This is a genomic window from Arthrobacter sp. M71 S08, assembly GCF_059089725.1.
This window is the reverse complement of the sequence record NZ_JBNHEY010000003.1, coordinates 167,565-396,032: the sequence shown is the minus strand read 5'-3', so window position 1 is coordinate 396,032 and position 228,468 is coordinate 167,565. Positions and strand designations below refer to the sequence as shown.

The following is a 228,468-nucleotide window of genomic DNA, read 5'->3' as shown; positions in this document are numbered from 1 at the left end:
TTTGCTTGAGTTCTCAACCATTTAGATTTAGGACATAGATTTATGTCATCACCTATATTGGTGGCTGAGGCCGGGGGAGTCAAGAGTGTTAACTGGATTGGTGAACGTCATCGAAACTCAGCGGCGCGCGGTGTCCGCGGGTGCCTCGTCGACAAATATGCTGCGCCGCTCCAATGCGCGGCTCATCCTCGACGCCATCTGGCGTGTCCCATCCGGCGCCACTATTACGGCGAACGAACTCATCCGCGCCACCTCCCTCACCCGTGCGACCGTCCTGGGCGTATGCGATGACCTGCTGCGCGACGGTTGGATCCGGGAGGAGCCCGCCCGGGCAGCAACGGGTAAGGGCCGGCCCGCGCGGCACTTCGCCCTGGACGACAACGCCGGTTACGTCATCGGCATCGACGCCGGGTACAGCCACATCCGCAGCGTCGTCGCGAACCTGCGCGGCGAGGTGATTGGCCGCGGCGGTGCCCCGTTCACGGCTGACATCGACATACCTGACCCGGCTCCGCGCACCGCCGCGCTGCAGCAAGCCATCGACTCAGCACTGGACGACGGCGGCATTGAAGGAGAGCGCGTCCTCGCCGTCTGTTTCGGCATCCCAGCGCCGGTCAGCCGCCTTGGCACCATCCCGACCGGCAACCCTTTCTGGGAAAGAATGGACGTTGACCAGGAGTCTGTGCTTGCCGGGCGCCCGCGCTGGATGTCCTTCATCGAAAATGACGCCAACCTCGCGGCCCTCGCCGAACGCTACAACGGCGCCGTGGATCCTAACGGCAGTTTCCTCGTCCTCCTCGCCGGCGAGCGGTTCGGCGCAGGCGTCATCGAGGACGGCCACCTTCTGCACGGTTCGCTGGGCGGCGGCGGCGAGATGCACTATCTCGATCTGGTGGAGGGCGTCGGCAGTCCGGAAGCCATCGCGCCGCTGGCACGCGAGTGGGCGGCTGAAGCCCAGGCAGCCGGCCGCAAGTCCATCCTGTTCAAAGGCGGCTTGAAGAAGAGCGACCCGTCTGCGGAAGCGGTGTTCGCTGCGGCAGAAGAGGGTGACCCCGTGGCGGTCGAGATCGTGGAGCGCCTGGCGGAGCGGCTGTCCCGTGTCATCTCAACCCTCGCCTCACTGCTCAACCCGGACACCGTGGTCATCGGCGGCGCAGTGGCGCCATCCCTCGCCCGCCTCGCGGAGCAGATCGAGGCGAAGGTGGCAGTGACGTCGCACTTTCCGCCCCGGGTGGTGGCGTCGTCGCTCGCTGGAGATATCGTGCTGACCGGTGCGGTGAACGCGGCGTTGGCGAAGGTCGGCCGTGACGCGTTGGATATTGAGCTGCGTCGGGGCTGAGCCCGCCCATCGCCTCCGCGCCGCCTGTTGTCCGTGCACGCCGGAGCCCCCTCTGCCCGCACGTACCTGAGTGCGGCTCCGGCACTCAGCGGTCCCCTGTCTCGGACTATAACTTTCAGGACACGACCATGGCGGCGACGTCCGGGGCACTTTTGCCTTCGGCGTCCGGCGGTTAGCCTCTTAAAGGTAAGCAAGCTTCTCAATTAGGAAAGAGGCCGCGCACCATGAAAAACACATCGTCGATACTCGGACTGGCTGCTGCCATGTCCCTGGCATTGTCTGCCTGCACAGGGGGTGGTGGTGACGCCGAGACCGGTGAACCCACCGCCGGAGGAACTGCCACGGAAACCGGAGAGGCTCAGGGCGGCGAAGAGAAGGTCTACAGCGAAGAGGAGCTCCGCGAGCTCATCTCCGGTATGACCGACGAAGAGGGCAACGAGCTGACGCTCTACTCGGAAGACCAGGTAGATCAGGGCAGCCAGATCGCGGAACTGCTGTTGACCAACGCGACAGTTGACCCTGAGGAATGCAAGTCCATCGCCACCGCAGGCCTCATGGAGGCCGTGGAGGGCAGCGAGGTCGCAGTCGCCATCTCCGAAAGCGACGAACCGAGGACCCTCTCCGCCCAGTCGGGAGAGGAAGGACCGTCCGCTACGGAACTCCTCGAAGAGGTGAGCGGAACCGCAGATCAGTGCAAGGAATTCACGATTGAGGCGGCCGGCCAGCAACTTGAGGTCACGAGCGAGGAACTGGACGCCCAGACTGACGCTGAGCAGACCTTCGCCACCGTCAGTACCCGCGGAGACGACCAATCCCAGATGCTGATGCAGGTTTCCGCGGCGGAGGGCCGACTTCTGGTGGTGGCCACCAAGGGTGGAGCTGACCTCGGCGATGAAGACCAGCAGGAGTTGGAGGATCTCGTCAACGAGGTTCTGAGCAAGGCCGAGGAAGGTTCCGGGGCAACTCCTACAGAGACCGAAACGGCCGATTCAACAGAAAGCCCGTCCACCGATGAGGCTACCGACGAAGCCACGGACGGCGCGACCGACGAAGCCACGGACGGCGCGACCGACGAAGCCACGGACGGCGCGACCGACGAAGCCACGGACGGCGCGACTGACGACGCTACGGACGAGCCTACCGAGGGTGCCGGCGGCTGACCTGGCTGAAGGGCTCTAACTCACCACCGTCTGATGGCCTCTGGAGGGAAACCGCCGGGGGCCATCAGACTTCGTGCCGCTCTTTCTGCTCGCGTTCCTCTAAAGCACGGGCTTGGCGGTAATAACTACATTCTTGCCCCAGAGGTCCTGCGTGTAGCAGCTGATGAGGACAAGCCTGTTGGGAACAATGTCCCAGATGTCACTGTCTTTGAGGGTGTCCTTGTTGTGGGTCGTGACCGAGTCCACAACGTACTCAATGACCCCCTCGTCAGTAGTGAGGGTGACGGCGTCGCCCACCTCCACATCGGAACTGAACCGGTTGAAGGGGCTGTCCCGGTCTTCCCAGCTGTGGCCTGTGATGTACACCGTGTTGTCGGAGCCTTCGCCGGGCGTTCCGTAGTTGGTGAGCCAGTACCCGTCCAGCGTCTCGGGCGGCACCAGGGACTGCGCCTCCAGATCAGCCTCCGTGGGAGTCAGCGGGAGGATGGGAACGTTGATATTCGCCGATTCGATGGTGAGTTCGTTCGGCGGAGATGCCGGCGGTAGCGACGCCACCGGCGCAGGGGCTGACGTTTCTGGTGTCGGAGACGGCGTTGACGGCGCCGAGCTTGTCGAAGATGCCGTCGGAGCAGTTGAGGTTGGGGAGGCTCCCGCTCCGGAGAACAGCTGGATCCCAAAGACCACAAGGGCAAGAAACAACACAACGACGACGGCGGCAATTGCCAGAGGCGAAACCCGCCGTTTGTGCTCGCCCGGGCCGGTAGGTGAGTAGTCGGTATGGCTCATGGTGGTGCGATCTTTCCCCTGTGGTGCTGCATGTGCAGGGGGCCCCGCCCACCAGGACGGCGCCCCCTGACAATCGTATGCAGGACTGTTAGCTGTTACGGACCCGGCGTGCTGCCAGTGTTCCAGCTACGACCATGAACCCGACACCGGCCGCGAGCGCGCCGATTCCGGCAGGATCGGTGCTGGCGGTCGGTACGGCGGTCTGAACGTTCATTCCGCGGTTGGTTCCGCCGTTGCTGCCACCCGTCGTCACGGCACCACCGCCTCCGGTGTTGCCACCGCCGGCGTAGTCGTGATCGTCGTCATCACCGTTGCCGACACCAACGCCTGCACCGGAGCAGGCGTTAATCGCCGCGACGAAAAGCGCTTCCAGCTCCGACAAATCAATGTCGAGCGCGTCGAGCTGAACCAGCAAGCCGTCGACTACGGTGATGGCCGCGCTGAGGTTGGCCTCAGCATCCAGGACGGCCAGAGTCAGCAGGAGCTCCGCCTCAAGGTCAGCCAGCGCCGAGAGATCCACGCTTTCACCGACCAGTACCTCAAGTGCAGCTTCAGCATCCAGGATCGCCGCGATATCGCCGGCGTTCAGCGCGGCAATCAGGGCCAACGCGGCTTCCTGCTCCTCCACTGTGACGACGGCGTCTAGCGCTGCCGCAATTGCCGCAAGGTCGTACTGTGCCGTCAGGTAAGTCGTCAGGTCGACGCCAAGCGCAGAGAGCGTTGCAAGGCTGTCGACGCTCAACTCCTCGTCGCCGTCGTTGATGTCGACCAGGAGGGCATCTACGTCAACCGGATCAACGTCCGCCGGAAGTCCGGCATCAGCTGCCGCGGTAACCGCAGCCGCCAGCTCCACTTCATCGAGCAATGAGGCAAGCACGAACGTTTCCGCGTCAACGCCGGCCGCTGCCAGTGCCTCCAGAGTGGCCTGGTCCAGCGAACCATCGACCGCGAGATCGAGCAGCGCGCGTGCGTCTGCGACCGCACTGTTGGCGCTTGCTTCTGCGTTCACGAGAGCGTTGATGTTCGGCAGATTCGGAACGCTCGCCTGAAGGTCGAGCAGCAGCGGAGCGATCAGCGCCTCTACCTCTTCAAGCGTGAGCGCCCCCTCCGCAACGAGCAGGTCCAGTGTTGCTTGGGCATCGATCAGATTCTGCAGCGCAACGGCGAGCTCGACTTCGAGCTCGGCGTTGAACTCGACATTGTGGAGCGCCGCCGTGAACTGGCTCTGCGCCGCGAGGCATTCCGGTGAGTCGTGAACCGCGGACGCGGGTGCAGCACCAAAGAAAACACCGCCGGCGACGAGCGTGGCGGTGGATCCTGCTGCGAGCAACTGCTTACGTGCTTTCATAGTTCTCCCCAGTGCGTGTGATTAGTTGGCCTCTTGCCAACAAAGCCCTTTAAGTTGCGAACCCAACAAAAGGCCCTCCCAAGTACTACAGGAAACCGACATGCCGCAGGAACGATGGCCTATTACGTTATTGAACCGTTACAGTGGCGCATTTCTCAGTCCAAAGCGACCGGACCAAGCTCGTCCAGCAGGTCACCCGGTCCGGGGTTGTTCGACGCCGAGCTGCCGCCCAGATGGTTCACGACACCCCAAACGGCGTTCAGTCCGGTGGTCACCGCCCCCTCGGCCCATCCGGCGGTGAAGGAGACGTCGTCCCCTGCCAGGAAGATCCCCCGCTGGTGTGCAGGCAGTGCGTCCTGCTTGAAGTGGGTGAACAGCCGCTGCTGGTACCGGTAGTGTCCGGGCAGGTTGGCCTTGAAGGCGCCCATGAAGTGGGGATCGTGTTCCCAGGACACGGTAATCGGTTCACCGACGATGTGCGAGGCGATGTCCACGCCCGGGTAGATCTTGGACAGCGAGTGCAGCATCAGCTCTGCTCGGCGCTCTGCGTCGAGGGAGAGCCACTTCAGCGCGTCGTCGTTCCAGGTGTAGGAAAGGAGGATGACCGCCGGCTTGTCGTCGCCGTCGTCGAGCAGGTAGGTGGCCCGGTTGATCCGGTCGGTGAGGGTCATGGACAGTACATCCTGTCCGGTGACAGGATCCTTGTCCTTCCAGAACGGCCGATCCACCATGACGAAAGTCTTCGACGACTGCATGTAGTGGCTGCGTTCGATTGCCGTCCACATCGGCGCAGGAAACAGATCTTCCTCAGTATCGATTCCGGTGGAAAGCAGCCACGACTGGCAGGTCACGACGGCGGCGGCGAAGCTCCGTTCGCGGCCCCACTTTTCCGTGATGGCCACAGTGCCGTCCGCGCCGCGCCGAATTCTGGCGACGGCCCCGCGCGGCGCCCCGTTGTGCAGGGAGGCCAGGGAGGTACCGGCCGGCCAGTGCACCATCTCGTCGGGCGAGTGGGTGAATAGAGCCTCCGGCAGTCGCTGCGCTCCGCCGGTGATGCGCCGGTGGGCGTCGTCGGCGTTCGTGTAGACCACGCGGAGAATCTCCAGGATCGAGTTCGGGAAGTCCGTATCCCAGCCCCCGGTACCGAAACCGACCTGCCCGAAAGCCTCACGGTGTGCAAAGCCCGCATCCTTGAAGGCCTTCGACTCTGCCATGAAGCCGTAGAACGTCTGCTCGTCCATCAACGGGAGCATGCTGTTCCAGAGTTCCTTGATGCGCCGGGTATCCCGGTTCCGGATCGCTTCCTGCATCTCGCTGAACTGGGCATGGTCCTCCAGAGCCCGTCGCCAGGCTTCAGCCACCTCATGGAAGAACTGCGGCAGCTGGTCAGGAGTCTCCGCGTAGTACCGGCGGCCCTCCAGCTCAATGACGGTGCTGGAAGTTGCCTCGGATAGCGGGTTGGGGAACGCCTGGGTCCCGAGTCCGAGCATGTCGATGTAGTGGTAGAGCGCCCTGCCGGACACCGGGAAGCGCATCCCACCCAGGTCCGCCACCACCTCCGGTGCGGACTCAAAGGCGTTGGTGCGCAGGCGCCCGCCGAGCCGCCCAGCCTCGTAGAGCACTGGACGCAGTCCGAGCTTCATCAGTTCATAAGCGGTGACCAGTCCGGACAGGCCGGCTCCCACCACTGCCACTTCGGTGCCATGCAGGTGTGCCGGGACCGAGCCGAGACCAGCCGGGTGAGAAAGGTAGTGGTCGTAGCTAAATGGGAAGTCAGGGTTGAGCATGGTCACCGGTGCACCGGCTGTAGGCGGCGATGTCAGTTCGGTGGCGATAGTCATCAGGCGGGAACTTTCACTTGAGTGATTGGCTGTTGGTTGGTCAAGGGGTGGCGGTTAGCGTACCGGTACTGCCGCGGAAGCGGTGCTGTCCTCGGGGGACTGTGCGCTCAGGTACTCGTAATCGGTCTGGCTCAAAGCTGCCACCCGGGAATGCCTGCGGCCGTAGCCGAAGTAGACAGCTGTACCCACGAGCATCCAGGCTGCGAAGACCCACCAGGTGCTGGACCCAAGATTTGCCATCAGGTAGACGCACATCACGGAACCCAGAATCGGTGTGGCGGGGTACAGCGGGACCCTGAAGGTGCGCGGAAGGTTCGGGCGTGACCGGCGCAGGTAGATGACCGAGAGGTTGACAAGCATGAAGGCAAAGAGCGTGCCGATGCTCGTGGCATCCGCCAGCTCGCCCAGCGGCACCAGACCTGCCGTCAGGGCGACGGCGCTGCCCACAATCAACGTGCCTGCCACCGGCGTGCCGGTGCGCGCCGAAACCTTGCCGAAGACCGGCGGCACCAGGCCGTCACGGGACATGGACATCAGGATGCGGGTCTGACCGTACAGCACGGTCAGGACGATGCTGGCGATCGCCACAATGGAGCCGAGGGCGAAGATGAGCGCGACCCACGGTTCGCCGGTCAGTTCCTCCAGAATCTGGACCAGGGCGGCCTCGGTGCCGTCGAACCAGGCCCACTCGCGGGCCCCGATGGCTGCAACGGCCACCAGGATGTATAGCGCGGTGACGATCGTCATGGACAGCAGGATCGCCCGGGGCAGGTCCCGCTGAGGATTCTTGGCCTCCTCCCCTGCGGTCGAGGCGGCGTCGAAACCGATGTAGGAGAAGAACAACCGGGACGCGGCAGCGGACATACCCGCAGCACCCATGGGGAGCAATGGCTGGAAGTTACCGGCGTTGAATGCAGTGAACGCGATTGCGATGAAGAGAACCAGGACCGCCACCTTGATGATCACCATGACGGTGTTGACCCAGGCACTTTCCCGCGCGCCCCTGACCAGCAGCATCGCCAGAACCACGATGACGATGGCGGGCAGGTTCAGCATGCCGCCTTCCGCACCCGGAGGTGCCGCAAGGGCCGCAGGCAGGGACAGGCCGAAGGTCCGCAGTGCCTCATTGACGTACTCGCTGGCACCAACGGCGACGGCGGCCACGGAGACGGCATACTCCAAAACCAGGCACCAGCCGCAGATCCACGCGAGGCCTTCGCCCATGGTGGCGTAGGTGTACGAGTAGCTGGAACCGGAAACCGGCACGGCGCCGGCCATTTCGGCGTACGAGATAGCCGAGAGCAATGCGGCCACGCCTGCGATCAGAAAGGAAATGAAGATCGCAGGTCCGGCCAACGGCACCGAGGAACCGAGAACCACGAGGATGCCGGTGCCGAGCGTGGCACCGACGCTGATCATGGTCAGCTGCCAGAGGCCAAGGCTGCGGCGCAGCGAGGGGCCGCCTGTGGTGGTGCCGGACTCACTGATCATCTGCGCGAGGGGCTTGCGGCGGGCGAGTTGCCGGGTCAGGCCAAGCTGGCTGCGGGTGCCTGTCTGCTGGGTCATCGTTGACTTTCCAATCCTGCTGGGCCGGCTCCGGGCCGGCGGATCCGTGGACCGCCGGCCGGCTGCCGGGGTCTCCACCGCCAATAAGAATGGCATGTGGTATTGGTTACAAGCCGGGACAAAGTGACCTAATATTTGTCCACATGGGACGATCTGCACCTCCACCCAAGAATCCGGAATCCGACGGCGTCGGCGAGCTTGGGCAGGTGGTGCTCGGCGAGTTCCTCGACGTGCTGCCCCCGGGAATCCTGCTTCTGTCCGATGAGGGCCTGGCGGCGACCGCCCGGGGAGCCGCCCTCCGGTGGGTGGAACCAAGCGAGCTCGAAGACCCCACGCCGTACCTGCTTGAGGGTGAGCTGGTACTGACTGCTGGGCTGCCCTTCCTCGGCTCCGGCGGTACCGCCGAAGCTCTGGAGGAGTACGTTGCACGGCTGGTGCTGTCAGGGGTGTGCGCCCTGGGCTTCGGCGTGGAGCCCTACTTTGACGAGGTTCCCGAGGAACTGGTCCGCGCCTGCCGACGGCACGGGCTCATGCTGTTGCAGATTCCGCAGAGCGTGCCATTCGCCGCGCTGGGGCTGCACTTTGCCCGGCTCCTGGAGGCACAGAACCTGCGTGCCCTGCGCAGGTTGTCTGAAGCGACGGGGCAGCTGCTCAAGGCGGTGCTGTCGGCGCGCCCTGATGCCCAGGTGCTGGAGACTCTGGCCAAGTATGTTCCGGTGACAGCACTCCTGGCCGGGACGGACGGCCGGATCCGCCTCCGCGTCGGTGCCGGACAGGGCCCGGACCCGGAGAAGGTAGCGGCGGTGCTCGGCAGGCTTTTTGCCGGGAGCGGCCCGCGGATCGAACTGGACAACTTCGACGAACCCGGCTTCACCGCGGTCACAGGCTATCCGCTGCGTAGCACGCGCGACGCGAACATCGGTGCGGTTCTGGTCGGCACGGATGGAAGCTTCGGCCTGGTGGATCGCAACATCGTGGAAGCCGCCGTCGGACTGCTCGAGGCGCTGCTCCGCCAGCGCACCAGCGGCGCCTTGGCTCCCGGCCAGCTCGCGACCGGACTGCTGCTGCATCCGGAGACCGCCCTCTCCGGGTCCTTGAGGCAGGCAGGCGCGGACCGGGACCTGCTCGCCCAGTGCACCTCGTCAGCACGCTTCACGCCGCTGCGCGTAGTGCACGGCATTCCGGCCTCAGGGGCACCTCGCAGCGGGACAGAGGGCCCGATGCGTGACCTGCTGCAGTGGCGCAGGTTGTTCGACACCAAGCTCGTGGAGCTGACCGACTACGGCTTCTGTGCGGTCACCCGACTCAAGGTGGACGCGGCTGCAACGGCAGAAGCGGAACGGTTGGGATGGTTGCTGGCGGTGTCCGAAGCGGTTGAGCCGAACGAGCTGCCTGCGGCTCACCGGCAGGTCGCCTCCCTGCGCCGCCAACTGGAGACCTCGGGTAGAAGTATCAGGGCGGACCAAACGGGATGGTCCGTTGAGGGCCTTCTGGGACCGGAGGCCGGAAACATGCTGGCCCAACAGCTATTGGGACCGCTGCTCGACCTGGACCCTGCCAAATCGCAGCCATTGCTGCGCGTGCTGCGGGGCTGGCTGAAGGAAAACGGCAGCTGGGATTCCTCTGCCAAGGCCCTGGGACTGCACCGGAACAGCGTGCGGCGACAGATCGGGCAGGCGGCCGAAGTCCTGGGCGTGGATCTGGCCGACGCCGGCACACGCGCAGAACTGCTGATAGCCCTGCGGTTTGTGGATCCCTAGTCGGCCGCCGCGTCAGTAATCCAGGAGGAGTAGACATCCTGCCGCCGGTCCAACAGATAGGGAACCGCCGAGCGCGCCTGCTCAATCGTCGCCTTCTCCACGTCGGCGATGATCAGATCAGGATCCGGGCCAGCCTGGTCCAGGACGCCTCCGTCCGGACCAAGAATGATGCTGCCACCGCCGAAAGCCAGGGTCCCGCCGTGCGCCGAGGGTGCGTTGCCTACGTGGTTGGCATAGGCCAGCGCCACTTGGCTCTCCAGCGCCCGGGCACGCAGCAGCACGTGCGGCACCGACTCGAAGCCGACCCCCAGAGCAGTGGGCACCAGTACCAGCTCCGCGCCGGCGTCGGCCAGGGCGCGAACGCTCTCGGGAAACTCCGCGTCGTAGCAGACAAGCAGGCCCACGTGCAGATCCTCGAGCACGACGACACCCGGCACCGCTGACGCCGGTCTGAAGGCGGCCCGTTCCTCGTCACCGAACAGGTGCACCTTGCCGTAACGCAGTATTTCCAGGCCGGTCCTGTCCAGCAGCACTGCCCCGATATGCCAGCCTTCGGGGGCCGGCAAGGGGACGCTGTACGCAAGCGCGATGCGGTGCTCGCGAGCAATCCGTGCGGCGCCCTCCTCTATGCGGCGCACCAGCTCCGTGGTCAGCCGGGAGCTCACCGCCTGCGGTGCATAGCCGCAGGTGAATAGCTCAGGGGTAACCAGAACGTCCGCACCTGCGTCGGCCGCGCGGGCTGCGGCGGACTCGATCAGTGCCAGGTTTCCGTCGACGTCGAGAACCTCGGCGGCCTCCTGCATGGCTGCGATCCGCATCCGTCCTCCTTGCAACTGTGCTTTGATGGCTGCTTCCAGCTTAGGTTGCACCAGCCGGAGGGGTCGATGGACGAAAGACCCCACTGAAAGCGAATAGAGGATGAAATGCACCGCCGCAAACACCCAGCCCGGGCCCTGAGCGCGAGGCCTACCGCTCTGGGTCCAGCAGCTGGGCCAGGTGAATCCCCTTCCGCTCGCTGAGGTCCTCCAGCTGGGTTCGACAGGAGTAGCCGTCAGCGAGTACGACGGCGTCATCCTCCGCCGCGCGTACCGCCGGCAGGAGTTGCTGCTCGGCTACCGCAACGGAAACCTCATAGTGGCCGCGCTCCACCCCGAAGTTTCCGGCAAGGCCGCAGCACCCGCCGAGCTTCCGCAGCATGGCGCCTGCGCCTTCCAGTAGCGCCGCGTCCGGGCTCCAACCCATTACGGCGTGATGGTGGCAATGCGGCTGCGCGACGACGGTGGTCCCCTCCAGTGACGGTGCCTTCCACCCCGGTGTCTTCGCGAGCAGTTCGGCGAGAGTGTGCGTGGCAGCTGCGACGGGTCCTGCTTCCGCGCGCCCCAGCAATTCGATCGAGTCCGACCGCAACACCCCGGTACACGAAGGCTCGAGACCGACGATGGGAATGCCTTGGTCGGCATACTCCTTCAATGTCTCCACGGATGAGCGCAGGATCTTCCGGGCGCTGTCGAGTTGCCCGGTCGAAATCCAGGTCAGCCCGCAGCACACTGGCTTTTCGGGAATCCGGACGTCGTAACCGGCGTCTTCAAGCACCCGGACGGCCGCCTTGCCCACCTCCGGGGAGAAGTTGTTGGTGAAGGAGTCGGCCCAGAGCAGCACCTGCGGCCGTCCGTCGGACGCGGGGGCCGCCCGGTGCCCGAACCACTTGTGGAAGGTCTGCGGAGCGAACGCAGGAATTGTCCGGCGCTGGTCCACCCCCGCGAGCCGCAGGCCCAGTTTTCCGAGACCAGGCAGGCTCACCAGGGCGTTGACCAGGCGGGGTGCGACTGCGGCGAAGGACGCCCACCGCGGCAGCCAGCCAAGCGAATAGTGCGACGCCGGCCGGACCCGCCCCTTGTAGCTCTGGTGCAGGACTTCAGCCTTGTAGGCAGCCATGTCGATGCCCGTGGGGCAGTCCGTGGCACAGCCCTTGCAGGACAGGCAGAGGTCGAGTGCGTCATGGACTTCCGGCGCCCGCCAGTTAGGTTTGCCATGCGTGTGGCCGGCGGCCGCTCCCCCGGTCACGCTGCCGTTGATCATCTCCTGCAGCGCCCGGGCCCGGCCGCGCGTGGAGTCCTTCTCCTCGAGCGTCGCGACGTAGGAAGGGCACATTACCGTCTGGTTGTTCCGATGCGCGGCGCGGCACTGTCCCACACCGGTACAGCGGTGGACCGCCTGGCTGAAGTCGCCGTCGTCGTGCTCGTAGCCGAAAGCCAGACCGGACCGCAGGGGTCCCGCCTCAGCGACGCGGACGTTCGCGTCCAGCGGCTCGGGATCAATGAGAACGCCCGGGTTGAGGATGTTGTCAGGGTCGAAGATGCGCTTCACCTTCCCGAACAGGGACAGCGCAGCGGGCGTGTACATGAAGGGCAGGAGCTCGCTGCGTGCACGTCCGTCGCCGTGTTCGCCGGACAGGGAGCCGCCGTAGGAGGCGACGAGCCTGGCCGCATCGGTGAGGAACGCCCGGAAGGCCGCAGCGCCGTCGTCGCGCTGGAACGGGAAGTCCAGACGCACGTGCACGCAGCCGTCACCGAAGTGGCCGAACGGGAAGCCGGTGAGATCGTGCGCGAGCAGCAGTTCGTCGAACTCCCTCAGGTAGTCCCCGAGTCGCTCCGGCGGGACGGCCGCGTCCTCCCATCCCGCATGCGCCGGTGCACCGGTCGGCGAGCGGCCGGCGAGCCCGCCGCCGTCCTCACGGATACGCCAGAGTGCGGCGGCCTGGCCGGGATCGGTGATGATGCGGGTGTGGCGGGCAACATCGATGCGGCTCACCGCAGCGGCCCGCTCGGCCACCTCGAGAGCGTCCTCACCCGAGATCTCGACGAACAGCCACGCCGCTCCGCCCGGCAGCTCCGGCACGGCCTGCGGCCCTTTCCGCGATCGCACCACCTCGACAATGCGCGAGTCCAGCCCCTCGCACGCTGTCGGTTTGAACGGCAAGACGGACGTCACGGCGTCTCCTGCCTCACCGATGTTCCCGAACCCGAGCACCACCATGGTCTTGTGGGCCGCGTCGGTCACCAGCCGGACGCCGGCTTCCAGCACGACGGCGAGGGTCCCCTCGGTGCCCACGAGCATTCGCCTGAGGTCGAAATCCCGTTCCGGCAGGAGGTGTTCAAGCGAGTAGCCGGACACCTGCCTGCCGAACCGGCCCAGTTCCGTGCGGATCGTCCCCAGGTTGGCGGCCACCAGTTCGCGGAGTGCGTCGGTTTCCGCGGACGACGGCGTCTCGCCCGCTCCCAGCCGAAGCCTGGTTCCCGAGCCGGTCAGCACCTCGAGGTGCGTTACGTTGTCGGCTGTCCGGCCATAGGCGAGCGCCCGCGATCCACACGCGTTGTTGCCGATCATGCCGCCCACGGTGCAGCGGGAGTGGGTCGACGGGTCAGGCCCGAAGCGCAGTCCGTTGGCCAGCGCCACCTTCTGCAGCGTCGCGTGTACAGCACCCGGTTCGACGACGGCGGTCCGGTTTTCGGCGTCGAAATCGAGCACACGGTTGAGGTGGCGACTGAAGTCGATCACGACACCCCTGCCGATGGCGTTCCCCGCTATGGAGGTCCCGGCGCCGCGCGAGGTGAATGGGATGCCCCGCTCCCGGCAGACCTCGAGCGTGGCGAGCACTTCGTCGAGGTGCCGCGGAAAGATGACGGCGGCCGGCTGGATCCGGTAGAGCGAGGCATCGCTCGAGTAGACGGCGCGTGAGGTGGCATCGGCGCGCGCATCCCCGACTCCGCGGGACTGCAGTTCCGCGACAAGGGACCGGGGTGCTGTGAGCGGCGTCGCCATGTGTAACATGTTACTCCTTCGCTGCGTATGCGCACACGGCTACGCTTGACGCATGCCTCCTGCACCTTCGCCGAAACCGCCGTCGCTCACCGAGCGCACCATCGAAGCGGTGCGGGACGATATCCGGAACGGTTCGCTGGTACCCGGCGAACTGTACTCCGTCTACCAATTGGCGGACCGTTTGGGTGTGTCCCGCAGCCCGGTCCGCGAGGCGCTGCTGCGGCTCGCCGAGACCGGAATGGTGACCATCGAGAAGAACCGCGGCTTCCGTGTGGTGCTGCCCGGTGCGCGCGAACTTGCTGAGATCATGGCGGTCCGGCTGGCACTTGAAGTTCCGGCAGCTGCGCAGGCTGCCCGGCGCGCCGGCCCCGGCGACCGCGCGGTCCTCGTAAAGGAACGCGAGGCCATGCAGCAGGCGGTCCGGGACGGCGACGAAGGCGCTTTCCTCCTGCACGACCAGCGGCTCCATGCCGTCCTGCTCAACCTGGCGAGCAACAGCCATACAATCCGCATCATCGAGAACCTGCGCGACGCAACCCGCCTGGTCGGCATGTCAACCATCCGCACAGCCCGCTCTCTCGAGGACGTCTACGCCGAGCATCTGCCGATTCTCACCGCCGTCGAACACGGCGACGCGCACGCCGCGGCGCAGGCCATGCGCCGCCACCTGGAATCGACGGGAAAGCTCCTGCTGCGCGGTGCGGCAACCGAGAACGACGACGTCGATCGCCTCTGGGAGGACTACGTCGACTGAGCGCAGGCGCCGTGCGATGGCGCCGCCCCTTCCGCTCGCGTAGAAATGAGGGATGGACAGCTTGCTGGTAGTCGGCCCGATGCTTAGGTACGTCGATGAGACGACGGCAAGTGTGTGGGTGGAAACGCGCTCGACCGCCACTGTCCGGGTCATCGCCGCCGGCCGGGAATGGGAAGCAGGAACCTTCGCGGTGCATGGTCACCACTATGCGCTGGTTGAGGTGGACCGGCTGGAGCCGGGATCAAGCTCGGCTTACACGGTGGAAATCGATGGGCAGCGGGTGTGGCCGGAAGACGGATCGCCCTTCCCTGCGCCGACCATCCGCACCCTGGACCCGGACCGCCCTCTGCGGCTTTCCTACGGCTCCTGCAGGACAAGCGAAGCGAACGACCTCGCAGCGCACAAGACGCACGGTGTGGACTCCCTGCTGGCGTTCGCACTGGACCTCGCCGCCCGTGGTGAAGGGGCAAGGCCGGATCTCATCGCGTTTCTGGGTGACCAGGTGTACGCGGATATCCCAAGCAATGAAATGCGCCAGCTCATCCGCGACGATCGCGGAATCAGCACCAAGCTGGACGCCGAACTCCGCAACTATGAGGAGTACACGCAGATCTATCGCCTGGCATGGTGCGGCGAGGCCATCCGGTGGCTGCTCTCCACTGTCCCGAGCGCCATGATCTTCGACGACCACGACATCCGTGATGACTGGAACTCTTCCCTGCTCTGGAAGAAGAAGGTAGCGGCACTCCCCTGGTGGCATGACCGCATCGTCTCCGGCCTCGCGTCCTACTGGGTGTACCAGCACCTCGGAAACCTCTCCCCGGCCGAGCGCGCCGCCGATGAAGTCTGGCAGACCATCAAGTCCCACCAGGGACCCGAAGAGCTGGACCTCAGCCCTGTTGTCGAGGCAGTCGTCGAGGAGGCGGACCGCGACCCCGAGCGTTACCGCTGGAGCTTCTGCCGCGACTTCGGTGACACACGCCTGATCGTTCTGGACTCGCGGGCGGCGCGCGTCCTGGAAATCGGTCAGCGCTCCATGCTTGACCGCAAGGAGTTGCAGTGGCTGGACGAGAGGATGCAGGGCGATCGGCGGCACCTGCTGGTCGCCACGTCCCTGCCGTTCCTGCTCCCGCGGGGGCTCCATCACATTGAAGACTGGAACGCCGTGCTGGCCGACGGCCGCTGGGGCGAGCGGCTTGCCACGGTGGGTGAGTGGATACGCCAGAAAATCGATCTTGAGCACTGGGCCGCGTTCCCGGGCAGCTTCCGCGCCGTCGCTACCATGGCCACTGAGGTCGCCGAAGGCAGGCGCGGCACTGCGCCGGAAACGGTGACATTCCTATCCGGTGACGTGCACTTCTCCTACATCGAGGAGGTGGATCACCCCATGCAGTCCCGCGTCCTGCAGGCGGTCTGCTCCCCGATCCGTAATCCGCTCCGGCCTGCGCTGCGCTGGGTTGCGGCGTTGCTGTCGACGCGGGTGGCCGGCCCGCTCGGCGGCATGCTGGCCCGCTTCGTCCCGCATCCGCCGTTCCACTGGTCCACCCTGAAAAGCCCGTGGTTCGACAACAACCTCGCAAGCCTGGAGGTGACCGAGGAGGGCTTGAAGCTTCGGTGGGACACCGGCGTCGTCAGCGGCGACCATGCTGCCCCGACACTGAAGGAAGTCACCTCGATCACCATCGTGCCGCACCCGCTAACCGCTCGGGAAGCACGCTAGACACCCCTCCTTCACGGGCGGGTACTTGGGCCTCTGAAACGGCACCGCCCGCCCTTGACGCTACCGGCGTGACGGGAGTTTCGTTGAAGCATGGAGTGGTTGAGCGGCGTGCTCGACGCCGAGGGATATGAAGTGGGGCGGCAGATCCTCCAGCGCGGAGTGGCCGCGATCTACTTGATCGCCTTCATCTCGGCCATCAACCAGTTCCCGGCGCTCCTCGGTGAGAAGGGGCTGCTGCCGGCGCCGAGATTCATCCAACGGGCCGGCAAGCGCGCCGGCCCCACGCTGTTCCGCTGGCGTTACTCCGACCGGCTGCTGCTGGCGCTGTGCTGGGTAGGCAGCGTGATCGCGGCGCTGCTGGTGATCGGGATTCCGCAGGCCGGTCCACCGTGGCTCCCGATGCTCGCGTTCCTGATCCTGTGGGCGCTGTACCTGTCGATCGTGAATGTGGGTCAGGTGTTCTACGGCTTCGGGTGGGAGAGCCTGCTGCTTGAAGCCGGATTCCTCGTGGCGTTCCTCGGCTCCAACGAGGTGGCACCTCCGTTCCTGGTTCTGCTGGCCATCCGGTGGCTGGTGTTCCGACTGGAGTTCGGAGCCGGCATGATCAAGATGCGTGGCGACCGCTCCTGGCGCGATCTCACCGCGCTCTACTACCACCACGAAACCCAGCCGATGCCCAACCCGGCCAGCCGGTTCTTCCACTTGCTCCCGAAGCCGCTGCACCGCATTGAAGTGGCGGGCAACCACTTCACGCAACTGGTGGTTCCGTTCTTCCTCTTCGCGCCGCAGCCGGTCGCCGGAATTGCTGCCCTCATCATCATCGTCACCCAGGGCTGGCTGGTGATTTCGGGGAACTTCGCGTGGCTCAACTGGATCACCATCGTCCTCACCTTCGGCGCGGTGCCCGACTCCTTCTATGAAGCCCTCGGCGTCACCATCGCACCCACTTACGGCACGACGCCCGTCTGGTTCGCCGCCGCCGTCGTTCTCATGACTGTTTTCATTGCCTATCTGAGCTGGCAGCCGCTGCGGAACCTGTTCGCGAAGAGGCAGTTGATGAACGCCAGCTTCAACCGCTTCCACCTGGTCAACGCGTATGGTGCGTTCGGCAGCGTGACCAAAGTCCGGTACGAGGTGATCGTCGAAGGAACAACTGACGACGGCGCTCCCGGGTCCCGCTGGGAGGAGTACCAGTTCAAGGGCAAGCCGGGCGATCCCAGCCGCATGCCCCGCCAATACGCGCCCTACCATTTGCGCCTCGACTGGCTGATGTGGTTCCTGGCGTTAGGGTCCGACGGCGGATGGTTCACGCCGCTGCTGGCGAAACTCCTGGAGGCGGATCCGAAAATCCTGAAGCTGCTGCGGCATGACCCGTTCGGCGGTGAACGGCCGAGATACGTGCGCGCCCGGGTGTTCCGCTACCGCTTCTCCACGCGCGAGGAGAAACGCGCCAACGGGCTGGTGTGGATGCGGGAGGAAGCCGGGACGCTCGTGGATCCGGTGACCCTGAAAGCAGACCACCGGCGCTGAGGGGGCGCAGGATCGTCCTTTCGGTTGATGTTCTGGCGCAGGCCCGGGACTAACCTGAAGTGCGGTTCTTTTGGTTCGACGCCCGTTCGCACAGTCACCTCAACCCGAGACGCCGCCGCGCCAAGCAGCCAACTATTCGAGGAACCGGCTTCATGCTGATCAAATTGGTCCGCCACTACCTGCGGCCCTACTCGCCATTTGTCCTGGCAGTCGTTGTTCTACAACTGGGAGCAACCATCGCCGCTCTCTACCTGCCCAGCCTGAATGCGCAGATCATCGATGAAGGGGTTGCCAAGGGCGACACCGAGTACATCTGGAATACCGGGGTGGTCATGCTCGGGGTGAGCCTGATCCAGGTGGCAACGGCTATAGCGGCCGTCTACTTCGGATCGAGAGCGGCCATGGCTCTGGGCCGAGACCTGCGAAAGAGCGTGTTCCACAGGGTATCCGGCTTCTCCGCACAGGAAGTGAGCCACTTCGGCGCCCCGAGCCTGATCACCCGCGGAACCAATGACGTCCAACAGGTGCAGATGCTCGTTCTGATGGGCCTGAATTTCATGGTCGCCGCTCCGATCATGTGTATCGGCGGAATCTTCATGGCTCTGCGCGAAGACCTGCAACTCTCGTGGCTGGTGTGGGTGTCAGTGCCCGCCCTATTCGTCGTCGTGGGTTTTTTGGTCTGGCGCCTGATGCCGCTGTTCCGCACCATGCAGGTCAAGATCGACAACATCAACGGCGTGCTGCGTGAGCAGATCACCGGCATCCGCGTGGTCCGTGCCTTTGTCCGGGAGCCGTTTGAGGTCCGCCGGTTCGGCAAGGCCAACAGGGAGCTCACAGACGTCTCACTGGCCGTGGGATCACTGTTCGTCCTGATGTTTCCGACCATCGGGATGATCCTCCACCTGGCCACGGCGGCAGTGCTGTGGTTCGGCGGTTTGCGGGTAGCCGACGGAGAGATGGAGGTGGGCGCCCTCACCGCCTTCCTGCAGTACCTCCTGCAGATATTGGTGGCGGTCATGATGGGCACCTTCATGGCGATGATGATCCCCCGTGCGTCTGTCTGCGCGGAGCGCATTGGCGAAGTCCTCGACATTGAGCCCTCCGTCCATGAACCGGAGCGCCCGCTGCAGCCCACCCGCAAAGCCGGCGTGGTCGAGTTCCAGAACGTCACCTTCGCCTACCCCGGCGCGGAGGCTCCCGTGCTGAACAATGTGAGCTTCACCGCCCGGCCGGGGGAAACCACCGCGATCGTGGGCAGCACCGGTGCAGGAAAAAGCACCCTGATCTCCATGCTGCCGCGCCTTTTCGATGTCGGCAGCGGCGAGGTTCTGCTCGACGGCATTTCCGTCACCGATATGGCTCGACCCGACATCACTGACCGCGTGGCACTGGTACCGCAGCGCCCCTACCTGTTTTCCGGCACCATCGCCCATAACCTGCGGTTCGGGAACCCTGATGCGCACGATGACGATCTCTGGGAAGCGCTGACCGTCGCTCAGGCAGCGGACTTCGTGCAGGCGAAGGAGCACGGCCTGGACGCATCCGTCTCGCAGGGCGGTACCAACGTCTCAGGCGGACAGCGTCAGCGGCTTTGCATCGCACGGGCGCTTGTGGCGAAACCCAAGGTCTACCTTTTCGACGACTCATTCTCCGCGCTGGACGTAACCACCGACTCACGGCTGCGCTCCGCGCTGAAGTCAAAGACCCGGGACGCCACCGTGATCATCGTCGCCCAGCGGGTAACCACCATCACCGAGGCAGACCAGATCCTCGTGATGGATCACGGCGAGATTGTCGCCCGCGGCACTCACAATGAGCTACTGCAAACGTCTTCGACCTACCACGAGATTGTCGAATCGCAGACATCAGCGGAGGAGATGGCATGAGCACGGACAAAGACACCAGTCCGGACGCAGACCGCACCATCGAGCCCGTCCTCGCCCCTACCCCCGGTGCTGCAGCCGACGCCGAGGCACAGGTGCTGGAGGAGGAATTCCGCCCCTCCGAAGCTGACGGTGACATGTTCGGCGGCGTACCCGCCAAAAAAGCCAAGCACTTCTGGCCCTCTGCCAAGAGGCTCTTCGGACTGTTGGCACCGGAAAAGGCCGCCATCGTGGTGGTGCTCGCGATGGTGGTTATCGCCGTCGTCCTCAATGTCATCGCGCCGCGGGTGCTCGGCAGTGCCATGGATGCAATCTTCAGCGGCGTCATCAGCAGCAACCTGCCCGACGGCGCCAGCCAGGAGCAGGTCATAGAGCGGCTGCGCGCGGAAGGACAGGACCAGTTCGCCGACATGCTCTCCGGCATGGAGCTGACACCCGGTGCGGGCATTGACTTCGGCCTGCTCGGCCGGTTGATCTACCTCGTGCTCGGCATGTATCTCGTGTCCTCGCTCTTCATGTGGCTGCAGGGCTACCTGCTGAACAAGGTCGTCATGCGGGTGGTCTACAACCTGCGCCGCGATGTGGAAGACAAGCTGAACCGGCTTCCGCTGAACTACTTCGATACCCGGCAGCGGGGCGATCTGCTCTCCCGCGTCACCAACGACGTCGACAACGTCCAGCAGGCGCTGCAGCAGGCCTTCGCGCAGTTGATCATGTCAGCCCTGAGCCTGATCGGCATCACGGTGATGATGTTCGTGGTGTCCTGGCAGCTTGCCCTCATCGCCCTCATCGCGCTGCCGCTTTCGGCGCTCGGAGCGGGCCTGATCGGAGTCCGCAGCCAGAAACTGTTCGCCGAGCAGTGGAAGAACACGGGGCAACTCAACGGACACATTGAAGAATCCTTCAGCGGCCACGACCTGGTTCGGGTCTTCGGCCGTGAGAAGGAGTCGGTGGAACAGTTCGACCAGAAGAACGAGGATCTCTACAGGGCATCATTCGGTGCCCAGTTCGTCTCCGGGATGATCATGCCGGTGATGCAATTCATCTCCTACCTCTCCTACGTGGGCATCGCCGTCGTCGGCGGCCTGCGCGTGGCATCCGGGTCCATGACGCTCGGTGAGGCAACCGCGTTCATCCAGTACTCGCGCGAGTTCAACCAGCCGCTGAGCCAGATGGCGGGAATGGCCAACATGCTCCAGTCAGGAGTCGCTTCCGCAGAACGGGTCTTTGAGCTGCTCGACGCCGATGAACAGGACCCGGACACCGCCACCGCCTCCCTGCCCGCCCGGACAACCGGGCATGTAGAGTTCGAGCACGTCAGCTTCAGCTACAGCCCTGACAGGCCCCTTATCGAGGACCTGTCATTCGCGGCGAGCCCGGGTGAAACAGTGGCGATCGTAGGTCCGACGGGTGCAGGAAAAACCACACTGGTGAACCTCGTGATGCGGTTCTACGAACTCAATTCCGGGCGCATCACGGTGGACGGCGTGGACATCACCCACATCAGCCGCGCGGAGCTGCGTTCAAAGGTGGGCATGGTGCTTCAGGACGCCTGGCTGTTCGGCGGATCGATCTACGACAACATCCGCTACGGCAACCTTGATGCCACGGAAGATCAGGTGATGGAAGCAGCGAGAGCCACCTACGTCGACCGTTTTGTCCGCGCCCTGCCGGAGGGGTATGACACGGTGATCGATGAGGAGGGTAACAACGTCAGTGCAGGCGAGAAGCAGCTGATCACCATTGCACGGGCGTTCCTCGCCAACCCATCACTGCTGATCCTGGATGAAGCCACCAGCTCGGTCGACACCCGAACCGAACTGCTGGTGCAGCATGCCATGGCGGCGTTGCGTACCGACCGCACGAGCTTCGTGATTGCCCACCGCCTGTCCACCATCCGGGATGCGGACATCATCCTTGTGATGGAGGACGGCCGGATTGTGGAGCAGGGCAGCCACACTGCCCTGCTCGAGGCTCAGGGGGCGTATTACCGTCTCTACATGTCGCAGTTCGCTGCGGCAGCCGCTGATCCCGTCTAGGTCAGTCTTTGCCCCAGCGGTCGGGACTGTTTGAATGAAGTGATGGCTATTCAAAGGGGAACGCAATGAACTACACCAAGCTCCTGCTGACCGGCGGCACGTCGCTCCTGGCTGGTGTCTTCCTCTTTCTGGTTCCGCTGAGCGAGATCGTCGACGGCACCGCCGGCGGGCTGGACTGGTTTCTCGCGGTGATCGGAGCGTTCCTGCTCCTTGAAGGAATTGCCATGTTCTTCCTCGGGATGCAGGCACGCAAGCGCGACCTCAAGCGCTCGTAACGTTTCAATTCCCCCTCCACGCGAGCCAAAATCGGTTTACAGTTGATCGGGTGAACAATCCGCCTGCATCCCAGGCTCAAACCCCTCGCTATGTTCCCGGCATCAAGTACATCCTGATGCTGGGAGCCCTCGCCGCCCTGCCTGCCGTCACCACTGACATGTACCTGCCGTCGCTTCCCGCGGTTGCGGAGGACCTGCGGGCGAGCCAGGCGGCCGTGCAGTTCACGCTGTCCGGGATGCTGCTGGGCGGAGGTGTCGGGCAGCTCGTGATCGGTCCGCTATCCGACCGGTTCGGGAGACGATTGCCGCTCATCATCGGGATCACCCTCCACGTCGTGATTTCACTGCTGTGCTCGATCGCGCCCGACATCGCCACGCTCATTGTGCTTCGCGTTTTGCAGGGATTCTTCAACGCGGCCGCCGCCGTCGTCGCTATCGCAGTAATCCGGGACAGGTTCGTGGGATCCGACGCTGCCCGGCTCCTTTCACGCCTGATGCTGGTCATCGGCGTTGCCCCGCTGTTCGCTCCCACCGCGGGGCAGGCGATCGCCGGACTGTGGCACTGGCGCGCAGTGTTCTACGCGCTTGCGTTGATCGGGGCAGCCCTTGTGATTATCGTGTGGCGGTTCATGCCGGAGACCCTGCCGGAGGAGCGACGCCGGTCGAGTCACGTGCGGCACGTGGCGGGCGGCTACTGGCACCTGCTGCGCAACGTGCGCTTCATGTCGCTCGCGGTCATCCCGGGGCTCGGCCTCGGTGTGATCATGAGCTACGTGGTGGGTTCACCCTTCGTGTTCCAGGACCAGTACGGCCTCAGCCAGGCACAGTTCGCCATGGTGTTCGCGCTGAACGGGGTTGCGCTGGTGCTGTCCGCACAGGTGAACGCGGCGCTCGTCAGGAGAATCGCTCCAGCGCGGCTCCTTCGCACGGCGGCGGTCGCGCAACTGCTGTTCGCTCTGATCCTGCTCGCAGTTGCCGCCACCGGGTTCGGCGGCGTCATCGGGCTCTGCGCCGCTCTCTGGCTGGTCCTCGGCACCCAGGGCATGATCCCGGCCAACGCGTCGGTACTCGCACTCAACTCCTACGGGCACATGGCGGGCACCGCTGCGGCAGTGATCGGCGCCCTGCAATCCGGCGTGGCCGGTATTGTCAGTCCGGTGGTGGGGCTTCTGGGCGGCGATGCTGTATCCATGGCTGTTGTCATGCTCGGCACTGTGGCGCTCACCGTCGTCGTGCTGCTGTGTGGCACACCGGTGTTCCGCAAGGGCGGCTGGAAAGCTCTCGAAGTTCCGGAGGAACCCGCCGCCGCGAATCCCTAGTCGCTGGGGCTGGTGTCCGTGGTCAGCTCTCGGTCGTCGTCGCCCTCCTGGTCTTTCTCTTCGGCGGGCCCTGCGGCTTCGTTGACCCCCTCAGCGACACCCTCGGCTTCGTCTGCGGCCAGATCCGCGACTTTTTCATCGTCGGTACGCTCAGGGTCCCGCGATACCGGATTGTGCTCGTTCTGAAGGCCGTCCTGTACGCCGTTCTGTGAATTACCGGTTCCCATGAGTTCCTCCTACGATCATCCCCGCTGATTTCACCTACGTTACCGCCCAGCGCGATCCCGTGGGGCGTCTTCCGAACCAGCAAGTCGGCAAGGATGGCAGACTCGAACCCATGCGTGAACTCGTGATCCTCGGCACCGCCTCCCAGGTTCCCACCCGGACACGCAACCACAACGGTTACCTGCTCCGCTGGGATGGCGAGGGGTTGCTCTTCGACCCGGGCGAAGGCACGCAGCGGCAGATGACCTACGCCGGCGTCGGCGCTTCAAGCATCACCCGCATCTGTCTGACCCATCTCCACGGCGACCACTGTCTCGGCCTCCCCGGGGTTCTGTCCCGCATGGTGCTCGACGGCGTAACCCATCCGGTGCACCTGCACTATCCGGCGTCCGGGGAAGAGGCGGTCCGCGCGCTGGTTTCACTGGCGACCCCGGGTCTGGACCTGCGGTTCAAACCCCACGGTTCGGCCGGCGCCATCGCTGACGGGCTGGAAGTGCAACAGCTGCGCCACCGGATCGAGGCCTACGGTTACCGGTTGAGCGAGCCCCCGTCGCGCAGCCTGGTGCCGGAGCGACTCGCTCACGCCGGAATTTCGGGCCCCAACGTCGGGCGCTTGCAGCGCGAAGGACGCATCGGCAACACAACGCTTGAGGACGTCAGCATCCCGCGTCCGGGTCAGAGCTTCGCCTTCGTCATGGATACCGCAGAATGCGAGGGCGCCGAGGCGCTGGCCGACAGCGCCGACGTCCTGGTGGCGGAATCCACCTTCAGCAACGACGACGCCGGTCTCGCTGAGCAATACCTGCACCTCACCGCCGGGCAGGCCGGCGCGCTGGCCGCGAACGGCAACGCGGGAACGTTGGTGCTCACTCACTTTTCATCGAGGTACCCGGATGTCGGCCTGCTGGCGGAACAGGCAGCGGCCGCCGTCGTCGGCACGCAGGTGATCGCGGCCAGCGACCTGGACCGAATCCCATTCCCGAAGCGCCGCCGCGTCTCCTAGCGCAGGCCCCTAGGGCGAGTCAGAGGCGCGGGCAGTTCGGCCAGTACCTCGGGGCGCCGCTTGCCCAGTTCGGCGTGGAGGACCTCAAGGGCGTCGCGCACCGGCCCGCCGTCGTCGTTCTTTCCAAGCGCCAGGCGAGCGCGGCGAAGGAAGGCATCACCGTCATTCTCGCGTGAGCGCAGCTCCCGCAGCGGTGCCAGCAGGGCGGCCCGGCGAAGCCATGGATCCGAGCTGGACGCCCACCGGTCCAGTACCTCTTCGGCGTGGGCACGCTCGTGCCCTGCCAGGCGCGCGGCCAGGGGTCCGACAACGTCGACCGCGATCGGGTCAACGAGCGCGTCCTTCCGGCTATCCCTCACATACCGCTCCAGCCGCGCGAGATCAGAATGTCGGAGCAGCGCCACGTCGGTCTGCAGCAGCACGACGGCGGCAAGGCGCCTCTCGAACACCGGTTCAAACCACAGCTCAGCGCTGAGAAGGAGCACGTCCTGCCGATCCATGCCGCGGAACTTGCGGCCGGCGTCACGGACGGTGCCACGGACCGCGCCGACGGACGCCCCGTAATAGTGGAGTCCGTCGTCGAGCGCGTTCAGCGCATCGGCACGGTCCCAGGACGCTTCGCGCTGCAGCGCTGCGTCAATGAAATCAGCTGCCGCGCTCAAGGCTTAGACGCGGGGTGCCCCGGGCCGTTGGGGTTGGTCTCAGGATCATTCCCGGGGCCGCGCAGGTGCTTCTGCGCCGAGCCGCGGGCGTTCTGGATCACGCCCTGGTGCTTGCCTTTGGTGGCCTTGTCTGCGGCGTCCGCCACACGGTCCACCACCTTGCTGCCCATCTGCTTGGCCTGCGGGCTGTTGATTGCCTCCCGAACCTTCGGGTTTCGAGCGAGTTCCCGGGCGATCTTGCCGAGCGAGCCTAATCCAGCCATGACGCGGTACCTATCTTCGTAGTGGTGTCCTGCAGTACCAACGTAGCCGCCCGGCAAATAATCCCCGGCACCACCGCGGATATCACCCCTGGCGTGCTTTCATTCGTGGGTTCTTTTTGTTGATGACGAACGTGCGGCCGCGGCGGCGGACTACCTGTGCGCCGGGTACCTTCTTGAGCGCTCGGAGCGAATTACGTACCTTCATGACTGCCTTCTCCTCTGTGATTTCGATTAGTGGGTGGATTCGAGACCGAACGGATCTGTGGACGCGTCGATGCCGGCGGCCATCTCGTCGTCCGTGAGTTCGCAGCCGGCGAGCAGTGCTTCTATCTGCTCCGGATCCACTTCTTCGCCAGTGACGGCCAGGACGCTTCCACGTTCTCCCACGCTGGGAAACCAGACGGTTCGCTGGTCCGGTTCGATCGGGAACGGCGCGATCTGCCATGGTCCCGTGTTCTCGAGACATATGCGGGGACCGATTCCCTGCAGGGCAATGCAGCATCCGGGGGCCGTCGCCACCCATAGCCGGCCCCGCAGCCAACAGCATCCCTCCGCCAGCAATGTCAGGGCTTTGCGGAACCGTTCGGGATGAAGCGGCCTACGCGCCGTGCGCACCACGGTGGAGAATGACGACGACGGTCGCCCTGCCGGTACCTGCACGGTGCCCGGCGCGGAGCGGATCAGAGCAGCTGCCAGATCATGGTGGCCGGTACGGACGGTTTCATGGCATTCGGTGACCGCGGCGTGGGGCGCTAGTTCCCGTATGAGGTGAATGCCGCGCGATCGCACTTTCGGGTCCACCGGAATGAGCGCCGGGTCCGCGAGGAGCACGGTGTCGCTGAAGGAGAGCGCGCCGATCACGAACTCGCCGGGCGTCCTGTCGTCCTCCGGGACCGACGTCATGCCGGATTCAAACAGGGTGTGGTGGTCCCAAATTTGGTCCTCGAGCGCGTCTGGTGCGCATGCGAACACAACGGAGTTGACACTGAACGTTCGGCTTAGACCGTGGAGCAGGGCTTGGACGGCTGTCTCCCCGGTTACTGCCGGCGGCAGACCGAGCACGATGTTTTCGACACCTCGCGCCAGCAACTGTTCGACGGTAGGCACCACGTCCAACCGGACCGTGCAGCTTAGACAGCCGTGCTCCAGGAGATTCTCCTGCCGTTCGACCAGAGCTTCCCCTTCGAAGATCCGCCGGACTACCCGCCCCTCCTCGAGGAGGTCGTGAAGCACGACGACGGCGTTGGGCAAGGTCCTGCGGATGGCTTCACATGCCTGTTGACGGCTGAAGTAGTCGAGTGAGTTGACGATAGTGATGAACACAATCCGGAAGTCCACATGAGAATGGTTCTCATGTAATGCTGGCGATCTCCTCAGGTGATTCCGCCCAGACCCCGGACAGGCGACAGCATCAGCTGTCGCCTGTCCCTGAGAACGTCACCTACCGAGAGCGGCTACGCCTCGAACCGCTCGGGGCGGAAGGTGGCCAACATGGGGTGCCTTTCGCCCGTCAGTATCTCGCCGGCCAGAAGCTCCCCTGCGATCAGGCCAAGGGTGGCGCCCGAGTGGGTGAACGCAACGAAACACCCCGGGACCTTCTGCAGCTCACCGAAAACCGGTTCCCCATCGCCCGGAATCGGCTTGCGGCCGATCTCCCAGGAGGCCGCCTTGAGCTGCGGCGTTCCCTCGATCAAGGCGGAGGCCTCGTCGGCGAGTTCCTGGACAACGGCTTCCGGGATGGAATAGGTGCCATCCGACTGCTCCGTGATCTGCTCCTCATACCAGTCATGATCGAGGGCGAGGGTGCTATCAGGGTTCGGACGCACGGCGGCACGGGGCGTGTTCATCACAGCGCGAACACCGTGTTCTGCCGGTTCAGTCAGTACAAGCATGGACACCGGTGAGGCGTCATCGATATGTACGCCGAGTTCTGCGACGACCGCGGGCGTCTGTGGTCCGCACGCGACCAAAACGACGTCGGCCGCATAGGCCTCCCCGTTAGCCGCTGCAACGCCTGCCGCCCTGCCCTGATCGCCTACAGTGACCGACACCTTGCCTGCGTGGGTGACGAGGTCACCGCCCAATTCCTTGAACTCCTCCATCAGGAACTCGATGAGATGGGGCAAACTCACCCACCCTTCCCCCGGATTGAAGATGGATGCTGATCCCGCAGTGGCGCTATTCACGTTGGGCGCGCAGCGGTTGATCTGCTCGGGAGAGAGGAGGTGGGAGTCGTAACCATGCGCCTTCTCGTACTCGTGGCGCTTCACCGTCGCTGCGCTGTTCGCTTCGACATCCCAGAACAGGCCGCCGTCGAAGCGCAGCCAGTCGCGATCGGGATCGGAAGCAAACAGGGTGCGGTACCGGTCGATCCCCGCCAGGCGAAGATCATGGTAGGGGCGGGACCGTTCCCCCGCCGAGTTCAGCCAGGACAGTGACCTCCCGGAGGCTCCGCTGGCGAGTTCCCCCTCACTGAGCAAGACGACTGACGCTCCGCCGCGAAGCAGGTGGACGGCTGTGGAGACTCCCAGGATGCCGCCGCCGATGACGGCAACTCTCCGGGCAGGTGATTCCAGGGACATAGCTACTCACTTTCTCAAGCTGACAGACCTAAAGCAGGCCGTGAATTTCTTCGATGATTTTGAGGACGGCAACGGAATCGGCTGGCTCTACGGGCAGGTCCCCACCGTTACGGATAGCGCCGGCCAGTAGCCGGTAAAACTCGGGGTAGCTGCCTCGCTCGGTTGGAACAAGTTGCTCCATCTCCCCTGTGCCCAGAGCACCCCAGCGAGATTCGGGCTCAACCCCGTAGCGGGGATCGGATGGCGAAAGCCCGCCGTCCAGGGCCGGCTCCTGTCCGTCGAGGCCCCATTTTGTGTAGGCCGAACTGGAACCCAGCACATGGAATCGGGGAGCGGGGCGGGCGGCCAGGCCGTTCATCCACAAGCGGGAACGCACTCCCGACTCATGGAGCAGAGACACGAAAGTGTCTTCATCCGCGTCTGAGGTGCTGCGTGCCGAGTGACGTGTGGCTTCCGCATGCAGGTCCTTGACCGGCCCGAACAGCACGATTGCCTGGTCAATCAGGTGGCTTCCGAGGTCAAAGAGAATGCCGCCGCCCTCGGATATGCGGGCTTCATCCTTCCAACTTTGGAAACCTTCGGGCATCCACCATTCGAAGCGCGACTCGAAGGTGCGGACGTCACCCAGGTGGCCACCGTCCATCAGCTTTTTGACGGTGAGGAAATCACCGTCCCAGCGCCTGTTCTGAAAAACCGAGAGCACGACGCCGGCGTCGCCCGCCTTCGTAATCAGCTCCCCGCCCTCGGCGGATGTAGGGACAAACGGCTTGTCGACAACCACATTGAGGCCGCACCCTAGCGCCTTGTCAGTCAGCGCATAGTGGTTGGCCGGCGGGGTTCCAAGCACGACCAGATCCAGCTCATCGGCATGGGCGAACACATCCTCGGGGCTTGCGAGGATCTTGGCCCCTGGGTATAGGGTCCCTGCCTGGGCTGCGCGGTCCGGGTTCCCTGTGACAACCACATCCAACGAATAGTGTGGGTCGGCCGCTATCAGCGGCGCGTGGAACACCCGCCCCGACACCCCAAAACCGACGACGGCGGTGCGCAGTGGCTTGACTGCTTCCACTAGAGCACCTCCGAGAGGAATCGCTGCAGCCTCGGAGACTGTGGCCGGTCGAACAGGTCCGCCGGCCGCCCCGCTTCAACGACCTCACCTTCATCCATGAAGACCACCTGGTCCGCGACCTTGCGTGCGAAGCCCATCTCATGGGTTACGACGACCATGGTCATTCCCCGTTCGCCGAGACCCGCCATCAGGTTCAACACGCCCTTGACGAGTTCGGGGTCCAGGGCGGACGTGACCTCATCGAAGAGCATGACCTCAGGCTCCATGGCGAGGGCGCGCGCGATGGCGACACGCTGCTGCTGTCCGCCGGAGAGGTCGCGGGGGCGATGGTCAGCCCGCTCGGCCAGACCAACTTCCTTCAGACGCTGCTCTGCGAGTGCTCGGGCGGCGGCTCTGGACATCCGCTTGACCTTCCACGGAGCGAGGGCAACATTCTCGAGTGCCGTGTGGTCCGGGAAAAGATTGAAGTGCTGGAAGACCATGCCAATGCGCAGACGCAGCGCATCGGGCTTGTCCTTCAGTACGCTGGCTCCACCCAGAAGGACGTCCCCGCTCTTGGGTTCATGGAGACGATTGATACCCCTGAGCAATGTGGACTTGCCTGATCCGGAAGGCCCGATAATGCAGGTTGTCGTTCCAGGATCCACGGTAATGTTCACATTCCGCAGGACGTCGATATCGCCATACGCCATGGACATTCCCCGCAACTCCAGGCTGGATCCGCGGAACGTCTTCGCTTCCGGATTGGCCATGGTCTGGCTCATCGATGTGGTCTGTTTCATCGTCCGCTCCCTGTGGTTGCACTCTCGATTTCAGTTACTTCCTTCAGGCCGCTGGTGGGCGCAGCCGGACGACGGCGCCCACCAGCCCGGAAACGCTGGTCGAAGTAGTTCACGAGGTGGGTAAGTGGCACCGTGATTATGAGGTAGAACAGCCCCGCCATGACGAGCGGCGACAGGTTTCCGGTGAGCACGGCCGCGTCCTGCCCGACCCGGAAGAGTTCGCGTTCTGAAACGAGCAGGCCGAGGAAGTAGACCAGAGAGGAGTCCTTGACGATGGCGATGAACTGGTTCACCAAAGCCGGGAGGACTCTGCGTATGCCCTGGGGCACGACGACGAGCGCCATCGCCCGGCCATAACTCATGCCCAGTGCGCGGCATGCCTCCAATTGCCCCCGTTCAACGCTTTGAATACCGGCGCGGAAGATTTCACCGATATAGGCGCTTGCGATCAGGCTGAGTGCGAGGACACCCAAGGGGTAAGGCGAGGGGCCGAATATCTCCTGGCTCATCCGCGCGAAACCCTGTCCTATCAGGAGAATCGTCAGGATGGCCGGCAGCCCACGGAATAGGTCAGTGTAAATGCGGGCCGGGATCCGCAGCCATCGCGACTGCGATATGCCCATGATAGCGACCATCATTCCCAGCACAACGCCGATGATCGTGGCACTGACCGAAATGATCAGGGTATTGACGAGCCCTACCTGAAGCAGTTGAGGCAACACTGCCATCATGGCTTCAAAGTCGAGGAACGTTCTTGCGAGGGTATCGAGCAGGTCCATTATTGGCTCTCAGTCGTCATACGGTTCGCTGCGCAGTACGAAATGTGCGCTGCTTCGGTCACTTGCCGGAAGTTTGTTCGGCTTCGGGCAGGTACTGCTCAGGCATCGGAGATCCCGGGAACCACTTCTGGTACAGCTCTTTCCATGTCCCGTCTTCCATTGCGGCGGCCAGCGCTTCATTGAGGGCTGCCTGGAATTCTTCCTTCCCCTTTGCAATGGCGAAGCCTGCGGGGGCGTCGAAGGACGGAATATCGGCTGCGCTGACCAGTCCGAACTTCTCCATGTAGTCCTTGGCCGCTTCATAGTCGAGGAAGTGTGCGTCGACGGTGCCGCTGTTCACTGCCGATATTGCGGTGTTGTTATCCGGGAAACGGACCAGGTCGGTTTCGGTGAAGTTTTTGACCGCATAGGCCTCCTGGAGGGTTCCCTGCACTACTCCCAGTCGCCGGCCCGCCAAAGCATCCTCGCCCGTAACGCCTGATCCTTCCGTGGTGATCACGGTGAGGTAGCCAGCAAGGTAGCCGTCTGAGAAGTCAACCGTTTGCTTCCGTTCCTCGGTAATGCCGATTGCGGCCACACCGACGTCGAACTGCTCGTTCGCAACGGCAGCGAGAAGGCCGGAGAAGTCCTGACCCGTGAAGACGACCTCCTCAATCCCGATGCGTTCTGCCACATTCTCGAAAAGTTCGACGTCGAACCCGGTGAACGCGCCGGATTCGTCGGTGAAGGTGTACGGCTTGGCGTCCCCGAGGCTCGCAACCCGGATCTTCCCCGGCTGGATCAAGCCGTATGGGTTGCTTTCGGCTGTGTCGGAAGCTGCTTCACTGCCGCAGCCTGTCATGACCAGAAGTGAGAGCGCCGCTGCCGCCATTGCAACGGTCGGGCGGAACTTGGAACGGATATTCATCATTGATCCAATCTTGCTTGGGTGTTGGGGTGCTAGTGGTGCCTCGGTTGCCGTACTTGTTGAGTCCGGTCTCAATCGCTAGGATGAGACCGGGCTCACAAAGGTTGATGAGGAATCTACGCGCACTACCAGAGAGACGTCAACCCCCATCATCCGAAAGGCTGCATATGACAACCTCCAGTTCACGGAAGCGGGACATCACCGTTGCCGACGTGGCCCGCGAAGCGAAAGTGTCCAAAGCGCAGGCGGCCAGGGCCCTCGGCGGCTACGGGGCTGTAAGTGAGGAGGTCAATTCACGGGTCCTGGCGGCGGCGGAGCAGCTGGGCTACAGACCCAACGAGCTGGCGCGGAGCATGAACACGGGAAAGTCCAACACCATCGGCGTTGTGGTCGGGGATATCGAGAACCCCCATTTCGGACTTGCCATGCGCGGCATTTCCGATGCCGCGAAACGAGCTGATTACGACGTAATCCTCATCAACACGGGCGAGGATCTGCAAGCCGAGGTCGACGCAGTGCGGGTCCTGCAGGACAAGCGTGTGGACGGCCTGATCGTTGCGCCCGCATCCTCCTCCAACACTCAACACCTGCAACAGATCGTTGAGGCTGGCCGCCCACTGGTGCTATTTGACCGTTCAGCGCCCGGCGTCGACGTCGACGTCATCGTCTCCGACGTCGAGCAGGCCGCGTACGACGCTACAAAACTCCTCATCAACCGCGGCCATGAGCGTATCTCCTACATTTCAGCGCTCGAGACCGGAGGCGCGGAGTATCAAAGTGGCAGACAGCTGGAATCTTCAGCGGTCGGCGAGCGCATTAGCGGGACCCGGCGGGCCTTCGATGAAGCCGGACTTCCGTTCCACGATTCCTTCATCCGACTCGGCGCTAGCACAACAGAGAGCGTCCAGTCGATCCTCAATGACCTGATGTCCAGCGGTGAGAGAACGACGGCGATTGTCGCCTCTGACAGTCTCGTCGCGCTGAGTGTCTTGGAGATACTACGTGCCATGGACGTGAGGATCCCTAAGGACCTTTCCTTCGTGATGTACGACGACTTCCCTTGGACCCGGCTGGTTACACCGCCGCTGACCGTGGTTTCGCAGCCGGTCTACGAGCTTGGACAGGCAGCCGCCACCACTCTGCTGCACCGTATCCGGGGTGTCCTTCCCCCGGTCCTGCCCGTCTTTCCCGCCACCCTGATCGAGAGGGAGTCGGTGGGAGCACCCTCCCTCTCTGCATTTGCGAGGTAACACCCCGACCCATCCGGTATGCCGTTCGTCACAGATCGTCCCCAGAAGTTATCTGCGACGCGAGCGACGGATATCCTTGCTGCATTACCTCGCCCAAATCTGCCGACGTCGATGTCGTCCGGATCAGCGTGGAAACCGAGCCATTGAACCTGCCGCGCTCCAGTGCTGGAAGCCAGCGGCAAACGCCGGAACAACCGGCGAGAGAGAGGACCTGATCATCGTGGATCATAACCCTTCAGTCACCCGCGACACCTGGATGAGCCGGGAGGCACTCGCCGAAGGGATGATTCCCGTCATCGGCCGCCTGTACCGCGAAAACAACGTGGTCACGAGCATCCACGGGCGCAGCCTCATCAACAAGTCCACCATGGGCATCCTCAAGGCCCACCGCTTTGCACGCCGCATGGCCAAGGAAGAGCTGCGCCTCGAAGAGACCGCTCCCCTGCTTCGTATCCTCGCCGACCTGGAACTGGGCGCAGCGTCCATTGATGTCGCCCGCCTCAGCCAGAAGTACAAAACCGAGGGCCGGGGCGCCTCCCTGGAAGAATTCCTCCGCGCCGAGCTGGCCGACGTCGTAGGGAAGCGTGGCGCGGATGCGCGGACGAGCACCGACGTCGTTCTCTATGGCTTCGGTCGCATCGGCCGCCTGGTTGCCCGGCTGCTCATCGAGAAGGCAGGCGGCGGGCACGGCCTCTGCCTGCGCGCGATCGTGGTGCGCAAGGGTGCCGACAACGACCTCATGAAGCGCGGAAGCCTGCTGCGCCGCGACTCGGTGCACGGGTCCTTTGAAGGCAGCATCCAGGTGGACGAGGCAACCAACACCATCACCGCCAACGGTGTGCGTATCCAGGTCATCTACTCGAACGACCCGGCCACCATCGACTACACCGCGTACGGCATCAACAACGCGCTGGTCGTGGACAACACCGGCCGCTGGCGTGACGAGGAAGGCCTCAGCCAGCACCTGCAGAGCAAGGGCGTTTCCAAGGTCCTGCTGACGGCGCCGGGCAAGGGCTCGCTGAAGAACATCGTTCACGGCATCAACCACACGGACATCACCGCCGATGACCGGATTGTCACCGCGGCGTCCTGCACCACGAACGCCATCACCCCGGTACTCAAGGCCATCAATGACGAGTTCGGCGTTGTGCACGGCCACGTCGAAACCGTTCACTCGTTCACCAATGACCAGAACCTTATCGACAACTTCCACAAGGGCGATCGCCGCGGCCGCTCGGCTGCGCTCAACATGGTCATCACTGAGACGGGGGCTGCAAAGGCCGTCGCCAAGGCGCTGCCCGAACTTCAGGGCAAGCTCACCGGCAGTTCCATCCGGGTACCTACCCCCGACGTGTCGATCGCAATCCTGAACCTGTCCCTCGAGAACGAGACGACCAAGGACGATGTCAACGACTTCCTCCGGGAAATGTCGCTGCACTCCGCGCTGCGCAAGCAGTTGGATTACATCGACTCCCCCGACGTGGTCTCCACCGACTTCGTGGGCTCACGCCGCTCGGGAACGATCGACGGTCTCGCAACCATCTGCAATGACAAGAACCTCGTACTCTACGTCTGGTACGACAACGAGTTCGGCTACAGCTGCCAGGTAGTGCGAGTCATGGAGGAGATGGCAGGAGTGAATCCGCCGTCGTTCCCGGCGAAGGAAGCCATTCCGACGGCGGAGCTTGCCTCCGCCCGCTAGTCGGCAAAAGAGATCCCCCACTCGCCGCCGAGCGAGCCTATACTTTCGCCATGGGAACGGCCCTTCTGTTCGGGGTGGTCGCGTCGACGCCGCTGATCATCGGTTCGCTCATCGGCGTCCGGTTCAAGCTGCCGAAGCGGCTTCTCGCGATCATGCTGTCGTTCGCTGCGGGCTCACTGATCACGGCTCTTGCCTTCGAACTTTTCCAGGATGCCTACGAACACGGCGGGATTATGCTGGCGGCACTGGGGCTCTTTACCGGTGCCCTTGTCTTCACGGTGCTGAGCGCGTTACTGGACAAGTGGGCGCAGCCCGGAGGGAAGGACACTCCCGCCGACGAGTATCAAGGCAGTGCGAAGCTCGACACCGACACCGCCGCCGAGGATGAAAAGTCTTCCGCCGTTTCAACCCGCGGCGCTGCCGGCCTGGCCCTTCTAGCCGCTGTCACGTTGGACGGCGTGCCCGAGAACGTAGCCCTCGGAGTTGCGCTCGGCGGGGGCACCGGCGGGCTGGCGCTCCTCGCCGCCATTTTCGTATCCAACCTGCCCGAGGCGCTGGTTGGCTCCGCCTCCATGCGGAGTCAGGGGATGCCAAAGGGGCGCATCATCGGCCTCTGGTCGGCCTGCGCCGTGCTGCTGGTCGTCGCCGTCATAATCGGAGCCGGCCCACTTTCCGGTGCCACTGAGCAGACAATCTCTCTCCCTCTGGCCTTCGCCGCGGGCGCCGTGATCGCGTCTCTCGCGGACACCCTTATGCCGGAGGCCTACGAGCACGGAGGGCCCGCAGTCGCCATGAGCACTGCGGCGGGCTTCGTCCTCGCCTTCGTTCTCTCGCTCATGTAGGAGCGGCCGCCCGCGGAGCCGCCCTATAGTCGAACAATGGAACAACGCACACTTGGCAGAACAAAACGCAACGTCTCGACTATTGGGCTTGGAACATGGCAGCTTGGAGCGGACTGGGGAGACGTCCAGCCGGAGGACGCCCTCGCTGTCCTTGAGGCCGCCGCCGACGCCGGGGTGAACTTCTTCGACACAGCGGATGTTTACGGTGACGGCCGAAGTGAACAAACTATCGGGAACTTCCTGAAGGCCAATCCGGGCCTTGACATCACCGTCGCCACCAAAATGGGCCGACGGGTAGATCAGGTCCCCGAAAACTACACCCTCAAAAACTTCAGGGAATGGACCGATCGCTCCCGCCGCAACCTGCAGCAGGACACCCTGGACCTCGTCCAGCTGCACTGCCCGCCGTCCGCCGTGTACTCCTCATCCGAAGTGTATGACGCCCTCGACACGCTTGTGTCCGAAGGTGCCATTGCCAATTACGGAGTCAGCGTTGAAAGGACAGACGAAGCCCTTGAGGCGATAAGCCGCGGCAACACCGCCACCGTGCAGATCATTCTCAACGCGTTCCGGCTCAAGCCTCTCGATGAAGTACTTCCCGCGGCAAAGCAGGCCGGAATTGGCATCATCGCCAGGGTGCCGCTGGCCTCGGGTCTCTTGTCCGGCAAGTACACCAAAAACACGGAATTCCCGGAGAACGACCACCGCAACTACAACCGCACGGGTGCAGCGTTCGACGTCGGTGAGACGTTTTCCGGCGTCGACTTCGAGACCGGTCTGGCAGCCGCGGAGGAGTTCACCTCCCTGGTGCCCGACGGCGGCAGCACCGCCCAGGCCGCCCTCGCCTGGATCATCGCCCAGGACGGCGTCACCACTGTCATTCCGGGAGCCCGGTCCGCTGCCCAGGCGCGGGCGAACGCGGAAGCAGCAGGGCAGTCCGCCCTCGGCGGGAACATCGATGCGGGTGTACAGGACATCTACAACCGCTACTTCCGGGAAGCAGTTCATCCTCGCTGGTAGCAGGCCTCGACTGGGCGCAGTCACCGTCCTAGTGTTGAATTCCAGGGACCCGAACGGAAAGGACATTCACCATGGCTAACCTCAGTGAAGTTCGCGAAGGGATGGACGTCTTCGATGCCGACGGCAAAAAGGTCGGCAAGGTAAAGGAAGTCAAGATGGGCGACCCTGAGGCGGTCACTCCCCAGGGCCAGACTGAGGAGCGCCCCGGAATCTTCAGTTTCCTTACTGGTGCACTCACTCCCGAGGACGTTGATGAGGAACGTGCCCAGCGCCTGCTCAGGGTCGGCTACGTGGAGGTGGACGGGACAGGGTTTGGCAACCACTTCTATGAGGAAGCCGACTCCGTGGAGCGCGTCGATGACGAGGGCGTACACCTCAACATCACCCGGGGCTAGCCAACGCAAACAAAACCGTCATAAGCGAGCAGGACCGTGGAATCAGTTCCACGGTCCTGCTCATTTCTTGAGCTACTGCCTCCAAACTAACGGGCAACTGGGCCCGCAGCCGGCACTCATCACTGCTAGCCGGTGAATAGCGCGGTGACCCTGGTCAGGGTCTGGAAGATCCCATAAGCCAGTGGCAGTCCCACGAGCGCCCATACAACGGCCAGGCGAGCCTTGCTGATTTCCATTTCATGCCTCCAGTGCGGGTTCGTCGGTGGTGGTCTTGGACGGCTCGTGGAAACGGGAGTCCACGGGCTTGATCATCAGGTTCGCGATGAAGCCGATGATCAGCAGGCCGACCATGGTCAGTAGTGCGGGCTGGTAATCCGATGCGACAAGCTGCCCGGGCGTACCCCTTGCATCGAGGATCCCGTTCACGATCAGTGGACCTGCGACGCCGGCAGCGGACCAGGCGGTCAGGAGGCGGCCGTGGATGGCGCCGACCTGGTACGTACCGAATAGGTCGCGAAGGTAAGCCGGAACGGTTGCGAATCCGCCGCCGTAGAAGGAGATGATCACGAACGCCAGCAGGACATAAAGCACTGTGGTGGAGGAACCTGCGAGGGCCAGAACCGTGTACAGCACGGCACCGACTCCGAGGTACACCATGTAGATACGCTTGCGCCCGATGATGTCCGATGTGCTCGACCATACGAAGCGGCCGGCCATGTTGCCGATTGACAGCAGGCCTACGAAGCCGCCCGCCACCGCTACAGAAACAGCGCTGATGCCGTCGGGCTGGCGGAAGAAGTCCTGGATCATGGGGGCAGCCTGCTCGAGGATGCCGATTCCGGCGGTGACGTTGCAGAACAGCGCGATCCAGATGAGCCAGAACTGCTTCGTCCTGATCGCGTTCTTTGCCGAGACATTGTCACTGGTGACCAGCGGCTTGGATTTCAGCGTGCTCGGATCGAAACCTTCCGGGCGCCAGTCCGCTGCAGGTACCTTGATGGTGAACGCTCCGAACACCATGTAGATCAGGTAGATCACCGCGAGAGTCACGAACAGCATGGATACCGCGTCCCCACTGGCCACCCAGCCTTCAGCGCCCGAATTCGGGTCGTACATCCTCAGCAGTTGTGTGGACAGCGGGCTGGCGATCAGCGCACCGCCCCCGAAGCCCATGATCGCCATACCGGTGGCAAGCCCCGGCCTGTCAGGGAACCATTTGATCAAGGTGGAGACGGGTGAGATATACCCGATCCCCAGGCCGATTCCGCCGATGACTCCGTATCCGAGGTACACCAACCACAGCTGGTTGGTGGATATACCGAGCGCTGCCACGAGGAAGCCGCTGACCCAGAACACTGCCGAGGTGAACATGGCCTTGCGGGGGCCGTTCGTGTCCACCCACGTCCCCATCAGCGCTGCGGACAGCCCGAGCATCACAATGGCGATGGAGAAGATGACGCCAATTTCGGTCAGGCTTGCATCGAAGTGCTCAACGAGCGCTGTCTTGTAGACGCTGGTGGCATAGGCCTGACCGATGCACAAATGCACGGCGAGCGCTGCGGGCGGAATCAACCAGCGGTTGAAGCCGGGTGGAGCGATTGTGTGTTCCCTGTCTAGCCAACTCATGAATGAACGCCTCTCCCTACTGTTTGTGGACTATCGTCCGCTCGGCCCCCACCAGGGATCATTGTGCATTAGGTCACATGTTGCCCGGGGCACACAACGCCGTCGTGCGGTGAACGGTCATCCTGGCGCGACGAAAGGTACCGCTGAATCAGCGCCGCAGAGCGCGAACCAGCGAATCAAATCTCCCCAGCCCCGCCAGGTCTTCAACCAGTACGACGCCGTCAGGTCCCGCCAGCGGGACCTGCCAGTTGGGATACTGCTCGGCTGTGGTCCCGGGCTGGTTCTGCGTCCGTTCCTCCCCGACGGCGTCAGTCAGCGCCACCCCGAGCAGCACCGACGGCGTCTTCGCGATGAATGAGTGCATCGCTTCGACCGTCTCCTGCACCGTAGAGGGTTCGGTGCCGGTCGTTGAACGGACCAGGGAGAGCACCTGCTCCTGGGCTTCCCGGTCGGCCGCCTTCTCCTCCTTCACGGGCCTGCTCAGCAGTCCGAGCTGCTCCCGCAGTTCGACGTGCCTGCCGGCGAGGTACCCCGCGGTTGGCGGAAGGTCATGCGTGGTGACCGTGGTGAGGCACGCCGTCCGGTACTGCTCCGCGGGGCGGGGCTCTTCGTCGTCGTACTCGAACCACAGAATGGAGGTGCCAAGCACGCCGCGTTCGGCCAGGTATTCCTGCACGCCCGGCTCGAAGACGCCGAGGTCCTCACCGACGACGACGGCCCCGGCCCGTTCAGCCTCCAGCGCGAGGATGCCGATGAGCGCCTCGTGGTCGTAGTACACATACGCGCCGTCGCCGGGCATCTGCCCCTGCGGGATCCACCACAGCCGGAAGAGGCCGAGGATGTGGTCGATTCGGATGCCGCCGGCGTGACGGAGGATGGTGCGCAGCATGTCGCGGTACGCGGCGTAACCGGATTCCGCGAGCCGTTCCGGATGCCACGGCGGCTGCGCCCAGTCCTGGCCCTGTTGGTTGAACATGTCCGGTGGCGCGCCGACGCTGATCCCGGACGCCAGTACGTCGCGCAACGTCCACGCATCCGCACCCGCCGGGTGAACCCCGACAGCTAGATCGTGCATGATGCCGAGGTTCATCCCGGCGTCCATGGCGGCCCGCTGGGCGGCTTCCAGCTGCTCGTCACAGAGCCACTGCAGCCAGGCGTGGAACTCGATACGGTCCGCGAGCTGTGCCCGCTGCGTTTCGAGGAATTCCGGATCATTCCACTCGGGTGCCCCCTCGGGCAGCTTCTCGGCGAGTGCCGACCACAGCGCGAAGTTTTCCAGCCCCGGTCCTGCTTCCTCACGGAATCTGCTGAATGCGTCTTCCCGCTCGGGTGTGCGCGGTACGCCGAAGACAAGCTCGAGCGCCTGCAGCTTGGCTGCGTAGCTCGGATCGCGGTCAATCCTCTCCGCGTTCAGGTTTGCCGCCTCGAACTTCCCCGCCAGATCCCGGATGACCTCGGCGTCAGCGTCGGAGAGTGCCTCGAACTCGGCGATGTTTTCCACACGCAGGTAGATGGGGTTGAAGAACCGCCGGGTACTCGGCAGGTAGGGAGACGCCTCCACCGGCGGCTTGGGCTGGGCAGCATGCAACGGGTTGATCAGTACGAAGCCTGCGTCCTTGGCGGCGGACACCTCCGCGAGGCGTGCGAGGTCGTCGAGGTCACCGATGCCCCATGACGAGCGGGACCTCACGGAGTACAGCTGGGCCATGAGACCCCATGTCCGGGTCAGGCGGTCGGCGGTGCTGAGCTTGCGCGGTGTCAGGACGAGTGCGCAGCTGCTCTCGGTGGAATTGTCAGCGGCGACCAGCGTGTGCCAACCCTGCGGGAGGTCACGCGGGATCTCCACCGTGAAACGGGTGATGCTCTTGCCGTCCACCTCCTGGTTCTTCCCCGCGCCGACGGCCAGTGACCGTTCAGACCCGTCCTCGAGCAGAACGCGGAGGGTCGGTGTACTGCCCGACGGGACGTTTACCGGCACTTCGGTGGCATCGCCCTGCCGGATGACGACGGCGGCGGGCAGTGTCCGCAGCCACGGCGCCACCTCCGCGGCGCTCAGGGAGGCCGCGACGTCGTCGTCCGTTGTGCAGGGAACGCCCAGAGCGGTGAGGACCGCGACGAGAGTTGCATCGCTGACCGTCTGAGGAGTGTCGTCCCAGCCTTTGAAAGTGATTCCGACGCGGTGCTGCTCGGCAAGTTGCTGGAGTGGTGTGAGCTCAGGCATCTTCCTAATCTATTGGCTCCCTCCGGTTTGTGCCTCACGGAGAAGATCCCCTCCCGCCTGAGCGGGAGGGGATCTTCTGTTAATCAGTGAGGAATCGGTGGATTACTGGACGATGGTGAACCCGCCCCAGCCGCCCCCGATTTGGGTGCGGGATCCGGCGAACCCGCCTGTGCCGCTTCCGCGGTAGAGCCACAGAGCTCCGGCGCTGTCGCGGGCCACGAGGTCGCTGTGTGCGTCGGCGGTGCCCCACGCCCCAGGGCCGGTCAGGGTGAACCCGTTCCAGCCGGCGCCGATCTGATTTGCCGTGCCGAAGCCACCGCTGCCGTTACCCCGGTAGAGCCACAGGGCTCCCCCGGAAGTGCGTGCAATGACGTCGGAGTGGCCGTCACCGCTGAAATCGCCGGTGCTGAGGATGGCAGTGAACCCGCCCCATCCGGAACCGGGCTGGGTGCGTGCGCCCCAACCACCGGCGCCGTTACCCGGGTAGAGGTACAGCCGTCCCCCACTGTCGCGGGCGAGCAGGTCGACCTTCTTGTCTCCATTGAAGTCACCCGGCGTAACGAGGGCAGTCATGCCGCCCCAGCCCGAGCCGATCTGGACGCCGCCGTTGATCCTGCCGGTGCCGGTTCCGGTGTAGAGCCAGAGCCGTCCGGACGTGTCGCGGGCCATGATGTCAGAGTGTCCATCGCCGTTGAAGTCACCCGGTTGCAGGATGGCGTTCATCGAGCCCCATCCGCTGCCGATCTGAACCCGGGTTCCAAAACCGCCGGCTGAAGTCGACGGGTAGAGCCAAAGCCGTCCACCGGAGTCACGTGTCACCAGGTCAGGATTGCCGTCGCCGTTCATGTCCTTCTGCTTGGCGGCGGGCGGTGGCGGCGGTGGCGGCGGTGGCGATGCCGGACCAATGCGCCACGTATAGGTGGCGTTGGCCCCAATGTTCCCCGCGACGTCGGTAGCCCGGACGTTGAACGTGTAGTCCCCGTTCAGCTGCTGGTCATAGGTATGCGGTGAGGTGCAGGTGCGCCACGTTGCGTTACTCGGCTGCAGTTGGCATTCGAACGTCGCCTGAGCTTCACCGGTGAAAGTGAACGAGGGGGTGTTGCTCGCGCTCGGATTCGACGGAGTGTTCGTCAGGGTTGTGACGGGTGCTGTGGTGTCCACTGTGATCGCAAGGGCGCCCGAGTCGAGTGCCGCCGTCGTTTCCGTTGCGGGGATCCTGGCCACAACGCGATTGGTGCCCGCGAGTAGTGCCACGGTCGGCGTCAGCGAGTACGTGCCGTCGGTGGCGACAGCGGTCACACCGGTGGGAGTTCCGTTGACGACCAGTTCCACCGTGGACCCTGCAGCAGCCGTCCCGGTGAACGTCGGCGTGGTCGCGTTGGTGATGTTGTCTGTATTGGACCGTCCAGTGTCGCTGGCAACGGCGAGGTCCGGCGTTGACGGCGCGCCATCGACGCTGCTGTCAATCACGCCCTGGATCGCGAATGTGCTGACCCTTAAGACATTCACACCGGTTCCGCCTGCGTTCGGGCCTACAACCTCAACGTAGTTGTGCCCGGAGGGGGCACCCTCGATGGGCCCTGGAGTTGCGATGCTGCCCAGAGCCCCAGCAGGTGCGTTTGTCTGACGAATGAAGGGCGCCGTGCTGCCCGGTCCGCCGTAATCGCCCAGGAACGCGTTCCTGGCCAGATCAAAGTTGCACGGGGTACCGCAGACACCCTCGTCAATAGTGACGTTGATGTCGTTTGGACGGTTGGTGTTGTGACCCGCCCGGAAGACGTGCACACCGTAGGGGTGGGTGATCGTGTAGTCGGCGCCGTTGACCAGCCCGGACAAACGGAAACGCAGACGAGCGAAGGCGATTTGCGTGCCGACTGCTGCTTCTTCGCCCGTGTGTGCAGCTTCCAGCGCTGCCTCGTAGAGCCCGAGGTTCCCGCCGGACGCCTCGGCAGCGAACCAGAATGCTTCACCCGGGAAGTTGCCGGGATAGGAAATGGGCTCACCCGGGTTGGGCAGTTCAGCCAGGCACCCTTCAGCCGGGTCGACGCAGAGCTTCAGGCGAACATTCCCGTCCGAGTACCAGTCAGGAAAGCCGTCGGCGTCTTCGGCTGTAACCGGGGCGAAGGAAACCAGCTCCGCCTGGGCGGGAGTGGCAGCGAGCGGCGCAAGGGCCGTGATGAGAAGTGCACTGGTAAGGACAGATGATGTGAGACGAATCGTGCGGCGCCCTCCGGGGGGATCAGCCGCATATGGATGGTTGGACATTTCAGAGCTCCCTCGTTTCAGAACCGAAACCATGCTTACTACCGGCTCGGTTCGCCCACTTTGCGCTCTACTCCTTGGACAATTCTTGGAGATCCACCGAGGTCGTTCCGGGAATCGGGGATGTGTCGCTAGGATGCACTTTTGCTACTCCGGAGTAGCATTAGTTCATCGCCGGGTTCCGGCTGGCGGGCCCTGCCGTTGAAGGGGGCTGCCATGAGCGCCGAAGCACTTCAGGAAAACGTCAACGAGCGCAAATCCAGGGAGGTGGCCGAGTCCGCCAGGGAAACGGAATGGACGCGGCCGAGCTTCGCCAAAGGGCTCTACCTGGGCCGCTGCGATATTTCGCTGATTCATCCCCGCCCCTCCTCCACTTACACCGGGAACGACGACGGCGAAGAGTTCCTCTCGCGGCTCTCCACAGTTCTTGCGACCATGGACGGGCAGTTGATCGAACGGGACTCCCGCATCCCAGACGAGTACCTTCGGGAGCTGGCCTCCCTGGGGGTCTTCGGCATCAAGATCCCGAAAGATTACGGCGGACTTGGACTGTCTCTGGCCTACTACGGACGAGCACTGATGCTGCTCACCTCCGTCCACCCCAGCCTTGGCGCCCTCGTCTCTGCACACCAGTCCATCGGGGTGCCCGAGCCTGTCCGTATGTTCGGCACGCCGGAACAGAAGAGCGAGTATCTCCCCCGCTGCGCCTCCGGCGCGATCTCGGCTTTCCTGCTCACCGAACCCGATGTCGGGTCCGACCCCGCCCGTCTGAGCGCCACTGCCACCCGCAATGACGACGACGGCACGTATGTACTCAACGGCAGCAAGCTCTGGACCACCAACGGAGTGATCGCCGAACTGGTGGTGGTGATGGCGAAGGTGCCCGCACACAGCGGCGGCCCGGGCGGCATCTCCGCCTTCGTGGTGGAAGCGGATACACCTGGTATTACGGTGACGCACCGCAACGCCTTTATGGGTCTGCGCGGGATTGAGAACGGCGTCACCCGATTTGAGAACGTTCGGATACCGGTCGCGAATCGTCTGGGCAAGGAGGGACAGGGGCTCAAGATCGCGCTGACTACCCTGAACACCGGCCGGCTCTCCATCCCTGCGAACTGCGCTGCGGCGGGCAAATGGTCGCTCAAGATTGCACGCGAATGGTCGAACGCCCGGGTGCAGTGGGGCAGGCCGATCGGCAAGCATGAGGCGGTCGCTCAGAAGATTTCGTTCATCGGTGCGACCACGTTCGCCCTCGAGTCCGTCTTCGAACTCTCGGCGGCCCTCGCTGATTCCGGGCAGAAGGACGTCCGAATTGAAGCCGCGCTGGCCAAGCTGTGGTCCAGCGAAATGGCCTACCGCATTGCCGATGAACTGATGCAGATTCGCGGCGGCAGGGGGTACGAGACGGCTGCCTCCCTCAAAGCACGCGGGGAACGGGCCGTTCCGATCGAACAGCAACTGCGCGATCTGCGGATCAACCGGATCTTCGAGGGCTCCTCGGAGATCATGCACCTGCTCATCGCCCGGGAGGCGGTCGACGCCCACCTTGCCGCGGCAGGTGACCTCGCGTCGTCGGACGCTGACCTGTTAGCGAAGGCGAAGGCAGCGGCCGGGGCCAGCAGCTTCTATGCGGGCTGGTTACCGCAGCTGCTTGCCGGCCCGGGCCTTTCCCCGCGTTCCTACACCGGTTTCGGGCGGCTCGCCGGGCATGTGCGTTACGTTGAGCGGGCGTCGCGGCGCCTTGCCCGACATACGTTCCTTGGAATGGCGCGATGGCAGGCCAAGCTCGAGCACCGGCAGGTGTTCCTGGGGCGCATCGTTGACATCGGAGCGGAACTGTTCGCAATGGCTGCAACCTGCGCACACGCCAAGCACCTCGAGGGCCAGGGGAGGCGGGAAGCAACTGATCTCGCGGATGCCTTCTGCCGGCAATCACGGTTGCGGATCGAGCAGCTCTTCACCGATCTGTGGAAGAACTCCGACAGCGCGGATTACCGGCTTGCGCGAAGTGTCCTTGACGGCCGTCATGAGTGGCTCGAGGAGGGCGTCCTCGACCAGTCGGAGGGAACCGGCCCGTGGATCGCCGAATGGGACGGAACGTCTTCAGCCAGGGAGGACCTGCACAGAAAGTACCGCTGAGTCACCGCACCCACTCGTGTGGAGCGGGGCGGCGGGTGCTGGGCAGGGCCGTATTCACGCGCCAGTCGTGAATCCACTCCGGGAGTGCCATATCCTCCGGCGGGTTCCCGAACGCCTCGAAGATTTCAGCGTTCGCCACGGGTCCCTGGGCGCTGAGCAGGCGGGTAGCGATGTAGGCACGCGCGTAGATTTCGTCGTCGTTCACCATGCGCTGTTCAAAGTAGATGGCGCGCTCATCGAAGCCCATAATGCGCGTCTCAATGCTGTAGCGCTGACCTAGCTGAAGCGACTTTCGGAACGTGATGGTCTCTGCGTTGACCACCGGACTCCAGCCTTTGCGGCGCATCATCTTCCAGACTCCACTTCGGATCATCAAGTCGAACCTGCCGAGATCCATCAGTGAGAGGTACATGCCGTTGTTGACGTGCATGGCGATGTCAATGTCAGTGAGCCGAACCCGCAGCGGCAGGGACGCCGGGGCCCAGATACTCAGGGGCGGTCGGCGCCGGGAAGCGAACAGGATCCAGAGTGTCCGGAAAAACAGGTGCATTCTGCCATATTACCGGCGGGTAACCATTCAGTTGGATCGTGAGACAGCTCACCTTATTAGCCATGCAGTGTGGCTTCTTGGAATAGTGGACGGCTGCACTCAGCCAACTCCAAGGAAAATGTGAGAGGAACCCATGACTGACCAGACCTGGCAATACCTTGCCATGGCGCTTTACATGCTCGCCATGCTGGGAATCGGCTGGTACGCCTACCGGAGAACGTCCAACCTCGATGACTACATGCTCGCCGGCCGTGGGCTCAAGCCGGGTGTTGCAGCGCTCAGTGCGGGAGCCTCCGACATGTCGGGGTGGCTGCTGCTCGGACTTCCCGGCGCGATTTACCTGTCCGGCCTGATTGAGGTCTGGATCGCTATCGGCCTGACCATCGGCGCGTGGCTGAACTGGAAGTTCGTTGCGCCGCGGTTGCGCAGCTACACGGAGGTGTCGAACAATTCGATCACCGTGCCCAGCTTCCTTGAGAACCGGCTGAAGGACCGTTCGCGGCTTCTCCGCATCGTCTCCGGCATCATCATTTTGGTGTTCTTCACGTTCTACGTTTCCTCCGGCATGGTTGCCGGCGGCGTCTTCTTCGAGTCTTCCTTCAACTCGAACTACACCCTCGGAATGATCATCGTCGCGGCCGTCACTATTGCCTACACGCTGTTTGGTGGCTTCATGGGCGCAACGTTCACCGACGTAGCCCAGGGACTTCTCATGCTGGTCGCGCTGATCGTCGTGCCGATCATCGGCTTCGTCCAGGTGGGCGGCTTCACCGGAATGACCGAGTCGATCAGCGCGGTCGACCCGTCCATGCTCAACTTCGTGGCCGGTGGTTCTGTCCTGGCCATCATCTCCGCGGCTGCCTGGGGGCTCGGCTACTTCGGCCAGCCGCACATCATTGTCCGATTCATGGCGCTGCGCAGCCCGCAGGACGCCGTTGCCGGACGTAGGATCGGTATCAGCTGGATGGTCCTGACTGTTCTCGGTGCAGTTGCTACCGCGCTGGTGGGCATCGCCTACTTCCAGCAGAACCCCCAGCTCACGCTTGCTGACCCTGAGGCCGTTTTCCTTTCGCTGTCACAGGCGTTCTTCCACCCGTTCGTTGCCGGGATCGTCCTCGCGGCGGTGCTCGCGGCAATCATGAGCACAATCTCGTCGCAGCTCGTGGTGTGTTCCTCCGCGCTGGTCGAAGACCTCTACAACATGGTCTCCAAGAAGACCCTCACCGCCAAGCAGGGCGTGATCCTGGGTCGCCTCGGCGTGCTGGTCGTCGCGATCGTAGCGATCATGCTGGCCTCCGGCCGCAACGAGTCCATCCTCTCGCTGGTCGCGTTCGCATGGGCCGGTTTCGGTGCCTCCTTCGGCCCTGCCGTGCTGCTGTCGCTGTTCTGGCGGAAGCTGACCATGCCCGGCGCGCTATCCGGGATGGTCGTCGGCGCCGCAATCGTCTTTGCGTGGGGCAACTCCCCGCTCTCGTCCACGATGTACGAGATTGTGCCGGCATTCATCGCCAACCTGGTTGTCGCCGTCGTAGTCAGCCGGCTGACCTGGAAGCCGAACGCGGAGATAGAAGCCGAGTTCGATGAGGCCGTCCGCGGTGTCTCCGAGCGCAAGGAACCGGTCACGGTCTCCTGATCGAAATTTCCTGATCACGTTCCCACTTCGCGTCTACATCGGCTCCCCGGTTGCTGCGGCTTCCGGGGAGCCGCAGTACGTTCAGGACAAGAACCAGAACGACGACGGCGCACTCACCAGCCGCTGCGCGTCGGCGTATGCCCCTTCCGCGCTTCTTCCGGCATCGGCATTTCAGCCCGAAAACCAAGAAGCCGGATGGGCCGCCCCGGTTCGATCTTCCCCACGAGGTCGAGGGCACTGGCCACCACCACGTCTCGATCAAACGTTTCGGGAATCCGCTTCGCATACGTCTTGGTGAAGAACGGCGCGTACCGCACCTTCAGAGTCAGCCCGATCACCGGGCGACCCTCAGCGGCGACGTCCTCAAGGACCCGCGCAACGAGTTCCCGAACGGCGTCGTCCACCTGCGCGGAATCGGTCAGATCCTGCTGGTAGGTGGTCTCGCGGCTGTGCCCGCGTGGGATCCAGGGAGTGTCATCGACCACCCGCTCGCCGTCGCCGCGTCCAAGTTGGGCGTACCACGGGCCCATCTTTGGCCCGAATTCCGGCACGAGGTCCTGAGGATCACAGGCGGCAAGCTGCGCGACGGTCGTGATGTCGAGCCCGGCCAGACGGCGGGAAACCTTGGGTCCGACACCCCACAGGTCAATGGTGGGCCGGTCCCCCATCACGTCCAGCCAGTTGTCCACGGTGAGGCGGAAAACTCCTGCCGGCTTGGCGAACCCCGTGGCGATCTTGGCCCGCACAAGCGTGTCGCCGATACCGACGCTGCAGTGCAACTGCGTTCTCTCAAGCACCGCATCCTGCACGCGGCGGGCGTATGCCTCCGGGTCCTCCGTCTCAACTCCCACGAACGCTTCATCCCAGCCAAGCACCTGGACGATGGCACCCGGTTGAGCGCGCAGCGTGGCCATGACCGTCTCCGAGACGGCGAGGTACGCCTCGGAATCAACAGGCAGGATCACTGCCTCCGGTATCTTGCGCGCGGCGACGCGCAAAGGCATTCCGGAGCCGACGCCGAACGCACGGGCCTCGTAGGACGCAGTCGAGACCACCGCGCGCTCCGTGGGATCACCGCGACCACCCACTATCACCGGCTTCCCTGCCAGTTCGGGCCGCCGCAGCACCTCGACCGCAGCGATGAACTGGTCCAGATCAACGTGCAGCACCCATGGGTTGTGGCCTTGACTCACGGTCCCAGTGTGCCTGCCCGTTCCTTCCTGCACCACCATGTCTCCGAGACGTTCGTCCGACATCGGATTGACGCACCACGGTCCCAACTAGAAAGCTGGGGTAAAACGCATGCACCACCGACCGATACGAGGAGAACATGACTGACGCAGCGGCACCAACCATCGAGCTCCTCAGCGGTGTGTCCATACCGGTACTCGGACTGGGCACCTGGCCGCTCGATGATCAGGAGGCAGCCGGCGCCGTCGAGAAGGCCGTCTCCGCGGGGTACCGCCTGTTCGACACGGCGGAGAACTACGGCAATGAAGCCGGCGTCGGTGAAGGGATCCGGCGGTCCGGGATCGAGCGGGACCAGGTGTTCATCACCACCAAGTTCAACAAGCAGTGGCATAGCCTCGACGGCGTCCGGAAGGCATTCGAGCAGAGCGCAGCCCGGTTGGGTGTCGACTACATCGACCTCCTGCTGGTGCACTGGCCCAATCCCGATCAGGACCGCTACGTCGACGCAGTGAAGGGACTCGCGGCGCTGCGCGAGGACGGCCTGATTCGGGCTATCGGCGTCTCCAACTTCAAGCCGACGCATCTGCAGCACGTCCTCGACGAGGGACTCGTGCCGGACGTAAACCAGATTCAACTCGATCCCCGCCACACGCGGGCTGACTCGCGGGAATTCCACGCCCAGCATGGAATCGTCACCGAGTCATGGAGTCCGCTCGGGAAAGGCGGCGACCTGCTGCAGGATCCGGCCGTGGATCGTCTCGCCGACAAGTACGGCATGACGCCGGCGCAGATCGTCCTGCGGTGGCACCTTCAGCTCGGGCTGGTGGCCATCCCCAAGTCGGCCAACCCGCTACGGATCAAGCAGAACATCAACCTGTTTGGTTTCGAGCTCACCCAGGAGGAGGTGGAGTCCCTGTCCGCCCTGGACACCGGAGACGGCGACACCACCGACTCGGACTCCTTCGGGCACTAGCGGCTACGGCCAGAGGACCTCGCGGCGCCAGCCCTCGCCACTGCGCACATACCGCAGGCGGGTGTGGCGGCGCTCCGGGTCCGCCTGCCAGAACTCCACGCGCTCAGGCGCCACGGTGTAGACCGTCCATGTCGCTGATCCCCTGTGCTCAATCCCGGCGAGTTCGCGCTCGACGGCGGCGCTCACCGACGCCCCCTCGGCAATGACATCGCTCTGCTGCCCGGCGAACACAAGCGCACGTGCGGCGGGATGGCGGCGGCGGAAGTCGGCGTCGTTCTCTTCCACCGTTCCTGGAGTCACGGCGCCACTGACGCGGACCTGGCGGCCCACCGCTTGCCAGAAAAAGGTCAGCGCAGCGTAGGGCGTTCCCTCGAGCTGCCGACCTTTGGGGCTGTCGCTGCTGGTGGCGAAGGAAAAGCCGCGATCGTCGAGGTCCCTGAGGATGACCACGCGGGCGTCAGGGCGGCCGTCGTCGTCGGTTGTCGATACGGTGACCGCGTGAGGGGCGGGGACGCCGTCGTCGATCGCGGCGCCCAGCCACTGGGTGAAAAGGTCCAGCGGGGAAGCGGGTGCGGACGCCGGGTCGAACGGCCGCATCTCCTCGGGAAACACCGGCAGGCCGCGCAGCAGATTCTGGGCTGGTGTGCTCATGCGGACAGCCTACGCCCGTGCCACTTCCGCCAAGCGGGGTAGGGGCCGCGTTGCTAATCTCGAAGGATGTCGTTTCAGCACCCGGAGAACGAACATCATCACGTCGGCACCCGTGACCTGACCCGGTGGGCGACGCCGGTGGGCCGGTTCCTTGTCGCGTGTGTTCGGCCACTGGCGCACTGGATCGGGCCGCGCTGGGCGCTCCTGCTCCTGCTCGCGGTCGGCTTGGGTGCCGCAGTGTCACTCACGGTTGCATCCGCGGAGGTCTACGAAGCCGTCACCGAGGAAGCCGGCATCGCGACGCTTGACCAGCCGGCGCTCGATGCCGCGGTCGCGCTGCGTTCGCCCTGGCTCAACGGTGCGGCGACCGCCTTCACCCATCTGGGTGGGCCGATCGGGATGCCCATCCTGGCCACGTGCGCAGTGCTCGTATTTACTGTGGCCCGCCGCTCCTTCACTCCGTTCATCCTGATGGTGGTCGCCGCCGGGGGCTCGCTGCTGATGACGGTTCTCGGCAAGGATGCCATCGGAAGGCTCCGGCCCGACCTCCGGTTCGCGGTTCCACCGTTCGAGATGTCGCCGTCGTTCCCGAGTGGTCACACCCTCAACGCGGTCGTAATTTCGGGGATCATCGCGTACCTGCTGGTGCTGCGGCAGCATTCCAAGGGTGCTCTGGCGCTGACGATCAGCGCCGCCGTGCTCTTCGCCTTCACCATGGGGCTCACGCGGGTCTACCTCGGGCATCACTGGGTCACCGACGTCGCGGTGGCGTGGACGCTGGGGTTGGCGTGGCTCGCCCTGGTCATCACGGCGCACCGCCTGCTGCTGACGCTCCGGCACACCCGGCGGGAGCGGCGGGCGCATTCCTAGGGCTGCGCCTCTTTCTCCAGCCGAACGTACTCACGCAGCAGTTCCAGGGCATGGGTATTCCCCTCGGTCTCCAGAGCCTCCTCCATCGACTCCGCCAGAGCCTCACCGGCAGGGAACGGCGGAAGCAAGGGGACGCCGGCGTCCGTTCGGACGTCCAGTACAAAAGGCCGGTCAGCGGCCAGCGCACGGTCCCAGGCGGGGCCGACGTCGTCGGGGTTCTCCACCCGCATCCCGTCCAGCCCGAGAATTTTCGCGAATCCCGAATAGTCAACGTCGGGGATGTCCTGGCTGTCCTGGAAACGAGGTTCCGATTCGGTTTCGCGTTGTTCCCAGCTGACTTCGGCGAGGTCGAGGTTGTTGAGGATGCAGATGGCGAAGACGGGGTTGGCCCAGCTCTTCCAGAGCCGGCTGACCGTGATCAGCTCGGCCATCCCGGTCATCTGCATGCCGCCGTCTCCGGTGAGCGCCACGACGGGACGGTCCGGGGCTGAGAGCTTCGCCGCGATTCCGTACGGGAGGGAGCATCCCATGCTCGCCAGCGTGCTCGACAGATGCGCGGGCACGCCGTCTGGCAGGTGCAGCTGGCGGGCATACCAGTAGACGCAACTGCCGACGTCGACTGCCACCTGCGCGTTATCGGGGAGGCGCCCGTTGAGTTCCCGGATAGCGCGCTCCGGGTTCACCGGGTTCGCCGGTGTCATGGCGCGGGCTTCATTGAGCCCCCGCCACGCGTCGATGTGGCGTTCGACGTCGCCGCGCCACCCAATCCGTCCCTCGACAAGCGGCAGGAGCGCGCGGAGGGACTCGGCTGCATCCCCCGTTACCGCCACTTCCACCGGGTATCTGTTTCCGATCGCTTTGGCGTCACTGTCGATCTGCACAGCGCGCGCGGCACCCGGGGGAGGATAGAACTCGGTCCAGGGATCATTGGACCCTACGATGAGCAGGCTGTCGCAGTTCGCCATGACCCACCCGCTGGCGGTGGTGCCCAAATGGCCCATGGTGCCCGCCGCGTAGGGCAGGGTTTCATCGACGTACGGCTTTCCCAGCAGGCTTGTGACGACGGCGGCGCCCAGCTTTTCGGCGAGCGCCATGACCTCTTCCTGCGCTCCCCGCGCTCCTTGCCCGACGAGCAGCGCGAGTTTCGATCCGGCGTTCAGGAGCGCGGCGGCGTCGCGCACGTCCTGCTCCTGCGGGATCACGGTTCCTGGACTCCAGAGCGGAGCGGAGGGGATTACGCCGTGCTCGTGCTTCAGCTCCGGCGCGGACTCCTGCTGTACGTCATGGGGCAGGATGACCACGGCGGGAGACCGGGTGGCGAGTGCCGCCTTGAACGCCCGGTCGATCACCATCGGTGCCTGGTCCGGGCTGTTCACCTGCTGTCGAAAGCCCGAGGCGACGTCCTTGAACAGGCTCTGCAGATCGATCTCCTGTTGATAGGCCGAGCCGAGCACCGTCTGGCTCTGTTGTCCCACTATGGCGACCACGGGCACGCTGTCCATCCGCGCGTCGTACAGGCCGTTAAGGAGGTGCACAGCTCCCGGGCCCTGCGTGGAAAGCACCACCCCGACGCCGCCGGTGTACTTAGCGTGGCCGACCGCCATGAAGGCGGCGTTCTCCTCGTGGCGGGCCTGAACGAACTCCGGCGACCCGGCGCGCCGCAGCGCGCCGAGCACCGGATTGATCCCGTCACCGCTATAACCGAACACCCGGTCAACGCCCCATGCGGTCAACCGTTCGACTACAACGTCAGCTACGAACCGGTCCCCCATCAGCCGGCGACAGGCACGGTTGGCCCAACCGGCCAGCGCAACAGCGCGGCCACCGGCCCCCCGTCCAGCGCGCCTGAGGGGAACAGCGCCACCTCCGCGTCAGTGAGCACCGCCGCACGGAGCAGCGCGGACGGCGCCGGCACCTCCCCGAGTACGGGTACGCCCGCCGTTTCCCCATCCAACTCGGTCGTCCACGGCTCGGCTCCCAGGGCGAGCAGCCGGTGACCGTGAAGGCCCTCGGTTTCGAGGAGCAGGGTCTCCACCTGTGCCTGCTGGAGCGCATGCACCACCGAGCCGATGCCTTCGGTCGACTCAGGGTTGGGCCTGGCCTTCTGGTTGTTCAAGCGCTCAAGCAGTTGGGTCTGTCTGCGAGCGATGCACTCGGCAACCCGCTTGTCGATCTCCTGCGCGTAGGCTTCCTTGTCCGCTCCATCGGTGCGGCTGTGGCTTTCGATGATGGTGAGGATCTCCTTGGACTGCTCACTCAGCTGCTCAGCCACGAGCCCCCTGGCCCGGATGTCTCCGGCCACAACGAGCAGTCTCGCACGGCAGCTGCGAACAATCTGGTCAATCTCACCGGCAATATCGGCGGCGTTGGCCTTCCAGATGCTCTCCGTCCGGTGCTGGTAACGGCCTTGGGACCAGCCTCCGCGCTCTACCTTCTTGAGGTTCTCGGTCGAGCCTTCGACGTGCACCGTGTTGTCATCCTGCAGACCGTTTGCGTGGCGAAGGTGGATTTCACCGCCGTCGCGGCCCACCTCGGCCACCACGTAAGCAAAATCGTCCGGGCGGTGCCAGAGCAGGGGGCACAGATTCGGAATATTGTTCACAGAAGTGAATTCCGGCAGGGCAAGAGGCCCCGGTAGGAACTCGTCCAGTTCCACAGTGCCATTCCCAGCAACGATCAGCCGGGCCACCGGATCCGGCATGCCCTTTGCCGACTGGCGAAGGGCATCAGCCACCGCTTTCCGGTCCTCCTTGGAGGCACCAGCCTCCTCAAGGGCTGTTGCAATGTTCTCGGGGCGGACGTCGTCCGCGTGGAGCGAATCGACCGTCCCGGTGCTGGCATCCGTATAGACGGTGACCCATGGACCAGGCTTCCGGTACAGGTCTGCAAGCGTGTGCAAGGTGCTGGTCACTTCGACTCCTCTTCGTCATTGCTGACTTTTTCCTCGATCGTCTCGGTCAGCGGCCCGTCAACGGTGGTGTCGCTCACCTGCGCCGGGTCGATCCCCGGGTCGTCGTCCGGCAGCGCGTCCTGGACCGTGTTCCCGCCCTCGTCCTCGCCGTCGTCCATCGTTTCGGCCTCGCGCCATTCTTCAGCGCGGGTGGGACGGTTCCCCTGGACCAGCCCCTGCGTTTCGTGTTTGAGCTGATCGTCCAGGTTCGGACCATGGGTGGTATTACCCCGCTCTGCCATGACCTGCCTCCTTCTTCGTCGCGGTCGGTGCCGTCTGACTCGCAAATGCTAAGGTTACTGTCGGTCTATCATTCTCTGAGCTCGAATAAAAGACCCCTCCACCGAGCAGGGCTTAAGATGACATCGCGAACAGGACCTGACCGCTACGCCGACCGTGAAGACGCCGGTCGTCAACTGGCTGTCGCGCTCGAACCGGTGCTGAGCGGCAGCAAACCACCGTTGGTTCTCGGCCTGCCGCGGGGCGGCGTTCCGGTCGCCGCGGTGGTGGCCGATGCGTATGGGGCCCCGCTCGACGTCGTCATGGTGCGAAAGGTGGGCGTACCCCAATTCCCCGAGCTGGCAATGGGCGCAATCGCCTCGATCGGCGGTTCCATCGAGACCGTCCGCAATGCCCATGTCCTGGCTGGCATGAGGGATGCCGATGCAGTCTTCGCCCGTGTGGCGGAGCGCGAGCAGGCTGAACTTCTGCGTCGGGAGCGGCTCTACCGCGGGGGGATGGAACCCCTCACAGTGACCGGGGAGACCGTGGTGATAGTCGACGACGGCGTGGCCACCGGTGCCACGATGCGCGCCGCAGTAGCCGCCCTCAGAAGGGCCGGTGCCGACCGGATCATTGCCGCTGCGCCCGTATTCCTGACCTCCGCTGCAGAAATGGTGGGTGAACTGGTCGACGAATTGATCGGCCCCTGGTCCGCTGAGAACCTGCCGGCGGTGGGCAGTGCCTACCTCCGCTTCGAGCAGGTGCAGGATGAGGAGGTCCAGCGGTTGTTGCGCGAGACGCGCGGGCGTAGTTTGGGGACCATGACGGATTACTCAGACCTCCCCGATTCCTACCGCGCATACCTTGCAGGACTCGATGACAGCACCGCTGCTGCCGTGATGCCCGTCCTCAAGCAGTCCGTGGCCGGGGGCGAACACGGCGTCCTGATTACCACGGGGCTTGGACCCGATACACAGGCCGAGGTCTCCCCCGAGGTCCCCTTCGGTGAGGTCCGCGAGACAGTCCGCTAGCAGGTGTCCCAGAACGACGACGCCCTGACGCCCTGCGGGCCTCTCACCCGTTGCCGCCTTGCGCCCAACCCGGGGCCGATGAGCCTCGACGGTACCAACTCCTACATCGTCACTTCCCCGGAATCACAAACGGTCGTGGTGGTTGATCCGGGCCCGCTGGACGACGCACACCTCGACGCCTTGCAGTCAGCGGGGCCAGTGGATCTGGTGCTCATCACGCACCACCACCGGGACCACACCGAGGCCAGTGCCCGGTTCCATGAATTGACGGGCGCTCCGGTGCGCGCGCTCGACCCCGACTACTGTCACGGCGCCAATTCGCTGGCCGACGGCGAGGTTCTCTCCGCCGGCGGAGTGCGGATCAACGTCCTCGCGACGCCGGGACACACCGCTGATTCAGTATGCTTTCACCTGCCCGACGACGGCCCGGAGGGTTCTGTCCTCACCGGGGATACCATCCTGGGCCGCGGCACCACGGTGCTCAGTTACCCGGACGGGACGCTGGGCGCCTACCTCCGTTCGCTCGACGCGCTCGAGGCGCTAGGAGGCGCGACCGTCCTGCCTGCGCACGGCCCAATACTCCCAAATCTCGGCGACGTCACCCGCGTGTACCGGACGCACCGCCTGGAGCGGCTCGATCAGGTGCGGACTGCGCTCCTGGCGCTTGGCCTCTCAGCCGAACGCGCCGACGTCGGCTCCGTTACCGACCGGGTGTATGCCGATGTCGACCCCTCCGTGCGACGCGCGGCGGAGCAGTCGGTGGCAGCCCAGTTGCACTATCTGCGTGAGGAGCGCAGCTAGCCCCTTCATGGATTCCGCCTCCCGACGGAGGCCCTCTCGATGAAGCGCGCCTCAAGGGTGTGCATAGTCCGTGACGGTGCTGCTCCTTCGATCTCACTGAGCAACGTTTCGGCGGCGCGTGCACCGAGCTCAAGCATTGGCTGCTCGATCATGGTCAGTGGCGGTTCCATCACAGCCGCCCATGAGCTGTCGTCGAATCCGATCAGGGAAACGTCCGAGGGATAGCTGAGCCCGCTGGCTCGCACGGCGCGAAGTGCACCGGTGAGTGCATCGTTTTCCGTACAGAAGAGGGCGGTCACCCGGTCGTCGAGGGACAACATCCGTTCGACGGCCACAGACGCGTTCTTCTCCGTCTTCGGACCTGTCATCACCAGGTCAGCGTTGAAGGGTATCCCGGCGTCGTCAAGGGCATCCAGATAGCCCCTGAGTCTCTCCCCGTCGGTCCACAAGTTCCGTGCAGCGGCTGCGCTCAAAGCGCGGCGCGTCGTCACAGGTTTCTGAACCGGCGGACCCCAGACGAATCCGATACGCCGGTGTCCGTGTTCGATCAGATGGTTGACTGCGCGACGACTCGCCTCCCTGTTATCTATGACAACTGAGTCGAGCGCCAAGTGCTCAACTGCGCGGTCAACCAGAACCACTGGGATGCCGCGATCTACCGCGTCCTGGATGTGCGCTACATCGTCCCGTCCCACGGCGGCCGATGCGATGATCATGCCGTCTACACGTTTGTCGATCAGCACCCCAACGGCGGCCTTCTCCTCCCCGAGATCCTCGTGGGTGCTGAGGACGATGGTGTCGAAGCCCCTCTTGCGGGAAAAGTCGCTGATCCCTCTGGTGACGCCGGCAAAGAATGGGTTGCCGATATCCGCCACGATAAGTCCGAGGGTGTGGCTGACACCGGTCGACATACTGCGTGCGAGCGCGTTTGCACGGTATCCGAGTTTTTCTGCGGCTTTGAGGACCCGTTCCCGCAGTTCCGGACTCACATACCCGTACCCGCCGAGCGTACGAGCCGCTGAGGCGCGCCCTACCCCGGCTTCAGCGGCGACCTCCGAAATAGTGGGAGGAGCGACGCTCCGATCGCGTTCCGCAGCCATTCAGATCATCATTCTGTGTGTAAGTCCGCGCACCCGGCTCAGCATGTCACATCGTAACGGCCGCGTGGGAATCCGCGATACCGTGGCCGAACGCACCCTCCACGAGACACTGTCCGGCGGCGAACGCCGCGCCGGCGAGCAGTGCTTCCCGGATCGTTACCTCAGCGGGCGTTGCCATGCGGCTCCAACCACCTGCTGACAGCGTCACTGCGAAAGCGGTCAGGAAGGCATCTCCGCACCCCATCGTGTCAATGGGCCCGTCCGTGGGAGGTATCGGAGCAGAGGGGGCACTGATGTAAGCCCTCCCGTCATAGACAACTGCCCCCGCTGATCCCCGGGTGCCGAGCGCCACACCGGCACCGTGTCTCACCAGGTCCGCGAGGACCCGGTGGGTCTCATCGAGGGTGAGGCCGGAACACGATATAAGCGCGAGATCAACAGACGGGCAGACCAGGCCAAAGTAGGAGCTGGTGCGGAATTCCGCCTCGCTGGAGAAGTCATAGCTGACCAACGGGCCAACGGCATGCACCTTGGGGAGTTCCTTCTCCGAGCGGGAGTAGACACTCGAATGGACCAGGTCGAATCCGCCGACATAGCTCAGCAGATCATCGTCGAGTTCAAGGGGACTGCTGACGGTGACGCCGCCGCCGTTCCATCCCCCGAAGACCCGATCGCCCTCGACAATGCTGATAGTCGAGACGCCACTCGGCCCGTCCTTGGTGACGGACCTGCTCACGTCCACGCCCTCCGTTTGGAGTGCCTCCTTGATGATGCGGCCGTGCTCGTCCGACCCGAATACTCCCAGGTAGGAAGAATCGACTCCGAGCCGGCGAGCGAACACAGCGTAGTTGACGCAGTTTCCGCCCGGGTAGAGCTTTCGACGGTCGAGGTACCGGTCGATGATATTGTCTCCGAACCCCAGGGCCCTCATGAGCCCTTACCCGTTCGGTAATGGATGTGCTTCATAGCCGCCTTATGTACAGGAGTGCCCGTTCGGTGGAACGGGCACTCGCTTGCTTCGAGAATCAGTATTCGACCACCCGGTAGTAGCGCCGCAGATCCAGGGAGTGGTTGCGTACGCGTTCAAGGTGCTTACTGATTCGGCCGGTGACCGTGTCCAGCACGATGGGAGCGAGCAGACCGCGGAATTCCTCGCTGATCCCATCCAGTGCGTAGTCCTTGGTATCGAGGACGGTGACATCATCAGAGACCCGCCTGACGAACTTCTCGACCCGGTCAGTCAATGCGCGCGTTTCGTCCTCGCCCTGGAAGACGATAACGCTGGTGTCCTTCTCAAGCAGTTCCAGGGAGCCGTGGAAGAACTCGGCGCTGTGAACCCGGGTTGTGCGGAGCCACTGCATTTCCTCGAGGATGCACATCGAGTAGAGGTAGGTGAAACCCCACAGGTTCCCTCCTCCCACCAGGAAGTGGTAGTCCGTATCGGCATGCGCCTCCGCGAAAGCGGCGGCTTGGGGTTCGGCCTGATTGGCCACGTCAACCAGGATCTGCGGGAGTCCCGCCATCTCATCCGCAAACTTTTCATAGCCGGCAAACTCCCCGCGCTCGGAGAGCAGCCGCGTCATGAACAGCAGCATCTGCATGTCGAACGGCCAGGTCTTCGGCTCGGAGATCAAAGCCATGTCCACGGCCTGCGCAATCGGCGAATCGGGGTATCCGGTGAAGGCGATTGTGTACACGCCGCGTTGCTTGCAGTATTCAATAGCGCGCAGGCTGTCGTCGGTGGTTCCGGAAACGGAGGCAAAGACCGCAACGGATTTCTCGCCCAACGTGGCATCTCCCGATGTGATCAGTTCAGCGGCTATCGATGCCTTCACCGGGAGGCTGGTGAGCCGGCGTGCCAAGTGTTCGTAGGGCCACATTGCGGCGTAGGTTCCACCCGCGCCAATCAGAAACAAGTTGTCCAGGCCTTTGGCCGTGAGCGTCCCGACCAGCTCTTCGACCTGGGGGCGGAGGGATACAGCACTGGCGATCTGTTTGCGAAACGCCGACTCGTCGAAACCGAGCATCATTGCGTCCTTTCAAGGGGGTAAGAGGCAGGGCTGCCGATAGAAGGCAATCTGATACCGGTATCAGCCGTTACCGATGCTGGCACACGCTCACAGTGCCCGTCAAGAACCTCCCGACAGTCACCGGAACTTCGTCACCCAGTAAGGACATTGAACCGGCGGAGTAGTAGTTCTTCTCGAGATACGCCCCGGTTTATCCGGGCAGATCCCTCCGGCCTGAGGTGGGACAAACAAAATTCCGACAAGATCTGGTACCGGTACCAGATGATCGGTATAGTCATCGAAATCACAGTCACTCCTCATCCAACGGCGGGTTTGATACTCACGCACCGTGAGCCACGACGGTCCGCACACCCAATAGAAGGACCACCATGCAGAGAAGAGATTCGATAGCGGTTATTGCGCTCGTAGTAGCTTCGGCGCTGGGCCTCAGCGGATGCGCCAGCCAGTCGAGCACCGCTATAGCCGACGTTGGAGTTGAACCGGAGTTCTCCGGCACCCTCAGAATCCTCACGAAGTTCGCGGGTGATCCGCTGGAGCCTTACTTCGAGGACCTTGCTTCTGAATACAAGGAACTCCATCCGGACGTCGAATTCGAGCTCATACAGGAAACTGACCAGAGCATCAAGGACAAGACAAAGACCCTTACAGCCTCCGGGGCGCTCCCGGACATCTACTTCAGCTGGACCGGGGACTGGGCGGAGAACTTCGTCGGGGGCGGGCTTGCCGCCGACCTCACCAGCGTCATCGGGCCAGGCACTGCCTGGGGCGAGACGTTTGGAGAGGCGTCCCTGGACGCATTCAAGTACAACGACAAGTACTACGGAATTCCCCTCTACAACAACGGCAAGTTCATGGGCTACAACAAGGCGGCATTCGAGGAGGCGGGGGTAGGAATTCCGACCACCTTCGAGGAACTTATTGAGAGCTGCGGGCCGCTCCGCGACACCGGCTTTGAACCCATCGCTTTCGGGAACAAGGATGGCTGGCCAGGCTTGCACTATCTGCAGCAGCTCTTCGCCTACAACGTCCCGACCGACGTGCTGAACGCCGACTTCGACCCGGACACCGCGGTGCTTGAGCACGAGGGATACCTCACCTCGCTCAAGCAGTTCAAAACCCTGGTTGAAGAATGCACAGACACAGGTGAAGGTACCAACGGCGTCCTGTACACAACAGCGCAGGAGGCTCTGGCCGGTGGGACAGCAGCGATGTACTACCAGGAGATCCTCGAGTTCGACTCTGTAACGGCGGAGGGGAACACACTGACACCGGAGAACTTCGGAATCTTTAAGCTGCCGGTTCCATCCGGGGCTCTGGGCGATCCGGATGCGATCGAGGGCGCACCCGAGGGATACCTCATCAACGCGAAGTCCCCGCGGGCGGCATTAGCCGTGGACTTCATGAAGTTCGTAACGACGGCGGAAAGCGCTCGTACCCTCTCGTCGCCGCCCTACGGACAGCCGAGTACGGTACTGGGTGCGGTCACCCCCGAGACGTCCAGCGAAGCGGTCTTTGAGGGCATTGAACAGGTCAATGGCGCCTCGCAGATAGTGATCTGGCTCGACACCGTGACTGTGCCCGAGGTTGCGGATGCCTGGCTGGCAGGCGGAGAGGCGATCATCAGTGGCAGCTCGACACCCGAAGAGGTACTCGAGAGCGTTCGCAACGCTTCCAACGCGGCGAAGTAGGCCATGCTGACCGTTGAGGGCGCCCGCACCGAGCGGGTGCGGGTGCCCCAGCCCCACTTACCCCGCCCAAAAACTTCCACGACAGCGCGCTCAGCCGTCAAAATGCTTCTAGGATTCGCCTGGGTCCTTCCGGCCCTGGTTCTCCTCGGTGTGTTCGTCTACCTCCCACTGGTGCAGAACCTCGGCTTCAGCTTTCTTGAGTGGGATATCTACAGCGGCAGCCAGACATTCATTGGCGCTGAGAACTACACAAAGCTCATGAATGACCCGATCTTTTGGTCGGCCCTGGGCAACAACGCGCTGTATGCCGGCATCTCCATCGCTTTCCAGGTGTTCGGCGCCCTCGCACTGGCGGCCGTCATTGAGAGCGTTCGAAGGGAACGCTGGAGGCGGGCGCTACGCGCCGTCTACTTCGTCCCCTCCGCTATCTCACTTACCGTGGCCGGCCTGCTTTTCTACTTCATCTACGAACCGAATCTGGGACTGCTGAATTTCGTCCTGAACGGTGTCGGCCTGAACGCGATGGCCCAACCGTGGCTCGGCCAGGAAAGCACGGCCATGATGGCGGTCATCGCGATGAGTCAATGGCAGGGATTCGGCTACTCGACACTTCTCTTCGCCATCGCGATCCAGCGCATCCCCTCAGAGCTCTACGAAGCGGCATCAATCGACGGCATCGGCACCATCCGCCGGTTCTTCACGGTGACGATGCCCTTGGTGCGGGAGATGACGGGGCTGATGACCATCGTGACCATTTCGGGTGCCTTCCAGGTCTTCAACGAAGTGATGGTGATGACCAGTGGAGGACCGAATAACTCCACCCAGGTCCTGGCCACTTGGCTCTACCGCAGCGGCTTCGTTCGAAACGATTTCGGCTACGCAGCCGCGATCGCCATGGTCATCTTCCTCGTCACACTCGCCATTGCGCTCACGCAGCTCTGGATTACACACAGGAGAAGAGTGGAATGGTAACTAGAATTTCCTTCCTTGGCATCATCGTGAAGGTTTTCATGTGGACCTTCCTCCTCGGCCTGGTCGTAGTCGTGGTCTATCCACTGTTGTGGATGGTGCTGAACGGCTTTAAGGAAAATGCTGAACTCTTTGGGAACCCCTTCGCTCTCCCTCTCACCTGGGACTGGCAGAACTACGTGAACGCATGGAACCGCGGAGTCAGTAACTACCTAATGACCAGCGTGCTCGTCACAGTTACCTCCACGATCGCCACAGTCTTCATCAGCGCGTGGGCGGCATACGGATTGACGCGCGTGAACATTCCCTTCAACAAGGTGATAGTCACGATCATCCTCGGCGGCCTCATGCTGGCTCCGGCGGTTGCGCTTGTACCGCTGGTCAGGATGTTTCAGGGTCTGGGGCTATACAACACTTTCTGGGCGTTGCTTATTCTGTACACAGCATTCCGTATCCCCTTCACCACTTTCCTCATACGCGCATACATGATCGATCTGCCGAGGGAGATCGACGAGGCAGCGGAGGTTGATGGCGCGACCAAATGGACCACGTTCTGGCAGATCATTCTGCCCATGTGCAAACCCATCATCGTCTCGACGATCATCCTGCACATTCTCTTCGCGTGGAATGAGTACCTTTTCGCGATGGTGTTCACGAGCGGTTCGGGCGTACAGACACTCCCTGTAGGGCTGACAAGCCTCATGAGCAAGCATGGGACGGATTACCCGGTTGTGTTTGCCGGCATGGTGATCGCCGCGATCCCCGTGGTGCTGCTCTTCTTCATCGGCCAGCGCTACTTCGTGAAGGGGCTCGCGGATGGCATCGGCAAATAATTCCAAGGCGGTGGCGCATGACCCTGTCGGTTGACCGAATCACCGGCTCGAACTTCTCCTACCAGCACCTGCCTTTCGAGACATTCCTCGACGACATGGTTGGACTCGGCTGGGAAAGGCTGGAGCTATGGGGCGTTGCACCCCACTTTCACATCCCGCAGCTTGATCGCACAGAGCGGCGAACTATTCGCCGCCACCTTGGTGAAAGGCAGCGGGAAGTGCGGTTGCCGGGCTCTAACTGCGCAGGATTGACCCGCTCGCAATGAGCTTGAAGGCAGCGCCTGTGGGGTCTGTCGCGGTGCAAAGTCGGCCGTAGGGCGAATCCTCCGGATCTGAAATCAGGGTGCCGCCGAGTTCCTGGACGCGACCAGCGGCGTCGTCCGTGTTGTCCACCCCGAAGTAGACGCTCCACGCACACGGAGTGCCCTCAGGCAGCAGATTGGCCGCGTCCATGATTCCGGCCTGCTGATCCCCTTCCAACAGACCTGTGGTGTAACGGAAGTCCTCGGTGTCGCTCTCCACCTGCGGCTCCCAGTCCAGAGCTCGTGCGTAGAAGTCGACGCATTGTCGGTACTGCCGTGTCATCAGCTCATGCCAGACGGCGCCGCCGGGTTCACCATGCAGCCCGAAGCCGCGCAGCCTGTCGCCCTGCCACAGTCCGAAGGTTGCTCCGGACGGATCCGCGAGGTGGGCAACGCTGCCTTGGTCCGAGACGGCAAACGGCGCGACCAGAATCTCGGCTCCTGCGAGCGCCGCCTTCTCTGTGAGGGCGCGAACATCCGCGGCAGCGAAGTACGTCATCCAGCCGTCCGGGAAGTCCGATCCCTCGGGCTTCCCGGACAACCCCGCGACTGCCTGACCCTCCTTGAGGAACTTGGTGTAGTGACCGTAATCCGGTCCCATGTCTTCGAGCTCCCAACCGAGCAACCGGCTGTAGAACTGTCCCGATTTCCCGGGATCCGAACTGATGAGGTCGATCCAGCAGGGCGTTCCGTCACGAAAGGTCTCTCGGCTGGGCATGGTTTCTCCTCCTGGCATGTCGGTCGAAGTGAGCGTATCCCCCGGTACCCGGACACACAATGGAAGAGAATGAACCCATGGCCACTCTCCTGCCCCGCGAACCTGCCGTCGTCGCACCTGGTGCCGTGCACGTTCCGGACTGGCTGGACCTGGAACGCCAGCGGGAACTCATCGCGGCGTGCCGGGAGTGGGCCGCCGGACCGGTGCCGATGCGGCACACGCGGATGCCGAACGGATCCCGGATGTCGGTGCAGACCGTCTGCCTGGGCTGGCACTGGGTCCCCTACCGCTACAGCCGGACAGCTGACGACGTCGGCGGCGGGCAGGTTGCCCGGTTCCCTTCGTGGTTGGCGGAGCTGGGGCGAGACGCCGTCGAAGCTGCTTACGGTGTCCCAGATGAAAGCTATGAACCCGACGCAGCGCTGATCAACTTCTACGACGCCTCAGCGAAAATGGGCATGCACCAGGACAAGGAAGAGAAGTCCCTCGCGCCGGTGGTGTCCCTGAGCATCGGGGACAGTTGCCTCTTCCGCTTCGGAAATACCGAGAACCGCAACAGGCCGTGGACCGACGTTCGGCTGGAGTCGGGCGACCTGTTCGTCTTCGGAGGCGAATCGCGGCTGGCCTACCACGGGGTGATGAAGACATATCCGGGAACAGCCGATCCCGCGTTGGGCCTGGAGGGACGGCTCAACATCACGCTGCGGGTGACGGGTCTCTCCTGACGGCCACCGAATCATCCCAAAGTGGCAGGATCGTGGAAACTATCCGGCGATCGTGCCACCGAACGGCAATTCTGCGCCGGGTCGAGGGCGTCAGACCAGAAGCCCTCGCAGGTATAAAGCCTGCCCCGCATGCTGGGCGCAATCCTCGATGACGCTCACCAGCCGCACCCGGAGGGTGACCGGCGGATCCCACGACGGGTCGATGATCCGGTCAAGGTCGGTCTCGCTGAGGTCCTCGACGAACTCGATACTGCGTGCGTGCACCGCGCGGTGGTACTCAATGAGCAGCTCGGGGGAGTCGACACGGACCTTGTCGACGTCGCTGGTGCTGTGCCCGTAGCCTGTGTCCTCCCGCGGCAGGTCAAGGCCGAACCTCTCGCACCAGCTGTCGCTGAGCCAGAGCTCGTCGCGGCCGGCAGCGTCGGCCAGGTGGTTGTCCTGCACCCGCGTGAGGTGCCAGGTCAGCCAGCTGATGCTGTTGCCTGCGGCGCCGGACCCGTCCGGGAGGCTCGGCCGATAGACGAGCTGACCGGCGTCGAGCCCCTCCACCGCGCGGGAGAGCGCGTCGGGAATACGCCCGAAAGCCTCAACAAGCACGTCACTTCCACTCATGCCACCAGCCTAGTAAGCCGCAGATATGCCGGAAAGGGGCAGGTTCGTGGAACCTGCCCCACGATCCTGCCCCTTTCCGGCAGTTCTGGCCGCTGAGGCCAACTGCAGTTACAGGTACGGCTCCACGAGCGACTCGTACCGGGCTTTGACTGTCGCGAGCACGTCGGTGGCCGGTGAATTCCAGATCTCCTGGTTGAAGATTTCCACCTCGACGGGTCCTGCATAACCGGCTGCGGCAACCCACCGCGTGATCGTCTCGAAGTCGATGTAGCCGTCCCCCATGTACCCGCGGGAGAGCAGCGCGTCGGCCGCAATCGGGAGGTTCCAGTCGCACACCTGGTAGGACGCAATGCGCCCCTCGGCACCGGCACGCTGAATCGAGACCTCAAGTGCCGGATCCCACCAGACGTGGAAGGTGTCGACGACGACGCCTACGGTCTCCGCGGGGAAGGGTGCCGCGAGGTCCAGCGCCTGACCCAGCGTGGAGAGCACCGCACGGTCCGCTGCGTACATCGGGTGCAGGGGCTCCAGCACCAGCCGTACATTGTGCTCCTGCGCCACCGGAACCAGTTCCGAAATCCGGTCAGCAACCCGCTGACGTGCAGCGGCGACATCCTTCGCGCCCGGGGCGGAAGGGTCGACGGCGGGACCACCAATGAGCGTACTGGCTGCGGGCAGACCGCCCACCACCATGATTAGCTCGCGGGTGCCCAGCGTTGCCGCTTCGATGATGGCCTGCGTGTTGTCGGCTAGCGCCGTTGCCTGGCCCTCTTCATCGGCAGCGGTGAGGAAGCCGCCCCTGCACAGGCTCGAGACGGACAGCCCGGCTTCGGAAACGAGCCGCACCGCCTTGTCCAGGCCAACTTCGGCAACGCGGTCGCGCCAGACACCGATGTGCGTCAGCCCTGCGTCGGCGGACAAGGTGACCGCTTCCGCCAGGGTGATGTTCTTGGTAGTCGCGGTGTTCAGCGAGAGACGGCTCATGCGCCCACCCCGTAGCTTGCGAGCAGCCATTCGAAGCGGTGCGCGGCAACCTCCGGATCAGCCAGCAGTCCGGCCTTGTCGGCGAGGCGGAAGGTTTCCGCCAGGTGCAGTGCCGAACGTCCGGAGTGCAGGCCGCCCACCATCTGGAACCCGGGCTGGTGACCGTTGACCCACGACATGAACGCGACGCCGGTCTTGTAGTAGAAGGTCGGCGCGCTGAAGATGTGCTTGCCCAGGTCCCGTGTGGAATCCAGGATTGCGCGCCCGCGGTCCCCGTCACCGGCGTCGTACGCCTGCAGAGCTGCTGATGCGGCGGGGTAGATCGCCGCGAAGATGCCAAGGAGCGCGTCCGAGTAGTGGGTTCCGTCGCCGTGGATGAGCTCCGGGTAGTTGAAGTCGTCACCGGTGTAGAGCCGCACGCTCTCGGGGAGGGTCGCTCGCAGCGCAGTCTCGTGTGCCGCGTCGAGCAGGGACACCTTCACGCCGTCGACCTTCTCCGGCTGTGAGCGGATGAGATCGAGGAAGACGGCGGTGGCGGCGTCGACGTCGTCGTTGCCCCAGTAGCCGCTCAGCGCCGGATCGAACATGGTGCCCAGCCAGTGCAGGATTACGGGTTCCTCGGCCTCGGCCAGCAGGATCCCGTAGACGTACTGGTAGTCGGCGGGGCTCTGTGCCACGGCGGCGAGCGCGCGGGAGGCCATGAGGATGACCTTCGCGCCGGCGTCGGACACAACCTTGATCTGCTCACGGTAGGCCTCGACGACTGCGTCGAGTCCCGCCCTGCCTGCCGGCAGGTTTGCCAGATCCAGTTGGTCGGTGCCGGCGCCGCAGGCAAGGAGGTCCCGGACGGTTTTGCCGCGGGTCGCGTCGGCATTGGAACCGACGACGGCGGCAGCCTCCGCTCCGGAGCGGCGGATCAGTTCCTGCGTGGCCGGCCAGTCCAGGCCCATGCCGCGCTGGGCTGTGTCCATCGCGTCGGCGACACCGAGCCCGTAGGACCACAGCTCCCGGCGGTAGGCGAGCGTGGTGTCCCAGTCGAGGGCGGCCGGCGCGCCGGGGGTGTTGTCCGCCATGACCTCGGGGATCACATGCGCGGCCGCGTAGGCGTGCCGGGCCGTGAGGGGTGCCGTCGGCTTCGCCCACGTGGTGGTGGGGGCGAGCTCGTAGCGCTCAAGCGAGCCAGCCGCAGTGGGTAGGTAGAGCGAAGTCATAGCGTGATCTCCGGGATGTCGAGAGTACGGCGCTCGGCAGATGACTGGAGGCCGAGCTCAGCGAGCTGGACGCCGCGGGCTGCCGACAGGAGACCGAAGCGGTGCTCACGGCCGGCCGAAACGTCGCGCAGGAATTCTTCCCACTGGAGCTTGAAGCCGTTGTCCAGTTCGGCGTTGGCGGGAACTTCCTGCCACTGGTCGCGGAAGGACTCGGTGACGGGCAGGTCCGGGTTCCACACCGGCTTGGGGGTGTGGGCGCGCTGCTGGGCCACGCACTTGTTAAGGCCTGCGACGGCGGAACCGTGGGTGCCGTCGATCTGGAACTCAACGAGCTCGTCGCGGTAGACGCGAACGGCCCAGGAGGAGTTGATCTGCGCGAGCACAGGATCGCCTGCGGGGGTTTCGAGTTCGAAGATGCCGTACGCGGCGTCGTCGGCCGTTGCCTTGTATTCCTTGCCCTGCTCATCCCAGCGGGTGGGGATGTGGGTGACGGTGTTGGCGCTGACGGTCTTGACCTTGCCGATAATGCCCTCGAGCACGTAGTTCCAGTGGCAGAACATATCGGTGGTCATGCCGCCGCCGTCTTCCTTGCGGTAGTTCCACGATGGGCGCTGCGCGGGCTGGTGATCGCCCTCGAAGACCCAGTAACCGAACTCGCCGCGGAGGGAAAGAATGCGTCCGAAGAAGCCCTCATCGACCAGGCGGCGCAGTTTCACGAGGCCGGGCAGGTACAGCTTGTCATGCACAACACCGGCAGTGACGCCGGCTTCCTGGGCGATTTGGGCCAGCTCGACGGCTTCGGCGAGGGTTTCTGCCGTCGGCTTCTCTGTGTAGATGTGCTTGCCGGCGGCCATTGCCTTCTTGAGGGTTGCGGCACGCAGCGAGGTCATCGAGGCGTCGAAGACAACATCGACGGTGGGATCCGCGATGATCCCGTCCAGGTCGGTGGTCCAGTGCTCTACTTTGTGCTGCTGGGCAAGCTCGCGGATTTTCGCTTCGTTGCGTCCTACGAGGATGGGCTCTACCTGAACTTTTGTTCCATCGGCAAGGGTGACGCCACCCTGCTCGCGGATGGGCAGGATGGAGCGCACCAGGTGCTGCCGGTACCCCATCCGGCCGGTGATGCCATTCATCGCGATGCGGATGGTCTTGGTCTCTGTCACGTTTACTCCCGGAGAGTGAAGAATGTTGGTGGAAAGCGCTTTCCAATATAGAGTGGTGATCAGGACCACGTCAACCCCCTTCCTCGCTGAATGTGCAAGATTGTGAGGCTCCGGCCGCGCCGGGAGCCTTCAACTCCGCAGTCAGCCGGGGAGCCCACCTACCAAAGGAGCCCGGTGGCCGCTGTAACACTGTCCGGCGTTGCCCGCCACGCCGGCGTTTCCCTGGCCACGGCATCGCGGGTGCTGAACGGCTCGTCCCGCCGTCCCGCTGAAAATATCGCCGAGCGGGTCCGTGCCTCGGCACTTGAGCTCGGGTATGTCCCCAATGCTCAGGCCCAGGCCCTCGCACGCTCCTCCACAGGTCTGGTCGGCCTGGTTGTCCACGACATCTCCGACCCCTACTTCTCCTCGATCGCGCGCGGCGTCCAGCACGCGGCCCGGAACTACCGCCGCCAGGTCCTGCTCGCCAGCACCGACCCCTCCGAAAGCGCAGAGCACGACGCCGTTGCCGCGTTCGCCTCCCATCGCACCGACGCAATCATCCTGGCCGGCTCCCGGCGAGCACAGGCCGACCCGGACCTGGAACAGGAGCTCGCCCGGTACCAGCAGAACGGTGGCCGGGTCGTGACTATCGGGGGTATGCCCGGCTCCGGCTTGACCGTACCGGTCGGAAACTCTGACGGTGCCGCCGCCCTGGTTAGGGAACTCGTTTCACTCGGCGTCACCCGGTTCGCCATCCTCGCCGGCCCCAGCGAGCTGAACACAGCACGCGACCGCGTCGCCGGATTCACCGCTGCACTCAATGAAGCAGGGCTGGATCCTGCCGCCGTCGTCGGCAGTTCCTTCGGCCGAGAGGGCGGTTTCGAAGCCGCGCAGCGCTGCTGGGAGGAACTGGACGGCGAGCGTGGGGTCTGCCTGCTGGCGGTCAACGACGTCATGGCCATCGGCGCCATCGCCGGGTTGCGCGCCCTCGGCGTTGCAGTGCCCGCAGACGCCCTTGTCTCCGGCTTCGACGACATCCCCACGCTGCGCGATTACTTTCCCTCACTCACCACGGTCCACCTGCCACTCGAGCAGTTGGGCGAAGAGGCAGCGAACCTCGCCCTGAACCCCGACCAGGCGCCGCCGGCCCCGGTCATGGGCGAAGTAATCATCCGTGAATCGGCAGGAGCAGGATCAGCGTCATGAGAATTTTGATTGCACCGGACAAGTTCAAGGGCACCCTGACGGGCGCGGAGGCTGCCGAGGCGATGGCCGCAGGAACTCGTCGGGTGATGCCGGATGCCGACATCACTGTGCAACCCATCGCGGACGGCGGCGAAGGGACGCTTGAGGCCGTGCTGGCATCCGGCGGTGTCCGGCACGAGACAAGCGTCCGCGGACCGCTTGAGGACACCGTTACGGCCCCGTGGGCGCTCATGGGTTCCACTGCGGTGATCGAAACGGCTCGCGCCAGCGGGCTGGAATTCGTGACGCCAACCCCGGAAGCGGCGGGCACGGCCCACTGCTACGGGAGCGGCGAACTGCTGGCAGCCGCGCTGGACGCCGGCGCTACGGAAATTGTGCTCGGCGTAGGCGGATCAGCCATGACCGATGGCGGATCCGGCGCGCTGCGTGCCCTCGGCGCGAAGATTCTTGACCACGACGGCGCCGAACTGCCCCTGGGCGGGCTGGCCCTGTCCCGAGCGGCCTCCCTCGATCTTTCCGGCCTTGATCCCCGCCTTCAGACTGCTCAACTGCGCATCGCCGTCGATGTGCAGAACCCGCTGTACGGGCCCGACGGCGCTGCCCACATTTTTGGCGCGCAGAAAGGAGCGGACGCAGACCTCCGCGCGACGCTCGACGCCGCCCTCGCCCACTGGGCACAGCTCCTGGAGGACACCACGGGGGTTGATGTCCAGCAGCCCGGCACCGGTGCCGCGGGCGGTTTCCCCTCCGCTTTCCTCGCCTGTGCCAACGCTTCGCTGGAGCCCGGTTTCGACTTGGTTGCAGGACTCACCGGACTGGACGGGAAGTTGGCAAAGGCCGACCTGGTGCTCACCGGAGAAGGTTCGCTTGACGCGCAATCCCAGTTTGGGAAGGCACCGCTGGGCCTGGCGGATCGCGCCAGGGACCTGGGTCTCCCGGTCCTGGCGGTGGCCGGCCGCATCACGCTGTCGGAGGCCGATCTGGCCGCCCACGGGGTGATGCGGGCGCGGAGCCTGGCTGATACCGCGCCCTCGGTGACAGCTGCGATGAACGACGCCGGGCGCTATGCAGCCGACGCGTCCGAATGGGTCCTCAAGGCCCTCCTCTCGAACTCCTCAGGGTTGACAGGTACCTTTCCCGGGTAGCACGGTTGATTCCAGACCAATCATAAGTAAGCTGATGATTAGTTGGATAAACGGTTTCGACAGGGAAGGTGAAAGCGCATGCCCGATCTTTCAGCCTGGTCGACAGGCCGGCTCCTTACAACAGCGGCGCGGCTAGTTGAGCAATCTTGGAATCAGCGTCTCGCGGAGCTGGATGTCACCCACGCCGGGTTTACGGCTCTGGCCGTATTGGCAGCCTATGGTCCGCTTCGGCAGGCCCAGCTCGCCGAATTAGTGCATGTGCAGGCGCAGACCATTGGGAAGACACTCAATCGCCTTGAGGCCAGGGGACACATCGAACGCACGCGGGGTGATGACGACCGGCGTAGTCAGACGGTTCGGATCACGGAGAAGGGCCTCGCGACACTCGAGAAGGGCCGCGACATTGAGCGCACGCTGGTTTCGGACGAGGCGCTACTGTCTCCCGAGTTACGGGCACATCTCCGTGCTGCGATAGAGGAACTTGCCGAACCGCAACGCCAGGTCCGCGGCAGGAGCGGACTCCACGCAGTGGAAGACCAGTAGCCGGGCCTAGAACCCGGCTTCTTTATAGAAGCCCTCAATATGGCTGGCAACGATGCTGGCGGCGAGCGCGCCGTCGTCGTTCCTGATTGCGTCGTGGATCCCGCGGTGCTCCGCCCGAAGGCGAGCTGACGTGGCGGCCCAGTCGGGAAGGGTGCGCGTAAGCCGCAGGGTGTAGCCCTCGATCGATTCCCTGAGCGAGGACATCATCGCGCCGACCAGTACATTGCCGGCCGCCTCGGCGAGCGCCACATGGAAAAGCGCGTCGAGACGCAGGAATTCCTTCTCATCGGGCGCTGAGGCATCCATCGCAATGAGCAGCGCTGCAGCCTCATCCATGGCGGGTGCGGCAGGATCGGCATGCGCGGCGGCCCACGTCTCGAGCAGCAGCCGCGTCTGCACGATGTCCTCGATCGGCAGGTGTGACGTCGCCATGTGCAGGCGGAGGGCGGCTCCCAGCGCGGCCGCCGGATTGGCAGTAATAACGGTGCCTGCACCTGGCCCGGAACCGACGCCCGCGCGAACGATACCCATGGCTTCCAGTACACGGATACCTTCCCGGGCCGAAGCGCGCGAGATGCCCAGTTGCTCCGCCACCGTTCGTTCGCCGGGCAGCCGATCGCCGACTGCCAGCCGTCCGGCCGCGAGCTGGTCCTCCAGCCAGGACTGAACAAGTTGATGGGTACGCATGCTGCAAGTTTAGCTTGCGTGGTCAGACCACATGACGCTACTGTGGTCGGACCACATCTCGACGCGAAGGTTTCCCATGTCCTACACGCCCGAAGCGCTCAAGCGCCGGATCCCCAAAGTTGCTGACCTGGTCCCCTTGATGCAGTTCAAGAAGCCGGAGTTCAGCCAAAGCGCCCGGTTGGGCCGCGCCAATACCATCGGTGATCTTCGGGCGATCGCAAAGCGACGGACACCCACAGCACCGTTCGATTACACCGATGGCGCCGCGGAGGCGGAGATTACGCTGCGGCGTGCGCGGGAGGCGTTTCTCGACATCGAATTCCGGCCCGGCATTCTGCGAAATGTCGAGAAGGTCGACACGTCAGTGACGGTTCTGGGCAAGGAATCTGCCCTCCCGTTCGGCATTGCGCCCACCGGCTTCACCCGCATGATGCAGTCCGAAGGTGAATACGCCGGTTCCCAGGCTGCGGAAGCCGCCGGAATCCCCTACACGCTTTCCACCATGGGAACGGCGTCGATCGAGGACGTCGCCAAGGCAGCACCTGCAGGGCGTAACTGGTTCCAGCTGTACCTCTGGACGGACCGCGAGCGCTCAATGGAGCTGATCGAGCGGGCTGCCGCGGCCGGCAATGACACACTGATGGTCACCGTGGACACCGCTGTGGCCGGCGCCCGCCTCCGCGACGTCCGAAACGGTATGACCATCCCGCCGGCCCTGACGCTTAAAACGGTCATCGATGCTTCCTACCGACCGGCCTGGTGGTTCAACTTCCTGACACATGAGCCGTTGGCCTTCGCCTCGCTCAACCGCTACTCGGGTACCGTTGCTGATCTCATCAACTCCATGTTTGACCCAACGCTGACCTTCGACGACCTGGACTGGTTGCGCCAGGTCTGGAAGGGCAACCTTGTTGTGAAGGGCATCCAGACTCTCGAAGACGCCAGGAAGGTGGTGGATCACGGTGCAGACGGCATCGTGCTCTCCAACCACGGGGGGCGCCAGCTCGACCGTGCGCCAATACCCCTCCGGCTTCTTCCTGACGTTGCCGCCGAGCTGAAGGGCAAGACGTCGATCATGCTGGACACCGGCATTATGAGCGGCGGCGACATTGTTGCGGCCCTCGCCCTCGGTGCTGACTTCACGCTGATCGGCCGCGCGTACCTGTATGGCCTCATGGCCGGAGGCCGAGCAGGCGTGGACCGGACTGTCGCGATTCTTGAGAAGGAAATCACGCGCACTATGCAGTTGCTCGGAGCTACCCGGGTGGAGGACCTTACCCCCGATCACGTTCGTTTTCTGTAGTTTTTGTCGCCTGGCTGCGACCGCATTCAATCAAAACGCGAGCCAGGCGACAAAAGCTTTCCCGGGGCTTATTATCATGGGAGGAACTCGCGGGGCGCGGGATCCGCGAGACCTGGGGGTCACAATAAAATGAAGCGGCGGCGGGTGCATTATCCGTTGAAATATCGGCGTGCCCGAACAGTGATATATGTCGTCGCGCTGTTCTGGCTATGGACCTGGCTCGGCAGCGCAGCGTTCATCGCCAGCCTGTTCCACTCCCCCATCCACGCGATCATCGCGATGTACGGACTCTTCACCTTCGTACTGCTCTCCCTTCCCGTTTTTCTGCTGGCGCTTGCCCAAATGGCGCTGAACCGCCCGGTTGTCAGGGCGGAGGCCACCGTCATCGTTCATCTGGATGCGCTCTCGGTCACCCCTCCCGAGTCGGAGCGCGCTGCACGCAGCGCCTCCTGATTCGCTCCGCCCGTTTATGCACATAATTACGTCGGGCAATTACAAATTCCTCCTGAATTCAGCTTTTCATTCCTCCTGCGTTGAACCTGCGGGAAAACTGAGCTTCTTTGCGTAATCCTTTGTAAATTCCCAGCGATTTACCGGCGATTGATAAACCTATACTTGGGGCGGGGCTTTCAAGCGCCGCTGATTGCGAGCGGCCAGTTGTCGCTGTCGGGGAAGACTGCGACGTGGGCCCCGACCCACTCGTACCACCAAGGACTCTCATGCCTTCACTTCAGCGTTTCACTGCTGCCCTCTCCGGCGTCCTACTGCTGGCGGGCAGCCTCTCTGTCGGGGTATACCCGGCGTCGGCGCAGACCATTCAGCCGTCTCCTACGGCAACCCACGCACCGGAGCAGAACCTGGAAACCCAGGTTGCACCGGCCGAGACAGCGCCGGCTGAGACGGAGCCGGCCGAGATCCACGAACTTTTCCCGGGCGGCATACCGTCCTATCCCGACCATACCTACGAGGGCTCGACCCCTGGTTCCACACCCCATGATGGCCATTCCCACGCGGAAACCGAGGGTGCTGCCACATCACCCCTCGGGGCGGGTGGAACCCTTTCGCGCGCCGGCGACATCAAGGTGCGGCTTGTGACGCTGGATCTGGCGGACAGCACCGCCACTGTTCCGTTTACAACAGCCGAAAACGCCATCGGCGTATCGAGCACCTACTGGAAGAGCATGTCCAACGGGCGGCTTTCGATGTCGGTAGCGTCGAGAGTCGTAAACCACAAGACGGCTGCCAAGTCCACTGATTCCTACGACCAGATCATGAACAAGGTCACTGCAGAGCTGAAGTGGACCTACAGCCCGTACACCGCACTGGTGGTCTTCACCCCCACAGCATTGAAGGAGGGTTATCTGGGCTACGGCTGGAGCAGCAGCGGCACCAGCGGCCGCATCCTGATGCCTCACACCTCGCAGTTGAGCAACTTCACCACGAACGTACTCACCCACGAGTTCGGCCACGTACTGGGTCTCATGCACGCTGATTCACTGCAGTGCACTTCCGGCCAGCCGGATACCGCTACCTTCGGCTCAGGGTGCGAAATCCGGCACTACGGTGATACGTCGGACCTGATGGGCATCTCCCGATGGTTCGATACCCCCGTCATCAGCTCGAGTTTCTGGGACTACGGCGGTTTCGGCCGCGGGGACGAGATTCTCAACGTCGGAATTGCGTCCGGCAGCAAGACCTACACTCTTCGACCATGGGCCGGCTCCAATGCCTACCGGGCAGTGAAGTTTACGGATCCGAAGAGCGGCGAAATCTACTACCTCGAGCTTCGCGTTCCCGTCGGTTTCGACAAGAACCTTGCAATCAACGGCAACCGGGGAGTGAAGATCGTACAGAGCGGCGGTCTTACGCCGGCGTCGTCCGTCCTCCTGATGCCCTCGAGCAAGCCGTACGCCGGCTACTATGCGGAAAACACCGCCTGGCAGGCCGGCAGCGTCTTCATGACCCACGCCGGCACCGCCGTCCGGATAAACACCGTCTCCGACACGGCCGCCTCCATCACGATCGACACGAATCCGTTTCCCGCGACGACCACCCCAGCCGCTAAGTCCGGCGGGCGCACGGACATGAACCGGGACGGGAACCCGGACATCGTCGCACGTGACTCAGACGGTCGGCTCTGGTTGTACCCGAGCACGGCCACGGGAACCTTCGGGCAGAGAGTGCAGATCGGTTCCGGGTGGGGCGGCATGAACATGATCCTCCTCCCCGGTGACTTCAACGGGGACGGTATCTCCGACGTCGTGGCCCGAGACAGCCTGGGCCGCCTCTGGCTCTATGCGGGCACCGGAACCGGTGGCGTCAAGTCAGGAGTGCAGATCGGAAGCGGCTGGGGAGGCATGACGGCTCTGGTGACACCCGGTGACTTCAACGGTGATGGCTTCCCGGACCTCCTTGCCCGCTCCAGCAACGGGGTGCTGTACCTCTACCCCGGGAACGGGAAGGGCGGTTGGGGCGCCAGTACTCAGATCGGATGGGGCTGGGCTGGAATGACCGCACTGCTAAGCACAGGAGATTTCAACGGAGACGGGAAGTCGGACCTGATCGCCCGGGACTCAAACGGTGGGCTGCACCTCTACCCCGGAAACGGAAAGGGGAACTTCCTGGCCAAGTCGCAGATCGGCTCGGGCTGGAGCGGGATGACAGCATTCGCCGGCCCGGGACCATGGGGCGCGGATTCCAACTCCGACCTGATCGCACGCAGCAGCAACGGTGACCTGTATCTCTACACCGGTAACGGGACAGGACGCTTTAGCGGTTCGCAAAAGATCGGCAGGGGCTGGCAGGACATGTACATAGCGGAGTAACCCACGGGTTTACGAGAGAAGGTCGCCGTTATCGCTTTCCAGCGGTATCGGCGGCCTTTTCGCTTTTTCCCTACTCCTGAACGTCGGGCAGGTCCGGCTCGGTGCGGAAGTTGATGAGCTTATGAGTTCCGTCACAGTACGGCTTGATAGCCGAGGCACCGCACCGGCATAGCGCGACGGTCTTACGACGGCGGGGCACCGGCTCGCCCGACGGAGTCACAATGGGGACGTCGCCCCTCACCAGCAAAGGCCCATCAGGGCAGGCGACGATACTGATGTCGTCGTTCCCGGGTGATGCGGATGGTGAACTCATGATGTCTCCCTCGTTGCGAGCTACGACCCTAGCCGTCTATCGATCAGAATACTAAGCTGGCTGTCCACGCAGGGTCCGGCGAGCTTCCCGGTCGAAGGAGAGTTTTCGTTGCGGTCTTGTGGTCATATGCTAAGCATGCTTATTGTGTAGATGCGATGACTTACTTCCCAGGAGTCCTCCACATCAATAAAGGAGTCATTATGAGCACAACGAACTGGTCAGAAGACCCGCTGGTCACCTCAACGCCGGGCGCACAGGACCCCTCAACCTCGGGACAGTCCACTAAGTCTGCTGCGAAGGATGAAGCCAAGGATGTAGGGCGGCAGGGCGCAGACGCAGCCAAGGGCGTCGCACAGACCGCGGGGGCAGAAGCAAAGAACGTGGCAAACGAAGCCGGCACGCAGGCCAAGAATCTGGTCGGCGAGTTGGGTTCGGGCCTGAAGAGCCAGGCCGGCAGCCAGCAACAGCGCGTCACCGAAGGCCTGCGTTCCCTCACCGACGAACTCAAGTCCATGGCTGACAAGTCCGAGGGCGGCACCGCTCAGCAGCTCGTGCAGCAGGTGGCGCAGCGCACCGACAGCGCCGCTTCCTGGCTTGAGGGCCGGGATCCGGGATCCCTACTGGATGAAGTCACCGGCTTCGCCCGCCGCCGTCCGGGAGCGTTCCTGCTGATCGCCGCAGGTGCCGGCCTCCTGGCTGGACGCCTTACCCGCGGAATGACGGGCGGTTCGGGCTCCAGCGGCGCGCCTTCGTCCGGCGGACCCGCCGGCTCAGCAACGGGCGGACAGCACGTGGCTACCTACCCGCCGGTCCCCGATGAGTACGGAACGGACCTGCCGGCCTACGGCGCGGGCATTGACACTCCGCCGGTAGCGCCGCCAACTACGACGCCGACCGTCACCCCCACCACTCCGCTCACGCAGCCTGGAGTAAGCGGGACTGAATCAGGGAGGGACTTCCGATAATGACTGAACAACACCTCCACGGATCGCACGCGGCGCAACCGCCACCGTCCAGCTCCACCAGTGGCTCCGCTTCGGATGCATCCCTCGGGGAGCTGCTCGGCGAGGTCACTCGTGACCTGTCGACGCTGATGCGCCAGGAACTTGAGCTTGCGAAAGCCGAGTTGCGCGAGTCTGGAACCCGCGCGGGCAAGGGTGCTGGAATGTTCGGCGGCGCCGCCGTCGCCGGGCACTTTGTACTTCTCTTCTTGTCTCTCGCCCTCATGTGGGGCCTGGCAGAGCTTGTGGGCCTCGGTTGGGCCTCAGTGATCGTTGCAGTGATCTGGGGAATTATCGCCGCGGTCCTCGCCCTGAAGGGCAAGAAAGAAATGAAATCGATCAAGGGCATGCCGCAGACCGCTGAGACAGCCAAGGAAATTCCGCCTACGTTGAAACCAGGAGAGCACACGCCATGAACCAGACACCTGATGAAATCCGCGCGGACATTGAACGCACCCGCAGCGAGCTCGGCGCCGATGTAGATGCTGTTGCCGACAAGGTAAGCCCGTCGAACATCGCGCAGCGACAGACCGACAAGGTTAAAAACAAGCTTGGCAACGTCAAGGACACCGTGATGGGCACGGCCCAGGACGCCAAGAACAGCGTGATGGGAACGGCCCAGGACGCCAAGGAAAATGTGGTCGGCTCCGCCCATGACGCTTCCCATTCGGCCAAGGGCAAAGCCCATTCCGCTGGGGACCTCATGCACCAGGCCGGCGGGGCCGTTCAGTCAGCGCCGCAGCGCATTACCTCGAAGACGCAGGGAAACCCCCTCGCCGCCGGGCTGATCGCCTTCGGCGCGGGCATGCTTGCAGCATCGCTCATTCCCGCAACCGAGAAGGAGAAGGAAGCGGCTCAAACCGTCAAGGAGAAGGCCCAGCCCCTCGTTTCCGAAGTCTCCGACGCAGCCAAGCAGGTCGCTGAGGACATGAAGGAGCCGGCGCAGCAGGCGATGGACTCCGTCAAGGACACCGCCACCGAATCGGTCAACACGGTGAAGGAAGAGGGCACCAGCGCAGCCTCTGACGTCAAGGACCGCGCTCAGGATGCCAAGTCCAACGTTAAGAGCAGCTCAGACAGCTCGAGCACACCGTAACTGCCACGCAAACAGGCCGGTGGCGCTGCATGCAGTTCACGCAGCGCCACCGGCCTGTTCTGCTCAGACAGGAGTTCCATTCGGCTGACCCGGTGCCGCCGGGTTGGGACCGGAGGGCAGCAGATCCTCGATCAGCTTCATCAAGAGCCGCCGTAGCTCTGGAGAAGCACGGTGCAGGTTCTGCATGAATTCACGTTCGTGGTGCTCAGCCTCGGAGAGCCGTGACCTGCCGAGGGGAGTCAGGCTCACGACGAATGTTCGCCGGTCGCTCTCGCTGCTCTGGCGTGATACCAGTCCCTGTTGCTGCAGGCGAACCAGCGTTCGGCCGACGGTTTGGGCTGTGACGTGCAACTGCTCCGCCAGCTCGGTCTGGGACAGTGGACCCTTCGTCTCGATCGAGCGCAGTGTGATGAAGGCTGCGTGAGTTATGCCGATTGCGAGCAGACGCTCATTCCAGGCGTTTTCTGTAAGGCGGGCGGCGGTGGTGAGCAGTCTCTCGGTGGTCCAAAGATCTGTTTCCGACATCTCCACCTCTTTTCATCGTGGTCCGGACTTAGGAATTCGCAGCCCGTCAGCCCACGGATGGTTTCTTTCCTATCACTGTTTAGCGCGCAACGCGTATTGCTCACCGGGCACGCCGGGAGATAGCAGGGTATTGGGTAGACCGGTTTCAGGGAACAACCCGTAACTGCCCCCAGCGGTCACAAGGGGATTTTGAGTGGAGCCTAGGGGAATCGAACCCCTGACCTTTTCATTGCGAACGAAACGCTCTACCAACTGAGCTAAGGCCCCGCAGCAACAAAGATACCCCAGCATCCGGGCCGAGAACCAAATGTCTGGACCCGGTTGTACCCTCGAACCATGCGTTCCTCCGTTACGGAGATCCGGGCTTGGCCGGCGTTATGGTCGCTCGTCATCGGGTTCTTCATGATCCTCGTGGACTCAACCATCGTGTCCGTTGCCACCCCCGCCATCATGGAGGCGCTGGAGGCGGATATCGACAGCGCCATCTGGGTCACCAGCGCATACCTCCTTGCATACGCGGTACCGCTGCTTATCTCGGGCAGGCTCGGCGACAGATTCGGCCCGCGGCGGGTCTACCTCGCCGGTCTGGCGGTGTTCACCGTGTCCAGCGCACTGTGCGGCTTTGCCGACACCATCGAACTGCTCATCCTCGCCCGGGTGATCCAAGGGTTGGGTGCCGCGCTGATGACGCCGCAGACAATGTCTGTCATCACCCGGATTTTCCCTCCGGACCGGCGCGGTTCTGCCATGGGTCTCTGGGGTTCCGTCGCTGGCATCGCCACTCTCGTGGGACCAATCCTGGGCGGTGTTCTTGTCGACTCTCTCGGCTGGGAGTGGATCTTCTTTGTCAACGTACCGGTCGGCGTCGTCGGTCTGGTGCTTGCCTACCGGTACGTTCCGAAATTAAGCACCAACAGCCACTCTTTCGACCTCCTCGGCGTGATCCTCAGTGCAGCAGGAATGTTCTGCCTGGTGTTCGGTCTACAGGAGGCCGAGAGCTACAACTGGGGAACCATCGCAGGCCCGATCTCCGTATGGTCCCTCATCATCACCGGAGTGGTCCTGTTCAGCGCCTTCCTCGTCTGGCAACGCTTCAACCGCAAGGAACCGCTCATCCCACTGAAGCTGTTCCGCGACCGCAACTTCACACTGGCCAACACCGCAATATCGTCGATGGGCTTCACCATCACCACCATGAGCCTGCCGCTGATGCTCTACGCCCAGAACGTCCGCAACCTCTCCCCCACGGAAGCTGCGATGCTGCTGGTTCCCATGGCGGTCATCTCCGGAGCGCTCGCCCCATTCGTCGGAAAAGTCGTACAGCGCGGCAACCCGAAATACATGGCAATCTTCGGATTCACCGGAATGGCAGTTGCGCTGTTCTGGCTGGCGTCCCTGCTCAGGCCGGACACGCCGATTTGGCTCCTGATGCTGCCACTCGCGCTGGTCGGTCTGGCGAGCGCAGGAATTTGGGCTCCAGTGTCGCTGACAGCGACACGCAACCTCCCGCCGTCGTTGGCCGGTGCGGGTTCCGGTGTCTACAACACCACACGGCAGGTGGGAGCAGTGATCGGCAGCGCCGGTATCGCGGCGATTATGCAGGCGCGTCTCGTCGCCAATGATGCGCTGGGCGCACCGGAGCGGGCCGCCGAGTATGCTGCGGCCATGGGCCAGTCACTGCTCCTGCCGGCAACCGTTATTGCCATCGGTCTGGTTGCGGCCCTGTTCTTCGCTCGCCCGGAACAGCACCAGCCCTGGAGTGCGGACGTCGGCCACACCAGGCAAACCACCAAACGGGGGTAGTTGCCTACCGTAACCACCGCTAGGCTCGGGTAATGGCTGAAGAATTTGCAACGGAAGACACCACCGCCGAGAAGAGTGAGCCCGCTGCCGTCAAGGAAGTCAGCGACGACTTCGTGACACGACAGCACACCACCCCCTCAGGTCTCGAATACACCACAACTACCGGGCGGCTCGTCCTGCGGCGGGAAGAGATCAAGGACGGCAAGTCGGAGGGCTTCAAACCGAAGGCAGAGATCTTCGTCGTCGGTTACACGAAGGACGACAGCACCATCACCCGACCGGTCACGTTCGCTTTCAACGGTGGGCCCGGCTCCTCGTCGGTCTGGCTGCACCTCGGCCTGCTGGGCCCACGCAGGGTGGACTCAGGCGACGTCGACACCATGACTCCCCCGCCCTTCGGTCTTGTCGACAACCCTGAGACCCTGCTCGAACACAGCGACCTGGTCCTGATTGATCCCGTGAGCACAGGCTTCTCCCGGGTCATCGAGGGCGAGAAGACCGACGAGTTCCACGCCTTCGTCGAAGACCGTGACCTCGTCTCCGAAGTCATTCGCCTCTGGACCACGCGCAACAACCGGTGGCTCTCGCCGAAGTACCTCGTCGGTGAATCCTATGGAACGCTCCGTGCTGTCGCCGTCGCAGGACGCTTATTCGACGCCTACGGCATGGCGGTCAACGGTCTGGGACTCATCTCGACAGTGCTCAATATGTCCACGCTCCGTTTCTTCCCGGGCAGCGACACCCCATACGCGCTCCACCTGCCGACCTACGCCGCGATTGCGCACTATCACGGCCGCCATCCCGACAGGGACCTCACGGACGTCGTTCGGGAAGCGGAAGAATTCGCTTCCCGCGACTTCGGGTATGCCCTCACCCAGGGCGCGCGGCTGACACCATCCGAATACGACGACGTCGTTACCCGCCTCAGCGCCTTGACCACCCTCGATGAGGCCTTCATCCGCCGCACCAACCTGCGCTGGGAGTACCACGAGTTCGCTGCGGAACTGCTGAGGACGGAAGGCCTGGTAGTGGGCAGGATTGACGGTCGATTCACCGCGCGGCCCGCCAACCTGCAGTCCTCCAGTTCAACGGACGATCCGAGCATGCGCGCCATCACCGGGCCTTTTGCGGCGGCAATCAACCATTACGTGCGCGCCGAGCTCGGGTACGAAAACGACCTCCCCTATGAGATCCTTACCGCGCGGGTCCAACCCTGGAGTTACCGAACCTTCGAAGGCGCACCCGTTGACGTCAGCGACGTGCTTGAGCGGCTGATGGTCCACAATCCGGCCCTGCGGGTACACGTGGACTACGGTTACCAGGACGGCGCCACTCCGCACTTCGCAGCCGAGTATGTGTTCGCACATATGGCGCTCAATGAAGACGCGCGAGACCGGATCTCCCACCACTATCACGAGGCCGGCCACATGATGTACCTCAAGCCCGAATGCAGACTCGCTCAGCTCACCGCCCTCAAGGAATTCGTCACCTTCCAGTCGACACAGAATTAGTCAGTGTGCTTACTATGGAGGTCCATTCCTCGAAAGGCGGAACAACATGCTGAAGAAGATCCTCTGGATGCTCGCACCGGTCATCGCGTCGAAAGTGCTCGGCAAGGGCCAGCAGCGCCGTACTAACACCAGGTACAGCCGAGGAAAGAACCGCGGCTACAGGCGGTAAGCGAAGCGTAGGCGGGTCAGCGCATGGCGAAATGCGCCCATACGGCCAGAACCCATGCGCTGCCTGCCGCGCACGCAAGCAGAAGTTCCACCAGGATCCCAACACCCAGAGCCTTGAGTGCGGCACCGCTCGAGGACAGGGCCGCCCGGAAGTCGTGCAGTCGTGCAGCCTCACTCAGCAACAGACCGACGATGAAGCCGACGATCAGCCCCACTACGGGAATAATGAACATGCCCACCACGCCGAGGACCAGGCCGATGGTGATGGAACGCCCCGGGATCCTGCGCTGACGCAGCTTGTGCCCGGTCAATATGGTCCCTGCCAATAGCCCCGCCAACGCCAATACTCCGCCCACGGAGAGCGCGACCCAACCGGGACCGCTCGTCACCGCGAGCGCCCACCCCAGCAGTGCCGCGATGATCAGAATGCTGCCGGGCAGGATCGGAATGACCACGCCCGCCACTCCAACGGCGATGGCCAACCCGCAGATCACGGTCACAAGAATCTCCCAATCCATGCTCCCAAGCATGCCACCGCCGGAGTGGCGTCTTTGTCCACACGACGGCGGAATACTAAGGTTGCTTACGATATGGCCTTTAGGGGCCCTGAATCAGGAGGCAGAATGAGCACACCAGGAACAGGGAACCATGATCGGGACTATCGTCCGAAGCATGTGGACGAGTCTGCAACACCGGACATCGGGGACTCCCGTCGCAACGACGCACGCAGTTCGGAGGCAGAGACCCGCGCAATCAACCTCGACCGCGATCTCGACGGCGTCGACGACCGATCCGAGCGCACCGCAGCCATCCCCGTGTCGCACACCAGTGACAGGCATGGACGTCGTCCCGGAGGCGAACGCAACCTCGATCCCGACCACAACCGCAACCGGGACTACGACCGCGATGTCACGCCCGTTCCCGACGGCGCCGAACGGGACGCGCTCCACCAGCGGCAGAAAGAGACCTTCGGCGGCATGAAGTTTGGCGCCGCTTTCTTCGGCTGGCTGACTGCAACCGGGATGGCGGTCCTGCTTACCGCGCTCGTTGCGGCAGCGGGCGCAGCCTTCGGACTGTCGACCAACACCACCCTGAACGAAGCAGCGAACCAGGCTTCACAGAATGCCCAGACGGTCGGCATCACGAGCGCCATCATCCTGCTCGTCATCCTGCTCCTTGCCTACTTCTGCGGCGGGTACGTGGCAGGACGCATGGCACGGTTCAACGGAGCCAAGCAGGGTCTCGCTGTTTGGCTGTGGGCGATCATCATCGCCATCGTGGTTGCCCTCCTTGGACTCATCTTCGGATCGCAGTTCGATGTCCTCGCCAACCTGAACAGTTTCCCCCGCCTGCCCCTGAATGAAGGCACCCTGACCACCGCCGGCATCATCGCCGTCGTCGTGGCTCTGCTCGCAGCTCTGGCCGGCGCAGTGCTGGGCGGACTGGCCGGCATGCGGTACCACCGCAAGATTGACCGTACGGACTACAACGCGATCGACAACACCCGGTAAGGTCGAGCCGACTCCTCACGGAAGTTTTACGCAGGTCTGGTGATTCCCAAATCGGGAACCACCAGACCTGCTTTACTGTCGTGAACTAACGAACCCCTACAAACCTGCTTGTGCCTTCGCCTGAGCACCCGGAGGGAGTTGCCGGCGTTCGTCAGTTTTGAGCCGGCGTAGGGCACTCCACCGGTCAGGCGCAGACCCAGCGCGGCCCAAACGGTCAGCATCCGCTCAGCCAGCCATGCGGGCGCCCACAGCGCAACGCCAGCGGGGAAAACCTGCCTGCCGCCCCGCCGTCGTCGTCCCAGCTCCGCCAAACCAACGACGACGGCGGCTGCCGGCACGCAAGAGACCGCGCCATAGCGCCGCACAAGCAGGACGAGCGCGGGAAGCAGGGACAGCTCCAGGAGCAGCCGGGGCGGCTGGGCGAAGTCGTCGTAGGCCTGGCGTACCCGCTGTCGGCGGAAGTGGCCCGCCGGAGGCGGGATCCTGCCCACGAACAGGTCATCAGCACGCAGTTCTCTTCCGCCCGCTGCACGCACCGTGCGGAGGAGTTCCAGGTTCTCGAACAGGACGTCGCCGTCGTAGCCGCCGGTTGCCCTCAGGATGGAGCGTCGCACGCCGACGGTGCCCGGGAAGTCCGAGCCGAAAGCCCGGTTCAACAGCGTCCTGCCGGTATCCCAGCGGGCATGCCACGGCAGGGACAGGAAGTAGTTCTGGGGCCGGACGACGTCGGCCCCATCCAGCAGGCCGATGACGCGCTGGAACGCGGTGGCCTCGTAGCGGACGTCGTCGTCGGCGATGATGATCCGTTCACACGAGGCCTCGGCAAGCCCCGTGAGCACTCCGGCCACCTTGCCGTTTCGGCAGGTGAACCGTGGGCGGAGATGACGCACCCCGGACGGAAGAACTGCAGCGTGATGAGCAAAGACGCGGTCCGGTGATCCGTCCACCACGAGCACTTCTGCCCATTGCGCCACCTCATCGAGGTAGGCTGCCAGCGCCTCGATCCCGCCATCTTCGGTCCACCGCAGCGGCAGGATGTAGGTCGCCGCGGGACCGGTCATACCGGAGCGGGTGCGGTTGCCCGCAACGACGACTGACCTTTCTCCCACGCGGCCATGATGTGCTCTCCGAGCATGCCGTCAAGGGTGAGGGCAGCCGAAGCCCCGAAGTACACGTCCTCGAGTAACTCCGGCTCCGCTTCCACCAGACCCCCGGCGAGGTCCCGGCCTGCAATCTGTTCGTGAACGGCGTCCGCCTCGACATGTTCGTCGAAGTACCAGGTGACGTCCTCGCCGAAACCGAGCCGTCGGAATCCGTTCCCATACAGGCGGTTGGGCTGGGAGGAGGTCATCTCATACGCCGCCAGATGTCCCACGATGGCCCCTCGGAGCCTGCGGTTAAGCCCGAACATGGACATCATGTTGGTGGTTGCGAGTGTGAGGGCGGGGACAACATCAACGTAATGCCCGTAGCTATCCTCGAGCTCCAGCCCGCGCATGGTGCGGGCGAACAGCGCCGAGTGCATGCGGTCGGGGCGTCCGCCGCCGTACTCGTCAGCTTGGATCTCGACCATTGCTGCCTTTGCCCGGCCGCTCAGGCGGGGTATGGCCCAGGTGTGGGGGTCGGCTTCCTTCAGCTGGTAGACGGATTTGTGGATCAGGAATTCCTGGGCCTGTTCGAGGGTGGCCTTCCTGGCGACGAATCGCGAAACGCTCGGGCCGGTATCCGCAGCAGCCAGTTCGAAGAGAACGGCGGCCACGCCGTCGCTGTCGCGCGGTTCCAACGAGGGAAGGTCGACGGCGGCACGCAGAGCCGTTTCAAAGTCCCGCTCAATGCCGCGGCGGATTCCGATAAGTCCCGGCTCCCATTCCCAGTCGGCGTGCGCTCCATCGATACCGCTGTAGTGCAGTTCGTAGAGACAGAAAAGAGTCAGCTGAAGATCGTCATCCGACAGTATTCCCGGAGAACGCCCAAGCGCAGCCAATACCGCTCCGTGCAGGGCGTCAATGCCCTCGGAGTTCGGTGCCTGCGGCAGCAACTCCAGCAAAGCCTTGCTCGCGAACCCGCGCGCTTCAGGACTCCTCATGGCACAACCTTCCTACCCGGTGGACGACGTCGTCGTCCCCTTAAACCACATAGTGCTAAGCCTACTGTCTATCCGGGAAGGTGCGAACATCGGACAGCCCCCGCACACGGCTGCGGGGGCTGTCCGGTCAGGGATGGGTCCTATTCCTTATGCAGCTTGTCCTGCACGCTGCCGGCCATCTTTTCCATGGTGTTCGGCAGCTCCGTTGTCCCATAGAAACGCGAATCGGGGTGAGTAGGCGGCGGCATGGGAGCCGACGTCGTCGGGCCGTCGTGGTAGGAGAACTCGCCGTGCCCGTCCGGAGTCGGACCGGAGGCCCAGGACCCCTCGGACGCCGCTTTTCCATCCGAGAAGTTCAGGTACTGGTAGGACACGCTTCGCTCTTCCTTCTTCAGGGGGAAGTTGCTGGGGACGGGGAAGTTCTCCGACCCTTCTTCCTGAAGCTCGCGAGCGGCTGCCATCCACTGATTCTGGTGCATGGTGTCACGTGCAAGCAGGAAGGAAAGCATGTCCCGCACGCCGTGGTCGTCGGTCATGTGGTAAAGTCGGGCAACCTGCAGCCGACCCTGCATCTCAGCGTTGGCGTTGGCGGTGAAGTCCGCCAACAGGTTCCCGCTGGCAGTGATGTAACTTCCCTGCCATGGGTTGCCCATGCTGTCCACGGGACGCGCACCAGCGCCGGCAACAATAGCCTGCTGCATATCCGTGCCACCAACGACGGCGGCAATGGCAGGGTCGGACTGGACGGCGTCGTCGGTAATGCCAAGGGGCGCCTTTTCCAGCAGCTGGGCAATCATGGTTGCCAGCATCTCCACGTGACCGAACTCTTCAGCACCTATTCCGAAGAGCAGGTCCCGGTATTTGCCGGGAATATGGGTGTTCCACGCCTGGAAGCTGTACTGCATGGCAACGGTTATCTCACCGTATTGGCCGCCGAGGACCTCCTGCAGCTTTCTTGCGTAGACGGCGTCCGGCTTATCGGGTGTGGATTTGAACTGCAATTCCTGCTTGTGGAAGAACACGGGGATACCTCCGCGATGGTTGGCTCCGGGCCTTGGACGGCCAACTCATCTGTACGGGCTGGGGAACACGGAACCATGTTTGTAGACGTTAACCCCTGCTCCTGCCTGAGGGGAAGTAATAAGCACGCTTATTTTTCTGGGAATTTTTCCAAAGAAAATCCCAAGGTTCGGCCGCCATATTTATGGGGCAGGACAGAGACGGGCGAGACCACCGGCTCCTCCTGCCGGCACTGGCATTCCAGGGCCCCCCGAGCGGGACCGCCCCGTTTCCCCGACTGAGGCGGCCCCGCCCGGGCATTACCCGGACATCATTCCCGACACGGATTCGTCTACAGCTGACGAGTTACGGTGTCGGGCTTCCGCCGTTAACGTTCAGGGTCTCGCCGAGCACATAGCTGGACTCAGGTGATGCCAGGAACACGTAGGCCGGTGCAAGTTCCGTAGGCTGACCGGCGCGACCCAGCGGTGTGGACTTTCCGAACTCCGGCAACGCGTCCTTCGGCTGTCCGTCGGAAACCTGCAGCGGGGTCCAGAACGGGCCCGGCGCGACGGCGTTCACCCGGATCCCGCGAGGAGCCAGCTGTTGCGCGAGACCCTTGGTGAAGTTGTTGATCGCTGCCTTGGTGCTCGCGTAGTCAAGCAGGGTCGGCGATGGGTTGTACGCCTGGATCGACGTGGTGTTGATAATGCTCGACCCAGCCGGCAGGTGCTGCAGAGCTTCCCGTGTGATGCGGAAGAACGAGTAGATGTTGGTTTTGAACGTATGGTCGAGCTGCTCGTCGTCCAGATCCTCAAGGCGCTCCGCCGCAATCTGCTTGCCTGCGTTGTTGACCAGGATGTCGAGACCGCCGAGACCCTCCACCGCCCGCGTGACGAGTTCCTTGCAGAACTCGCCGTCCTTGATGTCACCGGGGAGTTTGACCGCGGTGCGGCCACTCTCCTCGATCAGGCGGACAATCTCATCGGCGTCGGCGTCCTCCTCCGGCAGGTAGGAGAGCGCGACATCGGCGCCTTCCCGGGCGAACGCGATCGCCACTGCCGCGCCGATCCCTGAATCCGCTCCCGTGATGAGAGCCTTCCGGCCTTCCAGGCGGCCGGTGCCACGGTACGAGTCTTCGCCCCGGTCAGTCTGCGGTTCAAGGTCACGGTCCAGTCCGGGCTCTGGCTGATCCTGCTTGGGTGGCGAGATCTCCGGGAAGCGGGTCACCGGGTTCTGAAATGTGTACTGATCACTCATGCGTTACTCCTGGTACGTGGAAGTTTGGTAGCACCCTTGAGGGCCAGCTGCAGTACAGATAGGCTCGAAACATATTGCTAAGCCTGCTGATCACACTAGGACGGACCTGCTCAAGCGTTCAAGCACCACGGAAGGAAAGGCCCCCGCATGCCCATCATCGGCTTTCACGCCTCCCACGAACAGATTGCGCCGGGACAGCTCCTCGCGGATGTCCAACTTGCGGAGCAGGCCGGTTTCGACGCCGCGATGTGCTCCGACCACTTCGAACCGTGGTCCGAGGCGCAGGGCCATTCGGGTTTTGCCTGGTCCTGGCTGGGAGCAGCGCTTGCCACCACCAGCCTGCGCTTCGGCGTCGTTACGGCCCCGGGTCAGCGCTACCATCCGGCCATCATTGCTCAGGCGAGCGGCACACTGGCGAGCATGTTTCCGGGTCGGTTCTGGGCTGCCCTTGGGAGCGGAGAAAATCTGAACGAGCACATCACCGGAGATCCCTGGCCGCCCAAGGAGGAGCGCCAGCGGCGCATCGAAGAGTGTGTTGACATCATCCAGCGGATGCATGACGGCGAGGAGGTCACGCACCGCGGCCTCGTCACCGTGGAGCAGGCCCGGCTCTGGGATGTGCCGGAGATAAAGCCGCAGTTGATCGCACCGGCGGTGAGCGTTGAAACCGCCGCGCGGAGCGCACGCTGGGCCGATGGTCTGGTCACCACGAACCAGCCGCACGAGAAGCTGACGGAAATGATCAACGCCTACCGGGACAACGGTGGTCAGGGAAAGCTCATCCTGCAGGTGCATCTGTCCTGGGCGCCCACTGAGGAGGAGGCTGTGGACATCGCGCACAGGCAGTGGAGTCCCAATTGTGTAAAGCCGCCGACCACATGGGACCTTGCCCGCCCCGCCGAATTTGAGGAGGCCACCCGGGACCTCACCGAAGAGGAGCTTCGGGGCACTGTGCAGATCTCGGCCGATCTCGCCACGCACGCCCAGCGGCTTCGTGAATTCGCTGACCTCGGTTTCGATGAGCTGTACCTCCACTACGTCGGAACGGAACAGAAACCCTTCATCGAGACCTTCGCCGAGCACGTACTGCCCGAGGTGCGCTGATGCGGATCACCGACTCCTCTGACCTCTGGTGGAAGAACGCTGTCATCTACTGCCTCGACATCGAGACGTTCTGTGATTCCAACGGTGACGGCGTCGGCGACTTCGCCGGTGCCGCCCAGCGGCTGGACTATCTCGCGGAGCTCGGTGTCACGTGTGTCTGGCTGATGCCGTTCTACCCGTCCCCACAGCGTGATGACGGGTACGACGTCGTAGATTTCTACGGCGTCGATGAACGGCTGGGCAATCTTGGCGATGTGGTCGAGTTCATTCGTACTGCGAAGGACCGCGGGATGCGGGTCATCGCAGATCTGGTGGTCAACCACACCTCCGACCAGCACCCATGGTTCAAGCAGGCACGTTCCTCGAAGGACAACCCGTTCCGGGACTTCTATGTCTGGCGGTCGGACCCTCCCCCCGACACCTCCGCTGAAGTCGTGTTCCCGGACAAGGAAAACTCGATCTGGACCAAAGACTCGAAAACCGGCGAGTGGTATCTGCACCGCTTCTATTCCCACCAGCCCGACCTCAACGTCGCTAACCCGATGGTCCGTGACGAGATCGCCAAGGCGATCGGCTTCTGGATGGAGCTGGGGCTATCCGGGTTCCGTGTGGATGCCGTCCCCTTCTTCCTGGAAACCCAGGGCATCGACGGCCACACCGGGGACCCTCATGACTACCTCCGCGACCTGCGCCGGTACCTCTCACGGCGAGCCGGCGACGCCGTGCTTCTGGGAGAGGTGAACCTGCCCTTCGAACAGCAGGTTGAATTCTTTGGGGACGCCGCAGACGAGCTCACCATGCAGTTCGACTTCGTCACGATGCAACAGATGTATCTCTCGCTGGCCCGCGGCGACGCGCGCGCCCTGGCCCGCACCCTGATCGACCGGCCCACCATCGATCCCGACAGCCAGTGGGCAACGTTCGTCCGCAACCATGACGAACTGACCCTGGACAAGCTGCTGGACTCGGAGCGTCAGGAGGTGTTCGATGCCTTCGGCCCCCACGAGAACATGCAGGTCTTCGGTCGCGGCCTCAAGCGACGGCTCCCCCCGATGCTCGGCGGCGACCCCCAACGCATCCGCATGGTGTACTCCCTGTTGTTCTCCCTGCCCGGCACACCCGTGCTGTTCTACGGCGAGGAGATCGGAATGGGCGAGAACCTGGAGGCCGAGGGCAGGATGGCTGTGCGCACACCGATGCAGTGGACACATGAGGAAAGTGCGGGTTTCTCGTCAGTACCGCCGGACAAACTCGTGTCACCGCTGGTGCAAGGCGAGTTTGGACCCGACAAGGTGAATGTGGTGGATGCCCGGCGTGATCGGTCCTCGTTGCTGAGCTTCATGGGCACCCTCATTAGACGGTACCGGGAGTGTCCCGAACTCGGCTGGGGTTCCTTCACCCTGATCGACACGCCAAATCCCGCCGTTTTGGCCCATCGCTGTGACTGGGAAGAGAACTCCCTCTTCCTCTTCCATAACCTGGGAGCCGAACCCACCGAAGTGGCGCTGAAACTCAAGGACAGTGATGTTCCCGAAGGTGGCGGAATTCTGACCGACCTGCTGCAGGACACCATGACCGACATCCACGCCGGTGACGAGTTCCAGGTTGAATTGCCGGCGTATGGGTACCGCTGGCTACGAGTCCAGGTTCCTGAGGTGGGCCGGCTCTGGTGAAATCCGCAGCTACAACAGTGAAATCCGCAGCGTCAGCGGGCTAGAAGATGGTGGCGAAAAAGCCGGCTCCGATGGAGGCCACCATAGCGATGACAACGAGCCAGACAATCGGGGCGCGGTACTTGTTGATGAAAGTCATGATGCAACCAGTGTACGAGGACGGACGAAGACACTGAAAGACGAGTAAGCGGTGCCGCCGTCATTGGCCTAGTCCCGGGACGCCAGACCCGCGTCCCGGGCAGCGGCCAAACGCTTCAGCCCGTCCGCCGGGCGGATGGGCGTCGGCCACCGGGGCTCAAGATGATCCCCGAGCGTGACGTTGCGCAGGCGCCGCCCGAACATCGGGATCACCCATTCGCCCCACCAGGCCGCCTCTCTGCGGAGCAACTCTGCCACGGTGAGCTGATGCCGGGGCCGGAGGGGTTTGGACGTGAGCGTATGGTCGACGCCCAGCACGCGCAGCACGTGGGCGGCCATGGTCTTGTGGCCGGCCGGGGACATGTGGAGGCGGTCAACGTCCCATAGACGGGCATCGTGGTACTCGTCGAAACACCAGTAATCCACGAGCAGCGCGCCGTAGGTCTCAGCGATTCGGCGAACGTGGTCGTTGTAGGCCCAGTTCCGGCGTCGCATCGGCTCAAGCACCGGGTGGAGCCGAACGTCGAACCCGGTGAAGAGGAGCGGACGGGCTCCTGCTGCGGCGATGCGCGACACCATTTCCTCATAGCTCTCCATGAGGGGCGTGATGCTGGTGCGTAGTTCAAGAATGTCGTTGCCGCCTGCGTAGACGCTGACCACCGTTGGGTGGAGGTCCAGCGCGGACTCCAGCTGCTCGTCGATGATCTGGCGAAGCCGCTTGCTGCGGACGGCAAAGTTGGCGTAGCGCCAGGTGGGATCCTGTTTGCTCAACTGTTTCGCCACGCGATCGGCCCACCCGCGCACGCCGTTGGGATAGCGGGAGTCCCAGTCCCCCACTCCCTCCGTGAAGGAATCACCAATCGCGACAAACAGCCTGGACACCGCTCCACGGTAGGGATGGCGGACGACGCCGGCTCATCGCGCATGTGCCGGTGGAGGAAAGTGCTGATGAATTCGGAATATCCGGGCAGGACTCAACGCTCCACCCAGCATGACTCCACGAATTGCGGTTACCGGCTCCACCGGCCACGTAGGCGGGGAAGTAGCCCGCCGCCTGTCCGACGCAGGATACGAACAAGAGCTCATCGTGCGTGACCCTGCCCGGGCTCCGAAACTTCCGGGAGCGAGTGTCGCCCGTGCCGAATACGCTGACCGGGAGGCGGCTGTTGATGCACTCCGCGGCAGCGAGGTGCTTTTCATGGTTTCGGGCTCGGAGGCAAAAGACCGCGTGGACCAACACCGCACTTTCATCGACGCCGCCGCGGAAGCCGGAGTCCAACACATCGTCTACACCTCCTTCCTTGCCGCCGGTCCTGAGGCGACCTTCACGCTTGGCCGGGACCACTGGGCAACGGAGGAGCACATCCGAAACTCCGGTATGAGCCACACGTTCCTGCGTGACAATTTCTACCTGGACGTCCTGCCCCTCTTCGCGGGAGATGAAGGCGTGCTGCGGGGGCCGGCGGGGAACGGGCGGGTAGCGGCTGTGGCGCGGACTGATGTGGCGCGCACCGCCGTCGTCGTGCTCAAGGATCCGGAGCCCCACATTGGACGCACCTATGACCTCACCGGCCCTGAAGCCCTCTCCCTCGGTGAGGTCGCGGCCATCATCACCCGCGTGACCGGCCGCGAAACCCGCTACGAGGAGGAAACGGTCGAGGAGGCTTACGCCTCCCGTGCCTCCTACGGTGTACCGGACTGGCAGTTGGACGCGTGGGTGAGTACCTACACCGCCATCGCCTCCGGTCAGTTGGAAGGCACGACGACGGTGATCCGAGACCTGACCGGATCGGAACCGACCAGCCTGGAAGAACTGCTCAAACGTTAGAAACCCTTGACCCCTTCGTGGGTCAGGCCTACCGTTGTAATCAACTAGTTCATTGATAAAGGGTTAGGTTGATAATGGACACGGACGCGGACCATCTCGACCGGGCTTTCATGGCCCTGGCGGATCCCGCGCGCCGCAGCATCATCGCCCACCTCAGCCGCGGCTCGGCAACCGTCAACGAACTGGCCGCTCCATTCGACATCACCAAGCAGGCGGTCTCCAGGCACATCCAGGTTCTTGAACAGGCTGAGCTGGTGACCCGCTCGCGTGATGCGCAGCGTCGCCCAGTGCACCTGAACCCAGCAAAACTGGAGGCGCTCACCGCGTGGATTGGCCAGTACAGGCTTGTACGTGAAAGCCAGTTCCGCGCACTCGATGATCTACTCGAATCCAAGGCCAGAAATGGCCGCGCACCCAAGGATCAACCATGAGCAACCAACTCAAGCTCTCCGTCCCGGCAGGCCTCCCCTTCATTGACTTCGAGCGGGAGTTCGACTTTCCGGTCGAGGCAGTCTTCGAAGCACACAGGGACCCAGCCCTTATTCCCCGGTGGCTCGGCCCGCGGCGCATGACTGCGGAGGTGGACCACTATGACTTCCGCACCGGCGGCAGCTACCACTACACCCACACCGGCCCAGACGGCGTTTCGTACGGCTTCAGCGGTGTCTTCCACACTGTTCGGGAGAACGAGTTCGCCATTCAGACGTTCGAATTCGACGGTTACCCTGACGTCGTGAGTCTTGAATTCCTCCGGTTCGAGGATCTGGGCAGCGGACGCTCCAAACTGCTCGGCCACTCCGTGTACCCCACGCAGGAAGCTCGGGACGGCATGGCGGAGTCCGGGATGGAAGGCGGAATGACCGAGGGGTACGAGCGCCTCGATGAACTGCTCGGCGGCGAGCACTAGTCGCCCGCCGCAACGAAGCGTCCCACTGAACCCGGCGGTTCGGTGGGAATGTCCGGACATTCCCACCGAACGACGCGGTTGGGTGGGACGCCTCGTGCGGCTGCCGCCCGCATTACGCTCGGTACATGCGCAGGGACTTCCACCGTGACCAACTTTCAGCCGGCGCCTTCTACAAGCTGCTGACCGCTACTGCGGTGCCGCGACCCATCGCCTGGGTGGCGTCCCAGTCCGAGAGCGGCGTGGACAACCTCGCGCCGCACTCTTTCTTCACCGTGGCCTCGACCGCCCCGCCGATTATCCAGTTCACGTCCGTGGGAGAGAAGGACAGCCTGCGCAACATCCGCGCACGCGGTGAATTCACCGTGAACTTCGCTCCGGAGGAGCTCTTCGACCGGGTCAACGTGACTGCCACGGCGTTCGGACCGGACGTGATCAACAGGATCCGGGTGGAAGACTGGCCGAACTCCTTCCCGGCGGACCGCCCATGACAACACCCCCCAGCCCGATCGCCGGGTTCGAGGACTGGCCCGACGCCGTGCGCCAGCTCGGCAGGCACCAGGGACACAACGCTGCGAGCGCCCGGCTTGCACAGGCACTCGGCGTTCCGGGCGGCATTCCTACGCCGTCGGTGTCAGCTGGGCGCACCCGCGTTGTCGACGGCGTTCAAATCCAGGAACTGGATTGGCAGCTACCGTACGGCCCGCCGACGCGCGGTTACCTGCTGACTCCCTCGGATGCGAAGGGAAGCCTCCCCGGCGTTCTGTGGCTCCACTGCCATGGCGGCAACAAGTGGCTCGGTGCGGAACGGCTGATCGACGCCGGTGCTGCGACCGGTCCGGAGGTATCTGCGGTGCAGCGCGACCTCTACTCAGGCCGCGCCGTCGCCAATGACCTCGCGCGCGCCGGTTTCGCTGTCCTGGTCCACGATTCCTTCAGCTGGGGAAGCCGGAGGTTCCTCCTCGATCCACCGCCGGCCCGGGTGGCCGAAGGGATGGCCGCCCGGTGGGCCCTCTGGCGGGAAGAAGGCGTACAGCCGACGCCCGCCATGGAGTACAACGCCGCTGCGGCCGCGCATGAGCACACGGTGGCCAAGACGGCAGGACTCCTCGGTACGAGCTACGCCGGAATGGTGGCGCTCGAGGACCTGGTGGCGCTGAAGGTCCTCGGTTCTCTGGACGCCGTCGGTGGCGCGGGCGTGGGTGTCGGCGGTTTCTCCGGCGGCGGGGGCAGGGCGCTGGTACTGTCCGCTCTTGCGCCGGAGGTGCGCGCCGCCGTCGTCTGCTGCATGATGACCACCTTCGAGGGTCTTTTTCCCTCCCATATGGACGCCCATTCCTGGCTGCTCGCAACGCCGGGGCTCGCTTCCTCTTTCGAGTGGCCGGAACTCGCCGGCCTCAACCCCGACTGCCGTCACCTCGTCCAGTTCGCGCGGGAAGATCCGCTCTTCACCCTGCATGGCATGCACGACGCCGACAGGAGACTCACGGCCCTGGCAGCCGGCACTCCCGGTCGCTATACGGGGACGTGGTACGACGCCGGCCACGTCGTCACCGCGGAGATGCTGCAGGAATCGACGCTGTTTCTGGCAGCATCGCTGACCTCTCGACCGCTTCACGCCCGCCGAGTGTGACAGTTCCCGGTCATCTCAGAAAACGTTTTCCTTGACGTGTGGCGGATGACACACTAGGGTCAAGTGCAATCCCGAGAAAGCGTTTTCTCGTACATGAAGCAATTGCCCTACAACCGGACAGAAGGTTCCCGATGAAGCCTCCCAGCGACGCGTGCGCCACGGCGCGATCACACGCCCTCGCGATCGCGGAAAGGACCAGCCATGTCAGCTCTGAGTGAGATGTCGCGGCTGAAGAAAGAGCCGCGTGGAAAGAAGCGAAAGCTGACCGACGCAGAGAAGAAGGAAGAGCGGGCCGGTTACCTTTTCCTGGCGCCCTGGCTGATCGGCCTGGTCATCATCACCATCGGCCCAATGGCGGCGTCGCTGTACCTCTCCTTCACGGACTACAACCTGCTGCAGCCCCCAGAATGGACCGGGCTGGACAACTACATGCGGATGTTCGACGACACCCGGCTGCAGAACTCGCTCGGGGTCACCTTCCTCTATGTCTTCGTCTCCGTACCCCTCCAGCTCATCGCAGCGCTGGCGCTCGCACTGATCCTGGACCGCGGCATGCGCGGCCTGAGCTTCTACCGCTCGGTCTACTACCTGCCGTCACTGCTTGGCGGCTCCGTCGCTATCGCAGTTCTATGGCGGCAGATTTTCGGAACCTCCGGCCTGATCAACCAGATCCTGGCGCTTGTGGGCATCGAGGGTATGGGCTGGATTGCAGACCCCTCCACGGCGCTGGGCACGCTGATGGTGCTCAACGTGTGGACGTTCGGCGCTCCGATGGTGATCTTCCTGGCGGGCCTCCGCCAGATCCCGTCGATGTACTACGAGGCAGCGGCCATGGACGGCGCATCGAAGGTGCGGCAGTTCACCACCATCACCGTCCCGCTGCTCACCCCGATCATCTTCTTCAATCTGGTCCTGCAGATCATCGGCGCCTTCCAGTCCTTCACCCAGGCATTCGTGGTGTCCGGCGGAACGGGCGGCCCCGCGGACTCGACCATGTTCTTCACGCTGTACCTCTACCAACAGGGCTTCGGCAACTTCAACATGGGCTACGCGTCAGCCATGGCATGGCTGCTCCTGCTCATCATTGCCGCCTTCACCTTCATCAACTTCATCGCCTCGAAATGGTGGGTGTTCTATGACGACTAATATCGAGCCCCAGACAACAACGTCCCCGGCGGCCGGACAAAACAAGGCCCCCGAGGCGCCGCGGGTCCGCCGCAGCCGTAACGAGGACGTGACCGGAAGCCCCGGACGCCGGCTGCTCAAGCACATTGCGCTCACCGCCTTCGGCATCATCATGCTCTACCCGCTGCTCTGGATGCTGGTGAGCTCACTGCGGCCGAACGACGAAATCTTCCGGGAAGCTGGCCTCTGGCTCACCTCGTTCGAGTTCAGCAACTACACCGAAGGGTGGAACGCACTTCAGTCACCGTTCGGGCACTACATGATCAACTCGATGATCGTGGTCATCGGCTCCATCATCGGCAACCTGGTGTCCTGCTCCATGGCGGCTTATGCTTTCGCCCGGCTGAGGTTCCGCCGCCGTAACCTGCTCTTCGCCATCATGCTCATGACGATCATGCTTCCCATCCACGTGATCATCGTGCCGCAGTACATCATCTTCTCCGAGCTGGGCTGGGTGAACACCTTCATCCCGCTGGTGCTTCCCAAGCTGCTGGCCACGGACGCGTTCTTCGTCTTCCTGATGGTGCAGTTCATTCGCGGGCTGCCCAAGGAGCTGGATGAAGCAGCACGGATCGACGGCTGCGGCCACGTGCGGATCTTCACCCGCATCATCCTCCCCCTGATGGTGCCCGCCCTGGCGACAACCACCATCTTCACCTTCATCTGGACCTGGAACGACTTCTTCAGCCAGCTGATCTACCTGACCGACCCGAACATGTACACGGTGCCGGTTGCACTGCGGTCCTTCGTGGACAGCACCGCCACCTCCTCCTGGGGTTCGATGTTCGCCATGTCCATCGTTTCCCTCCTGCCCGTCTTCCTGGTGTTCCTGTTCGGTCAGAAGTACCTGGTCAAGGGCATCGCCACTACCGGCATCAAATAGCCGTCCCTGTTTGAAACCAAAACTCGACAGACAACAGATAGATAGGAAAGAAATTCAATGAGGAAGTTCTCCCGACCCCTCCGTGCCGTAACAGCGGCCTCCATGGCCGTGGTGCTCGGCGCATCCCTGGCCGCCTGCGGCAGCGGCGGCAACGAAGCCGCCGGTGACGGCAACCTCCGGTTCTCCTGGTGGGGATCAGACCCCCGCCACGAGGCCACGCAGGAAATCATCGACATTTACGAGGCAAACAACGAGGGCGTCACCGTCGCCGGCGAGTTCTCGGACTTCTCCGGTTACTGGGACAAGCTGGCGACGACGACGGCCGGCCGGGACGCGCCCGACGTCATCACCATGGATGAGAAGTTCATCATGGAATATGCAGGCCGCGGGGCCCTGACGGACCTCACCGAACTCGAGAACCTGGACCTGTCGAAGTTCCCTGAGACCGCACTGGACCTTGGCCGCTATGAGGACGGCGTTTACGGGCTGAGCACCGGACAGAACGCCTACACCGTGATGGTCAACGCAGACCTCTTTGCCGAGGCCGGTGTCGAAATCCCGGATGACACCACCTGGACCTGGGACGACTACTACAAGCTCTCTGCAGAGATCAGCGAAAAGCTGGGCGAGGTCAAGGGTACCGACTACGGCGCACTGGACGCTGACCTGCGGATCTGGCTGCGCCAGAACGGCGAGGAGCTCTACAACGAAGACGAGCCGGGCACGGTCGGTTACTCGCAGGAGAGCCTGAAGTCCTGGTTCGAACACCTGCTCAACGTCCGTGACACCGGCGGCGGCGTCAGCGCTGCCCAGTTCACTGAGGCCGCTGCGGGCACTTTCGAAGCCGAGAACTTCCCCACCAAGAAGACCGCCATGGGCTGGTACTGGTCCAACCAGCTGGGCGCCCTCCGCTCAGCCACCGGTGATGACGTACGCATGCTTCGGATTCCCTCACCCAGCGGCAACGCCGAAGACAACGGCATGTACTACAAGGCCTCCATGTACTGGTCCATCTCCAGCCAGTCGGACGACCAGGCAGCAGCAGCCGACTTCGTGAACTTCCTTGCGAATGACCCGGCCGCCGCCGAGAAGATGCTCGTTGACCGCGGCGTCCCCGCCAACCCGGACATGGCCGCGGCGATTCAGCCCAAGCTGGACGAGTCGCAGCAGACCGTCGTTTCCTTCCTCGAGGAAATCGCTCCCGAGGTCTCCGATTCACCGAAGCCCTCCCCCGTTGGTGCAGGCAACGTGCAGGAAACGATCGTCCGTTACGTGGGCGAGGTCCTGTTTGACAACCTCACGCCGGAGCAGGCGACCGAACAGCTGACCGCCGAAATCGAAGGCATGATCAGCGCAGGCTGACCCCTCTGATCCTCGAACGACATCCATCCGATAGACAGGACGAGATTCAATGAAGAGATTCTCTCGCGCAACCCGTGCGGTCACGGCCGCCACCGCGGTCGTAGCGCTCAGCATGACCCTTGGCGCCTGCGGCGGCGGCAGCGGCGGTGACGCCGGCGGCGGAGACGGCAACCTGCGGTTCTCCTGGTGGGGTTCGGACCCCCGCCATGTGGCCAATCAGGAGATCATCGACATGTACGAGGCCGAGAACGAGGGCATCACCATCGAGGGTGAGTACTCCGACTTCGGCGGCTACTGGGACAAACTCGCTACGACGACGGCGGGGCGCGACGCCCCGGACGTGATCACCATGGACGAGAAGTACCTTCAGGAATACGCCGGTCGCGGAGCATTGGCGGACCTCAGCACACTCGAAGGCCTGGACACGTCCAAATTCGACGAAGCGTCACTGAACCTGGGTCGTTACGAGGACGGCCTGTACGGCCTGTCGACCGGCCAGAACGCCTACGTGGTGATGGCCAACAATGACCTGTTCGAGCAGGCCGGCATGGAACTCCCGGATGACACCACCTGGACCTGGGACGACTACTACCGCATCTCGGCGGAGCTCACCGAGAAGCTGGGCGGGGACATTGTCGGCACCGAATACGGCGCCCAGGATGTCGACCTGCGTATCTGGCTCCGCCAGCACGGCGAGAACCTCTACAACGACCAAGAGCCCGGAACCGTGGGCTACTCGCCTGAGAACGTCACCGCCTGGTTCGAGCACCTGCTCGAGGTGCGCGACGGCGGCGGACCGAGTGCCGCCCGGTACACGGAGGAAATGTCGGGCTCCTTCGAGGCCGGTGGTTTCGCAACCAACCGCGCAGCCATGGGGTGGTACTGGTCAAACCAGCTCTCGGCCGTGGAGTCGGCCAGCGGCAGTGAGGTGACGATGCTTCGTCCCCCATCCGAGTCAGGCGATGCCTCCGAGAACGGCATGTACTACAAGGCGTCGATGTACTGGTCGATTTCCAGCCAGTCCGATGACCAGGAGGAAGCGGCGAAGTTCGTGAACTACCTGGCCAACAACCCGGAGGCCGCCAAGAAGATGCTGGTGGACCGTGGGGTTCCCGCGAACCCCGACATGGCTGCCGCCATTGCTCCGGAGCTGAATGAGACAGATCAGACCGTGGTGGACTTCCTCGACGAAATCCGCCCCGACATGGCCGAAGCGCCGCTGCCTTCTCCCGTCGGTGCCGGCGGCGTCCAGGACACGGTCAAGCGCTACGTTTCCGAGGTGCTGTTCGAGAAGCTCACACCCGAGCAGGCAACGGAAAAGCTGACCGCCGAAATCGAAGGGATGATCAGCGCAGGCTGATCATCCGGAACGGAAAAAAACGATCATGCTCGACCCCGCTCCCCGTCCGCTGAACCCCTCGGCAGATACCGCCGACCATCACCGCCGCGACGGCTCCGTCCGCGTTGCGCGGGTGGCCCTGGTCGGCGTCCACGGGTACGGCGCCCGGCACCTGGACAACCTTCGGCGGCTCGAGGCCGGGGGCACCGCGCGGCTGGTAGCCGTGGCGGACCCCCGCCCTCCCTCCGAGGGCACGCTGGGTAGCGAGGTCGGCGTGTTCGACAATCTGGAGGACCTGCTCGCTGCGGGGGTGGCGCCCGACGTCGTCGTTATCGCCACCCCAATCCAGGCCCATGCGCCGCTCGCCCACGCGGCGATCGCGGCGGGCGCGGATGTGTACGTCGAGAAGCCTCCGGTGGCGTCAATGGAGCAGTACGAATTGCTCCTGACCGCTGCGGAAAAAGCAGGCGTTGCCGTACAGACGGGGTTTCAGAGCCTCGGCTCGGCAGCGCTGGACCGGATCGACGATCTCGTGGCATCGGGATCGCTGGGTTCGGTCCGCGGCGTCAGCGCGCTCGGAGCCTGGGTGCGAACCCGGGGCTACTTCGCGCGCTCACGCTGGGCGGGGAAGCGGACCCTGGATGGAGTGGACGTGGTCGACGGCGTGGCCACCAATCCGCTCGCCCATGCGGTTGCGACCGCCCTACGTGTGGCCGGTGCAAGGCAGACGTCCGACGTGGCTACCGTCGAGACCGACCTGTACCGCGCCCACGACATCGAGTGTGATGACACATCGGCTATCCGGTTGGGCACCGCCTCCGGCACCGTCGTCACGCTCGCACTCACCCTGTGTGCCGCGGAGCAGACGCGACCCAGCGTCACGCTCCACGGCACACAGGGGACCGCCGTGCTGTATTACACCGAAGACGAACTGGCGATCACCACGGCCGAGGGAACCCAAACTGAGTACTTCGGGCGCGCCGACCTGCTGGAAAACCTCCTCGAGCACCGTGCAGCCGGTACTCCCCTGATCAGTCCGCTCGCCTCCTCCGGTGCCTTCATGCGGGTTCTCGACGCGGTCCGGCTGGCAGCGCCGCCGCACCCCATCGATCCCGCCTACGTCACCTGGGAGGGCGAGGGGGATGATGCGCATCCCGTTGTCCACGGCATCGAGGACCTCCTGCGCCGGGCATGCCTCGCCCAGGCGACGTTCAGTGAACTTGATCCGGGCTGGGCCTGCGCGTCCTCGTCGTCCTTGCCTGTTGTGCTCGACGGACGCCCCGTGGGCTCTTACCGCGATGGCTCCGCCGTCACTCCCCTGCTGTCGCCCCGCCCCTACCTGCACCCCGTAACGACACGCGGCGGAGTGGTTGTCACCGATCACTTCCCCGCTGACCACGTGTGGCACCTCGGCGTAGGCGTTGCCGTACAGGACGTCAACGGCGTCAACTTCTGGGGCGGACGCACCTACCGGCGCGAGGAGCAGGGCTACGTCTGGCGCCCGGACCACGGCCTTATCTCCCGCACCGCAATCACTCAAAAGAATAATTCCCTCGAGGAGACCCTCCGGTGGAGCGGCCCCGACGGCGCCACGCTGCTGCACGAAGCACGCCGAATCACCTGGCGTTCCGTGAATGACACAGTGTGGGCGCTCTCGGTCGAGTTCGCACTCACGCCTGCGATCGACGGCCCCGTGCACCTTGGGAGCCCCGGATCGAACGGGCGGGAGGGCGGCGGCTACGGCGGCTTCTTCTGGCGCCTCCCCGCCTGCCAAAACCCCTCGATTACGACGGCGGACGCCTCCGGTGAAGGGGACGTCCACGGCACCGTGTCCGACTGGCTGTGCTGGCAGGGCACCTTCGAAGGCCAACTGGCAACGCTCCTCTTCCTGCCCAACGACGGCACCGTTGACCCCTGGTTCGTGCGGGCGGAAGGCTACCCGGGAGTGGGTCTGGCGCTCGCCTGGGACCGCCCCGTCACCACCACACGCGAATCCCCGCTCACCCGCTCCGTCACCGTTCTCATCGCCGACGGCGCCCTTACCCCCGAGGCAGTCCGTGCACTCGCGGCCGACGAAAGGCATCCATGACCACTACCTCAGAGCCCGGACTGTCTTTCGCGGATCCCGCAGCGGATCCCGCCGACGAGCGTGCGATCAAACGCCGCAGGGTCCTCGACATCCTCGACCGCACCGGCCACGACTCCCTGCTGCTCACCACCAACACGGCGATGACCTGGTACCTGGGCGGCAGCCGCCTGCATATCAGCCTCGCGGGTGATCCGATCGCCGCACTGCTGGTCGACCGCGAGCGGGACCACCTGATGACTTTCAACAACGAGGCGGACCGGTTGATGCGCGAGGAGCTGCCGACGGACGTCGTCGTGCACCCCGTGCCGTGGCACGGTTCCCTGGACGAGGTGGTCCGCCGGCTGTCCCCTGCCGAACCGCTCGACGAGGCGAGCGTCCGGACGGAACTGCGCGAGGCGCGGCAGTCCCTCCTTCCGGTCGAAGCAGAGCACTACGCCGAACTCAACCGCGAGGTAGCGCGGGCCATGACTGACGTTCTCTCCGCTGCCCGGCCGCACACACTTGAGCGCGACATCGCCGCGGAACTGGCCGCACGGGTCATCGCGATGGGTGCGGAGCCCCTGGTCCTGCTATGCAACGGCCGCGAGCGCTCCGCCTTCCGACACCCGCTCCCGACGACGTCACCGCTGGGTCGACGGGCAATGGCCGTGGTCTGCGCCAGGCGCAAAGGCGTGATCGCGAATGTCACGCGCTGGGTTCGCTTCGATGGATCGACGGCCACCGAGCGCGATGCCGAGTCACGGATTGCCGCTGTTGAGTCGGACATCTTCGCGGCGACGGTCCCCGGTGCACGGCTGGATGGGATCTTCGAGGTCATCCAGCGCTCGTATGACGCCCACGGCTTTGGCCCGGACCAGTGGCGGCTGCACCACCAGGGCGGACCGGCCGGATATGCGGGCAGGGACCCGAGAGTCACGGCGTCAACCGATGACGAGGTGGTCCTGAACCAGGCGTTTACGTGGAACCCGTCCGGGCCGGGTGTCAAGATCGAGGACACCGTGCTCATCACCGCCGAAGGCATCAAGGTGCTCAGCGTCGACGAGCGCTGGCCCACGGTCGAAGTCAACGGACTTCTGCGGCCGGTGACCCTCGAGGTCTAGGGAAATTCCGCGCAGCTCTGGTCCCTTCACGACGCCGGAACCCACCAGAGGTGCGCAAGTTCCCGTTCGGAGCTAACCCACCATTCGATTCTCCGGCGGGGGCGCGGTGGTCAGGTTCGCCTCAAGGAGACGTCCCACGCACTCGATGGCCGCGCGTATGACGTCGGGTTCGGCGACGTTCAGTTGCTGGAAGACCAGCCCGTCCAACGCCGCAAACTCAGCGAATCCGCCCAACGCATCCTCGACACGCTGGTGCCCGGCCTGGAAGTTCTGGAGGTCGCGGGACACAACTGGGTCGAAGACGAGTACTCCCGCTCCACGTGGCCGATGCACTACACCGGCTACCTCACCAGGTCCCTCGCTGAGCTGCAGCGCCCTGAAGGGCGCATCTGTCTCGCCGGATCCGACTTCGCGAATGGGTGGGGCGGCTTCATCGATGGCGCAATTGCAAGCGGTCTCGATGCCGCCCGCAACGTCGGGCAGCAACTCGAGCGAGCCCATACGGTCGAAGCGTCCCTGACGGTCTGAAAGATTGCTGACAAGTCGATCTCCTGGCCCCCGAGCGGGCGCTAGTCTGAGGGGCGTGGACGAGGAGTTGAGCGACTCGCTGAAGGCGGCCGTCGCGGAGGCAGTGGGCGGCCACGTCACCGCGCTGACGAACGTCGAACGGACGCCCCTGGACTACGATGCGTTCCTCGCTCATCGGACGGTAAGTCGGATCCAAGGGGATGCGGTCGTCGGTGACCGGAACGTCCCGTGGTCACTGATCGAGAAGCACACCGGGGGACCTGCGTTGGCCTCTACGTACCTTCTGGATAACGGCAGGCGGGAGTTCGACGCCTATGGCTCCGGATTGCTTGAGGATGTCGCTCCCGGGATCCGCGCGCCCCGAGCCTATGGAAGGTTGCTCGGCCCGGACGGCGGGATGACGCTCTGGCTGGAGGAGGTCCATCATGAGGGAGCCCGACCGCTGGACGCGGCGACAATCCTCGCCGCCGCACGCGACTTGGGCGGCATGGCAGGCCGGTGGGCCCACCGCGAACTCACTGAGCCCTGGTACTTCACTGAGTGGATTGACCGCCACAGCCAGCCTGAAGCCGTCGAACAAGGGTTGGCGACGCTGCGCCGAGCCCACCCCGACATCGTCGCGCATCTCGGTGCCCGGCTGACCGCCGCCGAGCAGCTGATCCTCAGGCAAGCCCGTTTCCGCGAAATCCTGGAAGTGCTTCCGCACACGCTGTGCCACCACGACGCCGCCGGCGCGAACGTTTTCTCCTCCGGCGCCCGGACGGTTCTCATTGACTGGGAATCGGTCGGCGCCGGTCCGGTGGGAGCGGACCTGGCATCACTTGTTTTCTCGTCCGTGCGCCGCGGTGATGCCCTGGCCAGCGTCACTGTGCCTATCGTCGATGACGCTTTGAATTGCTACGCCGACGCTCTCGGCGTGGAGGCACGCAACATCACCTTCGAGCAGGTGCGCCTGGGCTTCGACGCCGCGATTGCACTTCGCTGGAAGCTCGCCGTCGACGTCGTCGCGGGCATTGAAAGAGGGCAGGCACCGCGACGAGGAAGCCTCCCGCGCGAGGATCCTGCCATGGCGTTGGAGGAGCTGACCGTGCTTGTGGACCTGCTCCTCGCTTCAGCAGAGCGGGCGCTCAGCAGGGAGCGGTGAACTCCAACCCGAGTCCCGGCTGCCCGGTCACGGTGAGCCCCGATTCCGTGATGCTGACCGGCGATGGTCCGGCAAGAATGCCCAGCTCTCCGAGGGTGGCGCCGTCGACCGCTTCTACCCACGCCGTCTCCGCGAGGGTGGAAGCAAGCTGCCCGGAAAGCTCGGGGAGCAGGTGCGGGGCCACGGCAATGCTGTTGGCCCGCGCGAGCTCGACGATACGCCGGAACGGAGTAATGCCACCGACGCGAATGATGTTGGGTTGGATGATGTCCACCGCGTCCGCCTCGATGAAGTCGCGGAACCGGTAGATGGTGTGCACGTTCTCGCCCAGTGCGATGGGCACGGGCGAGGAGCGGCGCAGCCGGCGGTAGGCGGAGAGGTCATCGGCGCGGATGGGCTCCTCGAGCCAGTGCAGGCCGTACTCAGCAAGCCACTCAAGCGCGCGCAGCGTGGTGGGAAGGTCCCACCGTTGGTTGGCATCAATCATGAGCGCGCGATCCGGGCCAATAACCTCCCGGACGGCGGCGATGCGCTCTGCATCCTCGCGCAGGTCCGGCTTCCCGACCTTCACCTTCACGGCCTGCCTGCCCTCGGCCACCCAGCGCTGCGCCTGTTCTACGAGTTCGTCGAGGGTGTAGTGCAGGTTCACTCCGGACCCGTAGACGGGCACGCTCTCACGACGCCGGCCCAACAGGTCCGGAACCGAGCAGCCGGCCTGGCGCCCGGCCAGGTCCCAGAGGGCGAGGTCGACGCCGGCCATCGCTATGGTGGTCAGACCTCCCCCTCCGGCCTCGTGAAGCCTCACCCACAGCGCGTCCCAGACCTCCTCGGGGCGGGCGGGAAGTCCCGCTATAAACGGGGCGATGTCATTCTCGAGCAACGCCAGCACTGCCTGCGGCCCGATGGTGGGGGTCCAGGAGAAGCCGTGGCCCACACCGCCGTCGTCCGTGGTCACCGTGGTTGCGATGAAGTGGTTCTCCGGAACGTCCGCTCCCCAGGCGCGCCGCAGCGGCACCGTGATGAGACGTGCGGTGAGGCCTGTGATCTTCGGGCTCATGCTCCCACAAGCTCACGGCCGGCGGAGAGGATTGCCTTGAGCTCAACCAACTGGCTCTCGGTGGGGTCGACCAGCGGCGGGCGGACGGAGCCGACGTCGAATCCGTCCAGCCGCAGGCCCGCCTTGATGAGCGAGACGCCGAAGCCGGGCGTCTGGTCGCGCAAGCGCACCAGCGGTGCGTAGAAGCCTTCGAGCAGACGGTGCCGAGCCGCTTCATCATTGTCGATGTAGGCGCGGTAGTACGCGGTGGCAATATCCGGTGCCATGGCGAATGCCGCGGAGGAGTAAAGCGGAATTCCGAGTCCCCGGTAGGCGCCCTGGCTGAGTTCGGCGGTCAGCAGACCGTTGAAGAACTGGAAGTCGGTCCGGCCCGTGGCTGTTACGGCGGACACGATCTCCTGTGCCAGGCCGACGTCGCCCACACCGTCCTTGAATCCGATCACCTTCGGGTTGGCGGCCAGCCGCGCAACGGCGTCGGCGGTGAACGCACCGTTGGCGCGGTGGTAGATGATGACCGGCAGGCTCGACGCGGCGGCGACGTCCTCCACATAGGCAACCAGACCGTCCGTGGGGCCCTTGACGAGGTAGGGCGGCAACACGAGCAGCGCATCGGCCCCGGCCTCCTCGGCAACCTTCGCTGCAGCACGGGCGTGGCCGAGCGGGCCGCCGGCGCCGGCGATCACGGGAACCTGCCCATTGACGGCGCTCACCGCAGTCGTGACGACGGAGCGGATCTCCTCGATGTCGAGGGCGTGGAACTCGCCGGTGCCGCAGGCAGGAAAGACGCCTCCCGGCTGGTAGCTGAGCCGCGACTCAATGTGCTCGCGAAGCTTTGCGGTATCAACTGATCCCGTGGGCGAGAAGGGCGTGACGGGGAAAAACAGCACTCCGTTGAACTGCATGACTTACCTGGCTTCCTGGATTGTGGAGGCCAATTCGGACTCCTGAGATTCGCTGAGTTCGGTGCGCCAGCTGCGCTTCGGCTCCCACCCGAGGAGCCTGCGGGCCTTGTCGATGGAGAAGGCCGGGCTGGTGCCGCTCAGATTGGAAGCGAGCGCGCCCACAGCAGGAAGATAGCGCGGGATGAGTACGGACAACGGTTCACGGGCGAGCGCGTCCGCAGCTCCCACGAAGAACGTTTCAGCATTCGGAATCCGGTCCATGGACTGCAGCAGGACGTCGAGGAAGTCCGCCACATCCCGGGCGTCGACGTAGTTGAAGACGGCCGGCGCGGAGAGCGAGGGATCATCCAGCCGTTCGACGACGGTGTTCCCCTGCTGCGTAGGCGCACCCGCCCATTCCTCCGGCGAGATGACGTAGCAGGGCCGGAACGCCGCGTAACGGATCCGGTCGCCCTGTGCTGCGGCGAACATGCGCATGGTCTGTTCGGCGAGCAGCTTGGAGAGGGCGTACGCGTTCCAGGGTTTCGGCGTCGTTTCCTCGTCGAGCGGGAACGCCTCCGGCACCCATCCGGCCGGCGAACCGTAGCCGAGCACCGTCGGGCTGGAGGCCGTGATGATCCGACTGACGCCCAGGTCCGTGGCCGCGCCCATGACCTGGAAGGCGAGCTGGCTGTTGGTCTGGAGGATGACGTCTTCAGGTGCACTGAAGGGGACGGCGATCGCGGCAAGGTGGATGACGGCGTCGGGCGCGTGCTCTTCGATCACGCGGCGGGCTTCACCTGCCGCCAGCAGGTCAACCGACTCCTGCCGGACATGCGCGGGGAACGCACCTTCCGGGACGGGCGCGCGGTCCACGGAGACGACGTCGTACCCTGCTTCAGCAAGGCCGGTCACCACGCTGCGGCCAAGTCTGCCGGAGCCGCCGGTGATGAGGACCGTGGTCTTCGCCCGCTCAGCCACGGCGCACCTGCCCGTTCTGCGCACGGTCAGCGGCGAGATCCGCACCGAGGTTGAGTTCGCTGATCCTGACGGGCAGCGAAGACTCGAGCGACGCGTTGCCGGCAATGCCGACCGCGACTGCGCGCAGGCCGTCCAGATAGCCCGACGGCCTGCCCAGCGGGTCATCCCCCGGCCCCTCGAACAGGTCCGCGAGCAGCAGCGCGTCGCCGCCGCCGTGGCCCCCCTCTCCATTCACGATCGGGACTTCCACGGCGGGCTCCCAGTGACGCTGGAGGATGAGGCGTTCGCCGTTGACGCGGACGGCGTCGTCTTCCTCCACGGGTGTGGCGCTAGGGTCGACGACGTTCTTCTGATCGGTGCTGTTGGAGACTGCGGCTCTCTCCACGACCTCGAGCTCGGCACGCCCGAGCGTTCCGTTCACCGCGACCCGGTAGCCCTCCCAGGGGCTGTGCGCGTTCAGTGAATAGCTGAGGGTCGGTCCGGACTGGTAGTCGACCACGAGAGCAAGATTGTCCTCGATGGTGATTCCGGGGGCGAAGACGTCCTGGTCACGCTGGTACCCGTCGTGGTGTTCGTTGGCGTAGTAGAGGGCGTTGAGGCGCTCGTCCTCGCGGAGGTCCAGGGCGAACGGATCACCCGCGGCGGAGTCAGTGGTGCCGCGCTCGGGGCGGTTCGTGAGGCCACGCCCGGCAGCGTTGCTGTCACCGTAGAAGCGCAGTCCCCCGCTGGCGAAGACTCGTTCGGGAACGTCATCGATCCACCAGTTGACGAGGTCGAAGTGATGGGACGCCTTGTGGATCAGGAGGCCGCCGGAGTTCTCCTTCTGCCGATGCCAGCGGCGGAAGTAGTCGGCTCCGTGGACGGTGTCGAGCATCCAGCTGAAGTCGATGGAGGTAACTGTGCCGATCGCGCCGCTCTGGATGATCTCCTTCAGCGCGCTGTTCCGGGGCGAATACCGGTAGTTGAAGGTCACTACGACGTCGCGTCCCGTGCGGTCGATTGCGTCGCAGATGCGGCGGCAGCCGTCGTCGCTGATGGTGAGCGGCTTTTCAACCACGACGTCGGCGCCCGCTTCCAGCGCCTCGACGATGTAGTCCGCGTGCGTGAAATCGGGCGTGGTGACAATGACGCGGCCGATGCGGTTGTCCCGGATGAACTGCGTCAGATCCTCCGGCCGGAACCGCGCCACCTGCGTTTCCGGCGAAAGTTCGGCAATGAGGCTGAGGTAGTACTCAACCCGTCCCGGATTGGTGTCGCTGATGGCCACCAGTTCGGCTGAGGAGGCGTGATCGCCAAGCGCGGCGCGGACGTACATCTCAGCTCGGGAGCCGGTGCCGATCAGGGCCAGGCGGGTGCGTTCCTGCTCTTGTGTCTGCTGCGCTGCGGTAAGTGTGTGCGGGGCGGTACTCATGGGGCTCCTTCAGTCGCCGCCATCAGCGATGATGCGACGCCTCGTTCGAGAAAACGTTTTCTGGAAAAGGTTATATGCTTTCTATCAACACACCGGTGCACCCGTCAACCATTTGCTGCAGGAGCGCCGATCCCCACCGGCGATGAGGAACCTATGGCCAGGAAAACCGCCAACCGCAGGGTAGGCATCACCGACGTCGCACAGCGGGCAGGAGTCTCGCTGGCCTCGGTCTCGCGCGTCATGAACGGCAACTTCTCGGTTGACCCCGAGATCGCCGCCCGGGTCCGGACCGCCGCTGCGGAACTGAACTACCAACCCAACGCGGTGGGACGCAGCCTGGCGCTGGGCAAGACGGATACCATCGGCGTCGTCGTTCCGGACCTCGCCAACCCCACCTTCCAGGGCATGCTCCGCGGTGTGAGCCGCGCCGCCGCGCAGGATGGCTACCGCGTCCTGATCGCTGACTCCTCGGAGGTGTCCAGCGAAGAATCCATCCTGGCGGGCGAAGCACGACGGCGGTGTGACGGCGTCGTGCTCTGCGCACCGCGCATGAACGAGACAGAACTTGAAGCCCTGGTGCCATCGCTGCGCCCACTGGTGCTCATCAACCGCTCCACGGTGGACACCGGGACCCCCAGCCTTGTGGTCGATTACGGCCAGGGCATCCAGGACCTTGCTGCACATCTCGTGGACCTCGGCCACACCACACTTGCGTTCCTCGCCGGACCGGAACGAAGCGCAGGCAACCAGGCACGACTCCAGGGACTCGAGAAATTCCGCGTCGACCACCCGGGCACCGAGCTGACCGTGCTCCCCGCCGGCTCCAGCTTTGAAGCCGGCCATGGCTCGGTGGACGGCGTCCTGGAAACCGGCGCAACCGGCGTCCTCGCATTCAACGACCTCGTTGCGATGGGCCTGCTGAGCGGGCTACACGAAAGGGGCATCGACGTCCCCGGGGAAATCTCCGTGACCGGGTTCGACGACATCCCGTTTGCGAACTTCACGACACCACCGCTCACCACCGCGGCTGTGCCGATCAACGATATCGGCGAGCAGGCCTGGCACGAGATGCGGCGGCTCCTGGGTGAAGGTGATTCCGAACCGGCGCACACCACGTTCCAGCCGGAGGTTCGCCGCCGCGGGAGCACTGCGCGGGCAGCGGTGTAACAGGCAAGCGGTACGTGGGTGGTTGACAGCTGAGAAAACGCTTTCCTATAGTTGCGGCTACCGGGGACGGCGTCTCGTCGAGACGCCGCAAGAAAGCTTTCGAACAACCACTTCAATCTCAATGAGGAGAATCTCAGTGAGTCTGTTTCGTCCTGCCCTCACCCTGCTGTGCGTCGCGACCCTCGTCTCGACAGCCGGCGCATCAGCCATCGCCCAGCCCCCATCCCACGCCGCGCCGCCGGCACAGACGGCATCCGTTCCGCTTGAGCAGCAGACCCTTCCCGCCAACGACGGGTGGGGTTCCTTCGGGGCCGGTACCACCGGAGGATCCGGGGCTCCCGCTGATCGAATTTTCGACGTTTCGACCCGCGCCGAGCTCAAAGCCGCCTTCGCGAGCGCCGGTGACAATGCGAAGATCATCCGCGTCCACGGCGAACTGCTGGGGAACGCGGACGACGCCGGCAACGCACTCTCCTGCGACCAATACGCAACGGGCACCGGCTACTCCCTCGCTGCGTACCTTGAGGCGTACGATCCCGCCACCTGGGGCTGGGACCGGGAGCCGGAGGGTGCGCAGGAGGAGGCCAGAAAACGGGCCGCCCAGAAGCAACGCGAAACCATCCGCGTTGACGTGCCGAGCAACACCACCATTGTGGGCGCCTCACCGGACGCGACGCTCAATGGGCTGTCCCTGCGCATCAACGGTGCCCACAACGTCATAGTGCGCAACCTCCACCACAAAGGCGTTATCGACTGTTTCCCCCAGTGGGACCCCACCGACGGCAGCTCCGGAAACTGGAACAGCGAATACGACATGGTCCAGATCATCAACCAGGCGACCAACATCTGGATGGACCATAACCACTACACCGACGACCCGTATTTCGACGATGTGGCACCAACCTACTTCGGCCGGTCCTACCAGCAGCACGACGGCGCCATCGACATCACAAACGGTTCGGACCTTGTCACCGTCTCCTACAACCGTTTCGCTGACCGGGACAAGCTCATGCTGATCGGGTCGACGGACTCACCGGGGCGAGGAGATCCAGGGAAGCTGCGGGTCACCCTCCACCACAACGAATTCGTGAACGTAGGGCAGCGGGCACCCCGCCTGCGCTACGGACAGGTCGACGCGTACAACAACCACTTCGTAGTCAATGAACAGGCCAGGGTCCCGTACCAGTACAGCCTCGGGGTTGGCGTCCAGTCCCATATCTGGGCCGAAGCGAATGCCTTCACGCTGACACCGGACGTTGACCCGGCGGACATCATTGCCCATTGGAAGGGCACCACGATCACAACGATCGACAACACCGTCAACGGCCGCGTGCTCGATCTCCGCGCCGCCTACAATGCCAGTGCTCCTGCGGACAAGCAGCTCGCCGAGGACACCTCCTGGCAGCCGGTCCTGCGCACGAAGGTCCACCCCGCGCAGGCTGTTCCGGCGATCCTCAAGGGCAACGTGGGACCTGTCTTCACGGCAGGCGGTGCCCGGTGATCTTCGATCAATCCATCAACCGCAGGACGGTGCTCACCGGGATCGCCGGTACTGCCGGTTTCCTGACTCTGGGTGCCGGTGTATCTGCCGCGGAATCAGGGACACCCACCGGTGGCGCAGGACAACCCACCATTTTCGTTGTGGGAGATTCCACGGCGTCGACTTACGCACATCGGGAACTGCCGCGTGCTGGCTGGGGACAGGCCCTCCCTCTTGCGCTCAACTCGGGCTCGAGGGTGGTGAACCGGGCGCTGTCCGGCGCATCGTCGAAGAGTTTCACCGATTCCGGGCTCGCCGCCGAAACGCTCGCGATGCTGAGCTCCGGAGACTACCTGCTCATTTCCTTCGGCCACAACGACGAGAAGACTACTGATCCGGCTCGCGGAACCTATCCGCAAACCACCTACAAGGAGTACCTGACCGGTTTCATCCGCGGTGCTCGAGCCGCGGGAGCGCACCCGGTCCTGGTCACTCCCGTAGAGCGCCGCCGTTTCGACACTGCTGGAAATGCCAGGGAGTCTCACGGCGAATATCCGGCCGCAATGCGCGAACTGGCGACTGCCACCGGAACACCGCTGATTGACCTGACGCGCTCATCGCGGGGGCTGTGGCAACAGTTGGGTCCCGAGGGCACCACCGGGATGTTCCTCTACACCTCACCGGGTGAGTTCCCGCAGTATCCGGCGGGGGTGCAGGACAACACCCATTTCAGGGCCGAAGGCGCGCTTGCCGTCGCCCATCTGGTTGCCGCCGGACTGTCCGAACTGGAGCTCGCTCCGCAGGATCCCCGCACTGTCGGGCTTCCTGCCGAGAACCTCCTGACAGGCATGTTCTGGCCGTCCGAACGCCCTGTTGACAGACCTGTGGTCCTCGACGTCGGCCCTGGACGGCAATTCGGCAGCGTGCAGGCCGCAATAAACGCAGTGCCGGACCAGGCGGAGAACCGTCATGAAATCCACATCGCACCCGGGCAGTACAGGGAGTTGGTCCTTGTCCCGCGCACCAAGCCGCGGGTGAGCCTGATTGGAACGGGCAAGTCTCCCGGAGACGTCGTTCTCGTCTTCGACAATGCGGCCGGCACCCTCAGACCTGACGGCTCCGGCACCTATGGAACCAGCGGAAGTGCTTCAACGCGACTCGACGGAGCGGATTTCTATGCCAGGAACCTCACCTTCAGCAATGACTTCGACGAGGCAACGAACGGGCAGATCAAAAACCGACAGGCCGTAGCCCTGCACGTGACCGGTGATCGCTGCACCTTCGAAGATGTCCGCATTCTCGGCAATCAGGACTCGCTGCTCGTCAATACTCCAAATGCCCAGACAGCGTCCCGCCAGTTCTTCATCAACACGCATGTGGAGGGGGACGTCGACTTCATCTTCGGACGTGCGACGGCCGTCTTCCAGCGCTGTTCGATTGAGTCGCTCGACCGGGGCTCGTCCTCGAACAACGGTTACGTTACGGCGGGAAGCATCAACCAGCGGTTCCAGTACGGGTACCTGTTCGACGAGTGTCGCTTCGAGTCCAGCGCCGCCCGGCGCACCGTTCACTTGGGGCGGCCATGGCATCCCAGCGGCGACCCCGCAGCCATCGCACAGGTTCTGGTCCGAAACAGCCACCTCGGCGCCCATATCAAACCATCGCCCTGGACGGACATGAGCGGCTTCTCATGGAAGGACGCGCGGTTCCACGAGTTCCACAACAGCGGACCGGGTTCAGCGCGATCGGCCGATCGTCCGCAGATGACCAACGAACAGGCTGCGAGTTTCACGGCCAGTCACTACCTCCGGGGTCAGGACTGGTGGCAACCACAGCTCGCTCGATCAACCGCAGACACCACCGTGTAGTGGCGTGCAGGCAGGGCTGATCGAGGCAGTTTGCGCTGCATTACAAAGCAGGCTTAGTGTTCTTGGAAGGAACACTAACCTAAAGGAGGCATCATGATTGGCTTTATCATTGCCGGATTGATCATTGGAGCGCTTGCCCGGCTCATCAAGCCTGGCAAGCAGAACCTCGGGATACTCGCAACACTTCTGCTCGGACTTGCCGGATCGGTGATCGGCGGCGTCGTTGCGAATCTGCTCGGAACCGGTGACATCTTCGAGTTGAACGTCCTCGGCTTCATCGTTGCGGTCATCGCAGCCGTACTGCTGATCGGCGTTGCCGAGAGCATGTCAGGGCGTCGCAACCGTAGCGTCCGCCGGTAACCAGCGGAAACCAGCCAATCCGGACATTCTGGAGGGAAAACCTCTTGAGTGTCCGGATTGAGCTGTTTAACGCCGAAGGTGCAGCGCCGAAGGTGTACGGCTACAGCGCCTTCACCGCACTGAGCACCCGGGTCAGCGACTCCTTGGCGTCGCCGAACAGCAGGGTGGTTTTCGGTGAGTACAGCAGCTCGTTCTCGATGCCGGCGAATCCCGGGCGCATCGACCGCTTCAGGAATACCACCTGCCCGGCATCGGCCACCTCTAGAATCGGCATCCCGTAGATCGGTGAACCCGGCGATGACTTCGCGGCCGGGTTCACGACGTCGTTGGCGCCCACCACCAGGGCTACGTCCATGTTCCGGAACTCCGGATTCACCTCGGCCATCTCCCGAAGCGACTCATACGGCACATTGGCCTCCGCCAGGAGAACGTTCATGTGGCCGGGCATCCGTCCTGCCACCGGATGGATGGCGAAGGACACTTCCACTCCACGGGCCTCCAGCGCCTCCGCGAGCTCCGCGATCGTATGCTGTCCCTGCGACACCGCGAGCCCATACCCCGGCACAATCACCACCCGCTGCGCGTACCCGAGCATGACGGAAACGTCCTCCGGCGCGGACGCCCGCACCGGGCGCTCGCTCAACGTACCTGCCCCCGCCGTCGAACCGCCGCGGAACGCACCGAAGAGGATTCCTCCAACACCCCGTCCCATGGCTGCGGCCATTGCCCGGGTCAGGATGGTTCCGCTCGCCCCGACCAGCGTCCCTGCGACCAGCAACAACACGTTATCCAGCACGATCCCGGACGCCGCTACGGCAAGCCCCGTAAACGCGTTGAGCAGGGAAATGACAATCGGCACGTCTGCCCCGCCAACCGGTAACACCAGCAGTACACCGCCTGCCAGACCGAGTAGCAGTAGGACGGTCGCCCACACCACGTTCCCAGTCACCGTCACCAGCACCGCCGCCACCAGGAGCGCGACGACGACGGCGGTCATCACCCACGGCATGCCGCTGAAGATGACCGGCCGCGTGGTGATCAGTTCCTGCAGCTTTCCCACGGTGACGCCCGACCCGGCGAACGACACCGCACCCACCACGAGCGCGAAGACGACGGCGGCGCGCACCCAGGCGGCGTCGGTCCCGGCCAGTTCAAGGATTGCCACCAGTGCCGCTGCGCCACCGCCGACGCCGTTGAAGAGCGCCACGAGCTGGGGCATCTGCGTCATCTGGACCCGCCGTGCGAGCGGTGCGGCAATCCCGGCACCCAGGGCGATTGCAACGAGAATGGCAGGCATATTCTCCAGCCGGGCGGAGAGGAAAACCGTTACGACGGCGAGCGCAGCTCCACTGGCCCCGATCAGGTTTCCGCGCCGGGCAGTGCGGGGAGAGCTCAGGCCCTTGAGTGCCAGGATGAAGCACACCGCCACAGCGAGATACAGCAGCGCTGTGGCTTCCGCTGGAAGGATGTTCATGCGTCGGGCTTCCGGACGGACTGCCCTGCCTGGTTGCGGCCGCGGAACATGTGGAGCATCCGGTCAGTCACCACGAACCCGCCCACGAGGTTCACCGTCGCGAGCAACACCGCGAGCAATGCCAATCCCAGCGGCAGCGGTTCAGTGGCATGGCCCGCTACGAGGATGGCACCGATAAGGATGATGCCGTGGATCGCGTTCGCGCCGGACATGAGCGGAGTGTGGAGCCTGCTCGTCACTTTGGACACCACCTCAAAGCCGACGAACACGGCAAGCACCACCACTGTGAGCAGTGCGGGAAGTTCCATCAGGGCGCTCCTTTCAGCGCAGCCGCCGTGGGTTGGTGCATCACCCTGCCGTCGTGCGTGAGGCAGGCGTCGGCAACAACGTCGTCGGTGAAGTCCGGCACCACACGCCCATCGACGGTCATCAGCTCCACAAGGTTCGCGACGTTCGCGGCGAACAGGCGGGAGGCGTCGGCGGCCATCGCCGACGGTGCGTCCTTCATGCCCACCAGGGTGACGTCACCACCGGAAGCGGCAACAACGACGTCGTGCCCGGCCCTCACCCCTTCCACGTTGCCGCCGGTTTCGGCGGCCAGGTCGACGACGACGGCGCCGCCCTTCATGCCCTGCACCATGTCGGTGGTCACGAGCAGCGGCGCCCGTCGGCCGGGTACGGCGGCGGTTGTAATGAGGACGTCTGCCGCGGCGACATGCGGCGCGAGGAGTTCGCGCTGGCGCCGGGCACGGTCCTCGCTCATCTCGCGGGCATACCCGCCGGCACCCTCGATGGTCGCCAGGTCCAGATTGATGAAGGTACCGCCGAGGGAGGTCACCTCCTCCGCGGAGGCCGGACGGACGTCGTACGCGGAAACCCGTGCGCCAAGCCGCTTTGCCGTCCCGATCGCCTGGAGTCCCGCGACCCCCGCGCCGAGCACCAGCACGCGCGCCGGCGGCACTGTTCCCGCCGCGGTCATGTACAGGGGGAAGAAGCGCGGGAACCGGATCGCGGCCTCCAGAACCGCGCGGTACCCGGCAACGAGCGACTGGGAGGATAGTGCGTCCATGGACTGCGCACGCGAGATCCGCGGGACCAGCTCCAGCGCGAATGAGGTGACCCCAGCATCCGCCAGGGCACGAACTGTGGGAAGCTCCGCCGCTGGGGACGAAAAGCCAACGGTGATTGTGCCCGGGCTTAACCCGCCGGCTTCCTCCGCCGTCAGTGGTGCAACGTGGCATAGGACGTCGACCTGGCCGAGGCGGGAAACGACGTCCGCTCCGGAGGCGCGGTAGGCATCGTCGTCGTGACCTGCCCGGACACCGGCCAGCGATTCCACCGCGACGTCCAGACCGAGCTTCGTGAACTGGCGGACCGAGGCGGGAGTGGCCGCCACACGGCGTTCACCGTCACGGGTTTCCCGCTTCACTCCCACCAACACGATCTGAGCACCCTTCCGAACGGGGGCGCCTTCGCCCAGCTGCTGGAACTTAGCATCACACAGCACGGGTGTTCGCGGAACGGAACACCCTGCGGTGTTGCGGGAAGGTTATGTGGCGGCCCGGCACCGTCAGGCGGACTCCCGCCAGACCACCGACGTGCTGAGCATGCGAACCTCGGCGTCCTCGCCTTCAATCTGCGCGAGGACCAGTTCGGCGGCCGCACGGCCCAGCAGGTCCGCCGGCTGCTTCACGGTGGACAGCTGCGGCTTGCAGCGCAGGGCCCAACTGCTGTCATCGAAGCCCACTATTCCGACGTCGTCCGGCACCCTGCGCCCCTGCTCCTGCAGGGTGGCCATGGCACCCGCCGCCACCGCGTCCGAAGCGGCGAAAACCCCGTCGAGATCCGGCCGCCGGCGTAGGAGCTCAGCCATACCGTCCGCCCCGGCGGCATAGGTGTAGAGCGGGAACTCGAGAACGAGCTCGGGATCGAATGCCGGGCCCAGCGCCTTCCGGAATCCTGCGAGCCGGTCCTGGCCGGAGTCACGGTCCAGCGCACACGCAATCATGCCCACCCTGGTGCGTCCGGTGTCCAGCAACCGCTGAACGATGGTCTGGGCAGCGGTCTCGTTATCGATCCCCACGTACGGAATGTCGGGGGTGCCGGGCGGGTGCCCCACGAAGGCGGCCGGGATCTTCAGGTTCCGTACCGCCGTCGCGATGGGGTCGGCCGTCCTGGCGGAGATGATGACGGCACCGTCAACCAGCCCGCCACGCAGGTAGTCGGCCACCCGATCGCTATCGCGGGCGGTGTCGATGATCAGGGAGACGAGTTGGTAATCGGCTGCGGAGAGCACCGAGTTGGCGCCCAGGAGGATGGACCCGATGTTGGGGTCCTCGAACAACAGCGAGTGTGGTTCATGGATGATGAGGCCAATGGCCCGCGACTCCTGCCGGACCAGGTTCCGCGCCGCCGAGTTGCGTACATAGCCGACCTTGGCGATTGCGGATTCGACCGCCATTTTGGCCTCGGGCGAGACGTATTTTTCCCCATTGACCACCCGGGAAACGGTCCCCCGCGACAAGCCCGCAGCGGAAGCAACGTCATTGATCGTTGCCCGCCGCCGTCGCGTGCGAGTGGAGTCCATACCGCTACTGTAACCGAGCCGGGAAAGCGGCAGGATCAGAACAAACGTTGACATCCCGCTGTGACGGACACTACTCTGTGAACGTTCCCAGATCAGCACCCTTCGTCCCAGGCTTCGACCTCTGGGAGCGTTCACAGGACGCGAAGGCAACCAGCAAGGACCAGCGTGCTCACCAATCACTCTCCGATCACCCAACTCGCCCCAAACGGCGGGCTGGTTTTCGGCTGTGACTACAACCCGGAGCAGTGGGATGAAACCACCTGGGCAGAGGACGTCCGACTGATGCGCGAGGCCGGCGTCAACCTGGTCGCCATCAATATCTTCGGCTGGGCGGAACTGCAGCCCGACGCCGATACCTTCACTTTCACCCGGCTCGACGCCGTCATGGACCTCCTCCACGCAAACGACATCGGCGTGAACCTGGGAACCGGCACCGCTTCCCCTCCGCCGTGGCTCATCACCGCATACCCGGAGATCCTTCCCGTAACGGTCGACGGCGACACCCGCTGGCCCGGCGGGCGCCAGGCCTGGTGCCCGAGCTCGCCCGTTTTCCGTACCCACGCGATCCGGCTGGTCGAGGCGATCGCGCGCAGGTACGGCGAACACCCCGCACTCCGCCTCTGGCATGTCTCAAACGAGCTGGGCTGCCACAACGCCCTCTGCTATTGCGACACCTCCGCCGCGGCCTTCCGCCGCTGGCTGCAGGACCGCTACGTAACCCTTGACGCGCTCAACACCGCCTGGGGCACCGCCTTCTGGAGTCAGCGGTACTCCGCCTGGGAGCAGATCCTCCCTCCGCGCACCCCGCATGCCACCCCCAACCCAACGCAGACACTGGACTTTCGGCGTTTCAGCTCTGACGAACTCCTCGAGTACTACCGGGCCGAAGCCCAGGCGCTGCGTACCTCCAGCAACGTTCCGGTCACCACCAACTTCATGGTGACTGCGCATATCCGCACGCAAAACTACTGGCAGTGGGCACCGGGGATGGACGTCATCGCCAACGACCACTACCCCGACCATCGCCTGGACGACCCGGTGCAGGAGATTGCCCTCGCGGCGGACCTCACCCGCGGCCTCGCCCGGAACCAACCCTGGATCCTGATGGAGCACGCCACCAGCGCCGTCAACTGGCAGCCGCGCAACATCGCCAAGGCGCCCGGTGAGCTGCTGCGGAACTCCTTGGTCCACCTTGCCCGCGGTGCGGACGGGCTCTGCTTCTTCCAATGGCGGGCATCGCTGCAGGGAAGCGAGAAGTTCCACTCCGCTATGCTTCCCCACGCCGGGACGGAGTCGAAGATCTGGCGCGAGGTCAGTGAGCTTGGCGCCACCCTGACCCGCCTGCGCGAAATCGCGGGCAGCACGGTCACAGCGCGCGCCGCGGTGATCTTCAGCTGGGAGGCCTGGTGGGCCTGCGATTCCGACTCCCATCCCTCCTCCGACCTGCGTTACCTTGATCAAGTGCACGCGCTCTACGGCGCGCTCTGGGACGCGGGCATCACGGCCGATTTCCTCCCGCCCGACGGCGACCTCACCGACTACGACCTCGTGCTCGTTCCGGCGTTATACCTCGTGTCCGACGACGACGCCCGGCGGCTCACGGACTATGTGCGCCAGGGAGGCAACGCCGTCGTCTCCTTCTTCAGCGGCATCGTGGACGAAAACGAGCGGGTCCGGCCGGGAGGCTACCCCGGCGCCTTCCGTGACCTGCTCGGTATCCGGGTGGAAGAATTCCATCCACTGGCCGCCTGCCAGCAATTGCCGTTATCAAACGGCACGACGGCGGCGCTCTGGAGCGAAGCGCTGCACACCACGAGCGCTGAAGCAGTTCTTACTATCAGCGCGGGTCCACTGGCCGGCACCCCGGCCGTGACCCGCAACGCCTTCTACGACGGCGCCGCCTGGTACCTAGGCACCTCACTTGGCAAGGAATCACTGCTCGAAGTGATCAGCGACGCCGCCCGCGACGCCGGGATCCCGGTTTCCGGAACCCGCGGCGTGGAAACCGTTGAGCGGGTTTCCGGGGACCAGCGCTACGTCTTCTTCATCAACCACACAACGCAGGATTACAAGCACCGCATCAGCGGAACCGAAATGGTGCTCGGGACCGAGGTCACCGACGTCGTCGTTGTTCCGGCAGGCACCGTACGCGTTGTGCGTACCGATTCAACAGGCAAGGAGGCCAACTGAATGGCTACTCTGGACCAGACCCACACACCGCCCGGCGCTACAGGGAAACCACCACGCAAAACGCAGAAGGGGCGCAGTACGCGCAGGGCGGTAGCCGTCTTCGTTGCACCGTTCGCCGTGCTCTTCCTCCTCTTCTACGCGGCGCCGATCATCTTCGCTGTGTTCCAGTCCCTGCTCACGGTCGAGCGCGAAGGAACGTTCGGCCCACCACAGCAGGTCTTCGGCGGATTCACCCAGTACGCAGTCGTCTTCCAGAACGAGGCGTTCTGGGCTTCCGTCGGCCGGGTGCTCCTCTTCGGCGTGGTACAGGTCCCGATCATGTTGGGCATGGCCCTCCTGTTCGCGCTGCTGCTCGATTCACCGCTCCTCAAGGGCAAGCGGTTCTTCCGCCTGGCGTTCTTTGCACCGTATGCGGTGCCCGGCGTCATCGCCGCCATCATGTGGGGCTTCCTGTACTCGCCGTCCCTTTCCCCATTCGGCGCCGTGACATCCCAGATCAACTTCCTCGACGGGTCGCTGGTGCTGTGGGCGATCGCGAACATCGTGACCTGGGTCTACGTCGGCTACAACATGCTCATCATCTACGCGTCGCTGCTCGCAATTCCGACCGAAATCTACGAGGCGGCACGTCTCGACGGCGCCTCCAATGCCCAGATCGCCTGGCGCATCAAGATCCCGCTGGTCACGCCGGCCATCATCCTCACCGCCGTGTTCTCGATCATCGGCACCCTTCAGCTGCTCGCTGAACCGCAGACCCTGCGCAGCTTCAGCTCGGCCATCAGCAGTACGTACACGCCGAACCTGGCCGTGTACACCACGGCGTCGATCCCCAACTACAACCTGGCCGCTGCCTTCTCGGTTGTGCTGGCGCTCGCCACCTTCGTCCTCTCCTTTGTCTTCCTGAAGGCAACCCAGCGGAAGGTATCCCAATGACCATGGCACCCCCTCCCCTGTCCGCCGTAGAGAAGGCACACTCACGGGGCCCCCGGCAAAACGTGATGTCCCGCGCCGCAGCGATGCTGATTATGGGAGTCTTCACCCTCTACTTCCTGACCCCCATCTGGTGGCTGCTCGTCACCTCCACGAAATCGGGCGGCGACATCACCGGGTCCGCCCCGCTGTGGTTCACACCCGACTCCATCTCGACCTTCTTCACCAACCTCACCGGGCTGTTCCAGTACCGGGACGGGTTGTTCATCAGGTGGCTGGTCAACAGTGCCCTCTACGCGGGAGCCGGCGCACTGATCGGAACGATCATCGCCGCCATGTGCGGCTACGCCCTGGCCAAGTACGAATTCAAGGGCCGCGAAGCGATCTTCAACGTGGTCCTGAGCGGCGTCCTGGTACCCGCGACCGCACTGGCGCTGCCGCTGTTCCTCATCTTCAGCGAGGTGAACCTGACGAACACCTTCTGGGCTGTGTTCCTGCCCAGCCTCGTGAGTCCGTTCGGCGTTTACCTCGCCCGGATCTACGCCGCAGCCAGCGTCCCCGGTGAACTCCTCGAAGCTGCGCGGCTCGACGGCTCAGGCGAAGTGCGGACCTTCTTCACGGTATCCACCCGCCTGATGGCACCGGCACTCGTCACGATCTTCCTGTTCCAGTTCGTCGCCATCTGGAACAACTTCTTCCTTCCCCTGATCATGCTGCGCGACCAGGCACTGTTCCCGGTGACCCTGGGCCTGTACGCATGGAACAGCCAGATCAGCCAGATTCCTGAACTGCGCACCTACGTGATCATCGGTGCGCTGGTCTCGATCGTGCCCCTCATCATCGCTTTCCTCGGCCTGCAGCGCTTCTGGAGCAGCGGGCTCGGTGCGGGAAGCGTCAAATAACAAAGACCGCATGAAATCGCCGGAAGGCACCCGCCTGCCGGCACCGTCCATACAAGAAGGAAATACAGAATGCGTATGCATCACGGAAAGACCACCGCCGCCGTCGTCATGGTCTCCGCGCTAGCCCTCGCGGGCTGCTCGGGTGGAGGCGACTCCGCCGGGGCTCCAGAAGCAGCGGCGTGCGAGCCGTCCACCGAGCCCGTGGAGCTGAACTTCACTACGTGGGTCCCTGGTATGGACCAGGTCGTCGAGTTGTGGAACGAGGAGAACCCGGACATCCAGGTGACTGTGCAGACCGGACCCAACGGGAACTCCGGCACTTACCAGAACTTCTTCAACCAGTTGCAGGCGGGGAATGCACCCGATCTCGGTCAGATCGAATATGACGCTCTCCCGAATTTCCGCGTCCAAGACGGTCTTGAGAACATCGCCGGCTGCGAAGGCATTGGCGACGCCGGTGGCCAGTTCATCGACTGGACCTGGAATCAGGTGACCTTCGGAGAAGAAGACGCCGTCTACGCGGTCCCCCAGGACAGCGGTCCCATGGCGCTGTTCTACCGCGCCGATCTCTTCGAGCAGGCCGGTATCGAAGTCCCGACGACCTGGGAAGAGTACGCAACTGCCGCCGAGCAGATCCGCGAAGAGGGTGGGTACATCACCAACTTCCCGCGCTCGGACGTGAACTGGTTCGCGGGGCTGGTTTGGCAGGCCGGCGGCAAGTGGTTCAGCAGCGAGGAAGACGGCTGGGAAGTAAACCTGACCGGCGAAGAGTCCACGCAGGTGGCCGAGTACTGGCAGGGACTGCTCGAAGACGACCTCGTGTCCACGCTCCCCTCCTTCTCGGATGAGTGGAATGCCTCCTTCAACGAGGGCGATCAGTGGACCTGGGTCTCCGCGGTCTGGGGCACTTCAACGCTGCAGAGCGGAGCACCCGACACCAGCGGCAAGTGGGCAGTTGCCCCCATGCCGCAGTGGGATGCAGGCCAGACCTCGGCCGGTAACTGGGGCGGTTCCTCCACGGCCGTGCTCAAGGGATCCGATCACCCGTACGAGGCCTCCCAGTTCGCGCTCTGGCTCAACACCGACCCCGAAGCGCTTGCCCTCGCGAATGAACTCGGTGGACTCTACCCGGCCGCAACGGCGGGCGCTGACCTCGAAGCATTCAACGAAGAATCAGAGTTCTTCGGCGGCCAGGCCGTCTACGACGTCTTCGCCGAGGCATCCGGGAACGTTGATCCGGAGTTCACCTGGGGCCCGACCATGACGCAGACCTACACGGATGTTTCCGACGGATTCGGGGCCGCCATCGGCGGAGACTCCACGCTGTCGGACGCTCTCAAACGCGGCGAGGAACAGACCGTCGAAGCCCTGAAGTCGCAGTCCATTCCCGTGGTGGAGTAACTCCTCCACTTCCACAGTCGTCGGCTTGTCGCACGAACGTCGTTCTTTAACGGCGGTCATGCGACGAGCCGACCATTGTATACCCGCATTGCTCCAAGAAATAGTCAGTGGGCGGCATATTTTCAGCGCACCATCAGAATGCGCCTGTATCGTTGAAGAATCTTCGGGAAATTGGGGACCCTCCGCGGCTGGGAAGTCGGTTACGACTTTCAGGGATTTACATGACCATCACTTCACCAGCCCGCTCCGTTCGTGTCTCAAAACCCAACGACGTTGTGGCCTCCTACGCCACGCTCCTCAAGGAAGTGCGCAAGGAAGGCCTCCTGACTCGCAAGCGCGGCTTCTACATCACTGTCATGGTGTTCCTGGGCCTGGCACTTGGTGCCGCCTGGACCGGATTCGCCCTTCTCGGCGACACCTGGTTCCAACTCCTGATCGCCGGCGTCCTGGGCATCGTCCTGACGCAGATCGCATTCCTGGCGCATGAGGCGTCCCACCGACAGATCTTCGCCTCCCGCGGCGCAAACGACTGGTCCGGGCGCATCCTGGCTGCCGGCGTCGTCGGAATCAGCTACCAGTGGTGGATGAACAAGCACTCCCGCCACCACAATGATCCCAACGTGGTGGGCAAAGACCCGGACATCGAGATAGACACCATCTCGTTCTTCGAGGAAGACGCCGCCAAGGCGAAGGGCTTCCATGCCTGGGTCACCCGCCGTCAGGGCTACCTGTTCTTCCCGCTCCTGACGCTCGAGGGAATCAACCTGCACGCCCGATCCATCGCAACCCTGTTCCGGCCCGGCGCCATCCAGGGCCGCTGGGTTGAGCTCGCGCTCCTCGCAGTGCGCTTCGGCCTGTACCTCGGCGTGCTGTTCTGGTTCCTGCCCGTCGGCATGGCCTTCGCATTCATCGGCGTGCAGATGGCGGTCTTCGGCGTCTACATGGGTGCCTCATTCGCACCCAACCACAAGGGCATGCCGGTTATCCCCCGTGACAGCAAGCTGGACTTCTTCCAGAAGCAGGTGCTCACCTCGCGCAACATTCGTGGCGGCAACTTCATTAACAACGCCTTCGGCGGCCTGAACTTCCAGATCGAGCACCACCTCTTCCCGGACATGCCGCGCCCACACCTGCGCAGGGCAGCCGTGATTGTCCGCGAGCACTGCGAGCGGCTCAAGGTTCCCTACACCGAGGTGGGCGTCGCGGCCTCGTACGGCGCGGTTGTCTCCTACCTGAACCGGGTAGGGCTCGCAGCCCGCGATCCCTTCGACTGCCCGATGGTCAACCGGTACCGCCGGCGCTAGCCTCACTTGACCAAACCGACGACGGCGACCCTCACCCATCGGTGAGCGGTCGCCGTCGTTGTTTGGGGACCTGCTCCTTATTCGCAGGTAATATCCCATGAATGGGAGCTTGTGCCCAGCAATTCAGTTCACGTTTAGGGAAAAGGTCTCGCTGTGGAACGCCGGGGATTCATCAGAGCAATCGCTGCAACAGGTATGAGTCTTGGACTGGCCGCCTGTAGCCCCTCGAAGCTTCCAACGGAATCCAGGCTTCCCACAAAACCACCGGCCCCATCACCGGCGGTACCGACACCGACACCCACCCCCGTCGCACCGCCGGCACCACCAGCCGTGACGAAAGTACCGCTACCGGCTGGAGTTGTCACCGGCCTCCCCACAGCCGAACGAGTCCTCGCCTGGACCGTCGACGATGGATCCGACAGTGAGGTCATTCGGCGGTACACCGAGTTCGCCCGGACAAGTGGCACTCGGCTCACGTTTTTCCTCAACGGTTCATACCCCGGATGGACGGAGCACGCGGCGCTACTTGGACCGCTCGTCGCTTCCGGACAGATCCAGGTCGCTAATCACACCTGGTCCCACGCCGACCTCACCAGCCTCAGCGACGCAGATATCGTCGCCGAGCTGCAACGCAACCACGACTTCATTGCCTCCACGTTCGGCGTGGACGCCCGCCCCTACTACCGCCCGCCGTACGGATACCGCGACGCCCGCACCGACGCCGTTGCAGCCTCGATCGGTTACACCGCCCCCATGATGTGGTACGGCTCTCTCGCCGATTCGGGATTACTCACTGAGCAGCAAATAATCGACCACGCTACAGAATGGTTTCTACCCGCTCATATCGTTATCGGGCATCTCAACTTTCTGCCCGTCACGAACGTGTTCCCACAACTCGGACTACTCATCAGCGACCGCCAACTCACAACGGTGACCCTGAACGACATCTTCACAGCTTGAGCGTCCGCCCCGGGTGGAAGCCAACGTCCTCTGAACAGACTCTAGGCGTTCCAGAGGCCGTAGGAGTCCGCGAGCGAGGAAATCTTCTGCGCGCGGGCAAGGCGCGGCAGGTAGGAACCGTCGCCCACCACTGCACCGGAGGCGTGGGCGTCGAGGAGTTCGTGCGCCCACAGGATCTCGGACTCACTGGGCGACAGGCCCTTGTTGATCGTGTCCGCTGCCTCGGGACGCAGGCAGAGCTTTCCGGTCATTCCCATGGACGCGGTGACCTTGCAGGCCTGGAGCAGATCCTCGCCCAGCGCACCGACCGTGGGCCCGTCGATCGGACCGGGCAGCTGACCCACCCGCGAGGCGACCACGAGCTTGGCGCGGGCGTAGGCCAGGGCCATCGGATCATCCGAGGCGCCGGTGTCGCGGCGGAAGTCGCCCACCCCGAAGGCCAGGCGGAACGTGCCGGGAGCGCTGGCGATTGCCGTGGCGTTCTCGATGCCGAGGGCGGACTCGACCAGGGCGAGCACGGGAGTGCCGGCCTGCAGGCGCATGGCGGTATGAGTCACCTGCTCCGGCTTCTCGGTCATTGCGAGCATGACGCCGCGCAGACCGGGTGCCCTGGAGAGTGCAGCAAGGTCATCGGCCCAGTAGTCGGTCTCGATGCCGTTCACCCGTACCCAGGCGGTCATGCCGGTGGAAAGGGCCTTCACCACACGTTCACGTGCTTCCGCCTTGGACTCCGTGGGCACCGCGTCCTCGATGTCGAAGACCACCGAATCCGCCTCGGAAGCCAGTGCCGGTGCGAAGTTTTCCTCCGACGCCGCGGAGGCGAGCAGCCAGGAACGGGACAGCTTGGCGGGAAGCGCGGCAGCGCGGCTATTACGAAGGGGGGCCATACCTAGAACCTTACGCAACGGGCGTCGTCGTTATCCACCGCACGACGGTTTAGGACGGTAAACACTACGACCAAAAGAGACTTTTGGCCGCCCTCACCACACTCTTATGTGCTTTTCGCAATATAGTAACTAATTATCACCAGACGAAAGAGAAGAGCATGAGCACCCAGCTTACAGTCGGAGATCCGGCTCCCTCGTTCACCCTCCCAGACGCGGATGGACAGCCGGTAAGCCTCGCGGAGTTCCGCGGGCGCAGCGTTGTTGTGTACTTCTACCCCAAGGCCGAGACCCCGGGCTGCACCACGGAGGCATGCGACTTCCGTGACAACCTGGCATCGCTCCAGAGCGCGGGCTTCAGCGTCGTCGGCATCTCACCGGACACGCCGGAAGAACTTGCCTCCTTCACCAGCAACCACGGCCTGCCGTTTCCCCTGCTCTCCGATGTGGACAACGCCGTCGCCAAAGCATGGGGCGCGTACGGCGAACGCGAGCGCAACGGTGAGAGCGTCGTCGGCATCATTCGTTCCACGATCGTTGTGGGCACGGGCGGCACAGTCCAGCACGCCGAGTACGGCGTCGATGCCAAGGGCCACGTCGCACGCCTGCGTGAGCAGCTGAGCGTCGCCTAGTTCTCGGCATGCAAAAGGCCCTCCCCCGGCGAAGGGGAGGGCCTTCTGCGTTCCCGGATGGACGTGCTAGCACCCTTCCGGAGTCTTGGTGGCGGCAGGGTCAGGCCGCGCCCCGGCGGAGCAGTCGGCCCGTCGGCTTCTCGAGGTCCAGCGCCTCACCACGCAGGTAGGTGTAGCGCACGACGCCGGACAGTGCCTTGCCCGCATAGGGCGAGATGGGGTTCTTGTGGTGGAGCTTGTGGACGTCCACCACGAAGGTGTCGTCCGCCGCGAAAACGGAGAAATCGGCGTCGTACCCGAGCGCTAGCTTCCCCTTTCGCTGCAGCCGCGCGATCGCCGCCGGGCGGGCCGACATCCACTCCACAACCTGCTCAAGCGGAATGTCGCGCTTCCGCGCCTCGGACCAGATCAGCGAGAGCCCCAGCTGCAGTGAGGACACACCGCCCCAGGCCACGCCGAAGTCGCCGTTCTCGAGGTCCTTGAGGTCCAGTGTCGACGGCGAGTGGTCGGATACGATGCAGTCGATAGTCCCGTCGATCAGGCCCTGCCACAGCAGTTCCCGGTTGGACGCCTCGCGAATGGGAGGGCAGCACTTGAACGCCGTCGCGCCGTTCGGGATCTCCTCCGAGAGCAGCGTGAGGTAATGCGGGCACGTTTCCACGGTAAGGTTCACGCCGTCGCGCTTTGCGGAGGCGATCATGGGCAGCGCGTCCGACGACGACAGGTGCAGGATGTGCGCCCGCACCCCGGTCCAGCGGGCGCGTTCGATGACCTCGGCGATGGCCACGTTCTCCGCGCCGCGGGGGCGGGAGGCCAGGAATTTGGCGTACTGGTCGCCCTCGGCAGACGGCGCCCGGTCGATGGCCCGCGAATCCTCGGCGTGGACGATCATGAGGGAGTCGAAAGTCTTCAGCTCCGCCATATCCTGTTCCATCTCATCGGCCTCGAGGTGCGGAAACTCATCCACGCCCGAGTGAAGCAGGAAGCACTTGAACCCGAACACGCCCTCGTCGTGAAGCGGGCGGAGATCGGCCGTGTTGCCGGGGATGGCGCCACCCCAGAATCCGACGTCGACGAAGGACTGCGTTTCGGCCGCGGCCCGCTTCTGCTCGAGCGCGTCCACATTCACCGTCGGCGGGATGCTGTTCAGCGGCATGTCGATGATGGTGGTGACTCCCCCGGCGGCTGCCGCCTTCGTGGCTGACGCGAAGCCCTCCCACTCGGTGCGGCCGGGTTCGTTGACGTGCACGTGGGAATCAACGAGGCCGGGAATCAGCGTCTCATCCGGTGCGAGTTCCACGATGCGCGCGCCGTCCAGGCCGTTTCCAAGGGGCTCCATCGCCGCAATGACGCCGTCGCGCACGCCGATCTCGCGAGGGGCGATTCCCGCCGTCGTCAGAATTCGTTCGCCTCGGATCACGAGGTCAAAAGCTTCGGTACTCATGGATTTCCTCCGTTTGATCCAACACCGACGCCAAGGGAGGCAGCGATGTTGTGTCCTACCTGCTGAAGCAGCCCGCCGGCATTGGCGATGCACTTCCCGACATCCGGTTCCAGATCCGTCAGCGCATACGCGCCCACGAACCCTGCCTCCTGAACCTGCTGCTGCGTCAGCGTGGTCCGCCCGCAGACGGCCAGCACCGGGATGTCGCCGGCCGCCTTTGCCACTCCAAGCGGGGTCTTGCCGCCGAGGCTCTGCTCGTCCAGGCTGCCCTCGCCCGTGATCACGAGATCCGCCCCGGACAGCCTGGCCGCCAGCCCGGTAAGTTCCAGCACGACGTCGATGCCCGGCCTGCGCTCCGCGTTCAGTACGGCGAGGGCCGCGTACCCGACGCCGCCCGCGGCTCCGGCACCGGGCGCCGTGACCTGAGCCCGCACCCGCGACCCCAGTTCTTGCGCCAGCACCTCGACGAACCGCGCGAGCGCGCGGTCGAGGTGCGCGACGTCGTCGTTCGTGGCTCCCTTTTGCGGGCCGAAGACCGCGGCAGCCCCGGTGGGGCCGAGAAGGGGATTGTCGACGTCGGACGCCAGGATGAACGCAGCGGTGGAGAGCCGGGGGTCCAGACCGAACAGGTCGATCCGGGCAAGCTCAGCCAGCGCCGCGCCTCCGGGGGGAAGCTGCGTGCCGGCGTCGTCCAGCAAGACCGCTCCGAGTCCCGCCAGCATCCCTGCGCCGCCATCGGTGTTGGCGCTGCCGCCGACGCCGAGCACGATGTTGGTGCAGCCTTGGTTGAGCGCGTACCGGATCAGTTCACCGGCGCCGAGGCTGGTGGCCTCGCGGGCCCGCCGCACTCCCCCGGGAAGCACGGCGAGACCCGAGGCGAGCGCCATCTCGATGACCGCGGTCGAATCGCGGATAGCGATCGGTGCTTCGACGGGTTCCCCGGTCGGCCCTGAAACCGTCGTGGTGTGACGTTCGAACCCGGCGGCGAGGGCAGCATCCAGTGTGCCCTCACCGCCGTCGGCCACGGGAACAGCGTCCACGGTGAGGCCCGGGTCCGCGGCGAGCAGCCCGGCGCGCAGCCGTTCCGCCACCTGGGGAGCGGTCAGCGATCCCTTGAACTTGTCCGGTGCGATGACGATTCGCATGACGCTATTGAACCAGCCCTCTAGACCAGCAGGGAGATGGCGGTGGGGGCGTCGTCGGCGGATTCGGCGAGGTCCTCGAACTCGTTGATCGCGTCGATTCCTGCGGCGCCCATCGCGATGTTGGTGACGCGTTCCAGGATGACCTCGACGATCACCGGCACACGGTACTCCTGCATGAGTGCGCGGGCTTTCTCGAACGCGGCCTGCAGGTCATCAGCCTCACGGACGCGGATAGCCTTGCAGCCCAGGCCCTCGGCGACCTTGATGTGGTCCACGCCGTAGCCCTCGAGCTCCGGGGCGTTCACATTCTCGAACGCAAGGGAGACGTGATAGTCCATCTCGAACCCGCGCTGCGCCTGGCGGATCAGACCCAGGTACGAGTTGTTCACCACCACGTGGATGTACGGCAGCTGGAACTGTGCGCCGACGGCCAGCTCTTCGATCATGAACTGGAAGTCGTAGTCACCGGAAAGCGCGACGACGGTCTCCCCCGGGCTTGCCTGAACCACACCGAGCGCTGCCGGTCCGGTCCAGCCCAGCGGGCCGGCCTGACCGCAGTTGATCCAGTTGCGGGCCTGGTAGACGTGCAGGAACTGCGCGCCGGCGATCTGGGAGAGCCCGATGGTCGAGACGTAGCGGGTGTCCCGGCCGAACGCCCGGTTCATCTCCTGGTACACGCGCTGCGGCTTGACCGGCACGTTGGTGAAGTTGGTCTTGCGCTGCATCGTGGACTTACGCTGCGCACAGTCCTTCACCCAGGCGTTCCAGTCGGGCAGGCCCTGCTGCTCCTTGCGTTCACGGGCAATCTCGACAAGCCCGCTCAGTGCTGCGCCGGCGTCGGACACTATTCCGAAGTCCGGGGCGAAGACGCGGCCGATCTGGGTGGGCTCGATGTCGATGTGAACGAACTTGCGGCCCTTGGTGTAGACGTCGAGGGCTCCGGTGTGGCGGTTGGCCCAGCGGTTGCCGATGCCGATCACGAAGTCGGACTCGAGCATTGTGGCGTTGCCGTAGCGGTGCGAGGTCTGCAGGCCCACCATGCCGGCCATCAACTCGTGGTCATCCGGGATGGTGCCCCAGCCCATGAGGGTGGGGATGACCGGGATGTTCAGCAGTTCGGCGAGCTCCACCAGTTGCTCGGAGGCGTTGGCGTTGATGATCCCGCCGCCGGCCACGATCAGCGGCTTGTCCGCAGCAACCAGCATGTCCAGTGCCTTCTCCAGCTGCTTCCGCGTGGCGGCCGGCTTGTGGACCTGGAGCGGCTCATAAGTGTCCGGATCGAATTCGATCTCGGTCTGCTGCACGTCGATCGGCAGATCGATCAGCACAGGTCCGGGACGGCCGGTCCGCATCTCGTAGAACGCCTTCTGGAACGCGCCCGGAACCTGCGCAGCTTCGAGCACGGTGATGGCCATCTTGGTGACCGGCTTGGCGATCGAGGAGATGTCCACCGCCTGGAAGTCTTCCTTGTGCAGCTTCGCCACGGGAGCCTGGCCGGTTATGCAGAGGATGGGGATGGAGTCCGCCCAGGCCGAGTACATGCCGGTGATCATGTCGGTGCCGGCCGGGCCCGAGGTGCCGATGCAGATGCCGATGTTTCCGGCCTTGGCGCGGGTGAAACCTTCAGCCATATGCGAGGCACCCTCGACATGGCGGGCGAGGACGTGGTGGATGCCGCCGTGGGCTCGCATCGCGGAATAGAAGGGATTGATCGCTGCTCCGGGCAGGCCGAACGCCGTGGTGGCGCCCTCCTTTTCCAGGATCGCAACGGCTGCGTCAACAGCGCGCATTTTGGGCATGGTGTGCTCCTACTTGAGTCTGAGATTCGTCGAGTTGGCAGACACACCCCTTATCAGGTGTCTTTCGGGGCGTGTCCTGCCAAATGAACGGGAAGTGGGGGTGGTTATTTGCCGGACAGCTGGTTGATCAGCTTGAACAGGCCGGAGTGGTCCAGGCCGCCGTCGCCCGTGTTGACGAGCGAGGCAACCAGCTGCGCGACGACGGCACCCAGTGGGGTGGCAACGCCGGCTTCACGGGCGGCTGAGGTGACAATGCCCAGGTCCTTGTGGTGGAGGGCTAGTCGGAAACCGGGGTCGAAGTTGCGGTCGAGCATCTTCTGGCCCTTCTGGTCGAGCACCTTGGAACCGGCAAGACCGCCGCCAAGGACCTTGAGGGCGGCGTCGGTATCCACGCCGTAGGCCTCGAGGAAGACGATTGCTTCTGACAGGACGCCGATGTTGACGGCGACAATGAGCTGATTCGCGGCTTTCACGGTCTGGCCTGAGCCGGACGGGCCAACGTGGACGATGGTCTTGCCGACGGCGTTCAGTACGTCCTGGGCGGCGTCGAAGTCTTCCTTCTCGCCGCCGACCATGATGGACAGCGCGGCGTCGATAGCACCCTGCTCGCCTCCGGAAACCGGTGCGTCCAGCGGACGAAGGCCGGCTTCGCGGGCCTGCTTCGCGAGTTCAGCCGCGACGTCGGGGCGGATGCTGCTGGCGTCAATCCAGAGGGCGCCCCTCTTCGCGTTGGCGAAGATCCCGTCGTCGCCCGTGACCACGCCCTCGACGTCCGGTGAGTCCGGCACCATGGTGATGACGACGTCGGCATCTTTCACAGCGTCGGCGATGCTGGCTGCCGCTGCTCCGCCCTCGGCGGCGAGCTTGTCCATCTTGTCCTGGCTGCGGTTGAAACCGGTGACGGTGTGGCCGGCCTTGACGAGGTTGATGGCCATGGGCAGGCCCATGATGCCCAGACCGATGACGGTGACGTTCTTGGTGGAGGTGCTCATTGTCGAATCCTTAAGTTTCTAGCGGGAAGCGTGTTCGCGGATGGTCCAGGTGAAGGCGGTCTCGGCCGGCTCCTTGTACTCGAGCCCGATGAAGCCCTCGTAGCCGAGTTCACGGCTTCGGGCGATCCACTCACCGAGGGGGAGGTCACCACTGCCGGGTGCTCCGCGGCCGGGTGCGTCGGCGATTTGGATGTGGCCGAACTCCCGGGCGTGGTTCTCGATGACCTGTGCGACGTCGTCGCCGTTGACCGCGAGATGGTAAAAGTCGGCGAGGAGCTTGATGTTGCTCTTTCCCGACTTGGCCGTGACTTTTTCGATGACGTCGAGTGCATCCCGAGCCGTGATCAGCGGGTACCTGTCGGCGCCGCTCACCGGCTCCAGGAGAACCGTGCCGCCGATTGCAGCTACCGCTTCCGCGGCGAAGGCGAGGTTCTCGACGGCGATGGCGTCCTGTTCCTCGGGTTTGACGCCGTCGATCCGGTTGCCGTACAGGGCGTTGAAGGCCCTGCAGCCCAGCCGCTCACCGATTCCGACGACGACCGGCACGTTGGCGCGGAAGTCCTCCTCCCGTTCGGGCCAGGAAACGAGGCCTCGATCGCCGCCCGGCATATCGCCCGCGTTGAAGTTCAGGCCCGTGAGCTGGACACCGGCATCAGTGATGGCGTTCTCGAAGGCTGCGATGTCGGCGTCGGACGGGGTGGAGGTGCTGAAGGGCCACCAGAACTCGACGGCGTCGAAGCCGGCTTTCTTCGCAGCAGCCGGACGCTCCAGCAGGGGCAGTTCGGTGAGGAGGATGGAGCAGTTCACGGTGTAGGTCATCGTCGATCCCTTGTGTGCTTTAGCTTCGTTATTCCATATTATGGAAGTAACTTTCTGTCTAATGAAATGGTAGGGGTTGGTGGGGACGCGAGTCAACCGTCTCTTCGGGCCCCCTCGCGCAGAAGTGGCCCTTAGCGCCAAGTCCGCGGGTGTGAACCAACGTTCTCGTCGCTAAGGGCCACTTCTGGGCTTGGGCAGGCACTAGGCCGCCGGCCGCATGGTTGCGCGTGCGAAAGCCCGCAGCACCCGTTCTTTGAGCTTCACCTCATCAAAGAGGTCCTTCCACTCAACGCGCAGGAACGTCCAGCCCTCCTCCATCAGCGCCTTCTCGCGGCGTCGTTCCTCGAAGATGGCCTGCTCCGTAGGGCTGTAAGCGAAGTACTTCACCTTTCCGTCAAACTCGAGAGCCACCTTCCGTTCGCGCCACCCGAAGTCAAGCCGGTGCATGCCATGGCGTGTGTGCACGACGAGTTGTTGCTCCGGCATGGGCAGCCGCATGACCTTCATGGCATGGAGTGCAAGGGTCTCGCCAGGCGACTCGGACAGTGAACTGGCAACCTCCAGCACCCTCCGCGCCCTGTGGATCCCCTTGTGGCCGGAGTGCTCCTCGATTGTTTTCTTCATCGCCGTCCTGTCCGCGCCCAACCACAATCCGTGATCGGACACGATCAGTGCCGACGGGTGCGGGAGGATCCGGGAGCAATCGACGACTGTCCGCTCCAGCGAGGTGACCCGCACACCCCGTGCCTCAGTGACCTCGAACTCAGAAAGCCGCGCCTGGTGTGTCCTGACGTCGGGTGCGTGGCTGGCTGAGGACAGGGCCGGCTGCTGTGTGACATGGATAAGGGAATCCGCGCCCCACAGGTGCAGCCCGTGCAACCGCGCGGCTGACGTGTGGCTGTACGTTCTCTCTGCGACTGCCGCGGCCGCCGTCACCAGCCTGTGGGCATAGATCATCCGGATAGCGCGCTGCCCTGCTGACAAGCCGCTCCAGCGGGAATGGTGGATATAGCAGCCCCTCCGAAGCCGCACCAGAAATCCGGCGGCCGCCAGCTCTCGGATCTGGAGCGTCGACAACCCCCGCTCCTTGAGCACCCGGGTAAGCCAGAGTGCGTTGTCCGAGAGCCAGGGAGGTTCTTCCATGGGTCAAGCGTGCGTCGCTCCGGGCGCCGATCGGGGGCCGGTTTCTGTTTTGTGGACAACCTGCCCGACAGCACCGCGGCGACACCCCCCAGAAGTGGCCTTTAGCGTCAGATTCGCCGATTCGACGCAGCGTATACGTACCCAAGGGCCAGATCCCCGCGATAGCCTTAAGTAAGGAAAGGGGACCGATGCAACGCGCGGACAGGGATGAAGAAGTAACGGCAATGGTCGAGTGGCCACGGCCGCTTAGCGCTGAGGCCCTCAAGGTGATCAAGACCGTACTTCTGGGCGTGCTCGTGGTCACTGCCCTTGTGCAGATCATTCCGTTTCAGGTGCTCGGCGGGCTCGCGAACAACCTCTTCACGATCATCCTCATCCTGACCTGGGCAGGGCCGGCGCGGCGGTTCTTCCAGCGTCGCGCGCAGGAGCGCAACGAAGAACGCAACGACGGACCTGCCGCTGAAGACAGGTAGGCGTCAGGGAACCAGGAATTCACTCACGGTGACAGTGCCTTCGAGCACCACCTGAATCGCCGGTGGCATGACGCCGGCAGGGCCATCGAGGCGAATCTGCACGTCCCCGGTGTGCCCGGCGGCCACGGGCGCAGCACCCCACTCGCGCCGGGTGCTCCCAGGCCCAGGAACGCGGACCCTCAGCACGCCGCCCTCGCTCCGAGTCACTCTCACCGTTACCGTCTCAGGGGCTGAACCTTCCCACCCCCGGTAGGTCAGCGCACCCCGCAGCAACGCCGGGTCAGCGACCGTGACCGCGGTCCGCTGCAGCGGCGTCTCCGGCACCAACAGGGCATTGGCCGATTCGTCGAATAGCTCAGCGCGGACCCACGCGCCGCGACGCCGCACAGGGCTACGCTCACCGTTGATCTCGAGGGTCACAGCCAACGGCAGGTCCTCCGCCGAACGACCAACCAGCAGGGAATACGACCCCGGTTCCACCAGCATTCGCTCCGCCGCCGGGCTGAATTTCGCAAGCTTCGCCACCTCTACCGGGATGGAAACGACGGTCCGCTCACCCGGTTGCAGGGTCACCCGGGCGTGAGCAACCAGCCGCCGCCGAGGGTACCCGGGTAGGTCGGACGTCGCATACACCTGCACCAGCTCATGCAGCACCCGGTCACCGGGATTGCGCACGGCAACCTCAAGCACGGCAACATCGAGCGCGCCGCCCCCAAGTCCGTCCGGCGCCAGTGAGGCCGACTGGTACTCCACAGTGCCGTAGCCGAGCCCGTGGCCCAACGGGTACAGCGGTTCCGCCGAGCTGTAGTGATACGTCGACCGGGATTCGATGATGTCGTAGTCGAGGATGTCAGGCAGGTCCGCATCGCGCGCCCACCAGGTCTGGGGCAATCGCCCGGAAGGCTCATGGTCGCCGCTCAGCACGTCGGCCACACCCCGCCCAAGCTCCTGCCCGCCATGGGAGGACCACACGATCGCCGGCATCTCCGCGAGCTCGGCCAGCGCATAGGGGTAGGACGAAACGATCAGCAGCGCCGTCCGCGGATTCGCCTCCCGCACTACCCGGATCAGCTCCTGTTCACCCTGCGGCAGGTCCAGCGTGGAACGGTCCAGCGTCTCCCGCCCGCCCAGGTGCGGATCATTTCCGACGACGACGACGGCGACCTCCGCCGACGCCGCGGCCGTGCGTGCCGCTTCGGTGCCGGACCGGATGGTCCTCAGCGTGAACCGGTCGGCATCCTGCTCGGACCCGGTGACAAGGACGGCGCTGCCCGTCCCTTCCTCAACCCGGACCCACTTCCCGGAGGCGATGTGCCGCAGGGCGAGCGACCCATCGGCCGAGCGGTGCAGCGCGAAGGTCTCCTGCACCACCCACCCGCCGACGCGCTCCGCCGATGCCCGAAGGTACCCGCTCTCCCCGGAAAGGAAACACGCAGTCGCGGAGGACCGAAGCGTATATTCACCGCTTCCCCAGTCCTTGAGCGCAAACGTTTCAGCACTTCCCGGACCGGCGGCGGAAGCCGTCACCGCGGCCGGTCCGTCCGGCACGCTGAGGTACCGGTTGGTTCTCACGCTGCGAAGCGCGACGATGTCCAGCGCTTCCTGCACAACGACGGCGTCGTACCGTTCGGCGAGGCCATCGGCGATACTGATTGGGTTCACCAGTGATCCGCTGTACCAGTCGGTGAGAACGTCCGAGCCGAGGGAACCGATCACCGCAACGGTGCCCGGCGCGTCTCCCAGGGGGAGGACCGGGCCGCCGTCGACCGCGGCGTTCCGGACGACCACCACGGACTTGCGCGCTGCTTCGCGGGCCAACGCGCCGTGCTCAGCCGTCAGCAGCGCATCGGCGGAAATGGATCCGTACACGCCGCCGTCGGGGAGGAACTCCCCTGTCCGTTCGCGCAGGGTGAGCAGGCGGAGGACCGCCGCATCGACGTCGCTCATGGTCAGCATCCCACGGGCCAGCGCCTCCTCCAGGTAGGTGATGGACGGTGCGGGGTTGTCGCCGTCGTCCGTGAAGCTGTCGACGCCGGCACGGAGGGCGGCGGCGTAGGCGCTGGCGCCGTCGTCGAAGTATTTCTCCGCAGTGAAGAGTGAGGAGGGCGCGCCTGCGTCGGTGACGATCGCGAGCGAATCCCCGTTTCGCCACTGCCGGAGGTGATCGGCCACCAGGTCGGACACATGCGCCGGCCGCCCATTGACCAGGTTGTAGGAGAGCATGACGGCGCCCGCAGCACCCGATTCGATTGGGAGTCGGTAAGCGGGAAGTTCGTACTCGTGCAGCACGCGCGGCGACAGTTGGCTCGAGGTGACGTTGCGGTCGCGCTCGTTGTTGTAGCCGAGGAAGTGCTTCAGGGTGGGGACGGTCAGCCACTGCTCGGCATGATCGCCCTTCAGACCGTCACAGTAGGCAGTTGCCAGCCAGGCGGTGAGGTCGGAATCCTCGGAGAACCCCTCCTCGTTCCGGCCCCAGAGCGGGTGCCGTAGCGGGTTGACGACGGGTGCCCAGACGTTCAGGCTCACGGTCGGGTCAGTGGCTTTCTTGGCGCGCATTTCCCTACCGACGGCGAGCCCCACCCGGCGCAGCAGATCCTCATCCCAGGTGGCGGCGAGTCCCACCGTCTGCGGGAAAACCGTCGCATCACCGAGCCAGGCAACGCCGTGCGCAGCCTCGGCGCCAGTGTGGAAATATGCCAGGCCGGCGTCCGGAAGATCGGGCGAATGCTGGTGAAGCAGGGAGATCTTCTCGGCCTGGGACAGCGTGGCAAGGATGCTTTCGGCCGTGCGGGTGGCCAGAGGGGTTTCGGTCACGAAGAATATTCCGATCACTGAGGGAGAATTTGTTTAAGCGCTTGCACAGCGCTCTTCGACCACCATGCTGACAGCAAGCGCTGTGATCCGCAACACAATCCCCTCTTGTCTGAAACCAGAAGATGCCCTAGCGTTGGATCAATCGAAGCGCTTCGACTAATTCGGATGGTCATAGCGCCCCAGTTTCTGTTGCAACCCACGCAAGCGCCATACAAACGCGCCTGGACACAAGGAAGTGCACCATGCCAATGAATTCACACGGCTCCAGCCTCGAAGGCGCCGCCCGCAAACCGCTGGGCAGGCGGTCTTTCCTCGGCCTGCTCGGCGGGGCCGCCTTCTTCGCCGCCTCCCCTACGCTCCTCACTGCCTGCAGCACCGGCGCGTCAGCTCCGCAGGCGACGACGGCGGGCAGCCTGGCTGACGCCGTCTCCAAGCTGGTGCCCAGCTACATTCCGATGGACCTTGTCCAACCCGACATCCCGGGCGTCAACGGGTCCACCCCCGGCTTCACCACCATTCCCACCAAGCTGGTCAAGTCCGTCCCGAAGGCGCCCGGCAGCGGCGGCACCTACACGGCCATGACTCCGGCGTGGTGGGCAATCCCCCGCGGGTTGCCGAACAACGCCTACTACCAGGCCGTCAATGAGCGTCTCGGCGCAACCATCAACTTCCAGGCCAATGACGGCAACACGTACGGCGACAAGATCCAGACCGTACTCGCCTCCCCGCGCGACGTTCCCGACTGGGTGGTCATTCCCTCCTGGAACATTCCGCCGCGCTTTGGGCAGGCGGCCAAGGGACTGTTCACGGATCTGTCCCCCTACCTGGCCGGCGACAAGGTGAAGAAGTACACCAACCTCGCCAATATTCCGACGGCTGCCTGGAAGTACAGCTGCTTCGAGGGCGGCCTGTACGGGCTGCCTATGCCGACCACACTGCTCAACGACGCGTTCTTCTTCCGCAAGGACCTGTTCGACGAGATGGGACTGGAGCAGCCGAAGACAGCCGAGGAATACATCACCCTCGCGAAGGAGATCACCGATCCGTCCAAGAACCGCTGGGGATCCGAGGACGTCTGGAACGGCGCGCAGATTATGCACGGCGTTGTCCCCAAGTGGAAGCTGGTGGACGGCACCCTGGTGCACAAGTTCGAGACCGAGGAGTACCGCGCCGCCCTGGAATGGATCGTGAAACTGTTCGAATCCGGCGCCGTCCACCCGGACGCCGTCGCAGGCAACGCGCAGCAGGCGAAATCCCGGTTCGAGTCGGGCGCCACGCTGATGACGGTCGACGGCGTCGGAGGCTGGCACGAAGCGCTCGGCCGGGTCCTTCCCACCAACCCCGACTTCCAGATGCAGCCCATGGATTACTTCTCTCCCGACGGCGGCGATCCGGTCCTCTTCAGCGGCCAGCCCGCCGGCATCTTCAGTTTCATCAAGAAGACCGAGGACACCGCGAAGGTCGAGGAATTGCTGGCACTGGCGAACTTCATGGCCGCGCCGTTCGGGACGGAAGAGCACCTTCTCATCAACAGCGGCGTCGAGGGCAAGCACTTCAAGCGCGATGACCAGAACATCCCGCAGATGACCGACCTCGGCCGCGAGGAAGTCACCAGTACGTACCAGTTCCTCGTGAGCCCGGCGGCCGTCAACTCCCAGGTTCAGTACCCCGGATTCGTCGAGGCGAAGACGGAGTGGGAAGCCCGGCAGGCAGCCTTCGTGCAGGAGGACGTCTTCTTCGGAATGCAGATCCAGGAGCCGCCTCAGTACGGTTCACTGGGTGCGCCGTTCGACGATCTTGCCAAGGACATCGCCCGCGGCCGCAAGAGCATCAAGGACCTCGATTCCGAGATCGAGACCTGGAAGCGGAACGGCGGCGAGGAACTCCGCGAGTTCTACGCCGGCTTCCTGACCGCGTAAACGCCGCCGCCATGACCACCACGAATTTCACCCGGAACGGGCAGCGGACCGCAGAAACGCACGACGCCGTCACAACCCCGCCTGCCCCGCCGCCGGTCCGGCGCAAACAGGGCCTGCGGACGCGGTTCCGCCGCGACCGCTCGCTCGTTCTCATGGCGCTTCCCGCCGTCGTTCTCCTGGCTGTCTTCGCCTACATACCGATGCTCGGCAACGTGGTTGCGTTCCAGAACTACTCGCCGTTCATCGGCATCCCGGCCAGTCCGTGGGTCGGCCTCGAGAACTTCGGGCGCGTGTTCAGGGATCCTGACTTCTGGAACGCCGTGCGGAACACCCTGATGATCACCGGCTTCCAGCTGGTGTTCTTCTTCCCCATCCCGATTGCGTTGGCGCTCCTGCTCAACTCGTTGCTCCAGCCGGCAATGCGGGCGACCATCCAGGCGATCGTCTACCTCCCGCACTTCTTCTCATGGGTGCTCGTGGTGTCGGTTTTCCAGCAGTTGCTGGGCGGCGCAGGACTTTTGAGCCAAATGCTGCGGGCGAACGGATGGAGCGGCATGGACATCATGACCAATCCCGATACGTTCCTCTTCCTCATCACCTCACAGGCCGTCTGGAAGGACGCGGGGTGGGGCATCATCGTTTTCCTCGCCGCCCTGGCCGCGATCGATCCCGAGCAGTACGAGGCTGCGGCCGTTGACGGTGCAAACCGCTGGCGCCGCATGTGGCACGTGACGCTCCCGGGCCTGCGGTCGGTGATCGTCCTGCTGCTCATCCTCCGTCTCGGCGACGCGCTGACGGTCGGATTCGAGCAGCTGATCCTGCAGCGCGACGCCGTCGGCGCCGAGGCAGCGGAGGTGCTCGACACCTTCGTCTACTACACCGGCATCCAGAACGGTGACTGGAGCTACGCCGCTGCCGCCGGTCTCATCAAGGGCGTCATCTCGCTCGCCCTCATACTCGCCGCCAACAAGGTGGCGCATCTCTTCGGTGAAAACGGGGTGTATTCCAAGTCATGACAACGATCATCAAACCAGCCCCGGCCCGCCGGACAGGCGTTTCACGACCGGCATGGGAAGAAGAATCGGGAATCGCGGCCAAGGCAGGCAAGGCGGTACTGCTGTGCCTCGTGGTGCTCGCGGTGCTCGGCCCGCTCTACACGATTGTGCTCACCAGCATCTCCTCGCAGGGCACCATCACCCAGGCGGGCGGTCTCGTCCTGATCCCGGGCGAGATCACGGTCGATGCCTACCGCCAGATCCTCAACGGCGGCGTCGTGACGCGCGCTGTGATGGTCAGTGTCGGCGTCACTGTCGTCGGAACGCTGCTCAGCATGGTGGTGTCGGTCCTGTGCGCCTACGGCCTTTCACGGCCCGGTTCCTTCGCCCACACGCCGTTGCTGTTCACCCTGCTGATCACCATGTTCTTCAGCGCCGGCATGATCCCGTCCTATCTCCTGGTTTCGGGGCTGGGACTCATCAACTCCTACTGGGCGCTGATCCTGCCGAGCGCGGTGTCGGTCTTCAACATCATCATCCTGCGCGGATTCTTCATGGGCATCGACCGCGGGATTCTGGACAGCGCGCGGATCGACGGGGCAAGCGAGTGGCGCATCCTGGGCCAGATCGTGCTACCCATGTCGAAGGCGGTGACGGCCGTGATCGCACTGTTCTACGGCGTCGGCTACTGGAACGCCTTCTTCAACGCCGTGCTCTACATCAATGACAGCGCCAAGAACCCGCTGCAGGTGGTCCTGCGTTCCTATGTTCTGCAGGGCGTATCCGTGCCGGGGCAGATCGACCTTGGCCAGGGCGTAGCACCCTCGCTCGCGCTGCAGATGGCCGTCATCGTGATTGCGATGGTGCCCATCCTCATCGTCTACCCGCTCGTGCAGAAGCACTTCACCAAGGGAGTCATGATCGGCGCGGTGAAGGGATGACGGCGGCGTCTAGGTCAGCGGGCGGTTGTGGTCTCGCGCTGCGCCAGGCTGGGAACGATCAACCGAACCTCCACAGGCTTGTCCGAGTTGAGCCGGTCCATGACCATTTCGACGGCGGCGCGGCCGATGTCGTGTGCGGGGATGGAGACCGCGGTCCACGGCCTTACCGCAGCAAGGGCCACGTCCTCCGGGGCGATCACCACCACGGAGATGTCCTCAGGAATGCGCAGACCGCGCGCGGCCAGCGCTTCATGCAGCAGCGGCAGCAGCCCCTCATTGTGGACCACGAGAGCCGTGACCGGGGCGTCGCCGTCGAGCTCCGCGTCGAGTGCCTCGGCGAGGGCGGGCATGGAGGCTTCGCAGGCGCGCAGCACGGAGGCCACGCCGGCGGCATCGCACGCCTCGGTGAAGCCCTTCCTGGCGCGGTCCGCGTAGGTCGCGTGGCGCTCAAGGGAAGCCTGCGGGGACCCGATGAAGCCGATACTGCGGTGGTTCAGGTCAACCAGGTGCCGCACAGCGGTACGGGAGGCTCCCGCGAAATCGAAATCGACGCAGCTGAGCCCCTGCGGGTCGTCGGGCAGACCGATCAGCACCGCGGGCTTGCGCAGCTTCGCAAGAAGCGGGATGCGGGGATCGCGGGCCTCGATGTCCATCATGAGGAGCCCGTCCACCATCGACTGCGACGTGACGCGTTCCAGCCCGCCGGCGTCGTCCTGGGTCAGGAGGAGGACGTCCTGGTTGTAGGTGCGCGCGGTGGTGACAACGGCGGCCACGAACTGCATGACGACGCTGACGTTCACGTCAGCGCGCAGCGGCGCCATCAGCCCGAGCACGTTGGACCGGTTGGAAGCGAGCGCCCGCGCTCCGGAGTGCGGGCTGTAGTTCAGCTTCCGGATGGCGTCCTGGACAGCCAGCCGGGTCTCCTCGGAGATGGTCCGTTTTCCGCTCAGCACGTAGGAGACGGTGCTCAGCGATACTCCGGCTGCCCGGGCGACGTCGTTCATGGTGGTCACAGGCCTCATCCTATCTTCGACACTGTTCGATGCCTATCTATCGAGAAAACCGGCGAGCTGTTGCAGAAGCGCTTCGACACTCGACTCGCACACTTTGACGTACAAAACAGAGGAACAGCATGAAATTCACTGACGGTTATTGGATGTACCGCAAGGGCCTGACGGCCCTGCACCCGCGGGACGTTTCCGACGTCGTTGCCACCGATGCGGGCCTGGAAGTCTACGCGCCGACCCGGCAGATCAACGCGCGCGGCGATGCGCTGAATTGCCCGCAACTGACGGTTTCCTTCACGTCACCGCTGGAGGGCGTCATCGGCGTGACCGTCGAGCACTTCCAGGGCACGCTCGACCCCGGCCCCCGGTTCGATGTACAGGAAGCTCACCCCGCAATCGACGTGTCGATCGGTGAAACGCACGCCACCCTCACCTCGGGCGCGCTCACCGCGTCCGTCAGTCTCACCGGCGACTGGACGGTCGACTTCACCGGTGATGGCAGGCACCTGACCAGCTCAGTGCCGCGCAGCGTCGGTTTCATTACGGACGACGCCGGACGCTTCTTCGTGCACGAACAGCTCACCCTCGGTGTCGGTACCAATGTCTACGGCCTCGGCGAGCGCTTCGGGGCGTTCGTGAAGAACGGCCAGTCGGTGGATGTCTGGAATGAGGACGGCGGGACCTCAAGCGACCTCGCCTACAAGAACGTGCCGTTCTTCCTGACCAACTCCGGGTACGGGGTGTTCGTGAACCACCCGGAGCGCGTCTCGTTCGAAATCGGGTCCGAGGTGGTTTCACGGGCACAGTTCAGCGTTGAGGGGCAGAAACTTCAGTACTTCGTCATTTACGGGCCGTCTCCGAAGGACATTCTGCGCCGGTACACCGAGCTCACCGGCAGGCCTGCACGGATCCCCGCGTGGTCCTACGGTTTGTGGCTTTCCACCTCATTCACCACGGACTATGACGAGAAGACCGTGATGTCCTTCATTGACGGGATGGCCGAGCGGAACCTGCCGCTCTCCGTCTTCCATTTCGACTGCCACTGGATGCGGGCGTTCCACTGGAGCGACTTTGTCTGGGACCCGGCTACCTTCCCCGATCCGGAGGGTATGCTCCGGCGGCTCCACGAACGCGGCCTCAAGGTCTGCGTGTGGATCAATCCGTACATTGCGCAGCGTTCCCATCTTTTCCGGGAGGGCCAGGAGCTCGGTTATCTGGTGCGCAGGGCCGACGGGTCGGTGTGGCAGTGGGATCTCTGGCAGGCCGGCATGGCTCTGGTGGACTTCACCAATCCCGACGCCGTCCTCTGGTACCAGGACAAGCTGCGCACGCTGCTCGGGCAGGGGGTTGACTCCTTCAAGACCGACTTCGGCGAGCGCATCCCCACCGACGTCGTCTGGCATGACGGCTCCGAGCCGCAGCGGATGCACAACTACTACACGCAGCTGTACAACGAAACGGTGTTCGAGCTCCTCGAGAAGGAACTGGGCGCTGGTGAAGCGGTCCTGTTTGCCAGGTCCGCAACCACGGGCGGGCAGAAACTGCCAGTGCACTGGGGCGGGGACTGTGAATCCACGTTCGCTGCAATGTCCGAGTCCCTGCGCGGCGGGTTATCCCTCGCGTCCTCGGGCTTCGCGTTCTGGAGCCATGACATCGGCGGGTTCGAGGGCACCCCCGAACCGGAGATTTTCAAGCGGTGGATAGCGTTCGGGCTGCTTTCCTCACATTCACGCCTGCACGGGTCCAACTCCTACCGCGTGCCCTGGCTGGTCGATGAAGAGTCCGTGGACGTGCTGCGCCATTTCACGGAACTGAAGATGCGGCTGATGCCCTACCTGGCCGGCGCTGCGGAAGAGGCATACTCATCGGGCACCCCGCTGATGCGCCCGATGTTCCTCGAATTCCCCGACGATCCGGGATGCGCGCACCTCGACCGGCAGTACATGCTCGGAAGCAGCCTCCTCGTTGCCCCGGTGCTGGAGGCCAAAGGCGAGCACTCCTTCTACCTCCCCGAGGGAACGTGGACCCACCTCGAAACCGGCGAAACGCTGGAGGGCCCACGGTGGCACAGCCGGTTCTTCCCGGTCATGGAGGCTCCCGTATTCGTCCGGCCGGGAACGGTGCTGCCGCTGGGCATGGTCTCAAGCCGACCCGACTACAACTGGGCAATCGACGTCGAATTCAAGGCGTTCGCAGTCGAGGAGGGGCACCGGAGCACTGTCCAGGTGCACTCTCCCGACGGTTCCCGGGTCTCCCACGAGGTGGCCGTTGCGGATGGTGAGGTGAGCGCCGTCGTCGTTCCGTAGGAGTTAGGGGCCCTACTTCTTGGCCGCCACGGACTCTGCCATGAACTCGGCAACCACCTGCTGGGAGATGGCGACGTCGAGGACGAAGACGCCGTCGTCGTTGCCGGCCAGCCACTCACGCAGTTCCGCCAGATCCGCCAGGGTGCGGGCCTTGGCGCCCTGGGCGCCGAGGGCCCGCCCGACGGCGGCGAAGTCCACTTCGTCGATCAGCATCGCCTGGCTGTGGAGTCCCTTGGCCGCGTACTGGTGCAGTTCGGCGCCATAGGCGGAGTCATTCAGAACCACCACCACTCCCCTGCGGGTGGCGCGGAGGAAGGTTTCGAAGTCGGCCATCCCCATCAGGCCGCCTCCGTCGCCGCTGACCAGGACGGTGGTGCGGTCCGGCCGTGCCACGGAGACGCCGGCGGCGGATCCGAAGCCCATGCCGATGGCCTGGAAGGCCGTGCCGACGAGGATCATGGCGTGCGGATCGGGCACCGACAGGTACATTGGCGCCCAGCCGATGAAGTGCCCACCGTCCATGACCACCGAGCGCTCCACCGGGAGGATGTGCTCGAGCGCAGCGACCACCGCCCGCGGGTTCAGCCGGCCGTCGGGGCCGAACTCGACCGGATCCTCGATGGGAGAGGAAGAATGGAACTCTTCCCCGGCGACTTCCGGGACCCGCTGCCGCCAAGTGGTCGATGCTTCCTGCACCCGCGCCAGCAGGCCTTCAACGAAGGGGCGGATGTCGGCGCGGATGTTGTCCACGACGATCGGATGGTGCTCGTCGGGTTCGTTGTCCACCCGGATGATGCGTGTCTCGGGCGGGAAGAGGGTTCCGTAGCGCGTCTGGAAGATGTTCATGCTGGCTCCCACCACCAGCACGACGTCGGCCTGGCGTGCCACTTCGAGGCGATGCCGGCGGGTGAATCCGCCCGCGACTCCAAGGTCCCATTCACTGTCGAACGCGTTGATCGCCATCACCGAGGTCATGAAGAGCGCGCCGAGGCGGTCACCGATGGTACGAAGCGGAGCGGCGGCGCCCGCAAGAACGACGCCGCGGCCGGCGATTACCACCGGTCGCTGCGCTGAGGCGAGCAGGTCGGCTACGCGTTCGAGGTCATCCGGCTTGGGAGGCCACTCTGCCTTGGCGGGCAGCGGTTCGAGGGGCTCGGATTCGGTGAGCGGAGCGGTGGCCAGGTCATAGGGGATGGCGACGATGACCGGCTGCACCGTCTGCAGTGCGAGGTCGAAGGCGCGATGAGTGATTTCGGCGGCGTTGCCGGGGCTGGCAATGAGGGTGGTCACGCCGACCGCTTCGGCGGCCTTTGCCTGGTCGAGGTCGAAGTTCCGTGGCCCGCTGGACGGCGCGTCACCGACCACGAGGACCAGTGGGATGCGGGCAATTCGCGCCTCGGCAAGGGTTGTATAGGCGTTCGTGAAGCCGGCACCGTATGTGGTGGTTGCTGCGGCGACTCCACCGGTCGCCCGGTGATACGCGTCAGCCATTGCGACGGTCGCCGATTCATGCCGGGCGGAGGTGAAGGGAAAACCCCGCCTCGTGAGCCGGCTGATCAGGTGCGCGTTGCCGTTGCCCATGAGCCCGAACAGGTGCCCGGACCGCTCCGCGACCGCGTCAGCTACAGCCGCGGAAACGTGGCCCTCATCCGGAAGCGTGGGGGTCTTGCCGGTCTGTGGAACGTGGGTGCTGGCGCTTATCATGAGTTCTATCCACTCCTTTGTGTCGTCGTGAACAGGTTATGCGGTCATAGGCAGCGCGCCCGCATCCCTGGTGCAACGCGGGTGCATCGGATCAGTCAGATAACGCTGACGGTTCAGTCACCGGCCCCGGTCCCCCGATCGTCTGGACGAGGAAGGTCTCCTCGTACTTGCAAACATCGACTACCTCCGAGAGATCGTCCTCATCGAAAGGTACGAAGCCTCCACCCAGCGCGACAGGAACGTCAAGCGCGATCCGATGGTCTCCCGAGCGTACTACCAGCTCGTCAGTGCCCTCCAGGGAACTGCCCTGCGGAAAGAGCATGGCCACTTCGTAACCATCAAGGGTGCGGCCCGCAACGCACGAGCCCTCATTGAGAAAAAGCGTGCCCTCGAAAAGCGCCTCCATCACCGCGTCTCCGGGACCTGTACGCGACACCATCAGGAGCTCACCGTTGGGTCCTGATTCCGTGCCGGGCTTGAGCTGCGGGATCCAGGCGCATCCGGAGGTCAGCACAATGAGCGCAACTGCCCCGGCTCGAACGAGTGCTCGCGACATGGAAACAGAGTAGCCCCACCTAACGTCATGTATCCCTTTATCGTCCCGCTGGGCACAACCAAATACAGTTCCCAGCGGTCACACTCACAGCGCACCCGCCCTGAAACCGACCAATAGAGAAATGAGGTGCACGGCCTGCGGTCCCCGGCGGCTGAACAAGAAATTGAAAGACGCGCCCCTATGGGTCAGTAGCGCAGGAGCGCAACTGCATCGGTTTCCTTGGGAAGTTCGTCGGGTGACACAACGTGGACAATGCCTCCGTGTTGCAATGTCTCGATTGCGGCGGTTCCCAACAGATCCTCTCCCCGGGATTCGAAGACGGGTCCTGTCTCAAGTCTGTCAGCGTCGCTGTCGTAACGCCCCCAGATCGGGTCGCCGTCGCTGAGGAGCAAAGTGCCGACCCGCCCCTGGTGTGATGCCCGCACGATGTCCGCGATATGGCCCGTCGCTGCACCGTCGCCCCTGCCCAACAGTTCGGCTGCGTTGGTTATGGCTTCCACCTGCCCGCTCTCTAGCCGCTCCTTCATCTGCTCGTAAGCCAGACTGTGCAGCGACGAAGTATCAAGTGAATTCGGATTGATTTCCACGACGCCGGCCAGGCGTTCGCCGAGGTCACTCGCTTGCTGGAAATGCCCGCCGATTTCAGCATCCGCGACGAGCACCAGGGGTTGCGGATTCGCTGAAAGATGATTCTCGACAGCTCTCGCCACGTCGGCGACGAATTCCTGGAGGCGGGCTTTCCGGAAATCGGGTGGGCTGTCGCCATAGACCTGGGCGTTCGGGATGTTCGCTGTTCCTACGTTGGGACGCGCAGGAGGACTCGCCTGCACCGGGTTTTCATAGTCATTTTCTACTGACGATCTCGCGGGAAGATCGGCAGCTGCGTCCTCAGCTATTTCATACCGGGACGCACTGAAGAGCGAAGCCTCATCGGCCGTCACTGTCAGGACGGAAAAACGACCGTCTGCCGCCAGCAGTGGCAGCAAAGGCCTGATATAGAACTTTTCTCCCATCACTGCGAGTTCCTCGAAGTTCATGGGAACCCTGAATTCTCTTGTATGATCCGCGTCAATGAAAAGAGCCAATCCAGTGCTCTGGTGCTGCCAAAATTCGCGGTCTTCCAGAAGAGCTGTGGCGGGCTCAAGGATAGAATCGGCGTCTGCTTCTGGCAGGTCCGCTGCGATGAGCTTTGTCCGGGCCTCGCCCAGGAGGTTCTTCAGGCGGATGGGGTCCTGCCGCACCTCTTTACCTTTGGGGTGCGTCTGCATGAAAATCGATACCGCAGGGGCTGATTCAATGGTCATCAGTCGGGTCAGATCGGTTTGCGTGAACAATTCAGAGTCCTTCCGCAGAGCGTGTTCCATACTGCCTTACCGGTGAGCACTGACAGTGACTCGATCTCACCGGTCAGTTGCTCCCTGCCTTCGACGCTACTGTTTGTGCTCGCCGCTGGCCACCCTGCCCGCTGCGTGATTGATCTCGATCGTTGCTTGGAATTGCTTCCGTTTGGTGCCGGCTGGGTTTATGTTTCAGTTCATGCGACGCCTCCCGAAGCCTGGTGTGATCATTGTTCTGGCCACGGTATTGTTCGGCGCCGCTGCGTGCTCTGCACCGTTTCCCCTGGTGCCCGGTGAGACACCCAGCGCAATCACCACCCAACAGGCGTTGGAGACTGTTGATTACGGCGTGCATCTCGCAGCTCTGCAGGACATCGCCGATTCGAATGATGGGAATCGTGCAGCAGGTACATCCGGATACGAGGAGTCCGCCCAATACGTCGAGGCGGTCCTTCAGGAAGCGGGTTACACACCCGTCCGGCAACCCTTCTCTTACCAGGACGGACGCGATGGTGAACGGGTCGAATCCTTCAACATACTGGCCGACACCCCCGGCAGCGATGCCTACACAATCGTCGTGGGAGGTCATCTGGACTCGGTGCGCAACGGCCCAGGCATCAACGACAACGGCAGCGGTGTTGCTGCGATGCTGGAAGCCGCCCGATGGATTGCCACAACCGGCGATGAGCCCGTCAACCGCGTGAGGTTCGCCTTCTGGGGGGCCGAGGAGGACGGTCTTGAAGGCTCCAGGCACTATGTGAATCAGTTGACCGACGCTCAGATCGACCAAACCGTGCTGAACCTGAACATCGATATAGCTGGATCGCCCAACGGAGCGCGTTTTGTCCACGATGGCGACGGGTCAACCTTCGGCGGCCGGTATCCCGACGGTTCGGCTCAGATCGAGGAATTGTTCCTCGACTACTTCGCCTCGTCCGGCCTAAGCGTCGATCCCACGGTCTTCGACGGGGGGTCCGACTATGCCCCGTTCGAAGAAGCCGGCATACCGGTGGGCGGTCTCTTCACGGGTGACGTAGAAATCAAAACACCTCAGGAAGCAGAATCGTATGGCGGGATGGCAGGCAAACCGCATGACCCGTGCTACCACCGGTCCTGCGACACAGTGGACAACGTCGACGTTGAGCTGCTCGCGGAAATGACAGCCGCCCTGGCACATGTGACCGCGGCGTTCGCCGCCGCCACACCCAAGTAAGACTACCTCTGGGACTGCCGGACCAGCGCGTACCCGAAGGACTCCAGGTACACCTTGTCCACGCTCTCATCCGTTAACAGGTCCGTACCGGATACCTCAATGGCGACGGCGTCCGCACCATGGTTGATCAGTGTCAGCACATCTCCGCGCCGGGCGACCTCCACGCTCTCGGGCAACCCCTCGAGCACGGGTAAGACGCCGGCACCCGCGAACACGTGTGCACTCACCTGGCGTGCGCCGTCGTCGTCGGGCACTGTTGCGAGGTAATAGGCGCGGCCGGCGCCCGCGGCACGCCCGGTGAAGACAGGCAGCCCCTCCGTGCGGCCGCCGCTGAAGGAAGCAAGCACTTCGGCGTCCACTGCGGCGATCTCCTCGGCAAGGTACAGGCCGTCGAAGGTTTCGGATCCGAAGGCCACGGGCGCCCTCCGCTGACCCGGGCCGGTTGACTGCGGCGGCACCAGCGCGCCGAATTCCTCGAGCGTGACACCCACCAGCGGACCCAGCTGTGTAAGGAATCCGCCCTCGCGGAAGCGGTCATGCTCGTCAACGACGTCACTGAACGCGGTGAGCAGCAGATGTCCGCCGCCTTCAACGAAGCGCGTGAGGTTCGCGGCGCCGTCGTCCGTCAGCAGGTACAGCTGGGGCGCGACGACGACGGCGTACTCCCCCAGGTCCGACGTCGGGCGCACGAGGTCCACCTGCACGTGCTGGCGGTGGATGGCGTTGTACCAGCGCTGCACGCACTCGACATAGTCGAGGACTACCGGGTGGTCTGGATTCTCGATCGCCCACCAGTTTTCCCAGTCGAAGACGATGGCCACCCGGGCGTCCTTCGAACCGGCGGGAAGAACGGGCAGGGCCGCGAGATCCTGACCCAACTGGACAACCTCGCGCCAGGTGCGGGTGGAGGTACCCGCGTGCGGCAGCATCGCTGAGTGGAACTTCTCGGCGCCGGCACGCGACTGCCGCCACTGGAAGAACAGGATCCCGTCAGCACCGCGGCCGACGCACTGCATGCTCAGGGCCTGCATCTGCCCCGGTGCTTTCGGAGCGTTGGTGGGCCGCCAGTTGAGTGCATTGGTCGACTGCTCCATGAGCAGCCAGGGCTTCTCCGGCTTCAGCGAGCGCATCAAGTCCCGCTGGAACGCGCCGGCGCGGAAGCTCTCGGCTTCGTTGGGGTCGGGATAGCAGTCGTCGGAGATGACGTCCATTTCCGCCGCCCACTCCCAGTAGTTGGCCGGCTTGAAGGCACCCATGAAGTTGGTGGTGACGGGCTGGGTGGCTCCGGAGGCGCAGATGATGTCCCTCTCCATCCGGTAGCACTCGAGCAGCATGTCGGAGGTGAACCGGCGGAAGTCGAGCAGCTGGCCCGGGTTGTGGCTGTAGGGCGCCTTGCGCGGCGGGAAGATGTGATCGAAGGACTCGTAGTGCTGCGCCCAGAACCACGTTCCCCAGGCGGCGTTCAACTCCTCAAGCGTGCCGTACTTCCGTTTCAACCACACGCGGAACGCGTCCCGTGCCGAGTCGGAGTAGTCAAGGTTCAGGTGGCACCCGTACTCGTTGTTGACGTGCCACAGGACCACCGCGGGGTGGTCTGCGTACCGCTCGGCGATCCGCTGCACCAGTGCCGAGGCCAGTCGGCGGTACGACGGCGACGACGGGGCGTAGTGCTGCCGGCTGCCGTGCCAGTACGGTGCACCGTTCTCGTCGGCGGCGAGGATGTCCGGGTAGGCGACGGTCATCCACGGCGGGGGTGATGCCGTCGCGGTCGCGAGGTCAACGGCAATGCCGGCCTCATGCAGCATGCCGATGATGCGGTCAAGCCACTCGAAGTCGTAAACGTCCTCAGCGGGCTGGATCCGGGACCACGCGAAGATGCCGAGGCTCACCATGGTGACCCCGGCTTCACGCATCCGCTCGACGTCCTCGGCCCAGACGGATTCGGGCCACTGCTCAGGGTTGTAATCGCCGCCGTAGTGCACGGTGGGTGTTCCTTTCGAGAGTTGGAAAGCTCTAACGCTTGCGCTCGCGTTCCTTCACAACAAGCACAGCAAAAACAAGGCAGCCCATTCCGGGCACGATCAACGGCGGTAGTTGCCACGTCACGACGACGGTGAGCACCAGCGCGACGATCAGCGGGGCAATCGCCCCTCGATCAGAAACAAAGGCCTGAAGCGCGTCCCGCACCGCCTGCCGCCAGCCTTTCTCCGGGCTCCAGCGGACAGCGGTCTGCAGCAGCACCAACGCGAATGCGGTCAAGGCCAGCAGCCCGACAATGAACACGGCCTGCCAACCCGGCAGCACCTGGGTGCCGGCGAGGAGGAGGTTGAAGAGCAGGATCGCGGCCAGGACCAGGCTCGCCAATCCCACTACGCAGCCGGTGCGGAGGGCGGAAAGGAAGTCCGACCACCACTGGCCGAGCGTGGATCGCTCGGCCAGCAGATAGCGGTGGAGGTGCCGGCTGGAGGCGGCGATCGCCGCAGGGAGGGTGATCAGCAGCAGTCCGCCGGCAACGGTGAGGATGCCTATCCACAGCACTTCCGCAAACAGCGCGAACTTCCCCACGGCACCCGGCCATTTGAGCTGGGTGCCGTCAAGCTGGGGTTGCTCCCGCCGCTTGCGGGCGCTGCGGGGGGTCATCCCTTCAGACCCTGGGTGGCGACGCCGTCCACGAGGAACCGCTGGAAGATCACGAAGAACAGCATGACCGGCAGCAGAGCGAGAACCGCGATCGCCACCGTGGCGCCATAGTCGGAACCACTTGTCTGGTCATTGAAGACGCGCAGCGCCAGCGGAAGCGGGTAGTTATCCGGGGAGTTCAGGTACAGCAGCGGGCCGAGGAAATCGTTCCAGCTCCAGATGAACGCGAAGATCGAGGAGGTGATGAGCGCCGGTTTGATCAGCGGGACGGTGATGGACCAGAAGATCCGCCAGTGACCACAGCCGTCAATGCGTGCCGCTTCGTCGAGTTCCTTCGGCAGGTTCCGGATGAACTGGACCATCAGGAACACGAAGAACGCTTCCGTGGCAAGGAACTTGCCGACCAGGAGGGGGAAGAAGGTATCGATCATGCCGAGGTTACGGAAGATCATGTACTGGGGAATGATCAGCACGTGGAACGGGAGCAGGAGCGTGCCGATCATCATCGTGAAGAAGAGCGGCCTGCCCTTGAAGTCGAGACGGGCGAACGCGTACGCGGCCATCGAGGAAGAGATGACAGTGCCGATCACCGCGCCGATGCCGAGGATGGTGGAGTTCCAGAAGAACTTCCAGGTGGGAATGCCGGCGACGCCCTCCATGACCTTGAAGAAGTTCTCGAAGGTGGGGTTTTCCGGCAGAAGGCTGTTGTTCGAACCAAATTCGGAGCTGGGCTTGAACGAAGCCGAAATCATCCACAGGAGCGGATAGAGCACCAGCGCAGTCAGCAACACTATGCCGACGATCCAGGCCACCGTGGCCGCAGTCTTGCGCCGGGGCTGGCGCCGTTTGTGAATCGGCTGGACCGGGGGTACTGCAGTGGGGTTTGTTTCGATCGTGGTCACTTTGTGTCACCTCCGTAGTGCACCCAACTCTTGGAGGTGCGGAAAAGAATGAACGCGAGGATGCCTACCGCGACCAGAAGCACCCAGGCCATCGCTGAGGCGTAGCCCATCTGGTTGTTCGTGAATGCGCGGGTGTAGAGGTAGACGGTGTAGAAGTTGGTGGCGCCGGCAGGTCCGCCGGTACCCGACCCAATGATGTAGGCCGAGGCGAAGATCTGGAATGCGCCGATCATCTCGAGGAGCAGGTTGAAGAAGATCACCGGAGAAAGCATCGGCAGGGTGACGCTGAGGAACTTGCGCCACGCCTTCGCCCCATCCACCGATGCGGCTTCATAGAGCTCCATGGGGATCTGCTTCAGGCCGGCCAGGAAGATGACCATGGGGGCGCCGAACTGCCACACAGCCAGGAGGATCATCATGGGCATGATCAGGGTCGGCACGCCGATCCAGCCGCCAAGGTTGATGCCGAACAGGCTGAGTCCGCTGTCTACGGGACCATCTGCGGAGAACATTGCCCGCCACACGATCGCGATGCTGACCGAGGCGCCGATGAGGCTCGGCGCGTAGAACGCCGAGCGGAAGAACGCGGTGCCCTTCGTCTTGAAGTTCAACAGCATGGCCACGGCGAGCGCTGCGGCCAGCTTGATCGGCGTTCCGACGAGGACGTAGATCAGGGTGATCTGGACAGATCCCCAGAAGACGGTATCGCCTGCCATGCGTTCGAAGTTGCCCAGACCGGTCCACTTCGGTGAGGTGAAGAGGTTGTAGTCCGTGAAGGCGAGGTACAGCGAATAAAGCATCGGGCCTAGGGTGAGTGCAAAGAGCCCGAGCAGCCATGGTGAAAGGAAAGCGTAACCGGCAACGGTGTCCCTGCTGCGTTTGCGTTTGGGCTGCCCACCCGTCCGGCGGTTACCCACCGGACGGGTGCCGGGTTCGGCGTTGGTGCGGGTGTTTGTTGGCGCATGCGCCGATCCCGTGGTCATGAACTGCTCCTAATAGCGGTGATAGCTAAGGTCGATGTTCAGCTGCCGAGCGTGACGGCGGCCTCGTCGAAGAACTGCTGTGCGGCTTCTTCAGGAGTGATCGATCCGAGGCCGATCGAGGTTCCCAGTGTCAGGAAGGTGTTCTCCAGTGCGCCGTAGCCAACAACCGGCGCGGCGGGGGGATCACCAATGCGGTCAGACACCGAGTCAAGGTATTCCTTGACCTCAAGCTCGGGGCCTTCAAGAGCGGCACCCTCAAGGGCAGTCTCCGAAGCGGGAACACCGAGCGATGCGCCGAAGATCTTGCCGACCTCGGGGCTGTTGATCATGAACTCGACAAAAGCGACTGCAGCTTCAGGGTGCTCGGTTCCAGCGGAGATCGCGTGCAGCATGGACGGCTTCTGGTAAAGGTCCTTAGCGGAATCATCGCTGGTGGGCGGTGCCACGATGTTCAGGTCCTCGGCACCGGTGTCACCGAGGTAGCCACCCATGAAGTTGGACCAGGTCATTTCGCTTGCCGTGAGGTTGGATCCGAAACCGGACTTCGGCAGGACCTCCTCAAGCTTGCGCGCAGGGATGACTGCTTCGCTGTCGCGAAGATCCGCTGTACTGTTCCAGAATTCAGCAAGCTCTTCCTGGGTGAAGCCGAGCTCGCCCTCTTCAGTGAAGAGTTCGCGACCTTCCTGGCGGAGCTGAAGCTCGAAGTTCTGGATGCGGCCGGTGTAGTCGGTGCCGCCCCAGACGCCTTCGCCAGCGCCTTCGCTGACCTTGGCCATGTACTCCTCGTAGTCTTCCCAGGAGGTTCCGCCTTCGTAGCCTTCGACGCCGGCCTTCTCGATGAGCGCCGGGTTCTCAAAGAGCGACCAGGCGTTGTAACCGGTGGGAACGCCAAGAGTCTGATCCTCGAGCTTGCCGGTGGCGAGCAGGGTGTCGTCGATGGTGTCGGTGGTCAGGCCGTTGCCGACGTACTCGGACAGGTCGAGAAGCAGTCCGTTCTGGCCATACTGGCGCAGGTAGCTGTAGTCGAACTGCATAACGTCAGGAAGTCCGCCGCCTGCAGCTTCCGTCTGGCGCTTCTCCCAGTAAGCGGGGAAGTCCATGAACGTGCCGTTGATGTCGATGTTCGGGTTCTCTTCCTCGAACAGTGCGATGGCCTCGTTGTAACGCTCGGCTCGGTCGTCATTGCCCCACCAGGTGAAGTTGAGGGTTACCTCCTCGTTAGGGTCAGGGGTGCCGCCGGCCTCGCCGCCGCCGTTGCCGCCACACGCAGTCAGCATGAGAGCTGCCGCAACCGTGACTGCTACGCCGGACCCGGCGCGTCGTGAGATCTTATTGAACATCTTTGTCCTCCTGGGAACGGCTCAGATATGAGGTGAAGCTCTTCGGGTCCGCTGGTACAGTGGTGCACGTCACGGGAAAGCGCTCTCCAACGAGAGTAAATTGAATCGTCTCAATACGCAAGGCCTATTCCTAGAATAATGTGACTTGTGATACTTCCGAGACCGAAAAGAGCGAAGGACTCCTTACATGCCGCAGTTTGATCTCCCTCTCCGCGAACTCGAGCAGTACGCACCGAATCGCACTGAACCCGCGGACTTTGACGCCTTCTGGGAGAAGACGCTTGCCGAGGCCTCGTCCTTCGCTCTTGATGCCCGCTTCGACGAGATCGATGCCGGCTACTCCGAGCTGGTCACTGAGGATGTCACCTTCGCGGGTTATGGCGGGCACCCCATCAAGGGATGGATGCTTCGGCCCCGCTCCGCGCCCGGTCCCCTGCCCACCGTCGTTACCTACATCGGCTACGGCGGCGGCAGGAGCCTCGTCGGTGAGTGGACCGCTATCCCGAGCACCGGCGTCGCGCATTTTGTCATGGACCTCCGCGGGCAGGGTGCCGGGCACAGGAGCGGCGACACTCCGGACCAGGGCGTCAGCGGACCTCACGTCGGCGGCCACCTGACGCTCGGCATCGACTCACCGGAGACGTACTACTACCGGCGGCTGTTCACCGATGCGGTCCGGGCTGTTGAGGCCGCGCAGTCGCACTCGTTCGTCGATCCGACGAAGGTGCTCATTTCCGGCGGCAGCCAGGGCGGGGCCATCGCGCTTGCCTCCGCTGCGCTCTCCCCCACCGTCCTTGAGCACGCGCCCCTGGCCGCGATTGTGGACGTGCCGTTCCTCTCGCACATCCGGCGGGCAACCGAGATCGTCGACACAGCGCCTTACGGCGAACTGGTGCGCTACCTCGGCATCCAGCGCGGACGCGAGGAGGAAATCTTCAACACCCTGAACTATTTCGACGGCGTCAACTTCGCTGCCCGCGCCACCATGCCGGCGCTCTTCTCGGTGGGCCTCCTCGACGACGTCTGCCCGCCGTCGTGCGTTTACGCCGCCTACAACCACTACGCCGGGGAAAAGTCGATGAACGTCTTCCCCTACAACGGGCATGAGAACGGCGGAGCGGTGCAGAACGCTGAGCACATCCGTTTCCAGCGCGAGGTGTTCGCTTCGGCCTGAGCCTCAGGTTAGAGGCGCTGGAGCCCCGGACCATCCCGGATTTCCGCCGACGGCCCGCTCCGGCGATCATTGAGCGGTGCCCGATACTGCCCTCCCGCTTCTGACCCTCGGCGTCGTCGTACCTCCGTCCCTGGACCCGGCGTCCGTGCAGGAACTGAGCGAAGCCCTCCCCCGACTGCTCCATGAGCAGCACCCCGGCGTCGGATGGCGCGTATCCGTCGCGGCGGAAACGCTCGATGGTCGGGCACCGTCGGAGCTGCTGGAAACCGCGCGGGACCGGCTGCTGGACGAGGACTGGGATCTCGCCGTCGTCGTCAGCGATCTCGCCCTCCGCAGCGGGCGGAAACCGGTTCTGACGCAAATCAGCCCGGTCCACAGGGTCGGGCTGCTGGCCTTGCCGGCAGTGCGTGCGATTGGCCGCAGGGAAACCATTCCGACGGCGGTGGCACGGCTTGTCGGCCCGCTGGTCGGCTGGGACGAGGACGATGAGCCGGAAGACCGCGCCCGCCACGCCCGCCAGCTGGCAGAGGACTTACCCGCCCTTGCGGATGAAAACCCTATCCAGTTCACCGGGCGGGTGGTGGCGGGGAACGCGCGCGTGCTGCTCGGGCTCATTCTCGCGAACCGGCCCTGGCGGCTGGCGGCCACGCTCTCCCGCGCGCTGACGGCCGCGGCTGCCGCCGGCGTGGTAACGCTCGCAACGAGCGACCTCTGGCTGCTGGCCACCGCCTACGGGCCGTTGCGGCTCATCCTGTTGACCGTTCTTGCGATCGGCGCCGTCACGCTGACCCTCATGATCGGTGCAGACCTGTGGGAGCGGCCGCGGCGACGTGTTGAGCGCGAACAGGTCGCGCTGTTCAACCTCGCGACCACGGCCACCGTGGTGGTCGGCGTTGTCACCTTCTTTGGGGCGCTCTTCGTCCTGTCCTTCCTGGCCGCGGTGCTACTGGTGGACTCAGGGGTGTTTGCCGCCGTCGTAGGTGAGCCGGTGGGCTTCGCGGAGTACGCGCAGCTCAGCCTGCTGACCGCAGCGCTGGCGACCGTGGGCGGTGCTCTGGGAGCGGGGCTGGAGAACGACGACGTCGTCCGCGCCGCCGCCTTCACCCGTAACGACGTCTAGGGCGGGGGCTTGCACCCCAACCCGGGAGAAAGTTGAGCAATCCGGACGGAAAGGCGCGAAATTCGCACCTCCCTGTCCGGATTGCTCGATTTTCCGGGCTGGCCGGAAGAGCTACCGGACCATATTGAGGACCGTCTGCACTCCGTTATCCAGAATGGCGCGGGCGGAGTCGGACACAACGTCCGGCTTCTTGCCCTGGTTGAGCGCCTTCTCGAAGCGGTCCATCGCCTTTCCTACCTTCTCGGGGTTGCCCTGCTCGACTGCCTGCTGAGCCTGGGCCAGCGACGTTTCGAGCTGCTTGGCTACCGGACCGGCAACATCACCGCTGGCGATCAGCGAGTCGAGCGTGGCCTGCAGGTAGGCGATGAGGCCCGGGGTCCAGGCGTCCGGCACCGGCACATCCGCGAAGTTCATGTCCGAGGCGAAGTAGTAGCCGGTATAGGACGGCTGGTTGTAGGTGGTGTTCTGGCGGGCCACCTCTGCGCGGTACTGCGGGTCGTGCATCAGCGTGGTGAGCTTGTGCTCAGTCACCTCGGTGCTTAGGTAGATCCGGATGGCTGAGCTGTCTGCGGTGCGTACCAGGAGTTCCTCACGCCAGTCGCCGAAAATGTCGGCGACGAGCGACGGGTTGCCCTTGGTCCCGTTGTTGGTCCGCGTTCCCTCCGCGGTGAGCACGCCGCCCCTGGTCCAGTCGTCGATGGTCGGCGTGGCGTTGCCGGATCCGTTGACGATCTGGGTGGTCATGTCAGGTGCCCACTTGATGCTCATGTTGGTGCCCGGCGTTCGGGAGTCGACAGCCTCCCCCTGCGCATTCAGCAACCCTGATCCCAGCGTGCCGTTGGGCATGCTTGCCCAGACCTCGATACCCTCTCCATCCGGCCGCACGTCGCCGATCATTCCGCGGCCGGTGTCGCGGCCGGAGTAGGCGCCAAAGATGACCTCGCCGGTTGCAGCGTCACGCAGGACCGAGCCGTACGGAGCCCACGCGCCGCCTTCATGAACAGTGAAGATCTCCAGTCCCGGCCGGTTCGGATCGATGTCGGTGACGTGCATGGCGTCCCCGTGGCCCAGGCCTGCTTCCGCACCTGGATTGGCGCTGCCCGGGGGAAGAGTGTCGAAGGAGCTGTAGAGAAGCGAACCGTCATGGTCGATGGTGGCTGAGCCGTAAACAATCTCGTGCTTCCCGTCGCCGTCCACGTCCGCCGCGCTGAGCGAGTGGAAGCCCTGTGTGGTGAGGGTGCCGAACTCGGGATCGGTTCCGAGCACACCGTGGGGGCTGTCGTTGAACGGGTTGGTCATCGGCGTCCAGCCGCTGTCCACGTTCCAGACCTTGGAGAGGTTCTTGCCGTCCCAGTTGTAGGCAACGAGGGTGGAACGGGTGTAGTAGCCGCGGGCGAAGACCGCCGACGGACGCTGGCCGTCAAGGTAAGCGACGCCGGCGAGGAACCGGTCCACGCGGTTGCCCGGCTCGATGCGGCTCATGGCGTAGTCGCCCCACATGAGGCCGTCGTCGTGCCGTCCCGGCTCGTAGTCGACGGTCTGGAGTTCCTTGCCGGTAGCGCCGTCGAACACGGTGAGGTATTCGGGGCCGTCGAGGATGAAGCCCTCAAATGCGCGGAGGTTGTTGCGGCCGCTGCGGCCCGGCGCGTACTCGTCGATGAAGTAGTCGGCCATGGCACGGGCATCAGCATCGGAAAGCGGGTATTCGTAGCGCTCCTCGATACCGAATGCCGCCTCGAGCGTTGCGGGCCAGTTGCCGGCGACGACCTCAGGGTGCTCATGCCAACCGGCGAACATGTCGACGACGTGCTCGTAGTAGTCGGCCGCGCTCTTGCGGTAGTCATCTTCGTTGCTGTAGCCGGCGGCAATATCGTCTGCCGGCATGGTGATGAAGCGTTCTTCGGTGACGTTGCCGGCGTCGTCATAGGTGAGGGTCTTGGTGCCGGGCGCGGTCTTGATCATCATTTCGGTGCGGCCGTCGCCGTCGAAGTCGTAGACCATGAATTGCGTGTAGTGCGCGCCGGAGCGGATGTTCACGCCCAGGTCGATGCGGTTCAGCAGCGTGCCGTCCATCGCGTACGTGTCGACGTAGGTGTTACCCGTGTACCCGACCTGCGAAACGTCCTTCGAGTTCGAGGGATCCCACTTGACGACGTACTCGTACTCGCCGTCGCCGTCCGCATCGCCGATGCTCATGTCATTAGCGGAGTAGGTGTAGCTCTCACCGGCGGGAGTGACGCCGTCGGCCGGCTTTTGGAGCGGGATCTCGGTGTATCCCTGTGCCCAGGGGCTCACCTCTGCGCTGCGCTGCAGTTCCACACCGTCGACGACGGCGGCAACCTGGTAGGCCGCGTCAGCCGCGCCATCAGCGTCGATGTAGTTGGTGCTGTCGGTGACCGTGGCGATCTTCTCGCCGTTGCGGTAGACGGCGAAGTCCGCTCCGGTCTGGCCGGTCTCACTTGCGCCGGTGACTTCGGTGGCGAGGAGACGCCAGCTGAGGAACGTGCCCTCGGAGGTGCCGGCAGCAACCAGGCCGCGGTCAAGGTGTTCTAGTTGAATGCCGACCTGGGCATCAGAGGCCGGAGCTGCAGCGGCCGGAACGCCGCCACCTCCGGCAATCAAGGCCGCGCTGAGAGCGAGCGTTGCTGGTACGGGGATGAAGCGAAAGCGCGAGTTCATCTTTGAATCCTTTCAACGGAAAGCGCTTTCTAAACGTTAGGCGAACTGCTGGAGGTGGTCAAGGTTTTCTATAGGTTTGATGTGTATCTCGTTCGGGGTTCCGGCTTACGGGACAAGCTTGACGTCCTCGCCCCGGAGGTTGGCACGGAAGCCGTCGCTCTGGACCGCGACATCCCGGAGTACGAGACCCTCGGGCAGGCCTTCGATGTCGTGCTCGATGGTCACAAATCTGCGCACGACGGCGGCGATGGCGTCGGAGAGAAAGTCCGGCCCGCCAATGTCGATCGAGCGTGGCTCCATCACGAGCCTGCCGGCCTCGACCTCGACTGTGCCGGTGGCCGTGACACGCAATTCACGCCCCAGGGCCTCAACTGTGCGCACCACTGTGGCCTGGCCGTTGTCGGCGGCGCGGACCTCCGTCCCGTCACCGAGCTCGCCGGCAACGGCCTCGAACGGGACGGTAGCGTCCACGGCGAACTGTGCAGCGATTATGCCGTCCGGCCCCGTGACCACGTCCTGCCCGACGGCGCGAACGTCGCGGAGCGTCGACCCCGAAGTCACCACTGTCCCAGCGTCCAGCACAAGGTCGGAGAGCCACACCTCATCCTCGTGCAGGTCAGCGGGAGGCTCTTCGCCCCGCGGGCGTTCGGCGCCCACCGTCGGTGACGGCACAGGCCCCGCTTCGACCCCGCCGACCGGGTCGCTCACCACCCACCAGAAGATCGCAACCGTGACCACCAGGACGAGGAGCATCCCAGCAGCACCGATCAGCCAGTCCTTCGCACGCGTCCACTCCATGAGGACAGTCTGCTGGCTCACCGCCAGCGGTGCGAGCCCCGATGCCTGTCACGCCGTCAGAGCGGGGTGCGCCTTCATCTCGCCCCGCATGCCTGGTGGAAGTTGGCCAAATCCAGAACACTCAGCCTTGGGAGCGATGCCTCGCTCAGGACCCGGCTTCGTAGCCGACGAGCCAGTGGAGTCCGTGGCGGTCAATGACTTGGCCATCCGAAGCGCCCCACGGCTTTGGGGCCAAGGGATCGACCACTGATCCGCCGTCAGCGAGCTTGTCGAACCATTCATGTAGAACTGCCGGTTCGGCGGTCCCCAGCAACGAGAGCATGATCCCTTCGAGCCGGAATCCCATCTCGCCCACACCTGCATCGGAACCGGCCAGGGCGACTACGCCGTTGAGTATTCCGTGAGCTATGGCTCCGGGCGGGCCGTCGCTGCGACCGAACTCCTCGTAGGTGTGCAGGGAGACCTCGCCGCCGAAAACATCCGCGTAGAAGTCGAGAGCTTCACGCGCCGTGCCGGGGAAACTTACATAGATCTGGGGTGCCGTCATGCGCACATCTTACGGAGCTGTTCCCTTGACGTAGCTGCTAGCCTCCATTCATGGGGGATGACACGGCGAAATCGGGGACCAGCGGCACCATATGTCTTTGAGCGATATGCTCCAGCACTCCGAGATGTACCCGAACTTCCCTCTGTCACAGCCCGATTATGCGAACCTTCCGCTCGGCCCGGACAAGCAACGACAGACTGTTGCTCTCGGCTTACGCCTTTTCCATCACGAGGGCGCCGCAATGGCACTTTGCAGCGCAAAGCAGAACCGCGGTATGGCCGCCAAACTGCGTCCCTGGAGGTGCTTTGCCATGACACTGCCGTCACAACGGAATTCTTGGCTGAATTCAGGCGCCGAATACAGCGGGAGAGCGTTCTGAAGGGAATATCCTGTCCTTCACCATTGAGGAGTTCGGTCCGAGCAGCACCGGCGTGACCTTTCACAGCCAGCCGAACCTGACCAGAGATGGAGTGGTTCTTCCCGAGGGTCTCCTGGAAAGGGTCAGCGAACGCGCACTCGCGCAGCGCCCCGGCCGGGTGGATCTCGCCGTGGATACCGCTGCCGGATGAACGCGAACGGGCCGCACTGCTGCGGCTCTACTCACACGAGGGGACATTCAGCGCTGAAGCCATCGGTTCAGCCGCCGGAAGATCTACCAGGCGACCCGCTTGGAAGTTGATGAACGTTCAAGAAGTCCAGGTTGAGGTCAACCGCTGATGCAGGAGCGCGAGGCCATACCCGTGAAGCTGCTGCAGGCCGGCGGGGCGTCCGGAAGCTGCCAGAAGCAGTGAAAGGGCGGGTCCCCGCACATCCTTTCCCGAACCGATGATGAATTCTTCGTCGGTCGCGGTGAGCTCAAGACCCGCTAGCCGTTTCTTGCCACCGGAAAGCCGGTCTCGGGCAATGTATCTCAGGGCGTCCTCCAGTTTCGGAGGGCGGGTCCGTCTTGTTTTGCCGAGTGGTCGCCGGATGTCCTCTCCGTGGACAACGATCTCGATGAGCCGGGTATTGAAAGATCCTGGAGGCGTGTGTGTGCTGGTGATCGTAGCGTTGAAGTGCTCGAGCGTCTCTGCAGGAGTGGCGGCTCGTTCTGCTGTCACTTCGCGAGCGTTCGCTACGTCGAAGTTGAATCCCGACTGGATGAGGGACAACCAGAACCTCCGCCGCGTGGTTTTGGCCGATCCGGTCAGGTGAGCCACGACGTCGTGCACGTCCCACCCTTCGCACAGTGACGCTGTGGTCCACTGCTGGTCTGTCAGGGTCGCGAGATCCTCCGCCAGAGCGCGCCGTTCCGAATGTACTAATTTCCAGTTGGTGGTCATGCCCCATCCTTCACTTTGATGTCCGACTTTCACCTATCAGACGGAGTTCGCGCCGCAGAATCATCGATGTGCAGCTACGGATTTCCATCGCTATGGGACAGCGGCCGTGGCTCGCGTCGCCTCGGTCAAGAAATCGCTACTTGGGCTGCACCGCCTCCTAGTCAGCGCCTCCGCCAAGCACGTCCACGTGAACATGGTCGAGATGACGCAGGATCTCATTGCCGGGGTCGGGTGCGTCGTAGTCGTGCCATTGCCCTCGAGATAAATGGGCGCTCCAGAATCGGTCGTCGAAGATGACGTACTGAATGTTGAGGTCCTCGGCATGAGCGACTAGCCAATGGGCCAGTATCCATCCTTCTCGCCGGTTCTCCTCCGTGACCGGACGGAAGAAGATGTCGATGGCCCGACCGTCGTAGTGAGTCGAATCGGCTCCGTGCCCCTGGTCGACACCACCCGGGGCGAACCCACCAAGACTTTGCTCACCGAACACCTTGGTCATCGCTTCAAGCATCTGCTCAGCGCGGGGTGTCAACCCTGTGGCTGTGAGCTGTTCCTCCGGCAGGTCACTCGCGGCTGAGCCTCGACAGGTCAAGCTGGGACCAGCGTCTTGGGGCGGCCCGTTGGACAGCCGCTGCAACACCCGTTCATCGATGCCGGAGGTGTCCGGGGCCTCCAGTCCGCGGGCCGAAAGCGCCACGGCCGTCGTGGCTAGCTTCGCCTCATCACGGTTGAGTCCGACTTCTCCCTCCGAAGTCTCGACGGTGCACTCCGCGAGTCCTGGCAGTGGGCCTCCGATGCGCAAGCCGCTGAGCGCGCCGGAACCGAGCAGCACCGCTCCTGACGCGAGCAGCAAAAGACCCACGAGCCATGGAATGGGGCGGCGCCGACCGCCCCGCGTCCTGTCGGTGGTCATCACGAGTCAGTCCTTGCCAACCCGGATACCGAGGCCGGCTCGAAAACTCCGGTGCCAACCACAAAGACTCTGATTACGATGACGCACCCTTTCGCCGCGGTGGAGTACTCCAGCAAATGAAAGAGGAGTGAACCGCTACATGCTTAATCGACAGCTGGGACTGTAAGTTCCCACGCGGAAGTAAGGGATGCATTGCAAAGCCGTCCGTCGGGTCGAACCAGACTTCGTCCCGGTGAAGATTCGTTTGGGGGCGACCCTAGCTGAAGAGTGAGCGCTGAGGCACGCTTAGTGCATGACGGCCACTATTGCGGTGCTTTCCGATGTTCATGGGATGCTTCCCGCTCTGGATCGGGTACTGGCGGAACCAGCCGTGCAAGCCGCTGATCTGGTAGTCGTGACTGGCGACCACACCTGGGGGCCGCAACCTTCTGAAGTGCTGGACCGTCTCGTAGGGCTGGGTAACCGAGCACTTCTCATCCGCGGTAACGCCGATCGGGAACTCCTGCAGATGGCCCGGGGCTTCGACGTCGGGCTCGACGATGACCCTTTGTCGGTGTGGGGCGCTGCCCAGCTCTCGCCCGCTCACCTCGAACTCCTGACCGAAATGCCAGAGCAACTCATCCTAGAGGTGAGGGGGTTCGGTTCCGTTCTGTTTTGTCACGCTACGCCTCGCGACGACGAAGAGGTCGTCCTCGTCGACAGTCGGATAGATCGTTGGGAACAGGTTCTGCAGGATATGCCGGCCGAGGTCCAAACAATTGTCTGCGGGCACACGCATATGCCGTTCATGCGTCTCGCCATCAACCGAACGATCATCAATCCCGGCAGCGTCGGGCTCCCGTACGGGAGACCCGGTGCGCACTGGGCGCTGCTTCGCGATGGTGCTGTAACTCTCGCTCGAACCCTGATCGACGCGGATGAAATCATCAAGGAGATAAGCTCAAAGTCATCCTTCCCGCAGGTCACCGAGTGGCTGGAGGAAGTCGTTCGCCGCCCTGCAACCGATACCGAAGCTCTCAAAACATTCGGACCAAGAGATGGGTGAGCGTCCTGATAGTGCACCCTCGTTGATCGCTGCCTGCGCCTATACTCTGAGCATGCCCATCACGCGCCTCAACAGTGGCACCTATGCCCAGCAGTCCCCCCTTGAGCAGTTGCAGGGCGGATTGTGAGCGGCGGTCTTGTCGCCCTCCTGGACGACGTCGCAGCACTGGCCCGCATAGCCGCCGCCTCAGTTGACGACGTCGCTGCCGGGGCCGCCAGAGCTGGCACCAAAGCAGCCGGCGTTGTGATCGACGACGCCGCAGTCACCCCGCAATACGTGTCAGGTGCGGACCCGTCCCGCGAACTGCCGATGATCAAGCGAATCTTCTGGGGCTCGCTCCGGAACAAGCTGCTGATCATCCTGCCGGCGCTGCTGCTCGTGAGCGCTTTCATACCCTGGGTCATCCCGTTCATCCTCATGCTGGGCGGCACTTACCTCTGCTACGAAGGTGCCGAGAAGGTCTGGCACAAGCTCCGCGGCCACCACGCGGCCGAAGATGCGCCAGCGGTCGAACGAGGCCCTGAGGCCGAGGCGAAGGTTATCAAGGGCGCCATCACCACCGACTTCATCCTGTCCTGCGAGATCATGGTCATCTCCATGAATGAGGTTGCCACTGAGTCCCTGTGGGCCCGGGCAATCATCCTGGTTGTCGTGGCGCTAGCGATAACAGTGATCGTCTATGGTGCCGTCGCGCTGATCGTCAAGATGGACGACATCGGCCTGCACCTCACTACCAAGGATTCCGCGGGCTCCAAGCGCTTCGGTGAGATGCTCGTCAAGGGGATGCCTGGAGTACTGGCTGCGATAACCCTCGTCGGGACGATCGCCATGCTTTGGGTTGGCGGTCACATCATGCTGCAGGGGGCATACGACCTCGGCTGGCACATGCCGTATGACCTGGTCCATGCCCTCGAGGCCCCTTTCGTCGGTATCCCTGTTGTGGGCGGCTTCCTGGCCTGGCTCGTGAACACCCTTTGCTCCGCCATCCTGGGCCTCGCCTGGGGCCTCATCGTCATGGCTATCGTGCATCCGTTGCTGAAAGCGTTGCCGTTCGGCAAGAAAAAGGGCGAGCACGAAGAGGGCGACGTACGCGCTGCGATCGCGGGCCATCGACCGACGAAACGCAACGTCGATCCCGCTCCTTAGCTCGTACCCACCGCGGTAGGCGTCGAGAACCAGCTTGCCCTTCTTGTAGTAGAGGAACTCGGGTAGGCCGACTTCCCGTAAAGACTCAGCTTCTAGGGCGCTCAACGCCCAGACGATGGATGTTCCCTACAGGCAAAAGCACACCCCCGTGGTGGTGATCCTCAGGGGGATGGTCAAGAATGAAGTCATGGACATCACAGACAACGGACCAAAGCCGAACGCCTTCGACATCGAGAGTGCTACAACGGAGAACGCTGACTACCGCCGGGTGGCCTGGACGGGCAAGCACTTGCAGGTCACGCTCATGTCGATCGAGCCGGGGGGTGCGATCGGTCTGGAAGTGCATCACGGCACCGACCAGTTCTTGCGCATCGATGCCGGGAAGGGCCGGGTTAAGATGGGGCCCTCTAAAGACGACCTCTCTTTCCAGCAGGATGTCGAGGACGGCTGGAGCATTCAGGTGCCGGCCGGCACATGGCACGACGTCGAGAACACCGGCGATGAACCAATCCGCCTCTACACGATTTACGCGCCCACGCACCACGCCCAGGGCATCGTGCAGGAGACGCCGGAAGACGCCGAGAAGGACGAGGACCAGGGTCGCGACGAGCCGCCGTCATGGGTCGAGGAAGTGGACACCAAAGGGGAAGAGACCGCCTGAGTCGCTGGGTCTTGCGAATCTCGAATCGCTGATCAAACGTAGCTACGCGGCCGAGCAGTTATAGTTTCTTAGATCGCGGAAGAAGGGGCCGGGTTCTCCACCGCCGCTGCCGGGGAGAACCCGCCCCCAATTTTTCTGTCAAAGAATTACCATCCAGCTATGGTGTAACCATTCCAGCCGGTTCCAATCTGCACGCGTAGAGATTCGCCACTAACGGGCATGGTCCCCTCCTCGTACGAGGGATCGAGTAACGTCAGGCCCTCTTCAGTTCCTCGGCGAGCATCACAATGATGCCGCTGGGGCCGCGGACATAGGCGAGTTTGTAAAGCTGGCCGTATGTTGCCACGCCGCGCAGCGGATGGCAGCCGTGCTTTGCGGCGATCTTGAGGGCCTTGTCGATGTCGTCGACCGAGAAGGCCAGACGGTGCATGCCGATCTCGTTGGGCCGGGTGGGCTCCGTCTCGATTGCCTCGGGGTGGATGTATTCGAAAAGCTCGAGGCGGCCGTTGCCGTCCGGCGTTTGAAGTATGGCGATGTTGGCATGGTTCCCGTCGAGACCGACGGCGATGTCAGTCCACTCTCCACTGACCGTGTCACGGCCGAGGACGGTGAGCCCGAGATCGCTGAAGAAGGCGATCGTCGCTTCGAGGTCGCGGACCGCGATGCCGACGTTCTCGAGTTTGATGGGCATGCGTCATACCTTAGCCTTTAGGGGCGCGGAGTTGCCGTCAGTTCCAGCCTCAACAGCCCTGTCTGACGATGGGGGCCTCCGTTTCGGTGATGCTCACCAAAGTCGAGGTCACGTTGTTATCGTCGTTCTTCTCGATAAGGGAACCATTGGGATCAGCCTCTGCCTCCAGGCAAAAATTTCCGGGCAGTTTCAGATCCTTGAGCTCAATGTACTGACCCTCGAGGTACCAGTTGTAGGAGTCCACCCACCCTTCGGTCATCCCTTGAACTAGCTCAGTGAGCTCGTTCTCCTGGTTTTCGCCGCAGTAGTAGTCCTCGTCGCTGTATCTGGAGGGCTTGTCGCGTAGGCTGCCGTCATCACGCAGGCACCACCCTTCCTTGCGCGAGACCCGCCACTCGTCACTGCCCTCCGGCCGCATCCGATAGCGCTGGAACTCCTGCAGGTGGAAGTGGTCGTGCCTGTCGACGGTCTCGTACCGCATGGTGGCGTCGGTTTCCACCGACCTCCATTCACCATTTGCCTGCAGGATGTCTTGAGAAACCTGCAGATCCGGCTCCTCTGTACTGGACCGGGTACCGGTGACCTGCATCGGTCCGTCGCCGTCGTTCAAGACATCGGCGGTGAAGCGCAGTACTTTCTCCCCTCGGTCATAGCCGATGTGGATCGACTGCAACGGCAGCATCACCAGGTCAGGGAGGAGGTCACCCGCAGCATCCGAAGACGTCGGCGATGCTCCCACGTCCGTCGGCGAGGAAGTTCCTGTAGGGCTCAATGCCGCATCACCTTGAGGAACACACGAAGAAACCACGATCGCAACGACCGCAGCAACGCAAGAACGCCTTGCTGTGACCTTCGGTTGCCTCACTCTGCACATCACTGTCGTCGTCCTGTTCGTAAATTTGGCTAATTGCGAGCCGCGTGGGCGGGATTCCGGGAAGGGAGTTGGTGGGTGCCATGAGGCGGCCGCCAGCTGGCGGGGAACCGCCTGTTCGCGGCACGGTGGCGCGGACCAGCCGGGAGCATTGCCGTCCCTGCAACCGTTCTCGTTTCGCGGGCCGGGTTGCCGACGTAGACCGAGTTGTCCGGTACGTCCTCGCCCTTCATCAGGAGGGAATCTGCCTCAAGGACAACGTCGTTGCCCATGGTGACCCCGTAGTTAACGAAGGACTCAACGCTCAGGGAGCACCGGTTGCCCAGCACGATGTGGTCCGACTTGAAAGTTCCGTCCTCGAGGGAGTGGCCCTGAATGGCGGTGCCCTCATTGAAGGCGCAGTCGTCCCCGATGGTCACCAGTGTTTTCTCTGGTATGTTGACCCCGGCATCATAAAGCCTCTTCCCCACCTTTACGCCGAGCATCCTCCAGATGGGCGCTTTGAACGGGGTCCCGTTGAACGGCGGCGTCGCCAACAACTTCCACAGCCGCTCATGGCGCCAGAAGTATGGGTCGTAAATGGAGCAGTACTGTGGCCTCAGGTGTCGGAAACCCATTACTGAGCGTTCGACCAGCACGGAGAGCAGGACGCGGAACACCAGGAATGCCAACATCATCAGGGCGACTGCGAGGGCACCGAGGACTCCGTGGAGCGAGACAGCAACAGAAGCCAGCAGAGTGCCGACAAAGAGCAGGAACCAGCGCACGGACAGGAACAGGACCATGCTGACGATGTTGTGGCGGTTTTTTGCGGGCAGGAGCCTGCTTTTTGCTTCCTCGATCTTCAGCTCGTCGAACTGGGCGTCCCGCAAGACGCCACGGGGAATCTCGAAGGGCGGCGAGCCCAGCAGCCCCACCCCGGTCCGCACCGGCCCGTCGATGGGGATCATCACTTTCGTCGCTAGCAGGCAGTTCTCGCCCACATGGGCCTCGATGGGGAAGGTGAGATCGTTGCCGAGGAAGTTCCGTGGAGCAATCTTGACCCGTGTCAACCGAAAAGACGTGCTGGAAAAATCAGCGTTCATGAGGTTCAGGCCGTCGGAAACCATAGTTCCGGTTCCCACGGAGGACAGATAGGGCGATTCATGGGCGACCTCCGGGCCGAAGTTCGAACCGGTCTGTTCCACCTTCCCCAGGTCATACCCGAGCGCCGATAGATAGTGCACGATGTAGGAACTGTCACCGAACACGTCCTTGTACAGCTTCACGTTCGAGATCCTCGCCATCGTGCGTTGGAACGAGTAGTGCACGCCGTAAAGCGGATAGACAGTGTCCGGTTTCAGGATGGTATTCAACAGCCGCGGAACAGTCAGGACAATAACCAAACCGGTGATGAAGCCGGCGATGAACAGCACCAAGGTCACCAACATGGTGTCAAGGAAGAATCCCAGGTTGTCCAACCGAAGGTGGCCCACTTGCAGGTACTCCGGCAGCAGGGCAGCTAATCCGAGCAGCCCGACCGGAAAGACCAGCAGGACGCGGTTCGCCATTTGAAGGAGGCTGTAAATAAGCCGCCTGCGGGTACTGCAATTGGTGGGATCCACGCGCCGGTAGTTCGTGCTTGTACGGGCTGCGGGAGACCCGTGCCATACCTGTCCGTCTGGTACCGACTGCGAAGTCTGCAGGGACGAGGCGTGCCCGAGCTGGGCATCGTCGCCCATCGAGGTGTCGATGTCCAATGTGGTCTTTTCGGAAATGAGCACGTTCCGGCCCAAGGTCACGGGACCCATTTCGATGACTCCCGAGCGTGCGCGGCAGCACAGGAAAAAGGAGTTCTTGTGGATGACGGTGCCGTCCCCCACGGTGAACAGGTCGGTGCATACAGGGACCATTCGGGAAAAAATGACTACGCCCTTTCCGATTTTCGCACCGAGCATCCGCAGGTACAGCAGGTAAAGGGGTGAGCCGGCAAACAGCACAAGAGGATTAGCCTGGACGAGGGTTTTGACTGCCCAGAATCGGATATACGCCATGCTCCAAATCTGAATCTGCCCGGTTTTCCACCGTCCGATCAGGATCCATTTCAATAGGACCGGCACCAGCGACAGCAGCACGAACGTTGCAGCTCCAAAACCTATAGCGCGTACCCACATCTGCACGAGGTCGCTGCCCTCCGAGATCCACTCATAGCCCAGGATCAGCAGCAGAGAAGCCCACGTGAGGTAACCCAAAAAGATCAGCAACTGCAGCACTCCGCACATGACGTACTGTGCCGTGCTGGCAGTCCTCCGCGCCGGAACGGCCGCCGTGACCGGCGATGCTCCGTCGTCGGCGTCCGGCTGGCGCGCGCTCAGGAGCAGTGCTAGTTGCTGAACGGACGGATTCAGATAAATGTCCTTCATGGCGGGCGTAACGAGTTCTGCATGCTTCCGTACCCGGGCGCAGAAGTGCGCCATCAGCAGAGAGTTCGCACCGAGGTCGTTGAAGAAGTGCGCGTCGGTGGAAACGCGATCCTGGCGAAGCACCGCACCCAGTTCCGCTGCCAGCAATTCCTCCAGCGGCGTGGCCGGAGCCGTATAGGTGCCGGTACCGGCCAAACTGAGCCTGTTCGCCGGCTGCGGCAGGCGTTTCCGGTCGGCCTTGTCGCTGGCCATCATCGGAATGGCCGTGAGCTGTTCGAAGTATGCCGGCACCATGTAGCCCGGGAGTCGGACCCTCAGCATGTTGTAGATGTCATGCGGATCGAGTTCCGCAGTATCGTGGCGCAGCGTGTAATAGGCGGCCAGCTCCACGAACCCGGGCTCGGGTTCGTAGGTCGAAACGACTGCCTGAGCCACGCCCGGCACCTGCAGAAGAACGGATTCTATTTCTGTCAGCTCAATCCGGTAACCGCGGATCTTTACCTGGGTGTCAATGCGACCGAAATATTCGATTTCACCGTCCTTATTGATTCTCCCCAAGTCGCCGGTGCGGTAGATACGGCCGGACGGGTTGTTATCGAGATGCAGGAAATCGGCGATGAACGCCCGCTCAGTCAGGTCCTGCCGATTGATGTACCCGCGGGCCAGTCCGACGCCGGCCAGCCCGATCTCCCCGGTTTCCCCGACCGGCAGGGCCCGGTTCTCGTCAGGATCAAGAATCACCGCCGAATATGTGGGCAGGGGCACCCCCAGCGTTACCGGTCGGTCCGGGTCGGCAACGGCCACGGTCGCCGTGACGGTCGCCTCGGTGGGACCGTAAACGTTAAGGAATCGGCGGCCAGGGCGGTGCCAGCGGGTGATCAGGTCGCGGGGACAGGCCTCGCCGGAAACCAGCAGGAACCGGAGACCGGGCAAATCCTCATCGATAGTGGCCAGCAGGGTCGGAACACAGCACACGGCAGTGATCCGCCGTTCCTTTAGATATTCGGCTAGCTCGACTCCCAGAAGGCTGGAACCGCCTGGCTTTGGAACCAGGGTGGCCCCAATCATCCAGGGCACCCATATTTCCTCTACAGAGAAGTCAAAGGCGATGGTCATGCCCTGGTAAACGCGGTCCAACGGTATGTAGCCATAAACCTCCGCAGCGACACGTACAAAGTTACAGATACTGGCATGCTCAACTCCGACCCCTTTGGGGCGCCCAGTCGAACCGGAGGTGTAGATGATGTACGCCAGCTCGTCCTGGACGCCACCCTCGGGCAGCGCAGCAAGGCGGGATGAGTCCTCGCTCGCAATGTGTGCTCGCACGTGGTCGAGGCATACGACAGGGGCAGCGACTTCAGGGAGCAGGTCCTTGAGATGCGTGAGGGACAGGACCAGGGCAGCGTCAGCATCTTCCACTATGTACTTCAACCGGTCCGCCGGGAATCCGGGATCGAGGGGGACGTATGCTGCGTGAATCTTAAGCACGGCCAGCATTCCGATATAGGCCTGCCATGGCTGGTCGAATAAAAGTGCAATCCGGTCCCCGGGACGGGCGCCGCACACCAGCAGATGCCGGGCGAGCTGGTTCGCCCGCCCGTCGAGCTCGTCATAGCTGAGGGTGACGTCTCCCGCGTCAACGGCCAGCTGAGCCCCCCGTCCCTGGCTCCGCAGGCTGTCACAGCGGTCCTCGAATAGGTGATTGAGCCGCTCACCCTCCCGCCAGCGGACAGTGTGGTCCGCACCCTCCGCAGTCAGGACTGGCCCCGCTCCGGTCGCTCCGAAGGAGGCGGCGCCGTGCAGTTGGACGGGACGGTTCATGCCGGAATCAGTTTTGGACGTGCTGTTCATGCGTTCCCCTCTTCCTCGCGAGCCCGACCAGAAGGGAGGTGACGCTCTCGGATCAACTCCTCCGGTAAGCCACTACTCTCCGCCACGAACCTTGCATTTTCCTTCACCTCTCACTTCGTGGATCCGGAACCAACTTCTTGGTGACGGGTTCTATCTGATGCATCCGATTCCCCTCAAAGCATGGTGCTCTGCGACAGGGCAGCGGCTATTGCTGGGCGTTTGGCTAAGGCGGGCTGATGTTCGCCATGGCGGGCGTCATCGAGCGAGCGTCCCGGTTCGGTGTGCTGGCCCTGCAGGAGCTCCGCAGGAACATCCCGCAATCAAATGAATAGGGTCTCCATGTCCTTCAACCCGAATTGCCGGGCCACAGCGATAGCGCTTTGGGGTCCGAGGTGCGGATCTGCACCAGCTCGGAGCAAATCGCGGACTATGCCCGCATCGCAGCGGAACGTCGCAGCTGCGAGTGCGGTCTGGCCCATGTCATTTACCCGGCTGGTATCCGCGCTAGCATTGAGAAGCGCTGATACCGTGTCCGCCCGTCGATGGTACGACGCGAGGATGAGCAGTGTGTCGCCTCGAGAGTTCGTCAGGTTCACTGGGATACCCGAACTCACAAGACTCATGAGTTCACCGGTGCGTCCCTCCCTTGCGAGCTCGAAAACCGACTCCAGGAACTGCAGCTCGGCGTCGGTGAAGTCGGGCTTCGCTGTAGTTTCGTTCATTTTCCCCGCGACCTCTCGTCCAATATCCATACCTTGAACCTCTGTTTGTGCACTGGATAGGGTCAAACGACGACACCAGAGGTGAGTAAACCATGACACACCAGCGCATTCCGGACCAGACAATCCCGACGGTTGCTTTACCCACCGGGCACTAAAGGCGTGACCAGCTCCCCCACTCAGGCACCCGGACACCGATGAAGAAGCAGAGGGTATTCGAATCGCGTATGCCGATGGCAGTCGCGACTTCACTGCTGATATAACCAACAGAATCGTGCTTACAGGCAGGAAAGCTGCGCATAGGGACCTGCACCTAGCTTGCGGCTGCCTCTAGCTCTAGCGAAGACGAGCGAGATCCCGTCGAATGTAGCGCAGGTGCGCCCACTCCTCCTCCAGAATCACGCGGATGCAGTCGCCGACGCTGGGTCGCCAGTCACCGCCACCCCACGGGTTCTCGCGGTTCTCCGCGAGCAAACCCGCCGTGGCCGTGGCGAGGAAATTCGTCACCTGTCGTTGTCGCTCTGCCCGGACCGCGAGGATCTCCTCGTACGCCGGCGGGTCCGCGCGGAAGATCGACATGTCAAAGCCCATCTCGCCGGCACCGGTGAAAATCTGCCCGATCTCGTGGAACGGCTGCTCCTTCCGCAAGATCCCGCCGCCAAGCCAGGCATCGGTCGCCAGGATGAGGTGCCGCAGGGTTTGAGACAAAGACCACTCGTCCTCTACGTGCGCGTCCACTAGGTCGAGCGGCGTACCCGTCACCGTCTCCTGCCACGCGGACTGCACAGCATTCCACCCCTCAAGCAGGCCCTCAGGCGTCTGCGCCTTCTGCAGCTCACGGCCCGGGAACTGCCGGTTGAGCTCGGCGTCTACGAGCGGCACCACGTCGACCCCGTTGACGAAGAGGCTGCCGAAAAAGAGGTCGTGGCTGTCGATGTCGAGGCCATCCACGTCGACGCCGCGCATCGACACGCCGCTGACATCGGAGAATCGCAGGGTGGCGCCCTTGAAACTCGCCTTGACAAAGCTCGCACCTTCGAACTCCTTCGTGCCGAAATAGGTCGTCATCGCCCCATTATCCGGTGACGGGGCGCTAAGAGCTACGTCAGAAGACCACCACCCTTTTTGCGATGGCGAATCATGCCGTGAAGGCGCACATTGTGAGGGCGGCGGTGCTGCGGCCGTGGGCTATGGGGTGTTCGGGGCTGCCGCGGAGAAAACTGGCCAGGGTGCCGTTGTAAATGAGCAGGATTGCGGCGGCCAATTTGTCGGCCTGGGCACCAGCGAGTGGTTCGGAGAAAAGCCGGAGACGTTGGTTCAGCAGTGTGGTGTCCGCTTTGATGAGTTCGGCTGCGCGGTGATTAGACTCGGGAATTTCCACTGCTGTGGAGAGGAATGCGCACCAGCGGGTGTTGTGCTCGCGTTCCCGGTAAAGCTTCAATGCGTCGAAAACCGCCAGTAAGCGATCCTGGTCTGATTCGGCGGCGTTGACGGCTTCATCCCAGTAGTCCTGCCAGGTTTCCAGCCGACGTTGCAGGCTCGCCTGGAGCAGTCCGTCCTTGCTTCCGAACTGCGCGTAAAGGGTCGCAACCGAAACCTCGGCTCTGGCCAGCACATCATCGACCCCGGTGTTGGAGATGCCGTTGCGGTAGAACAGTTCATCCGCGGCATCAAGCAGCCTCTGCCTTGCAGGTGGTCTTCCGGATTGTGTTTCCATACCCATAACTATAACGTTGGTTCTACTATAACGCTGGTTCTACCGAGGAGGTCCGGTGCGCACGTCGTTCCCGTTCATCATCAGCGCCACCGCACTCATCGCCGCCACCTATGGTCTGGCCCGTTTCGGATATGGATTGTTCGTTCCGGCCTTCAGCCAGTCCTTCGCCCTGACCACCACGGTGACCGGCAGCATCTCCAGCGGCAGCTTCATCTCCTACTGCCTCGCTGCGGCCGTGGCGTACCGCTTGGTCGCCTCACCACGGCTGACCGTATTGCTTGCTGGTAGCGTGGCCGCCGCCGGCAGCATCGGCGTGGCCGTTTCAGGCTCCGCAATGGTTCTGGCGGTCAGTATGTTGATCGCTGGTGCCGGCGCAGGTTTCGCCTCCCCCGGTCTGGTCACCCTGGTCCAGGAAAGAACTGACTCTCTGGTCGCTCCCCGGGCGCAAGCAGTGGTCAATTCAGGCACCGGATTCGGCGTGGTCATCGCCGGTCCCCTCGCATTGATCCTGGCCGATGAATGGCGCACCGCCTGGTGGATCATCGCTGCCATCAATGCGGCCGCAACCATTGCAGTACTCGTCACCGGCAAACTGCCGAGGAGGGAAACAGTCACCACCGCGCGCCGGGCCTTTCGACTCGCCGGGTTGAAGCCCCTGCGCCCAGCCTCGGCGGCTGCCCTGTTCGCAGGGGTGTCCAGTGCAGCCGTCTGGACATTCGGCAGATCACTGGTCACCACTGAAGGTCACATGAGCGAATCCGAAGCAACCATCTTCTGGATTTGCCTGGGTGCAGCCGGTGTAGCAGGAGCCTTCTCAGGAGACTTCGTCACCAAATGGGGGCTGCGCGCAGGCTGGATCACCACCACATCATTGATGGGTCTGGCCACCCTGGTCATTGGCGTTCTGCCCTCCAACGTCGTATCCGTCTACGCCGGTGGTGCTGTATTCGGTGCCAGCTACGTCGCTCTCAGTGGCGTCCTCATCGCTTGGGCCACGGACGCGCTTCCGGACCATGCGGCAGTGGGAACCGCGTCGCTGTTCATCACTCTCGCGCTCGGCCAGGCCACCGGAGCGTTCTTGATCGGCGCGCTGTTGGACGCCACCAACCCCATGTCCGCATTTGTGATCGCCTCCGTAATCGCCGGCACAAGCCTCATCCCAGCAACTCGCCGCGCGACACCCCTGACCCGGAATAGGCTGCGTGTCGGATAACTGATCCCTTCCGTAGGGAGCATCTGTATGGCGGGGATCGACCGGCCCTCGGTGCGCCCTGACCGATGACTTTCCGAGCCGTGCTGGTCTGTACAACGAGTACCGACTCACGGGAGACTGACGCCATGCGCAACCTGGCATTCGGCATGAACCTGAGCTTGGACGGCTACATCGCCGCGCCCGGCAACAACCTCGGCTGGAGCGTGCCGAGCGACGAGCTGTTCCAGTGGTGGTCTGACCGGGTGGGAGCGACGGGCCTGTCGCTGTATGGGCGCAAACTGTGGGAGACGATGAGCTCCCACTGGCCGACCGCCGACCAGCAGCCCGGCGCCACACCGGCGCAGATCGAGTTCGCCCGCCGCTGGCGGGACATGCCGAAGATGGTGTTCTCCTCGACGACCAGCACGGTTGACTGGAACACGCGCCTGGTCACCAGCGACGCGGTCACTGAGATCACCCGGCTCAAGGCCGACGACGGCGGCTCTATGGACATCGGCGGTGCCACACTCGCTGCGGCGGCCATGCGGGCCGGACTGATCGACGAGTACGCGATCGTCACCCATCCGGTCCTGGTAGGCGGCGGTACGCCGTTCTTCACAACCCTGGACAACTGGGTGAACCTGAGGCTGGTGGAGACCCGGACGTTTCCAGACGGTGTACTCCTGACCAGGTACGAGACCAGGCGCTGAGTGCCCGACGCTGGATCGTTGGCGAGTGCTCAAGAGGCTGCGATCGCACACCCCGAGCGTGTCCTATCCCTCATCTCATGTCACCAGATTCGTCGCCGTCGTTGCATGCCCAAGAGTGACGGGGCTGAGGGGTCGACTTACGAGCCTGGCGGGAGCCAAAACTTGGGAGAAACGATCCGACCGGTCGGTCGGTTCCTCTGGTATCGTCACTTCATGGGCAACCGAGAACACATTCTGCACACCGTTCGACGGCTCGCGATCGAGACCGGGTCGGTGCCGTCGATGGATACCATCGCTCAGCAGGCGGGGGTGTCGAAAGGCGGGCTGATGCACCACTTCAAGTCGCGTGGCGCCTTGGTGGACGGTATTGCGGTGCAGGCAATACATGAAATGGATCAGGCGCTGACCTCGGCCGCAGAGCGCGGCAACGTAGTCGAGACCTGGTTGCGTCTGTCATCATCCCGTGAGGAAGCTGCTCTCTATCGGGCGATGTTGATAATGCTCACCGATCACACCCCAATGACCGACACGCTTCTGCCGCAGGCAGCCGTCGCAGCCAGGCGGTGGGAGCAACTCTTCGCCGCTGAAACAGGAGACCCGGTGGCCGCTTCGGTCATCCGCCTTCTGGGTGATGGGATGCTGCTGAACAGCATCACGGACGACGATTCCGCACCCAGCGTTAATACGATTCTGCAATGGCTGAATCGAAGGTCCGTCAAGTGATTGGTGGTGGTCTGCTCGCCGGCATCGCTGGTCTCGCCTTGGCTGATTCACTTAACCCGGCGACTATTGTCGTCATCACCCTGATCCTGCTCAACGTCCGCCACAGGCCTGTCGGTTCAGCATTGACGTTCGTACTGGGCGCGATGAGTACGGTCTTCAGCCTCGGCATGGTCATCTTCCTCGGCGCTAGTGCTGCCGCCGACGCCGTAGGCGAAGGGCTCATCTGGCTTCGCCGCGGCGTCTTCCTCATCGCGGCCATCGCTCTCACCGTCGCCGGTCTCCGCCGCTTCAAGGACCGGGAAAGGAAAGGTATCGACCTGCCACCCTGGTTCGGACTGTGGACGGCTTTCCCGCTCGGCATTTTGATTACCGGAGCTGACCTGCCGAACGCGTTCCCTTACTTCATCGCCATCGAACGGATGGTCACTGCGGACGTCGAAGTCCCCGTAGGCCTGCTTGTGCTTGCCGGCTACGCTCTCGTGTATTGCATCCCGTGCCTTATTCTGCTCGCCCTCGGCATAGCGCATGGCGACGAAGTTAGGACACGACTACGGAAGGTGCTGGATCGCTTCTCGACGGGAACCGTCAAACGCTCTATCCCAGCAGCGATCGCCTTGCTCATCCTCACCGCCGCAGCCCTCACCATCGCACTCTGGCCCTGAGCATACTGCTCGAGACGTGCGCTGTGAGGGATCCTGCGGGACCAGCCGCCGGGTTCGACAGTTCGACCTAACGAAGCCTGCCCCTGCTGTGGGCGTGCTATTGCCGCCAAGCCGGACCTATGGTCCCTAGAATTCGATCATGACAAGTGATGAAGAAAAGGACCCTCCCGTACCGTCTTACCTGGAGGGAATCTCCCTGAAGCGGGTCAACAACGATCGAGCCGCAAACGAGCACGACACCGACGACGTCGATTCCCCACTGCTCAACGACACCGACGAATAAGCAGTCCTCCCCGCGTCGATCTCCATGAACCCCGTTCTGCAGAACCACCCGGCGCTGTATGCCAGTCAACACAGATGGACGCGTGCCATGGGTATGCTGACGGATCGGCTCGTCCAAGGCCGAGCCGATCATTGCCGACCTGCCAGACACAGACATCCACGGTTCTGCTGGATGCGCTGCGGGTCCGCCCGGCCTTCCGCGGTGCACCATGCCGGCGTAAAATGGTCAGCCGCTGCAGGGTTAGGTCGACATCCCGCTGCGAACCGAGGCAGCCTAGACGGTGAGGGACGATGAGTGACCAGAAGGGCCAAGACAATCTGGAGCCGCCGATTTCCGGCGACGAGGCGGCCACACTGCTGGGCTTCCTGAACAGGCAACGTGCAACGTTCGCCTGGAAGACCAGCGGTCTGGACTCCGGCGGGCTGAATGCGACGTTGCCCCCGTCATCCATGACCCTTGGCGGCATGCTCAAGCATCTGGCCCGCTTCGAGGATGACATGTCCACGGAATGGCTCCACGGCCGCCCGCAGCTCCCGCCGTGGAATTCCGTGGACTGGAGCGAGGACGGTAACTGAGACTGGGTATCAGCCGCTGGGGACACTCCGGAGCAACTATATGAACAATGGCACGACGCCGTTACCCGCTCCCGCGCGTTGTTCTCGGAAGCGTTGGCCGACGGCGGCTTGGAGCGGCAGGGCACGGTAGCTTCCCAGCCTGAGCTCCCGACACTGCGTTACATTCTGCTCAACATGATCGAGGAATATGCGCGCCACAATGGCCACGTAGACCTCATCCGAGAGTCGATCGATGGTCGAGTTGGACAGGACCCGCCTGATTGAGAACTAACGCGGAGCTGAGCACCGTGATTGTGCGATAGTTGCCACCGGTATCCCAAGAGTGAAACTTCAGGAACGCAGGCAACCGTGGAGGGGACGGACACACAGGGTGTCCGTCCCCTCCGATGTGAGCGTGGTGTCTTCACCGGCCTCTCACACTTGGCGCAAGCCCCTAAGGTCAGTGATGCCCGGCTTCGGTTGTCCCGAACATCAGGGTCCGGCGCTGGATGTCGTAGTACACAATCTCCGCCGAAGAGAGCAAGTCCTGAAGATTATCGGCGTCATCGGCGTCGATGGTGAGAACTTCCTCCCAGGCTCCCTGGTCGAGGACCAGTTGCAGAGTCCATGATCCGGGCTGGCCCGGATCGCCGGCTATCCAGCTGAATTGATAGTGGCTGAGCTGACGGACTTTGATGCTGTCGTCGGTGATGGGTTGATTCAGATTCGGTGCCATGGTGATGGGTTCCTCCTTGCACGACCCACCCGGGGCGGTGGGTGCTGTGGCTTGTTCGGACAGATACCGGAAGGGCCCGTTCGCATTGCTGTGGAAAGTATCGGGGCTCACCCGGATCCTCCCAAAGTAGTGCCCACAACAACAGCGGTAAACACTCGCCGGACAAAAACAGAGACAACATTGACGCAAAAACCGCGCTCAAGTGCCCGGCAGCTGAAGTCCGCGCCTCGGGTTGTATGGGCGGACCCGCTGAGCGACAGCCGCCGCGGATCCGGTCAGACCAGCCAGCGCCACCAGCGTGACTGCTCCGGTTCCGGCGTCGGTTCCGGCTCCGGCCCCTCGCCCAAGGCCAGCGCGGCCTCGACGATGTCGTCCGCGGTGAGCGTCATGACGGCATTACGATCGAGCGCGTCGAGACTATGTTCCTCGTCGAGCGACAGCCGCAGCGCCTGGCGGTTGAGCGCCTGCTCGAACAGCGTGCGGGCGAACCGTGCGTTGCCGGAGTCCTCGCCCGCGTGGAGCCCGGTGAGGATGCGGCGCAGTATCTGGTCCGCACCCGGCTCCAGGGTGTACTCGTGCTGGGCCAGCATCTGGTGGAAGATCGTCTGGAGTGCGTCGACGGAGTAGTCGGGGAACGTGATCTCGCGGGCGAACCGGGAGCGCAGTCCGGGGTTTGAGAGCAAGAAGGACTCCATCAGCCGCGGGTACCCGGCCACGATCACGACCAGGCGATGGCGGTGGTCCTCCATCCGCTTGAGCAGGATCTCGATCGCCTCGGGGCCGAAGTCCATCCGGCCGTCCTCCGGGGCCAGCGCGTAAGCCTCGTCGATGAACAGGACGCCGTCCAGCGCACGTCGGATCACCCGGTCCGTCTTGAGGGCGGTCGCGCCGACGTACTGCCCCACCAGGCCCGAACGGTCGACCTCAACCAAGTGGCCTTTCTGCAGCAGACCGACCGCGCGGTACATCTCGGCCAGGAGCCGCGCCACGGTGGTCTTGCCCGTGCCCGGGTTCCCGAGGAACACGAGATGCTGTGATGTGGCCACCTCAGGCAGTCCGTGCGTCTTACGGCGGGCCTGAACCTGGAGCAGTGCGACGAGGGCCCGTACCTGTTCCTTCACGGTCTCCAGACCGACCAGCGCGTCGAGCTCGGCCTGCACCTCGGACAGCGGCCGGGCCGGCCCGGGCCTCGCACCGATGAGATCGCCGACCAGGTCGTCGACGCGCTCCGAACCGGGCAGCTTGAGCTGATCAGCCAGATGGCCGATGGTTTCGCGCAGATCGTCGAGCGGATTGCGGCTGACAGCCATGCATCCACTGTAGTACTCGATTCCCGACCGGAGGGGGGTTGCCCCCCACCAGTATCAACTCCCTTTCGGTCGTAGTACTCGCGCGGTACAGGCAGTCTCCGTTGGGTAATGCGGGCACTCGCCGTGCTTTCGGTGCTGACTACGCCACCAAGGATGCGGCAGAAGCTGCAGGTCGGGACGCTGCCCAGGCCAAAAAAGGTGGAGCACGTCATCAAGAATCAGGGTCGGAAAGATGGCTCCAAGAACAGCTACTGCCACGATCCCAGGAACGTACCGGGCTGACCCGGGCGTCCAGGACGGAAGCCATCAGCATATACAAGCGTGAGATCTCCCGGAGCAACGGGGTCCTTGCGAGGGTCGCCCTGGACGCACTTCCGCGCAGGTGGCCGTAAGCGGCGGAGTTCGACGCACCACCTATGTCCGACGCGCGCGAAGTCGTTTTCCGGGTGCTTGTAGAGACATCCGTCCACGCCGGCCATCTCGACATCGTGCGCGAACTGATTGACGGGCACCAGCACCTCATCGAATACCTACTGGGCGTATGACGGGAATCGGTTCATGTCCGTCTTCTGGAAACACACTAAGGAACCGGAATAACCTCAGGCAGACGCTTGTTATCGTAAGTAAGCTTATTTTTTGCTGTGCTCTCTTGAGGGGAAAGCCAACGCAAGAACTACCACCAGCGCTCCCTCACCGCAGCCGGTATGGCTGCCTCCTACGGCGCCGTGTGTCGTACCTGACCCACCGGCCTCCCCGAGCCAGACCTCCGGTCAACCGTTTCCGCCGACCTGAAAGCACAATGAGCAAACCATCACCGAGCCCGCGTCCGCTGCCCGCTATCGATGACAGGAGTGCATGGGAAGGTCTCTCCTGTCGAGTGCACAGGTCCCGGCGAGATCCGAACCCGGGAACGGTCAGACCTGTTTTTGTGATGGTGCACGGGATTGGGATGTCCCATCACTATTACGACAAGCTGCAGCGCACGCTCATCGACTACGGCGACACCCTCATCCTGGACCTGCCGGGCTTCGGGGGAACACCCAAACCCGACCGCCAACTCAGCGTCGAGGACTACGCAGCGTTGATCGTGCACACCCTAGATGAGGAAGGCGTTCAGGAGTGCGTACTTATCGGCCATTCCATGGGTGCGCAGTTCGCGGCAGAGGCTGCCATCATCCGTCCGGACCTGGTCTCGCATGTGGTGCTGATCGGTCCTGTCACTGACACCGAGCACCGGTCCCCGCTCAAGCACACCCTCATGCTCGCCGCGGACACGCTCATCGAACGACCCGTCACGAATCTGATGGTCGCCACCGCGTACGCGCAATGCGGGATCCCCTGGTACCTGCAGGAACTGCCGGTCATGCTGGGGTATCGTCTCGATGACAGGCTCCCCCTGATCCCCCGCCCCGTCCTGATCATCCGGGGGACCCGGGACATCATCGCCGGGCATGACTGGTGCGAAAAGCTCAGCCGCAACACCCAAAACGGCCACCTCGTCGAAATACCTGGCCAGCCGCACGCCGCGCACCGGGGAGCCGCTGCCCCGATCACGGCAGCAGTCCTCCAACTCATGCGCGACTATCCTGCCTCATCGCCGGTGCCGGCTGTTGCAGGCTCGGGCAGGGTCGAGTCGCCACCACCCACTTCCACACCGACGTACTCGGATCGCACGGTCAGGTCCTCCACGTCAGGGTCGCGGTCTGCGACGAAGGTCCTTGAGTTGCGCAGCGTCACGGTCCAGGACCGGCAATGCCGCTCCTACTTCATCGGCCATGGCGGGGCCTCTGATCGGATCAACCCTGCGGATGGAACCCCTGCGCCGGTCTTCGTGCTGATCCACGGCATTGGGATGTCCCACCGCTACTTCCGCCGCCTCGGCGCCCTGCTATCCGTCTACGGTGATGTCCATCTCATCGACCTGCCCGGCTACGGGTGGACGAAGCGGCCGGCGCGGGAAACAACCACCGAGGCGACCGCGGAGCTCCTTGGGGTACTCCTTGAGGAAGCTGGAATTTCTTCCTGCGTGGTCATCGGCCATTCAATGGGAGTCCAAAGCGCCACGGAACTCGCCATCCAACGCCCTCACCTTGTGTCCCACCTCGTCCTCATCGGCGCCGCCATCGACATGGAACGCCGCACCGTCCATCAGCAGGTACTGACGCTGGGCGTCAATTCCATCCTCGAAAAACCGTTGCTGAACCTCCTGCAATCCCTCGACGTCCTGCGGTGCGGACCGCGCTGGTACCTGGCCCAACTGAAACAAGCGATGAGTTACCCGCTCGAAGACCGGCTACCCCTGGCGCAACAACCTGTCATGGTGTTGCGCGGCTCACGTGATGCCGTCGCCGGCGCCCCCTGGTCCGACCGACTCGCCCGCACCTCCCTGCAAAGCGAAGCAGGGACCATCAACGGCGCCCCTCACGCAGCACACCACAGCGCCCCCGATCAGGTGAGCGCCGCGATCACCGCCTTTCTCCACCGCACCACATCACCCGATAACGAGTACTCCAGCCGGTCCGCTACTGCCGTCGATTCCTGATGCGCCAGGCGGGTTTAGCGTTACCAGCTCCGGCAGGCCTCCCCCGAATCGTCGGCGTTCCAGGAGAACGGCGTCCTTACCTGTGGTCGGCCGGATGATATAATACCTCTCTATTCGGTTCCAGGTTGAAGATCACCGCTTAGAGTTCTAAGTGAGAGCTGTGCCGCATTCGAAGGAACAGCACCTAGGTGATAGGGGACCGGGCTTCATGGAATCGAGCCGGTTGCGACCAGAGGAACAATTTCCAGACGACTTGACCAGCGTGGACGATGAATCGCTCCAAGTGATCAACAGCCAACTGCATCGTCAGAGCGAGGCTGAATACCGGGTTGGGGTGGGAGAGCCTGAGACGAATTTTCGTTTAGATGACGTTCGCCTTGAATTGAACGTTCGTCAGGCTGCGCATGACAAGGGTACGAACGAGGATTGAGCTGCACTCCATCACTAGGAGGCTAGTGCAGCGGCGAATACCGCCGTTCGGGTATGGAAGCCACTTCTGATTAGTAAGCTTGCTTTGCTTTTTGGTTCTGGTGTGCGTAGTGTTCTAGGTGCAGAGGGTAACCGTGTAGCAAGACGCGGTCGATCTGAACCCTCCCCGCCGGAGCGCATCTCTAGCGTCCGCCATAGGCTTCTAGCCAAATCCATTCTCAGGAGACACTTTTGTCTACAAACACTTCCAATAACGCTGCCACCACTGACCACACCCCCAGGCGCAGCACCGAAACCAAACTCTCGACGAAGACAACGGAATTCTTCGTCTACATCGCCGCCGTCCTCGCGGTCATCATCACTGCTGCTGTTGTCGGTGACGGCACCGAGGGCTCCGACGCTGGCGACCTGTTCGATGCCAATCAAGCAATGCAGTACATCACGTACCTGACCATTGGCTACATGATCGCCCGGGGCCTTGCTAAGTCAGGCAGCAGCGAGCACTATAACGACTCCAAATAAGCACCGCGTAAACGCTCCCCAGCTATTGTTTGGGAGGTGCCGGCACCCGCTGAGTGCCGACCAGACTCGGATTATCGAGTCAGTGTAAAGAGACTGCTTTGATCCGCTAGCTGAATAGCGGCGCGTCGGCCGGTGTGGAAGCCTAAAGGTTCCGCGCCGGCCTTCTTGGGTTCTCGCTCACCCCGGGCGACAAACCGGACACCGCGTGCGCCACGGTCGCAACAAGCTCCATGTCGCCCATTCAGCAGGCACTACTTGTTCGGACGTTCCAGGGTATGATCCACTCCCTCGCACCGGCCGAACCTCGGCCAGCCGGCTACAGGATCGGGCACACCAACCAATCTCTCGAAGGCACCACCGATGTCCAACCTGGAACAATGGCCCACCGCACGGCTGCTCATCACTGCTGGGCGGCTGGTCGAGAACGCCTACAACGAGGATCTGGCTGTCCACGGAATCACGTACGCAGGACTGACGATCCTGTCGGTGCTCGCTCTGCGCGGAGCCCGCAGCCAAAGCCAACTGGCCGAAGAACTAAAGATAAAGGCCCAAACGGTCGGTAAAACGGTGGGTATCCTCTCCCGGAAAGGATTCGTGACCCGCTCCCGTCATGGACTCGACAAGCGCAGCCAAATAGTCGCCATCACAGTAATGGGTCAAGACCTTCTAGAAGAGCGCATGTCCCTCGACGAGAAGCTGGAGCTACCTGGCGGGTCTCGCTTATCCGCCCTCAGAGAGCACGCCCGGACAGTCATCCGATCCTCCGAACGGAACAGGCAGAAACGGCCGCAAAGCGTCGAACTCGTATCTGGCACGCGATGCTGACCGCTACACACCCCGGTGGGGAACTATGGGCTCGCGAACCCTAGAGATATAAGCTTGCTCACCACCCCTGAAGGGGGGCACATGCTGTTAACAAGCAGCGTCCTGAAAGGTCGCCATGGGTACACCCCGACAGTTCGATTCTGTAACAATCATCTACAACCCCAACAGCACCGGTGACGCCCCGGAACTGGCTGAGGCTCTCCGCGAGGACCTCCTCGGGCTACTCTCGGATTCCCCGGACATTCGTCTGCAGCCGACGGAAAGGGCAGGACATGCGGTGGACCTCGCCCGAGATGCCGCATCAGACGGCCATGCCCTCGTGGTATCGGTCAGCGGTGACGGCGGATACAACGAAGTCGTCAACGGTGTAATGGCCGCCAGCAACCCAGATGCGGCGTGTGCTGTGCTGGCTGCGGGCAACGCGAACGACCACAGCCGTGTAACCGCCAGACAACCGCTCGCCGAGGCGATCGCTTCCGTCACCGGGCTGGCTCTCCACCGGTAATACCCCTGCTTACTGAACTTCAACACCGTGCAGGTCACCGCCACGGGAATCCCCTCGGCGGCAAGATCCGTGACCAGCGGGTAGATCTGTAATGGTCAATAGCCGGCCCGAGGCTGGCTGGCAGGCTGGTCCCGGGAAGCGGTGCGTGACTCAGGGTATATCCGACCCGCACCCGCGGTGTCTTGAAAATGACTCGTCCGCGCTGCTCCCCGGGCATCGGCCTGCCCGCACGGATGACCTGATCAGAAGATTGTCCACCCCGAAGGGTGTGACTCGTTACAGATGCGTCTCCGAAGCGAACAACAGCAGGCTCCGCCAACCGACCGGTTCACTGAAGGAGAACAAACACCCATGACGATCATTGCCGAAGATTTCGAGTTCGTCGTCGGAGTAGACACCCACGCCCGCACACACACGTTCACCGCGATCCACTGCTCAACTGGGGCGGTGGTCGACACCGCAGCGTTCCCGACCACGGGACCGGGGATGGAACGAGCCCTTGCATGGATCCGGCGACGCACCGGCGGAAAGACGGTCTTCGCTGCCGTGGAGGGAACCTCCTCATACGGCGCCCGTCTCACCGAGACCCTGCAGGCCGGAGGTATTGAAGTGGGCGAGGTGAGGCCGCCTTCCCGCTCGTCGCGGGCATTGACCGGCAAGTCGGATCCGATCGATGCAGAAGCCGCTGTCCGGTCCGTTCTAGGCAGGGAACGCGACTACGTCATCACACCACGCGCCGCAGGAAACAGGGCCGCGCTGCGGATACTGCTCGCCTCACGGTCCCTCCTGGACCAACAGCGCACCGCGAACCGGAACGCCCTCACAGCGCTGCTGCGCAGCACAGACCTGGGCATCGACGCCCGCGCATCACTCACGGAAGCGCAGATCACCACGATCGCAGCCTGGCGGAACACCAACACCACGGACGCCGTGGCGCGAATCGCCCGGACTGAAGCAAAACGCCTGGCTCTTGCGGCCAGAGACCTCAGCAACCAGCTCACCGAAAACCACAAAGCACTTGCACAGCTCGCCGAGGAACTCGCCCCAGGACTCCAAACGATCCCAGGAGTCGGGCCCGTAACCGCCGCGATCATCATCTGCGCCTACTCCCACCACGGCCGGATCCGCTCCGAAGCGGCCTTCGCCGCGCTCGGCGGAGTCGCACCACGCCCCGCATCCTCCGGCAACACAACCCGGCACCGGCTCAACCGCTCCGGCGACCGCCAACTCAACCGCGCCTTCGACGTCATCGTCCGAACCCGCATGAGCTTCGACCCTCAGACCAAAGACTACGTAACCCGCAGCCGGGCCACCGGAAAAACCAACCGGGAAATCCGCCGCAACCTCAAACGCTACGTCTGCCGCTCCATCTTCCGCCAACTCCAAACCATCACGGCTTGACTAAACCCATAGAAGAGTCATTTTGGGTTGATGTCCCTCGCCAGATACGCGGCCGCCCGACGCAGAATCTCATTCTCCTGCTCCAATAAACGGTTGCGTTTCTTCAACTCCCGCATCTCCGCCGACTCCGCCACCGCCGGACCCGCACCGGCATCCTTCCGATCAGCGATCGCGATCCAGCGCTTCAACGTCGTAACCGACAGCCCGAAATCCTTCGCTACCTGCGCCAGCGGCGCCTCGCCCTTCCGGGCCACATCAATAACATCCTGGCGGAACTCCGCCCCATAAGGCGTAGGCATGGTCAACATCCTTCCACGAGCACCAGCTCGCTAGGTCAAGGAGTCAACAAAACCGGGGGCAGTCCCGACCGGGCTAGCGCTTCAAGCTATCCCAGCGATGTTTTACTCTCGCAGGCCTATTGGAATCCCTGCAGGTTTCATTTGCGTCTGGAAAGCTGCAGCTAACGACTGGCTCCACGTTTTATGAGGAAACGACTCGAAAACGCAGCTGCGCGATGTCAGCACCCGACCAATCTCACGCCTCATCAGGTTGGACGGACCTCGAGCTGGGATCGACTCCTAGGACCGGCATCAAGCGAACGGCGCACGATGAAGGATGCTCAACCGGCAACGGTTGACCTCATGGCCCGGGTTTCTCGAGGGAAGGTTTAGGCCGTCCCGGCGGGGTCAGCGAGAAGCTGCGCAAATGCCAGCTCGGCGGCGCCAACCAATAGCAATTCGGACCCGAGAACCGTCCTTACGATCTTGACGTCCGCTCCTAGTCCCCCGATCGTCCCCCCGGCAACGGCCGAGACGAGGCGCTCGGGGTCCAGGGAGAAGATAGAGCCCAGAAACCCGCCGAGCACGATCATTTCGGGGTTGAAAATGTTGACAAAATTCGTCAATGCCACCGCAAGGAGGTCGATCTGCCGTTCAACTTCCTTTTGTAGCTCCCGGGATGGGGGCTCGGCAATGGCCCGCTCCAGCTCGTCCTGATCCGCCCGGGCAAGGCTGAGCGGGGCGAGCAGCCGTTCGAGGCGGACTTCGGCATCCAAACACCCGGACCTTCCGCAATGGCACTTTTCCCCGTTGGTTCGCACCAGAGTGTGACCAAGTTCGCCGGCAAAACCTGCAGAACCCCGCAAAGCTCTGGCTCCGGAAATGACGCCACCGCCGATGCCGCTGGCGCTTCCGTTCAGATACACTACGTCCGAGATCCCTACGGCGGCCCCGTAGATACTTTCGGCGAGCGAACCCAGAGTGGCATCGTTCCCGGCACGCACCGGACGGGCCAGGGCTTGCTCAAGGAAGGCCGCCAGTGGCTCATCGGCCCACTGGAGGTGCGGTGCCAGTAGTATCTGCCCGTCGGATGATCTGACGAGTCCAGGAACGGCAAGCCCAACGCCTGTAATCCGATCCATGGCGTCCAGGTCGGCCTGCATTCCTTCTACAATCGCCCGGCTGATGTTGACTGTTTCCGTTACGGAAGGCTGTGTGGCGGCCTCATACCGAATCCTGCGATGAACGTGACCGCCGAGGCCAACCAGCCCGACCGTCACGGCATCTACATCCGGATTAATGGCTAAGGCCGCGACCTTTTCGTTGGGATGAACGAGGGGGCTTGGCCGTCCGACACGCCCCATGGCAGGCGGTTCTGTTTCGTAGGCAAGTCCGAGGTCCCCGAGCTCGGCGACAAGGGCGCTTATAGTTGAGCGGTTCAACCCCGTCCGCTTCGTCAGGTTGGCACGCGACAGCGGTCCTCCCCTGTGGAGCAGGCCCAAAATCAACGACAAGTTGGTGCGCCGGCTCGTGTCCGTGCTCTGGAGCGGCGTCGCCTTGGTTCTTCGCGTACCGTCCAGCTTGGTCAGCTGTGAAGCCGTCAACCCTATGCCTCTCGAAAGCAGTTGTAGTCGCTGCTCATCTTCCCCCGGAACGGCACTTGTTGAAAACCGAAGGCGACGGCCAGCAGAAGCACCATGCCCTTGATGGCTCATTGCTAGGCAGCAACGAAGGAGAGAATCGACAGGCCCATATTGAGCACGCCCATAACGAGACCATCCGATGACCCTCCCCGATGATGGTTCCTATTCCGCCCTGGACCGCAGCACTGCCGATGAATACCGCGGCGATGGCATCCAGCTCATAGTTCTGCCCGGCACAGGCGACAGCACCGCCCGCCCGGGGCGTGCTGACAACACCTGCCCGTCCCGCGCAGTATCCCGCGGATTTTGGCGGTTCTCGTTATTACAGCCGATGCGTTGGTACGCATAAGTACAGGCTGATAAGTGGTTGAACCAGCGACCCTCGGCGGGTCGGCGTCCGATCGTGGTGAGTGCAACTCCCTCAGACGAACTGTGTCACTACACGCGGCGTTGGTCCGCCGTTGGTCAGCGGAAACGGACGGTGGCCGTTTCACGCCCCCGCGAGAGCGAGACCGGTGCACTCTGGCCGTCGCGCTTGATCACGTAATCACCGAAGAAGCCCGTGATTGACAAACGTCCGTCCTGATCGGTGCGCATCGTCGTTCGCGGCAGCCACCATTCGCCCTTGATTAGCGACCGCAGTGCGTAAAAGGAGGGTTTCGGCGTGCCGTCGGCGCGAGTGAGCCCGCCCGGCGCACCGAGCCACGCTCCGTCGTCGGTGAGCCCCCAGTACGTGATGGCCTGCACGGCGGGGTGGCCCACGAGTGAGCGATAGTGGCGGACGATCTCATCCGCTTGCCTAGCCTCTCCCTCAGGCGTCGATGGCCAGGATGGGATCTGATAGTCGTTGAGGTCGACGACCTCCGGCGGCATGAGGTGCCCTGACAGCAGGGTCGTTTCGGTCAGATGGAGGGGCAGCCCGAAGCGGGCGAATCGGTCGACCATCGCGAGCATGGTCTCTTCTCCCCAATACCCCTGATGCATGTGCGTCTGCAGGCCGATCGCGTCCACAGCGATCCCCGCCTCAAGCACGCCCTCGATCAGAGCCTCATAATCGCTCGACAAGTCGAAGTCGTTCAGGACGAGCGTCGCCGAAGGGTTCGAGGCGCGAGCTTCCTCGAACGCGAGCTGAATCATGGGCACGCGACCCATGCTCTGCGCAAGCCGGGTGATACCGTTTTCCTCTGCGGTGAACACGGGCATGATGACGACTTCGTTGATGGCGTCCCACGTGTCGATGACCCCGGAGAAGTCGGTCACCTCGCGTCGGATCCTCTCGCGTTGCAGCCGCTCGATCTCCGCCACCGGTAGACCGGTGAGCCACTCGGGCGCGAGCGTGTGCCAGGTAAGCGGGTGCCCCTTCACCGTCACTCCGTGCTCAGCGAACCACGAGGCGGTCCGGAGAAGTCTTCGGGTGTCAGGCTTGCCGCGGGTCGGCTCGAATCCTCGCCAGTAGAACGGAAGGGTCGCAGTGTTGAAGAGGTCGAGCCACATCGTCTCGAGCTCCGGCAGGCCGGCGAGCCCTGCCCCGCCGAAAACGGGCTCCGCCGCGGCATCCTGCTCGGTCTCCCCATTGGCGAGCGGGATGAAGTCGAAACCGATGTTGCCGAAGGCGAAGTCATGACGCTGCTGTTCGACGGTGACATCTTCGTTGCGCACAGGGTTGCCGACGGAGTCCAGCACGGTGACCTGCGCGGTCACCCGGCGGTGATCGAAACTCAAGAGGCGCTCCGCGCGATCTCGTTGAAACTCGGGTGAAACGCCCGGTCGAAGCCCACGACGCGCGCTTCACCGGAGAGCTGCACCGAGTGCGTGATCCGTATGTCGGTGCTCGACGCTCCGAGACCTAGGACGATCTCTCCCGGTTCGACGACCCGCTCGCCGCTTCGGCCGGTGAAGCCGGTGACATCTGCGGGAACGTGTATCGCGAGCTCGACGGATTCGCCCGGCTTCAGATCAACGCGCTTAAAACCGACCAGACGCTGCACCGGGCGCACCACTGACGCGACCGGATCGTGGACGTAAATCTGGACGACTTCTGTCCCAGCACGGTCCCCAGTGTTGCGGAGACGGAGGCCGAGGGTCGCCGTGCCGTCGACTCCGACCGTACCCGGCCCGTGCTGGCCGGCGCTCCACTCAAAGGTCGTGTACCCGATCCCGTGCCCGAACGCGAAGACCGCGGTCGGGTCGATGCTGGACACTCCGTTGGAGCGCGCCAGGGGAGCGGCCAGGTATGTGGAGGGCTGCGTTCCCTCTGAGGCCGGGATGCTGACAGGCAGGCGTCCGCTCGGATTGACCCGACCGGAGAGGATGCCGGAGAGCGCGGCGGTTCCTTCTTCTCCTGCGAAGAACGCTTGCACGATCGCGCTGGCGCCCGTCACAGCGGATCCCAGCGCGTACGGTCGTCCAGCGAGCAGGGTGACCACGGCAGGAGTCGATGTTGCCAGGACGGCGTCGAGAAGATTTTGTTGCGCACCGGGCAGGCGGAGCGACTCGACGTCGCAGCCCTCACCGCTCGTGCCGCGGCCAAAAAGCCCGGCCCGGTCGCCGAGGGCGACGATTACGACGTCCGCCCGCGCTGCAGCATCCACCGCTGCGGAGATCCCGGCGGTTTCTCCTCCGTCGATCGTCGTGCCTGGCACGTATTCGATGTCGGCTTCGGGAAACTCGATGCGGAGGCTATCCAGCAAGGTCGGCAGTTCGATACCGAGGGGCATGTCAGGATGCTGCACGCCGACATGCGCAGGGAACGAGTAGCAACCGAGAACGGCGAAGGGGTCGTCGGTCGTCGGCCCGACGACAGCAATCCGGCGCGGGGCGGCGAGCGGAAGGGTCCCGTCGTTGCTCACAAGCACGATGGACTGTTCGGCGATCTCGCGGGCGACCGCCCGATTGCCGGCGTTGTCCAGGTCGATGATGCCGCGGATGCCTTCCGTGTTGTCCACGTCGACGTCCCGCAACGCTTCGGGCGTGGCATCCCAGTCAGGATCAAGCAGTCCGAGTTCGACCTTCTGGAGCAGCACACGCCGGAGGGCACGATCTATGACCACCTCGGGCAGGTCGCCCGACCGGACCGCTTCAGCCAGCGGCGCACCGAAGGTCTTCACCGTCGGCAGTTCGACGTCCACGCCCGCCTTGAGCGCGAGAGCAGCGGCCTCGCCCCACGAACCCGCGACGCCGTGAAGCAGTTTTAGGAAGGCGATCCCGAAGTAGTCGGCGACGACGGTGCCGTCGAAACCCCAGGTGTCGCGCAGGACTCCGGTGAGCAGCCACTCGTCAGCCGCGGATGGCACGCCGTCGATGTCGGTATAGGAGTGCATGACCGAACGCGGCTTGCCTTCCCGCATGACTATTTCGAACGGGACGAGCAGCACGTCAGCGAGTTCACGCGGACCGACCGACACCGGCGCGAGGTTACGGCCGGCTTTCGAGGCCGAGTATCCGACGAAGTGCTTGAGAGTTGCGACGATCCCGGCGGACTCGAGGCCACGGACGTACGCCGTTCCGATGGTGCCGATGAGACACGGGTCCTCACCGATGGTCTCTTCGACGCGACCCCAGCGGGCATCCCGCACCACGTCGAGCACCGGGGCAAGGCCCTGGTGGATGCCGACCGAGCGCATGTCGGACCCGATGCGATGTGACATCCGCTCAATGAGCCCCGGATTGAACGAGGCACCCCAGGCGAGGGGCACCGGATAGGCGGTCGCCCCCCAGGTGGCGAAGCCGGCGAGGCACTCTTCATGTGCAACAGCCGGGATGCCGAACCGGTTGGAGGCCGCGATCCGGCGCTGGCTGCGGAGGAGGGACAGCGCCCCAAGCGCCGGGTCGACCGGAGCCGAGCCGAACGGCCGAGTCAACTGGCCGAGCCCGTTCGGTAGGAGCGCATCGAGGTCGACGACGTCGTCCATGTCGTTCTGATGCGGGGCAACGTCCCCGCCCTCACTGGACGCGCCGACCCAGACGCCAAACAGCTGGGCGATTTTCTCCTCGAGTGTGAGCTCGCTGAGGAGTGCTTCGACGCGGTCGGAAGCGGATGCGGTGACGTCGTGCCATGCCGGCGTGGTCGTCGTGGATGTCGTGGTGCTCAAGGGAAGTCCTAACCTTTGACGGCGCCGGTGAGTCCGCCGACGATGCGACGCTCGAACAGCGTGAAAAATATCAGTGCCGGAATCATGGACAGTGAGGTGAATGCGAGTACCTTTGCCGTGTCCACCGAATACTGCGAAGCGAACGCCTGAACGCCGAGCGGCAGGGTGTACGTCGCCTGGTCACTGAGGATGAACAGCGGCAGAAGATAGCTGTTCCAGCTCGCCACGAAAGCAAGGATGCCCGTGGTCACCACGCCCGGCAGCGACAAAGGAACGACCATCCGGAAGAAGAACCCCAGCCGGCTGGTGCCGTCGATCGACGCCGCCTCTTCGATTTCATCGGGGATGGCCTTGAGGAACGGCACCAGGATGATGATCGTCACTGGCAACCCGAAGGCGATCTGCGGGAGAATCACGCCACCCAGGCTGTTCATCAGCCCCAGGTCCCTGACGAGGATGTAGAGCGGCGTGATCGCCACGGTCATCGGGAACATGAGCCCGGCGGCGAACAGCGAATACATCGCTCCACGACCGGCAAACGTGTATCGCGCGAGGACGAAGCTCGCCATCAGGCCGAGCACCACCACACCTATGGTCGTAGCGATCCCGGCAATCACCGAGTTGCCGACCTGCTGCCAGAAGGTCGGGCTCGCGATCACCTCAGCGTAGTTGTCGAAATTCCACGGATTCGGGAACCCCTCGGGCGAATTGGTGATCTGCGAGTTGTCGCGGAACCCACCGAGGATGATGTAGATGACGGGTCCGAGACAGAGTGCGATGAAGGCAAAGGCGATGAAATAGGTTGCCGGGCTGCCCCACGGCTGGCGGCCACTCGGTGGACGCTTTCCGCGCGTGAGGGTGGGAGCTTCGAGAACAGTCATCACTTCTTTCCTTCTGTGAGGGCACCGGCGGTGTCGCGCCGAAGAACGAACCGCTGGTAGATCAATGCGATGACGAGGGAGATCAGGAACATGACGACGGCGACAGCACTGCCGTAGCCGAAGTTCCCCGACGTGCGTCCGTTGGCGACCATGTAGGTGGCCATGGTCGAGGTCCCGGCAGTCGAGGCGACGTACTGGCCCCAGATGATGAAGACCAGGTCGAACAACTGCAGCGAGCCGATGATTGACAGGAACGCCCAGATTCGCACGGTCGGCCCGAGGAGCGGCAGCGTGATGGTGCGCTGGATCTGCCAGTAGCTGGCACCGTCGATCGCGGCCGCCTCGAATAGTTCGTCAGGGATACTCTGCAATCCGGCGAGGAAAAGGATGACGGCGAAGCCGATGTACTTCCACGAGATGATCACCATCAGGGACCAGATGGCGATGTTCGGATCAGAGAGCCAGTCTGCCTGGAAAGCTCCCAACCCGATGCTGTCGAGCAGCCCATTGACGGCACCGGATGTCTGCAACATGAGACCCCAGCCGATCCCGACGATCACTTCGGAGATGATGTACGGGACGAAGATGAGGACGCGGATGACCGAGCGGCCTCGGATCTTCTGGTTGAGCAAGAGGGCGAGGGCGACCGCAATGGGGCCCTGGAGGACGAGGGAGAGCACCAGGATAAACCCGTTGTGGCGTAGCACGTCGTGGAACGCGCTGTCCTGAAAGATGATCATGTAGTTTTCGAAACCGACGAAGTCGGTCGCTGGCCCAAAGCCCTTCCAGCGGAAGAAGCCGTAGTAGCCGGCGAGGACGACCGGGAAGATGACGAAGCCGACAAAGACGACGATCGCCGGCCCGGCCAGAAGCGTGATCTCGAGGCGCTTGCGCCAATCCGTTGGACGCCGTCTGGGCCGCGGTGCGGCAGGGGACGCCGCGCGAGCGCCATCCCCTGCCGTGACCGTGCCCCGCGGCGGCTGCGCGTCGGTCAACAACGGAGCACCCCCTACAGGTTCAGTCATTATGTGCTGCTATCCCTTTGCTGCTGCGTCGTTCAGAGCGGAGACGATGTCTTCAGCCGTGCCCTGACCGGCGAACAGGTCGACGGCACCCTTGTTGAGCGCGTTTCCGACGTTCTGTCCGAACAGCGTGTCGAGCCACACAGTGACGTATGGTGCCTCGCTGTACGACTCGATGATTGAAAGCAGCGCGGGATCCTTCACAACGTCCTGAGCATCCTGGCTGGCGGGGATCGTCTGGAACGCTTCCGCGTAGCCTTCCTGGTGCTCCTTCTGCATAAAGAAATTCAGGAACGCGGTGCACTCTTCTTTCGGGGCCTGAGCGGAGCAGGTGAATCCGTCGACGCCGCCCATCATGGCGCCAGGCTCACCCTCGCCGCCGTCGACCTCAGGGAACGGGAACCAGCCTAGGTCTGCCAGAGGCTTCTCGTCAGGAGTGAGCGAAGCGATGACACCGGGGTTCCATGCCCCCATGAGCTCCATGGATGCCTTCTGGTTGGCAATGAGTCCAGCCGAGCTACCTGCACCCTGCTGCGCCGAGGTGGTCAGGAATCCGTTGTTGAACGGCTCCGTGTCGACGAATTCCTGCAGGTTATTGCCGGCCTCCAGCCAGCACGGGTCGTCAAACTCCATGGTTTCGGCGGCCGTGTTGAGAACGTCCTGCGAGCAGGCTCGAACCGCGAAGAAGTAGTACCAGTGCGCTGCGGGCCAGGCATCCTTCGCGCCGACGGCGATGGGGTCGATTCCTGCACCCTTGAGCTTGTCGACGGCGGAACCGAGCTCGTCGATGGTCGTCGGTGTTCCCTCAACGCCCGCTTCGGCGAAGAGGTCTTGGCTGTAGTAGATGCCACCAGGCAGCACGGCGGTCGGCATTCCGTAAATCTTGCCCTCGAGCGCGAAGGCGCTCAACACACCTTCGGGCACAGCGGCCTTGGTGGCGTCGTCGATGGAATCCGTGATGTCCATGGCCTGTCCGGCCGCAACGACATCCGCAAGCTTGCCGCCACCGCGCGCCATAAAGATGTCGGGTGCATCACCGGAGTTCAGCGCCGTTTGGAGCTTCCCGTCCATCTCTTCGTTCTGGATGGACTGGATATCGATCGTAACGCCAGGGTTTGCCTCCTCGAACGCTGCGACCGTGTTCTCCCAGTGCGCCTTACCAGCGCCCGTCGTCGAGTTGTGCCAGAACGTCATGGTGACGTCGCCATCTTCTGTTGCTCCACCGCTGGAGCCACACGCTGATAGGCCGCCAAGGGCCATTGCTGTCGCCGCCCCAACGGTAACGAGCTTCCTGATGCTTTGCTTGTTCATCCTTGAACGCCTCTCGAAAGTTTCGACATTTGTGTCGAAAACAGTTAGTATGGTGTGAGCCTAAGCACTGCCCCGGTGAAACGCAAGAGTTTCCCGCCACAAATAGAGATTGCCGCAACAAATACAGATTGGTTCGTCTTGATCGATTCAGCTCGCAAGGTCAAGCTCAATGAATTAGCCCAGGAGGCCGGAGTTTCGCTCTCCACGGTTTCCAAAGTCCTCAACGGACGGCCAGACGTGTCCGCGCAGACGCGGGCAAAAATCGAAGAGCTCCTCGACAAGCAGGGATACCAACGACGCCCAGGCCTGCCCAACAGGGGCACCTTGGTCGAGCTCGTTTTCCCCGAACTCGAGACGGCCTGGGCCATGGAGATCATCCGCGGAGTCGAAAATGTCGCTCGCGCCAACGATTTGAGCGTCGTGCTTACCGAGTCGGGTGACCGCCACTCCCCGTCCCCGGCCTGGATCACCGGGGTTCTCCGCCGGCGCCCGGTCGGGGTGGTGCTCGTCTTCGCCGATCTCGCGGCGGAAGCGAAGGCGACCCTCCAATCCCGCGCCATCCCGTTCGTGATCATCGACCCGGCCGGCGATCCAGCCCCGGATGTCCCCGCGGTTGGGTCGGCGAACTGGTCCGGCGGCCTCGTCGCCACCCGCCATCTCATCGAACTGGGACACACCCGGATTGCCGCGATCACCGGTCGCGACGACATGATGTGCTCCTTCGCCCGCGTCGACGGATACCGGTCCGCCATGAACTCGGCCGGTATTGAGATCGATGAACGCTTCGTGCGATTCGGCAACTTCCAGGTCGACGGTGGCCGCAGCATCGCTGTCGAACTCCTGACGCTGCCCGACCGCCCCACAGCGATCTTCGCGGGGAGCGACCTCCAGGCGCTCGGCGTCATCGAGGCTGCCAGGACCCTCGGGCTCCGGGTGCCCGCTGATTTGTCCATCGTCGGTTACGACGATCTGCAGCTCGCTCAGTGGTCCAGTCCTGCGCTCACAACCGTGCATCAGCCGCTCACGGTGATGGCCGAGGAAGCGGCGCGGCTCGTGATCCGCATGAGTGAGAGCACCCTCGAAACCATCCCCCGGATGGACCTCGCAACGCGGCTCGTCGTCCGTGAAAGTACGGCCTCGCCGACTGCGGGCTGATAGGCCGAGGCTGAGGTGAAGCCCTTCCCCTCGAGGCGGCGATCCCGCGTGGGCGCGAACGCAGTGCCGGTGAACAGCACTTGTCCATTCGGATACTGATGCGGCTAGCGCGAAAAATTCGGAGTCTGGGTTTCCCTGGGTCGGACCCAAGGAATCTCACCACTGTTTCCGAAAGGAAGGGCGTGGCATTCAAGACTATTTGTTGACAGTCGCAACTTATTCTGGCTAACTATGGGTCGGTGGGAGGAAAAAGCTAATCAACCCGCCACGCCCTCATGCAAAGGAGTATTTATGCGCACAACTCGTCCTCTACTCGCAAGCGTCTTGGCGCTGGCCTCTGTGGTGATCGTTCCGAGCACCGCCTTCGCTGCTCCGGCTCCGCCTTCAGACTCGAAGGCGTCAGAGCATTCGTCCGTTATCAGCGAGAACAGCCTGCGCGCCCTCGCGGACGAAACCGGCATCAAGATCGGTGTTGCCGTGAATGCCGATCTGCTGGAACAAAATGGCAAGTACCGCAACATCGTCAACACCCAGTACTCCAGCGTCACCGCCGAAAATGTGATGAAGTGGGAGGCCCTGAACCCGTCTCCCGGTGTTTACGACTGGGCCGCAGCGGAGGCGCTGATCGCCAACGCCGAGGCGAACGGTCAGGTCGTACGGGGGCACACGCTCGTGTGGCACAACCAACTGCCCACCTGGCTCACGACGGGGGATTACAGCGCCGAGGAGCTGCGCGCGATATTGGAGAACCACGTCCGGACAGTCGCCGGGCACTTCGCGGGCGACATCCAACAGTGGGACGTCGTCAACGAGATCTTCAACGACGACGCCGAGGGTAGCTTCCGCGAGACGGTTTGGTACCAGGCATACGAGGAACTCGGCCTGCCGGGCGAGCAGTACGTCGCCGACGTATTCCGCTGGGCGCACGAGGCCGACCCGAATGCGCTGCTCTTCTACAACGACTACAACCTGGAGTTCACTGGCCCCAAAAGCAACGCCGCGTATGCCTTCGTGCAGGAACTGCTCGCGGACGGGGTGCCGATCCACGGTGTCGGCTTCCAGGGGCACTTGGACACGCAGTACGGCTATCCTGACCTGCGCAACAACCTGCAGCGATTCGCCGACCTGGGTCTGGAGGTCGCGTTGACTGAGGTCGACATCCGGACCTATGTCGCCCAGAAGCCGAACGGCACCTACACCAACACCCCCGTGGACCCAGCCGAGGCCGACCAGCAGGTTGACTGGTGGGCACAGACCCTCGAGGACTGTCTCGCGGTTGAGGCGTGCAATTCGTACACGGTATGGGGAGTGTCGGACGCGAATTCCTGGATCCCGGGCTGGTTCACCGGCCAGGGCGCAGGCCTGCTGTACGACATGCACAACAACCCGAAGCCACAGTACGAGGCGCTGCGCGAGGTTCTGCGCGACGCAGCCTGACCAACACCCGATTTCTGCTCTGGCGCCGTCACGTCGCCGGGACCAACGAGGGGTACGTCCTTTTGGGCGTGCCCCTCGTGCCGCGTCGGCATGGCCAATACATGAGCTTGGAGTTTTGGGCGCGATTCTGGTCACGCCCGGGGCGCTGCGCAGACGAGTGGCACCTCCGCTCGCACCATGTTGCACCGTCAAGTGAATGACGAGTGCTTCTCGCAGCAGCAAACCAGAACCATCGACCGCTCGCAGAAGGCTCGCCCGAGAAACGGCCCGGTGAGGGATCCGGTGGTGCGGAATAACGATCAGCTGTGCAACGGGCTGGGATGTGTCTCTTGGTCGGTGTTTACTCTCGACAAGCTCGCACTCAGTTCAAGGCCCGTCGGCATAGTCGGTACGGAGATCCTCCAACACGACCTTGCGCCCTGCAGCGCTGAATTCAGTGACGACCCCGAACTCCTTACCAATAACCGCTGTCCCTGGCGATAGGTCCTTGAGATGTTCCAGCGTCAGTGTGAACGAATCCCAGGCCTCGGAAGCGTCGACTACCCGCATCTCGTCGTGCCGCCCGCCCCAGATCCGCATCTGCATGGGGCGGAAAAGCAAAATTTCGGGCGGCATCCAATCAGCTCTATCGAAGCCGGCTCTTTCCTCACCCGTGGGTGAGTAGAAATCAGACCGTCGACCGGATCGAAGCTCGAGCCGATTTTGCCGTCTGTCAGCAACCACGTGTTTTCAAGAAGATCAACTTTTGCCAGTGCGGTCTGCACGTCCCCCTCAGCCGTTGTAGTAACAACCGTCGCCGCAAGAGGGGGTGTCACACCCCGCGTCGATGCAATAGCTGCTAGTACTGCTTCAAACCGCGCTGAATCTCCCACAGGGCAACTCCGTCCTCGACCACTCGTCCCGAGCTCAACGTCCCGGGCTAGAGTATGGGCGTCACTACAGACACTACTGACCTTGGCACAAGGCTCAGTTTCGCAGGTAGACAGCCCAAGAACCGCGCGTTGAGGGACCTGTTCTCGACTGCGGGTGGGGATGTAAGGATGAGCTGATGAAATCTCCTTCACAGTTGCTTCTGGATGGTCCTCGCGGGAGACGTCTGTGTTTGGAGCTCGTGATGGGGCTAGACCCTGACATCAGGCAGAGCGCTTTCCGGTTGGCGCACAGCCTCGATCCGGCAAGCGGAACAGCAAGGGTCCTGATAGGAGCCGATACTGGGCAGCCCGCCGCACCGTTCCTCGGCTGGTCCCCGGCCGAGCTGGCAGCGGCAGTCGTTCCGCTCGACTTGGATCATATCGGTGCTGGTGCGGCCAACGCTGCTCTACAACGGTCAGTAGAGACGGCGCGATACTGGCAGGAACCAGACGGAGAGGACATCCTCGCAGGACTTCCTGAAGTACGCGAAGCCCTCACACCCATCGCGGATCACGTCATGGCCCTGCCTTCGATGCAATGGCTCTGCGAGCCACGGCGCATCGAACAGTGGGCGATCGACTGGCGCTCAACCGATGATCCGGCCCCGTTGCCGCATGAACCCCGGCAAGCATTATCAAAATGGGCGCAGGACGAACGAGTGGAAGAACTGCGTGCCGCTCGGGAACGCCCGAAGGATCCACACGCCAACTGGTCCGGAACCTGGTGGTCAGTACCGCACGGCATCATCAGCACCGTCGGGCAGATCCCGGCAGGTCTAAATCTCATTGAGGATTCTTTGGAATGGGAGCAGGCAACCGTCATCCCGGTCCGCGGGATTGGCAATACGTATGAGATCCGCACCGCAGATAACTGGGCAGCACTGTGCCGGAAGCACCCGCTGGAGGTAACCGCCTCACGCCGACACGACTGGTTCAAGACAACTGGCCGGAACGGCCGCTGGGTCCTCCCGGACTGGGAGCGAGTGGCCGATGAATGGGACGCCGTGCACCTGACAGGCTTGGGTTACCTCAGCAGCGCTGGCCGGGCACTCCCCGTTGATTCCGACACGTCATCGGTCATCGCCGGCTGGGACCCAGACCGCACATTCTGGCTCACCGACGTGGCTAGAGAATGGGAAGCACCACGACAGGCATGGCACCGCCCCTCACCTCAAGAAGACTCCTGGACGCAACTTCCGACATAACCGAGGCCCGACGGTTTGTACGCTGAGGGATCCCGTCTCGAAACCCATGGGACGCAAGACACAAGTACGAGACACTTCCGCTAGGTGTTCCTCGGCGGGAGCCGACACCCGCTGAGGCCGGCACGCAGATTCCTGGTGAGCGACCGCGGCTGGCTGCGCCCCGAGATCTGGGAGGCCTGGGGGCCCAGCACCGCACCAACTGAACTGGCGTCAGCACGCTACAAATAGACCCTGGCGAACATGTCGACCGCGTCATCGAGGAGCCGCCGCCAGCGGTCCCCGCCAGGGTCGTTGCTGGCCTGCTGGCTGATCAAACCTGAGAGCAACGCGGACCACATGTCCAGGGCGGCGGGGTCGGTGATGCCGATCTCGGCGAAAGCCTTCCGCGCGAGGTCCATCACCTGCAGGGACGGCGCGTAGGCGTCGGGGGATGGCTCGAAGCCGGGAATCACCCGCCAGAACATCAGCTGGAGCCCCGCCGGGTTTTCCACTGCGAAGTCGAAGAACGTCACCGCCATTGTGCGCAGCCGCTGCCTGGGCTCGTCCGGCAACGGCGTGGCCCTGCTGAGCTCGAGGAGCCGGTGGTAGGACTCGCCGAACATCGCGTCGTAGATGTGGTCCTTCGCCGGGAAGTACACGTACAGCGACGGCGCGCGCATGCCAACTGCCGCAGCAAGCTCGCGCAGCGACCAGCCCGTCAAGCCCTTTTCGCGGGTCAGGGACCACGCGGTGGCGAGGATCTCGCTACGCGTGGCCCGATGCCGCTCGCTGCCTCGTTCCACACTGTCACCCTAACAATGTTCGGAAGTCTCTGGCGCACGATGCCTAACCGCGTTAGGCTAACGGTGTTAGGAAAATGACGTCGAGGGGCGCCGCGATGAACCGTTTGGACCCGATGGCCCGCACATGCCCACCAGTGGTGAGGATGCCGCAGCGGGACCGGATGACGTTCCTGCGTCAGAAGGCCACGCTGACGCTCGCCACACTGGCCCGCGAGGCGGAGTTGGAGTCGCTGTCGGCTCGCTTCGACCCGCCCTTCCCGTTCACCTTGGTGTCCGCCGGGCCCGTCCCCGTGAAGGTGAGGGCACGGTGACCGCCACGACGGCCACCGCCGTCGCAGCGAGCCCCTCGGAGCCGCTCCACGGCACACCGGGGGCGCTCGTGTTCCGGTCGGACGTGATTTGCCCTTGGTCGACGGTCGCACTCATTCGGCTGCGCAGGGCTCGGGTGGAGCTTGGCCTCGACGACATTCCGATCATCCACCTCGCCCACGCGCTCGAGCTGCGACTCATGGCGCCCATTCCGCGACGCATGGTGGATGCCGAGGTCGTCCTCTGCGCCGCGGCCGAGCCCGGGTTCGGTTGGTCGCCCTGGTTCGGGTCACTCGACGAGTTCCCCGTGTCGACGCTGCTCGCACTGGAGGCCGTGCAGGCCGCGCGAACCCAGTCCGAGGCGGCCGCAGAGCGGCTCGACCTCGAGCTCCGGCAGGCCTTCTTCGTCAGGTCACGGTGCATCACGATGCTCAACGAGGTGTTGTCGGCCGCGCGTTCGTGCGATCTCGACGTCAGCGCGCTCGAGCAGACCCTGGAAGCGGGCCACGCCAGATCAGCCGTGCTCCGCCAGTCGCAGGAGGGAAACTGCAGTGGAGTGGTGGTACTGCCTGACGGCAGCGAGCACTGCAACCCGGGCGTCCACACCCGCTGGATCGGCACGGAACTCCCGCAGGTCGTACCCCGGGTTGTCAGCGACGACCCGTCCACCGTTCGTGAACTCGTCGCGCATGCGGCGGGGTTGTTCATCAAGGAGGACCACCATGACAACCGCGATTGACCAGATCACTCCCATCACCCACAGGTCTGACGCAGCCGAAGTGGCGACCGGCGCGTACGACGACCTCATCGCGCTGCTCGAGACCCTCCAGGGCGAGGACTGGCGGGCCCCGACCGAGTGCCCCGCCTGGAACGTGTCCGACATGGTGGGCCATGTCATCGGCAACGCGAAGGCAGCAGCGTCGAAGCGCGAGATGCTTCGGCAGAACCTCTACGGATTCCGGCGCGCGCGTGAGTACGACGGCAACGCGGTGGACGCGTACAACGCGCGGCATGTCGCAGAGCACGCCTCGCTCACCCCGGCCGAGAGGGTGGCGGCGTTGAAGGCACTCACTGCCGGAGCCGTGCGTGGCCGAATGCGGACGCCCGCGTTCCTGCGTGCCGTGTCGGCATCTGTGAAGACCAACGGGTCGATAGTCGAGGGCATGCCGAACAAGGGCAACTTCGGCCACCTCATGGATGTGATCTGCACCCGTGACGTGTTCATGCACCGCATTGACATCTCACGCGCCGTGGGACGCGAGCTGTCCCCGGGGGAGAACGACCGCCGGATCGTCGAGGACGCCATGGGCGAGTGGGCGAGGCGCCACCAACAGCCCGTAGAGGTCGTCCTGACGGGTCCCGCCGGCGGGAAGTTCGTGCAGGACACAGGCGGGCCACGCATCGAGATGGACGCCATCGAGTTCTGCCGAGTGCTCTCAGGCCGAGCCCAAGGCGACGGGCTGCTCCGGACCAAGATCTTCTTCTGATCTGACGTACGCCTCGCACACCGTGAGCCATCGCTCTGCGGGCGTGCACTGATCGGTGATGTCTGGACCCATTACATGGCGAAGTGAGCTCGGACTTCGTTCGCTTGCTCTGGCGTGAGGAGCCATCGCTGGTTCGGACGATGATCTGGATAACGTTCGCGAAGGAACTGCCGAACTCTTCGTCCGGGGCGTTCGCCATCGTCGTGGCCGAGCTCGGCCGCAAGCTCAACGGGCGTGATCACATTGACGGATGGCACAAGCCCAAGCACGACGGGATGATCCGCGTCATCATCTTCAAATGCCACCCAGACCGTCGCACCGATCGGAATCGGTGCGGGAATCGGAGCAGGGCTGAGAGGCAGAACGGGCATCGCCCAGGACAAGGCATCTCCGCTCACGGAGGGGACGATGACCTGAAGTCTTCCTTGGAGGGCCGGGTCCGCATTGTTCGTGACTGTTCCTCGGTGAATCGACACAGCACCAGCGTACGCACACCACCGCGCGCAGCGCCCGAATCGCACCCTCCACAGCCCGAGTTCGAGGGAGCTACGTCGGTATGACAGGGCAGTATGGTCGCATGACTAAGTTGAACCACGAATGGGCGATTAGAGAAATAGATCAGTTTCTGCACCTCACTGATCAGGTTGGCTACGACAATAGCGGGGGCGGCGCCGTAATGTTCGGGACTCACATGCGAGGTTCGCAGACTGAGGCATCACAGTGCGCGCATGTCGTGGAGCAGATTCTGGATCGCACTTTGCCAGGCTGGAACAAGGACCGGCCAGAGAAAGACAGCAAGTTCAATTGGCTCCGTGACCAAGCCGCGAGAGCGAAGGCTGCATTGCAGAGAGCGTCTGAGCTTGCTGACAATCTGGGAGATAACGCTCCGGATATGGATGCGGCCAATCTACACCCGTGGGCATGGGAGAATGGCAAGTCCTACTGGAACACCGGGCATTATCACCAGGCCGTGATGCAGGCGGCAATCCGAGTCAACGCTGAGACTCAGGCAAAGCTGGGGCGAATGGACGTATCAGAGTCGGCGCTCTTCAACGAGGCTTTTTCACTGGATGGACCGAAAGACGCTGCGCCGCGGCTCAGGCTGATGGTGGACGATGGGGGCAAGACGTACCAGAACCTCCACCGGGGGGCTCGTGCATTTGCTGATGGGCTGTACACGGCGATCCGAAATCCCGGCATGCATAAGCCACAGGAAAGAGACGGAGGCGAGGAGCAGCTCGCTCTCGAACAACTCGCAGCCTTCAGCCTGTTAGCTCGCTGGATCGACCAGTCTCGAGTCGACCAAGTTTAGTTTCAGAGTATGCACGCCTGTTCCCCCAGCAGGTCGAAGAGCAAGCCTCGGTTAACCAGGTTTACGTGGCTGGACCAATCAATCCAGTCGGCGTGACCACCGAAGGATTCCTTTCTGGGGACTCCCGAGTGCCCCATTCGGGGAACCATCTACGGGCGAGTTTGGCTCGCTACACAGTAGGTCCCTGCCTGATTTCCTCCACCACGCTGTGACCAGAGCCGGACCGGGACTCCCAGGACCAGGACTCGTGAAATCGGATGCGACCGTCCCCGAGAATTTCGATCCTCGACCTGCACACCCCGCTAGAAGTCTCACCTGACACGCTGAGATGACAGTAGCGAAACTCTAAAGAATCCTCACTGCGGGTGCCCACGAGAAAACCTCTGCGGACTGCCCCTCCGGCATAGTCCGCCCAGACGACCCCGTCCTCCTCGTGGTAACTGAAGACGGTAGCAGAATCGACCTCCCCCTCCGCCGAGTTGCTCACCCCGGCAAACCTGCGTCCTTTCAGGCTCACGGTTTGCGGTGATTGAAGAGAATCGACATTCATGCAACCCATTATGTCGAGCGCTTCGTTGAGTCGCGGACCTGAATAAAGTGCCTCGGCGGCAGTGTTTACGATCCGACCGATCCGGTTGGTCGTCTGCTGTTCAATGTCCTTGGCATGGTCGCCGAGTTCGAGACCGACCTGATTCGCGCAAGGACCCGCGAAGGAATGGCCGTTGCGAAAGCCAAGGGCCGACTTCGCGGGAAACAGCCCAAGCTTTCAGTACCCCGCCGTCGGCACTTATACGAGTTGCTTGACTCGGACAAGTACACCCAGGCAGAACTGGCCGAACTATTCAGCGTCTCCCGCGCAACGATCTACCGCGAAGTTCAGAGGCGTGCCGCCGCACCTAAGCGGCCTGTGTAGGCGTGATCGCAAGAATCAGAGCGGCATGTCCGCGGGAACGTCCCGGTCACACAGCAGCGCGCCTTCCTCGACCCACAACCGCGCCCGGTGGATCTCCGAGCGACGCAGCCCGCCTGCCTGAAGTTCGACGTCGTTGCTTCCGTCCCACTCCGGGTGGGTGAAGTAGAAGGCAACGCCTTCCTCACCGCGAACGACGACGTCGGCATGCCTCCCCACCTGCCGATCCTCCGCATCCCCGCCCGGCGCATCGAGGATGAGGCCTTGCGCGGACCAGTGGGCACCGTCGTCGGACCGGTAGACACGCTGACCGCGCCACTCGTCCACGATCATCCACAGCCAGCCACCGAGTGCGAAGACGTTCGGCCCCTCATGAGGCACTCCCCCGATGACCTGCGCCTGAACCGTCCAGGTGTGCCAGTCCGAACTCACTGCGGCGTAGGTGGTGGAGCCGTCCGCTTCATCCTTGTACCAGAGGCGCAGAAGCCCGTCGGGAGTGCGAGCTACGGCAGCGTCAATCACGTAGTCGGAGCTCAACTCAAGGAACCCGCAGTGTTCCCAGCGTTCAAGGTCCGAGCTGACCAGGTGGGCGATGCGGCGCTCGTGGCCCGCCCACGTTGAGGGAGCCCCACGGATCCACGTGAGGTACATGTGATAGCGGCTCCCGTCCCAGGCCACTTCAGGTGCCCAGTGCGTGTTCGGTCCCGGCTCGCCCGCCGGGTCGAGACAGCCGGACACGCCGCGGTGAAGCCAGCGGGCGCCGTCGTCGGACACGGCTACGCCTATCCGGCTGCCGTGCACCCACTCAACGCCCGGCCCAGGATCTGCCGGACGTCGCTGGGTATAGAACATCCACCACTGTCCGGTCTGCTCGTTCCGGATGACTGTGGGGTCTGTCGGCCCGCCAAGCGGGTCGACCAGCAGCGGCGCGCTCACCGTCCGGGACGTAGATCCGTCACCGGGACGCGCATACTGCCGCGGAAATCCGGGGCGGCGAGTTCGGCGCGGGTCACGGGCTGTCCACGGCCGGCGGAGGCGTAAAGTGCGGCGACGATCTCGATCGCACGCGCTGGATCGGCGGCGACCGGCGGCACGTCGGCCCCTGCAAAGAGCGAACCGTAAACTTCGGCCAGGAGCGCATCGTGCCCGCTCGGCACCTCATTCGACGGCAGCGCCCAGGAGGCAACGCGGCCGGGCTCGACGTGGCGGGCCGGCGTCAGTTTCCAGCTCGCGTGGTTGTGGCCGTACAGGTGCTCCAGTTCGATGGTGGCGTGCTCGGTGTCGATGCGGATCAGGCTCGATTCCCGCGGCGCGAGCACCGTGGTCATCACCGATGCGACAGTGCCGACCTCGAACACGACGACGCCGCACGAGGTGTCTTCCGTTTCCACCTCCCGATCCAGCCGGAACAGCTGCCCCGAGGCCGAACTCCACTCGCCGAGCAGGTAGGAGAGCAGATCGATCTGGTGAATGCCGTGGCTGAGCGTGGTCCCGCCGCCCTCGCTTTCCCAGGTTCCGCGCCACGGAACGTCGTAGTACTCCGGTCCGCGGTACCAGTGCGTATGGCAGATGGCGGTCAGCGGCCGCCCCAGCTCACCCGAACGCAGCAGGTTACGGATGTGCGTCGCGGCTGTGCCGGTGCGCTGCTGGAAGACGACGGCGAGTTGCCGGTTCGCTGCGAAGGCCGCGGCCTGCATGGCGTCCACCTCGGTGAGGGATAGCGCGGGCGGCTTCTCGGTAATCACGTGGGCACCGGCGTCGAACGCTGCCGCCGTTTGCTCCGCATGACCGGCAGGCGGCGTGCAGATGTGCACGACGTCGACAGCCTCCGTGGCGAGCAGTTCCTCCAGCGTGCCGTACCCGGCTGCGATCCCGTGCCTGGAGTTGAAGTTACGGACCCGTTCCTCGCTCGGGTCCGCGGACGCGACGGCCGTGACGCCGTCAATCAGGGCAAGAGCCTCAGCGTGGAGGTGTGCAACGGCGCCTGTGCCGAGGATCGCGGCGCGGAGAGTGCGGGTCATTCGGTGCTCCCTGCGCGCTCAAGCTGATCCTCGAGGTTGAAGACTTCTTCAAGCAGGAGGAACCCTTCGTCCGGGCGCCCGTCGAGCTCCACGAAAAACTCGCCCATTTCGGCCTGCCACCGGGCGTTGACGTCAGTTTCGGCCATGGCGCGCTGAGCCGCGGCGAAGTTCTCCGATTCCAGATACCCGATCAGCAATCCATCGGGTCGGAGGAAGAGCGAGTAGTTGTTCCACCCGGTTTCTTTGAGGGCACGCAGCATGTCCGGCCACACGGCCGCGTGGCGCTGCTTGTATTCCTCGAGGCGGTCGGGCTTCACCTGCAGCTGGAAACAGACGCGTTCCATGGTTCTCCTCGTCGAGCGGGATGAATCGTTTCAGAGCAGATGCTACCACCGACCGGATTTCAGCTGGAGGTCCTAGAGCGTGCTTCCGCGGGTGACCAGTTCGGGCTGGAAGATGACCTGCCTGCTCTCAGGAGTGGTCCGCTCTATCGCTTCGAGCAAAAGCTCGACGGCGGTGCGCCCCATCAGCTCCGTTGGCCGACGCACTGTGGACAGGGGTACGACTGCGGACTGGGCGAAGTCGATGTCGTCATAGCCGATGAGGGCGAGGTCCTCCGGGATGCGCAGCCCGCGGATGAGCAGCACTGCCTGCATGACGCCGATGGCCAGCAGATCGTTGGCGCAGAAGATGCCGTCCGGCAGACTTTCGCGGCCTCGTTCGGCGAGCAGTTCGCCCGCGGCGCGTCCCGCAAGGACGGTCATTGCGGCCGCCTCCACAACCTCAAGCTCAGCATCCGGGTACTCCACCACGGCCTGCTGCGCCCCGGTGAGGCGGTCCGCGACCTGCTGGATATCGGTCGATGCGCCGATGAAGGCGATCCGCCGGCGCCCCCGCGTCAGCATGTGCTTCACGGCCATGTAGCCGCCCGCGATGTCGTCGACGGACACCGAGCTCACGCGGCGCTGCGGATCCACGCGGTCCACCAGGACAACCGGCACGCCATGGGCCCGCAACTGCTCGAGCCGGGAGTCAACATTCCCGACCGGTGAGATCAGGACGCCCTTGACGCGCTGCTGCTCGAACACGTCGAGGTAGCGGCTTTCACGCTCGCTGTCATGCCCGCTGTCTCCGAGAAGCACCGTACTCTCCGACTCCGCCGCACGGTCCTCCGCGGCGCGCGCCAGGGAAGAGAAGAACGGGTTGCTCACGTCGAGGACGATGAGGCCAATGGTGCGGCTCAGACCAGCGCGGAGCTGACGCGCGGCGTCGTTCCGCACGAAACCAAGCTCGGCAATGACGTTGAGCACCCGCTCGCGGGTCTTCTCAGCCACTCGGTCGGGATTATTGAGCACGTTGGACACCGTGCCAACGGCAACCTGCGCCTGGTCGGCAACGTCCTTGATACTGACCATCGGGACGGACCCTCGTTCCATGAAGTGCTGGGCTGTATGCGGAGATGTCCAAATAATGTGCAGTCTGCACAGATTGCTTGACACCACTTATCCCCAAGGATACCTTTGAAACGTGCCAATGAATCGATTCAATATCGAATTCATCGGCTGACTCTCCACCGCAGCCTCCGCAGGCACTGTGAAGAGTCGGTGCAAAACAACGACGACGCGCGCCGGCTAGGAGCCAGCTGCGGTAGATGTGGAGAAGCAATGGTTGACCTGAGCCGCATAACCCCAACCCTGGAGAATCTCGCCATTGAGGTGCCTTCCTGGGCCTACGGCAATTCCGGGACCCGCTTCAAGGTGTTCCAGACACCCGGTACTCCGCGCACTGTGCAGGAGAAGATCGCGGACGCCGCCAAGGTCAACGAACTGACCGGGCTGGCACCCTCCGTTGCGCTTCACATCCCCTGGGACAAGGTGGAGGACTACACGGAGCTGGCAGGGTTCGCGCAGGACCTCGGCATCAAGCTGGGCACCATCAACAGCAACACCTTCCAGGACGACATCTACAAGTTCGGCTCGCTGACGCACAGCGACCCGGCGGTGCGCAACAAGGCCCTCGACCACATGTACGAGTGCATTGACGTCATGCACGTCACCGGCTCCCAGGACCTGAAGATCTGGCTCGCCGACGGCACCAACTACCCTGGCCAGGGCGACATGCGCTCCCGCCAGGACTGGCTGCACGACTCCTTGCAGAAGGTCTACGCCCGCCTCGGCGATGACCAGCGGATGGTCCTCGAGTACAAGTTCTTCGAGCCGGCTTTCTACCACACGGACGTTCCCGACTGGGGCACCTCCTACGCCCACACACTTGCCTTGGGCGAGAAGGCCCTGGTTTGTCTCGACACCGGCCACCACGCCCCCGGAACCAACATTGAATTCATCGTCGCGCAGCTGATCCGGCTGGGTAAGCTCGGCTCCTTCGACTTCAACTCGCGCTTCTACGCCGACGACGATCTGATCGTCGGCTCGGCGGATCCGTTCCAGCTGTTCCGCATCATGTACGAGGTAGTCCGCGGCGGGGCACTCGATCCAGCCAGCAACGTGGCTCTCATGCTGGACCAGTGCCACAACCTCGAAGAGAAAATTCCCGGGCAGATCCGCTCCGTTCTCAACGTCCAGGAGATGGCAGCCCGTGCGCTCCTCGTTGACCGCGGCGCGCTGACCACGGCGCAGGAAGCCGGGGACGTCCTCGGCGCTCACGCTCTCTTCATGGATGCCTTCTACACCGACGTCCGCCCGGCCCTTGCGCAGTGGCGTGAATCCCGCGGCCTTCCCGCGGACCCCATGGCTGCGTACGCGGCCAGCGGTTACCAGGACAAGATCAACGCAGACCGCGAGGGCGGTCAGCAGGCAGGATGGGGCGCGTAACCATGGAGAACGCAGTGAACAATAAGGCAGAGCCGAACCAAACCGTCGCGGCTTTGATCGAGCGGTCGAACCGCCTTGGTGCGGACAAGCGCAACACCAACTACGCGGGCGGCAACACCTCCGCGAAGGGCAACGACACCGACCCGGTCACCGGCGAGAACGTCGAGCTCCTCTGGGTCAAGGGCTCCGGTGGCGACCTGGGCACGCTGAAGGAGCAGGGCCTGGCCGTCCTACGCCTGGACCGCCTTCGCGCCCTCACCAACGTGTACCCGGGCCTTGACCGCGAAGACGAAATGGTGGCCGCGTTCGACTACACCCTGCACGGCAAGGGTGGCGCAGCCCCCTCTATCGACACCGCCATGCACGGTCTCGTCGACGCCGCGCACGTTGACCACCTGCACCCCGATTCGGGCATCGCCATCGCAACCGCTGTGGACGGTGAAGCCCTGACCGAGAAGATTTTCGGTGACAAGGTGGTGTGGGTTCCCTGGCGCCGTCCTGGATTCCAGCTGGGCCTGGACATCGCCGCGATCAAGGCCGAGAACCCGCAGGCTGTGGGCACAATCCTCGGCGGACACGGCATCACGGCGTGGGGCGAAACCTCTGACGAGGCCGAGAACAACTCGCTCTGGATCATCGAAACCGCTGAACGCTACATCTCCGAGAACGGCCGCTCCACCCCGTTCGGTGCACCCCTCGAGGGCTACGCCGCACTCTCACCGGAGGAGCGCCGCGCGAAGGCTGCGGCGCTGGCCCCGGTGATCCGCGGCCTGGCCTCCACCGACCGTGCGCAGGTAGGGCACTTCACGGACGACGACGTCGTCCTGGATTTCCTGGGCTCAACCGAACATCCGCGCCTGGCAGCGCTGGGCACTTCCTGCCCGGACCATTTCCTGCGCACCAAGGTCAAGCCCCTGGTCCTGGATCTGCCGGCAGATGCTTCCATCGAGGACACGGTCGCCCGGCTGAAGGAACTGCACAAGGAGTACCGTCAGGACTACCGCGGCTACTACGAGCGCCACGCCGACGCCGATTCGCCGGCCATGCGCGGAGCCGATCCCGCCATTGTCCTCATCCCCGGCGTCGGAATGTTCTCCTACGGCGCCAACAAGCAGACCGCACGCGTCGCCGGTGAGTTCTACATCAACGCGATCAACGTGATGCGCGGCGCCGAGGCGATCTCCTCCTACTCCCCCATCGATGAGTCGGAGAAGTTCCGCATCGAGTACTGGGCGCTGGAGGAAGCCAAGCTCGCCCGGATGCCCAAGCCCAAGTCCCACGCCACCCGCATCGCCCTGGTCACCGGCGCCGCATCCGGTATCGGCAAGGCCATCGCCACCCGCCTCGCCGCGGAGGGCGCCTGCGTGATCATCGCCGACCTGAACCTCGAAAACGCCGAAAAGGTGGCCGAGGAACTCGGCGGCCCCGACGTCGCCATCGGCATCCAGGCCGACGTCACCAGCCCCGAACAGGTCCAGGAAGCAATCGACGCCGCCGTGCTCGCCTTCGGCGGGCTGGACCTCGTGGTCAACAACGCCGGCCTGTCCATCTCCAAGCCGCTGCTGGAAACCTCCGAGAAGGACTGGGACCTCCAGCACAACGTCATGGCCAAGGGCTCCTTCCTGGTCTCCAAGGCCGCCGCGAAGGTGCTCATCGACCAGGAAATGGGCGGAGACATCATCTACATCTCCTCCAAGAACTCCGTCTTCGCCGGCCCCAACAACATCGCCTACTCGGCCACCAAGGCCGACCAAGCCCACCAGGTGCGCCTCCTCGCCGCTGAACTCGGCGAGTACGGCGTCCGCGTCAACGGCATCAACCCCGACGGCGTGGTCCGCGGCTCCGGCATCTTCGCCGGCGGCTGGGGCGCCAAGCGCGCCGCGGTCTACGGCGTGGACGAAGAGAAACTCGGCGAGTACTACGCCCAGCGGACCCTCCTCAAGCGCGAGGTGCTGCCGGAGAACGTCGCGAACGCCGCCGTCGTACTCACCTCCGCCGAGCTGTCCCACACCACCGGGCTGCACGTCCCGGTCGACGCCGGCGTAGCCGCCGCGTTCCTCCGGTAAGTCCGGGGATGAGTCCGGAGCCTGCGGTCTACGCAGCCATCGATATCGGAGCCTCATCCGGCCGGGTCATCCTCGGCCGGATGGACGCGGACGGCCCGTCGCTCGAGGTTGTGCACCGCTTCCCGAATGCGGTGCAGGCGATCGACGGCGCGCTGCGCTGGAACGTCGCTGCCCTCTTCGAGGAAGTGCTGCGCGGCCTCGCGCTGGCACGCGAGCAGGCGGAGGCAAGGGGCGAGCGGGTGGTGAGCATCGGCGTCGACACCTGGGCCGTGGACTACGGACTGATTGACGACGACGGCGCACTCACCGCCCAGCCGCACAGTTACCGTGACCCGCGCACGGCCGGCGTGGCGGACGGGGTGCACGCCGCTGTCCCGTTCGAGCGGCTCTACGAAACCACCGGGCTGCAATTCCTGCCGTTCAACACGATCTACCAATTGGCCGCCGAACCCTCCCTGACCGGCGTGCAGGCGCTGCTTATTCCGGATCTGCTGGGATTCTGGCTCACCGGTGAGCGCCGGACCGAGGTCACGAACGCCTCGACCACGGGTCTGCTGGATGCCTCGACCGGCACCTTCGCAGCCCAGTTCTTCGACGCTCTGGAGATTCCGCGCCCGGTCTTTCCGGTGCTGGTGGAACCCGGTGATGCGCTGGGCTCGCTGCTGCCCTCAGTCACCGAACGGACCGGACTGGATCCTGCGACGATGGTTGTGGCCGTGGGGTCGCATGACACGGCATCAGCCGTGGCCGCCGTTCCTGCGGAGGCCGGTTCACGGTTCGCGTACATCTCTTCCGGCACGTGGTCGCTCGTGGGGGTGGAGCTTCCCGAACCGATCCTCACCGACGCCAGCCGCGCCGCGAACTTCACCAACGAACGCGGCGTCGACGGTACCATCCGATACCTGCGCAACTGCGGCGGCCTGTGGCTGCTGCAGGAATGCTTGCGGGAATGGGGTCCGTCGGTGACGCTCGAGAACGTCCTGGCGGAAGCGGCTGCGCTGCCCCCAGGCGGTCCGCTGATCGACGCCGATTCCGACGCGTTCATCGCCCCGGACAACATGCCGGGCCGCGTCCGGCGCGCGGCGGGTACCGCGCTCGAGTCCGAAGCCGCCGTCGTCCGCTGCATTCTGGACAGCCTCGCGCAGGTGTACGCGCGCACGCTGGCGCAGGCGGCGGCGTTGAGCGGGCATCCGATCGACGTCGTGCACATTGTGGGCGGCGGTTCGCAGAACCGGCTGCTGTGCCAGCTCACCGCGGACGCCACCGGCCTGCCTGTCGTCGCGGGCCCGGTGGAAGCGACGGCGCTCGGTAACGTGCTGGTCCAGGCGCGGGCCGACGGCGCCCTCGGGGAGGCCGCGACCCTCGCCCATATCCGCGCCGCCGTCCGGAGCACAGCCCACACGCAGCGCTACGAGCCCTCAAGAAGAACCGAAACAGCACTGACCAGCAGCTAATGCAAAGGATCACCAGTGGCAGTTCGCACCAAACCCATCCGTACCGCCGTCGTAGGAGCAGGAGGAATCGCCCAGGGTAAGCATCTGCCCGCCCTGCGGGACCTCGGCGATCGGGTCGAGCTCGCAGCCATCGTCGACATGGACGCTGACCGGGCACGCGAAGTGGCAGAGGAATGGGGAGCACCTTCCTCCTACACGACCGTTCCCGAAATGCTCGCGGAGGTGCAGCCCGACCTCGTGGTGGTGTGCACGCCGCCGGGTTCGCACACCGAGGCTGTCATCCGCTCGCTCGACGCCGGCGCCTCCGTCTGGTGTGAGAAGCCGCCGACGCTGTCGGTCGCCGAATACGACGCCATCCTCGAGCACGAGGGCGAGGACGGCCCGTACGCGGCCTACGTCTTCCAGCACCGTTTCGGATCCGCGGCGCAGACACTGCGCTCCCAGATTGCCGCAGGTGACCTGGGAGCCCCACTGATCGGCATCTGCCATACGCTCTGGTACCGGGATACCGCCTACTACGACGTCGCGTGGCGGGGTAAGTGGGAAACCGAGGGCGGCGGACCGGCCATGGGCCACGGCATCCACCAGATGGACCTGATGCTGTCCCTCCTCGGTGACTGGACCGAGATCAACGCGACGATGGCAACCCTGCACCACAATGTCGAGACCGAGGACGTCTCGTTCGCCCACGTGACGTTCGAGAGCGGTGCCATCGTCTCGGTGGTGAACAGCGTGCTCTCCCCGCGGGAAACCAGCTACCTCCGGTTCGACTTCACCGATGCCACCGTGGAGGTTGAGCACGTGTACGGGTACGACAACTCGCACTGGAAGTGGACGCCGGCACCCCACGTGGACCCTGCGTCGGTCAGCGCCTGGGAACCCACGCAGAACCTCGCCAGCTCTCACGCGGTGCAACTGGAGGAGCTTGTGTCCTCCCTGGAACGCGGCGAGCGCCCGGCAGCTTCCGGGCATGACGGACGGCGGGTGCTTGAGCTCATTGCGGGGCTGTACCAGTCGGCCATCACAGGTCAGCGAATCAAGCGCAGCGAGCTGACCCCCGACAATCCGTTCTACTCATCCATGAACGGCGCCTCCCCCACGAACGGCCCCAGCTCACCAACCAAGGAAGCAGTCGATGCCTGACCTGCAGCTCAGCCGTCCTACCAACAGTGAACTCGTCATCTCGTGCGGTTCTGTTGACCTGGCGACGTACGTGTTCATCCCGCCCGCCACACGGTCAGAAGCCCCGAAGCCGTACCTGCATCCCCTGCGGACCCTCAGCGGTGCGCCGCTGACGGGTTTCCGCCCCTGGGACCACCGCTGGCACAAGGGGCTGCAGATGACGTGGTCCCACGTGTCGGGCCAGAACTTCTGGGGCGGACCCACTTTCTCGCCGGAGACGGACTACCAGTGGCGCGAGAACCTCGGCTCCATCGAGCACGAGGGGTTTCCCTCTCTTTCCACGGCTCCGGACCTCATTGCCCTTGGCGAGACCCTGACGTGGCGCAACTCATCCGGCGAGCGCTGGCTCTCGGAACGGCGGGAGACTGCGTTTTCCGCCGTTGATCTGGAAGAACAGTCCTGGCAGTTGGACTTCTCCACGGAGCTGACCAACGTGTCCGACCGGTCCCTCGATCTGGGCAGCCCCACCACGCACGGCCGCCCGAACGCCGGCTACACGGGCTTCTTCTGGCGCGGTCCGCGCAGCTGGACCGGGTGCTCGATCCTCGGCCCCGAGGGCGTCGAGGGTGAGGCGATGATGGGCACCTCCGCACCGTGGATCGCGCTGTCCGGGGAGAATGACGAGCTCGACGGCGGGGCGACCATTGTCGCGCTGGCGGGCACGTCGTCGTCGTCGGTTCCGCTCAAGTGGTTCGTCCGCAGTGAGCCCTTCGCGGCGCTGGCGCCCTCCCCCGCGTTCGATGAGGAAATCACGCTCGCCCCGGGAGAGTCGCTGCGCCTGCAGCACCGGTACGTCTTCGTGGACCGGATCTGCGAGCGCGACGAGGTCGAGCGGATCGCGAAGGGCGCGACCCTGTGACTATCCCCGCGTTTCCCGGCAGCGTAGGCATCAGCGACCTGCGCGTGTACGAGTGGGAAACCGACGACGGCCACCACGGCGGAACGCCGCACCTGCACACGGTGTCCAACGAGGGTTACGTGGTGGTCGGCGGCTCGGGCGAGGTGCACACCCTCTCCTCCGAGGGGTTCGCGCAGGATTCGCTGAGTGCCGGGTCCGTGCTGTGGTTCAGCCCCGGCACGGTGCACCGGCTCATCAACTCCGGCGACCTGCACATCCTCACCGTCATGCAGAACTCCGGGCTGCCCGAAGCCGGCGACGCCGTGCTCACGTTCCCGCTCGACATTGTCTCCGACGCTGACCGTTACCGTTCAGCGGTGACCCTGCCGGAGGGCAGTGAAAGCGAACGGGCAGAAGCAGCACGACGACGGCGTGACCTTGCAATTGAGGGCTATCTTTCCCTTCTGGCCGCGCTCCAGGACGGCGACCGGGGACCGCTGGAGGAGTTCTACGCGGCCGCCGCAGCGCTGGTGCAGCCTCGGGTCGAAGAATGGACCAGGCTTTGGTCGGACACCGTCCTCGTCGACGTCGAAACAACCCGCGCGCAACTGGCTTCCCTCGCAGAGGGCGACGCTTCGCACCTCGGGGATGGCGCCGTCGTGCGTGCAGTCCCGCGGCCTGGGCCGCGCGCCTTCGGGATGTGCGGGCGGCTCGGGACCTGGACGCCCGCTTCGCGCTGACGGATCCGATACCCCGCGCCAAAAGTGCCGCACAGGTCTCAACCAATAGGCTTGAACCCATGACCCCGTGCGAGCAACTGTGACCCACTCCCCCGGCGCCGGTCTCGGCGCCATCTTCGTCCTCGTCGCGGCGGTCCTCTGGGGTACCACCGGGACGGTCGCCAGCTTCGCACCGGCAGTGGGCCCCCTCGCGATCGGTGCGGCCGCAATGGGCGTCGGCGGGCTCCTGCAGGCGGCCCTCGCCGGACCTGCACTGGCTCACGCACGCTCCGAATTACGGCGACGGTGGCTCACCATCGCCGTCGGCGGCCTCGCGGTGGCGATCTACCCCCTCGCCTTCTACAGTTCGATGCGCCTGGCCGGGGTTGCCGTGGGTACCGTCATCTCGATCGGGTCCGCGCCCATAGCGTCGGCGGTCATCGAGCGGGTAATTGACGGGCACCGGCTGACGCAGCGCTGGGTGCTGGGTGCCGGCGTCGGGCTGGTAGGGGTGGTGCTGCTCTCGTTCGTCGAGCCGGCGCATGCGGCGGAAGCGGGCAACACCGCCACCGGAGTGCTGCTGGGCCTGCTGGCGGGCCTCACCTACGCGCTCTACTCCTGGGCAGCGCACCGCACCATGCAGGGCGGGGTGCCATCCCGGGTGACCATGGGCGCCATCTTCGGTGTGGGCGGAGTCCTGCTCATGCCGGTCCTTTTCCTCACCGGGGCGCCGCTGCTCGCGTCGTGGAACAACTTCAGTGTCGGGCTCTACATGGCGCTGGTGCCGATGTTCCTCGGGTACGTGTTCTTCGGGCTGGGCCTCGCCCGCGTCAAGGCAAGCACCGCGACCACGCTGTCCCTGGCGGAACCCGTGGTCGCGGCAATCCTCGCCGTCGTCATTGTGGGTGAGAGGCTGCCGGCGGCGGGGTGGATCGGCGTCGGGCTGGTGATTGCGAGCCTCGCCCTGCTCACCGTCCCCGTGCGCCGCAACGTCCGGACAGCGGTGGGCGTGCCCTAGCGCCCGTGAAGCTTCAGCCCGCGATGATGCGGCGCAGGTCCTCCACCGGCAGCTTCGGCTTCCGGTCCTCGTCGCACAATCCGTTGGTCTCCTGGCGGGTGTCGGTCAGCTGGGTGTAGCAAAAACCCACCAACGACGACGACGCCCGCACCGCGCCGACGATCTCACCGACGCGTGCCCCGAAGTCATCCGCGCTCGACGCCGCGGAGTACCCCCAACTGTCGTCGAACGGTGTTCCCGGTGCGTAGGACACTCCCCCGAACTCCGTGAGCATCACCGGCTTGTCCCCGGGCGCGGAGTCGAGCACCGCGATCAACCGCCCGGCCGGCCCGAAACCACGGATCAGCTCCTCCACAGCTGCACGCGAACCGTACCGTGCACGCAGGACCTCGCCGGATGCCTCGTAATCATGGATGGTCCACAGATCCGAATCGGTGTGCTCCCACCCGTCATTGGAGATGACCGGCCGTGTCGGGTCCAGCGCCCGGGTCAGGTTGACCAGCGCCAACCCGAAGGCCTGCTGCGCCGGGTCGTGCGCCCCGTGCTGCACTCCCCACGACTCGTTCAGCGGCACCCATGTCACCACGCTCGGGTGCGAGCGGTACGTCAGCACAATGTCCGTCCACTCCGAGACCAGGCGTGACACCGCCGTCGTACTGAATTCATAGGCACCCGCGGTTTCGCCCCAGATCATGAGGCCCAACCGGTCGCACCAGTAGAGGAAGCGCGGGTCCTCCACCTTCTGGTGGATGCGCGCGGCGTTGAAACCGAGCGAGAGGATCAGCTCCACCTCCTCGCGCAGCGCGGCCGGCGACGGCGCGGTGAAGTGCGACGTCGGCCAGTAGCCCTGCTCCAACACTGAGCGCACATAGGTGGGCCGGTCATTGAGGAGGAAGTGTCCGCGCCCCACCCCGGTCGAGCGCAGCCCGCAGTAGGAAGCGACGACGTCGGCCCCCTCGTCCAGGGTCAGGAACGCGTCGATCAGAACCGGCGACGACGGCGACCACAACAGCCGCTCGTGCGCCTGCCCATTGCGCTGGGCAGACAGCGACACCTCGAACGACACCCGGCGATCCCCCACCGACACCGTCTGACGCGCGAGTTCACTGCCCTCGACGGAAAGCACCACCTCCAACGGCACCGCACCGTCCGGCCGCCGGCTCAGTTCGACCTCAACCCCGAGCGACCCGGACGCAACCCGCGGGACCCACGACACGTTCCTGACGTGCAGCTCCGGCACCGCCTCCAGCCACACCGTTCGCCAGATTCCCGTGGTCCGGTGGTACCAGATGTCGTGCGGCTCAGGCTCCCAGTCCTGCTTCCCGCGCGGGATGGAAACGTCCAGCGGGTCATCCTCCGCGCGCACCACGATCACCTGTCCGCCGTCCCCAACCAACGCATCCGTGATATCCGCGGTGAACGGTGTCTGGCCGCCGTCGTGATGGGTGACGTGCGTGCCGTTGACCCAGACGTCCGCGGAGTAGTCCACCGCACCGAAGTGCAGCAGCACCCGCTCTCCCTGCTCGGGCAGTCCGGCTTCCGCCAGCGACGGCACCGGGATGCGGTACCAGATGACCGGGTGGTAGCCGGTGTCGCCGATGCCCGAGTCCGGGCATTCCGGCGCGAACGGCAACTGGATGGTCCGGTCGAAGACGTCCCCGCGGGAGTGCCAGCCCTCGCGCAGGCCCCGGTTGTCGTCGTCGTACGCGAAACCGCAGACGGTATCGAGGGGCAGGTGACGCTCCCGCACGAGCTGCGGCCGCGGGTAGGTGCCGTCCTGGGTGCTGGCAGAGATCATGGTGCGGTCCTTTCGCTGGAGCCTCAGCTCGTGCGGGTCTCGATTTCGACGACCGCCCAGGACAACGCCGGCAGGTTCAGCCGGAGGTCCTCGCCGGAAACCTTGACGTCTTCGAGCGGCGTCAGGCCCACGTGTTCGCCGCGTTCGAGGTTGTTGGTGGTCAGGCGGTCGTGGCCCTCGGGAACCTGCAGCACCTCAGCACGGATTACGCGCACGGCGTCCAGTCCACGAAGCGCAACGTCGACCTCGGCTGCCTCATCCAATGACCGGTTGGCCAGGAAGAACGCCGCGCGGCCGGTCTCCTCATTCCAGGTGGCCGAAACGTCCACCAGGTCCGTGTCGCCGAAGCGCGCGTTCTCGTAGCGGTCCGACTCGATCCTGGTCTGCAGGATCTGCCCCGTCGCGAGCTCCGCCATCCGGGCGAACGGCCAGAAGATGGTCTGGCGCCAGGCCGGCCCGTTTTCCTCGCTCATGATCGGTGCGATCACGTTCACCAGCTGCGCCTGGTTGGCGATCTTGACCCGGTCTCCGTGCCGCAGCAGTGAGTTGAGGAACGTACCCACGACGACGGCGTCAGTCACGTTGTACTCGTCCTCGATGACACGGGGGTGCTCACGCCAGCCGTGCTTGCCCACTTCGCGGGGGCTGTCGGCGTCGCCCGGGCGGGTATACCAGACGTTCCATTCGTCGAAAGAGAGGTTGATGCGCTTCGAGTGCTTACCCTTCGCGCGCACCGCATCCGCGGTGGCGACGACGGACTCGATGAAGTAGTCCATGTCCACTGCGCTCGCGAGGAAGCTTCCGGCGTCGCCGTCCTGCTCCTGGTAGTAGGCGTGGAGGGAGATGTAGTCCACCTCGTCGTAAGTATGCGAAAGGACCGTCTGCTCCCAGGCGCCGAAGGTCGGCATCCCGGAGTTCGAGCTGCCGCATGCCACGAGTTCCAGCGAAGGGTCCACGAATCGCATGGCCTTCGCGGCCTCCTGGGCGAGGCGGCCGTACTCGTCTGCGGTCTTGTGCCCGATCTGCCATGGGCCGTCCATCTCGTTGCCCAGGCACCACAGCTTGATGTCGAACGGATCCTTGTGGCCGTTCCTGGCCCGCAGGTCCGACAGGTACGTACCTCCCGGGTGGTTGGCGTATTCGACTAGCTCGCGGGCGGCGTCGACACCACGGGTGCCGAGGTTGATCGCTTCCATGATTTCGACACCGGCCTGGCGGGACCAGTCAACGAACTCATGGAGGCCGAAAGCGTTGGTCTCAAGCGTGTGCCAGGCGCCGTCAAGCCGGCGCGGACGGCTTTCAACCGGCCCGACACCGTCCTCCCAGTTGTACCCGGAGACGAAGTTTCCGCCGGGGTAGCGGACCACGGTGGCGCCCAGTTCCCGGACGAGCTTCATCACGTCCTGGCGGAATCCGTTGTCGTCCGCTTCAGGGTGGCCGGGTTCGTAGATGCCGGTGTAGACGCAACGGCCCATGTGCTCCACGAAGGAGCCGAACAGCCGGCGGGGCACCTCCCCGACCGTGAAGTCCCTGTCGATGACAATGCGTGCGCGGGCCATGATTCTCCTTCGGGTAGGTGAGGTGGTCTAGGTTCCGGCCAGGCCGGTGGTGGCGACGCCGCGGATGATCTGGCGCTGGAAGAACAGGAACACGACGATCAGCGGCAGTGCCGCTAGAAGAGCCGAGGCCATATTCTGCGCGTACTGGATTCCGAATGCGCTTTCGATGGTCTGCAGGCCAACGGGCAGAGTGAGCAGCGCGGTGTCGTTGGTGGCGATGAACGGCCAGAGGAAGTTGTTCCACGCTGTGATGAACACGAAGATGGCCACGGCCGACATGATCGGTTTTGAGAGCGGCAGCACGATTTGCAGGAACACGCGGACCCGCCCGGCACCGTCCATGACGGCGGCCTCTTCGAGTTCCCGCGGAATCTGGTCGAAGAACTTTTTCAGGACGTACACCATCGCGGGGTGGAGCACCTGCGGGAGGATGATCGCCCAATACGTATCAATCAGGTTCAGGGCGAGCATTTGGTAGAAGAGCGGAATGATCAGGACCGGCGGCGGGATGATGATCGAGCCGATGATCACGGCCATCAGCAACTTCCGGCCCTTGAAATCGATTCGTGAAAGCGCGTAGGCGCACAAAGCGGAAATCGCCAGAGTGATTATGGTGATGCATGCTGCCGTGAACAGGGAGTTCCACGTCCAGGTGGGCAGATTGCCTGTGCTGAGGACTTCAACGAAGGACTCGAGGGTGAAGCCCGAGGCCGGCAGCCACGTGACAGGCGTGGATGCAGCTTCCGTTTCGGTTTTCAGGGCGGTGACCGCTGCCCAGGCAAACGGAATCAGCCAGATCACGGCCAGGATCGCGGTGACAATGGTGCCGAGCACCCTGGCCGTGGAGATCTTCCGCCGGTTCTGCGGGCGTTCGGCGTTGACATTCCCAGCGGAGCTGTGGTCAAGAACTACGGTGGCCATAACTACGCGCTCCTGTTTCGGTTGAAGAAGATCTGGCTCATGGAAACCAGCAGGATCAGTGCAAAGAAGATAAAGGAGATGGCTGCCGAATAGCCCAGCCGGTAACCGGTGAATCCGGCCTCAAACACGTATTGGACCAGGGAGCGGGTGGCCCCGCCCGGCCCGCCGGCGGTCATCTGGTAAATCTGGTCGAACACCTTGAGCGAGGCGAGTACCTGCAGGATGACTATAAGCACGGTGGTGGGTCCAAGCTGCGGCAGCGTGATGGAGAAGAACTGCCGCCAGCCGCCCGCGCCGTCCAGCGACGACGCCTCATAGTGCTGCTGCGGGATGTTCTGCATCGCCGCCAGATAGAGCAGGAAGTTGAATCCCACCGTCCACCACACCGTGGCGATGACGATCGACCACATGGCAACGTTCGGGTCATTCAGCCACGGAACGGGCGCGATGCCGATCTTGCTGAGTGCGTCGTTGACCAGTCCGAGTTGTGGGTTGAACATCCAGACGAAGAACTGGGAAACCACCGTAGAGGCCAGGAGGAACGGTGCGAAGAACGAGAACCGCCATAACCACTGCGCGGGAAGATTCATGTTCACCAGCGCGGCCATGACAAGTGCAACGAGCACCAGCGGGATGGTTGAGAGGACAGTGAAGTAGACGGTGTTCCCGAGGGATCTCCACATGTCCGGATCGCTGAAGGCTTCCACGTAGTTGGTAAGCCCTACGAAGCCGTTGTTGGCCCCCGTGAGGGTCTGCCCGGTGAAGCTCATATAGAGCCCGTGAATGATGGGCCACACGAGGAACATGACAAAGAAGATGAGGAAGGGCGCAGAGAACGCCCAACCGTGCAGGTTGTTCTTGCTGTTGTTCGGGCTCCTACGCCCGGTCACGGTGGTGCTCATTGTGCTCGACTCCTACGTCGGTCCGGGTCAGACAGGATTGGGCTTGGACAGGGTGATGTTCAAGCGGTCAACAAAGGCATCCCAACCGACGTCGGGTGCTTCCCTTCCGAGGAAAACGTTCTGAACGTTCGCGGCGAAGAACGTCTGGAAGTCCGACCCGGACCCCGTGAACCAGGCAGGAGGATCGTAGTTGATGATCTCGGCGGCGTTTGCGTAGTGCGACTGCGGCTCCAGGGTTTGGTACTCGGGGGAATCGACAACCGGCTGGTAGGCGGGAATGTGGCCGGCTTCGGCCCACGACAGGGAGCCCTTCAGGAGGTTGGCTACGAAGTCGTAGGCTGCTGCGCGGCGGACCTCGTCGACCTCGTTCTGGCGGGGCAGGACGAACGAGTGTGAGTCCGCGTAGGCTGCGGGGGTCCCGAACAGCGTCGGTATGGTCATGGCGTCGAGGGAAATACCGGCGGCCTGCATGGTGGGCAGCTCCCACACGCCGGTGAAGAACATCCCGGACTCCCCGCTGGCGAACTCGGCCACTGCGGTACCGTAATCCCCGGTCTTCGCGGCAATGGTGCCGTCCAGCAGTTGCGTGATGTAGTCGAGGCAGTCGATTGCGACATCGCGGTCGACCTCAGCGGGCTGTCCCGGTGTGAGCACCATTTCGGCCCCGTGCTGCAGGTAGAGGGTGTAGAAAAGTCGCCACATCTGGGCGCCGTCGTTGACGAAGCCGTAGGACAGGCCGTGGTTACCGGTGACACCCTGCATTTCGCGCATTGCCTCGAGGAACCTCTCGGGGTCGGTGATTTCAGCCAGGAGGCCGTCGTTGCCCAACAGCCCGGCCTGATCGGCGACTTCCGTGTTGTACATCGCGATGAACGGGTGGGAATCGAGGGCGATGGAGAAGACATCCCCCTCGAGCTGGCCGCTCGCCCAGATGCGCTCCGCGAAGGTGTCCTCGGTGACGTCACGCTTTGCCAGTTCGTCAAGGTCCCACGGGTCCAGCAGACCGCCGGGTGCGTAGCCCGGGATCCGTGCAGCGTGCATGATGGCAAGCTCCGGGGGCCGCCCTCCTGCGGACGCCATGGCCAGCTTCGTGTAGTAGGGCGTGCCCCAGGCGAGAACGGTGGGAACGGCGTCGAAATTGGGGCTCTCAGCGTTCACGCGGTCGATCATCGCTTGCATTTTGATTCCGTCACCGCCGGAGAGCAGGTGCCAGAAGCGCAGAGTCTCTTCGTTTGCGCCCGCCGGTCCGCCACAGCCTGCCAGGGTGCCGGTGGCGAGGGCGCCACCGAACAGGGCAGCACCGGTGAGGAATTGGCGTCTGCTGGGAGCACGCCATCCTGATGGCGGCAAGATCCGGGCGTTCTCGTGGGACATGAATCGATCCTCCGTTGGTTCGATCAGGTGCTGCTCGGCTTTTACATCGATGGAAGTGACCTGAGACACAAATTTACAACGATGTAAAAACTTTGGCAAGGGTTTTTCGCCCGTTGGGTTGGGCCGGGTCGGTGTGAGGGGTTCTACATCCGCCCAAACTGCGAGCGCACCAGCGCGAAGGCACCGTAGCAGATCAGGCCCACAGCGATGGCGACAAGTACCGGCATTCCGAACGGGTGCTCGGTCAGCGCCTTCAGGCTGCCGTCCAGACCTGTGGATCGGGCGGGGTCATGAGTGACTACTGCGGCACCGAACAGCAGGCCCACGAGAATGAGGGCAAGCCCTTTCGCAACGTGACCGATGACCCCCAGGACTTCGATGAACGCGCCGCGGCGCGTGTCCTCGAAGTGCCGAAGTTCGGGCCGGAACTTGCGCAGGATCCCCTTGAAAACGAAGTAGACGCCGATCCCGAGAATGGTCCCGCCTACCGCCAGAATCACGAAGACGCCGAAGCCCGAGCCCATCATCGAAGCGGTGAAATCACGGGTGGATTCACTGGAATCGGATTCCCCGCCGAAGGCGAACCGTGCGAATGTGAAGGCCATGCTGCCGTAGATAATGCTCAGCGACCCGGAGGAGATTGTCTTGGATATCCGTTCCCCGGTGGAGAGGTGCCGGGCCCGCAGGGTCGCTTCGCTGAACTGCCAGGCGGCAAGCCCAAGACAGCCGATAGCGCAGGCCCACATGGTCCACGGACCGAGTGTTCCGCCTGCCAGGCGTTCCAGGGCTCCAGTCGGTTCAGCCTCGCCGTTTCCACCGAATGCGATCTGCAGGGCGATGATGCCGATGAGGATGTGGACGACGGCGAGAACGGCGAATCCGAAGCGGGCTACGACGTCAAGCGCCTTGTGGTCCGACACCTCCTCCGCAACATCCGCCGCCTCCCGTGCCAGAGAGTTTTCATCCGTTGACATTCACCACTCCTGCTTTTTCCTGAGAATTTCAGGGTACAACTGCGGGCGACTCCCGTGGGCGGAACCCCGCACCGCTCCCCGCTCAGCGCCGCCAGAACAGGTGGTGCACCACGCCGCTCGGACTGGGAACCTTCTCGAGGTGGAATCAGTCAAGCACTCCTCCGGGGAGTCCCACAGGCGCGATCCTGATCCCAGCTCCACCGGCGAAACGGCCACATGCAGGGTGTCCACCAGATCCGCGTCAAGGAACTTGCGGATGGTGCTGGCCCCACCGCCCAGCGCCGATGATGTTCTTAAAGTCCCGCGTGAAGTAATCGTCCAGGCCCCGGGTTCCGCCGGAGTCGGTGCGGTTCGGCCAGCTTGCCGTAGCGCCCGCCCGTGCGAAGATCGCTTGCGGATCTGCATGGCCGAAGGGCGGTTCCAGGCTCTGATTCTCGCCGGCTCCAAAGCCGTCACTGGAAACGCCGAAGTCTTGGACCCTCAGCAACTGGTCCACATGATCACCCCCGGATTCCCGCGCTGTGCGCCAAAGCGGTCGCTTCGGCGCGGGACCGCACATTGAGCTTTCGGAAGAGGTTCCGGATATGGAACTTCACGGTATTCTCGCTGATGCTCAGTGCTGTCGCAATGGCCCGGTTTCGCTGACCTGCTGCCAGGAGCTGCAGGACTTCCAGTTCCCGTGCCGCCAAAGCCCAGCTGGCTACATCCCCCATACGGGCGGCTGGGAGGTCCAACGGCAGCTTCACGGAGATGTCGGCTCCCCAACCGCGCATGACGTCCACCACCATGGACCCATCCATGGCCTGTACCCGCTGCTGCATTCTCCCGATGCTGGATGCATCAGATGCGAGCTCGCCACGGCCGTCATCACGGACGTTGATGAGCAGGTTCTCCCCATCGCAGTCCCACTGTGCGCGAACGCGGTGCACGTCCGCCTGCTCAGCGATCGCCAGCACCAGCCCGCGCACCACCGCCCTGGCAGCGTGGGCCACCTCCCCGGGCAGAGCCCGACCGTTGGCCGGCGGCTCAATGAATTGAATATCGATATTGCTCAACTTCATCAACGGCCGCAGATCCTCCCGGAGCCGCTCGAACGCCGTGGCGACGGGCTCCTCGACGAGGTCATTGGTTCGATCATTCAGCGTGCGCAGGTCCACCAGCGCCTTGACCGAAACGTCAGTCGCGAAAGCTCGGGCCGCGCGGTCATCCATAGAAGTGGAACGCAACGCGGCGAGGACCGTCTCGAGTGTGGTGGAGTGCTGATCCACCAGCTCGGCAGTGACCCGGACCCGCTCGGCTGATGCTGCGCGGGACTCCACGAGATACGCCGGCGGCGCATCCGAGACCTTCTCCTGAATCCTGCGGGCGACCAGTCGCCAAAGGTACGTCAGAAGTCGCATTACCTCGTCCTGGTGCCCGGCACCGGGAACAGGTTTCGGGTCCGTGAGCACCAGAAGTGCGTTACTGGGTGGGTAGGTCATAGTGAGCACTGCACGCTCGCGGCCCCCGATGAGGGCCGTGGTTCGCCACGGTTCTTCCCCCGGCAGGGCTGCGCGCAGGCGATCCAGCTCCGGGATCGACACCCGACTGACGATGTCATCCGCGCCCGATTTCTTCTGGGGCCGCCCCGTACAGTCCTCCGTGAAGATGATGAGCGCACTGCTCTTGTAGAACGAAGCTGACGCACTGTGAAGGTATTCGGCAATGCGGTTCAGCGGTGCCCCCGTCAATTCTTCTACGGCACCCAGAAGCCGCCAGTGGTCCTCCGCAAGCCGCTCCGTCAAGGCGTTGATCTGTGTTGCCATCCATACAGGGTACGCAGTCCCTACCCAAAAGGGTGGCCATAACCGTCATAAAACAGCGTTTTGCCCGCCCGAAGAGTGGGCCATGCTGGAAGGGACAACGAAAGCATTACCCCATTGAGGAGTCCTCGTGCACGTCGTGAAAGATGTTGACCTGCAGTTGGTGAGTCCTGGCAGCACCGAACTAGCTCTGAACCTGTCTCTCATCCAACAGGAAATTGAAGAAACGGTTTCAGGTATCGATCCGACGCAGTTGGCGGTCCTGGCGGACAGAATCCGCGAAGCCGACCGCGTGTTCCTTGCCGGAGCCGGCAGAAGCGGGCTGGTGCTGC

The 228,468-nt window shown here is 63.9% G+C and carries 205 protein-coding genes, 1 tRNA gene and 5 pseudogenes (1 of these 211 cut by a window edge); 105 read left to right on the top strand and 106 right to left on the bottom strand.

The annotated features are described in order from the left end of the window. Window positions 1–85 precede the first annotated feature (85 nt). Together AC5RTB_RS09245 and AC5RTB_RS09240 are read left to right on the top strand one after the other, a co-directional pair. The gene (locus AC5RTB_RS09245; RefSeq protein WP_494060768.1) at window positions 86–1,339 is read left to right on the top strand and encodes an ROK family protein; all 1,254 of its coding nucleotides are present in this window, start codon (window positions 86–88) and stop codon (window positions 1,337–1,339) included. 224 nt (window positions 1,340–1,563) lie between these two features. After that, complete coding sequence (locus AC5RTB_RS09240; RefSeq protein ID WP_494060767.1) at window positions 1,564–2,499, top strand: hypothetical protein; 936 nt, start codon at window positions 1,564–1,566, stop codon at window positions 2,497–2,499. Window positions 2,500–2,598: 99 nt separating this feature from the next. Here AC5RTB_RS09240 and AC5RTB_RS09235 read toward each other — a convergent pair whose 3' ends face one another. From AC5RTB_RS09235 to AC5RTB_RS09220, 4 genes are all read right to left on the bottom strand, one after another. Continuing rightward, the gene (locus AC5RTB_RS09235; RefSeq protein ID WP_494060766.1) at window positions 2,599–3,285 is read right to left on the bottom strand and encodes a class F sortase; all 687 of its coding nucleotides are present in this window, start codon (window positions 3,283–3,285) and stop codon (window positions 2,599–2,601) included. Between the two features lie 88 nt (window positions 3,286–3,373). Then, a complete protein-coding gene (locus AC5RTB_RS09230) occupies window positions 3,374–4,633 on the bottom strand; it encodes a hypothetical protein (protein WP_494060765.1) in 1,260 nt (419 codons plus the stop codon). Between the two features lie 155 nt (window positions 4,634–4,788). Then, entirely contained in the window at window positions 4,789–6,474 is a 1,686-nt protein-coding gene (locus AC5RTB_RS09225; RefSeq protein WP_494060764.1) for a flavin monoamine oxidase family protein, read from the bottom strand. Window positions 6,475–6,528: 54 nt separating this feature from the next. Beyond that, window positions 6,529–8,040, bottom strand: a complete 1,512-nt coding sequence (locus AC5RTB_RS09220; protein WP_494060763.1) for an amino acid permease — start codon at window positions 8,038–8,040, stop codon at window positions 6,529–6,531. A 143-nt stretch (window positions 8,041–8,183) separates the two neighbouring features. On the opposite strand from AC5RTB_RS09220, the gene AC5RTB_RS09215 reads away from it, so the two are divergent. Then, window positions 8,184–9,800 (top strand): PucR family transcriptional regulator, encoded by a 1,617-nt coding sequence (locus AC5RTB_RS09215; RefSeq protein ID WP_494060762.1) that lies wholly within the window; start codon window positions 8,184–8,186, stop codon window positions 9,798–9,800. Here AC5RTB_RS09215 and AC5RTB_RS09210 read toward each other — a convergent pair. Together AC5RTB_RS09210 and AC5RTB_RS09205 are read right to left on the bottom strand one after the other, a co-directional pair. Then, window positions 9,797–10,618, bottom strand: coding sequence for a nitrilase-related carbon-nitrogen hydrolase (locus AC5RTB_RS09210; protein WP_494060761.1), 822 nt, complete (start codon window positions 10,616–10,618; stop codon window positions 9,797–9,799). The two genes, AC5RTB_RS09215 and AC5RTB_RS09210, sit on opposite strands and share 4 nt — an antisense overlap. A 148-nt stretch (window positions 10,619–10,766) precedes the next feature. Then, entirely contained in the window at window positions 10,767–13,622 is a 2,856-nt protein-coding gene (locus AC5RTB_RS09205; protein WP_494060760.1) for an FAD-binding and (Fe-S)-binding domain-containing protein, read from the bottom strand. Between the two features lie 52 nt (window positions 13,623–13,674). Here AC5RTB_RS09205 and AC5RTB_RS09200 point away from each other — a divergent pair, with 52 nt between their 5' ends. From AC5RTB_RS09200 to AC5RTB_RS09170, 7 genes are all read left to right on the top strand, one after another. Then, entirely contained in the window at window positions 13,675–14,376 is a 702-nt protein-coding gene (locus tag AC5RTB_RS09200) for a GntR family transcriptional regulator (protein ID WP_494060759.1), read from the top strand. A gap of 52 nt (window positions 14,377–14,428) precedes the next feature. After that, window positions 14,429–16,096, top strand: coding sequence for an alkaline phosphatase D family protein (locus tag AC5RTB_RS09195; protein ID WP_494060758.1), 1,668 nt, complete (start codon window positions 14,429–14,431; stop codon window positions 16,094–16,096). Between the two features lie 90 nt (window positions 16,097–16,186). Beyond that, complete coding sequence (locus tag AC5RTB_RS09190) at window positions 16,187–17,626, top strand: lipase maturation factor family protein (protein ID WP_494060757.1); 1,440 nt, start codon at window positions 16,187–16,189, stop codon at window positions 17,624–17,626. 152 nt (window positions 17,627–17,778) lie between these two features. Beyond that, window positions 17,779–19,512: an ABC transporter ATP-binding protein gene (locus AC5RTB_RS09185; protein ID WP_494060756.1), complete on the top strand. Its 1,734-nt coding sequence runs from the start codon at window positions 17,779–17,781 to the stop codon at window positions 19,510–19,512. Between the two features lie 134 nt (window positions 19,513–19,646). Next, the gene (locus tag AC5RTB_RS09180) at window positions 19,647–21,548 is read left to right on the top strand and encodes an ABC transporter ATP-binding protein (RefSeq protein ID WP_494060854.1); all 1,902 of its coding nucleotides are present in this window, start codon (window positions 19,647–19,649) and stop codon (window positions 21,546–21,548) included. A 65-nt stretch (window positions 21,549–21,613) separates the two neighbouring features. Next, window positions 21,614–21,823 (top strand): hypothetical protein, encoded by a 210-nt coding sequence (locus tag AC5RTB_RS09175; protein WP_494060755.1) that lies wholly within the window; start codon window positions 21,614–21,616, stop codon window positions 21,821–21,823. A 50-nt stretch (window positions 21,824–21,873) separates the two neighbouring features. Continuing rightward, on the top strand, window positions 21,874–23,142 hold the full coding sequence (locus AC5RTB_RS09170) for a multidrug effflux MFS transporter (RefSeq protein WP_494060754.1): 1,269 nt from the start codon (window positions 21,874–21,876) through the stop codon (window positions 23,140–23,142). Here the strand turns inward: AC5RTB_RS09170 and AC5RTB_RS09165 are convergent. Further along, window positions 23,139–23,369 carry a hypothetical protein gene (locus AC5RTB_RS09165; RefSeq protein ID WP_494060753.1) on the bottom strand — a complete coding sequence of 77 codons (231 nt, stop codon included), beginning with the start codon at window positions 23,367–23,369 and terminating at the stop codon, window positions 23,139–23,141. The genes AC5RTB_RS09170 and AC5RTB_RS09165 overlap by 4 nt on opposite strands. 110 nt (window positions 23,370–23,479) lie before the next feature. On the opposite strand from AC5RTB_RS09165, the gene AC5RTB_RS09160 reads away from it, so the two are divergent. Continuing rightward, window positions 23,480–24,370: a ribonuclease Z gene (locus tag AC5RTB_RS09160; RefSeq protein WP_494060752.1), complete on the top strand. Its 891-nt coding sequence runs from the start codon at window positions 23,480–23,482 to the stop codon at window positions 24,368–24,370. Here AC5RTB_RS09160 and AC5RTB_RS09155 read toward each other — a convergent pair. The 9 genes from AC5RTB_RS09155 to AC5RTB_RS09115 form a co-directional block, all read right to left on the bottom strand. Next, window positions 24,367–25,032 carry a DNA alkylation repair protein gene (locus AC5RTB_RS09155; protein ID WP_494060751.1) on the bottom strand — a complete coding sequence of 222 codons (666 nt, stop codon included), beginning with the start codon at window positions 25,030–25,032 and terminating at the stop codon, window positions 24,367–24,369. The genes AC5RTB_RS09160 and AC5RTB_RS09155 overlap by 4 nt on opposite strands. Continuing rightward, window positions 25,029–25,295: an Rv0909 family putative TA system antitoxin gene (locus AC5RTB_RS09150; RefSeq protein WP_494060750.1), complete on the bottom strand. Its 267-nt coding sequence runs from the start codon at window positions 25,293–25,295 to the stop codon at window positions 25,029–25,031. The genes AC5RTB_RS09155 and AC5RTB_RS09150 overlap by 4 nt, the downstream gene beginning before the upstream one ends. An 82-nt stretch (window positions 25,296–25,377) precedes the next feature. Further along, window positions 25,378–25,500 carry a type B 50S ribosomal protein L36 gene (gene ykgO, locus AC5RTB_RS09145; RefSeq protein WP_026544400.1) on the bottom strand — a complete coding sequence of 41 codons (123 nt, stop codon included), beginning with the start codon at window positions 25,498–25,500 and terminating at the stop codon, window positions 25,378–25,380. A gap of 26 nt (window positions 25,501–25,526) precedes the next feature. Further along, window positions 25,527–26,633 carry a GTP-binding protein gene (locus AC5RTB_RS09140; RefSeq protein ID WP_494060749.1) on the bottom strand — a complete coding sequence of 369 codons (1,107 nt, stop codon included), beginning with the start codon at window positions 26,631–26,633 and terminating at the stop codon, window positions 25,527–25,529. Between the two features lie 116 nt (window positions 26,634–26,749). Continuing rightward, a complete protein-coding gene (locus AC5RTB_RS09135; protein ID WP_494060748.1) occupies window positions 26,750–27,877 on the bottom strand; it encodes an NAD(P)/FAD-dependent oxidoreductase in 1,128 nt (375 codons plus the stop codon). A gap of 28 nt (window positions 27,878–27,905) precedes the next feature. Continuing rightward, entirely contained in the window at window positions 27,906–28,946 is a 1,041-nt protein-coding gene (locus tag AC5RTB_RS09130) for a Gfo/Idh/MocA family protein (RefSeq protein WP_494060747.1), read from the bottom strand. After that, on the bottom strand, window positions 28,946–29,728 hold the full coding sequence (locus tag AC5RTB_RS09125) for an amino acid ABC transporter ATP-binding protein (RefSeq protein WP_494060746.1): 783 nt from the start codon (window positions 29,726–29,728) through the stop codon (window positions 28,946–28,948). Before AC5RTB_RS09125 ends, AC5RTB_RS09130 begins: the two co-directional genes overlap by 1 nt. Continuing rightward, entirely contained in the window at window positions 29,725–30,507 is a 783-nt protein-coding gene (locus AC5RTB_RS09120) for an amino acid ABC transporter permease (protein ID WP_494060745.1), read from the bottom strand. The genes AC5RTB_RS09125 and AC5RTB_RS09120 overlap by 4 nt, the downstream gene beginning before the upstream one ends. A 58-nt stretch (window positions 30,508–30,565) precedes the next feature. Continuing rightward, on the bottom strand, window positions 30,566–31,414 hold the full coding sequence (locus tag AC5RTB_RS09115) for an ABC transporter substrate-binding protein (RefSeq protein WP_494060853.1): 849 nt from the start codon (window positions 31,412–31,414) through the stop codon (window positions 30,566–30,568). 167 nt (window positions 31,415–31,581) lie between these two features. Here AC5RTB_RS09115 and AC5RTB_RS09110 point away from each other — a divergent pair, with 167 nt between their 5' ends. The 5 genes from AC5RTB_RS09110 (at window position 31,582) to AC5RTB_RS09090 (ending at window position 36,623) form a co-directional block, all read left to right on the top strand. Beyond that, window positions 31,582–32,664: a LacI family DNA-binding transcriptional regulator gene (locus tag AC5RTB_RS09110; protein ID WP_494060744.1), complete on the top strand. Its 1,083-nt coding sequence runs from the start codon at window positions 31,582–31,584 to the stop codon at window positions 32,662–32,664. 220 nt (window positions 32,665–32,884) lie between these two features. Continuing rightward, a complete protein-coding gene (locus AC5RTB_RS09105) occupies window positions 32,885–34,366 on the top strand; it encodes a glyceraldehyde-3-phosphate dehydrogenase (RefSeq protein WP_494060743.1) in 1,482 nt (493 codons plus the stop codon). Window positions 34,367–34,416: 50 nt separating this feature from the next. Next, window positions 34,417–35,208, top strand: a complete 792-nt coding sequence (locus AC5RTB_RS09100) for a ZIP family metal transporter (protein ID WP_494060742.1) — start codon at window positions 34,417–34,419, stop codon at window positions 35,206–35,208. A 36-nt stretch (window positions 35,209–35,244) separates the two neighbouring features. Continuing rightward, entirely contained in the window at window positions 35,245–36,228 is a 984-nt protein-coding gene (locus AC5RTB_RS09095; RefSeq protein WP_494060741.1) for an aldo/keto reductase, read from the top strand. Window positions 36,229–36,299: 71 nt separating this feature from the next. Continuing rightward, the gene (locus AC5RTB_RS09090; protein ID WP_494060740.1) at window positions 36,300–36,623 is read left to right on the top strand and encodes a hypothetical protein; all 324 of its coding nucleotides are present in this window, start codon (window positions 36,300–36,302) and stop codon (window positions 36,621–36,623) included. Between the two features lie 125 nt (window positions 36,624–36,748). On the opposite strand, the gene AC5RTB_RS09085 is transcribed toward AC5RTB_RS09090, so the two are convergent. From AC5RTB_RS09085 to AC5RTB_RS09070, 4 genes are all read right to left on the bottom strand, one after another. After that, entirely contained in the window at window positions 36,749–36,859 is a 111-nt protein-coding gene (locus AC5RTB_RS09085; protein WP_494060739.1) for an MFS transporter small subunit, read from the bottom strand. 1 nt (window position 36,860) lies between these two features. Further along, entirely contained in the window at window positions 36,861–38,249 is a 1,389-nt protein-coding gene (locus AC5RTB_RS09080) for an OFA family MFS transporter (protein WP_494060738.1), read from the bottom strand. Between the two features lie 148 nt (window positions 38,250–38,397). Then, window positions 38,398–40,470, bottom strand: a complete 2,073-nt coding sequence (malQ, locus tag AC5RTB_RS09075; protein WP_494060737.1) for a 4-alpha-glucanotransferase — start codon at window positions 40,468–40,470, stop codon at window positions 38,398–38,400. A 102-nt stretch (window positions 40,471–40,572) separates the two neighbouring features. After that, window positions 40,573–42,735 (bottom strand): FG-GAP-like repeat-containing protein, encoded by a 2,163-nt coding sequence (locus AC5RTB_RS09070; protein WP_494060736.1) that lies wholly within the window; start codon window positions 42,733–42,735, stop codon window positions 40,573–40,575. A gap of 213 nt (window positions 42,736–42,948) precedes the next feature. Here AC5RTB_RS09070 and AC5RTB_RS09065 point away from each other — a divergent pair, with 213 nt between their 5' ends. After that, a complete protein-coding gene (locus AC5RTB_RS09065) occupies window positions 42,949–44,871 on the top strand; it encodes an acyl-CoA dehydrogenase family protein (protein WP_494060735.1) in 1,923 nt (640 codons plus the stop codon). A gap of 1 nt (window position 44,872) precedes the next feature. Here the strand turns inward: AC5RTB_RS09065 and AC5RTB_RS09060 are convergent, their stop codons facing one another. Beyond that, window positions 44,873–45,421: an acyl-CoA thioesterase gene (locus AC5RTB_RS09060; RefSeq protein WP_494060734.1), complete on the bottom strand. Its 549-nt coding sequence runs from the start codon at window positions 45,419–45,421 to the stop codon at window positions 44,873–44,875. A 133-nt stretch (window positions 45,422–45,554) separates the two neighbouring features. On the opposite strand from AC5RTB_RS09060, the gene putP reads away from it, so the two are divergent. Further along, window positions 45,555–47,054: a sodium/proline symporter PutP gene (gene putP / locus AC5RTB_RS09055; RefSeq protein ID WP_494060733.1), complete on the top strand. Its 1,500-nt coding sequence runs from the start codon at window positions 45,555–45,557 to the stop codon at window positions 47,052–47,054. 113 nt (window positions 47,055–47,167) lie between these two features. Here the strand turns inward: putP and AC5RTB_RS09050 are convergent, their stop codons facing one another. Next, on the bottom strand, window positions 47,168–48,247 hold the full coding sequence (locus AC5RTB_RS09050) for a DNA polymerase IV (RefSeq protein WP_494060732.1): 1,080 nt from the start codon (window positions 48,245–48,247) through the stop codon (window positions 47,168–47,170). 137 nt (window positions 48,248–48,384) lie between these two features. Between AC5RTB_RS09050 and AC5RTB_RS09045 the strand changes: the two genes are divergently transcribed. Then, window positions 48,385–49,218: an aldo/keto reductase gene (locus AC5RTB_RS09045; protein WP_494060731.1), complete on the top strand. Its 834-nt coding sequence runs from the start codon at window positions 48,385–48,387 to the stop codon at window positions 49,216–49,218. A 3-nt stretch (window positions 49,219–49,221) separates the two neighbouring features. Here AC5RTB_RS09045 and AC5RTB_RS09040 read toward each other — a convergent pair whose 3' ends face one another. Beyond that, window positions 49,222–49,869, bottom strand: a complete 648-nt coding sequence (locus tag AC5RTB_RS09040) for a pyridoxine/pyridoxamine 5'-phosphate oxidase (RefSeq protein ID WP_494060730.1) — start codon at window positions 49,867–49,869, stop codon at window positions 49,222–49,224. 66 nt (window positions 49,870–49,935) lie between these two features. Between AC5RTB_RS09040 and AC5RTB_RS09035 the strand changes: the two genes are divergently transcribed. After that, a complete protein-coding gene (locus AC5RTB_RS09035) occupies window positions 49,936–50,739 on the top strand; it encodes a phosphatase PAP2 family protein (RefSeq protein ID WP_494060729.1) in 804 nt (267 codons plus the stop codon). On the opposite strand, the gene AC5RTB_RS09030 is transcribed toward AC5RTB_RS09035, so the two are convergent. From AC5RTB_RS09030 to AC5RTB_RS09020, 3 genes are read right to left on the bottom strand one after another with little or no spacing between them, the layout of a single operon-like run. Next, a complete protein-coding gene (locus tag AC5RTB_RS09030; protein WP_494060728.1) occupies window positions 50,736–52,511 on the bottom strand; it encodes a thiamine pyrophosphate-requiring protein in 1,776 nt (591 codons plus the stop codon). The genes AC5RTB_RS09035 and AC5RTB_RS09030 overlap by 4 nt on opposite strands. After that, the gene (locus tag AC5RTB_RS09025; protein WP_494060727.1) at window positions 52,511–53,650 is read right to left on the bottom strand and encodes a baeRF2 domain-containing protein; all 1,140 of its coding nucleotides are present in this window, start codon (window positions 53,648–53,650) and stop codon (window positions 52,511–52,513) included. The genes AC5RTB_RS09030 and AC5RTB_RS09025 overlap by 1 nt, the downstream gene beginning before the upstream one ends. Then, on the bottom strand, window positions 53,647–53,931 hold the full coding sequence (locus AC5RTB_RS09020; protein ID WP_494060726.1) for a hypothetical protein: 285 nt from the start codon (window positions 53,929–53,931) through the stop codon (window positions 53,647–53,649). Before AC5RTB_RS09020 ends, AC5RTB_RS09025 begins: the two co-directional genes overlap by 4 nt. A gap of 117 nt (window positions 53,932–54,048) precedes the next feature. On the opposite strand from AC5RTB_RS09020, the gene AC5RTB_RS09015 reads away from it, so the two are divergent. After that, window positions 54,049–54,942: a phosphoribosyltransferase gene (locus AC5RTB_RS09015; protein WP_494060725.1), complete on the top strand. Its 894-nt coding sequence runs from the start codon at window positions 54,049–54,051 to the stop codon at window positions 54,940–54,942. A 78-nt stretch (window positions 54,943–55,020) separates the two neighbouring features. Next, window positions 55,021–55,743: an MBL fold metallo-hydrolase gene (locus AC5RTB_RS09010; RefSeq protein ID WP_494060724.1), complete on the top strand. Its 723-nt coding sequence runs from the start codon at window positions 55,021–55,023 to the stop codon at window positions 55,741–55,743. 5 nt (window positions 55,744–55,748) lie between these two features. Here AC5RTB_RS09010 and AC5RTB_RS09005 read toward each other — a convergent pair whose 3' ends face one another. From AC5RTB_RS09005 to AC5RTB_RS08995, 3 genes are all read right to left on the bottom strand, one after another. Then, window positions 55,749–56,843, bottom strand: a complete 1,095-nt coding sequence (locus AC5RTB_RS09005; RefSeq protein ID WP_494060723.1) for a LacI family DNA-binding transcriptional regulator — start codon at window positions 56,841–56,843, stop codon at window positions 55,749–55,751. A 46-nt stretch (window positions 56,844–56,889) separates the two neighbouring features. Beyond that, window positions 56,890–57,774 (bottom strand): PfkB family carbohydrate kinase, encoded by an 885-nt coding sequence (locus AC5RTB_RS09000; protein ID WP_494060722.1) that lies wholly within the window; start codon window positions 57,772–57,774, stop codon window positions 56,890–56,892. Window positions 57,775–57,868: 94 nt separating this feature from the next. Next, window positions 57,869–58,873 carry an SIS domain-containing protein gene (locus AC5RTB_RS08995; protein WP_494060721.1) on the bottom strand — a complete coding sequence of 335 codons (1,005 nt, stop codon included), beginning with the start codon at window positions 58,871–58,873 and terminating at the stop codon, window positions 57,869–57,871. A 368-nt stretch (window positions 58,874–59,241) separates the two neighbouring features. Here AC5RTB_RS08995 and AC5RTB_RS08990 point away from each other — a divergent pair, with 368 nt between their 5' ends. The 3 genes from AC5RTB_RS08990 to AC5RTB_RS08980 are packed head-to-tail and all read left to right on the top strand — an operon-like array spanning window position 59,242 to window position 62,363. Continuing rightward, window positions 59,242–60,561 carry an ABC transporter substrate-binding protein gene (locus tag AC5RTB_RS08990; RefSeq protein ID WP_494060720.1) on the top strand — a complete coding sequence of 440 codons (1,320 nt, stop codon included), beginning with the start codon at window positions 59,242–59,244 and terminating at the stop codon, window positions 60,559–60,561. A 3-nt stretch (window positions 60,562–60,564) separates the two neighbouring features. Beyond that, entirely contained in the window at window positions 60,565–61,533 is a 969-nt protein-coding gene (locus AC5RTB_RS08985; RefSeq protein ID WP_494060719.1) for a carbohydrate ABC transporter permease, read from the top strand. Beyond that, window positions 61,527–62,363 carry a carbohydrate ABC transporter permease gene (locus AC5RTB_RS08980; protein WP_494060718.1) on the top strand — a complete coding sequence of 279 codons (837 nt, stop codon included), beginning with the start codon at window positions 61,527–61,529 and terminating at the stop codon, window positions 62,361–62,363. The genes AC5RTB_RS08985 and AC5RTB_RS08980 overlap by 7 nt, the downstream gene beginning before the upstream one ends. A gap of 234 nt (window positions 62,364–62,597) precedes the next feature. On the opposite strand, the gene AC5RTB_RS08975 is transcribed toward AC5RTB_RS08980, so the two are convergent. Continuing rightward, the gene (locus tag AC5RTB_RS08975; RefSeq protein ID WP_494060717.1) at window positions 62,598–63,383 is read right to left on the bottom strand and encodes a VOC family protein; all 786 of its coding nucleotides are present in this window, start codon (window positions 63,381–63,383) and stop codon (window positions 62,598–62,600) included. A gap of 77 nt (window positions 63,384–63,460) precedes the next feature. On the opposite strand from AC5RTB_RS08975, the gene AC5RTB_RS08970 reads away from it, so the two are divergent. Next, complete coding sequence (locus AC5RTB_RS08970; RefSeq protein WP_494060716.1) at window positions 63,461–64,108, top strand: alpha-ketoglutarate-dependent dioxygenase AlkB family protein; 648 nt, start codon at window positions 63,461–63,463, stop codon at window positions 64,106–64,108. Window positions 64,109–64,198: 90 nt separating this feature from the next. Here the strand turns inward: AC5RTB_RS08970 and AC5RTB_RS08965 are convergent, their stop codons facing one another. From AC5RTB_RS08965 to AC5RTB_RS08950, 4 genes are all read right to left on the bottom strand, one after another. Then, window positions 64,199–64,720: a mycothiol transferase gene (locus AC5RTB_RS08965; protein WP_494060715.1), complete on the bottom strand. Its 522-nt coding sequence runs from the start codon at window positions 64,718–64,720 to the stop codon at window positions 64,199–64,201. A gap of 108 nt (window positions 64,721–64,828) precedes the next feature. Continuing rightward, window positions 64,829–65,704 (bottom strand): sugar phosphate isomerase/epimerase family protein, encoded by an 876-nt coding sequence (locus AC5RTB_RS08960; RefSeq protein ID WP_494060714.1) that lies wholly within the window; start codon window positions 65,702–65,704, stop codon window positions 64,829–64,831. After that, window positions 65,701–66,915 (bottom strand): dihydrodipicolinate synthase family protein, encoded by a 1,215-nt coding sequence (locus AC5RTB_RS08955; RefSeq protein ID WP_494060713.1) that lies wholly within the window; start codon window positions 66,913–66,915, stop codon window positions 65,701–65,703. The genes AC5RTB_RS08960 and AC5RTB_RS08955 overlap by 4 nt, the downstream gene beginning before the upstream one ends. Next, window positions 66,912–68,048: a Gfo/Idh/MocA family protein gene (locus tag AC5RTB_RS08950; protein ID WP_494060852.1), complete on the bottom strand. Its 1,137-nt coding sequence runs from the start codon at window positions 68,046–68,048 to the stop codon at window positions 66,912–66,914. The genes AC5RTB_RS08955 and AC5RTB_RS08950 overlap by 4 nt, the downstream gene beginning before the upstream one ends. Window positions 68,049–68,252: 204 nt before the next feature. Between AC5RTB_RS08950 and AC5RTB_RS08945 the strand changes: the two genes are divergently transcribed. The 3 genes from AC5RTB_RS08945 (at window position 68,253) to AC5RTB_RS08935 (ending at window position 70,954) form a co-directional block, all read left to right on the top strand. Further along, entirely contained in the window at window positions 68,253–69,266 is a 1,014-nt protein-coding gene (locus tag AC5RTB_RS08945; protein ID WP_494060712.1) for a LacI family DNA-binding transcriptional regulator, read from the top strand. Further along, entirely contained in the window at window positions 69,263–70,411 is a 1,149-nt protein-coding gene (locus AC5RTB_RS08940) for a glycerate kinase (protein ID WP_494060711.1), read from the top strand. The genes AC5RTB_RS08945 and AC5RTB_RS08940 overlap by 4 nt, the downstream gene beginning before the upstream one ends. A gap of 78 nt (window positions 70,412–70,489) precedes the next feature. Further along, a complete protein-coding gene (locus tag AC5RTB_RS08935) occupies window positions 70,490–70,954 on the top strand; it encodes a MarR family winged helix-turn-helix transcriptional regulator (protein WP_494060710.1) in 465 nt (154 codons plus the stop codon). Between the two features lie 6 nt (window positions 70,955–70,960). Here the strand turns inward: AC5RTB_RS08935 and AC5RTB_RS08930 are convergent, their stop codons facing one another. Further along, window positions 70,961–71,641, bottom strand: a complete 681-nt coding sequence (locus tag AC5RTB_RS08930; RefSeq protein WP_494060709.1) for a FadR/GntR family transcriptional regulator — start codon at window positions 71,639–71,641, stop codon at window positions 70,961–70,963. Window positions 71,642–71,717: 76 nt separating this feature from the next. On the opposite strand from AC5RTB_RS08930, the gene AC5RTB_RS08925 reads away from it, so the two are divergent. The 3 genes from AC5RTB_RS08925 to AC5RTB_RS08915 all read left to right on the top strand — a co-directional run bounded on the left by AC5RTB_RS08925 (window position 71,718) and on the right by AC5RTB_RS08915 (window position 75,769). After that, on the top strand, window positions 71,718–72,944 hold the full coding sequence (locus AC5RTB_RS08925; protein WP_494060708.1) for an alpha-hydroxy acid oxidase: 1,227 nt from the start codon (window positions 71,718–71,720) through the stop codon (window positions 72,942–72,944). A 180-nt stretch (window positions 72,945–73,124) separates the two neighbouring features. Then, the gene (locus AC5RTB_RS08920; protein WP_494060707.1) at window positions 73,125–73,397 is read left to right on the top strand and encodes a hypothetical protein; all 273 of its coding nucleotides are present in this window, start codon (window positions 73,125–73,127) and stop codon (window positions 73,395–73,397) included. A gap of 266 nt (window positions 73,398–73,663) precedes the next feature. Then, complete coding sequence (locus AC5RTB_RS08915) at window positions 73,664–75,769, top strand: FG-GAP-like repeat-containing protein (RefSeq protein WP_494060706.1); 2,106 nt, start codon at window positions 73,664–73,666, stop codon at window positions 75,767–75,769. Between the two features lie 70 nt (window positions 75,770–75,839). Here AC5RTB_RS08915 and AC5RTB_RS08910 read toward each other — a convergent pair whose 3' ends face one another. Then, complete coding sequence (locus AC5RTB_RS08910; RefSeq protein ID WP_494060705.1) at window positions 75,840–76,082, bottom strand: CDGSH iron-sulfur domain-containing protein; 243 nt, start codon at window positions 76,080–76,082, stop codon at window positions 75,840–75,842. A 200-nt stretch (window positions 76,083–76,282) separates the two neighbouring features. Between AC5RTB_RS08910 and AC5RTB_RS08905 the strand changes: the two genes are divergently transcribed. The 3 genes from AC5RTB_RS08905 to AC5RTB_RS08895 are packed head-to-tail and all read left to right on the top strand — an operon-like array spanning window position 76,283 to window position 78,179. Then, on the top strand, window positions 76,283–77,047 hold the full coding sequence (locus AC5RTB_RS08905; protein WP_494060704.1) for a hypothetical protein: 765 nt from the start codon (window positions 76,283–76,285) through the stop codon (window positions 77,045–77,047). Further along, complete coding sequence (locus AC5RTB_RS08900; protein WP_494060703.1) at window positions 77,047–77,499, top strand: phage holin family protein; 453 nt, start codon at window positions 77,047–77,049, stop codon at window positions 77,497–77,499. The genes AC5RTB_RS08905 and AC5RTB_RS08900 overlap by 1 nt, the downstream gene beginning before the upstream one ends. Continuing rightward, a complete protein-coding gene (locus tag AC5RTB_RS08895) occupies window positions 77,496–78,179 on the top strand; it encodes a DUF3618 domain-containing protein (RefSeq protein WP_494060702.1) in 684 nt (227 codons plus the stop codon). The genes AC5RTB_RS08900 and AC5RTB_RS08895 overlap by 4 nt, the downstream gene beginning before the upstream one ends. A gap of 63 nt (window positions 78,180–78,242) precedes the next feature. Here the strand turns inward: AC5RTB_RS08895 and AC5RTB_RS08890 are convergent, their stop codons facing one another. Together AC5RTB_RS08890 and AC5RTB_RS08885 are read right to left on the bottom strand one after the other, a co-directional pair. After that, window positions 78,243–78,704, bottom strand: a complete 462-nt coding sequence (locus AC5RTB_RS08890) for a MarR family winged helix-turn-helix transcriptional regulator (protein WP_494060701.1) — start codon at window positions 78,702–78,704, stop codon at window positions 78,243–78,245. Window positions 78,705–78,898: 194 nt separating this feature from the next. Beyond that, window positions 78,899–78,971: transfer RNA gene (locus AC5RTB_RS08885), tRNA-Ala, on the bottom strand. Window positions 78,972–79,040: 69 nt separating this feature from the next. On the opposite strand from AC5RTB_RS08885, the gene AC5RTB_RS08880 reads away from it, so the two are divergent. Genes AC5RTB_RS08880 through AC5RTB_RS08870 form a run of 3 tightly spaced genes read left to right on the top strand, consistent with a single transcriptional unit; the run spans window position 79,041 to window position 82,187 of the window. Continuing rightward, window positions 79,041–80,507, top strand: coding sequence for a DHA2 family efflux MFS transporter permease subunit (locus AC5RTB_RS08880; protein WP_494060700.1), 1,467 nt, complete (start codon window positions 79,041–79,043; stop codon window positions 80,505–80,507). A gap of 32 nt (window positions 80,508–80,539) precedes the next feature. Further along, complete coding sequence (locus AC5RTB_RS08875) at window positions 80,540–82,018, top strand: S10 family peptidase (RefSeq protein WP_494060699.1); 1,479 nt, start codon at window positions 80,540–80,542, stop codon at window positions 82,016–82,018. A gap of 46 nt (window positions 82,019–82,064) precedes the next feature. After that, window positions 82,065–82,187, top strand: a complete 123-nt coding sequence (locus AC5RTB_RS08870; protein WP_494060698.1) for a hypothetical protein — start codon at window positions 82,065–82,067, stop codon at window positions 82,185–82,187. A 16-nt stretch (window positions 82,188–82,203) separates the two neighbouring features. Here the strand turns inward: AC5RTB_RS08870 and AC5RTB_RS08865 are convergent, their stop codons facing one another. Then, a complete protein-coding gene (locus AC5RTB_RS08865; protein WP_494060697.1) occupies window positions 82,204–82,704 on the bottom strand; it encodes a DUF456 domain-containing protein in 501 nt (166 codons plus the stop codon). Between the two features lie 105 nt (window positions 82,705–82,809). On the opposite strand from AC5RTB_RS08865, the gene AC5RTB_RS08860 reads away from it, so the two are divergent. Beyond that, window positions 82,810–83,697, top strand: coding sequence for a TIGR04086 family membrane protein (locus AC5RTB_RS08860; RefSeq protein WP_494060696.1), 888 nt, complete (start codon window positions 82,810–82,812; stop codon window positions 83,695–83,697). Between the two features lie 26 nt (window positions 83,698–83,723). On the opposite strand, the gene AC5RTB_RS08855 is transcribed toward AC5RTB_RS08860, so the two are convergent. From AC5RTB_RS08855 to AC5RTB_RS08840, 4 genes are all read right to left on the bottom strand, one after another. Continuing rightward, window positions 83,724–84,806 (bottom strand): glycosyltransferase family 2 protein, encoded by a 1,083-nt coding sequence (locus tag AC5RTB_RS08855; protein WP_494060695.1) that lies wholly within the window; start codon window positions 84,804–84,806, stop codon window positions 83,724–83,726. Then, complete coding sequence (locus AC5RTB_RS08850) at window positions 84,755–85,783, bottom strand: iron-containing redox enzyme family protein (protein ID WP_494060694.1); 1,029 nt, start codon at window positions 85,781–85,783, stop codon at window positions 84,755–84,757. Before AC5RTB_RS08850 ends, AC5RTB_RS08855 begins: the two co-directional genes overlap by 52 nt. A gap of 140 nt (window positions 85,784–85,923) precedes the next feature. Beyond that, window positions 85,924–86,805: a manganese catalase gene (locus AC5RTB_RS08845; protein WP_494060693.1), complete on the bottom strand. Its 882-nt coding sequence runs from the start codon at window positions 86,803–86,805 to the stop codon at window positions 85,924–85,926. Between the two features lie 343 nt (window positions 86,806–87,148). Further along, window positions 87,149–88,042 (bottom strand): SDR family oxidoreductase, encoded by an 894-nt coding sequence (locus AC5RTB_RS08840; protein ID WP_494060692.1) that lies wholly within the window; start codon window positions 88,040–88,042, stop codon window positions 87,149–87,151. A 147-nt stretch (window positions 88,043–88,189) separates the two neighbouring features. On the opposite strand from AC5RTB_RS08840, the gene AC5RTB_RS08835 reads away from it, so the two are divergent. Together AC5RTB_RS08835 and AC5RTB_RS08830 are read left to right on the top strand one after the other, a co-directional pair. Then, window positions 88,190–89,146: a TIGR03885 family FMN-dependent LLM class oxidoreductase gene (locus AC5RTB_RS08835; protein WP_494060691.1), complete on the top strand. Its 957-nt coding sequence runs from the start codon at window positions 88,190–88,192 to the stop codon at window positions 89,144–89,146. Further along, a complete protein-coding gene (locus tag AC5RTB_RS08830; RefSeq protein WP_494060690.1) occupies window positions 89,146–90,819 on the top strand; it encodes an alpha-amylase family protein in 1,674 nt (557 codons plus the stop codon). Before AC5RTB_RS08835 ends, AC5RTB_RS08830 begins: the two co-directional genes overlap by 1 nt. Before the next feature lie 207 nt (window positions 90,820–91,026). Here the strand turns inward: AC5RTB_RS08830 and AC5RTB_RS08825 are convergent, their stop codons facing one another. Beyond that, window positions 91,027–91,839 (bottom strand): SGNH/GDSL hydrolase family protein, encoded by an 813-nt coding sequence (locus tag AC5RTB_RS08825; protein ID WP_494060689.1) that lies wholly within the window; start codon window positions 91,837–91,839, stop codon window positions 91,027–91,029. A gap of 109 nt (window positions 91,840–91,948) precedes the next feature. Between AC5RTB_RS08825 and AC5RTB_RS08820 the strand changes: the two genes are divergently transcribed. The 13 genes from AC5RTB_RS08820 to AC5RTB_RS08760 all read left to right on the top strand — a co-directional run bounded on the left by AC5RTB_RS08820 (window position 91,949) and on the right by AC5RTB_RS08760 (window position 104,952). Beyond that, entirely contained in the window at window positions 91,949–92,785 is an 837-nt protein-coding gene (locus AC5RTB_RS08820) for an SDR family oxidoreductase (RefSeq protein ID WP_494060688.1), read from the top strand. A gap of 74 nt (window positions 92,786–92,859) precedes the next feature. Continuing rightward, window positions 92,860–93,216, top strand: a complete 357-nt coding sequence (locus tag AC5RTB_RS08815; protein ID WP_494060687.1) for an ArsR/SmtB family transcription factor — start codon at window positions 92,860–92,862, stop codon at window positions 93,214–93,216. Continuing rightward, entirely contained in the window at window positions 93,213–93,692 is a 480-nt protein-coding gene (locus AC5RTB_RS08810) for an SRPBCC family protein (RefSeq protein ID WP_494060686.1), read from the top strand. Before AC5RTB_RS08815 ends, AC5RTB_RS08810 begins: the two co-directional genes overlap by 4 nt. 125 nt (window positions 93,693–93,817) lie before the next feature. Continuing rightward, window positions 93,818–94,180, top strand: a complete 363-nt coding sequence (locus tag AC5RTB_RS08805) for a flavin reductase family protein (protein WP_494060685.1) — start codon at window positions 93,818–93,820, stop codon at window positions 94,178–94,180. Then, the gene (locus tag AC5RTB_RS08800; RefSeq protein ID WP_494060684.1) at window positions 94,177–95,322 is read left to right on the top strand and encodes an acetylesterase; all 1,146 of its coding nucleotides are present in this window, start codon (window positions 94,177–94,179) and stop codon (window positions 95,320–95,322) included. The genes AC5RTB_RS08805 and AC5RTB_RS08800 overlap by 4 nt, the downstream gene beginning before the upstream one ends. 201 nt (window positions 95,323–95,523) lie before the next feature. Further along, window positions 95,524–96,468 carry a carbohydrate ABC transporter permease gene (locus tag AC5RTB_RS08795; RefSeq protein WP_494060683.1) on the top strand — a complete coding sequence of 315 codons (945 nt, stop codon included), beginning with the start codon at window positions 95,524–95,526 and terminating at the stop codon, window positions 96,466–96,468. Further along, a complete protein-coding gene (locus tag AC5RTB_RS08790) occupies window positions 96,458–97,390 on the top strand; it encodes a carbohydrate ABC transporter permease (protein WP_494060682.1) in 933 nt (310 codons plus the stop codon). The genes AC5RTB_RS08795 and AC5RTB_RS08790 overlap by 11 nt, the downstream gene beginning before the upstream one ends. 57 nt (window positions 97,391–97,447) lie before the next feature. Then, on the top strand, window positions 97,448–98,752 hold the full coding sequence (locus AC5RTB_RS08785; RefSeq protein ID WP_494060681.1) for an ABC transporter substrate-binding protein: 1,305 nt from the start codon (window positions 97,448–97,450) through the stop codon (window positions 98,750–98,752). Between the two features lie 49 nt (window positions 98,753–98,801). Continuing rightward, window positions 98,802–100,112 (top strand): ABC transporter substrate-binding protein, encoded by a 1,311-nt coding sequence (locus AC5RTB_RS08780; protein WP_494060680.1) that lies wholly within the window; start codon window positions 98,802–98,804, stop codon window positions 100,110–100,112. 25 nt (window positions 100,113–100,137) lie between these two features. Further along, window positions 100,138–102,180, top strand: coding sequence for a DUF6807 family protein (locus tag AC5RTB_RS08775; RefSeq protein WP_494060679.1), 2,043 nt, complete (start codon window positions 100,138–100,140; stop codon window positions 102,178–102,180). Then, entirely contained in the window at window positions 102,177–103,280 is a 1,104-nt protein-coding gene (locus AC5RTB_RS08770) for a M24 family metallopeptidase (RefSeq protein ID WP_494060678.1), read from the top strand. The genes AC5RTB_RS08775 and AC5RTB_RS08770 overlap by 4 nt, the downstream gene beginning before the upstream one ends. Window positions 103,281–103,463: 183 nt before the next feature. Next, window positions 103,464–103,808 (top strand): FAD-dependent oxidoreductase, encoded by a 345-nt coding sequence (locus AC5RTB_RS08765; RefSeq protein WP_494060677.1) that lies wholly within the window; start codon window positions 103,464–103,466, stop codon window positions 103,806–103,808. A 55-nt stretch (window positions 103,809–103,863) separates the two neighbouring features. Further along, entirely contained in the window at window positions 103,864–104,952 is a 1,089-nt protein-coding gene (locus AC5RTB_RS08760; RefSeq protein WP_494060676.1) for a phosphotransferase, read from the top strand. On the opposite strand, the gene AC5RTB_RS08755 is transcribed toward AC5RTB_RS08760, so the two are convergent. The 4 genes from AC5RTB_RS08755 to AC5RTB_RS08740 are packed head-to-tail and all read right to left on the bottom strand — an operon-like array spanning window position 104,936 to window position 109,282. Then, on the bottom strand, window positions 104,936–106,009 hold the full coding sequence (locus tag AC5RTB_RS08755; RefSeq protein WP_494060675.1) for a mandelate racemase/muconate lactonizing enzyme family protein: 1,074 nt from the start codon (window positions 106,007–106,009) through the stop codon (window positions 104,936–104,938). The genes AC5RTB_RS08760 and AC5RTB_RS08755 overlap by 17 nt on opposite strands. Next, window positions 106,006–106,911, bottom strand: coding sequence for a 5-dehydro-4-deoxyglucarate dehydratase (locus tag AC5RTB_RS08750; protein WP_494060674.1), 906 nt, complete (start codon window positions 106,909–106,911; stop codon window positions 106,006–106,008). The genes AC5RTB_RS08755 and AC5RTB_RS08750 overlap by 4 nt, the downstream gene beginning before the upstream one ends. 3 nt (window positions 106,912–106,914) lie before the next feature. Further along, complete coding sequence (locus AC5RTB_RS08745) at window positions 106,915–107,871, bottom strand: NAD-dependent epimerase/dehydratase family protein (protein ID WP_494060673.1); 957 nt, start codon at window positions 107,869–107,871, stop codon at window positions 106,915–106,917. Then, on the bottom strand, window positions 107,864–109,282 hold the full coding sequence (locus tag AC5RTB_RS08740) for a Gfo/Idh/MocA family protein (protein WP_494060672.1): 1,419 nt from the start codon (window positions 109,280–109,282) through the stop codon (window positions 107,864–107,866). Before AC5RTB_RS08740 ends, AC5RTB_RS08745 begins: the two co-directional genes overlap by 8 nt. A 153-nt stretch (window positions 109,283–109,435) precedes the next feature. Here AC5RTB_RS08740 and AC5RTB_RS08735 point away from each other — a divergent pair, with 153 nt between their 5' ends. The 4 genes from AC5RTB_RS08735 to AC5RTB_RS08720 all read left to right on the top strand — a co-directional run bounded on the left by AC5RTB_RS08735 (window position 109,436) and on the right by AC5RTB_RS08720 (window position 114,157). Further along, window positions 109,436–110,449, top strand: a complete 1,014-nt coding sequence (locus AC5RTB_RS08735) for a LacI family DNA-binding transcriptional regulator (protein WP_494060671.1) — start codon at window positions 109,436–109,438, stop codon at window positions 110,447–110,449. Window positions 110,450–110,585: 136 nt separating this feature from the next. Next, window positions 110,586–111,950: a pectate lyase family protein gene (locus tag AC5RTB_RS08730; RefSeq protein WP_494060670.1), complete on the top strand. Its 1,365-nt coding sequence runs from the start codon at window positions 110,586–110,588 to the stop codon at window positions 111,948–111,950. Beyond that, window positions 111,947–113,797 carry a pectinesterase family protein gene (locus AC5RTB_RS08725; protein WP_494060669.1) on the top strand — a complete coding sequence of 617 codons (1,851 nt, stop codon included), beginning with the start codon at window positions 111,947–111,949 and terminating at the stop codon, window positions 113,795–113,797. The genes AC5RTB_RS08730 and AC5RTB_RS08725 overlap by 4 nt, the downstream gene beginning before the upstream one ends. 93 nt (window positions 113,798–113,890) lie before the next feature. Further along, on the top strand, window positions 113,891–114,157 hold the full coding sequence (locus AC5RTB_RS08720) for a GlsB/YeaQ/YmgE family stress response membrane protein (RefSeq protein WP_494060668.1): 267 nt from the start codon (window positions 113,891–113,893) through the stop codon (window positions 114,155–114,157). A 100-nt stretch (window positions 114,158–114,257) separates the two neighbouring features. Here the strand turns inward: AC5RTB_RS08720 and AC5RTB_RS08715 are convergent, their stop codons facing one another. The 4 genes from AC5RTB_RS08715 to AC5RTB_RS08700 all read right to left on the bottom strand — a co-directional run bounded on the left by AC5RTB_RS08715 (window position 114,258) and on the right by AC5RTB_RS08700 (window position 118,218). Continuing rightward, the gene (locus AC5RTB_RS08715; RefSeq protein ID WP_494060667.1) at window positions 114,258–115,631 is read right to left on the bottom strand and encodes an NAD(P)(+) transhydrogenase (Re/Si-specific) subunit beta; all 1,374 of its coding nucleotides are present in this window, start codon (window positions 115,629–115,631) and stop codon (window positions 114,258–114,260) included. Then, on the bottom strand, window positions 115,628–115,939 hold the full coding sequence (locus tag AC5RTB_RS08710; protein ID WP_494060666.1) for an NAD(P) transhydrogenase subunit alpha part 2: 312 nt from the start codon (window positions 115,937–115,939) through the stop codon (window positions 115,628–115,630). The genes AC5RTB_RS08715 and AC5RTB_RS08710 overlap by 4 nt, the downstream gene beginning before the upstream one ends. After that, window positions 115,939–117,072, bottom strand: a complete 1,134-nt coding sequence (locus AC5RTB_RS08705; RefSeq protein WP_494060665.1) for a Re/Si-specific NAD(P)(+) transhydrogenase subunit alpha — start codon at window positions 117,070–117,072, stop codon at window positions 115,939–115,941. The genes AC5RTB_RS08710 and AC5RTB_RS08705 overlap by 1 nt, the downstream gene beginning before the upstream one ends. 129 nt (window positions 117,073–117,201) lie before the next feature. Next, a complete protein-coding gene (locus tag AC5RTB_RS08700; RefSeq protein WP_494060664.1) occupies window positions 117,202–118,218 on the bottom strand; it encodes a LacI family DNA-binding transcriptional regulator in 1,017 nt (338 codons plus the stop codon). A 165-nt stretch (window positions 118,219–118,383) separates the two neighbouring features. On the opposite strand from AC5RTB_RS08700, the gene AC5RTB_RS08695 reads away from it, so the two are divergent. The 6 genes from AC5RTB_RS08695 to AC5RTB_RS08670 all read left to right on the top strand — a co-directional run bounded on the left by AC5RTB_RS08695 (window position 118,384) and on the right by AC5RTB_RS08670 (window position 125,905). Continuing rightward, window positions 118,384–120,408, top strand: coding sequence for a beta-galactosidase (locus AC5RTB_RS08695; RefSeq protein WP_494060663.1), 2,025 nt, complete (start codon window positions 118,384–118,386; stop codon window positions 120,406–120,408). Next, complete coding sequence (locus tag AC5RTB_RS08690; RefSeq protein ID WP_494060662.1) at window positions 120,409–121,341, top strand: carbohydrate ABC transporter permease; 933 nt, start codon at window positions 120,409–120,411, stop codon at window positions 121,339–121,341. Window positions 121,342–121,406: 65 nt separating this feature from the next. Then, window positions 121,407–122,240 (top strand): carbohydrate ABC transporter permease, encoded by an 834-nt coding sequence (locus tag AC5RTB_RS08685; RefSeq protein WP_494060851.1) that lies wholly within the window; start codon window positions 121,407–121,409, stop codon window positions 122,238–122,240. A gap of 69 nt (window positions 122,241–122,309) precedes the next feature. Then, window positions 122,310–123,641 carry an ABC transporter substrate-binding protein gene (locus tag AC5RTB_RS08680; RefSeq protein ID WP_494060661.1) on the top strand — a complete coding sequence of 444 codons (1,332 nt, stop codon included), beginning with the start codon at window positions 122,310–122,312 and terminating at the stop codon, window positions 123,639–123,641. Window positions 123,642–123,862: 221 nt separating this feature from the next. After that, complete coding sequence (locus AC5RTB_RS08675) at window positions 123,863–124,945, top strand: fatty acid desaturase family protein (RefSeq protein ID WP_494060660.1); 1,083 nt, start codon at window positions 123,863–123,865, stop codon at window positions 124,943–124,945. A gap of 330 nt (window positions 124,946–125,275) precedes the next feature. Beyond that, on the top strand, window positions 125,276–125,905 hold the full coding sequence (locus AC5RTB_RS08670) for a polysaccharide deacetylase family protein (protein ID WP_494060659.1): 630 nt from the start codon (window positions 125,276–125,278) through the stop codon (window positions 125,903–125,905). 41 nt (window positions 125,906–125,946) lie between these two features. Here AC5RTB_RS08670 and AC5RTB_RS08665 read toward each other — a convergent pair whose 3' ends face one another. Beyond that, the gene (locus tag AC5RTB_RS08665; protein WP_494060658.1) at window positions 125,947–126,792 is read right to left on the bottom strand and encodes an HpcH/HpaI aldolase/citrate lyase family protein; all 846 of its coding nucleotides are present in this window, start codon (window positions 126,790–126,792) and stop codon (window positions 125,947–125,949) included. Between the two features lie 158 nt (window positions 126,793–126,950). Between AC5RTB_RS08665 and bcp the strand changes: the two genes are divergently transcribed. Beyond that, the gene (bcp, locus tag AC5RTB_RS08660) at window positions 126,951–127,421 is read left to right on the top strand and encodes a thioredoxin-dependent thiol peroxidase (RefSeq protein WP_494060657.1); all 471 of its coding nucleotides are present in this window, start codon (window positions 126,951–126,953) and stop codon (window positions 127,419–127,421) included. A 100-nt stretch (window positions 127,422–127,521) separates the two neighbouring features. Here bcp and allB read toward each other — a convergent pair whose 3' ends face one another. From allB to AC5RTB_RS08630, 6 genes are all read right to left on the bottom strand, one after another. Further along, complete coding sequence (gene allB / locus AC5RTB_RS08655; RefSeq protein ID WP_494060656.1) at window positions 127,522–128,865, bottom strand: allantoinase AllB; 1,344 nt, start codon at window positions 128,863–128,865, stop codon at window positions 127,522–127,524. After that, window positions 128,862–130,010 (bottom strand): glycerate kinase, encoded by a 1,149-nt coding sequence (locus tag AC5RTB_RS08650; protein ID WP_494060655.1) that lies wholly within the window; start codon window positions 130,008–130,010, stop codon window positions 128,862–128,864. Before AC5RTB_RS08650 ends, allB begins: the two co-directional genes overlap by 4 nt. 20 nt (window positions 130,011–130,030) lie before the next feature. Next, entirely contained in the window at window positions 130,031–131,809 is a 1,779-nt protein-coding gene (gcl, locus tag AC5RTB_RS08645) for a glyoxylate carboligase (RefSeq protein ID WP_494060654.1), read from the bottom strand. 104 nt (window positions 131,810–131,913) lie between these two features. Continuing rightward, entirely contained in the window at window positions 131,914–132,801 is an 888-nt protein-coding gene (locus tag AC5RTB_RS08640) for a 2-hydroxy-3-oxopropionate reductase (RefSeq protein WP_494060653.1), read from the bottom strand. Window positions 132,802–132,819: 18 nt separating this feature from the next. Continuing rightward, the gene (locus tag AC5RTB_RS08635) at window positions 132,820–133,620 is read right to left on the bottom strand and encodes a hydroxypyruvate isomerase family protein (RefSeq protein WP_494060652.1); all 801 of its coding nucleotides are present in this window, start codon (window positions 133,618–133,620) and stop codon (window positions 132,820–132,822) included. A gap of 201 nt (window positions 133,621–133,821) precedes the next feature. Then, window positions 133,822–134,763 (bottom strand): type IV toxin-antitoxin system AbiEi family antitoxin domain-containing protein, encoded by a 942-nt coding sequence (locus AC5RTB_RS08630; protein ID WP_494060651.1) that lies wholly within the window; start codon window positions 134,761–134,763, stop codon window positions 133,822–133,824. A 188-nt stretch (window positions 134,764–134,951) separates the two neighbouring features. Between AC5RTB_RS08630 and AC5RTB_RS08625 the strand changes: the two genes are divergently transcribed. Next, on the top strand, window positions 134,952–135,236 hold the full coding sequence (locus AC5RTB_RS08625; protein ID WP_494060650.1) for a hypothetical protein: 285 nt from the start codon (window positions 134,952–134,954) through the stop codon (window positions 135,234–135,236). A gap of 3 nt (window positions 135,237–135,239) precedes the next feature. On the opposite strand, the gene AC5RTB_RS08620 is transcribed toward AC5RTB_RS08625, so the two are convergent. Continuing rightward, entirely contained in the window at window positions 135,240–138,050 is a 2,811-nt protein-coding gene (locus AC5RTB_RS08620) for a glycoside hydrolase family 3 C-terminal domain-containing protein (RefSeq protein ID WP_494060649.1), read from the bottom strand. A 242-nt stretch (window positions 138,051–138,292) separates the two neighbouring features. Between AC5RTB_RS08620 and AC5RTB_RS08615 the strand changes: the two genes are divergently transcribed. The 3 genes from AC5RTB_RS08615 to AC5RTB_RS08605 are packed head-to-tail and all read left to right on the top strand — an operon-like array spanning window position 138,293 to window position 141,905. Further along, window positions 138,293–139,969, top strand: a complete 1,677-nt coding sequence (locus AC5RTB_RS08615) for an extracellular solute-binding protein (RefSeq protein ID WP_494060648.1) — start codon at window positions 138,293–138,295, stop codon at window positions 139,967–139,969. 11 nt (window positions 139,970–139,980) lie between these two features. Then, entirely contained in the window at window positions 139,981–140,985 is a 1,005-nt protein-coding gene (locus tag AC5RTB_RS08610; RefSeq protein ID WP_494060647.1) for an ABC transporter permease, read from the top strand. Next, window positions 140,982–141,905 (top strand): carbohydrate ABC transporter permease, encoded by a 924-nt coding sequence (locus tag AC5RTB_RS08605; RefSeq protein ID WP_494060646.1) that lies wholly within the window; start codon window positions 140,982–140,984, stop codon window positions 141,903–141,905. The genes AC5RTB_RS08610 and AC5RTB_RS08605 overlap by 4 nt, the downstream gene beginning before the upstream one ends. 14 nt (window positions 141,906–141,919) lie before the next feature. Here AC5RTB_RS08605 and AC5RTB_RS08600 read toward each other — a convergent pair whose 3' ends face one another. After that, on the bottom strand, window positions 141,920–142,909 hold the full coding sequence (locus AC5RTB_RS08600) for a LacI family DNA-binding transcriptional regulator (RefSeq protein WP_494060850.1): 990 nt from the start codon (window positions 142,907–142,909) through the stop codon (window positions 141,920–141,922). A 128-nt stretch (window positions 142,910–143,037) separates the two neighbouring features. Between AC5RTB_RS08600 and yicI the strand changes: the two genes are divergently transcribed. Further along, entirely contained in the window at window positions 143,038–145,218 is a 2,181-nt protein-coding gene (gene yicI / locus AC5RTB_RS08595; RefSeq protein ID WP_494060645.1) for an alpha-xylosidase, read from the top strand. 12 nt (window positions 145,219–145,230) lie between these two features. Here the strand turns inward: yicI and AC5RTB_RS08590 are convergent, their stop codons facing one another. The 3 genes from AC5RTB_RS08590 to AC5RTB_RS08580 all read right to left on the bottom strand — a co-directional run bounded on the left by AC5RTB_RS08590 (window position 145,231) and on the right by AC5RTB_RS08580 (window position 148,812). Beyond that, window positions 145,231–146,922 (bottom strand): thiamine pyrophosphate-binding protein, encoded by a 1,692-nt coding sequence (locus AC5RTB_RS08590; RefSeq protein WP_494060644.1) that lies wholly within the window; start codon window positions 146,920–146,922, stop codon window positions 145,231–145,233. A 91-nt stretch (window positions 146,923–147,013) separates the two neighbouring features. Continuing rightward, on the bottom strand, window positions 147,014–147,478 hold the full coding sequence (locus AC5RTB_RS08585) for a hypothetical protein (RefSeq protein ID WP_494060643.1): 465 nt from the start codon (window positions 147,476–147,478) through the stop codon (window positions 147,014–147,016). A 185-nt stretch (window positions 147,479–147,663) separates the two neighbouring features. Further along, on the bottom strand, window positions 147,664–148,812 hold the full coding sequence (locus AC5RTB_RS08580) for a baeRF3 domain-containing protein (protein ID WP_494060642.1): 1,149 nt from the start codon (window positions 148,810–148,812) through the stop codon (window positions 147,664–147,666). 202 nt (window positions 148,813–149,014) lie between these two features. Here AC5RTB_RS08580 and AC5RTB_RS08575 point away from each other — a divergent pair, with 202 nt between their 5' ends. Continuing rightward, window positions 149,015–150,028 carry a M20/M25/M40 family metallo-hydrolase gene (locus tag AC5RTB_RS08575; protein ID WP_494060641.1) on the top strand — a complete coding sequence of 338 codons (1,014 nt, stop codon included), beginning with the start codon at window positions 149,015–149,017 and terminating at the stop codon, window positions 150,026–150,028. 2 nt (window positions 150,029–150,030) lie between these two features. Here the strand turns inward: AC5RTB_RS08575 and AC5RTB_RS08570 are convergent, their stop codons facing one another. The 5 genes from AC5RTB_RS08570 to AC5RTB_RS08550 are packed head-to-tail and all read right to left on the bottom strand — an operon-like array spanning window position 150,031 to window position 155,893. Continuing rightward, window positions 150,031–152,010: a beta-galactosidase gene (locus AC5RTB_RS08570; RefSeq protein ID WP_494060640.1), complete on the bottom strand. Its 1,980-nt coding sequence runs from the start codon at window positions 152,008–152,010 to the stop codon at window positions 150,031–150,033. A 31-nt stretch (window positions 152,011–152,041) separates the two neighbouring features. Next, window positions 152,042–152,668 carry a hypothetical protein gene (locus AC5RTB_RS08565; RefSeq protein WP_494060639.1) on the bottom strand — a complete coding sequence of 209 codons (627 nt, stop codon included), beginning with the start codon at window positions 152,666–152,668 and terminating at the stop codon, window positions 152,042–152,044. Beyond that, a complete protein-coding gene (locus AC5RTB_RS08560; protein WP_494060638.1) occupies window positions 152,665–153,570 on the bottom strand; it encodes a carbohydrate ABC transporter permease in 906 nt (301 codons plus the stop codon). The genes AC5RTB_RS08565 and AC5RTB_RS08560 overlap by 4 nt, the downstream gene beginning before the upstream one ends. Then, entirely contained in the window at window positions 153,567–154,553 is a 987-nt protein-coding gene (locus tag AC5RTB_RS08555; protein ID WP_494060637.1) for a carbohydrate ABC transporter permease, read from the bottom strand. The genes AC5RTB_RS08560 and AC5RTB_RS08555 overlap by 4 nt, the downstream gene beginning before the upstream one ends. A 38-nt stretch (window positions 154,554–154,591) precedes the next feature. Then, a complete protein-coding gene (locus AC5RTB_RS08550) occupies window positions 154,592–155,893 on the bottom strand; it encodes an ABC transporter substrate-binding protein (protein ID WP_494060636.1) in 1,302 nt (433 codons plus the stop codon). 187 nt (window positions 155,894–156,080) lie between these two features. On the opposite strand from AC5RTB_RS08550, the gene AC5RTB_RS08545 reads away from it, so the two are divergent. Beyond that, window positions 156,081–157,067, top strand: a complete 987-nt coding sequence (locus AC5RTB_RS08545; RefSeq protein ID WP_494060635.1) for an acetylxylan esterase — start codon at window positions 156,081–156,083, stop codon at window positions 157,065–157,067. Window positions 157,068–157,143: 76 nt separating this feature from the next. Next, window positions 157,144–158,187, top strand: a complete 1,044-nt coding sequence (locus tag AC5RTB_RS08540; protein ID WP_494060634.1) for a hypothetical protein — start codon at window positions 157,144–157,146, stop codon at window positions 158,185–158,187. A 111-nt stretch (window positions 158,188–158,298) separates the two neighbouring features. Here AC5RTB_RS08540 and AC5RTB_RS08535 read toward each other — a convergent pair whose 3' ends face one another. From AC5RTB_RS08535 to AC5RTB_RS08525, 3 genes are all read right to left on the bottom strand, one after another. Continuing rightward, window positions 158,299–160,866 (bottom strand): rhamnogalacturonan lyase, encoded by a 2,568-nt coding sequence (locus tag AC5RTB_RS08535; RefSeq protein WP_494060633.1) that lies wholly within the window; start codon window positions 160,864–160,866, stop codon window positions 158,299–158,301. Window positions 160,867–160,971: 105 nt separating this feature from the next. Further along, entirely contained in the window at window positions 160,972–161,664 is a 693-nt protein-coding gene (locus tag AC5RTB_RS08530; RefSeq protein ID WP_494060632.1) for an LmeA family phospholipid-binding protein, read from the bottom strand. 145 nt (window positions 161,665–161,809) lie between these two features. Further along, window positions 161,810–162,211, bottom strand: a complete 402-nt coding sequence (locus AC5RTB_RS08525) for a VOC family protein (protein ID WP_494060631.1) — start codon at window positions 162,209–162,211, stop codon at window positions 161,810–161,812. A 431-nt stretch (window positions 162,212–162,642) separates the two neighbouring features. On the opposite strand from AC5RTB_RS08525, the gene AC5RTB_RS08520 reads away from it, so the two are divergent. After that, window positions 162,643–162,780 (top strand): hypothetical protein, encoded by a 138-nt coding sequence (locus AC5RTB_RS08520; protein WP_494060630.1) that lies wholly within the window; start codon window positions 162,643–162,645, stop codon window positions 162,778–162,780. 117 nt (window positions 162,781–162,897) lie between these two features. Here the strand turns inward: AC5RTB_RS08520 and AC5RTB_RS08515 are convergent, their stop codons facing one another. Both AC5RTB_RS08515 and AC5RTB_RS08510 read right to left on the bottom strand, forming a co-directional pair. Beyond that, window positions 162,898–163,533, bottom strand: coding sequence for a maleylpyruvate isomerase family mycothiol-dependent enzyme (locus AC5RTB_RS08515; RefSeq protein WP_494060629.1), 636 nt, complete (start codon window positions 163,531–163,533; stop codon window positions 162,898–162,900). A gap of 157 nt (window positions 163,534–163,690) precedes the next feature. Further along, the gene (locus AC5RTB_RS08510; RefSeq protein ID WP_494060628.1) at window positions 163,691–164,446 is read right to left on the bottom strand and encodes a VldE C-terminal domain-containing protein; all 756 of its coding nucleotides are present in this window, start codon (window positions 164,444–164,446) and stop codon (window positions 163,691–163,693) included. 292 nt (window positions 164,447–164,738) lie between these two features. On the opposite strand from AC5RTB_RS08510, the gene AC5RTB_RS08505 reads away from it, so the two are divergent. From AC5RTB_RS08505 to AC5RTB_RS08495, 3 genes are all read left to right on the top strand, one after another. After that, the gene (locus tag AC5RTB_RS08505) at window positions 164,739–165,491 is read left to right on the top strand and encodes a metallophosphoesterase family protein (RefSeq protein ID WP_494060627.1); all 753 of its coding nucleotides are present in this window, start codon (window positions 164,739–164,741) and stop codon (window positions 165,489–165,491) included. 123 nt (window positions 165,492–165,614) lie between these two features. Continuing rightward, window positions 165,615–166,637, top strand: coding sequence for a DUF808 domain-containing protein (locus AC5RTB_RS08500; protein ID WP_494060626.1), 1,023 nt, complete (start codon window positions 165,615–165,617; stop codon window positions 166,635–166,637). Between the two features lie 187 nt (window positions 166,638–166,824). After that, window positions 166,825–167,298: a cupin domain-containing protein gene (locus tag AC5RTB_RS08495; protein WP_494060625.1), complete on the top strand. Its 474-nt coding sequence runs from the start codon at window positions 166,825–166,827 to the stop codon at window positions 167,296–167,298. 253 nt (window positions 167,299–167,551) lie between these two features. On the opposite strand, the gene AC5RTB_RS08490 is transcribed toward AC5RTB_RS08495, so the two are convergent. The 6 genes from AC5RTB_RS08490 to AC5RTB_RS08465 all read right to left on the bottom strand — a co-directional run bounded on the left by AC5RTB_RS08490 (window position 167,552) and on the right by AC5RTB_RS08465 (window position 175,549). Further along, the gene (locus tag AC5RTB_RS08490) at window positions 167,552–167,989 is read right to left on the bottom strand and encodes a VOC family protein (protein ID WP_494060624.1); all 438 of its coding nucleotides are present in this window, start codon (window positions 167,987–167,989) and stop codon (window positions 167,552–167,554) included. 49 nt (window positions 167,990–168,038) lie between these two features. Then, on the bottom strand, window positions 168,039–168,761 hold the full coding sequence (locus AC5RTB_RS08485) for a lysyl oxidase family protein (protein WP_494060623.1): 723 nt from the start codon (window positions 168,759–168,761) through the stop codon (window positions 168,039–168,041). A gap of 131 nt (window positions 168,762–168,892) precedes the next feature. Beyond that, window positions 168,893–173,113 carry a Pls/PosA family non-ribosomal peptide synthetase gene (locus AC5RTB_RS08480; RefSeq protein WP_494060622.1) on the bottom strand — a complete coding sequence of 1,407 codons (4,221 nt, stop codon included), beginning with the start codon at window positions 173,111–173,113 and terminating at the stop codon, window positions 168,893–168,895. A gap of 320 nt (window positions 173,114–173,433) precedes the next feature. Then, entirely contained in the window at window positions 173,434–173,835 is a 402-nt protein-coding gene (locus AC5RTB_RS08475; RefSeq protein ID WP_494060621.1) for an ankyrin repeat domain-containing protein, read from the bottom strand. A gap of 333 nt (window positions 173,836–174,168) precedes the next feature. Further along, window positions 174,169–174,900: a DinB family protein gene (locus AC5RTB_RS08470; protein WP_494060620.1), complete on the bottom strand. Its 732-nt coding sequence runs from the start codon at window positions 174,898–174,900 to the stop codon at window positions 174,169–174,171. A gap of 70 nt (window positions 174,901–174,970) precedes the next feature. After that, window positions 174,971–175,549 (bottom strand): TetR/AcrR family transcriptional regulator, encoded by a 579-nt coding sequence (locus AC5RTB_RS08465; RefSeq protein WP_494060619.1) that lies wholly within the window; start codon window positions 175,547–175,549, stop codon window positions 174,971–174,973. Between the two features lie 55 nt (window positions 175,550–175,604). Between AC5RTB_RS08465 and AC5RTB_RS08460 the strand changes: the two genes are divergently transcribed. The 6 genes and pseudogenes from AC5RTB_RS08460 (at window position 175,605) to AC5RTB_RS08435 (ending at window position 179,958) form a co-directional block, all read left to right on the top strand. Continuing rightward, complete coding sequence (locus AC5RTB_RS08460; RefSeq protein WP_494060618.1) at window positions 175,605–176,762, top strand: MFS transporter; 1,158 nt, start codon at window positions 175,605–175,607, stop codon at window positions 176,760–176,762. 125 nt (window positions 176,763–176,887) lie between these two features. After that, window positions 176,888–177,451 (top strand): dihydrofolate reductase family protein, encoded by a 564-nt coding sequence (locus AC5RTB_RS08455; protein WP_494060617.1) that lies wholly within the window; start codon window positions 176,888–176,890, stop codon window positions 177,449–177,451. 162 nt (window positions 177,452–177,613) lie between these two features. After that, on the top strand, window positions 177,614–178,174 hold the full coding sequence (locus tag AC5RTB_RS08450) for a TetR/AcrR family transcriptional regulator (RefSeq protein WP_494060616.1): 561 nt from the start codon (window positions 177,614–177,616) through the stop codon (window positions 178,172–178,174). Further along, window positions 178,147–178,836, top strand: a complete 690-nt coding sequence (locus AC5RTB_RS08445) for a cytochrome c biogenesis CcdA family protein (protein ID WP_494060615.1) — start codon at window positions 178,147–178,149, stop codon at window positions 178,834–178,836. Before AC5RTB_RS08450 ends, AC5RTB_RS08445 begins: the two co-directional genes overlap by 28 nt. 139 nt (window positions 178,837–178,975) lie before the next feature. Beyond that, a complete protein-coding gene (locus tag AC5RTB_RS08440; RefSeq protein WP_494060614.1) occupies window positions 178,976–179,119 on the top strand; it encodes a hypothetical protein in 144 nt (47 codons plus the stop codon). Window positions 179,120–179,409: 290 nt separating this feature from the next. Then, window positions 179,410–179,958 (top strand): annotated as a pseudogene (locus tag AC5RTB_RS08435) (DinB family protein). 175 nt (window positions 179,959–180,133) lie between these two features. On the opposite strand, the gene AC5RTB_RS08430 reads toward AC5RTB_RS08435, so the two are convergent. Then, window positions 180,134–180,409: a hypothetical protein gene (locus tag AC5RTB_RS08430; protein ID WP_494060613.1), complete on the bottom strand. Its 276-nt coding sequence runs from the start codon at window positions 180,407–180,409 to the stop codon at window positions 180,134–180,136. Window positions 180,410–180,684: 275 nt separating this feature from the next. Beyond that, entirely contained in the window at window positions 180,685–181,719 is a 1,035-nt protein-coding gene (locus AC5RTB_RS08425; RefSeq protein WP_494060612.1) for an AAA family ATPase, read from the bottom strand. 416 nt (window positions 181,720–182,135) lie between these two features. Between AC5RTB_RS08425 and AC5RTB_RS08420 the strand changes: the two genes are divergently transcribed. The 5 genes from AC5RTB_RS08420 to AC5RTB_RS08400 all read left to right on the top strand — a co-directional run bounded on the left by AC5RTB_RS08420 (window position 182,136) and on the right by AC5RTB_RS08400 (window position 186,542). Next, window positions 182,136–182,264: a mycothiol transferase gene (locus tag AC5RTB_RS08420; RefSeq protein WP_494060611.1), complete on the top strand. Its 129-nt coding sequence runs from the start codon at window positions 182,136–182,138 to the stop codon at window positions 182,262–182,264. Then, a complete protein-coding gene (locus AC5RTB_RS08415) occupies window positions 182,261–184,261 on the top strand; it encodes an alpha/beta fold hydrolase (RefSeq protein WP_494060610.1) in 2,001 nt (666 codons plus the stop codon). The genes AC5RTB_RS08420 and AC5RTB_RS08415 overlap by 4 nt, the downstream gene beginning before the upstream one ends. A 660-nt stretch (window positions 184,262–184,921) precedes the next feature. Further along, window positions 184,922–185,212: a hypothetical protein gene (locus AC5RTB_RS08410; protein ID WP_494060609.1), complete on the top strand. Its 291-nt coding sequence runs from the start codon at window positions 184,922–184,924 to the stop codon at window positions 185,210–185,212. 360 nt (window positions 185,213–185,572) lie between these two features. Continuing rightward, window positions 185,573–186,037: a MarR family winged helix-turn-helix transcriptional regulator gene (locus AC5RTB_RS08405; RefSeq protein ID WP_494060608.1), complete on the top strand. Its 465-nt coding sequence runs from the start codon at window positions 185,573–185,575 to the stop codon at window positions 186,035–186,037. A gap of 115 nt (window positions 186,038–186,152) precedes the next feature. Continuing rightward, complete coding sequence (locus tag AC5RTB_RS08400; RefSeq protein ID WP_494060607.1) at window positions 186,153–186,542, top strand: acylglycerol kinase family protein; 390 nt, start codon at window positions 186,153–186,155, stop codon at window positions 186,540–186,542. On the opposite strand, the pseudogene AC5RTB_RS08395 reads toward AC5RTB_RS08400, so the two are convergent. Beyond that, window positions 186,512–186,637: pseudogene (locus AC5RTB_RS08395) on the bottom strand (IS3 family transposase); the annotation flags it as partial. The gene AC5RTB_RS08400 and the pseudogene AC5RTB_RS08395 sit on opposite strands and share 31 nt — an antisense overlap. Before the next feature lie 256 nt (window positions 186,638–186,893). Here AC5RTB_RS08395 and AC5RTB_RS08390 point away from each other — a divergent pair. Further along, window positions 186,894–187,943, top strand: coding sequence for an IS110 family RNA-guided transposase (locus AC5RTB_RS08390; protein WP_494060606.1), 1,050 nt, complete (start codon window positions 186,894–186,896; stop codon window positions 187,941–187,943). A gap of 20 nt (window positions 187,944–187,963) precedes the next feature. Here the strand turns inward: AC5RTB_RS08390 and AC5RTB_RS08385 are convergent. From AC5RTB_RS08385 to AC5RTB_RS08350, 8 genes and pseudogenes are all read right to left on the bottom strand, one after another. Then, window positions 187,964–188,242: pseudogene (locus tag AC5RTB_RS08385) on the bottom strand (transposase); the annotation flags it as partial. 368 nt (window positions 188,243–188,610) lie between these two features. Continuing rightward, on the bottom strand, window positions 188,611–189,585 hold the full coding sequence (locus AC5RTB_RS08380) for an ROK family protein (RefSeq protein WP_494060849.1): 975 nt from the start codon (window positions 189,583–189,585) through the stop codon (window positions 188,611–188,613). Window positions 189,586–189,859: 274 nt separating this feature from the next. Then, window positions 189,860–190,162 (bottom strand): annotated as a pseudogene (locus AC5RTB_RS08375) (sugar ABC transporter permease); the annotation flags it as partial. Window positions 190,163–190,329: 167 nt separating this feature from the next. Further along, window positions 190,330–191,586 carry an endo-1,4-beta-xylanase gene (locus AC5RTB_RS08370; protein ID WP_494060605.1) on the bottom strand — a complete coding sequence of 419 codons (1,257 nt, stop codon included), beginning with the start codon at window positions 191,584–191,586 and terminating at the stop codon, window positions 190,330–190,332. Beyond that, window positions 191,583–193,955, bottom strand: coding sequence for a beta-xylosidase/alpha-l-arabinosidase (locus AC5RTB_RS08365; protein WP_494060604.1), 2,373 nt, complete (start codon window positions 193,953–193,955; stop codon window positions 191,583–191,585). Before AC5RTB_RS08365 ends, AC5RTB_RS08370 begins: the two co-directional genes overlap by 4 nt. A gap of 8 nt (window positions 193,956–193,963) precedes the next feature. Beyond that, window positions 193,964–194,836, bottom strand: a complete 873-nt coding sequence (locus AC5RTB_RS08360) for a carbohydrate ABC transporter permease (RefSeq protein ID WP_494060603.1) — start codon at window positions 194,834–194,836, stop codon at window positions 193,964–193,966. Beyond that, entirely contained in the window at window positions 194,836–195,861 is a 1,026-nt protein-coding gene (locus tag AC5RTB_RS08355) for a carbohydrate ABC transporter permease (protein ID WP_494060602.1), read from the bottom strand. The genes AC5RTB_RS08360 and AC5RTB_RS08355 overlap by 1 nt, the downstream gene beginning before the upstream one ends. A 9-nt stretch (window positions 195,862–195,870) precedes the next feature. Further along, window positions 195,871–197,169 carry an ABC transporter substrate-binding protein gene (locus AC5RTB_RS08350; protein WP_494060601.1) on the bottom strand — a complete coding sequence of 433 codons (1,299 nt, stop codon included), beginning with the start codon at window positions 197,167–197,169 and terminating at the stop codon, window positions 195,871–195,873. 138 nt (window positions 197,170–197,307) lie between these two features. Between AC5RTB_RS08350 and AC5RTB_RS08345 the strand changes: the two genes are divergently transcribed. Next, entirely contained in the window at window positions 197,308–198,324 is a 1,017-nt protein-coding gene (locus AC5RTB_RS08345; RefSeq protein ID WP_494060600.1) for a LacI family DNA-binding transcriptional regulator, read from the top strand. A gap of 291 nt (window positions 198,325–198,615) precedes the next feature. After that, window positions 198,616–199,761, top strand: a complete 1,146-nt coding sequence (locus AC5RTB_RS08340; protein ID WP_494060599.1) for an endo-1,4-beta-xylanase — start codon at window positions 198,616–198,618, stop codon at window positions 199,759–199,761. A 366-nt stretch (window positions 199,762–200,127) separates the two neighbouring features. Here the strand turns inward: AC5RTB_RS08340 and AC5RTB_RS08335 are convergent, their stop codons facing one another. Next, on the bottom strand, window positions 200,128–200,376 hold the full coding sequence (locus AC5RTB_RS08335) for a hypothetical protein (protein WP_494060598.1): 249 nt from the start codon (window positions 200,374–200,376) through the stop codon (window positions 200,128–200,130). A 433-nt stretch (window positions 200,377–200,809) separates the two neighbouring features. On the opposite strand from AC5RTB_RS08335, the gene AC5RTB_RS08330 reads away from it, so the two are divergent. Further along, a complete protein-coding gene (locus tag AC5RTB_RS08330; RefSeq protein WP_494060597.1) occupies window positions 200,810–201,877 on the top strand; it encodes a hypothetical protein in 1,068 nt (355 codons plus the stop codon). Window positions 201,878–202,095: 218 nt separating this feature from the next. Here the strand turns inward: AC5RTB_RS08330 and AC5RTB_RS08325 are convergent, their stop codons facing one another. After that, complete coding sequence (locus tag AC5RTB_RS08325) at window positions 202,096–202,659, bottom strand: TetR/AcrR family transcriptional regulator (RefSeq protein ID WP_494060596.1); 564 nt, start codon at window positions 202,657–202,659, stop codon at window positions 202,096–202,098. Window positions 202,660–202,820: 161 nt separating this feature from the next. Between AC5RTB_RS08325 and AC5RTB_RS08320 the strand changes: the two genes are divergently transcribed. From AC5RTB_RS08320 to AC5RTB_RS08310, 3 genes are read left to right on the top strand one after another with little or no spacing between them, the layout of a single operon-like run. Further along, complete coding sequence (locus AC5RTB_RS08320; protein ID WP_494060595.1) at window positions 202,821–202,970, top strand: hypothetical protein; 150 nt, start codon at window positions 202,821–202,823, stop codon at window positions 202,968–202,970. Then, window positions 202,967–203,707 (top strand): DsbA family oxidoreductase, encoded by a 741-nt coding sequence (locus AC5RTB_RS08315; RefSeq protein WP_494060594.1) that lies wholly within the window; start codon window positions 202,967–202,969, stop codon window positions 203,705–203,707. Before AC5RTB_RS08320 ends, AC5RTB_RS08315 begins: the two co-directional genes overlap by 4 nt. Continuing rightward, complete coding sequence (locus AC5RTB_RS08310; protein WP_494060593.1) at window positions 203,691–204,455, top strand: maleylpyruvate isomerase family mycothiol-dependent enzyme; 765 nt, start codon at window positions 203,691–203,693, stop codon at window positions 204,453–204,455. Before AC5RTB_RS08315 ends, AC5RTB_RS08310 begins: the two co-directional genes overlap by 17 nt. 71 nt (window positions 204,456–204,526) lie before the next feature. Here the strand turns inward: AC5RTB_RS08310 and AC5RTB_RS08305 are convergent, their stop codons facing one another. Next, window positions 204,527–204,931, bottom strand: coding sequence for a phage baseplate assembly protein V (locus AC5RTB_RS08305; protein ID WP_494060592.1), 405 nt, complete (start codon window positions 204,929–204,931; stop codon window positions 204,527–204,529). A gap of 101 nt (window positions 204,932–205,032) precedes the next feature. Here AC5RTB_RS08305 and AC5RTB_RS08300 point away from each other — a divergent pair, with 101 nt between their 5' ends. Continuing rightward, on the top strand, window positions 205,033–205,767 hold the full coding sequence (locus AC5RTB_RS08300; protein WP_494060591.1) for a TIGR02391 family protein: 735 nt from the start codon (window positions 205,033–205,035) through the stop codon (window positions 205,765–205,767). A 169-nt stretch (window positions 205,768–205,936) separates the two neighbouring features. On the opposite strand, the gene AC5RTB_RS08295 is transcribed toward AC5RTB_RS08300, so the two are convergent. Next, window positions 205,937–206,317, bottom strand: a complete 381-nt coding sequence (locus tag AC5RTB_RS08295) for an avidin-fold protein (protein ID WP_494060590.1) — start codon at window positions 206,315–206,317, stop codon at window positions 205,937–205,939. 51 nt (window positions 206,318–206,368) lie between these two features. On the opposite strand from AC5RTB_RS08295, the pseudogene AC5RTB_RS08290 reads away from it, so the two are divergent. Further along, window positions 206,369–206,680: pseudogene (locus tag AC5RTB_RS08290) on the top strand (recombinase family protein); the annotation flags it as partial. Window positions 206,681–206,695: 15 nt separating this feature from the next. On the opposite strand, the gene AC5RTB_RS08285 reads toward AC5RTB_RS08290, so the two are convergent. From AC5RTB_RS08285 to AC5RTB_RS08270, 4 genes are all read right to left on the bottom strand, one after another. Further along, on the bottom strand, window positions 206,696–207,613 hold the full coding sequence (locus AC5RTB_RS08285) for a family 43 glycosylhydrolase (protein ID WP_494060589.1): 918 nt from the start codon (window positions 207,611–207,613) through the stop codon (window positions 206,696–206,698). After that, entirely contained in the window at window positions 207,610–208,698 is a 1,089-nt protein-coding gene (locus AC5RTB_RS08280) for a Gfo/Idh/MocA family protein (RefSeq protein ID WP_494060588.1), read from the bottom strand. The genes AC5RTB_RS08285 and AC5RTB_RS08280 overlap by 4 nt, the downstream gene beginning before the upstream one ends. Continuing rightward, window positions 208,695–209,042: an L-rhamnose mutarotase gene (locus AC5RTB_RS08275; RefSeq protein ID WP_494060587.1), complete on the bottom strand. Its 348-nt coding sequence runs from the start codon at window positions 209,040–209,042 to the stop codon at window positions 208,695–208,697. Before AC5RTB_RS08275 ends, AC5RTB_RS08280 begins: the two co-directional genes overlap by 4 nt. A gap of 72 nt (window positions 209,043–209,114) precedes the next feature. Then, entirely contained in the window at window positions 209,115–210,113 is a 999-nt protein-coding gene (locus tag AC5RTB_RS08270; RefSeq protein WP_494060586.1) for a LacI family DNA-binding transcriptional regulator, read from the bottom strand. Window positions 210,114–210,362: 249 nt separating this feature from the next. Here AC5RTB_RS08270 and rhaI point away from each other — a divergent pair, with 249 nt between their 5' ends. From rhaI to AC5RTB_RS08235, 7 genes are all read left to right on the top strand, one after another. Then, complete coding sequence (rhaI, locus tag AC5RTB_RS08265) at window positions 210,363–211,529, top strand: L-rhamnose isomerase (protein ID WP_494060585.1); 1,167 nt, start codon at window positions 210,363–210,365, stop codon at window positions 211,527–211,529. A 14-nt stretch (window positions 211,530–211,543) separates the two neighbouring features. After that, window positions 211,544–213,595: a bifunctional aldolase/short-chain dehydrogenase gene (locus AC5RTB_RS08260; protein WP_494060584.1), complete on the top strand. Its 2,052-nt coding sequence runs from the start codon at window positions 211,544–211,546 to the stop codon at window positions 213,593–213,595. An 8-nt stretch (window positions 213,596–213,603) separates the two neighbouring features. After that, complete coding sequence (locus tag AC5RTB_RS08255; RefSeq protein WP_494060583.1) at window positions 213,604–215,049, top strand: rhamnulokinase; 1,446 nt, start codon at window positions 213,604–213,606, stop codon at window positions 215,047–215,049. Between the two features lie 15 nt (window positions 215,050–215,064). Then, entirely contained in the window at window positions 215,065–216,192 is a 1,128-nt protein-coding gene (locus tag AC5RTB_RS08250; protein ID WP_494060582.1) for a Gfo/Idh/MocA family protein, read from the top strand. After that, window positions 216,185–217,090: a DUF6807 domain-containing protein gene (locus AC5RTB_RS08245; RefSeq protein WP_494060581.1), complete on the top strand. Its 906-nt coding sequence runs from the start codon at window positions 216,185–216,187 to the stop codon at window positions 217,088–217,090. Before AC5RTB_RS08250 ends, AC5RTB_RS08245 begins: the two co-directional genes overlap by 8 nt. Then, entirely contained in the window at window positions 217,087–217,809 is a 723-nt protein-coding gene (locus tag AC5RTB_RS08240; protein ID WP_494060580.1) for a cupin domain-containing protein, read from the top strand. Before AC5RTB_RS08245 ends, AC5RTB_RS08240 begins: the two co-directional genes overlap by 4 nt. A gap of 67 nt (window positions 217,810–217,876) precedes the next feature. Continuing rightward, window positions 217,877–218,806, top strand: a complete 930-nt coding sequence (locus tag AC5RTB_RS08235) for a DMT family transporter (RefSeq protein WP_494060579.1) — start codon at window positions 217,877–217,879, stop codon at window positions 218,804–218,806. Between the two features lie 13 nt (window positions 218,807–218,819). Here AC5RTB_RS08235 and AC5RTB_RS08230 read toward each other — a convergent pair whose 3' ends face one another. From AC5RTB_RS08230 to AC5RTB_RS08200, 7 genes are all read right to left on the bottom strand, one after another. Then, the gene (locus AC5RTB_RS08230) at window positions 218,820–220,604 is read right to left on the bottom strand and encodes a glycoside hydrolase family 2 TIM barrel-domain containing protein (protein ID WP_494060578.1); all 1,785 of its coding nucleotides are present in this window, start codon (window positions 220,602–220,604) and stop codon (window positions 218,820–218,822) included. 23 nt (window positions 220,605–220,627) lie between these two features. Then, window positions 220,628–222,163: an arabinosylfuranosidase ArfA gene (arfA, locus tag AC5RTB_RS08225; RefSeq protein WP_494060577.1), complete on the bottom strand. Its 1,536-nt coding sequence runs from the start codon at window positions 222,161–222,163 to the stop codon at window positions 220,628–220,630. 27 nt (window positions 222,164–222,190) lie between these two features. After that, window positions 222,191–223,084: a carbohydrate ABC transporter permease gene (locus AC5RTB_RS08220; protein ID WP_494060576.1), complete on the bottom strand. Its 894-nt coding sequence runs from the start codon at window positions 223,082–223,084 to the stop codon at window positions 222,191–222,193. A 2-nt stretch (window positions 223,085–223,086) separates the two neighbouring features. Further along, window positions 223,087–223,986: a carbohydrate ABC transporter permease gene (locus AC5RTB_RS08215; RefSeq protein ID WP_494060575.1), complete on the bottom strand. Its 900-nt coding sequence runs from the start codon at window positions 223,984–223,986 to the stop codon at window positions 223,087–223,089. Window positions 223,987–224,013: 27 nt separating this feature from the next. Further along, on the bottom strand, window positions 224,014–225,360 hold the full coding sequence (locus AC5RTB_RS08210) for an extracellular solute-binding protein (protein ID WP_494060574.1): 1,347 nt from the start codon (window positions 225,358–225,360) through the stop codon (window positions 224,014–224,016). 143 nt (window positions 225,361–225,503) lie between these two features. Further along, on the bottom strand, window positions 225,504–226,334 hold the full coding sequence (locus AC5RTB_RS08205) for a DUF1206 domain-containing protein (protein ID WP_494060573.1): 831 nt from the start codon (window positions 226,332–226,334) through the stop codon (window positions 225,504–225,506). 500 nt (window positions 226,335–226,834) lie between these two features. Next, the gene (locus AC5RTB_RS08200) at window positions 226,835–228,139 is read right to left on the bottom strand and encodes a helix-turn-helix transcriptional regulator (protein ID WP_494060572.1); all 1,305 of its coding nucleotides are present in this window, start codon (window positions 228,137–228,139) and stop codon (window positions 226,835–226,837) included. A 136-nt stretch (window positions 228,140–228,275) separates the two neighbouring features. On the opposite strand from AC5RTB_RS08200, the gene hxlB reads away from it, so the two are divergent. Continuing rightward, window positions 228,276–228,468, top strand: the beginning of a protein-coding gene (hxlB, locus tag AC5RTB_RS08195; RefSeq protein WP_494060848.1) for a 6-phospho-3-hexuloisomerase. Its footprint extends 401 nt past the window's final position; 193 of the gene's 594 nt are visible here — the first part of the coding sequence; its start codon is at window positions 228,276–228,278; its stop codon lies off the right edge, out of view.

Excerpts from the sequence above, each read along its gene's own strand:
- AC5RTB_RS08895 (WP_494060702.1), top strand. The coding sequence starts at position 77,496 with ATGAACCAGACACCTGATGAAATCCGCGCGGACATTGAACGCACCCGC.
- AC5RTB_RS08795 (WP_494060683.1), top strand. The coding sequence starts at position 95,524 with ATGTCAGCTCTGAGTGAGATGTCGCGGCTGAAGAAAGAGCCGCGTGGA.
- AC5RTB_RS08955 (WP_494060713.1), bottom strand. The coding sequence starts at position 66,915 with ATGACTTCGCTCTACCTACCCACTGCGGCTGGCTCGCTTGAGCGCTAC.
- AC5RTB_RS08210 (WP_494060574.1), bottom strand. The coding sequence starts at position 225,360 with ATGTCCCACGAGAACGCCCGGATCTTGCCGCCATCAGGATGGCGTGCT.
- AC5RTB_RS08755 (WP_494060675.1), bottom strand. The coding sequence starts at position 106,009 with ATGAGCCCGAAGATCACAGGCCTCACCGCACGTCTCATCACGGTGCCG.
- AC5RTB_RS08295 (WP_494060590.1), bottom strand. The coding sequence starts at position 206,317 with ATGAATGTCGATTCTCTTCAATCACCGCAAACCGTGAGCCTGAAAGGA.
- AC5RTB_RS08810 (WP_494060686.1), top strand. The coding sequence starts at position 93,213 with ATGAGCAACCAACTCAAGCTCTCCGTCCCGGCAGGCCTCCCCTTCATT.
- AC5RTB_RS08975 (WP_494060717.1), bottom strand. The coding sequence starts at position 63,383 with ATGCCCAGCCGAGAGACCTTTCGTGACGGAACGCCCTGCTGGATCGAC.
- AC5RTB_RS09120 (WP_494060745.1), bottom strand. The coding sequence starts at position 30,507 with ATGGACCTGCTCGATACCCTCGCAAGAACGTTCCTCGACTTTGAAGCC.
- malQ (WP_494060737.1), bottom strand. The coding sequence starts at position 40,470 with ATGCCTGAGCTCACACCACTCCAGCAACTTGCCGAGCAGCACCGCGTC.
- AC5RTB_RS08200 (WP_494060572.1), bottom strand. The coding sequence starts at position 228,139 with ATGGCAACACAGATCAACGCCTTGACGGAGCGGCTTGCGGAGGACCAC.
- AC5RTB_RS08550 (WP_494060636.1), bottom strand. The coding sequence starts at position 155,893 with ATGTTCAATAAGATCTCACGACGCGCCGGGTCCGGCGTAGCAGTCACG.
- AC5RTB_RS08780 (WP_494060680.1), top strand. The coding sequence starts at position 98,802 with ATGAAGAGATTCTCTCGCGCAACCCGTGCGGTCACGGCCGCCACCGCG.
- AC5RTB_RS08875 (WP_494060699.1), top strand. The coding sequence starts at position 80,540 with ATGGCTGAAGAATTTGCAACGGAAGACACCACCGCCGAGAAGAGTGAG.
- AC5RTB_RS08790 (WP_494060682.1), top strand. The coding sequence starts at position 96,458 with ATGACGACTAATATCGAGCCCCAGACAACAACGTCCCCGGCGGCCGGA.
- AC5RTB_RS08950 (WP_494060852.1), bottom strand. The coding sequence starts at position 68,048 with ATGAATGGCATCACCGGCCGGATGGGGTACCGGCAGCACCTGGTGCGC.
- AC5RTB_RS09205 (WP_494060760.1), bottom strand. The coding sequence starts at position 13,622 with ATGGCGACGCCGCTCACAGCACCCCGGTCCCTTGTCGCGGAACTGCAG.
- AC5RTB_RS08785 (WP_494060681.1), top strand. The coding sequence starts at position 97,448 with ATGAGGAAGTTCTCCCGACCCCTCCGTGCCGTAACAGCGGCCTCCATG.
- AC5RTB_RS09165 (WP_494060753.1), bottom strand. The coding sequence starts at position 23,369 with ATGGGAACCGGTAATTCACAGAACGGCGTACAGGACGGCCTTCAGAAC.
- allB (WP_494060656.1), bottom strand. The coding sequence starts at position 128,865 with ATGAGTACCGAAGCTTTTGACCTCGTGATCCGAGGCGAACGAATTCTG.
- AC5RTB_RS08495 (WP_494060625.1), top strand. The coding sequence starts at position 166,825 with ATGGACATCACAGACAACGGACCAAAGCCGAACGCCTTCGACATCGAG.
- AC5RTB_RS08640 (WP_494060653.1), bottom strand. The coding sequence starts at position 132,801 with ATGAGCACCTCCACCAAGAACGTCACCGTCATCGGTCTGGGCATCATG.
- AC5RTB_RS08925 (WP_494060708.1), top strand. The coding sequence starts at position 71,718 with ATGTCCTACACGCCCGAAGCGCTCAAGCGCCGGATCCCCAAAGTTGCT.
- AC5RTB_RS09200 (WP_494060759.1), top strand. The coding sequence starts at position 13,675 with ATGCCTCCTGCACCTTCGCCGAAACCGCCGTCGCTCACCGAGCGCACC.
- AC5RTB_RS08635 (WP_494060652.1), bottom strand. The coding sequence starts at position 133,620 with ATGACCTACACCGTGAACTGCTCCATCCTCCTCACCGAACTGCCCCTG.
- AC5RTB_RS08480 (WP_494060622.1), bottom strand. The coding sequence starts at position 173,113 with ATGAACAGCACGTCCAAAACTGATTCCGGCATGAACCGTCCCGTCCAA.
- AC5RTB_RS09210 (WP_494060761.1), bottom strand. The coding sequence starts at position 10,618 with ATGCGGATCGCAGCCATGCAGGAGGCCGCCGAGGTTCTCGACGTCGAC.
- bcp (WP_494060657.1), top strand. The coding sequence starts at position 126,951 with ATGAGCACCCAGCTTACAGTCGGAGATCCGGCTCCCTCGTTCACCCTC.
- AC5RTB_RS09185 (WP_494060756.1), top strand. The coding sequence starts at position 17,779 with ATGCTGATCAAATTGGTCCGCCACTACCTGCGGCCCTACTCGCCATTT.
- AC5RTB_RS08360 (WP_494060603.1), bottom strand. The coding sequence starts at position 194,836 with ATGACTGTTCTCGAAGCTCCCACCCTCACGCGCGGAAAGCGTCCACCG.
- AC5RTB_RS08915 (WP_494060706.1), top strand. The coding sequence starts at position 73,664 with ATGCCTTCACTTCAGCGTTTCACTGCTGCCCTCTCCGGCGTCCTACTG.
- AC5RTB_RS08440 (WP_494060614.1), top strand. The coding sequence starts at position 178,976 with ATGACAAGTGATGAAGAAAAGGACCCTCCCGTACCGTCTTACCTGGAG.
- AC5RTB_RS08700 (WP_494060664.1), bottom strand. The coding sequence starts at position 118,218 with ATGGACTCCACTCGCACGCGACGGCGGCGGGCAACGATCAATGACGTT.
- AC5RTB_RS08800 (WP_494060684.1), top strand. The coding sequence starts at position 94,177 with ATGACAACACCCCCCAGCCCGATCGCCGGGTTCGAGGACTGGCCCGAC.
- AC5RTB_RS08400 (WP_494060607.1), top strand. The coding sequence starts at position 186,153 with ATGGGTACACCCCGACAGTTCGATTCTGTAACAATCATCTACAACCCC.
- AC5RTB_RS08555 (WP_494060637.1), bottom strand. The coding sequence starts at position 154,553 with ATGACCACGGGATCGGCGCATGCGCCAACAAACACCCGCACCAACGCC.
- AC5RTB_RS08750 (WP_494060674.1), bottom strand. The coding sequence starts at position 106,911 with ATGCAGTTCAACGGAGTGCTGTTTTTCCCCGTCACGCCCTTCTCGCCC.
- AC5RTB_RS09190 (WP_494060757.1), top strand. The coding sequence starts at position 16,187 with ATGGAGTGGTTGAGCGGCGTGCTCGACGCCGAGGGATATGAAGTGGGG.
- AC5RTB_RS08300 (WP_494060591.1), top strand. The coding sequence starts at position 205,033 with ATGACTAAGTTGAACCACGAATGGGCGATTAGAGAAATAGATCAGTTT.
- AC5RTB_RS09110 (WP_494060744.1), top strand. The coding sequence starts at position 31,582 with ATGACAACCTCCAGTTCACGGAAGCGGGACATCACCGTTGCCGACGTG.
- AC5RTB_RS09215 (WP_494060762.1), top strand. The coding sequence starts at position 8,184 with ATGGGACGATCTGCACCTCCACCCAAGAATCCGGAATCCGACGGCGTC.
- AC5RTB_RS08935 (WP_494060710.1), top strand. The coding sequence starts at position 70,490 with ATGCCCGATCTTTCAGCCTGGTCGACAGGCCGGCTCCTTACAACAGCG.
- AC5RTB_RS08840 (WP_494060692.1), bottom strand. The coding sequence starts at position 88,042 with ATGAGTGATCAGTACACATTTCAGAACCCGGTGACCCGCTTCCCGGAG.
- yicI (WP_494060645.1), top strand. The coding sequence starts at position 143,038 with ATGAAATTCACTGACGGTTATTGGATGTACCGCAAGGGCCTGACGGCC.
- AC5RTB_RS08535 (WP_494060633.1), bottom strand. The coding sequence starts at position 160,866 with ATGAACTCGCGCTTTCGCTTCATCCCCGTACCAGCAACGCTCGCTCTC.
- AC5RTB_RS08420 (WP_494060611.1), top strand. The coding sequence starts at position 182,136 with ATGTCCGACGCGCGCGAAGTCGTTTTCCGGGTGCTTGTAGAGACATCC.
- AC5RTB_RS08650 (WP_494060655.1), bottom strand. The coding sequence starts at position 130,010 with ATGCGAATCGTCATCGCACCGGACAAGTTCAAGGGATCGCTGACCGCT.
- AC5RTB_RS08525 (WP_494060631.1), bottom strand. The coding sequence starts at position 162,211 with ATGACGGCACCCCAGATCTATGTAAGTTTCCCCGGCACGGCGCGTGAA.
- AC5RTB_RS08575 (WP_494060641.1), top strand. The coding sequence starts at position 149,015 with ATGCGACGCCTCCCGAAGCCTGGTGTGATCATTGTTCTGGCCACGGTA.
- AC5RTB_RS09115 (WP_494060853.1), bottom strand. The coding sequence starts at position 31,414 with ATGAATATCCGTTCCAAGTTCCGCCCGACCGTTGCAATGGCGGCAGCG.
- AC5RTB_RS08505 (WP_494060627.1), top strand. The coding sequence starts at position 164,739 with ATGACGGCCACTATTGCGGTGCTTTCCGATGTTCATGGGATGCTTCCC.
- AC5RTB_RS08465 (WP_494060619.1), bottom strand. The coding sequence starts at position 175,549 with ATGGAAACACAATCCGGAAGACCACCTGCAAGGCAGAGGCTGCTTGAT.
- AC5RTB_RS08990 (WP_494060720.1), top strand. The coding sequence starts at position 59,242 with ATGCAGAGAAGAGATTCGATAGCGGTTATTGCGCTCGTAGTAGCTTCG.
- AC5RTB_RS08630 (WP_494060651.1), bottom strand. The coding sequence starts at position 134,763 with ATGGAAGAACCTCCCTGGCTCTCGGACAACGCACTCTGGCTTACCCGG.
- AC5RTB_RS08740 (WP_494060672.1), bottom strand. The coding sequence starts at position 109,282 with ATGAGTACCGCCCCGCACACACTTACCGCAGCGCAGCAGACACAAGAG.
- AC5RTB_RS08530 (WP_494060632.1), bottom strand. The coding sequence starts at position 161,664 with ATGGAGTGGACGCGTGCGAAGGACTGGCTGATCGGTGCTGCTGGGATG.
- AC5RTB_RS08805 (WP_494060685.1), top strand. The coding sequence starts at position 93,818 with ATGCGCAGGGACTTCCACCGTGACCAACTTTCAGCCGGCGCCTTCTAC.
- AC5RTB_RS08680 (WP_494060661.1), top strand. The coding sequence starts at position 122,310 with ATGCGTATGCATCACGGAAAGACCACCGCCGCCGTCGTCATGGTCTCC.
- AC5RTB_RS08275 (WP_494060587.1), bottom strand. The coding sequence starts at position 209,042 with ATGGAACGCGTCTGTTTCCAGCTGCAGGTGAAGCCCGACCGCCTCGAG.
- AC5RTB_RS08350 (WP_494060601.1), bottom strand. The coding sequence starts at position 197,169 with ATGAACAAGCAAAGCATCAGGAAGCTCGTTACCGTTGGGGCGGCGACA.
- AC5RTB_RS09030 (WP_494060728.1), bottom strand. The coding sequence starts at position 52,511 with ATGGGGGACCGGTTCGTAGCTGACGTTGTAGTCGAACGGTTGACCGCA.
- AC5RTB_RS08445 (WP_494060615.1), top strand. The coding sequence starts at position 178,147 with ATGGCTGAATCGAAGGTCCGTCAAGTGATTGGTGGTGGTCTGCTCGCC.
- AC5RTB_RS08940 (WP_494060711.1), top strand. The coding sequence starts at position 69,263 with ATGAGAATTTTGATTGCACCGGACAAGTTCAAGGGCACCCTGACGGGC.
- AC5RTB_RS08930 (WP_494060709.1), bottom strand. The coding sequence starts at position 71,641 with ATGCGTACCCATCAACTTGTTCAGTCCTGGCTGGAGGACCAGCTCGCG.
- AC5RTB_RS08270 (WP_494060586.1), bottom strand. The coding sequence starts at position 210,113 with ATGGTCAGTATCAAGGACGTTGCCGACCAGGCGCAGGTTGCCGTTGGC.
- AC5RTB_RS09045 (WP_494060731.1), top strand. The coding sequence starts at position 48,385 with ATGACTGACGCAGCGGCACCAACCATCGAGCTCCTCAGCGGTGTGTCC.
- AC5RTB_RS08675 (WP_494060660.1), top strand. The coding sequence starts at position 123,863 with ATGACCATCACTTCACCAGCCCGCTCCGTTCGTGTCTCAAAACCCAAC.
- AC5RTB_RS09005 (WP_494060723.1), bottom strand. The coding sequence starts at position 56,843 with ATGGCTGCGGAACGCGATCGGAGCGTCGCTCCTCCCACTATTTCGGAG.
- AC5RTB_RS08320 (WP_494060595.1), top strand. The coding sequence starts at position 202,821 with ATGACGTTCCTGCGTCAGAAGGCCACGCTGACGCTCGCCACACTGGCC.
- AC5RTB_RS08585 (WP_494060643.1), bottom strand. The coding sequence starts at position 147,478 with ATGTCGCGAGCACTCGTTCGAGCCGGGGCAGTTGCGCTCATTGTGCTG.
- AC5RTB_RS08430 (WP_494060613.1), bottom strand. The coding sequence starts at position 180,409 with ATGGCACCGAATCTGAATCAACCCATCACCGACGACAGCATCAAAGTC.
- AC5RTB_RS08985 (WP_494060719.1), top strand. The coding sequence starts at position 60,565 with ATGCTGACCGTTGAGGGCGCCCGCACCGAGCGGGTGCGGGTGCCCCAG.
- AC5RTB_RS08865 (WP_494060697.1), bottom strand. The coding sequence starts at position 82,704 with ATGGATTGGGAGATTCTTGTGACCGTGATCTGCGGGTTGGCCATCGCC.
- AC5RTB_RS08820 (WP_494060688.1), top strand. The coding sequence starts at position 91,949 with ATGACTCCACGAATTGCGGTTACCGGCTCCACCGGCCACGTAGGCGGG.
- AC5RTB_RS08310 (WP_494060593.1), top strand. The coding sequence starts at position 203,691 with ATGACAACCGCGATTGACCAGATCACTCCCATCACCCACAGGTCTGAC.
- AC5RTB_RS08960 (WP_494060714.1), bottom strand. The coding sequence starts at position 65,704 with ATGAGCCGTCTCTCGCTGAACACCGCGACTACCAAGAACATCACCCTG.
- AC5RTB_RS08710 (WP_494060666.1), bottom strand. The coding sequence starts at position 115,939 with ATGGAACTTCCCGCACTGCTCACAGTGGTGGTGCTTGCCGTGTTCGTC.
- AC5RTB_RS09160 (WP_494060752.1), top strand. The coding sequence starts at position 23,480 with ATGCGTGAACTCGTGATCCTCGGCACCGCCTCCCAGGTTCCCACCCGG.
- AC5RTB_RS08565 (WP_494060639.1), bottom strand. The coding sequence starts at position 152,668 with ATGACCCCCCGCAGCGCCCGCAAGCGGCGGGAGCAACCCCAGCTTGAC.
- AC5RTB_RS08870 (WP_494060698.1), top strand. The coding sequence starts at position 82,065 with ATGCTGAAGAAGATCCTCTGGATGCTCGCACCGGTCATCGCGTCGAAA.
- AC5RTB_RS09040 (WP_494060730.1), bottom strand. The coding sequence starts at position 49,869 with ATGAGCACACCAGCCCAGAATCTGCTGCGCGGCCTGCCGGTGTTTCCC.
- AC5RTB_RS08205 (WP_494060573.1), bottom strand. The coding sequence starts at position 226,334 with ATGTCAACGGATGAAAACTCTCTGGCACGGGAGGCGGCGGATGTTGCG.
- AC5RTB_RS09095 (WP_494060741.1), top strand. The coding sequence starts at position 35,245 with ATGGAACAACGCACACTTGGCAGAACAAAACGCAACGTCTCGACTATT.
- AC5RTB_RS08475 (WP_494060621.1), bottom strand. The coding sequence starts at position 173,835 with ATGAACGAAACTACAGCGAAGCCCGACTTCACCGACGCCGAGCTGCAG.
- putP (WP_494060733.1), top strand. The coding sequence starts at position 45,555 with ATGACTGACCAGACCTGGCAATACCTTGCCATGGCGCTTTACATGCTC.
- AC5RTB_RS08835 (WP_494060691.1), top strand. The coding sequence starts at position 88,190 with ATGCCCATCATCGGCTTTCACGCCTCCCACGAACAGATTGCGCCGGGA.
- AC5RTB_RS08775 (WP_494060679.1), top strand. The coding sequence starts at position 100,138 with ATGCTCGACCCCGCTCCCCGTCCGCTGAACCCCTCGGCAGATACCGCC.
- AC5RTB_RS09175 (WP_494060755.1), top strand. The coding sequence starts at position 21,614 with ATGAACTACACCAAGCTCCTGCTGACCGGCGGCACGTCGCTCCTGGCT.
- AC5RTB_RS09225 (WP_494060764.1), bottom strand. The coding sequence starts at position 6,474 with ATGACTATCGCCACCGAACTGACATCGCCGCCTACAGCCGGTGCACCG.
- AC5RTB_RS08720 (WP_494060668.1), top strand. The coding sequence starts at position 113,891 with ATGATTGGCTTTATCATTGCCGGATTGATCATTGGAGCGCTTGCCCGG.
- AC5RTB_RS08590 (WP_494060644.1), bottom strand. The coding sequence starts at position 146,922 with ATGATAAGCGCCAGCACCCACGTTCCACAGACCGGCAAGACCCCCACG.
- AC5RTB_RS08600 (WP_494060850.1), bottom strand. The coding sequence starts at position 142,909 with ATGAACGACGTCGCCCGGGCAGCCGGAGTATCGCTGAGCACCGTCTCC.
- AC5RTB_RS09125 (WP_494060746.1), bottom strand. The coding sequence starts at position 29,728 with ATGAAACAGACCACATCGATGAGCCAGACCATGGCCAATCCGGAAGCG.
- AC5RTB_RS09010 (WP_494060724.1), top strand. The coding sequence starts at position 55,021 with ATGAGCCTCGACGGTACCAACTCCTACATCGTCACTTCCCCGGAATCA.
- AC5RTB_RS08880 (WP_494060700.1), top strand. The coding sequence starts at position 79,041 with ATGCGTTCCTCCGTTACGGAGATCCGGGCTTGGCCGGCGTTATGGTCG.
- AC5RTB_RS08510 (WP_494060628.1), bottom strand. The coding sequence starts at position 164,446 with ATGACCACCGACAGGACGCGGGGCGGTCGGCGCCGCCCCATTCCATGG.
- AC5RTB_RS08380 (WP_494060849.1), bottom strand. The coding sequence starts at position 189,585 with ATGGGGCGTGTCGGACGGCCAAGCCCCCTCGTTCATCCCAACGAAAAG.
- AC5RTB_RS09065 (WP_494060735.1), top strand. The coding sequence starts at position 42,949 with ATGAGCGCCGAAGCACTTCAGGAAAACGTCAACGAGCGCAAATCCAGG.
- AC5RTB_RS08245 (WP_494060581.1), top strand. The coding sequence starts at position 216,185 with ATGCCTGACCTGCAGCTCAGCCGTCCTACCAACAGTGAACTCGTCATC.
- AC5RTB_RS08965 (WP_494060715.1), bottom strand. The coding sequence starts at position 64,720 with ATGAGTGGAAGTGACGTGCTTGTTGAGGCTTTCGGGCGTATTCCCGAC.
- AC5RTB_RS08615 (WP_494060648.1), top strand. The coding sequence starts at position 138,293 with ATGCCAATGAATTCACACGGCTCCAGCCTCGAAGGCGCCGCCCGCAAA.
- AC5RTB_RS09240 (WP_494060767.1), top strand. The coding sequence starts at position 1,564 with ATGAAAAACACATCGTCGATACTCGGACTGGCTGCTGCCATGTCCCTG.
- AC5RTB_RS08405 (WP_494060608.1), top strand. The coding sequence starts at position 185,573 with ATGTCCAACCTGGAACAATGGCCCACCGCACGGCTGCTCATCACTGCT.
- AC5RTB_RS08625 (WP_494060650.1), top strand. The coding sequence starts at position 134,952 with ATGCAACGCGCGGACAGGGATGAAGAAGTAACGGCAATGGTCGAGTGG.
- AC5RTB_RS08515 (WP_494060629.1), bottom strand. The coding sequence starts at position 163,533 with ATGACCACCAACTGGAAATTAGTACATTCGGAACGGCGCGCTCTGGCG.
- AC5RTB_RS09060 (WP_494060734.1), bottom strand. The coding sequence starts at position 45,421 with ATGCACCTGTTTTTCCGGACACTCTGGATCCTGTTCGCTTCCCGGCGC.
- AC5RTB_RS08490 (WP_494060624.1), bottom strand. The coding sequence starts at position 167,989 with ATGCCCATCAAACTCGAGAACGTCGGCATCGCGGTCCGCGACCTCGAA.
- AC5RTB_RS08690 (WP_494060662.1), top strand. The coding sequence starts at position 120,409 with ATGGCTACTCTGGACCAGACCCACACACCGCCCGGCGCTACAGGGAAA.
- AC5RTB_RS08335 (WP_494060598.1), bottom strand. The coding sequence starts at position 200,376 with ATGCCGCCCGAAATTTTGCTTTTCCGCCCCATGCAGATGCGGATCTGG.
- AC5RTB_RS08330 (WP_494060597.1), top strand. The coding sequence starts at position 200,810 with ATGAAATCTCCTTCACAGTTGCTTCTGGATGGTCCTCGCGGGAGACGT.
- AC5RTB_RS08255 (WP_494060583.1), top strand. The coding sequence starts at position 213,604 with ATGAGTCCGGAGCCTGCGGTCTACGCAGCCATCGATATCGGAGCCTCA.
- AC5RTB_RS08455 (WP_494060617.1), top strand. The coding sequence starts at position 176,888 with ATGCGCAACCTGGCATTCGGCATGAACCTGAGCTTGGACGGCTACATC.
- AC5RTB_RS08905 (WP_494060704.1), top strand. The coding sequence starts at position 76,283 with ATGAGCACAACGAACTGGTCAGAAGACCCGCTGGTCACCTCAACGCCG.
- AC5RTB_RS08815 (WP_494060687.1), top strand. The coding sequence starts at position 92,860 with ATGGACACGGACGCGGACCATCTCGACCGGGCTTTCATGGCCCTGGCG.
- rhaI (WP_494060585.1), top strand. The coding sequence starts at position 210,363 with ATGGTTGACCTGAGCCGCATAACCCCAACCCTGGAGAATCTCGCCATT.
- AC5RTB_RS08910 (WP_494060705.1), bottom strand. The coding sequence starts at position 76,082 with ATGAGTTCACCATCCGCATCACCCGGGAACGACGACATCAGTATCGTC.
- AC5RTB_RS08425 (WP_494060612.1), bottom strand. The coding sequence starts at position 181,719 with ATGGCTGTCAGCCGCAATCCGCTCGACGATCTGCGCGAAACCATCGGC.
- AC5RTB_RS08390 (WP_494060606.1), top strand. The coding sequence starts at position 186,894 with ATGACGATCATTGCCGAAGATTTCGAGTTCGTCGTCGGAGTAGACACC.
- AC5RTB_RS08900 (WP_494060703.1), top strand. The coding sequence starts at position 77,047 with ATGACTGAACAACACCTCCACGGATCGCACGCGGCGCAACCGCCACCG.
- gcl (WP_494060654.1), bottom strand. The coding sequence starts at position 131,809 with ATGCCCAAAATGCGCGCTGTTGACGCAGCCGTTGCGATCCTGGAAAAG.
- AC5RTB_RS08850 (WP_494060694.1), bottom strand. The coding sequence starts at position 85,783 with ATGAGGAGTCCTGAAGCGCGCGGGTTCGCGAGCAAGGCTTTGCTGGAG.
- AC5RTB_RS09230 (WP_494060765.1), bottom strand. The coding sequence starts at position 4,633 with ATGAAAGCACGTAAGCAGTTGCTCGCAGCAGGATCCACCGCCACGCTC.
- AC5RTB_RS09100 (WP_494060742.1), top strand. The coding sequence starts at position 34,417 with ATGGGAACGGCCCTTCTGTTCGGGGTGGTCGCGTCGACGCCGCTGATC.
- AC5RTB_RS09090 (WP_494060740.1), top strand. The coding sequence starts at position 36,300 with ATGGCTAACCTCAGTGAAGTTCGCGAAGGGATGGACGTCTTCGATGCC.
- AC5RTB_RS08995 (WP_494060721.1), bottom strand. The coding sequence starts at position 58,873 with ATGATGCTCGGTTTCGACGAGTCGGCGTTTCGCAAACAGATCGCCAGT.
- AC5RTB_RS09035 (WP_494060729.1), top strand. The coding sequence starts at position 49,936 with ATGTCGTTTCAGCACCCGGAGAACGAACATCATCACGTCGGCACCCGT.
- AC5RTB_RS09020 (WP_494060726.1), bottom strand. The coding sequence starts at position 53,931 with ATGGCAGAGCGGGGTAATACCACCCATGGTCCGAACCTGGACGATCAG.
- AC5RTB_RS09085 (WP_494060739.1), bottom strand. The coding sequence starts at position 36,859 with ATGGAAATCAGCAAGGCTCGCCTGGCCGTTGTATGGGCGCTCGTGGGA.
- AC5RTB_RS09080 (WP_494060738.1), bottom strand. The coding sequence starts at position 38,249 with ATGAGTTGGCTAGACAGGGAACACACAATCGCTCCACCCGGCTTCAAC.
- AC5RTB_RS08340 (WP_494060599.1), top strand. The coding sequence starts at position 198,616 with ATGCGCACAACTCGTCCTCTACTCGCAAGCGTCTTGGCGCTGGCCTCT.
- AC5RTB_RS08230 (WP_494060578.1), bottom strand. The coding sequence starts at position 220,604 with ATGATCTCTGCCAGCACCCAGGACGGCACCTACCCGCGGCCGCAGCTC.
- AC5RTB_RS08970 (WP_494060716.1), top strand. The coding sequence starts at position 63,461 with ATGGCCACTCTCCTGCCCCGCGAACCTGCCGTCGTCGCACCTGGTGCC.
- AC5RTB_RS09195 (WP_494060758.1), top strand. The coding sequence starts at position 14,429 with ATGGACAGCTTGCTGGTAGTCGGCCCGATGCTTAGGTACGTCGATGAG.
- AC5RTB_RS08770 (WP_494060678.1), top strand. The coding sequence starts at position 102,177 with ATGACCACTACCTCAGAGCCCGGACTGTCTTTCGCGGATCCCGCAGCG.
- AC5RTB_RS09235 (WP_494060766.1), bottom strand. The coding sequence starts at position 3,285 with ATGAGCCATACCGACTACTCACCTACCGGCCCGGGCGAGCACAAACGG.
- AC5RTB_RS08220 (WP_494060576.1), bottom strand. The coding sequence starts at position 223,084 with ATGGCCACCGTAGTTCTTGACCACAGCTCCGCTGGGAATGTCAACGCC.
- AC5RTB_RS08830 (WP_494060690.1), top strand. The coding sequence starts at position 89,146 with ATGCGGATCACCGACTCCTCTGACCTCTGGTGGAAGAACGCTGTCATC.
- AC5RTB_RS08215 (WP_494060575.1), bottom strand. The coding sequence starts at position 223,986 with ATGAGCACCACCGTGACCGGGCGTAGGAGCCCGAACAACAGCAAGAAC.
- AC5RTB_RS08415 (WP_494060610.1), top strand. The coding sequence starts at position 182,261 with ATGACGGGAATCGGTTCATGTCCGTCTTCTGGAAACACACTAAGGAAC.
- AC5RTB_RS08860 (WP_494060696.1), top strand. The coding sequence starts at position 82,810 with ATGAGCACACCAGGAACAGGGAACCATGATCGGGACTATCGTCCGAAG.
- AC5RTB_RS08280 (WP_494060588.1), bottom strand. The coding sequence starts at position 208,698 with ATGACCCGCACTCTCCGCGCCGCGATCCTCGGCACAGGCGCCGTTGCA.
- ykgO (WP_026544400.1), bottom strand. The coding sequence starts at position 25,500 with ATGAAGGTACGTAATTCGCTCCGAGCGCTCAAGAAGGTACCCGGCGCA.
- AC5RTB_RS08980 (WP_494060718.1), top strand. The coding sequence starts at position 61,527 with ATGGTAACTAGAATTTCCTTCCTTGGCATCATCGTGAAGGTTTTCATG.
- AC5RTB_RS08735 (WP_494060671.1), top strand. The coding sequence starts at position 109,436 with ATGGCCAGGAAAACCGCCAACCGCAGGGTAGGCATCACCGACGTCGCA.
- AC5RTB_RS08545 (WP_494060635.1), top strand. The coding sequence starts at position 156,081 with ATGCCGCAGTTTGATCTCCCTCTCCGCGAACTCGAGCAGTACGCACCG.
- AC5RTB_RS09070 (WP_494060736.1), bottom strand. The coding sequence starts at position 42,735 with ATGTCCAACCATCCATATGCGGCTGATCCCCCCGGAGGGCGCCGCACG.
- AC5RTB_RS08610 (WP_494060647.1), top strand. The coding sequence starts at position 139,981 with ATGACCACCACGAATTTCACCCGGAACGGGCAGCGGACCGCAGAAACG.
- AC5RTB_RS09000 (WP_494060722.1), bottom strand. The coding sequence starts at position 57,774 with ATGAGGGCCCTGGGGTTCGGAGACAATATCATCGACCGGTACCTCGAC.
- AC5RTB_RS08605 (WP_494060646.1), top strand. The coding sequence starts at position 140,982 with ATGACAACGATCATCAAACCAGCCCCGGCCCGCCGGACAGGCGTTTCA.
- AC5RTB_RS08685 (WP_494060851.1), top strand. The coding sequence starts at position 121,407 with ATGTCCCGCGCCGCAGCGATGCTGATTATGGGAGTCTTCACCCTCTAC.
- AC5RTB_RS08890 (WP_494060701.1), bottom strand. The coding sequence starts at position 78,704 with ATGTCGGAAACAGATCTTTGGACCACCGAGAGACTGCTCACCACCGCC.
- AC5RTB_RS08715 (WP_494060667.1), bottom strand. The coding sequence starts at position 115,631 with ATGAACATCCTTCCAGCGGAAGCCACAGCGCTGCTGTATCTCGCTGTG.
- AC5RTB_RS09180 (WP_494060854.1), top strand. The coding sequence starts at position 19,647 with ATGTTCGGCGGCGTACCCGCCAAAAAAGCCAAGCACTTCTGGCCCTCT.
- AC5RTB_RS08355 (WP_494060602.1), bottom strand. The coding sequence starts at position 195,861 with ATGACTGAACCTGTAGGGGGTGCTCCGTTGTTGACCGACGCGCAGCCG.
- AC5RTB_RS09150 (WP_494060750.1), bottom strand. The coding sequence starts at position 25,295 with ATGGCTGGATTAGGCTCGCTCGGCAAGATCGCCCGGGAACTCGCTCGA.
- arfA (WP_494060577.1), bottom strand. The coding sequence starts at position 222,163 with ATGGCCCGCGCACGCATTGTCATCGACAGGGACTTCACGGTCGGGGAG.
- AC5RTB_RS08665 (WP_494060658.1), bottom strand. The coding sequence starts at position 126,792 with ATGGCCCCCCTTCGTAATAGCCGCGCTGCCGCGCTTCCCGCCAAGCTG.
- AC5RTB_RS09220 (WP_494060763.1), bottom strand. The coding sequence starts at position 8,040 with ATGACCCAGCAGACAGGCACCCGCAGCCAGCTTGGCCTGACCCGGCAA.
- AC5RTB_RS08470 (WP_494060620.1), bottom strand. The coding sequence starts at position 174,900 with ATGACGACCTATTTCGGCACGAAGGAGTTCGAAGGTGCGAGCTTTGTC.
- AC5RTB_RS09015 (WP_494060725.1), top strand. The coding sequence starts at position 54,049 with ATGACATCGCGAACAGGACCTGACCGCTACGCCGACCGTGAAGACGCC.
- AC5RTB_RS09135 (WP_494060748.1), bottom strand. The coding sequence starts at position 27,877 with ATGTCCCTGGAATCACCTGCCCGGAGAGTTGCCGTCATCGGCGGCGGC.